The following is a 227900-nucleotide window of genomic DNA, read 5'->3' on the forward strand; positions in this document are numbered from 1 at the left end:
GGACAGCGCCCGGGTCCTTGCCCGCGTGTATCTCGCGGGGCGGGACGCCGACGGCCTCGCCGCGTACGCGAAGGCGGTGTCCGACCCGTCCTCCGCCGCCTACGGCGAGTACCTCTCCGCCCGGCAGGCGCAGGCCCGCTTCGGCGCGACCAAGGCGCAGGTCGCGGCGGTCAAGGCGTGGCTGACGGCGGCCGGTCTGAAGGTCACGGGCACCACGCGGCACTACGTCTCCGTCAGCGGTGACGTGGCCGCCGCCGAGAAGGCGTTCGGCACCCAGCTGCACAACTACGCCAAGGGCGGCAGGACGTACCGCGCGCCGTCGAAGGCGGCCTCGGCGCCCGAGAGCCTGGGCGGCGCCGTCCTGACCGTCACCGGCCTGGACAACGCGCCGCACAAGGCCAGTTCCAAGGACCAGCTCCCGCCGCCGGACGCGGTGTTCAAGAACTCCGGGCCGTTCTCCTCGTACTACGGCTCGACCCTCGCGAGCACGCTCCCGGACGCGTACGGCACGAAGATCCCGTACGCCGTCCAGGGGTACACCGGCAAGCAGTTGCGGGCCGCCTACGGCGCGGGCACCCACACGGGCCAGGGGGTGCGCATCGCCATCACCGACGCGTACGCCTCCCCGACCATCGCCTACGACGCCGCCACCTACGCGAAGGCGCACGGCGACGCGGCCTGGAAGACGGGCCAGCTGACCCAGGTCCTGCCGAAGAACTACACCAAGACCGAGGAGTGCGGGGCGGCCGGCTGGTACGGCGAGGAGACCCTCGACGTCGAGGCCGTGCACGCGGTCGCGCCGGCCGCGAGCGTCACGTACGTGGGCGCCTCGTCCTGCTACGACGACGACCTGCTCGACTCGCTCGGCAAGATCGTCGACAACCACCTGGCCGACATCGTCTCCAACTCCTGGGGCGACATCGAGGCCAACCAGACGCCGGACCTGGCGGCCGCCTACGACCAGGTCTTCCAGTTCGGCGCGGTCGAGGGCATCGGCTTCTACTTCTCCTCGGGCGACAACGGCGACGAGGTCGCCAACACGGGTGTGAAGCAGGTCGACACGCCGGCCAACTCGGCGTGGGTGACGGCCGTCGGCGGCACCTCGCTGGCGGTCGGCAAGGGCGACAAGTACCTGTGGGAGACCGGCTGGGGCACCGAGAAGGCCATGCTGTCCGACGACGGCAAGAGCTGGACCGGCTTCCCCGGCGCCTTCACCTCGGGTGCGGGCGGCGGCACCAGCAAGACCGTCGCCGAGCCGTACTACCAGAAGGGCGTCGTCCCGAACGCGCTGGCCACGGCCAACAACGCGGCCGGCAACCGGGTCGTCCCGGACATCGCGGCGATCGCCGACCCGAACACCGGTTTCAAGGTCGGCCAGACCCAGACCTTCCCGGACGGGTCCGAGCAGTACAGCGAGTACCGCATCGGCGGCACCTCGCTGGCCGCGCCGGTGATCGCGGCCGTCCAGGCCCTGGCGCAGGAGGCGCGCGGCGGCAGGGCGATCGGTTTCGCCAACCCGTCGATCTACTCCAAGTACGGCTCGCGGGTCTACCACGACGTCACGGACAACCCCACGGGGTCCGGGCTCGCCGTGGCGCGCGTCGACTTCGCCAACGGCTACGACGCCGCCGACGGTCTGCTGACCTCCGTCCGCAGCCTCGGCAGGGACAGCTCGCTGTCCGCGGTCAAGGGCTACGACGACGTCACCGGCGTGGGCACGCCCGCGAACGGTTACGTGGAGTCGTACAAGGGCCGCTGAGAACGCCGGCGACGGTACCTCGAAGGGGCGTGGGGTGGACACACCCCACGCCCCTTCACCCCGTGGAGACACCCCGCGCCACCCGATCGTGTCGCTCTGACGATTACACTGCCCCCGTGCCTCCGTTGAACTTCTGGTCGATCTATCAGCACGGCTTCGCACGCGTCGCCGCATGTACGGGCCACACCGTCATCGCGGACCCGCATGCCAACGCCGAATCGGTCCTGCGCCACGCGCGCCGGTGCGCCGAGGAGGGGGTCGCCGTCGCCGTCTTCCCCGAGATGGTGCTGTGCGGCTACTCGATCGAGGACCTGCTGCTGCAGGACGCGGTCCTCGACCAGGTCGAGGAGGCCCTCCGGGAGGTGGTCGCCGGCTCGGCGGATCTGCTGCCGGTTCTCGTCGTCGGTGCCCCGCTGCGCCACCGCAACCGGGTCTACAACTGCGCGGTGGTCGTGCACCGCGGCCGTGTCCTCGGGGTGGTGCCCAAGTCGTACCCGCCGAACTACCGGGAGTTCTACGAGCGCCGGCAGATCGGCGACGGCGCCGACGAGCGCGGCGGGTCGATCCGCGTCGGCGGCGAGGCCGTACCGTTCGGCGTGGACCTGCTGTTCGATGCGCAGGACGTTCCCGGTCTCGTGCTGCACGCGGAGATCTGCGAGGACATGTGGGTGCCGGTGCCGCCCAGCGCGGAGGCGGCCCTCGCCGGTGCGAGCGTCCTCGTCAATCTCTCGGGCAGCCCGATCACGGTCGGGCGGGCCGAGGACCGCAAGCTGCTGTGCCGTTCGGCGTCCTCGCGCTGCCTCGCGGCGTACGTCTACGCGGCGGCCGGACTGGGCGAGTCGACCACCGACCTGTCCTGGGACGGCCAGGCCATGGTCTACGAGAACGGGGTGCTGCTGGCGGAGACCGAGCGGTTCCCGCTCGGCGACAGCCACGCGGTGGCCGACGTGGACCTCGACCTGCTGCGGCAGGAGCGGCAGCGGATGGGCACGTTCGACGACAACCGCCGTACGCACCACGCGCGCACCGGTGATTTCCGGACGGTCACGTTCACCCTCGATCCGCCGCTCACCGACCTGGGGCTGCGCCGTCGCCTGGAGCGCTTCCCGTTCGTGCCGGCCGACGCCGACCGCCTCGCCCTGGACTGCTTCGAGGCGTACAACATCCAGGTCGCGGGCCTTCAGCAGCGACTGGCGGCGATCGGCGGCCCGAAGGTGGTCATCGGTGTGTCCGGCGGCCTCGACTCCACGCACGCGCTGATCGTCGCCGCCCGCGCGATGGACCGCGCGGGCCGCCCGCGCAGCGACATCCTGGCCTTCACGCTGCCCGGCTTCGCCACCAGCGACCACACCAAGGACAACGCCCACAAGCTGATGAACTCGCTCGGCGTCACCGCCGCCGAGCTGGACATCACGCCGACGGCGCGGCTGATGCTGCGGGAGATGGGCCACCCGTTCGCCTCCGGCGAGCCGGTGTACGACGTCACCTTCGAGAACGTGCAGGCCGGGCTGCGCACCGACTACCTGTTCCGGCTCGCCAACCAGCGCGGCGGCATCGTGCTGGGCACCGGTGACCTGTCGGAGCTGGCGCTCGGCTGGTCCACGTACGGCGTGGGCGACCAGATGAGCCACTACAACGTCAACTCGGGTGTGCCGAAGACGCTGATCCAGCATCTGATCCGCTGGGTCATCAGCAGCGGCCAGTTCGACGAGGAGACCGGCCGGACGCTCGCCGCGATCCTCGACACCGAGATCAGCCCGGAGCTGGTCCCGGGCGAGGAGTTGCAGTCCACCGAGTCCAAGATCGGCCCGTACGCGCTGCACGACTTCACGCTCTTCCACGTGCTGCGGTACGGCTTCCGGCCGTCGAAGATCGCCTTCCTGGCCTGGCACGCCTGGCACGACCCGGAGGCCGGCGCCTGGCCGCCGAACTTCCCCGAGGCCAAGCGGGTGGCGTACGACCTGCCGGAGATCCGGCGGTGGCTGGAGGTCTTCTGCCGGCGCTTCTTCGCGTTCGCGCAGTTCAAGCGCTCGGCCATGCCCAACGGGCCGAAGGTCTCGGCGGGAGGTTCGCTCTCGCCGCGCGGCGACTGGCGGGCGCCGTCCGACAGTTCGGCCCGGGCCTGGCTGCGCGATCTCGCCCGCTTCGACGCATAGCCGACCCGCCCGCCTCGGTGGGTCGGGAGGGCCCCGCTGAGCGCCCCGCGCGGCGGAGCCGCGCCTCGCCGGGCCTCGCGCTCCCGGGGGGCGGGCTTCGCCCCGGTCCCCGGAAGGCGTCAGCGACGCGCCGCAGCCTGCGCCGGCTCCGGCAGGTGCGTCGCCACGATCCGCTCCCGGCCGGTGACACCGGCCGAGGCCCTGCGGCGGTCCACGCCGTAGGCCACGCCCGCCACGGCCAGGCCCAGCACCGCCAGCACCGCGCCCGCCAGTGCCGGGGAGGTCACGCCGAAGCCCGCCGCCAGGGCCAGGCCGCCGATCCAGGCGCCGCCGGCGTTGGCGAGGTTGAAGGCTGCCTGGTTGGCGGAGGAGGCGAGGGAGGGGGCCGCCGTCGCCTTCTCCATGACCATCAGGTTGAGCGGGTTGCCCGCGACGAAGGCCGCGATGCCGAGGAGGACGACCGCCAGGGCCCCGCTCCACTGGGTGCGCATCAGGACGGGGAAGAGCGCGAGGACGGCCGCGAGGGAGACCAGGCCGGCGAACAGGGTGCGGCGCATCGCGTGGTCGGCGAGGCGGCCGCCCAGCAGGTTGCCGATCGTCGCGCCCACGCCGAACAGGCCGAGCAGGAGCGTCACGCTGGAGCCGGCGTAGCCGGCCGCGTCGGTCAGCATGGGCGTGATGTAGCTGTACGCGGCGAACAGCGCGCCGAAGCCGGCGACCGTCGTGCCCAGCGCCAGCCAGACCGGGAGGGACTTCAGGGCCCTCAGTTCGCCGCGCAGGCCGGCCGCGGGCGATCCCGTCACCTCGCGCGGAATGAGCAGGACGAGGGAGGCGATGGCCGCCAGGCCGATCGCGCTCACGCCCAGGAACGTCACCCGCCAGCCCAGGTGCTGGCCGACGAGCGTGGCGACCGGGACGCCCGCGATGTTGGCGACCGTCAGGCCGAGGAACATCAGCGACACCGAGCGCGCCTTGCGCTCCGGCGCGACCAGGCCGGTGGCCACCACCGCGCCGACGCCGAAGAAGGCGCCGTGCGGGAGGCCGCTGAGGAAGCGGGCGGCCAGGAGCCAGTCGTAGCCGGGAGCGAGGGCGGACAGCGCGTTGCCCGCGACGAACAGCGCCATGAGGGACACCAGCAGCGTCCGGCGGCGCATCCGGGCCGTCACCGCCGCGAGCAGCGGTGCGCCGATGACCACGCCGAGGGCGTACGCGGAGACCAGGTGTCCGGCGGTGGGGAGGGAGATGCGCAGGTCTGCCGCCACGTCGGGCAGCAGGCCCATCATCACGAACTCGGTGGTGCCGATGCCGAAGGCGCCGACGGCGAGGGCGAGCAGGGCCAGAGGCATGAGGGGGCCGTTGCCTTTCGGGGGAGGGGATGCTTCCATCGTATGTTCAACGACGGAACAAACTCTCCCCCGCCCGCTATTCCGGCAGGTTGCGGATCCTCTACGTCCCGGTTTCCCGGGCCTTTCACCCGTCCGACGTGGTGAGCTTCACACGCGCCGCCACCGGCAGGTGGTCGCTGCCCGTCTCCGGGAGCGTCCACGACGTCACCGGTTCCACGCCCCTCACCATGATCTGGTCGATCCGCGCCATCGGGAACGACGCCGGCCAGCTGAAGCCGAAGCCGCTGCCCGCCGCGCCCTGCGTGGAACGCATCTGGGAGGTCACGGCGTTGAGCGAGCGGTCGTTCATGGTGCCGTTCAGGTCGCCGAGCAGGATCACCCGGCTCAGCGGCTCGTCGGCGATCGCCTCGCCCAGCGCGTCCGCGCTCTTGTCGCGCTGCCGGGCGGTGAAGCCGGCCTGCAGCTTGACCCGCACGGAGGGGAGATGGGCCACGTAGAACGCCACGTCACCCTCCGGGGTCGCCACCGTCGCCCGCATCGCGCGCGTCCAGCCCAGCTTGATGTCGACGGGCTTCACCCCGCTCAGCGGGTACGTGCTCCACAGGCCGACCGTGCCCTGCACCGAGTGGTACTTGTACGTCGCCGCCAGCGCCTTCTCGTACACCGGCACCGCCGAGGCGGTCAGCTCCTCCAGCGCCACCACGTCCGCGCCGGACGCGGCCACGTCACGGGCGGTGCCGGACGGGTCGGCGTTGTCGGCGTTGACGTTGTGGGTGGCGACGGTGAGGTTGCCGCCGCCGCCGGTCTTGTCGCTGAGCAGTCCGCCGAAGAGGTTCAGCCAGACGACGGCCGGCAGGACCACCGCGATGAGCGCGCTCGCCGACCTGCGGACCACGGCGAGGAGCAGGAACACCGGGATGGAGAGGCCCAGCCACGGCAGGAACGTCTCCGTGAGGCTGCCGAGGTTGCCGAAGCGGTTGGGGATGCGCGAGTGCAGCAGCATCACCAGGGAGAGGAGGAGGGCCAGCGCGGCGAGCACCAGGCCGCGGCGCCAGATGCGCGGATCGCCGCGCCAGCCGGCGGCCAGCCGGCCGGCCAGACGTCCGATCAGGCGCCGGAGGCGATCTCCCCGACGCTCGGGTCCCGAGCCGCCGTTGTCGTCCGTCTCCGTCATGTACGCCTGCTGCGCCATACCGTCGCCTCACTGCCTGCCGTGCACACCGTCTCCCCCGTGGGTACGACCCTAGGGGATGATCGGTTCCGATCCTGCCGTCCCTCGACGGCCGTACGCGCACTGGGACGACCGGGGTGGCGCCGGGGGTTCCGGACCTGCGGCGCGATGCCTGGTCTGTGACGAAACGCGCACATTCCCGCCGACGGGCGTGTCAGTTGACGGGGCGTAGTCCGGTGAGCAGGGTGTCGACGATGCGTTCCGCGAGGTCGTCGGGGAGATCGGCCTCGGGACGCAGGACGGCGCGGACGAGCATGGGGCCCACGACGATGTCGTTGACCAGCTCCAGGTCGAGGTCGGCCCGGAGTTCGCCGTTCTCCTGACCGCGGCGCAGGATCTCGATGCCGAGCCTGCGCCGGGGGGCTATGACCGAGTTGTGGTACGCCGCCCAGATCTTGGGGCTGCTCTTCATCTGGGCGTGGACGTTGTGCAGGATCGCCGAGGAACGGTTGGCGAGGCCGCGCCGCCGCAGCGACTCCAGCAGCACGACGAGGTCGTCGCGCAGGGAGGTGCCCGGGAGCAGTTCGGGGTCCTCGGGTTCGGCGGCGCGCAGCACGTCGACGAAGAGTTCCTCCTTGCCGCTCCAGCGCCGGTAGATCGTGGCCTTGCCGACTCCGGCGGTACGGGCGATGCGCTCTATGGAGATCTCGGCGAGCGGGACGCCGTCCTCCAGCAGCTTCATCGTGCCCTCGATGATGGCCCGTTCCACGGCCTCGCTGCGGGGCCGGCCCCTGACGGGCTGTTCCGGAGCGGTGCCACTGCCGGCGAGGCTCACGTCCATCGTTCCTTTCGTCGTACTGGGGGAATTCTCGCCCAAGGGCTCTCCCGCCACGGCAGGTCTAGGACTCGGTGCGCACCAACTCCTCCTCGGGGGCGCCCTGCTGAGGCGTCCTGGGCTTCCCCGGCAGGAACACCCCCACCACGACCGCGCCGGCGAGCGCCACCACGGCGCCGCACAGCGCGGTGACGTGCATGGCGTGCAGGAACGCGTCGTTGGCGGGAGCGACCAGCTCCCCGCCGCGGGCGCCGAGCTTCGCGGCGACGCCCAGCGTGGCCTCGATGGACTCGCCCGCCGTCTCGCGCAGACCGGCCGGCAGCGCGCCGAGCTCGCCCTCGATGCCGTCGCGGTACGCCGTCGACAGCACCGAGCCGAGGACGGCGATGCCGAGCGCGCCGCCGAGCTGGCGGAAGGTGTTGCTGAGGGCGGAGGCGGAGCCCGCCTTCTCCCGGGGCAGGGCCTGCATGATGACCACGCTGGTCGGGGTCATCACGTGGGCCATGCCGGTGCCCATGCAGAAGAAGACGACCTCCAGGAGCCAGATCGGCGTGTCCGCGTCGAGCGTGGCGAACGCGGCCAGGGTCGCCGTGAGGACGAGCATGGCCCCCGTGGTGGTGGCCCTGACCCCGAAGCGGTCGACGACCAGCCGGGCGCGCGGCGCGAAGAGCAGCTGGGCGGCGGCCAGCGGCAGCAGGAGCAGACCGGACTGGAGCGGCGAGTAGCCGCGCACGCTCTGGGTGTAGAAGACCGAGAAGAAGGTCACGCCCATCAGCGCGAAGAAGACCAGGGTGATGACGGCCATCGCGGCCGAGAAGACCTTGTTCTTGAAGTAGGTGACGTCTATCGACGGATGGTCGCTGCGCGCCTCGAACACCACGAACGCGGTGAGCACCGCCAGTCCGCCGAGGATGGTCGCCAGCACGACCGGGTCGGTGAAGTCGGCCAGCTCGCCGCCCTTGATGATGCCGTAAACGAGCAGGACGAGGCCGACGACGGACAGGACGACGCCGAGGGGGTCGATCCGGCCGGGGGCGGGATCGCGGGAGTCGGGCACCAGCCACAGCATCAGCGCGAACGCGAGCAGCACGATCGGCACGTTGATGAGGAAGACCGAGCCCCACCAGAAGTGGTCGAGGAGAAGGCCTCCGGTGATCGGTCCTATGGCGATGGCCAGGCCCACGCCGCCGGCCCAGATGCCGATCGCCTTGGGCTGCTCCTCCCGCTCGAAGACGTTCATGAGGACGGCGAGGGTGGCCGGCATCACGAACGCGGCACCGACGGCCATCAGCGCGCGGAAGGCGATCAGCTGGGCGGGCGAGCCGGACTCGGCGGCCAGCGCGGAGCCGATGCCGAACACGGCGAGGCCGCCGAGCAGGACCTTCTTGCGGCCGATGCGGTCGCCGAGGAGACCGGCGGTGAACAGCAGGCCCGCGAAGACCAGGGTGTAGGCGTTGATGGCCCACTCCAGCTCGCTCTGCGTGGCGCCGAGCCCGGTCGGGGCCGGGGTGGAGATGGTCTTGATCGCGACGTTCAGGATCGAGTTGTCCAGCACCACGATCAGCAGGCTCAGCATCAGCACGCCGAGGATCGCCCAACGGCGCCGGTGCACGTGTTCCGGTATCCGGGGCGCGGTGGGGACGGCAGGAGTAGTCATGCGATCGAGGGTAGAGGTTTTTCGATACGAGACCGTCTCGTATCTGATCGTCTTGCGACTTCCTTACTCAGCTTTTACCCACGGCTCCTCCTCATGAGTTGTCGGCCACAGGGGGCCCTCTGGCCCTGTCTGGCACGAGGTGCCACCATGGGGGTGGTCCGGGGACGCCGTGAGGGCGCCTCGAGATGACGTAAGGAGCCGTTGCAATGACGCAGCTTTCGGCTGCCCAGACTGCACAGCAGAAGACCTCCGACGGCAGCAAGGCGCTGTACGGGGGCAAGGGCACACGCCGTATCACCGTCCGCGACATCGCGCTCGCCAAGGAGCGCGGCGAGAAGTGGCCCATGCTCACCGCGTACGACGCGATGACCGCGTCGGTGTTCGACGAGGCCGGGATCCCCGTGATGCTCGTCGGCGACTCGGCGGGCAACTGCCACCTGGGGTACGAGACCACCGTGCCCGTCACCCTCGACGAGATGACCATGCTGTCGGCGGCGGTCGTCCGCGGCACCCAGCGCGCCCTGATCGTCGGCGACCTCCCCTTCGGCTCGTACCAGGAGGGCCCGGTGCAGGCGCTGCGCTCGGCGACCCGGCTGGTGAAGGAGGCCGGGGTCGGGGCGGTGAAGCTGGAGGGCGGCGAGCGCTCGCACCGCCAGATCGAGCTGCTGGTGGAGTCCGGCATCCCGGTCATGGCGCACATCGGACTGACCCCGCAGTCCGTGAACGCGATGGGCTACCGCGTGCAGGGGCGCGGCGAGGAGGCGGCGGCGCAGCTGCTGCGGGACGCGAAGGCCGTGCAGGACGCGGGCGCCTTCGCCGTGGTCCTCGAACTCGTCCCGGCCGAGCTGGCCGCCGAGGTGACGCGCGTGCTGCACATCCCGACGGTGGGCATCGGAGCCGGTCCGGAGACGGACGCGCAGGTGCTGGTGTGGACCGACATGCTGGGTCTGACCGGCGGGCGGGTGCCGAAGTTCGTGAAGCAGTACGCCGACCTGCGTGCCGTCATGGGCGACGCGGCGAAGGCGTTCGCGGAGGACGTCGTCGGCGGGACCTTCCCGCTGGAGGAGCACAGCGTTCACTGAGCCATCGCCGCACAGGGCAGCCCGCCGATCGTCCCCCGTCGGCGGGCTGCCGCGTTTCCCGGCCCCCGCACCCCGGGGGGCCGGCCGGAGCGTGTAGGTGAGCTGTCGGTGCCGGCGGAGGTCTGTCGGTGGGCTGTCGGTGGTTTGTCGGTGGGCGTTGGGAGCGTTACCGGCATGACGCGAATCGACAAGAACACCAGCGGCGCCGGCAGCGCCGTGACCGTACGGGGGCTGGTGAAGCACTACGGCGAGACCAAGGCGCTGGACGGGGTGGACCTGGACGTGCGGGAGGGCACCGTGATGGGGGTGCTCGGCCCGAACGGCGCCGGCAAGACCACCCTCGTGCGGATCCTGTCCACCCTGCTCGCCCCCGACGCGGGCCGGGCGACCGTCTCCGGCTACGACGTCGTACACCAGCCCCGCCAGCTGCGCCGGGTCATCGGCCTCACCGGGCAGTACGCCTCCGTGGACGAGAAGCTCCCGGGCTGGGAGAACCTGTACATGATCGGGCGGCTGCTCGACCTGTCCCGCAGGGAGGCGCGGGTCCGGGCCGACGAGCTGCTGGAGCGGTTCTCGCTCACCGAGGCCGCCCGGCGCCCGGCGGGGACGTACTCCGGAGGCATGCGACGGCGGCTGGACCTCGCCGCGTCCATGATCGGCCGGCCGGCCGTGCTGTTCCTGGACGAGCCGACCACCGGGCTCGACCCGCGCACCCGCAACGAGGTGTGGAGCGAGGTCAAGGCGATGGTCGGGGACGGCGTGACCGTCGTCCTGACCACCCAGTACATGGAGGAGGCCGAACAGCTCGCCTCCGAGCTGACCGTCGTCGACCGGGGCCGGGTGATCGCGGGCGGCGGCATCGAGGAGCTGAAGGCGAAGGTCGGCGGGCGGACGCTGCGGGTACGGCCGGCCGATCCGCTGCAGCTGCGGCCGCTGGCGGCCTGGATCGACGAGCTCGGCATCACCGGCCTCGCCACCACCGTCGTGGACGCCGAGCGCGGCTCGCTGCTGGTGCCGGTGCTGAGCGACGAACAGCTCACCGCCGTCGTCGGCGCGGTCACCGCACGCGGTGTCACCCTCTCCTCCCTCACCACCGAACTGCCCAGCCTGGACGAGGTGTTCCTGTCGCTCACCGGCCACCGCGCCAGTGCCCCGCAGGACGCCACGCCCGCCGACACCCGCGAGGAGGTCGCCGTATGAGCGCCGCCACCGCCACCGCTTCCGACACCCGTATCCCGCTGCGCGGCCACCTGCGCCACACCGGCGCCCTGATCCGCCGCAATCTGCTGTGGATCCGGCAGGACCCGGAGTCGATGTTCGACGCGGTGCTGTTCCCGGTGATCTTCACCCTGCTGTTCGTGTACGTCTTCGGCGGGTCCATCGGCCAGTCGCTGGGCGGCGGACAGGAGGCCTACGTCCAGTACGTCATCCCCGGGCTGCTGGCCATGATGGGGATGAACATGGCGCAGGGCGTGGGCACCGGCTTCAACACGGACTTCAACTCCGGGGTCATGGACCGCTTCCGGTCACTTCCCATCGGACGGGGCTCGGTGCTCTTCGCCAAGATCGTGGTGGAGCTGATGCGCATGCTGGTCGCCTGCGCGATCCTCATGGTGGTGGCCGTGCTGGTGGGCTTCGACATCACGCACTGGCCCGGTCTGTTCGCCGCCGTGGGCCTGGCCACGGTGTTCGGATCGGCACTGATGTGGGTGTTCCTCACCCTCGGCGTGGTGATGAAGAGCGCGCAGTCGGTGCAGGCGATGGGGTTCCTGGTGCTGATGCCGCTGCAGTTCGGCTCGTCCATCTTCGCGCCGACCGCCTCGATGCCGGGCTGGCTGCAGAACTTCACCGAGTACAACCCTTTGTCCTCGCTCGCGGACGCGGCCCGCGGACTGATGGTGGGCGGGCCGGTCGCGCACGGGCTGACGGTGACGCTGGCCTGGTCCGTGGGGCTGACGGCGGTGATGGCGCCGGTCGCCATCCACAAGTTCCGCACCAAGAGCTGAGCCACCGGCGAGAGCCGGTCAGACCAGGGCGGCGGCCTCCGCATAGGAGAGGCCGCCGCCTTCGGCGTACGCGGCCTCGAACGCCTCGTCGCCGAGGACGGCCAGGGCGGCGTCGGCGGCGAGGCGGTGGGACTCGCGCTCCAGACGTACGGCGACATGGCGCGGGGACAGCAGGGCGTCGGCGGTGCCGAGGCAGCGGGCGGCGGTCTCGGCCCGGGCGCCGCCGTCGACGCCGGCCAGGGCGAGGGCGGCGATGGCGAGGTAGAAGGAGCGCAGGTGCGGGGCGAGGGTGATGGACAGGGGGTCGTCGGCGCGTTCCAGCGCCACGCGGATGGCGGTCAGGGAGGCCTCGTGCTCGCCGTCCATCGCGTCCAGCCAGGCCTCGGCGCCGAGGACGAAGGCGTCGAAGACGACGAAGCGCGCGAGACCGAAGCCCTCCCGCAGCAGCCGGAGCTGCTCCCGGGCCTCGGCGCGGCGGCCGGTCAGGCCGAGGTGACCGGCCAGGAAGAGGCGGCCGGCGGGCATCGCCTCGTTGGCGCTGCCCCACGGGCTGTCGACGACCTCGCGCAGCAGCCGTTCGCCCCTCTCCTCCTCCCCCGCCTCGATGAGCGCGCTGCCCAGCCGGGCGCTGAGGACGGCCAGCTGGTGGCGGGCGCCGAGCCGTTCGGCCTCGACCATGGCCGCCTCGTAGTCCCGGGCGGCCTCCCGGTAGGCGCCCAGCCGTTCGTGGGCCTCGGCGCGCGCGGAGAGCGCCTCGGCCGTGCCCCAGGTGTCACCCAGGCGGCGGAAGAGCTCCAGGGCCTCGTCGGCGTCCTGGGTCGCGTCACCGGCCCAGTCGGCGCGGTTGGCGAGGAGGTTGGCGCGCAGTTGCAGACAGGCGGCGAGCTCGTACTCGAAGCCGGGAGTGCGGCGGCACGTCTCGACGTTGGCGTCGACGATGGTGCGGATGCGGTCGATGCCGTCGACGAGCATGACGGCGTAGAACCAGAGCAGGCCGGGGGGCCGGCAGGTCTGCGGCAGGCCGGGCGCGTAGGTGTCGCTGATGACCCGCAGTTTGGCCTGCGCTGCGGGGGTCTGCCAGGCGTCCAGCTCCCGGTCCATGCAGGCGAGATGGGCGAGGTGGACACCGCGCCGGGCCTCCGCGAGGACCTCGCCGGACAGCGGCGGCGGGGTGTCGGTGACGGGCTTCCAGACGGGGGCGACGGGGCGGACCGGGCCGGCGAAGGGGTCGGGGCCCAGGTCCATGACCGCGCGGCACCAGGTCAGCGCCTCGATGCGCAGGTCGCGCATCTGCCAGTACCAGACGAGGGAGAGGGCGAGGCTGAGCGCCTCCTGCTCGTCGCGGGCCGCGACGGCCCGGCGCAGGGCGGTGCGCAGGTTCTCGTACTCCAGCTGGAAGCGTTCGATGGCGGCGAGTTGACGCGGTCCGCGCAGCAACGGCTCGGTGGTGCGGGCGAGTTCGCGGTAGTACGTCAGATGCGCGCGCTCGGCGTCCGCCCGCCGGCCGGTCTCGTCGAGCCGCTCGGCGGCGTATTCGGCGACGGTCTCCAGGAGCCGGTAGCGCATCGCGCCGTCGGGGGCGGGGGCGGCGACCACGAGGGACTTGTCGACGAGGGAGGCGAGGCAGGCGAAGGGGTCGAGCGTGTCGCGCACGGCGGGCCCGCAGACCGCCTCGACGGCGGCGAGGTCGCAGCCGCGGGCGAAGACGGACATCCGGGCGAGGACCTCCCGCTCGTCCTCGTCGAGCAGGTCCCACGACCAGTCCACGACCGCGCGCAGGGTCTGCTGGCGGGGCAGGACGGTACGGCTGCCGGAGGTCAGCAGCCGGAAGCGGTCGTCGAGCCGCTCGGCTATCTGGCGTGGTGTCAGCATGCGGAGCCGGGCGGCGGCGAGCTCGATCGCGAGGGGCAGGCCGTCGAGCCGCCGGCAGATCTCCGCGCAGGCCTCGGGATCGTCCTCGGCGCGGAACCCCGGCCGGGCGGCGGCGCCCCGGTCGGCGAGCAGCCGCAGCGCGACGGGTTCCGGCAGCGGCTCGACGGGGCGCAGCAGCTCCCCCGGCACGCCGAGGGGCTCCCGGCTGGTGGCGAGGACGGTCACCTCGGGGCAGCGCCTGAGGAGCTCCTCGACCAGGCGGGCGGCGGCCGTGACGACGTGCTCGCAGTTGTCGAGGACGATGAGCATGCGCCTGCGGGCACAGTGCTCGACCAGCCGCTCCACCGGATCGTCGTGCCGCTCGGCGGCCGCCCGGATGTCCTCGGCGCCGGCGCCGTACATCACGGTCTCCCGCGCCCCTACGGCGGTCAGCACGGCCTGCGGTACGGCGTCGGGGTCGGCGACCGGCGCGAGTTCGGCCAGCCACACGCCGTCGGGCGCGGCGTCCCGTACGCCGTCGGCGGCCTCCTGCGACAACCGCGTCTTCCCCGCCCCGCCGGGCCCGAGCAACGTGACGAGCCGCGCGCCCGCGAGGTCCCCCCGGATCGCCCCGATCTCGGCCTCCCGGCCGACGAAGGAGGTGAGCCGCGCGCGGAGGTTGCCGGAGGGCGGCGACGAGACCAGCCCCACCCCGCCACTGCCCCCGCCGTACTGCGCAGCCCGGGCCGCCCCTCCCGTCGAAGACGCGGCCGAGCCAGGACCTCCGCCGTTCGGCGAGACCGGGCCTGCACCGGTCGGCGACAGCACGGCCGAGCCGTCGGCCCCGCCGGGCCCCGCACCGTACTGCGACACCGGCGCCGGGCCACCGCCGCCGTGCTCCGCGGCCCAGTACGCCCCGCCCGGCGAAGGCGCGGCCGAGCCGCCTGGCGAAGGCGGGGTTGAGCCGTCCGGCGAGGCGGGCTCCGCACCGTGCTGCGACACCGGCGCCGGGCCACCGCCGCCGTGGTCCGCGGCCCAGTACGCCCCGCCCGGCGAAGGCGCGGCCGAGCCGTCAGCCGAGGCGGGGGCTGAGCCGTACGGCGAGAACGGGACACCCCCGCCCGGCGAAGGCGGGGTTGAGCCGTCCGGCGAGGCGGGCTCCGCACCGTGCTGCGACACCGGCGCCGGGCCACCGCCGCCGTGCCGCGGGGCCCGGGGCACGGCTGAGCCCCCCGCCGAGGCAGGAGCTGGACCGCCCGGCGAGGGCCGGGCCGGGCCATCCGCCGGCGCTGGGCCGGCGCCGTACCGCGAGAACGGGACTGGACCGCCCTGCGGAGGCGGGGCTGTGCCGGCCGGCGCGGCGGGGCCTGTGCCGTAGGGCGGAGGCGGGGGCGGGGTTGTTCTGCCCGGTGACGGGGTGGGTGAGCCGTCCGGCCCGGTGGGGGGCGGCGGTGCCGGTGACGGGGGTGGGGGGTTGAGGAGCTGGGTGTGGAGGGCCTGGAGTTCGGGGCCCGGGTCGGAGCCGAGGCGGTCGGCCAGGAGGTGGCGTACGTCCTCGTAGGCGGCCAGCGCCTGGGCCGGGCGGCCCGCGTCGCGCAGGGCGCGCAGGCGCAGGGACTGGAGGGGCTCGTCCAGGGGGTGGGCGTCGCACAGGGCGGTGAGTTCGGGGAGCGACTGTTCGGCGTGCCCCAGGGCGAGCGCGGCGGTGTGGCGGGCGCGTACGGCGTCCAGGTGGCGGGCCTCCCGGCGGGCCGCCTCCGCGGCGCGGTCGGGCAGGTCGGCGAGGGGCGGGTCCTGCCACAGGGCGAGGGCCTCGTCGAGGAGGACGGCCGCCTTGGCCGGGTCGCCGTCGGCGAGGGCGCGGCCGCCGTCGGCGCTGAGCCGTTCGAAACGGTGCAGGTCCACGGCGTCGGGGCCGGCGGTGAGCCGGTAGCCGCCCTCGGCGGAGGCGATCTCGTCCGCGCCCAGGGCCCTGCGCAACCGCCCGACCAGTGCCTGGAGCGCGCCCGGCGCGTCGGCGGGCGGGTCCCCGGCCCACACCTCCTCCACCAGCAGCCCCGCGGGCACGCTCCGCCCGGCCCGCAGGGCCAGCACGGTCAGCAGCGCGCGCAGCCGCGCCCCGCCGACGGCGACGGGGGTGCCGTCCGGGCGGAGTGCCTGGGTGGTGCCGAGGATGCGGTAGCGCACGGGGTTCATTCTCTCCGGCGGGGGTCGGGACGGTCACGGGGTTGCGGCGGGGTGGCGCCGACCGGCTGTGCGGCACCGGCCGGCGACGCCGCGGCCGGCCGCCCGGCGGATGTCGCCGGTACGTCATACCTTTCCACGGAACCCGGGGCCCACCGCGAGACGTTTTCCCCGTGCGCCCGGTACGGTCGGGCGGTTCCAAGCATGTCGACGAGCTCAGGGAGCCTCATGACCAGCGTCACCACCCGCCGCGGCGACCGCCGGATCAGTCCCGTCTTCGTGGGGATCCTGGCCGTCACCGCCGTCACCGGCTGGGCGGCCTGGACCGGCTTCGCCGAGCAGCCGGGCCTGGCCGTGTTCCTGTTCGTGACGGCGGCCTGGATCGTCTCCCTGTGTCTGCACGAGTACGCGCACGCGCGGACCGCCCTGCACAGCGGCGACATCACGGTCGGCGAGAAGGGGTACCTCACCCTCAACCCGCTCAAGTACACGCACGCGCTGCTCAGCATCGTGCTGCCCGTGGTGTTCGTGATCATGGGCGGGATCGGTCTGCCGGGCGGTGCCGTCTTCATCGAGCGGGGGCGGATCCGGGGGCGCTGGCGGCACAGTCTGGTCTCGGCGGCGGGTCCGCTGACGAACGTGCTGTTCGCCGCGGTGTGTACCGCGCCGTTCTGGCTGGACGCCCTGGACGGCGTGCCGGACGCCTTCCGGTACGCGCTCGCGTTCCTCGCCCTGCTGCAGGTCACGGCGGCGCTCCTGAACTTCCTGCCGGTGCCCGGCCTGGACGGCTACGGCGTGATCGAGCCCTGGCTGTCGTACGACGTGAAGCGGCAGGTGGAGCCGTTCGCGCCGTTCGGGCTGCTGCTCGTGTTCGCGCTGCTGATGGTGCCGTCGGTGAACCGCGAGTTCTTCCAGGCGGTGTACTGGATCCTGGACGCGCTGGGCGTCGACGTCCAGAACCGCTACTGCGGCGAGAACCTCTACCGCTTCTGGCAGGAGACGAACGAGTACTGCGCGGTGTCCTGAGGTCAGCCGGTGACGGACTTCCGGGCCTTGTCCCGCTTGATGTAGTACCAGGTCATGTTGGACGACAGACCCGCGAGCAGCACCCAGACGATCCCCAGCAGGCTGCCCCGCGCGAAGGACAGCACGGCGGCGGCGAGGGCGAGGAGACAGACGACGAGGGTGTAGAGGGCGAGGCGGGGCATGGGGACGTTTCTCCTGTCGGTCCTGTCGATCCGGTGGGAACCTGCCGTTCCCGTGGGGGGACACTGCTACGGCGTCCAGTGTCCCCCATGCGCTCATACGTCCGTGACGCGCAGTCCCGCGTGCGCCTTGTAGCGGCGGTTGACGGAGATCAGGTTGGCGACCAGGGACTCGACCTGGTGGGCGTTGCGCAGGCGCCCCGCGAAGACGCCCCGCATGCCGGCGATCCGGCCGGCCAGGGCCTGCACGATCTCCACGTCGGCGCGCTCCTCGCCGAGCACCATCACATCGGTGTCGATCTCCTCGATCTGCGGGTCCTGGAGCAGGACCGCCGAGAGGTGGTGGAAGGCGGCGGTGACCCGGGAGTCCGGCAGCAGCGCGGCGGCCTGTTCGGCGGCGCTGCCCTCCTCGGGCTTGAGCGCGTAGGCGCCCTTCTTGTCGAAGCCGAGCGGGTTGACGCAGTCGACGACGAGCTTGCCGGCCAGTTCCTCGCGCAGGGACTCCAGCGTCTTGCCGTGGCCTTCCCACGGCACGGCGACGATCACGATGTCGCTGCGGCGGGCGGTCTCGGCGTTGTCGGCGCCCTCGACGCCGTGTCCCAGCTCGTCGGCGGCGGCCTGCGCGCGGTCGGCGGCGCGCGAGCCGATGATCACTTTCTGGCCCGCCTTGGCCAGGCGGTAGGCGAGACCCTTGCCCTGCGGGCCGGTTCCGCCGAGCACGCCGACGACCAGGCCGGAAACGTCGGGGAGGTCCCACGGGTCCTTGGCGGGGGCCTTCGCGGGGGCGTTCTGTGCACTGTCGGTAGAGGTCATGGGCCGACTTTACGTGGGCGTTCCGGGCCGCCCTTCGCCGTCCCGGGTGAATGAGCGGCGAACCCCGTGCCGGCCCTCGCCGGCTGGGGCAGTATGCGGCCGCATGGACGCCGTACGGGTCGCGCTGCTGCGCGAGGTGCTCGCCGGGACGCAGTGGCTGGGGGCCACGCGGAGGTTCGGCGCGGTGCTGAGGGGGTCGGTGGTCGCGCACGGGGGCGGGCTGCTGCTGGTGGGGACCGCGGAGTACGAGCCCTGGCACCTCGCGGCTCATCTGGTGGACGAGGCGGCGTGGTCGGGTACGCCGGAGCTGGCGCCGACTCTCGTACGGCACGACGCGCGTCCGTCCGACCCCGCGCACCTCGCGGCCGGCCTCGGCCGGATCGAGGCGGCCCGGCGGGGCGAGACGCTCCTGGTGGCCTCGCCGGCGGAGGCCGCGACACGGGACGCGGCGCTGCTGGAGAGGGTGTCCGACGCGCGCCGGGCCGGGCTCACCGTGCTGAGCCTCGGTCCCGGCGAGGGCGAGTGGGCGGCCCTGGCCCACGAGACGCTGGCCGTGCCGGACGGCTCGGAGCTGGACCTGGACACCGTGCAGCACCTGGTCGGCGCGGCGGCGGGAGAGAACGCGGGGCGCTCGGCGCGGGCGCGCCGCGGGGTCCGTGACCGTCTGTCGAGGCTGGCGGAGTCCTTGACGGCCCCGCCCCCGCCGCCCTGGTGACGGCCGGAAAAACGGGTTGCCGCCGCTGACGGCGCCGCCGAACATGGCCCCTCGTGACCGCCGACGACAGCGCCGTACCCGCCCCGCCCTCGGGGGTGCGTTCCCTGCTCCCCGATCTCGCTCCCTGGCGCGCCTCCCGTGACTTCCGCCGGCTCTGGTTCTCGGGCCTGATCTCCAACTTCGGGAGTTTTCTGACCTTCGTCGCGCTGCCGGTGCAGCTCAAGGACCTGACCGGGTCGGCCGCGGCGGTGGGGGCCATCGGCGCGGTGGAGCTCGTGCCGCTGGTGGTGTTCGGGCTGTACGGAGGGGCGCTCGCGGACGCGCTCGACAAGCGGACGCTGATCGTGTGGACGGAGGCCGGGCAGGGTCTGCTCAGTGCCGCGCTGCTGGTCAACGCGCTGCTCCCGGACCCCGCCGTATGGCCGCTCTATCTCGTCGCCGGTCTGTCCGCCGTGCTGTTCTCGGTGCAGCGGCCCGCGCTGGACTCGCTGTGGCCGCGGATCGTCGCCCACGAGCACCTGCCGGCCGCCACCTCGCTCAACTCGCTGCGCTGGACCGTCGGCGGGGTCGCCGGACCGGCGGTCGCCGGGATCGTCGTGGCCTACGCGGGACTCGGCTGGGCCTATGCCGCCGACGCCCTCACCTTCGTCGTCTCGCTCGCCCTCGTGGTGCGGATCGCCTCCTCCCCGGCCGCGCACGAGGCGGCGAAGCCGTCCCTCCAGGCGATAGCCGAGGGCGCCCGGTACGCGTGGAGCCGCAAGGAACTGCTCGGGACGTACGCCGTCGACCTGGCCGCGATGTTCCTCGCCATGCCGCTCGCCGTGCTGCCGTTCCTGGCCGACGAGCTGGACGCCGAGTGGTCGCTGGGGCTGATGTACGCGTCGGTTCCGGCCGGGTCGATGCTGGTGAGCCTGACGAGCGGCTGGACCTCGCGGGTGCACCGGCACGGGCGGGCCGTGGTGGTCTCGGCCGCGCTGTGGGGGGTGGCGATCGCGGGCGCCGGTCTCGTCGGCGACGTGTGGCTGGTGCTGCTGTGTCTCACCCTCGCGGGCGGTTGCGACATGGTCAGCGGGATCTTCCGCGGAGCGATGTGGAACCAGACGATCCCGGACGAGCTGCGCGGGCGGCTCGCCGGGATCGAGCTGCTGTCCTACTCGGTGGGGCCGACGGTCGGCCAGGTCCGCTCCGGTGGTTTCGCGGCCTGGCTCGGGGTGCGGACGTCCGTCTGGTCGGGCGGGGTGCTGTGCGCCGGTGCGGTGGGCCTGCTGGCGCTGTGTCTGCCGGCGCTGATGCGCTACGACGTACGGACCGACGAGCACGCGAACCGGCTGCGTGAGCGGCGCGCGGCGGCACCCGTGACCGGGACCTGATCAGTCCCCGTCGGGGGTGTTGCCCGTCGGGGCGTCGTGCCACCTGGGGTCGTTCTCCCACTGGAGGTTGCGTTCGCGGGCGCTCTCCATGGCGTTCTCGGCCTCCCGCCGGGAGGCGTAGGGGCCGAAGCGGTCCTTGCCGGGACAGTCCGGCCCTTCCTCGACCTTCTTGTGCTCCAGGCAGTAGTACCACTCGCCCGGCTTGCCCGTGACGCGCCGCTTGAACAGGGTCATGACCAGCTCCTCTCGCCATCCACATGTTCCCCCACGGCCGCTCGTTAGACTCACTGGCATGTCTGGCCAGTCGCTGCTCGTGCCCGGGGAGCTGTCCCCCACCCGTTCCGTGCCCGGAAACATCCGCCGCCCCGAGTACGTCGGCAAGCCCGCGCCGGCGCCCTACACCGGTGGGGAGGTGCAGACGCCGGAGACGATCGAGGCGATGCGCGTCGCCGGGCGGATCGCCGCGCGGGCGATGGCGGAGGCGGCGAAGCTGATCGCGCCGGGGGTCACCACCGACGAACTGGACAAGGTGGCGCACGAGTACATGTGCGACCACGGGGCCTACCCGTCCACGCTCGGCTACCGCGGTTTCCCCAAGTCGCTGTGCACCAGTGTCAACGAGGTGATCTGCCACGGCATCCCCGACTCGACGGTGCTGCGCGACGGCGACATCGTCAACCTCGACGTGACGGCGTACATCGGCGGGGTGCACGGCGACAACAACGCCACCTACCTGGTGGGGGACGTCGACGAGGAGTCGCGGCTGCTGGTGGAGCGGACCAGGGAGTCCCTCGACCGGGCGATCAAGGCGGTCAGGCCGGGCCGGCAGATCAACATCATCGGGCGGGTCATCGAGTCGTACGCGAAGCGCTTCGGGTACGGGGTGGTGCGGGACTTCACGGGACACGGGATCAACTCGTCGTTCCACTCCGGGCTGATCATCCCGCACTACGACAGCCCGCACGCGACGACGGTCATCCAGCCGGGGATGACCTTCACGATCGAGCCGATGCTGACGCTGGGGACCCACGACTACGACATGTGGGACGACGGCTGGACCGTGGTGACCAAGGACCGCAAGCGCACCGCCCAGTTCGAGCACACGCTGGTGGTGACGGACTCGGGCGCGGAGATCCTCACTCTGCCGTAGCAGTCCGGAGCGCGCCGGGCCCGCTTTCCTGCTCTTGTGGGAGGGCGGGCCCTTTCTTGTACGCTTTTACCGACACCGTGTCGGCAAGATGCCGGCCAGACCGTTGACTTAGGTAAGCCTTACCTCAGAGGATGTGCCGTATGGATCACATGGAGCCCATGGCCTCGTTCTCGGCACTCCTGCGCACGGCGTCCCACGCACAGCACGTGGAGGCCGAGACCTCGACGTTCATGAGCGACCTCCTCGGCGGGAGGCTCGGGGTCGACGCCTACGCGCGCTACACCGAACAGCTGTGGTTCGTGTACGAGGCGCTGGAGACCGGCGTCGAGCGGCTGGCGTCGGACCCGGTCGCCGGGCCCTTCGTCCGGCCCGAACTGTTCCGGCTGGCCGCGCTGGAGCGGGACCTGGCGCACCTTCGGGGACCCGGCTGGCGGGCGGGGCTGTCGGCCCTGCCGGCGACGCGGGCGTACGCGGACCGGGTGCGGGAGTGCGCCGGGCGGTGGCCGGCCGGGTATGTCGCCCACCACTACACGCGCTACCTCGGCGACCTCTCCGGCGGCCAGATCATCCGCGACCGGGCGGAGAAGGCCTGGGGCTTCGAGAAGAAGGGCGACGGCGTCCGCTTCTACGTCTTCGAGGAGATCGGCAACCCGGCGGCGTTCAAACGGGACTACCGGGAACTGCTGGACGGGGTGCGCGCGGACGACCTGGAGAAGCAGCGGATCGTCGCCGAGTGCAAGCGGGCCTTCGCCCTCAACACGGCCGTGTTCCGGGCGCTGGGCGAGGAGTTCCCGCTCTCGGCCTGAGGCAGCCGGCCGGCGGCCGCTCCGCGCACGGGCCGGGCCCCTTGCCCGTGGCGGGAAGGGGCCCGGTGCCGGGTCGGTCCCGTCAGAACCAGCCGCAGTGCGCGCCGCCCCAGACGATGTCGCTGGAGACCGTGTCGATCTTGCCGAAGTACGGGCTGCAGACGGGGCCCGCGTGGACGCCGTGGTGCTTGCCATGCTCCGCGTGGCCGTAGTGGCCTTCCGAGCCGTAGTGGTCGTTGCCGTAATGGCGGGGGCCCTCGTCGGCGACGGCGCTCGTCGCGCCGGCGGTGGCCAGGGCGAGCCCCAGGACGGTCGCGGCCAGAACTGATCGGATGCGCATGATGCTCCTCTCATGGAGGCGGAGTGGTCACGCCCAGAGGTAACCGTTCGCCTCCGGGCGCACACGCGGGACCACCCGTACGGCCGCCCGGAACACCACGGACGCCGGTAGCCGCCGTTAGGATTCGGCGCCCTCCAGACAGACCCGGCCGCCGATCTCCACCCACCCGTACGGCTGCGGGGCCGTCAGGATCTGGGATCCGGCGCCCTGGGTGATGTTCAGCGCGCGGCCGAGGCGCTCGGTGAGCAGGAGCGCCGCCGCTCCGGTCGCCTCGTCCTCCTCGATGCCGTCACCCCGGCCGGGGAAACCCCGGGCGCGGATCCGGCCCGCGGGCTCGTCCTCCCACGCCCAGGCGTAGATCCACTCGCCGGGCGGCGGCACGCTCAGGTCCTCGACCTCGGCGGCGGTGGCGTACTGGCGGAAGGTACGCGGCGGGGCCCACTCCGCGCGTGCCTCGATCCAGCTGAACTCCCCGTCCAGCCGGGCTCCCACCACTCCGGCCGGGGTGACCAGCTCGGGGACGTCGAGCAGCCAGGCGGCGCCTACGCAGGGGTAGCCCGCGAAGGGCAGGCGCACGGTGGGCGTGTAGATGTCGATGACCCCCCGCTCGGGGTCGTCGACGAACACCGTCTCGCTGAAGCCGAGCTTCGCCGCGAGGGCCTGGCGGTCCTCCCGGTCCGGCAGCACCGAGCCGTCGCGAACCACGCCCAGTTCGTTGCCGTAGCCGCCGTTCGGCGCACAGAAGACGCGGAGCACGTCGTAATCAGTCACCCGGAAATTGAAGCACCGCGGAGCCCTGTCCGGTGAGCTCAGCCACCCGACACCGCGGCCCCACCGCGCGGCGTGCCACGTCGGGCGGATGCGGGTCCGCCGTGCGACGTGCCGCGGCCGGGCGGATGCGGATCCGCCGTGCGACGTGCCGCGGCCGGGCGGGTGCGGGTCCGCCGGGGCCGGCCGCGCCGTTCCCCGCGCCCCTCCAGGGGGCCGGTGCTTCCAGGACCCCTGGCCGGCGGCAGCGCGGCCCCACCGTGCGGCGCGCTGGGGTCGGCGGTGCGGGTCCGTCGGGGCCGGGGTGCGCCGTTCCCCGCGCCCCTCAGCGGGGCCGGGGTGCGCCCCTGGGGCGGGATTTGGCGTGTTGTTGGTTGGTGAGGTCTGGGGGTCGGGGGCCGGGGGGTGCCCCGGAAGCGGAATCTTTGAATCTCCTTTGACCTTTTCTTGGGGTCTGTTTTGAGCCACCGTGACCCTCCCGTGCTCTTACAGCGTCTATGAGAGCTGAATCACGGCACGCGCGGGTATTACGCAGGTAAGCCTTGGATAAGTTAGGCGAGGCTCACCAATCCTCGTGAGTCCCGTCACGCGAATATTCAGCCATCGCTGGGAGCCCGAATGCGAGCCGCCAGACTGTCCGTCCTCACCGCCGTAGCCGCCGTGACCGCTGTCACCGCGGTCACGGGCTGCACCTCGAAGAGCGACGCCAAAGACGGCGACCGGGTCATCAACGTGACCGCCACCGACTCCAAGTGCGAGACCTCCAAGAAGGAGATCTCCGCCGGGCACGTCGAACTCGCCATCGCGAACAAGGGCTCCAAGGTCACCGAGGTCTACGTCCTCTTCCCGGACGACCGCGTGGTCACCGAGCGTGAGAACATCGGCCCCGGCACCAAGCAGCGCGTCACCGCCGAGGTGAAGGCGGGCACGTACCAGATCGCCTGCAAGCCCGGCATGAAGGGCACGGGAATCCGCCAGGACCTCACGGTCACCGGCGGCACCGCCGTCAAGCGCAACCCGAAGCTGGACAAGGCCGTCGCCGACTACCGCGAGTACGTCCAGGAGCAGGCCGACGCCACCGTCCCGCTCGTCGAGACGTTCGTGAAGGCGGTCAAGGCCGGCGACCTCGCCGCCGCCCAGAAGGCCTTCGCGCCCTCCCGCCTCGGCTGGGAGCGCACCGAGCCGGTGGCCGAGTCCTTCGGTGACATCGACCCGAAGGTCGACGTGCGCGAGGACGGCCTCGAGGACGGTCAGAAGTGGACCGGCTGGCACCGGCTGGAGAAGGCGCTCTGGCAGGACAAGAAGATCGGGGACGAGGAGAAGACCCTCGCCGATCAGCTCGTCACCGATCTGGAGGACTGGCAGAAGCGGGTCGGCAAGGCCGAGATCACCCCCACCTCCATGGCCAACGGCGCCAAGGAGCTGCTCGACGAGGTCGCCACCGGCAAGGTCACCGGCGAGGAGGACCGCTACTCGCACACCGACCTCTCCGACTTCAAGGGCAACGTCGAGGGCGCGCAGAAGGCGTACGACCTGCTCAAGCCGGTCGCGCAGACCAACGACAAGGCGCTGACCACCGAGCTCGACAAGCAGTTCGCGGCGCTGAACGCGCTGCTCGACCAGTACCGCTCGGACAAGACCTCCTACGACTTCGTCTCCTACGACAAGGTCACCGAGGACCAGCGCAAGGAGCTCTCCGACGCGGTGAACGCGCTCGCGGAGCCCCTCTCGAAGCTCGCCGCGGCCGTGGTGAAGTAGGAGGCACGTCCATGACCGAGACCCAGAGCAGCAGCCCCACCCGCCGTTCGCTGATCGGCTGGGGCGGTGCCGGACTCGCGCTCGGCGCCGTCGCGGCCGGCGGAGCGGTGGCGATGACCCGGACCGGCGAGGACGTCGAGCCGACGGCCGCCGAGACGGGCGCGGCCGTCGCCTTCCACGGCGCCCACCAGGCCGGCATCGCCACCCCCGTCCAGGACCGGCTGCACTTCGCCGCGTTCGACGTGAAGACCACCGACCGCGCCGAGTTCGTCCAGATGCTCAAGGACTGGACGGCGGCCGCGCGCCGGATGACGGCCGGGAAGACGGTCGGTGACGGGGCGTACGGCGGGCTCGTCGAGGCGCCGCCGGACGACACCGGTGAGGCCCTGGGCCTGAAGCCCTCGCGGCTGACGCTCACGATCGGCTTCGGCCCCTCCCTCTTCGCGAAGTTCGGGCTCGCCGACCAGCGGCCCGACGCCCTCGTCGACCTGCCCAAGTTCGCCGGGGACGCCCTGGACGCGGCCCGCTCCGACGGCGACCTGTGTGTGCAGGCGTGCGCCGACGACCCGCAGGTCGCCGTGCACGCGATCCGCAACCTGGCCCGGATCGGCTTCGGCAAGGTCTCCATCCGCTGGTCGCAGCTCGGCTTCGGCAAGACGTCCTCGACGACCCCGGACGCCCAGACGCCCCGCAACCTGATGGGCTTCAAGGACGGCACCCGCAACATCGCGGGCACCGAGACCGACCGGCTGAAGAAGTTCGTGTGGGTGGACGAGAAGGACGGTCCCGACTGGATGGTGGGCGGCTCGTACCTCGTCGCCCGGCGCATCCGCATGCACATCGAGACCTGGGACCGCACCTCCCTGCAGGAGCAGGAGGACATCTTCGGGCGGGACAAGGGCGAAGGCGCGCCGGTCGGCAAGGCGAAGGAGCGCGACGAGCCGTTCCTGAAGGCGATGAAGCCCGACGCGCACGTACGGCTCGCGCACCCCGACTCCAACGGCGGGGCGACCCTCCTGCGCCGCGGCTACTCCTTCACCGACGGCACCGACGGTCTCGGGCGCCTGGAGGCGGGGCTGTTCTTCCTCGCCTACCAGCGGGACGTGCGCGAGGGGTTCATCCGGGTCCAGCGCAATCTCGCGACCGACGCGCTCAACGAGTACATCCAGCACGTGGGTTCGGCGGTCTTCGCCGTCCCGCCGGGCGTCCGCGGCAAGGACGACTGGTGGGGCCGGACGCTGTTCTCCGAGGAGGCGTAGCCCGTGTTCTCCAACTACCTGATCGGACTGCGCGAGGGGCTCGAGGCCTCGCTCGTCGTCTGCATCCTCATCGCCTACCTGGTGAAGACCGGGCGCCGGGACGCGCTGAAGCCGGTGTGGACCGGCATCGCCATCGCCGTCCTCATCGCGATGGTCTTCGGCTGCGTCCTCGAATTCGGCTCCCAGGAACTGACGTTCCAGGCGCAGGAGGCGCTGGGCGGCTCACTGTCCGTCCTCGCGGTCGGGCTGGTGACCTGGATGGTGTTCTGGATGCGGCGCACCGCCCGGCACCTGAAGTCGGAGCTGCACGACAAGCTGGACACGGCTCTGCAGCTGGGCACGGGCGCGCTGGTCGCCACCGCGTTCCTCGCGGTCGGCCGGGAGGGCCTGGAGACCGCCCTGTTCGTGTGGGCGTCGGTGCACGCGGCCGGCGACGGCACCCCGCGCCCGCTGATCGGCGTGGCCCTGGGTCTGGCGACGGCGGTGTTCCTGGGCTGGCTGTTCTACCGCGGGGCGCTGAAAATCAACCTGTCGAAGTTCTTCACCTGGACGGGGGGCATGCTCGTCGTCGTGGCCGCGGGTGTGCTGGCGTACGGCTTCCACGATCTGCAGGAGGCCGACTGGATCCCCGGTCTGAACAGCCTTGCCTTCGACATCAGCGGCACGATTCCGCCGGACAGCTGGTACGGGACGCTGCTGAAGGGCGTGTTCAACTTCCAGCCCGATCCGACCGTCCTCCAGGTCACGGTGTGGCTGCTGTACCTGGTCCCGACACTCGCGCTGTTCCTCGCCCCGGTAGGGTTCGCCTCCGGGAAGGGGAAGGTGAAGGCACCTGATGACGCACCTGACGACCAGGGGTCGCGGCCCTCGAAGGCTTCGCAGGCTTGACCGGCGCGTACTGATCGCGGCCTCCGTGACCGCTTTGTCGTTGACGGCGAGCGGTTGTGTGGTGGTCCACGGGGAGCGTGTGGTGCTCCCCGCGGCCACCCGGGCGGAGGCCGCGAAGGCGCTGCGGCAGTTCACGAACGCGTACAACAAGGCGGACAACGCGTACGACGGTTCCCTGGACGCCGCGTACACCACCGGCGTGGTCGGGGCCATCGACGCGGCCCGGTTGAAGGCGGGGAGCGTCAACAACCCGGACGGCAACCCGCAGCACACGCCGCTGGTGCTGTCGGACGTGACGTACACGATCCCCAAGAAGGCGGGCTGGCCTCGCTGGTTCGTCGCCGACGCCAAGGCAAACAAGGGGGGCGACGCCCGCTGGGTGCTGGTGTTCACCCGCGGCGACCTCTCCGAGCGGTGGCAGGCGGCGTATCTGACGCTGGTGGCGCCGGGCGCGATGCCGGACTTCGCCAAGGACAAGGACGGCTGGGCCGAGGCCGTGCCGGCGGAGTCCGCCGGACTGACGCGGACGCCCGAGGCCCTGAGCGAGGACTACGCCGCGTATCTGAAGGACGGCGGGGGCACCTTCGCGGACGGGACGTACACCAGCGAGCTGCGGACCACCCGTGCGAAGAACTCCAAAAAGCCGGGACTGGTGCAGCAGTACATCGACGAGCCGCTGACGGACGGCGCGTTCGCTCCGCTGGCGCTGCGGACGAAGGACGGCGGGGCGCTGGTGTTCTTCTCCACGCACCACTACGTCAAGCAGACGGCCGCGGCCGGGGCGTCGGTGCCCACGCCCAACGAGAGTGTGCGGGCGTTGACGACCGGGGAGATCAAGCAGTCGCTGACGATGGAGTTCGTGGCGAACGAGCTGGCCCTGGATCCGGCGAAGGGCTCGGGGGACGGGAAGGTCTCGCTGCTCAGCCGGCTGGAGGGGCTGACGGGCGCGAAGGGGGAGTAGGCCGTCGCCCGGGTGCGGCGCTCAGAGGCGTTGCCATCCCGGCGCCGCGTGGTCCTGCTCGGTCACATGACGGGCGCATGCGTCCGTCAATGCCTCCAGGAGGCTCAGGGGGTCCGGCAGGGGGTGTTCGGGGCCCCGCAGCCAGTGCACCGACTGTCCGTCGTCCCCCGGCAGGCGGGCCGGCGGGACGAGGACGTAGGAGCCTCGGCAGTGCCAGCGCAGTCCGGGGTGTTCGTCCATGGTCTCGGGGTGGCAGTCCAGCTCACAGGGCCACCACTCGTCCTCGTCCTCGGGAGTGCCGCGGGTGAGGGTGAAGAACAGCATGCGGCCGTCGTCGCTCCCGGCGACCGGGCCGACCTCGATGCCGGAGCCGAGCAGCCGCTCCAGGGCCTGGCGGCCGGCCTCCAGCGGTACGTCGAGGACGTCGTGGGTCATGCCGGTCGCGGTGATGAAGTTGGCCTGCGGCTGGTGCCGGGCCCAGCGCTCGATCTGGGCGCGGTCGGTGGTGGACTGTGTCTGCCAGGCGAAGGAGACCGGGTGCCGGGCGGGCGTCGGACAGCCGACGCGGTCACAGGAACACCGGTAGCCCGCGGCCGGGTACGCGGCGGGTGCGAGGGGCAGTCCCGCGCCCGCGGCGGCGAGCAGCAGGGCCTCACGGTCGCCGTCGTCGGCGCCTTCCGTCGGGCCGCTTCCCCGCAGCCACTGGGTGAGTTTGCCCCGCAGGCCGCTCAGGCCGCCGAACTCCGCGCTCATCTATCCCCTCGCCTCGCTGTGATGCGGACAGCATGCCCTATGGTCCCATCATCCTGCGCATCGGGGGTCCCGAGGCCCTAATCGGGGCAGGTGGGACGGATGTGACGCGGGAGCCCTAACGGGGGACGAGGCCGTACAGGGCGTAGTCGACCAGGGTGTCCGTGTAGTCGTAGGAGATGGGGCCCGTGCGCTGGAGCCAGCGCTGGGCCAGCGGGGAGACGAAGAGCTCCAGGGCGATGCGCGGGTCGATCCCGGGGCGGAGCCGGCCGGCCCGCTGGGCGGAGCGCAGACGGTCGACATACAGCTGGAGCTGGGGTTCGAGAAGCTTGGCGACGAACTCGCGGCCGAGCTGTTCGTCGACCACACCCTCGGCGGACAGGGCGCGGGCCGGTGCCTCGAAGCGGGGGTCGAGGAGCTCGTCGACGGTGGCGCGCAGGACGCTCCTGAGGTCGGCGGCCAGGTCTCCGGTGTCCGGGATGGCGTACGGCACCTGGCCCGCGGCCTCGGCGGCCTGCTCGCCGAGGTCGAGGAACGCCTCCAGCAGGACGTCGGCCTTCGACCCCCACCAGCGGTAGATGGTCTGCTTGCCGACGCCGGCCCGGGCGGCGATTCCCTCGATCGTGGTCTTCGGGTAGCCGGCCTCAGCGACGAGGGCGAGGGCCGCGTCGTAGATGGCGCGCCGGGACCTCTCGCTGCGGCGGGTGGTGTCGGGGGCGGCTTTGGCGGGCTTGGCGGACCTGGCGGGCTTGGTGACCATGGGGCGACGGTACCAAGGGGGTGAGACGGGGCGTCTCGCCGACGGCGGCCCGCCGACCCGCCGGGTGCCCGGTGCCGCGACGGGGCGGACGCAGGCTGCCGGGCCCGGTGCCCTGGCGCCAGTGCCGTGGCGGGCAACGTCTGTCCGCGCAGGAGCGGCGTCCCTGCGTGCTCTCGGCGTGCCGGCCGGAGGCCCTTGTACTGGACTCGGGTCCTCCGCCGGTGCGGCGAGAGGGCGGGCCCGGTGCCGCGACGGGGCGGACGCAGGCTGCCGGGCACCGGTGCCGTGGCGGTCAGATCCGCTCCTCCGGGTACCGCACGCCGATCCGCTCCCGTACCGCGTCCAGCGTGCGCATCACCGCGAGGGTGCCGTCGAGCGGCACCAGCGGGGACTCCGTCTCGCCGGCCCGCAGGGCGCGCATGACCTCGCCGGCCTCGTGCCGGAAGGTGGTCCGGGGGCCGTCGGCCGGGTCGGCGGTGAACTCCTCGGGATCGCGGCCGGCGCGGTGCAGGACCAGACGGTCGGGGTGGAAGAACCCGGACGGGATGTCGATGCGGCCGCGGGAGCCGGTCACGGAGGCGGTGGTGCCGGTGCCGCCGGTGACCGAGCAGTGCAGGGCGGCGAGCGCGCCGGACTCCCAGGACAGGGCGAGGGCGGTCTGGAGGTCGACGCCCTCGGCGGACAGCACCGCCTGCGCGGAGATCCCGGACGGTTCGCCGAGCAGGAGCTGGGCGAAGGAGACGGGGTAGACGCCGAGGTCGAGGAGGGCGCCGCCGCCCTGCGCGGGGTCGCGCAGCCGGTGCGAGGGCGGGAAGGGGCCCTCCAGGCCGAAGTCGGCCTGGACCGTGCGGACGTCGCCGATCGCGCCGTCCTCGACGAGGGTCTTGAGCCGGCGGATCACGGGGTTGCAGTACATCCACATGGCTTCCATCAGGAAGCGGCCGTTGTCGCGGGCCAGCGCGACGAGTTCCTCGGCCTCGCGCACGTTGAGCGTGAACGGCTTCTCGCACAGCACGCCCCGGCCGGCCTTCAGGCACATCCCGGCGGCGGTGCGGTGGGCGGCGTGCGGGGTGGCCACGTAGACGACATCGATGTCCGCGTCCTCGGCGAGCGCGCCCCAGTCGCCGTAGGCCCGGGGGATCCCGAAGCGTTCGGCGAACGCCCGCGCCGAGGCCTCCGTGCGCGAGCCGACCGCGACGACCTCGGCGTCGGGCAGGTCGACCAGGTCCGCCGTGAAGGCGGCGGCGATCCCGCCCGTCGCCAGGATCCCCCACCGCACCGTGTCCGTCGTCATACCCCGCCCGCCCTCGTGGCCGTACCAGCAGTCCGTTCGAGCTGAGAGCATAGGTGGCGCAGACATCGCAGAGGGAGGGGCGGCCGTATGCCGGAGGGTGGGGCGACACCGAAGGTGTCGGAGACGACGGCCCTGGCGCCGCCCCCGCGTGCGGGGCGCCGCACCAGCCTCCTCGTCACCCTCGTCCTGGGCGGTCTGACCGCCACTCCCCCGCTGTCGATGGACATGTACCTCCCGGCCCTGCCGGAGGTCACCCGCAATCTGCACGCCCCCGCCGCGACCGTGCAGCTGACGCTGACCGCCTGTCTGGCCGGCATGGCGCTGGGGCAGCTGGTGGTCGGCCCGATGAGCGACCGGTGGGGGCGCCGCCGCCCGCTGCTCGCCGGGCTCGCGGTGTACGTCGTGGCGACGGTGCTGTGCGCCCTCGCGCCCACCGTGGAGCTGCTGATCGCGTTCCGGCTGGCGCAGGGGCTCGCGGGCGCGGCCGGGATCGTGATCGCGCGGGCCGTCGTCCGGGACCTGTACGACGGTGTGGCGATGGCCCGGTTCTTCTCCACCCTGATGCTGATCTCCGGGGTGGCCCCGGTGGTGGCGCCGCTGATCGGCGCGCAGATCCTGCGGGTGACGGACTGGCGGGGCGTGTTCGCGGTCCTCACGGTGGTGGGGCTGACGCTGGCCGCGCTGGTGTGGGCGAGGCTCCCGGAGACGCTGGAGCCCGCCGAGCGGCACGCGGGCGGGGTCGGCGAGGCGCTGCGCTCGATGCGCCGTCTGCTGGCCGACCCGCCCTTCACCGGCTACATGCTGACCGGCGGCTTCGCCTTCGCCGCGCTGTTCGCGTACATATCCGCCTCGCCGTTCGTGATCCAGGAGATCTACGGCGCGTCGCCGCAGACGTTCGGTCTGCTGTTCGGCGCGAACTCGGTCGGGCTGGTGCTGGTCGGGCAGGTCAACGGCAAGGTGCTGGTGGGCCGGGTCCGCCTGGACCGGGTGCTGGCCGTGGGTCTGGCGGTGGTGGCGCTGGCCGCGGCCGCGCTGCTGCTGATGGCGGGCGGCGCGTTCGGCGAGGTGGGGCTCGCCCCGGTGGCGGCGGCCCTGTTCGTGCTGATGTCCGCGATGGGGGTGACGCTGCCCAACGCCCAGACGCTCGCCCTGATGCGGGTCCGCCACTCCGCCGGGTCCGCCTCCGCGCTCCTCGGCACCTCCTCCTTCCTCATCGGCGCGGTCGCCTCCCCGCTCGTCGGGATCGCCGGTGAGCGCACGGCCGTCCCGATGGCCGTCGTCCAACTGGCGGCCGCACTGGTGGCGATGGCCTGCTTCGTGGGAATGTGCCGTCCCTGGAAGGTCACGGGGGCGGAGGGAGCCGAGCACTGAGCGCGCCGAGACTGCGTGTCGACACCCCGGAACGGGCGGGGCTCGACCCCGAGGAGATGCGCCTGCTCGTCCTCGACGTCATGGACCTGACCGTCGGCGACCGGCCGTGGGCGGCGGGCGCCGTGGTCGTCGCCGGACGCGGCCCGGTGATCGCCGTACAGGAGGCGGCGGGCTGGGCGGTGCGGTACGGGGCCTACGACCCGGAGCGCGACGCGGGGGTGGAACTGGCCCCGCAGGACCGCGTCCCGATGACCGTCGACACCCCCTTCGACCTGGCCTCCCTCACCAAGCTGTTCACGTCGGTCGCGGCGGTGCAGCAGATCGAGCGGGGCACCCTCGGCATCGACGCCCGCGTCGGCGCCTATCTGCCCGACTTCCGCGGTGCCGCCGCCCACGGCCTCACCGTCCGCCACCTCCTCACCCACACCTCCGGGCTCCGCCCCGAGCTGCCGCTGTACGCCTGCGCGGACGACGCCGAGCGGCTGGAGCTGCTGCGGGCGCAGACGCCGGTGGCGGAGCCGGGCACGTACGTGTACTCCGACCTGAACATGCTGCTGCTCCAGCACCTCCTGGAGCGCCTCACCGGACGCTCCCTCGACGTCCTCGTGCACGAGGGGATCACCCGGCCGCTGGGCATGACGTCCACCCGGTTCGGGCCCTGCCCGGGCGCGGCGGCCACCGAGGACCAGCGGCGGCCGTGGGCGAAGGCGGACCGGGGGATGCTGCGGGGCGAGGTGCACGACGAGAACGCGTGGGCGCTGGGCGGGGTGGCCGGTCACGCGGGCCTGTTCTCCACGGGACGTGACCTCGCCGTCTTCTGCCGCACCCTGCTCGCGGGCGGCTCGTACGGCCCCGCGCGCATCCTCGGCCCGGACTTCGTGGAGCTGCTGCTGACGCCGCCGGGACTGGGGTTCGCCGTGGACCAGCCGTGGTTCATGGGCGAGCTGGCCGGCGAGGGCGCGGCCGGCCACACCGGTTTCACCGGGACCTCCCTGGTCCTGGACCCGGCGACGGACACCTTCGTGGTGCTGCTGGCGAACACGGTGCATCCGGTGCGCAGGACCCCGGACAGTGCGCCGCGGGCACTGGCGGGGACGCGTCTCGCCATGGGCGTACGGTGAGTGGATTCAGCCCGTCCGGGGAGTCCGGGGGCGCAGCCTCCGGCGAGGGCGGCACCGACGCCGGGTGCCTCATAATCGCCAGGTGAACGTCTCCGTGTCCGCCGCCGAAACCCTCCGTACCGCTCTCGCGGAACTCCTCGACGGCCTGCCGCCCCGGCAGGCCGCTCAGGCCGTCGAGCGGCTCATCGCCAGCTACCGGGGCGCGACCCCGACCGACGCGCCCATCCTGCGCGACCGCGCGGACGTCGCCGCGTACGCCGCCTACCGGATGCCGGCGACGTTCGAGGCGGTGCGCTCGGCGCTGGAGGCGTTCGCGGACGCCGTACCGGAGTGGACGCCGGGCAGCCACACGGACGTGGGCGGCGGGACGGGCGCGGCGACCTGGGCGGTGAGCGCCACCTGGGAGGGGACGCGCCCGGTGACCGTGCTCGACTGGGCGGAGCCCGCGCTGGCCCTCGGCCGCGAGGTGGCCGCCGCGAACCCGGCGCTCGGCGACGCGCGCTGGCTGCGGGCCCGCATCGGCTCCGCCCTGAAGCTGGAGAGCTGCGACCTCGTCACCGTCTCCTACGTCCTGAACGAGCTGGCCGCCGCCGACCGCGCCGCCCTGGTGGACGCCGCCGCGTCCGCCGCGCAGGCCGTGGTGGTCGTCGAACCGGGCACCCCGGACGGCTACGCCCGGATCATCGAGGCCCGTGACCGGCTGATCGCCGCCGGATTCCGGGTCGCCGCGCCCTGCCCGCACAGCGCCGCCTGTCCGATCGTGCCCGGCGAGGACTGGTGCCACTTCTCGGCGCGGGTCAGCCGTTCCTCCCTGCACCGGCAGGTCAAGGGCGGCTCCCTGCCGTACGAGGACGAGAAGTTCTCGTACGTGGCCGCCGCCCGCTTCCCCGTCTCCCCCGCCGCCTCCCGGGTGGTCCGCCGGCCGCAGATCCGCAAGGGGCAGGTGCTCCTCGACCTGTGCGAGGCCGAGGAGCGGCTGGGCCGCACGACGGTGACCAAGAAGCACGGCGACCGGTACAAGGCGGCCCGGGACGCGGCCTGGGGCGACGCCTGGCCGCCGGCGTCGTAGGAGGCCTGGGGGATCAGGCCGGCTTGAGTCCCGAGACGGCCGCGCCGGCGCCCGAGCGCGCGAGTCTCGTCGTACGGAAGGGTGTCGCGCCCCGACGACGTGGCCCCGCTCTTCGCCGCCGTGCGCGAGCGGTTCGGGCGGCTGGATCTGCTGTTCAACAACGCGGGGACGTTCGGGCCGGGTGGCGTGCCGTTCGAGGAACTGCCCTACGACGCCTGGCGGCATGTGGTGGACACCCGTCTCAACGGGGCGTTCCTGTGCGCGCAGGCGGCGTTCCGGCAGATGAAGGAGCAGGATCCCCCGGGGCGGACGGATCATCAACAACGGCTCGGTCTCGGCCCACGCCCCGGCCGCTGTCGGCGCCCTACACGGCGACCAAGCACGCCCTCACCGGGCTGACGAAGTCCCTCTCCCTGGACGGCCGGGCGTACGGCATCGCCGTCGGGCAGGTCGACATCGGCAACGCGGCGACCGACATGACGGCGCGGATGCGGACGGGCGCGCTGCAGGCCAACGGCGAGATCGCGCCGGAACCGGTGATGGACGTGGCCGATGTCGCGCGCACGGTGCGGCACATGGCGGAGCTGCCGCTGGAGGCGAACGTGCAGTTCGCAACGGTGCTGGCGACGGCGATGCCGTACGTGGGGCGCGGCTGAGAGGGCCACGGGCCGTCAGTTCCTCGACCCGTACAAGTGGAATTTGACCATCCGGGCCATTGCGGCCGGTAGCGGACTTATGCTCAACTCTTCTGCACGAGAACTTCACACTTTGGGCACGGAAGTTCCGCGGGCCGCTCCGCGGGTTGAGCCATACCGAGGGGGGAGGGCAGCCGCTCCACGGCACCGGGTTGGGGGTGGACCTCGCATGGGACCGCGAGGTACGCACCGGGGCCGTGGAGCGGTTGCCTCGACGTTCAGCGCGGCGAGTCGGGTTCGGGGTGGGGGGTTTCGCGCGTCGCCCGGTCGGGGGTCTCGCGCGTCGCGGCATGGGGGGTCTCGCGCATCGCGGGCTGCGGGTCCGTCGTGGCTTGCCGCGCCGTTCCCCGCGCCCCCTCGGCCCGTCGTCTGCGCCGTGCCCCGTAGGCTCCCGCCGCCAGCAGCAGGATCGCGCCCCCGGCGCCGCCGAGCACACCCCAGCCTCCGCCGGAGCCCCCGTCCTTCGCCGCCTGCGCCCCGGCGTGCGGTGTCTTCCCGGAGGGTGACGCGCTCGCGCCGCCCTCGCTCAGGGGGTCGACCAGCCTGCCCACGGACCCCGCCGAACGACCCTTCCCGAAACCCCAGTCGAGGAGGGCGGCCGTCTCCTCGTAGACGGCGTTGTTGCCGCTCTCGGGGTGGAGGACGGTGACCAGGAGGGTGCGGCCGTCGCGGGTGGCGGCGCCGGTGAAGGTGTTGCCGGCGTGGCTGGTGTAGCCGTTCTTCACCCCGATCATGCCGTCGTACGGCGTGACTCCGTACGTCCCCGACAGCAGCCGGTCGGTGTTCTCGATCCGGAACGTCCGGCGCCCTCCGGCGGGGAAGTCGGCGGCCTTGGTGGAGCAGTAGGCGCGGAAGTCGGCGTTCCGCAGCCCGTGCCGGGCGAAGAGGGTGAGGTCGTAGGCGGAGGAGAGCTGGCCGGTGTGGTCGTAGCCGTCACAGCTGACGACATGGGTGTCGAGGGCCTGCAGATCGGCGGCCTTCGCCCGCATGTCGGCGACGGACTTGGCGACCCCGCCGTTCATCAGGGCGAGGATGTGCACGGCGTCGTTGCCGGAGCGCAGGAACACGCCCTGCCACAACTGCTCGACGGTGTAGGTGACCCCGGGCTCGAGTCCGACGAGGCTGGAGCCGGGAGGAAGGCCGGCCAGGTCCGCTTCGGTCACGGTGTACCGCTCGGTGCGCTCGAACTTCCCCAGCAGGGAGTCCGCGAACAGCATCTTCAGCGTGGAGGCGGGCGCGAGCCGCCGGTGCGCGCGGTAGGAGGCGAGCACCTCGCCGGTGTCGTGGTCGGCGAGCAGCCAGGCGCGGGCGGTGAGCTTCTTCGGCAGACCGGCGGTGAGGGTCGCCTGGACGCCGTCACGGGCGAGCCGGGCGCCGCCGATCACCGTGCCGGTCGCGGCGGCGGCAGGGGTGACCGCGGCGAGCGGGGCGAGTGCGCCGAAGGCGAGCAGGGACCGCCGTGAAGGGCGTGTGAATGCGTGCACGGCGGGACCGTACAAGGGGATCCTGTGGGCAGCCAACCCCCTCCACCTGGGAAAACCCCCTCCACAGCTTAGGAATGAGCTGTCTGATGGAATTCTGATCCGGCGGCCCGGATCCGGCCCGCATTCTCAGTCCTCACACATCCTTTACTCAGTCCGGCGCAAAGGTTCCTCCCTAGTTTTTGGGCCGCGCCCACAGCGGGCGCCAAGAACCTTCGAGGAACGGGATGTTTGGCATCTATCTCAAGCGCGAGCTGGGCCGGCGCAAGAAGGCTGCCCTGGTCATCGCACTGGGTCTGGCGCTCGGTATCGCGCTGGTCATCACCGTCAACTCGGTGTCGGCCGGCATGACGCAGGCGCAGGACAAAGTCCTGCAGTCGCTGTACGGCCTCGGCACCGACATGACGGTCACCAAGGCCCGCACGGCACCCTCCGACAACAGCTCCGGCCAGCCCAGATTCGAGTTCGACGCGAAGTCGGACGACGACGACACCGAGCAGAGCTCCGACCGGGTCATGACCCAGGGCGGTCAGGCCCTGAAGTCCTCGCTGGTGGCCAAGGTCGCCGAGCAGAAGGGCGTGTCGGCCGCGGTGGGCGCGCTCACCCTGAACGTCACCAAGGTCAACGGCTCCTTCACCCAGGGCAAGGCGCAGTCCTCCACCAGCGGGAGCAGCGGCGACCAGGGCGGTCCCGGCGGCGCCCAGGGCGGCGGCTCCACCGCGGCGCCGCAGGTCCAGGGCGGCGGCGCCTCCTTCGACGTCAACTCCTACTCCGTGGCCGGCGTGGACGTCACCGACCAGGACCTCGGCCCGCTGGCCGGCTCGAAGATCACCTCGGGCGTGACGTTCACCTCCGCGCAGACCAACGCGAAGGTCGCGGTCGTCAGCAAGTCGTATGCCAAGGAGAACAAGTACACGGTCGGCGAGACCCTGAAGATCTCCGGCACCAAGTACAAGATCATCGGCATCGCGACGCCCGACAGCAGCGAGTCCACCACCGACGTCTACCTGCCGCTGAAGCAGGCGCAGACGCTCGCCGACGCCAAGAACCAGGTCACCACGATCTACGTCAAGGCGACCGACTCCCAGCAGATCGACACCGTCAAGGCGACGATCCAGAAGAACATCTCCGGTACGACGGTCACCACCTCCGCCGACCTCGCCGAGACGGTCTCCGGCTCCCTGTCCACCGCCTCCAACCTGGCGACCAGTGTGGGCAAGTGGCTGTCCGTCGCCGTCCTCGCCGCCGCCTTCCTGGTGGCCGCGCTGCTCACCTCCTCGGCCGTGTCCCGCCGGGTGCGTGAGTTCGGCACCCTGAAGGCGCTCGGCTGGCCGAGCCGCCGGGTGACCCGGCAGGTGGTCGGCGAGTCCATCGTCAACGGTCTGATCGGCGGCGCCCTCGGCATCGCCCTGGGTCTCGCGGCCGCGTACGCGGTGACCGCGGTCAGCCCCAAGCTGACGGCCGAGCTCGGCAGCACCGGCGGCGGCGGAATGGGCGGCGGCCCCGGCGGGGGCCCGGGCCAGCAGTCGGCCTCCAACACGATGGAGATCGCCCTGTCGGCGCCCGTCTCCACGACCACCATCGCCCTCGCCGTGGGCCTGGCGGTGGCCGGCGGTCTGATCGCCGGCGCCATGGGCGGCTGGCGCGCCTCGCGGATGCGCCCGGCGGACGCGCTGCGCAGCGTGTCGTAACACCGGTTAGGCCGGAACGCCGCCTCCTCTCCCGGAGAAGACGGCGCCCCCGGACTGAGGCACCCCGAGAAGGCGGTGCCCCGGCGCCCCCGGGCTGAGCCCCCTGAGCAGGGGCGCCGCGTACCCCTTCCCCCCGGCACGCGGCGCCCCACCCCTCTTCTTCCCTCTCTACGCGGCTACGGAGCTACCCATGTACAGACTGACCGGCGTCACCAAGCGCTACTCGCGCGGCAAGGAGACCGTCGAGGCGCTGCGCGGCATCGACCTCACCATCGAGGACGGCGACCAGCTCGTCATCCAGGGACCGACGGGCGGCGGCAAGTCCACCCTGCTGCAGATGATCGGCGGTCTGGACCGCCCGACCGAGGGCAGCGTCGAACTGGACGGCGTCGACCTCGCCCGCATCAGCGAGGCCAAGCTGACCCGGCTGCGCGCCGAGAAGATCGGCATCATCTTCCAGTCGTTCAACCTCATCCCGACGCTGACCGCGCAGGAGAACGTGGAGACGGCCCTCGTCCCGCTCGGCGTGAAGCCGGCCGAGCGGCGCGAGCGGGCGGCGGAGGCACTGCGCTCGGTGGGCCTCGGCGAACGCCTCGGCCACGCCCCCTCCGAACTGTCCGGCGGCCAGCAGCAGCGTGTCGCGATCGCCCGCGCGCTGGTGAAGAAGCCGAAGGTGCTCCTCGCCGACGAGCCGACCGGCAACCTCGACGAGGGCACCCGCGACGACATCATGGGCCTGCTGGAAGGCCTGTGGCACGAGTACGGCCTGACGTTCATCATGGTCACCCACGACTCGTCGATCGCCCGCCGCGCCCCGCGTCTGGCCACCATCAAGGCGGGACAGATCACGCTGACCGAACAGGGCGACGCGCGGGCGTACGCCCGGCAGCAGCCGTACGCGGACCACGGGAGCCAGGGCTACTGAGCCTTCCGTACACGGGCGCGGGCCGCTCACCGACACGGTGAGCGGCCCGCGCCCGTCCGTCGTTCGCGGCGCGTCACGCCCGGCGCGTCAGGCCCGGCACGTCCGGTCTGCCTGCCTGCCCCATCACCCTTGGCGCGTCACGCCTGGCCGGTCTCGAACCGGGAGATGTGGCCGTCGTCGGTGACGCTGAACTGCCACCTGGTGCGCATCTCGCCCCATGTGTCGTTGCGGTAGCGGGCGACGAGGGAACGCCCCGCGTCCCGCTCCCTCTCGACGTCGATGTGGCCGTTCGAGGAGAAGATCTCCCGGTCGATCCACTCGGTGAGGTCACGGTCGGAGCCGTCGTCGGCCATGGTCGCGTCCGGCGTCAGCAGGCTGAGGAACGTCTCCCGGTCATGCGCGTTCACGGCGGTGACGAAGGCCCGGACGGCCGGGTCGCTGAGTCTTCCGGTCTGGATCGTCATACGGGCAGCGTCACACCGCCCCGGGGCCCCCGCCACCCGAACGGCGCGCCGGAGGAGCCGGGCGGGTGTGAAGGGTGCGACGGTGGAAACGCGAGGGGGGTTGCCGCTGCTGTCTGCTCAGGGAGTCACCGTGACCTCTTTCGACCGACGTGATCTGGGCCTGCTGCTGCTCCGGCTGGGCGCCGGCGGGGTGCTGGCCGCCCACGGCACGCAAAAGCTGTTCGGCTGGTTCGGCGGCCACGGGCTGGAGGGCACCGGCCAGTTCATGGAGACCGTCGGCTACACGCCCGGCAAGGCCAGCGCGACGGCGGCGGGCCTCGCCGAGGCGGGCGGCGGCGCGCTGCTGGCCCTGGGCCTTGCCACCCCGGCGGCGGGCGCGGCGGCGGCCGGCGCGATGACGGGCGCGTCGGCGGTCCACGCCCCCAACGGCTTCTTCAACCAGGAGGGCGGCTACGAGTACGCGGCGACCCTGGGCCTGGCCGCCACCGGCCTCGCCATCGCCGGCCCCGGCCGCCTCTCCCTGGACCACGCCCTCGGCCACGTCTTCGACCGGGGCTGGATGGTCCCCACGGCGCTCGCTGCGACGGGCCTGGTGACGGCCGTGGTGGTGGGCGCGCGCAGGAAGCGCCTGGTCCGTGCGGAGCAGGGGGAGCAGGCGGCGCTGTTCGATGAGCAGGAGGCGTTGTTCGGGGAGGGGTGACGGGTTGATCCGGGTCGGGCCGAGCCTCTTCCAGAGCGCTCGACCCTGCAGGGACGTCCTCCTCATTCGAGGGGCAGACCTCCAGGACGCCGCGCAGCCAGTCCCGCATCCCGACGCCCTTCTCGGTCGGGTCGAAGCACCCTCGCGTGGCGGCCAGCCACAGATTGCGCAGGGCATGGTCAGGGAGGGAGGACCCAAGCAGCGATCCCACGTCCGTGCCAAGCTGATGGTCCTCCTGCCCGGCTGCCTGATTCGCGACCAGAGCGAGGATGGTCGAGGTGTCGATCCGTAGACCGGTCCGAGAGCACACCTTCCCAGTCAGCCCGCTGAAGCCGAAATCCTCCTCGTAGTCCCAGTAGTGGGCCTCGGGTGGTCCGGTCGTCACAGAGCCTCCTCGGGGGTGCGGACGCCCCTTCGGTCGAGGGGGCGTCCGCGGTTCTCATCGTTGTCGATCAGCGTGGTGCTGTCCTAGAGCGGATGGGACGTGTAGACGACGAACTTGCTGGGCCTGCGGGACCTGCCGACGTACCTCAGGAGGATCTTCACCGTGTTGCCGGCCGCCTCGCCGACTGCGGGGCGGCTGCGGGGCCGCCTACTCTGAAGACACGTTCTGGCACGGCACCCAGCACCCGGTCTGCATAGGGATCTTGGTGTGGGCCCGGGCACGCAGGCGGTAGTCACGTCCTCATAGAGGTTCACCGGCCTCTCGGTCCTGACGAGGGACGCGGGGTCCAGGTCGAGGGCCTTGACCGCCTCGGCGACGCCGATGCCGGAACGTGCAGACGAGGCCGCTTCGCGCAGCGATCCATCGTCGTCCAGGAGCGCCTCCCTGGTCGGGACGAGTTGCGCGCAACGCACCCCCGGTTCACGGCCGTCCTCGGGGAACGGGCCGCGGACCGACACGATCAGGGACTTCAGCTCTGTTTGAGGGACTTCCAATGACTTTGCGTCGCCCGACGCGGCAAGCGCCCGAGCGCCCCGAACGCCCGGAAAGGGCCTCAGTCGCAGCTCAGAGGCCCTTCACCGGGCAAAGCCGCGGGGAGCGGCAGACGAGTCGGGCTGTACGCCGGGTTCTGTCGCCCGGTCGCCTCGCGGCGGCCGGGGAGACGGCCATCCATCTAGGACCGGCGTTGCCGCCGGCCTCGTGCGGTCTACCCGCGGACTCGGGCGGGCAGCCCTCGAACGTCCGCGCAGAGCGCTTTTCACGGCGCTCCTTTTGACCTTGCTCCGGGTGGGGTTTACCTAGCTGCCCAGGTCACCCTGGGCACTGGTGGTCTCTTACACCACCGTTTCACCCTTACCGAGGACCGAGGTCCCCGGCGGTCTGCTTTCTGTGGCACTGTCCCGCGGGTCACCCCGGGTGGCCGTTAGCCACCACCCTGCCCTGTGGAGCCCGGACGTTCCTCGGGAAGCCCCCTAGGGGGACTCCACGCGGCCGTCCGCCCGGCTCGTCTGCCGTGTCGACCATGGTACCGGGCGCCTGTCCCGTCGTGGACCAGCCGCCGTCGTCACCTGGCCTCTGTCCTGCCGTGGACCAGCCGCCGTCGCCAGCACCGAACCCGCGAGGATCAGGGCGAAGGCGGCCAGGACGCCGGTCGTCAGGGGCTCGTCCAGGAAGACCGCCCCGGCCGCCACCGCCACAGCCGGGTTGACGTAGGTGATGACCGTCGAGCGGGTCGGGCCGATCTCCTTGATGAGCTCCAGGAACGCCACGAACGCCACCGCCGTGCAGATCACGCCCAGGGCCGCGAGGGCCGCAAGGACCGAGGCCGAGGGCATCCGGTCGGGCCGGGTGGCGGCCGCCGCCGGCGCGTAGACCAGCGCCGCCAGGGTCAGGCAGGGCGCGATGAGCTGGAGGGTGGGGACGTCCTTCAGGCGGCGGGCGGCTATCAGAGGGGCCGTGGCGTAGCCCACCACCGTCAGCAGCACCTCCGCCAGGGACTTCGCGTCGCCTCCCGTCAGGTGCGGGGCGGTGAGGACCCCGACGCCCGCAAGGCCCAGCGCGAGGCCCACGATCCTCCGTACGCCCAGCACCTCGCCCTCTCCGACGGCCCGGGCGGCGAGGACGCCCACGATCGGCACGCCCGCGATCAGCAGGCCCGCCGTGGAGCTCGACAGGTGGCGTTCCGCGTCCGTCAGGGTGAACCACGGCCCCATGATCTCGATGCACGCGAAGGCCAGCATCGGCGCCCAGTGGGCCCGGACGGTCCGCACCAGACCGCCCTGCCGTACGGCGAAGGGCAGCAGGAGCAGCGCGCCCAGCGCACAGCGCGTGAACACCACCGTCGCCGGGGAGAGGTCCTCCACCGCCACCTTGATCAGCAGGTAGGGAATGCCCCAGACCACTCCCATCAGGGAGAACAGGAACCAGCCGCGCGCAGTCATGGGGCCACTGTCGGCCGCCTCACCGCCGGGTGTCTTGAACGCTGTTGCGGTACGCCGCCGGGGTCACGCCCAGGACGCGGCGGAACCAGCGCGTGAGGTGCGCCTGGTCCGCGAAGCCGACCAGCGGGGCCACCTCGGCCGGGCGCAGTCCGGCGTCCAGGAGGGCCCGGGCGCGGTGCACCCGGTGCTGTGCCAGCCAGGCGTACGGCGGTACGCCCATCGTCGTGCGGAAGGCCCGCAGGAGCTGGTAGCGGGACAGGTCCAGGTCGGCCGCCAGGTCGGCCAGGGACGGGGGTGCGAGCAGTTCGTCGGCGAGGCGGTCGCGGACCGCCAGCGCTATGCGGTGGGCGCCGGGGACGGTGTCGGCGGCCGGACGGGCCGTCGAGTGGCGGCGGGCCAGGGCCGTGAGCAGCCAGGGCAGGCGGGACTCGGTCTCCAGGGGGTCGGGGCAGGCGCTGAGGTCGGTGTGGGCGGCGCGGAAGGCGGCGGCGAGTTCCGGGTCGTCGATCAGCGGTTCACGGAAGTGGGGTGCGCCGCCGAGGGTGCCCTCGGTGAGGAGGGCGGGGCCGGCGTACAGGGCGCGGTAGGCGTAGCCGTCGGTCGCGTTGCCGGGGCCGCCGGTGTGCATCTCGCCGGGGGCGAGGACGACGATCGAGCCGGGGCCGGTACGGATGTGACCGCCCCGGTAGTCGATGATCTCGGAGCCGCCCACGCAGACGCCGACCGTGAACTCGTCGTGGGCGTGCGGGGCGTAGACGTGCTTGTCGAAGCGGGCGGTCAGGAGGTCGAGAGGCGGGCCGCAACGGCCGAGTCTGGCCCTCGTCCACCGTGCCTGTTCCATGCCGCACCCCTTCCCCTCGTCAGGGTGCAACACGGGATGGGTCAGAGAAAGTCCGAGGTGTCCAGGTCGAAGGCGAAGGGCTCGGGGAGGGCGAGCGACTTGCCGAGGGCGACGGTACAGCGGATGTGGTAGTCGTCCTGCCCCGGCTCGCTGAGGAGCGTGATCTCGGAGGTCTCACGGTCGACGAGCAGGTGGAGCGGAATGCCGGCTCGGGCGTGACAGCGGCGTTTGACTTCGCGGTCGGCTCTGGGCCTGGGGGAGGTGACCGCCGGCACCATGGCCACGCCGTCGCACGGTGCCCGCTTGACCCTGCCGCGACGTCAACCTCTCTACTGGTCGCATGCGGATCGGAGAACTCGCCGAGGCCGTCGGCGTCACCACGCGGACCGTCCGGCACTACCACCACCTGGGGCTGCTGCCCGAGCCCGAGCGGCGTGCGAACGGCTACCGGGACTACACCCTGCGCCATGCCGTCACGCTCGCCCGGATCCGGCGGCTGACCGAGCTGGGCCTCGGGCTGGCGGAGGCCAGGGACGTCCTCGCCGACGACGCGGGCAAGGACCTCGTCGAGGTGCTCACCGAGCTCGACGAGGACCTGGCCCGGCAGGAGACCGCGATCCGGGAGCGGCGGGCCCGGCTGCGGGCGTTGCTGGAGGCCGAGGAACTGCCCGCCGAGGGTCCGGTCTCCCCCGAGCTGGCCGCGCTGTTCGCGCGCGCGGCGGCCGGGCTGTCCGACTCCCCCATGGCCGCCCGGGACCGCGAGGTGCTCGCCCTCATCGAGACGGCCGCGGCGCCGGAGGTTCGGGAGCGCCTGCTGGCGGCGGTCGGCGAGGTCGTGGGGTCGCCGGAGGCGATGGCCCGTGCCGACGAGGCGTACGCGCTGCTGGACGCGCTCGCCGATGCCCGCCCCGACGACCCCCGGGTGGAGAGGGCCGCCCGCCGGCTCGCCGAGTGCACGCCGCGCGAGCTGCTCCCGCAGGCCGTCGCCGTCGACCAGGACAACAGCTTCCTGCGCGCCCTGTACGCCGACTTCGCCCCCGCGCAGGCGGAGGCGGTCCGCCGGGCGCTGCGGATCCTCACGGCGGGGACGTGAGGACGGTCCGTGCCCTCGTCGGGCATGAGGCGCGGCTCCTGGTGAGCCTGCCGCTGTGGGCGGCCCGGCGGCGCCACGGGGTGGGTGACGGGCGGGCGTTCGGGTACGCGCGGGGGCAGGGCGCGGTCATGGCCGGGTTCGTGTTCGTGTGCCTGGTCGAGACGCTCACGATGTCCGTGCTGCTGCGCGACTGGCCCGCCGTGCACCGGGGTGTGCTCGTCCTCGACCTGTACACGGTCGTCCTGGTGTCCGGCCTGTACGCCTCCTGGACGGTCCGTCCGCATGTCCTGTACGACGACGTGCTGCGCGTCCGTCACGCGGCCCACGTGGATCTGCGCGTCCCGCTGGACGGGATCGCGGCGGTACGGCAGGAGCGGCGCACCACGCACGTGCGTGCCGGCGGCGAGCTGGACCTTCCGGTCGGCTCGCGGACCTCGGTCACGCTCGAACTGAGGGCGCCGGTCCCCCACCTCACCTTCCTGGGGCGCCGCCGGGAGGTCCGGGTCGTGCGCCTGCACGCCGACGACGCCGCCGGCCTCGTACGGGCCCTCACGCGGGACCGGGGCGCGCCGCCGGCGCCGTGAGCGCGGGGCACGCGCAGTTCGCGGACAGGTCGCGGGCAGTTCGTGGGCAGGGTGCGCGCGGGCTGGAGCGTCGCGGGGGCCGCAGCGGTACGCCGTACGCTGTCGCAGAGCTCTACAGAAGGAGATCCCGTGCTTGTCCTGCTGCCGCCCTCCGAGGGGAAGGCCTCGTCCGGTCGTGGCGCGCCGTTGAAGCTGGAGGCGCTGGCGCTGCCGGGTCTGACCGCCGCCCGGGAGGCCGTGCTCGGCGAGCTGGTCGAGCTGTGCGCGGGCGACGAGGACAAGGCACGCGAGGTGCTCGGGCTGAGCGAGGGCCTGCGCGGCGAGGTGGCCAAGAACGCGGAGCTGCGGACGGCGGGCGCGCGTCCGGCCGGGGAGATCTACACGGGTGTCCTGTACGACGCCCTCGACCTGGCCTCCCTGGACGCGGCCGCGAAGAGGCGCGCGGCGCGGTCGCTGCTGGTGTTCTCGGGGCTGTGGGGCGCCGTCCGGGTCACGGACCGGATCCCCTCGTACCGCTGCTCGATGGGGGTGAGGCTGCCCGGGCTCGGGGCGCTGGGGGCGTACTGGCGGACGCCGATGGCGGCCGTGCTGCCCGAGGCGGCCGGGGACGGGCTCGTGCTCGACCTGCGGTCGGCGGCGTACGCGGCGGCGTGGAAGCCGAAGGGCGAGGTGGCCGGGCGGACGGCGACCGTGCGGGTGCTGCACGCACCGACCCGGAAGGTCGTCAGCCACTTCAACAAGGCGACGAAGGGGCGGATCGTACGGAACCTGCTGGCGGCGGGGATCGCGCCGCAGGGCCCGGCGGAGCTGGTGGAGGCGCTGCGCGGGCTCGGGTACGTGGTGGAAGTGCGGGAGCCGGCGCGGGCGGGGACGCCGTGGACGCTGGATGTGCTGGTGGACGAGGTGCACTGACCGCCGGACACCACCGGCCGTTGCAGCATGCGCAATGACCTTTGCGCGGTGCGCACGGCACGGGGACGATGAGGCGCATGACCTCACCGCCGCCCTTCCTCCCGGCTGCCTCGGTAATGGATCTGGCCCCCGTCGTGCCCGTGCTGGTCGTCGAGGACGCCGCCGACGCCGTACCGGTGGCGCGGGCCCTGGTGGCGGGCGGGCTGCCGGGGATCGAGGTGACGCTGCGTACGCCGGCGGCGCTCGACGCGATCCGGGAGATCTCCCGGGCGGTGCCGGAGGCGGTGGTCGGGGCCGGGACGGTGATCGCGCCGGACCAGGTGGCGGCGTGCGCGGCGGCGGGGGCGCGGTTCCTGGTGAGCCCCGGCTGGACGGACGTCCTGCTGACGGCGATGCGGGCGTCCGGGATGCCGTTCCTGCCCGGGGTGTCGACCACTTCGGAGGTGGTGGCGCTGCTCGAACGGGGGGTGCGGGAGATGAAGTTCTTCCCCGCGCAGGCGGCGGGGGGTACGGCGTATCTGCGGTCGCTCGCCGGACCGCTCCCGCAGGCCCGTTTCTGCCCGACCGGCGGGATCGGCCCGGACAGCGCTGCGGAGTTTCTGGCCCTGCCCAACGTCGGTTGCGTGGGCGGCAGTTGGATGGTCCCGGCGGAGGCGGTGGCGGCGCGGGACTGGGGCCGGATCGAGGGCCTGGCGCGCGCCGCCTCGTACCTCACGGCCTCATGACCTCAAGGCTTCATGACCTCAAGGCTTCATGACCTCGGGGCTTCATTCTCGGGGCTTCATGATCTCGGGGCCTCGGGCGTCATGGCCTCAAGGTCTCAAGGTCTCAGATGGGACGTGTCGTTGAAGAGCCGGACGCTGGCGTTGCCGTCGGCGTAGTACGCCACCGCCGAGAGCGAGGCCGCCGAGAGTTCCATGCGGAACAGTGACTCGGGCGGGGCGCCCAGGGCGAGCCGTACGAACGTCTTGATCGGGGTCACATGGGTGACCAGCAGGACCGTGCGGCCCGCGTACGCCGCGACCAGTTTGTCGCGGGTGGCGGCGATGCGGGCGGCGGTGGCCGCGAAGCTCTCGCCACCGCCGGTGGGTTCGGCCTCCGGGTCGGCGAGCCACCTGTTCAGGTCGTCGGGGTGACGCTCCCGGACCTCGCCGAAGGTGAGCCCCTCCCAGGCGCCGAAGTCGGTCTCGATCAGCCCCTCCTCGATGGTGACCTCCAGACCGAGGCGGGCGGCGACGGCGCCGGCGGTCTCGCGGGTCCGGGCGAGCGGGGAGGCGAGGATGTGCTGGATCGTCCCGCGCCGGGCGAGCGCGGCCGCGACCCGCTCGGCCTGCTCCCGGCCGACGTCGGAGAGCGAGGGATCGGTGCCGCCGCTCCCGGAGAACCGCTTCTGCGGGGTGAGGGGCGTCTCGCCGTGCCGGAGCAGGACGAAGGTGGCGGGAGCACCGAGGTCGGGAGCGGCACCCCATCCGACGGAGGGTTTCGTCGTGGCCGTCGTGGCCGTCGTGGCTGTGGTGGCCGTGGTGGGCGCGGTGGTCGCGGCCGCTGCGTTTCCGGCGGCTTCCGCGACGTCTGCGGCTTCCGCGGCGTCTGCGGCGTCTGCGGCGTCTGCGGCTTCCGGGAGGGTGCTGGCCGTGGAAGGGGACGGGGTGGCGACGGTACGGGCGGCACGGAGGTCGCGGTCGGCGGCCGTCGTTCCGGGGGTGGTCGCAGCCGTCGATCCGGTCGTCGTCCCCAGGGCGGGCCCGGCGGCGGGGCCGGCGGCGGGCCTGGTGGCGGGGGCGGAGTCGGCCGCCGGGCGGCTCCGGGCCAGCGCCTGCCGGGCCTTCGCCGCGCCCGCCGCCGCGTCGCCGGGCGGGCCGGACGGCTCGGGGACGGCCGGGGCCGCCGGGGCGGCGGCGAGCGCGGCGCGGGAGGCGGCCGGGTCCCACTGCTCACCGCGCCGGCCCGCGTCCATCGCCTCGTTGGCCAGGCGGTCGGCGTGCTTGTTCTGCTCGCGCGGGATCCACTCGTAGGTGACCTGCCCGTGCGGGAGGACCCGGGCGGCCTCCGCGGCCAGCGGCTTCATGTCGGGGTGCTTGATCTTCCAGCGGCCCGACATCTGCTCGACGACGAGTTTGGAGTCCATGCGGACGCGCACCGCGGCCGACGGGTCGAGTTCGTGGGCGGCGCGCAGGCCGGCCAGCAGTCCCCGGTACTCGGCCACGTTGTTGGTGGCGACCCCGATGTACTCGGCGCGCTCGGCGAGCGTCTCCCCCGTCGCCGCGTCGATCACCACGCTGCCGTAGCCCGCGGGCCCGGGGTTGCCCCGCGACCCTCCGTCGGCCTCGACGATGAACTCCCGCACCCCGCAGACCCCTTACAGACCGGATTCGGACGTGCGCACCAGGATCCGGCGGCAGTTCTCGCACCGGACGACCGTGTCGGGCGCGGCCGACCGGATCTCGCTGAGCTCGGTGATGGCGAGCTCCTGGCGGCAGCCCTGGCAGGTGCGCGCGTACAGCTTGGCCGCGCCGATGCCGCCCTGCTGCTGACGCAGCTTGTCGTACAGCTTCAGCAGGTCGGCGGGGACGGACCCGGCGACGACCTCGCGCTCCTTGGTGACCGTGGCGGCCTCGCCGTCGATCTCCTCGACGGCGGCGTCCCGGCGGGCGGTCGCGTCGTCGATCTTCCCCTGGACGGCGCCGACCCGCTCGGTCAGCTCGGCGACGCGCTCCTGCGCGGCCTCCCGGCGCTCCATGACCTCCAGGACGACGTCCTCGAGGTCGCCCTGGCGCTTGGCGAGGGAGACGATCTCCTTCTGGAGGTTCTCCAGGTCCTTGGGGGAGGTGACCGCGCCGGAGTCGAGGCGCTGCTGGTCGCGGGCGGCACGCTGGCGCACCTGGTCCACGTCCTGCTCGGCCTTGGTCTGCTCGCGGGCGGTGTCGCTCTCCTCGGTCTGCGCGGCAACGAGCAGGTCGCGCAGTTGCGTCAGATCCTTGGTCAGCGACTCGATCTCGGCGTGCTCGGGCAGCGACCTCCGCCGGTGCGCGAGCTGCTGCAGGCGGACATCGAGGTCCTGGACGTCGAGAAGGCGGATCTGGTCGGCGGGCGCGGCGTTCAGTTGGGGGCTCCCATTGCGCTAGAGGTGGGGCTGGACGCCGCGTGGGCGGTCCAGGGGTCGGTGACCGTACGGGAGACATGGACCCTGAGGCCCCATCCCTTCCGCTCGGAGATCTCGTCGAGCTGGGTTGCGGCCAGCTCGCACCAGGGCCATTCGGTGGCCCAGTGCGCCGCGTCGAGCAGCGCGAGAGGACTCTCGGCGCGGGCCTCGGACGCCGGGTGGTGGCGCAGGTCCGCGGTGAGGAAGGCGTCGACGCCGGCGGCACGGACGTACTCGAAGAGGCTGTCCCCGGACCCGCCGCTGACCGCGACGGTCCGTACGAGGGCCTCTGGGTCTCCCGCCACCCGGATGCCCTGGGCGGTGGCGGGCAGGCGCTCGGCGGCACGGGCGGCGAACTCGCGGACCGTGAGCGGGTGGTCCAGCTCGCAGATCCTGCCGAGGCCGCGCCGCCCTTCGCCGTCGGTGGAGTCGGGTACGAGAGGCCGTACGACGCGCAGGTCGAGGGCGCCGGCCAGGGCGTCGCTCACCCCGGGGTCGGCGGTGTCGGCGTTGGTGTGGGCGACGTGCAGGGCGATGTCGTTCTTGATGAGGGTGTGCACGACCCGCCCCTTGAAGGTGGAGGCCGCGACGGTGGTGGTCCCCCGGAGGTAGAGCGGATGGTGGGTGACGAGCAGGTCGGCGCCCAGCTTCACGGCTTCCTCTACTACGTCCTGAACCGGGTCGACGGCGAACAGCACCCGGGAGACGTCCTGACCGGGCTCCCCCACGACGGTTCCGACCGCGTCCCAGGACTCGGCCCGCTCGGCGGGCCACAGGTTCTCCAGCGCGGCGATGACTTCAGACAGACGGGGCACGGGCCAAGGCTACCTGGCCGTTTCACGCGGCAGTACCGGTGCGGGTGGGGCCGCCGGCCCGGGGAAGGGGGGAGGGACAAACGTCTCCCGGTCCGATACTGCCGCCGGGCAAGCCGCCCGTCCCCACCGCACCCGGCAAGCCGCCCGCCGCCGCCCGCCACGCCGGGCCGAGTTCGCCGGCCGGATCGCCGGGCTCGGTGACCCACTGCCCTGCCGATCCCGGCGGCTGGTCCTCGGCCGGCGGGTCCCGGTTGCAGGACGGAAGCCGGCAGGGTCGAGGTCGGTCGGTCCCGGCGGCACGACCTCCACCGGCCAGCGCCGGTGGCGGCAGGACCGCAGCCTGCATGACCCCGGTCGGCGGGACCGAGGGCGAGCGGTCCCGGCAGCACGACCTCCACCGGCCGGTCCCGGAGGCGGCCGACCGCAGTCGGGAGGACCTAGGGCGGCAGGACCGAGGGCGAGTGGTCCCGGCAGCACGACCTCCACCGGCCGGCGCCGGTGGCAGCCGACCGCAGTCGGGAGGACCGAGGGCGAGCGATCCCGGTGCCAGGGCCGAGGGCGAGGCGTGCCGGCGCCAGGACCGCGGCCGACGGGGCCCGCGGCACGACCGCGACCGACAGGCCCGGCGGCATGGCCGAGGGCGAGGCGTCGCGGCGCCAGGGCCGAGGGCGAGCGGTCACGGTGGCAGGACCGCGGCCGAGGCCCGGCGGCATGGCCACGGTTCACCGGTTGGCGGGGACCTCGGTTGCCCTGCCGACCTCGGTCCTGCAAACGGGACCCGCCGGTCGAGGTCCTGCCGACCCCGCCCCGCCGACGGCCGGGGCGATCCCCTGGCGCGCACCGAGCCGTACTGCCGGCCCAGGACCGCCGTGGCCCGCCCAGACCGTCTCCCGCTCTTCGGCCCCGCCGCCTCCCGGACTGGGGCGGGGAGTTCCGCCTGAGCGAGCGGGTGGCCAGCGCAGGCGGGCCATCGCGGCCGGCGCCCGGCGAGGCGCATGGGCCGGAGCGGCCGACGCCCCGCGAGGTGGGGGCCAGAGGACGCCGGTCAGGTGGGCGGGCCAGGGCGACCGACGCCTGGCAAGGCGGGGCGGGCCCGGGGGCCCACCCGGCGAAGGGTGTGGGCCGGGACAACCGACACCCGATGCGCGGACCGGGGCGCCGCCAGACGAGGCAGACGGCCGGGGGCCGACGCCGGGCGAGGCGGGCGGACAGGCGGCGCCAGGCGAGGCGGGCAGGCCGGGAGGGCGACACCCCGCACGCGAGCCGGGGGCAACGCCAGACGAGACAGCCGAGCCAGGGCGGCCGGCGCCAGGCGAGGCCGGCGGGCCGGGACGGCGACACCCCGCACGCGGGCCGGGGGGCAACGCCCGACGAGGCAGCCGGGCCAGGGCCGCCGGGGGTCGGCGCCTGGCCAGGCGGAGGCCCGGGATGCACAGCCGTCCGACCGACCTCAGGCGAATCGCTTCTGCACCACTCTTACGAGGGAAGCGCCCGCTCCCCGCTCCCCCAGCCGCGCATGCGAAAACTAGCTTCGTCACCGGAGGTGACCGAACCATGACGGTCTGTGCGATCGGACCCGCCGCGAAGGACAGGGCGGACGGGACGGACGAGGCGGACGGCGACGAGGACCACACACCGCCCGCCCCCTGTGTGATCACCGCGGACGGCGCCTACGCCGCCCGCCTCGCCCGAGGCCCCCACCCCGACACCTGGTTCCCGGAGCGCTGGACGCTCGACGGCCCCGAGCCCTACGCCGTACCGCTCCCCGCCAACCAGCCGGAAGAGCCCGGCACGGAGGTGCAGCCGCTGGCCGACGGCCGGGTCCTGGTCCGGCGGCCCGTCCAGGACCTGCACACCTTCTCCCTCCTCTACCCCACCGACCCCGGCACCGGGGAACACCCCCTGGGCGCCGTGGAGTGCCCGGACGAGGCCACCCGTCTGCATCTGCTCCCCCCGGCCCCTTGCGGCGCCCGCGCGTACGCCCTCGCCGTGGGCCGGTACACCACCGCCGTGTGGCTGGTGGCCGGCGGCGCCTTCGGGCCCGAGCACCTCGCCGAGATCCCGGGCCGCTGCTCGGGCGGCGTATGGCTGGACCGTACGGGCCGGATGCTCGCCCTGGACCGTGAGATCGGCGGGCGGACCAAGACGGTCGTGGTGGACCTGGAGCGCGGCGGCGAGGTCTCCCCGCTGCTGCAGATCGCCGCCCACAGCGACGACCGCCTCCTGCTCGCCGACCCCGACAGCGGCCTGCTGCTGATCGGCTCGGACGCCCCCTCCCCCGGCGAGCCCCGGCTGGGGTGGGGTGTGCTGGGCAGCACCCTGCCGGTCCGCTTCCCGGAGTCCCTGCGCCTGCCCGGCCGTACCCTCACGCCGTTCGCCGTCCAGCCCGGCCAGATGCTGCTGCCGGAGCGTTGCGCGGTGGCGCTGCGGATCGACAGCCCCTTCGGCAGCTGGGTCGGTGTCTGGCGCCCCGCGGACCGGCATCTCCATCAGTTCGCGGCCCCCGAGGGCTGGTTGGCCGGCACCGGCCTGTGGACGGAGGACGGCGTGCTCCGGCTGCCGTACGCCACGAGGACGGAACCCTGCGCGGTGGCCCGGCTGACGGCGCCGCCGCCCGCCCCGGCCTCGGACCCGGACGGGGACCTGGACAGGGGCCCGGGCCGGCACTCGGACCAGGGCCCGGCGGAGTTCGGGGAGCCGGCGTCCGGGTCATCCCGCGATCCGGCCGCCGCCCCGCCGGCGCATCGCCCGGTCCCTCTGCAAGAGGCTCCGCTGGGCCGACTTGTAACGAAGTAGCAGCGGTTGGCGTGCCCGTCTGGATTCGCCCCGTGGTGTGGCGGATAAACTCACCCGGCTGAAAAAGATCATGTTGACGGGGTGAACTCAACCGATGAGCGACGCAAGCACCAGGAAGCCGCTGTCCGCCGACGCCCAGGAGCCGGCCGGTCACGGCCGGCACAGGGGCCCGGTCTCGTCCCACGACGGCGACTCGGCCCCGCGCGGCCGACACCGCAAGCCGGCCGAGGAACAGGCCGAAGCGGCTGCCTGACAGTACGCCGAAGGGGCGCCTCCCGTCTACGGTCGGAAGGCGCCCCTTCGCCTGCGCCCCTTCGCCTGTGCCCCTTCGCCTGTGCCCCTCTGCCCGCGCGCCTCCCCCCTGCATACCTCCGCCCGCCTGCGCCCCTTCGCCCGCGCGCCCCTTGGCCCGCTGCGCACCTTCGCCGCGCGCCCCTTCATCCGCGCGCGCTCAGCCGCTACGGACTATCCCCGCCGCAGCCCCAGCACCTCCGCCGCCGCGAACGTCTCCCCGGCCGGCCGGTCCGCGTAGTGCGGGCCGAGGACGGCGTCCAGTTCCTCGTAGCTGAAGGCCTCCTGCTTGCTGTCGAACTTCGCCTGCACCCGCGGCCGTTCGACGACGGCGACCATCCCGCCGTGCACCACGAGCAGCTGCCCGTTGATCCGCGCGGCGGCCGGTGACGCCAAGTACCCGACGAGCGGCGCGACATGCTCGGGGGCGAGCGGGTCGAGCCCCTCGGCGGGCTGCTCGAAACCGGCGAAGACGTCCGCCGTCATCCGGGTGCGGGCGCGCGGGCAGATCGCGTTGGCGGTCACCCCGTACTTGCCGAGCGCGAGGGCCGTGGAGGTCGTGAGGCCGACGATCCCGCCCTTCGCCGCCGCGTAGTTGGGCTGTCCCGCCGAGCCCGCGAGGAACGCCTCCGACGCGGTGTTCACGATCCGCCCGTACACCGGAGCGCCCGCCGCCTTGGACCGTTCCCGCCAGTGCGCGGCGGCGAAGCGGGTGGTGTTGAAGTGTCCCTTGAGGTGGACCCGGATCACCGAGTCCCACTCCTCCTCCGCCATGGAGAAGACCATGCGGTCGCGCAGGATGCCCGCGTTGTTGACGACGACGTCCAGCTTGCCGAACTCCCCGATCGCCGACTCGACGAGCTCCCGGGCCTGCTGGAAGTCGGACACGTCCCCGGTGTGGACGAGCGCGGTACCGCCCGCGGCCCGTATCTCCGCCGCGACCTCCTCCGCGGGAGCTGCCGACACCTCGCCCGAGCCGTCCCGTCCCGGGCGCCCGTAGTCGTTGACGACGACGGCCGCGCCCAGCCGGGCCAGCTCCAGCGCCTCGGCCCGCCCCAGCCCGCGCCCGGCACCGGTGACGATCGCGGCCAGCCCCTCAAGTGGCAGTGCCATACAGGCCTCCCCGGATCTCCTCGGATCCTCTTGGATCCTCTTGGATCTTCTTGGATCCCCTTGGACCCCCAAATCCCCTTGGATCTCGGGTCTCTGTCGGATGTCAGATCTCTGTCGGGTCGTCTCAGACCGCTGTCGGGTCGTCTCAGACCGCTGTCAAGTCGTCTCAGATCTCTATGCAGGTACGCAGAGCCGTGCCCGTGCGCATCTGGTCCAGCGCCTCGTTGATCTCGGCGAGCGGGAGCCGGTGCGTGATCAGTCCGGCGAGATCGATCCGGCCGGCCCGCCACAGGGCGATCGTCCGCTCGTAGGCGCGCAGGACGTCTCCGCCGCCGTACATCGAGGGCAGGATCCGCTTCTCGTCGAAGAACAACTCGAACATGTTGAGCTGGAGGAAGTCGTCCATGGCGCCCGCCCCGACGACGACGAGGGTGCCGCCGCGCCGGGTGTTCTCGTAGGCCGTGCGGGCGGTGGCGGAGCGGCCGACGACCTCGAAGACGTAGTCGAACCCCTCGCCGCCGGTGACCAGTTGCTTCGCTCCGGGCAGTTCCTCCGGCGAGACCGCCTTCGTGGCACCGAACCTGAGCGCGGCCTCACGGCGCGACGCGACGGGGTCGACGGCGACGATCTCGGCGGCTCCCTTGAGCCGCGCGCCCTGGATCGCGGAGATGCCGACCCCGCCGCAGCCGATCACGGCGACGGACGAACCGGCCTCCACGTCCGCCGTGTTGAGCGCGGCACCGAGGCCCGTCGTCACCCCGCACCCGATGAGGGCGGCGATGTCGAACGGCACGTCGTCGGGGATCGGGACGGCGCAGCCGGCGTCGACGACGACCTCCTCGGCGAAGGTGCCGGTCCCGGCGAAGCCGAACACGTCACCGCCCGCGCGGCGGAAGTTGGGCGTACCGGCGTTCACGAACCCGGCCAGGCACAGCTCGGTCTGGCCCCGTTTGCAGGCGGGACACGCGCCGCAGGCGGGCAGCCAGCAGACCACGACCCGGTCGCCGGGCTTCACCCGGGTGACGCCCTCCCCCACCTCCAGGATCTCGCCCGCGCCCTCGTGTCCGGGCACGAACGGCGCGGGCTGCGGCAGCACCCCGCCCATCGCGGAGAGGTCGGAGTGGCACAGCCCGGTGGCCCGTATCCGGATCCTGACCCTGCCGGGGCCGAAGCCCACCGCCTCGACGTCGTCGAGGACCTCCAGCTTGTCCTGGCCGATCTCGTGCAGTACGGCTGCGCGCATGGTGCGGCTCCCCTCACCAACGGTGGACGGTCTCAGGTGTGCTGTACGACGGTGTCGGCGAGGACCGCCGCATCGTCACGCTCGGCCGCGCTCACGGCCACCCGCACCTCGCCCTCGCCCCGCCACATCCGGATGCGCAGGGTCTCGCCGGGATACATGACCCCGGCGAAGCGGGTGGCGTACGACCGCACCCGGGTCACATCGCCGTCGAGCAGGGTGTCGACGACCGCTTTGAGGGTGATCCCGTACGTGCACAGGCCGTGCAGGATGGGCCGCTCGAACCCGGCGAGCTTGGCGAACTCCGGGTCGGCGTGCAGCGGGTTCCAGTCGCCGGAGAGACGGTAGAGGAGGGCCTGGTCCTCCCGGACCGCCCGCTCGACCACCCTGACGGGTTCGCCGACGGGTGGGTCCAGCCGGGTGGAGGGCCCCCGGTCGCCACCCCAGCCGCCTTCCCCGCGTACGAAGATCTGGGCGTCGTTGGTCCACAACGGCCCCTCGTCGTCGGCCGCTTCGGTGCGCAGGACGAGGACGGCGGCCTTGCCCTTGTCGTAGACGGCGGCGACGCGCCCAGTGGTGGTCGCCCGGCCCTCGGCCGGGAGGGGGCGGTGGATCTCCAGACGCTGTCCTCCGTGCAGGACGCGGGCGAGGTCGACGTCGACGCCGGGCATGGACAGCCCGCTGATCACACCGGGTGAACCGGCGCCCGCGACGGTGGCGAAGCTCGGCAGGACGTGCAGCCGGGACTCGAGGGTGTAGCGCAGCTCGTCGGGATCGGTCGCGGGGACGCCGGCGCCGATGCCGAGGTGGTAGAGCTGGACGTCCTTCGGGGTCCAGGAGATCTCACCGGAGCGGGGGGCGGCGGCGAGCGCCTTGGCTGCGTCGATGGGCATGGGGCTCCCTGGTCACGGCTTGGGCCCGGCACGGGCCGGTCAAGACCTCGGTGCGACCGTCCGCACCGTCGGACGCACCGAGGTCGTCGCGGTGCCGATCTAGAACGCGTTCCAGTCCGGCGCCCTCTGTATAGCCGAGCGCTCGACACTTGTGAAGGCTCCTGACGGAGTGTCAGACACGGGTCCGGCGGCGGGCGAGGAACCGGCCGGCCGGGCACGGCGGGGGGCCGACCGACAGGGCGCGGCTGGGGCAGCGGGCGCGGCTGGGGGCGGCCGGCGCGGCTCACCCGGGTCCGGTGGGCGGAGCTCGAAGTACGGTGGCACGGCCCGGAGTCGGGGGGCACGGCACGGAGTCGGTGGGCACAGGTCGGGTGCGGTGGGCACGGGTCAGGTGCGGTGGGCACGGGTCAGGTGCGGTGGGCACGGGTCGGGTGCGGTGGGCAGCTCCTGGGCGCCTGTGACATTTGTACTGCCGGGTTGATGACATCCCTGCCTGCCGGACACCCGCCCGGAGCCGTAGCGTCGAGAGCGTGGACAACGCTGGAACGGGGGCGGCAGAGATGACGAGGCCGGAGAAGCGCGGGGCGCGGTGGCGGCGTGGGACGGCCTGCCACCGGGAGGCCTGGCGGGCGCGGGTGCGGGCGGCCCGGGAGGACAAGGAGAGCGAGTCGCCGGGGCCGCCGTCCAGCCCCGTCTCCCTGCTGCCCTGGCTGCTGCTGGGCATGGGCGCCTTCTCCAACCTCTTCCAGGGTGAGACGCCCAACCCGCTGCTCGGCGGCCTGGGCGTGCTCACCTTCAACTCCTGCTACATCTACGTCGCCGTCCGCGCGTTCGTGAAGGAGAAGCGCGAGGCGGTCTCCACCCGGGTGGCGCTGGCGGTCATGGCCGTGGTGACCTGCGGCCTCGCCCTCGGGTACGGCGGCAGCTGGGTGCTGTTCTTCCCGCTGCTCGGCCTCGCCGCGGGCGCCGCCCTGCGCGGCCGGCACCTACGTCTGGCGGGCATCGTCCTGGCCGTCCTGGCGGGCGCGGTCTCCTACCTCCACAACGGCTGGAGCGGCCTCGGCACCGCCTACGCCACCTGGATCTCCACGATCGTGACGGCCGTGATCCTGAGCCTGTCCGAGGCCGTGCGGGAGCTGCGCGCGGCCCGTGAGGAGCTGGCCCGGCAGGCGGTGGAGAAGGAGCGGCTGCGGTTCTCCCGCGATCTGCACGACCTGCTCGGGCACACCCTCTCCGTGATCGTGGTGAAGTCGGAGGCGGCCCGTCGGCTGGCTCCCGGCCGGCCGGACGCGGCGCTCGCCCAGATCGCGGACATCGAGTCGGTGGGCCGTCAGGCGCTGACGGAGATACGCGAGGCGGTCACCGGCTACCGCGAGGGCAGTCTGGCCACGGAGCTGGACCGGGCCCGCTCGGCCCTGACGGCGGCCGGTGTCGAGCCGTCCGTCTGCCGGTCGGGGGCTCCCGCGGAGCCGCAGACGGCGGCCCTGCTGGGCTGGGTGGTGCGCGAGGCGGTCACCAACGTGGTCCGGCACAGCGGCGCCACCCGCTGCGAGATAGCCGTGACGGGCACTCAGGAACGGGCCCGGCTCACGGTCACGGACAACGGCACGGGCGCCGGCGGGGGCGGCGCCGACGGCGGCGGCACCGGCCTCACCGGCCTGCGTGAGCGCCTCGCGGCGGCGGGCGGCTCCCTGACGGCGGGCCCCGGTCCGCGCGGCGGTTTCAGGGTCACCGCGGAACTCCCGGTGGAGACCCGGTCCGACGAGGTGAGGGCGCCGCACGGGGCGGAGTGGGCCGCCGCTCCGGGCGGGCGTGCGGGGTGTGCGGGAGCGGTGCCGCCGGTGGCCACCGGGCCTACGCTGGGGCCGTGAACGAGACGCCCGGCGGCCGGTCCGTGAACGAGATGCCCCGCGACCACCGCCCCGCCAAGTCGATCAGGGTCCTGCTGGCGGAGGACCAGGGCATGATGCGCGGGGCACTGGCCCTGCTGCTGGGGATGGAACCGGACATCGAGGTCGTCGCGCAGACGAGCACCGGGGACGCGATCGTGGACGCGGCCCTGCTCCACCGCCCGGACGTCGCGCTGCTCGACATCGAACTGCCGGGCATGAGCGGCCTGGACGCCGCCGCCGTACTGCGCGAGGAGGTGCCCGACTGTCGGGTGCTGATCCTGACGACGTTCGGCCGGCCCGGCTATCTGCGCCGGGCCATGGAGGCCGGGGCCGCCGGGTTCCTGGTCAAGGACGGTCCGGTGGAGGAGCTGGCGGCGGCGATCCGCCGGGTGCTGACCGGTGAGACCGTCGTCGACCCGGCGCTCGCGGCGGCGGCGCTCAGCGCCGGCCCGAATCCGCTGACCGGCCGCGAGTGCGATGTGCTGAAGGCGTCGGCGGACGGCGCGACGGTGGCCGACATCGCGGCGAAGCTGCACCTGTCCGAGTCCACGGTCCGCAACTACCTCTCCTCGGCCATCGGCAAGACCGGTACCCGCAACCGGATGGAGGCGATGCGCGAGGCCCGCCGGCAGGGCTGGCTCTGACGGCCGCCATCCGCCCGACGCAGGGCGCGGGGGCGGTGGCGTTGGCTGCGGCGGTGGCTATGGCTATGGCTATGGCTATGGCAACCGGAGTCGTCGTGTACCGCCGCCGCGAGAGCCGTGCCGCGTCCTAGATCCCCGCGCCGGTGCGCCGCAGCACCCGCAGCGAGCCCGTGGCGGAGACCTCCGTGAAGGCGCCGGACTCCAGGGCGCGCAGGTAGACGCGGTAGGGGGCCTGGCCGGTGAACTCGTCGACGGGGTCCGGGAAGACGTCGTGGATGACGAGGAGGCCACCCTCCGCGAGGTGCGGGGCCCAGCCCTCGTAGTCGGCGGTGGCGTGCTCGTCGGTGTGTCCGCCGTCGACGAAGACGAGGCCGAGGGGCGAGCTCCAGATCGCCGCGATCTGCGGGGAGCGGCCGACGACAGCGACGACGTGCTCCTCCAGGCCCGCCCGGTGGAGCGTCCGGCGGAAGGTGGGCAGCGTGTCCATCAGGCCGAGTTCGGGGTCGACGGTCTCCGGGTCGTGGTAGTCCCAGCCCGGCTGCTGTTCCTCGCTGCCCCGGTGGTGGTCGACGGTGAGCGCGGTGACGCCCGCCTCGCGGGCCGCGTCGGCGAGCAGGATCGTGGAGCGTCCGCAGTACGTGCCGACCTCCAGCAGCGGCAGCCCGAGCCGCCCGGCCTCCGCCGCGGCCGCGTACAGCGCGAGCCCCTCGTCCACGGGCATGAAGCCCTTCGCCGCCTCGAACGCGGCCAGGATCTCGGGCTTGGGTGCCGCGGGCATGGAGGTCCCTTCGGTAGTACGTGCGTGCCGGCGGCCCATGGTGCACCACACCCCCCGCCAGGGGAACGACGGGGGGTGCGGACCGCGGTGTCACGGACGGGTCAGGCGGTGACCGTCTCCCCCGGCAGCGCCAGGTCCAGCTCCACGGAAGCCTCTTCGCCCGCGTGGGTCGCGGCGGAGGCGAGCGGGCCGTGGCCGCTGGCCCTGGCGGCGAGGACGTAGGCGCCCTGGGCGGGGACGGCGAGGCTGTAGCTGCCGTCGTCCGCGGAGACGGTGGCGCCCGCCTGGCGGCCCCGGGGGTCGATCAGGGTGACCTTGGCACGGGCGACGGGTGCGCCCTCCGCGTCCACGACCCGGCCGCGGAAGCCGCGCAGGGCCTGCTCGGCGCGCTCCAGGTTGGCGTCCTCCTCGCTGCTGGCGCGCAGCTGCGGGCCGGCGGACGGGCGCTGCTGACGGGGCAGGAGGAGGGCGAAGAGCAGACCCACGGCGACGGCGGCGGTGGCGATCAGGAAGGAGACGCGGAAGCCGTGCATGGTCGGGACGGCGACGCCGCCCACGTCGTTCGCGGTGTTGGCCAGCACCATGCCGATGACGGCGCTCGACACGGACGTACCGATGGAGCGCATCAGGGTGTTGAGGCCGTTGGCGGCGCCGGTCTCCGAGGCCGGGACCGCGCCGACGATCAGCGCGGGCAGGGAGGAGTAGGCGAGGCCGATGCCCGCGCCGAGGACCACCGCGATGACGAGGCTCTGCCAGGCGGCGCTCATCAGGCCGAGACCGGCGCCGTAGCCGATCGCGATGATCAGCATGCCGAGGATCAGGGTGACCTTGGGGCCGTACCTGGCGGACAGGCGGGCGTAGACGGGCGCGGTGACCATCATCGTCAGGCCGAGCGGGGCCACGAGCAGACCGGCGACGACCATGGACTGGCCGAGGCCGTAGCCGGTGGCGGTGGGCAGCTGGAGGAGCTGCGGCAGGACCAGGGAGACGACGTAGAAGCTGACACCGACCATGATCGAGGCGAGGTTGGTGAAGAGGACGGCGGGGCGGGCCGTCGTCCGCAGGTCCACCAGCGGTGCCGCGACGCGCAGCTCCATCACGCCCCACAGGGCGAGGACCAGGGCGGAGGCGGCGAACAGGCCGAGGGTGGTGCCGGAGGTCCAGCCCCAGTCGGTTCCCTTGGTGATCGGCAGCAGGAAGAGGACGAGACCGGCGGAGAGGCCGATCGCGCCCAGGACGTCGAAGGTGCCCTCGGCGCGCGCCGGGGACTCGGGGACGACGAGGAGCGTCAGGGCGATGGCGAGCACGCCGAGGCCGGCGGCGCCGTAGAAGAGGGCGTGCCAGTCGGCGTGCTGGGCGACCAGGGCCGCGGCGGGCAGTGCGAGGCCGCCGCCGACGCCGATCGAGGAGCTCATCAGGGCCATCGCCGAGCCGAGCTTCTCGCGGGGCAGCATGTCGCGCATCAGGCCGATGCCGAGCGGTATCGCGCCCATCGCGAAGCCCTGCAGGGTGCGGCCCACGATCATCGGGATCAGGGCGCTGGTGAGGGCGCTGACCAGAGCGCCCACGACCATCACGGCGAGGCTGAGGACCAGCATGCGCCGCTTGCCGTACAGGTCGCCGAGGCGGCCCATGATCGGCGTGGCCACGGCACCCGACAGCAGGGTGGAGGTCAGGACCCAGGTGGCGTCGCCGGGCGCGGTGTCCAGCAGCTGCGGCAGGTCCTTGATGACCGGGACGAGCAGGGTCTGCATCACCGCGACCACGATGCCCGCGAAGGCGAGCACCGGGACGACGGCTCCGCTCGTCCGGCGGGTGGCCCGGTCGGTCGTCGTGTGCGTCATGGGGTGGGGGCCTCCGGGGCGGCTGGTCGGCATTACATGGATGCCGAACCTGTATGCACGGGCAACTATTCCGATGCTTCGGCGTACTAATGATTTCTTTAACTTCTCTTGACACACCGGCCCCGTCCGGCGGCCGGCACGGCGGCCGAAGCCCCGCTCGGAATCTTCCGTGCCGCCGGAGGCAACGGTCCGGGCCGCTCATGGCCTCCTTTGTGTATCAAGGAGGCGCACATGGGGGATCGAAAGCAGGCCCGGGACACCGAGTTCCAGGCCTTCGTCGTCGGCCGCTGGCCACGGCTGATGCGCACGGCGTTTCTCCTCACGGGGGAGCAGCACGCCGCTGAGGACCTGGTCCAGTCGACACTCGAACAGGCCTATGTGGCCTGGCGCCGGGTCGCCTCGGCCGACGACCCGGAGGCGTACGTACGGCGCGTGATGATCAACGCGCATGCCCGCAGGTACCGCAGGAAGCTGCGCGAGTTCCTCGCCCCGAGGCACGACGACCCGGGCCTGGCCCACGAGGTCGCCGACACCGGCGACCGCATCGCGCAGGCCGACGACCGCCATGCCCTGCTCACGGCCCTGGCCGAGCTGCCGCCACGGCAGCGGGAGGCGGTGGTCCTGCGGTACTGGGAGGACCTGACCGAGACCCAGACGGCCGAGGCGATGGGCTGTTCGGTCGGTGCGGTGAAGAGCAACGCGGCCAAGGGGATCGCGAAACTCCGCGCCATACCGGAACTGGCGGACATGGTGACGCACGGAGGGCGGAAGTGATGAGCGCGGACCGGGAGACGAACCACGACATGACACAGCACGACATCGCCCTCCTGCTGGCGGACGCGGCGGACGAAGTGGAGATCGGTATAGCCCCCACCCAGGCGCTGATCCGCGGCGGCCGGCGCCGCAAGGCCCGCCGCTGGGCGGTGGCGGCGGCGGTGGTCGTGGTGGTCGCGGGCTCGACGGGGGCACTGGCGGTGACGGGGCTGCCGGGGGACGGTGACCGGGCGGCACCCCTGGCGACACAGCCGGCCCTCACCGAAACCCCCACGCCGTTCCAGCCGAGCAGCAGGATCACCCTGGCGACCGGCACCGACGGGGGCAAGGAGTGGCGGGTCGTCCTCGACGTCTGGCCGGCGCCGTTGGACGCCCGGGACGCCCGGTCCCTGATGGACGCGATGGCGGAGTACGGCGAGGCCCCCGCGGGTGTGAACACCCCCGCCGAGCTGGTCGGCAAGAGCGCCTACTTCGTGCACCGCGGCATCGGGGAGGACAGCACCGGCTGGGGGAACGTGACCCTGCAGGGGCTGACCACCGAGGGTGACACCATGACGGGCGAGGACGTCGACACCGTCGCCTTCCCGCTCACCCCGACCGCCGGAGGGCCCGACCGTCTGGTGCTCGGTTATGTGGCCAAGACCGTCCAGCAGGTGACCTGCACCTGGAAGGACGGCACGACGACCGAGGTCCGCAAGGTCCCCGCGGACGCCGACGTCAACAGCGACGAACTCACCATCCGGACGACCGAGGACTCCCCGTACAACTGGTTCGTCTGCCTGGCGCCGCAGGGCACGGAGTACAAGTCGGCGAAGGTGACGGGATAGCGCGACGACCGGACGGGAGGGCCGCGACCCGCGGGGGGGCGGGCGCGAGGGCGGCGCCCACGGCGTCCCCCGGCCGCCGTCTCCCGAGCCTCGGCTCAGGTGCCCGTTAGGGTGGCAGCGTGTCTTACTCCGGCCAGCACCCCGACCCCTTCGGCCCGTCCGAGCCGTACGACCCCTACGGCTCCCCGCAGGCCCGGCGCTCGCCGCTGCGCCGCCCGCTGACCGTGGCGCTGGCCGCGCTCGTGCCCGGGGCGCTGCTGGGGTGGGTGGCGTACGAGGCGCTGGGCGGGGCCGGCAACGGGGGGAACGGCGGAGCGGCCGGGGCGGCGGGGGACCCGACCGGCGTCATCGGCTCCTCTTCCGGCACCGGCGCCGGCGCCGACCACAAGCCCGGCACCCTCTCCGCCTCCCCGAGCCAGGACGCCGCTCCCCTCGCGGGCAAGGTCGTCGTCGTCGACCCCGGCCACAACCTCACCAACTCCCAGCACACCGCCGAGATCAACCGCAAGGTGGACATCGGCACCCACCGCAAGGAGTGCGACACGACGGGGACGGCCACCAACGCCGGTTACAGCGAGGCGCAGTTCACGCTCGACGTGGCACACCGGCTGCGCACGCTGCTGCAACGGCAGGGGGCGACGGTGAAGCTGACGCAGGACGCGGACCGGGCGTTCGGCCCGTGTGTCGACGAGCGGGCCCGGATCGGGAACGCTGCGCACGCCGACGCGGTGGTGTCGATCCACGCCGACGGATCGGCGCAGGGCAACCGGGGCTTCCATGTGATCCTGCCGGGCGCGGTGCACGCGGGCGCCGCCGACACCCGGGCGATCGTCGCCCCGTCGAAGGACCTCGGGAAGCTGATCGCGGACGACTTCGCCCGCAGCACGGGCAGTTCACCGTCCAACTACATCGGCGACGGCACCGGTCTCGTCACGCGTGAGGACCTGGGCGGTCTCAATCTGTCAACGGTTCCCAAGGTGTTCATCGAGTGCGGCAACATGCGCGATACCAAGGACGCGGCACTGCTGACCAGCGGCGCCTGGCGGCAGAAGGCGGCGCAGGGGATCTCTGAGGGAATCGTGAGTTTCCTGCGCGGGTAGTGATCGGCACGCTGATCCCGGCGGACAGCCTGATCGCACGGACGATAGTGTCGTCCCTACGATCAGGGGCCACCCCCGCGCTTCACACCGGGGCCCGACGGCGGCATGGTGACAGCGACGCCTCTAACGGACGTACCGATGACGAGACGACTGACGAAGGACCTGAAGTGAATATCCGCTCCCTCACTCGAGGCGACGGCGTGGTGATCGGAGCAGCGGTGTTGCTGTTCATCGCGTCGTTTCTCGACCTCTATTCGATCGACGGCGTGCCCGACAACATCGACCTTCCGAGCCTGTGGGGCAGCGGGCCGGTTCTGCTGGGTGTCGTCCTCGCGGGGATCATCGGCGCCGCGCTCGTCGTCGTCAGCAGGGTGCTGCCGCAGGAGCGCAAGATCGTCGGGCTGGACCTGCGTCAGTTCGGTGCGGCCTTCACGGTCTTCGCCGCGTGGAGCGCGCTCGGCAACGTCTTCGACCCGGCGGGCGGCTACGACAACGTCGGCGACAGCTCCAACGGGCCGGACGCCGGCACCGGCCTGATCATCGCCCTGATCGCCACCCTGATCATGGCCGCCGCCGCCATCGCCACCCCCCTCGTCCCCGCCCTCCAGGCCGGTCTCATCCCGGCCCCGAAGCCGGCGGCGCCCCAGCCCTACGGCGCCCAGCCGCCCGCCGGTTACGGCTACCCGGGGGCGCAGCAGCCCGCGGCCTTCGGCGGTCAGCCGCAGCCGGGGCAGCCGGGCCAGCAGTTCGGCGGTCAGCCCGGTCCGGCCGCGCAGCCGCCGGCGCCGGACTTCTCGCCGTTCTGGTTCGCGGTGCCGGTGCCGCGCCCGCTGTACGCGGAGGACGGCGCGCCGATGCCGATCGCGGAGCTGGCGCCGGGCACCTGGTACCTCGCGGTCGAGCAGGGCGCCCAGGGTCTGGTCGCCCAGACGCAGGACGGCCGTCGCGGTGTTCTGCGGGACACCTCCGGCATCCAGCGCGGCTGAGCCCCGGCCGGACAGCGGCACGAACGGCCCCTCGCCCTTCCGGGCGGGGGGCCGTTGTCGTACAGTCGCAGCCCCCGTATCTGACGGTTCGTCAGGAGGCAGGCATGCGGCTCGGTCTCGCGCTCGGCTACTGGGGCCGCGGCCCCGCCCCCGGTCATGTGGAGCTGGCGCGGGAGGCGGAGCGGCTGGGGTACGACTCGGTGTGGACGGCGGAGTCCTGGGGGTCGGACGCCTTCACGCCGCTGACCTGGATCGCGGCGCGGACCTCGAGGATCAGGCTGGGGACGGCCGTTGCGCAGATGGCGGCCCGCTCCCCCACCACGACCGCCATGCACGCGCTCACCCTGGACCATCTCTCGGGCGGGCGGATGATGCTGGGGCTCGGTCTGTCGGGCCCGCAGGTCGTGGAGGGCTGGTACGGGCGGCCGTTCCCGAAGTCGCCGCTGACCGCGACCCGGGAGTACGTGGACGTCGTACGGCAGGTGCTGGCGCGGGAGGCTCCGGTGGAGCTCGACGGGCGGTTCCACTCCCACCCCTATCGGGGGCCGGAGGGCACCGGGCTCGGGCGGCCGCTGAAGTCCATCACGCACCCGCTCCGGGCCGGTCTGCCGGTGCTGCTCGGGGCCGAGGGGCCGAGGAACGTGGCGCAGACCGTGCGGATCGCCGACGGGTGGCTGCCGTTGTACTGGTCGCCGAGCCGTCCGGACGCCTACGGGCCGGGGGTGGGCGAGCTGCGGGAGGGGTTCGTCGTCGCTCCCCTCGTCCGGGCCAGGGTCTGTGACGACGTCTGCGAGGGACTGCTGCCCGTCAAGGCGATGCTCGGCTTCTACATCGGCGGCATGGGGCACGCCACCCGCAACTTCCACGCCGATCTGATGGGCCGCATGGGGTACGGGGAGGAGGCGCGGCGGATCCAGGAGCTGTTCCTGGCGGGGCGTCGGGAGGAGGCCGTGCTGGCCGTGCCGGACGCGTTCGCCGACGAGATCTCGCTGGTCGGCCCGCGGGAGCGGATCGCGGAGCGGCTGGAGTCGTGGCGCAAGGGCCCGGTGACGGACCTGCTGGTCGTGGCACCGGACCCGGACACGCTGCGGGTGCTGGCCGAGCTCAACGCGTAGAGCGTGCCGCAGGAGCGTTCAGAGGAAGATCGCGATCGGGTTCAGCGTCAGTTCTCCGCGTTCGCGGTTCCAGGTCGGCACCTTGCCGAGGCAGCGGGCCTGGAACTCGCCGGTGAAGTACTCGGCGTTCTGGAAGCCCTCGCGCACCCCGGCCGCCTCGCAGGTGATCCGCACCTGGGCGGCGGGGTCGCCGCCGCCGTACTGGGCGCGCAGCACGATGTCGCCGTTCTCGGCGCGGCGCGCGGTGAACAGGCCGGTGACCGAGACGAACGCCGTGGCCACGCCGATGGCGGTCAGCGGTACCCGGCCCTCGCCGCCCTGTTCGGCCAGGCGGTCGGCGAGCGCCCGGTTCGGGGTGACGACGCCGGTGGTGAGGTCGGCGTGGACGACGGCGTCCTCCTTGCGCATGGTGTCCATCAGCAGCCGGATCACGGTGATGGGCGTGCTCTGCTGGATGTAGGCGGTGACGCGTTCCCTGGTGGCGTCCCGGTGCGCCCCGAACAGGCCGCCGAACAGCCGCGTGAACAGTCCGACCCCCGCGTTGACGTTGGTGCGGACGGCGACCTCCGCCTCCAGGGCGGCGGAGAAGCCGCCGTACTCGTAGAGGTCCATGACCCGGGGTTTGTGCAGGAAGAAGCACATGCCCTGGACGGTGCGTCCGCCGTCGCGCCGGCGGCGGCGCAGCCGGCCCATCCGCTGCAGGGCGTGGCGCGCCAGCACGGCGCACGCCGCCGCCGTCACCGCCCAGACGGCCACCCAGGGCCACCACAGGCTCCACCACTGACCGTCAATGACACCCACGGATCTCCTTGAACGCGTCGGAGAGCGAGGAGAGACCGGCGTCGACCATCCGGCCGCCGGTGGCGGTGGCGGCCTTGCGCAACGCCTCGGCGTCGGCCTCTCCGAACTGGACGGCAAAGGTGGGCACCGCGTCTGCGGCGGACCCCAGTTGTGCGTGCCGGCGCAGGAACTCCCCGTAGGTGAGACCGGCGTTGTTCTCGCCGTCGGTCATCAGCACGATGGCGACGGGCCGTTCGGGTGCGGCGCGGACGGCGTCGGCGGCGATGCGGTAGCCGCGGTCGAGGGCCGACCAGACGGCGGTGGCGTCGTCGAAGCCGCCGCCCGCGACGAGCCGGTCGAGGGCCGCGAGGTCGTCGTCGCCGCGGACGGTGACCGTGCGTTCCTCCAGCACGCGGCCGCCGAAGCGGACGACGGTGAGGCGTTCGCCGCGGTAGAAGCGGGCGAACTTGCCGGTGGAGGTGCGGTCGGCGCCGCTGAGGCCCGCGAAGGCGGCGCGCAGGGCGGCGATGCGGTCGCCGCGCATCGAGGTGGAGAAGTCGAGCAGGAAGACGACCTGGTCGCCGGTGGGGTGCTCGGGGTCGCCGTAGTCGTCGACGAGCTGCTCGACGATGGAGAGCCGGTCGGGGAAGGAGAGGGCGTTGCCGACCGGGGCCCGCAGCTGCTTCAGGGGTGGGACGTCCTGGTCGACGGGCCGCCGGAAGGTGCGCTGCATCAGCTCGCGCTGGGTGTCGGCGCTCAGCAGCCAGTCGACGACCTTGCCGTAGGCCGTGCGCCGGGCGGGGTCGAGGAGGAGCAGCGGGAAGTCGGACAGGACCATTCCGTCGTCGGGGTGGACGATCTCCAGCGGTGCCTTCAGCTGTCCGCCGGCGTTCAGGGCGAGGAGTTCGGACTCGTGGGCGATCAGCGCGTCGGCGGCGTCCTGGTGCTTGACGTAGGTGTCGAGGAGGGCGCGGGAGCCGTCGGCGGTGAGGGTCTGGCCGGAGCGGAAGCCGCGCAGCCGGTCGCAGGAGACGTCCTGTTCGCGCAGGGCGCTGCCGGTGCCGGCGGCCGCGGTGGCGACGCCGACGAGGGCGGCGCGCCCGGTGTCGCTGCGCCGCGGGTCGGCCATGCCGAAGCGTACGGTCCCGTCGGCGGCGGCGTCGGCGAGGTCGGCCCAGGAGATCCGGCCGCCGGGGGCGCTCCTGCGCAGCTCGGCGGCGGCGTGCCCGGTCAGGCCGACGACGACGGGTGAGCGCATGATCGCGGTGGACTCGGGCCGGGTGAGGCGTCCGCCGGAGTCCTGCACCCGCAGTAGGAAGGAGCGGTCGGAGGCGAGCCAGGCCAGGTCGTAGGAGGCCTTTCCGGCGGCGGGGGGCTGCTGTCCGGCGAGGTCCGCGGTGGCCTCGTACGTCATCTGCAGCTCCACGCCGGTGTCGTCCTCCAGTTTCTCCAGCAGGGGGGCGACGTCGGCGAGTTCGGGGCTGGCGAGGACGCGGAGGGTGAGGTGGCCGGGGTCGGGGGTGCAGGCGGAGACGAGGGCGCCGAGGAGGACGAGGGCGAGTCCCGCGGCCCCGAGGTGGCGTCTCATGGGGTGTCCTGGGCGGGCGGCGGGCAGTTCCCGACGTAGTCGATGATCTCTTCCAGGACGTCCAGGCCGGGTTCGTAGACCTTGGTCTGGTCGGCGTTGGGGACGGGGACCTGGATGCCGTGTGTGCGGAGGTAGGCGTTGAGGCGTTCGCTGGTGCCGTCCTCGCCGGAGAAGCGGACGCGGAAGCCGAGTTCGATGGCCCGGTCGCGCAGTTCCCCGTCCTCCTCCAGGATGCGCACGAGCCGGTCGCCGCGGTCGGTGAGGGAGATGAGCTGGGGTTCGGTGAGGGCGTAGGGGGTGGGGTAGAGCAGGACGCGGCCGGTGTCCTGCCTGCCGTGGGAGTCGTGGTAGGCGATCTGGTGGGCGAGGTACTGGTGCTCGTAGATCAGGGAGATGGGGGCGATGGACTCGCCGAGATCGGAGAGGTAGCTCTCGGCCTGCTCGTCGGCCCACATGCCCTGGAGGCTGATCAGCGGTTTGATGCGGGCGGCGAGGTCGGTGACGGCGTCCCGGGCGAGCTGCGGGTCGTTGACGTTCTGGGTGCCGGGGGTGCTGTTCCGGTTGGCGACGAAGGCGACGAGGCTGAGGTAGGTGCCGGCGGAGTTGGACTCGCAGACGCTGGAGGTGCGCACCAGCACCCGGCCGCTGTTGCTGTGGCCGCCGGTGGTGTCGAAGCCGATGCCGTTCCAGGTGTCGGCGCCCTCGGTCTTTCCGTCCCCGTCCTGGTCGGCGGTGGTGCGGCCGCCGTCCTTGCCGTCGAGCAGGCCCATGAAGCGGCGCATGTCGAGGTCGTAGTACAGGGTGTCGCCGCCGCCCGGGGTCCGCTGCGGGGTGGCCACGCCCGCCTTCACCAGGGTCTCGGCGTAGTCGCGGAAGGTGCCGAACACCAGTGGGGTGACGAAGGGGCGGACCGAGGCGACGGAGCCCTCCTGCCGGTCGAGGACGAGCTTGGCGGCGGGCTGGCCCGAGGGGAACACGACGTCCATGTCCTTCAGGGACTGGGTGGCGATGCCGCGCGAGCCGAGGCGGTGGATGTCGACGCGGATGCCGTGCCGCAGTAACAGCCGGCGCACCTCGGGGTCCTTGAAGAAGTCCGACTTGGAGGCCATCTTCGCGTCCAGCGTGGTGATGTGCTCGAAGGGTCTGAGGGTGTTGCCGGAGACGAGCAGTGAGATCAGTCCGGCGAGGGCGAGCGGCAGCGCGACGAGGACGTGCCGGGGAACGCGGCGGCGGCGCACCCGGCGGGTGGTGAGTCTCGGTTCCTCGATCGTGGGTCTTCCGGTGTCGGACAACGGCCCTCCTGCCACTCAAGGGGGCAGGATCATCAAGGACCCCTGCGAACAATGTCCCCCGGAACGCTCAACTCCACGCCAACGGCGGTGAAATGACGCCCCCTCGCAGGGCGGGTTTCGGACGCGGGGCAGGGGATACCCGTCGAGCATGTCCCCTCGATATCGCAACGGTGCGAACCAGGCCGGGACGGTCATCGCCGTCGTGGCCGACGTCATGGCCCTGATCCTGGGCCTGTGGATTCTCATGTACCTGCTGGGCGCCAACCGCGGCAACGACTTCGTCCAGTTCGTCCATGACGCGGCCCGCTGGCTGGCGGGCTGGTCGCACGACCTGTTCACGTTCGACGAGGCGTGGGCGCGGGTCGTCGCCGGTTACGGCCTGGCGGCCGTGGTGTACCTGTTCGTGGGACACGCGATCGCCAACCGGGTCCACCGGCACTGACACGCCGTTTCAGGGGGCGCGGGGAACTGCGCGACCAGCCACGGACGGCCTGCACCCACCTTCCGGCAGAGCAAACCGAGTTGTCGCTCCCCCGCTCGCCGGAGGCTACCCGCAGCAGTCCGGGTCCAGGCCCGTCGGCAGGTGCTCGCCGCCGAACACGGCGCACGTGGCCTCGTGACCGCCCAGCGCGGCGACGGCGAGCAGCAGCGATCCCGCCGTCCACGTGGTCAGTTCCCGCGGCCAGACCACCTCGTCCTCGAACACGTACCCCGTCCAGTACAGCCCGGACTCGGCGTCCCGCAGGTGCTGGATGGACTGGAGGATCTCCAGGGCCCGGTCGGACTCGCCCATCGCCCACAGGGCCAGGGCGAGTTCGGCCGATTCCCCGCCGGTGACCCACGGGTTGGGCACGACACAGCGCACGCCGAGCCCCGGGACCACGAACCGCTCCCAGTCCTCCTCTATCCGGGACTTGGCGTCCGGGCCCGTCAACGCGCCGCCCAGCACCGGGTAGTACCAGTCCATGGAGTAGCGGTCCTTGTCGAGGAACCGCTCCGGGTGGCGTCGTATGGCGTGCCGCAGGGCGCCCGCCGCCAGCTCCCAGTCCGGCTGCGGCTCCTCGCGCTGCTCGGCGATCGCCAGCGCGCAGCGCAGCGCCTGGTGGATCGAGGAGGAGCCGGTGAGCAGCGCGTCCGCGGTGGGCGTGCCGTCGTCGTCGCGCCGCCAGCCGATCTGGCCGCCCGGCTGCTGGAGCCGCAGCACCCACTCGACGGCCGCGTGGACGGACGGCCACATGCGGTCGAGGAAGATGTCGTCGCCGGTGGAGAGGTAGTGGTGCCAGACGCCCACGGCGATGTAGGCGACGAAGTTCGACTCGCGGCCCCGGTCGGTGACGTCGTCGAAGTCCCCGTCGGCGTAGGCCGCGTACCAGGAGCCGTCCTCGTTCTGGTGCCGGGCCAGCCACAGGTAGGCCCGCTCGGCCGCCGCGTGCTCGCCTGCCGCGTCCAGGGCCATCGCGGCCTCGGTGTGGTCCCACGGGTCGAGGTGGTGGCCCCGGAACCACGGGATCGCCCCGTCCTCACGCTGTACGGCGAGGATGCCGGCGACGGTTTCGGCGGCCTGCTCGGCGGTGAGGACCCCGGGCAGGACCAGGTGTTCTGTCCGGGGGGTGGTCACTTGGCGGCCGCCCCGGTCTTCGCGGACAGGTTCTGCAGGTGCGGCAGGTGCGGCTTGGTCGCGTAGGCGACGAAGCTCTTGCCGATCAGCGGGTTCAGCGCCTGTTCGGCGACCCGGGTGGCGAGGGGCTTCTTCATGATGTCCCAGACCAGCAGCTTGTGGTACGCCCGCACCGGCAGCGCCTTGTCGTTGTCCACGCCGAACGCGCACTTCAGCCACCAGTACGGCGAGTGCAGCGCGTGGGCGTGATGGGTGCCGTACGGCTTCAGTCCCGCCTCGCGGATCTTGGCGAGGAGTTGGTCCGCCTTGTAGATGCGGATGTGCCCGCCCTCGACCTCGTGGTAGGCGTCGGACAGCGCCCAGCAGACCTTCTCGGGGCCGTAGCGCGGGACGGTGATCGCGATCCGGCCGCCGGGCCTGAGCACGCGGACCATCTCCGCGAGCACGCCCTTGTCGTCCGGGATGTGCTCCATGACCTCGGAGATGATGACGACGTCGAAGGACTCGTCGGGGAAGGGCAGCGCGAGGGCGTCCCCCTCCATGGCCGTGGCGGTGGCGCCCTCCGGTGCCTCGCCGGCCTCCTTCATCGCCGCGAACCACTTGGCGACCTCGCGGATCTCCTCGCCGTTCTGGTCGAGGGCCACGACCTGGGCGCCGCGCCGGTAACACTCGAAGGCGTGCCGGCCGGCTCCACAACCGAGGTCCAGGACACGGTCGCCCGGGGCGAGCGGGAACCGGGAGAAGTCGACGGTCAGCACGTGGCCCTGCTTTCGCGATCGGATGCTTGGGTTACAACGTCAACATCTTCGGGCACCCTGCCCGCCGGCCGGCGGGCACCCCCGGCTATCGCCTCGCGGTACCGGGCCACGGTCCCCTCGGCCGCGCGTGCCCAGGTGAAGTTCCGCAGCACCCGCTCCCGTCCGGCCGCGCCGAGCCGTGCGCGCAGGGCGGGGTCGGCGAGGAGCCGGCCGAGTCCGGCCGCGAGCGCGCCCGCGTCGCCCGGCGGTACGGCGAGGCAGGTCTCGCCGTCCCGTCCGGCGACCTCGGGGATCGCCCCGCCGGTGGTGGCGACGAGCGGTGTCCCGGTGGCCATGGCCTCGGCGGCGGGCAGGGAGAAGCCCTCGTACAGGGACGGCACGCAGGCGACCTCCGCCGAGCGCACCAGGTCGACGAGTTCGGCGTCGGAGATGCCCTTGACGAACTCGACGGCGCCTTCGAGGCCGTACCGCTCGACCGCCTGGGCGACCGGCCCCTCGGCGGGCCGCTTGCCGACGACGACGAGGTGGGCGTGCGGGTGCTCGGTGCGCACCTTCGCCAGCGCCTCGACGAGGAAGACCAGGCCCTTGAGCGGCACGTCCGCGCTGGACGTGGTCACGATCCGGCCCGGCACGACGGCCACGGACGGGTCGGGCGAGAACAGGTCGGTGTCGGCGCCGATGTGGACGACGTGGATACGGTCGTCACGGACGCCGAGGTGCTCGACGATCTCCTGGCGTGAGGTGCCGGAGACGGTGAGCACGGACGGCAGCCGGCGGGCGACGCGCTTCTGCATCCGCGTGAACGCGTACCAGCGGCGCACGGAGTACCGCCGCTGCCATCCCTCGGCGGCGTCCAGCTCCAACTGCCGGTCGACGGTGATGGGGTGGTGGATGGTGGTGACGAGCGGCGCGCCGACGTCGCCCAGCAGCCCGTACCCGAGCGTCTGGTTGTCGTGCACGACGTCGAACTCGCCGCGCCGGGCGCGCAGATGGCGGCGGGCGCGGAGGGAGAAGGTCAGTGGCTCGGGAAAGCCGCCGGTCCACATCGTCGCGACTTCCAGCGCGTCGATCCAGTCCCGGTACTCGTCGCGCCGGGGGGTGCGGAAGGGGTCGGGCTGGCGGTAGAGGTCGAGGCTGGGCAGCTCGGTGAGGGAGAGCCGGTCGTCGTGACCCTCGTCGAGCACCGGATACGGCTGCGAACCGATGACGTCCACCCGGTGACCGAGGCGCGCGAGCTCGCGGGACAGATGCCGTACGTAGACGCCCTGGCCCCCGCAGAACGGGTTCCCCTTATAGGTGAGGAGCGCGATGTTGAGCGGTCGCTCGCCGTCGGCAGCGAGGTCATACCCAGACCCCGCCTGACTGGCCTCAGCGGTCACTCCGGGGCCCCCTTCTGCCTGCGATGTCCCGCGAGACTACGACGGGACGCTAATGTAGAACAAGTTTCAGACTTGATCGTTCGGGAGGCTCTGAATCTACCGGCAGGTAGATGTGCTGGGAGAAGTGGATCAGGTGATTCGCGCCACGACCCACCGCTCCCGGCCGGCCCTGCCATGCTGAGTGATCACCGACCCTCACCGACTGTCACGGAACGGGACCCATGTCTGCGGAAGAGACCCCCCGGCGCCCCGCCTCGTCCCCCCTCACGGAGCGACAGGAGGCCCGCCGCCGGCGCATCCTGCACGCGAGCGCGCAGTTGGCCAGCCGGGGCGGTTTCGACGCGGTGCAGATGCGGGAGGTCGCCGAGTCCTCGCAGGTCGCCCTCGGCACGCTCTACCGCTACTTCCCCTCCAAGGTGCATCTGCTGGTCGCCACCATGCAGGACCAGTTGGAGCAGATGCACGGCACCCTGCGGAAGAAGCCCCCGTCGGGCGAGCGTCCGGCGGAGCGCGTCGCGGAGACCCTGATGCGCGCCTTCCGCGCCCTGCAGCGCGAGCCGCATCTGGCGGACGCCATGGTCCGCGCCCTGACCTTCGCCGACCGCAGCGTCTCCCCCGAGGTCGACCAGGTCTCCCGCCAGACGACGGCGATCATCCTGGACGCGATGGGCCTCACCGACCCCACCCCGGAGCAGCTCTCGGCGGTGCGCGTCATCGAGCACACCTGGCACTCGGCCCTGATCACCTGGCTCTCCGGCCGCGCCTCCATCGCGCAGGTGCGGATCGACATCGAGACGGTGTGCCGCCTGATCGACGTGACGGACCCGCACGGGCAGGAATAGGAGCGGTCCGCCGCGGCCGGCCCGCACACGCAAGAACCTACGAGACGGGTTCCCTTCGCCGGTATTGCCCGGATCAGGTAATGGGGGTCGCCTTCCAGCCCGACTGCTGCTTTCCGGCCTCTCAGCCCGACCGTCGACGTCGGCCTCGGCGGATGCTCGCGCGTCTCGCCCAAGTCGGCTACTCCGGTCGAACTCCCTCACTCGCCTCGTAGGCCACTTCCAGAATAGACCGGACAGAGGGGGATGGAACCCCCCAAAGGCAAGATTTTTGGCGCTCAGTCCTCCGGCGGGAACACCGCCTCCCCGCTCCCGACCAGGGTGATCGTGATCGCCTCCACCGGACAGCTCTCCGCCGCCGCCAGCACCCGCTCGTTCGCGTCCGTGTCCGGGTCGGCCGGGTGGGACTGACGGGCGGTGTCGAGGCGGAAGCCGGCCGGCGCGTGGTGGACGCACTGGGCGGAACCGATGCAGAGGGACCGGTCGACGTCCACGTGCCAGCGATCCCCCATCGTTCAGCCCTCCCAGCCGGCGGGCAGGTGGATCATCTTGTGTTCGAGGTACTCGCCGTAGCCCTCCGGCCCGAACTCCCTGCCCAGCCCCGAGTTCTTGTAGCCGCCGAACGGGCCGAGCATGTCCAGGCTGAAGGTGTTGACGGAGTACGTCCCCGTACGGACCTGCCTCGCGACCTCGATGCCGTGCGCCACGTCGGCCGTCCACACGCTGCCGCTCAGCCCGTAGTCGGAGTCGTTCGCGATCTTCAGGGCCTCGGACTCGTCGCCGTAGGGGAGGAGGCAGATCACCGGGCCGAAGATCTCCTCGCGGGCGATCCGCATGGAGTTGTCGACGTCGCCGAACAGGGTCGGCTCCACGTACCAGCCGCGGTCCAGGCCCGGCGGGCGCCCGCCGCCCGTGAGGACCTTCGCCCCCTCCTCCTGGCCGATGCGGATGTAGTCGAGGTTGCGGCGCTGCTGCCGCTCGGCCACCAGCGGGCCCACCTGGGTGGCCGGGTCCAGCGGGTCACCGACGACGAGGGCGCTCGCCGCCGCGGCGAAGGCGTCGGCGAACTCGTCGTAGCGTGAGCGCGGGAGAAGGATGCGGGTCTGGGCCACACAGGCCTGCCCGTTGTTCATCCAGGCGGCCGGGACGATGCCGGCGACCGCCGTGCCGAGGTCCGCGTCGGGCAGCACGACCGCCGCCGACTTGCCGCCGAGCTCCAGGGTCACCCGGGTGAGGTTGCGGGCCGCCACCTCCATGACCCGCTTCCCGGCCGCGACCGAGCCCGTGAAGGAGACCTTGTCGACGCCGGGGTGCCCGACCAGGTACTCGCTCACCTCGCGGTCCGCCGGGAGGACGGACAGCACCCCCTCCGGCAGGCCTGCCTCCCGGGCGATGTCGGCCAGGATGTACGCGTCCAGCGGCGACTCCGGCGACGGCTTGAGGATCACCGAGCAGCCCGTGAGCAACGCGGGCGCCAGCTTGGCCGCGGCGACGAACTGGGGGACGTTCCAGGGGACGACGGCCGCGACCACGCCGACCGGCTCGCGCCGTACGAGGATCTTCCCGAGCACGCCGTCGCGCCGCTCCTCGTAGGTGAAGTTCCGGGCGACGGTGATCGCCGCGTCCCACACCATCATCGCGCCGAGGGCCTGTGCGAGGACGCTCCAGGAGTACGGGGAGCCGTTCTCTGAGGAGATCACACGGGCGATCTCCTCGTGGCGCAGGGCGATCCCGTCCTTGATGCGGGTGACGACCTCGATCCGCTCGTCGAGCGGGAGCCGGGGCCAGGGCCCCTCGTCGAACGCCCGCCGGGCGACGGCGACGGCCCGGTCCACATCGGCCGCCGAGGCGTGCGGCACCCGCCCGACGACCTCCTCGGTGTGCGGCGAGATCACCTCGATGACGTCGTCGCCCAGCGGGTCCGTCAACTCTCCGCCGATGAACAGCTTTCCGTGTTCCACGAGCTCGGCCATGGCCACTGCCTTCGTCTGCATCGTTTCTGACGGTGTTTCAGGAACTGATACCAGTTCCGGTGGAACTAAGCCAGGGTCGGGACCAAGCAGGCTCCCACCAGCGGTTTTCCACCTCGGAAAGCGCGGGGTCAGGAAACGCCCTTGTGCAACGACGCGATCAGGCGGTCAAGATCCCCGCGTGCCGTGTACGTACGGATCGGGTCGATGTAGTCGCGTGACTCGACGATCCGACCGTCCCGCACACGCATGACGAAGACGCAGGGCACCTTGGCTGTGGAGTCGTCCGGCAACGTGAACTCGTAGGCGAACTCGGCGACGATCACTTCAGGGTCGGCGGTCTCGTGCACGACGACATCGACGACACTCCGCTTCGGCAAGGACTCCCGGGCTTCCGGCGGCACCGTGAAGTGCTCCCGGAGCGCACGCCGACTCGTCAACGGCTCGGACTCCGGCGTCGCCATCGGGTGCCGGACATCGGTGACCTCGCCATACAGGTCAGGCAACTCGCTCGAGTTCCCGTCGGCGACCCCATGGACGAGCCGGAGAAACACCTCGCGCGGACTCGGACTCACGAGACCCCCCAAGCAATACGCACAGGCACGGACACGCGGCCTCACCCGAGCAGTGCTCTCGGCCCCTTCTACCTCTCGTGCGCGTACGGGGCATCCTTCCACTGCTGGATCGTGGTGGCCGCGTCAGAGCTGTGATGGTCCCGCCACACACGCCACGCGGTGCTGCGGAGATCGGCGAGGAACAGTGCCCCGACGGTCTGCGAGTCGCCGGACGTGATGGTCCGGCCGATCGTGTCCGCCAGCTCGGCCTCCTTCTCCGGGGAGTCGGCGGCGAAGAGCATGAGGACGTAGTCGGCGAAGTCGTGCGCCCAGTGATCGTGTTCGTCGGGCGCATCGGCAGACCTGGCGAGGGCTTCGATGCCGCCCTTGATCTTCTTGTAGCCGTAGCCGTCCATATCGGTACGCCAACTGGCCCAGAAGTCTCGCTCGGTCGGGGAGCCGAGCATGCCGATGAGACGAAGCAGTCGGTCCAGATCGAAGCAGTCGTGGCGGCGAGTCGTCATGACCGGGACGCTAGCGGGGCCGCTCCCGCACCGCCACGCACCTGCTGGTTATCAGCCAGAAGACAGACGCCAAGCCGCTCATGGCGGACACAGTGAAGTCCGCCGCCCGCCCCCCGCCGTCGGGCTGACGCGACGACAGACGACCGCTCCACAGCTGATCGGAACGAACCTCACAAAGCTTCCCCCCGGCCGATCTGACACACCATCAGTTCTGGTTATAGTGGGCCATGGCCTTGGGACGGAGGGCAGATGACGAGCAGCAGCGGCGATCCCCAGGTGTACGACCACGGCGGCGGAGTCCGCTCGCTGCGGGTGCCCATCCCGGACAACCCGCTCGGCCACACCCTCGTGTACGTCGTCGACACCGACCGCGGTCCGGTCCTGGTCGACACCGGCTGGGACGATCCCGCCTCCTGGGACACGCTGACCGCCGGACTGTCCGCCTGCGGCACGCCGGTCACCGAACTCCACGGTGTCGTCATCACCCACCACCACCCCGACCACCACGGCCTCTCCGGCAAGGTGCGGGAGGCGTCCGGGGCGTGGGTGGCGATGCACGCGGCGGACGCGTCGATCGTGCGGCGGACCCGTGAGACGCGCGCCGAGCGCTGGTACACGTACATGGCGGAGAAGCTGACCGCCGCGGGAGCACCCGACGAGCACATCGCCCCTCTGCGCACGGCCCGGCGCCGTACGCTTCCCGGGCTCTCCCCCGCCCTCCCCGACCGCGAGATCGTCCCCGGCGAACTGCTCGACCTGCCCGGCCGCCGGCTGCGCGCGATCTGGACCCCCGGCCACACTCCCGGCCATGTCTGCCTCCACCTGGAGGAGGAGCACCCGGCCGAACTGGCGGGCCACGGCCGTCTGTTCTCCGGCGATCATCTCCTTCCCGAGATCAGCCCCCACATCGGCCTGTACGAGGACCCCGACGACACCACCGTCACCGACCCCCTCGGCGACTACCTCGACTCCCTCGAACGCGTCGGCCGCCTCGCCCCCGCCGAGATCCTCCCGGCCCATCAGCACGCCTTCACCGACGCCCCGGCCCGGGTGCGGGAGCTGCTCACCCACCACGAGGCCCGCCTGACCGGCCTCCGCGCCCTCCTCGCCGCTCCCCTCACCCCCTGGCAGCTCGCCGAACGCATGGAGTGGAACCGCCCCTGGGAGCAGATCCCCTACGGGTCGAGGAACATCGCGGTCTCGGAGGCGGAGGCGCATCTGCGGCGGCTGGTGAAGCTGGGGCACGCGGAGGCGGTGGCGGGGAGCGATCCGGTGACGTACGTGGCGGTGTGAACCTGGAACCGGGGCGGAGGCCGGGGCGGAGGCCGCCCGGGCCGGAGGCCGGGTGACGGTGACGGTCCGGTGCGTGGAGCCCGGTGACGGGCCGCGTGAAGGTCCGCTGTGAGCGGCGCCGTTCACGGAGGCGAACCATGCCGTTCACGACACGGCCCTACGGTGCTCCCACACCCCTCCCGGACCCTCAGGTGGCGACACCCATGGACCCGATCGAGCAGCTTCTCGCCGAACGAGCCTGCCAGCGCCTGCTCCTCGACCTCGTCCGCCGTCTCGACCTCGGCGAACCCGGCTCCGTGGCCGAGCTGTTCACCGAGGACGGCACGTGGACATGGCCCGAGGGCGACCGGCTGGTCCAGGGCCGCGCCGCCCTGCGCGCCCACTTCGGCTCCCCCGCCGACCGCGACGCCCGCCGGCTGATGGCCGACGTCCGCGTCCAGGTGACGTCCCCGGACACGGCGAGGGCGACCTCGTACTTCACCACGTACCGCGTGGACGACGGCCCCGGCATCCGGGAGACCGCGCCGCCGGTCCGCATAGGCCACTACGAGGACACCCTCCACCGCACGCCCGACGGCTCCTGGCTCCTGGCGGCCCGCACGCTGCGCCTGCCCTTCGACGGCCCGACCCCCCGACTCTGACCGGCCGGGGCGCGGGGCCCCGGGGTGCCCTCACAGGCTCCCCTCAGGCGGTCGGCTACCTGCGGGTAGAGTGACCGCGTCGTCATCACACCCGTACGGGGGGAAGCCGGTGCAATTCCGGCGCTGACCCGCAACCGTGAACCACCGCGCCGGTGGTGAGCCGGACTGCCCCGTGCGGACGTTGACCGGCTCACGTGCGCGGCAGCCCGCCGTCGCACGGCACCGTCGAGGTCTACGGAGCCGAGCCGCCGGGATGTCCCGTGCTGCCCGGCTCCCGGACCTCCCGACCGGGAGAGGCACCCGCCGATCATGAAGTTCCGCCACAGCGCCGCGGCCCTGGCCGCCACCACCGCCGCAGTCCTGGGTGCCGCCGTCCCGTCCGTCGCCGCCACCCCCACGCCGTCGGCCGCGATACCCGACGGCCTGTACGGCACCGCCGACCCGACGTACGACGGCGTGTGGCGCCAGTCGCTGGCGCTGCTCGCGCAGGACACCGTGGGCGTGGTCCCCGCCGACCGGGCCGTCGCGTGGCTGGCGGGGCAGCAGTGCGCCAACGGGGCGTTCGCGCCGTTCCGCGCCGACACCACCAAGGCCTGCGCCGCCGGACTCCAGGTCGACACCAACAGCACCGCCGCCGCCGTCCAGGCGCTGGCCGCCGTCGGCGGGCACGACGGCGTGACCGGCAAGGCCGTCACCTGGCTGAAGTCCGCGCAGAACACCGACGGCGGCTGGGGCTACTCCCCCGGCGGGGCCAGCGACGCCAACTCGACGTCCGTCGTCATCGGCGCGCTGACCGCCGTGGGAGAGAAGCCGGCGGATGTCCGCAAGGGCGGCCGGTCCCCGTACGACGCCCTGATGAAGCTCGCCCTGCCGTGCGAGGGCGAGGGCGCGGGCGCCTTCGCCTACCAGCCGGACAAGAAGGGCGGGCTGGCCGCCAACGCGGACGCGACGGCCGCGGGCGTGGTGGGCGCGCTCGGCAGGGGCCTGGTGGTGACCTCGGGCAAGGAGGCGGCCGCGGCCTGCGCCGACGCCGACCGGCCGACGCCGGGGCAGGTGGCGGCCAACGGCGCCTCCTACCTCGCGCGGGCGCTCGCCGGGAACGGGTACCTCACCTCCGTCCTCCCCGGCGCGCAGGACCAGCCCGACTACGGCAACACCGCCGACGCGGTGGTCGCGCTCGCCGCGCAGGGCGGGGCCGCCCAGGCCACGAAGCCCCTGCGGTGGCTGGAGCGGAACTCCGCGGCCTGGGCGCGGCAGAGCGGCCCCGCCGCGTACGCCCAGCTCATCTTCGCGGCACACGCCACGGGCACCGACCCCCGCGACTTCGGCGGCACCGACCTGGTCGCGAAGCTCAACGCGACGGGTCCCGCGCCGCAGGCCACGGAGAACGCGGCGGAGAAGCCGGACCGGAAGGACGAGGGCGACGACGGGTACGGCACGTGGTGGACCATCGGTGTCTTCCTCGTCGCCGGTGTCGGCATCGGCTTCCTGATCAGCGGCCGCAGGAAGCAGCAGCCGTGAGGCGCCGCCGCTGCGTCCTGCTCCTCGCCGCGCTGTTCCTGACCCTGGCGGGCACCGGCCCGGCCCACGCCACCGGCTACCGCTACTGGTCCTTCTGGGAACGCGCCGGCGGCCACTGGTCGTACGCCACCCAGGGGCCGGGCACCGCCCGCCCCTCCGACGGCGACGTCCAGGGCTTCCGCTTCGCGGTCAGCGCGGACTCCGAGGACGCGTCCCGGCCCCGGGGCGCGGCCTCCTTCGGCGCGATCTGCGCGCGGACGCCCGCGAAGTCCGGCACGAAGCGGGTGGCCCTGGTCATCGACTTCGGCACCCGGCGGGACGCCCCGTCCGGCGCGACCCCGCCCGCCCCGCGCCGGGCCTGCGCCCGGGTCTCCCCCGAGGCCACGACGGCAGAGGCCCTGGCCTCCGTCGCCAAGCCCCTCCGCTACGACACGAACGCCCTGCTGTGCGCGATCGCGGGGTACCCGAGGACGGGGTGCGGGGAGCAGGTGTCGGCGCGGCCCGAGGCGGAGCCCGACCCCGACGGCGGGCCGTCGGTGGGCGTGTACGCGGGCGCGGCGGTGGTGGCGGTCCTGGCAGCGGCAGCGGTCCGGCAGGCCCGGCGGCGCGGGAATGCGTGACGAGCGCGGCCGCGGGCAGGCGTACCGCCGGGGCGGCACGGGTGGGCGGCGCGGGTCCCTCCGCCCGGACGGAGCCGGGAGCGGAGGCGGCACCCCGCAAGCGCGGGCCGGCGCCGTCTCACGGCACCCCCGCTCCACCCAGTCGGCTCCGGCCGGCGCCGTCTCGCGGCAGCCCCGCTCCGCCCCGCCGGCTCCGGCCGCCGCTTTCGCCCCCGCCCGGTTCCACCCCGCCGCCTGGTGGCTCTGGTCCCTCTCCCTCGGCACCGCCGCGACCCGCACCACCAACCCCCTCCTCCTCGCGCTCCTCCTCACCACCTCCGCCTACGTCGTGGTCACCTGCCGCCCCCGAACCCCCGCCCCCTGGGCCCGCTCCTACCCCGCCTTCCTCAAACTCGCCCTCGCCGTCATAGCCATCCGCCTCCTGTTCACCCTCACCCTCGGCTCCGCCGTCCCCGGCACCCACACCCTGCTCACCCTCCCCGAAGTCCCCCTCCCGGCCTGGGCCCAGGGCATCCGTCTCGGCGGACGGGTGACCGCCGAAGCCCTTCTGTTCTCCCTCTACGACGCCCTCCGCCTCGCCACCCTGCTGGTCTGCGTCGGCGCCGCGAACGCGCTGGCGAGTCCCTCCCGCCTCCTCAAGTCCCTCCCCGGCGCGCTGTACGAGACGGGCGTGGCCGTCGTCGTGGCCCTCACCTTCGCCCCGAACCTCATCGCCGACGTCCACCGCCTGCGCGCCGCCCGCCGTCTGCGCGGCCGCCCGGACCGAGGCGTGCGGGGCCTGCTCCAGGTGGGCCTCCCGGTCCTCGAGGGCGCCCTCGAACGCTCCGTCGCCCTCGCCGCCGCGATGGACGCCCGGGGCTACGGCCGTACCGCCGACGTCCCCGCCCCCGTCCGCCGTACGACGACGGCCCTCACCCTCGGCGGCCTGCTCGGCGTCTGCGCGGGAACGTACGGGCTCCTGGCCGCCGCCGGAGCCGGCTACGGCCTCCCCCTCCTCCTCGCCGGCCTCACCGCCGCCCTCGCCGGACTGCGCCTGGGCGGCCGCCGTTCCCCCCGCACCCGCTACCGTCCGGACCGCTGGACCCCGCGCGCCTGTCTGACGGCCGTCTCCGGCATCGCGACCGCCGCGCTGCTCACCCTCGCCGCCACCACGGACCCGGCGGCCCTGCACCCCGGGGTGGTCCCGCTGAGCGCGCCCACCCTCCCGCTCTGGCCCGCGGCGGCCGTCCTCCTGGGCCTCCTGCCCGCCTTCCTGCACAAGGAGCAGCCGTCGTGATCCGCTTCGAGAACGTCTCCGTGACCTACGACGGCATGTCCCGGCCGACCCTCCACCAGGTCGACTTCACGATCCCCGAGGGCGAACTCGTCCTGCTCGCTGGCCCGTCCGGGGTCGGCAAGTCGACGCTGCTCGGCACGGTCTGCGGCCTCGTCCCGCACTTCACCGGGGGCACCCTGCACGGCCGGGTCACGGTCGCCGGCCGTGACACCCGGACCCACAAGCCCCGTGAACTCGCCGACGTGGTGGGGACGGTGGGCCAGGATCCGCTCTCCCACTTCGTGACGGACACGGTGGAGGAGGAACTGGCCTACGGCATGGAGTCGCTGGGCCTGTCCCCGGAGGTCATGCGCCGCCGCGTCGAGGAGACCCTCGACCTCCTCGGCCTCGCCGCCCTGCGCGACCGTCCCCTCGCCTCCCTCTCCGGCGGGCAGCAGCAGCGCGTGGCGATCGGCTCGGTGCTCACCCCGCACCCCCGCGTCCTCGTCCTCGACGAACCGACCTCCGCCCTCGACCCGGCCGCCGCCGAGGAGGTCCTCGCGGTGCTGCTCCGGCTCGTCCACGACCTCGGTACGACCGTGCTGCTCGCGGAGCACCGTCTGGAACGCGTGCTGCAGTACGCCGACCAGGTCGCCCTCCTCCCGGCCCCGGCCACGGCCCCGCTCCTCGGCTCCCCGGCGGAGATGATGGCCGTGTCCCCGGTGTACCCGCCGGTGGTGGATCTGGGCCGCCTCGCGGGCTGGACCCCCCTCCCCCTGACCGTCCGCGACGCCCGCCGCCGCGCGACGGACCTCCGCGAGCGCCTGACCCCCCACGAGACCACCCCGCCGGACAGGACCCGGAACTCCCCGCCGACCCCACCCCGGCCCACCCCGGCCCACGGCGACACAGCGCCCCCGCCCCCGAGCCCCACCCCCGGCGCCCCGAGCACCCCACCGACCGCACCCCGGGTCGCCCCGCCCGACCCGCCCACAGCCACCGCCCCCGGCACCCCAACACCCCCGGCCTTCGGCAACACGGCGGCCCCGTCCCCGGACCGCACGTCCGCCCCCACCGCACCCCGGTCGTCCGCGCCCCGGCGCCTCTCCTTCTCCTTCTGGCGCAAGCGCGCCGGCGTCGCCCCCGGCGTGTCCGGCGCGTCAGGCGCGTCCGGTGAAGTAGGTGCCCCCGTCGCCGAAGCGCGTGCGCTCGCCGTGCGCCGTGACCGTGTCCAGGCGCTCCGGCGCGTCGACCTCGCCGTGGGTCCCGGGGAGACCGTCGCGCTCATGGGCCGCAACGGCGCCGGAAAGTCCACCCTTCTCTCCGCCTTCGTGGGCCTCGTCGAGCCGTCCGCCGGGGCGGTCCGCGTCGGCGGCGCGACCCCGCACCGCACACCGCCCCGCGACCTGGTGCGCCGGGTCGGGCTGGTCCCGCAGGAGCCCCGTGACCTGCTGTACGCGGACACGGTGGGCGCCGAGTGCGCGGCCGCCGACCGGGACGCGGGGGCCGCGCCCGGCACCTGCCGTGAACTGGTCGGCGAGCTCCTCCCCGGGATCACCGACGGCACCCATCCGCGCGACCTCTCCGAGGGCCAGCGCCTCACACTCGCGCTCGCCGTCGTCCTGACCGCCCGTCCGCCTCTCCTCCTCCTCGACGAACCGACCCGGGGCCTGGACTACGCGGCCAAGGCCCGTCTGGTGGCCGTCCTGCGCGGGCTGGCCGCGGCGGGTCACGCGATCGTCCTCGCGACGCACGACGTGGAACTGGCCGCCGAGCTGGCCCACCGGGTCGTCCTGCTCGCCGACGGCGAGGTGATCGCCGACGGCCCGACGGCGGAGGTGGTCGTGTCCTCGCCCTCCTTCGCCCCGCAGGTGACGAAGATCCTGGCCCCGCAGCCCTGGCTCACCGTGGCGCAGGTGAGGGAGGCGCTTTCGTGACCCGTACCAGGGCCGTCCCGCTGGGCCCGCGTTCCCTCGTCTCCCTCGTGCTGGTCAGCGCGGTCGGCGTCGTCGCCTTCACCTGGCCCTTCCTCGCCCCGCCCGCCTCCGCCCTGAACGCCCACGCCCAGGACGCCCCCTGGCTCTTCGCGGGCCTGCTGGTGCTGCTGGTGGCGGTGGTGGCGGCCACGATCTCGGAGTCCGGTCTCGGCCCGAAGGCGGTCGCCATGCTGGGCGTGCTCGCCGCCACGGGGGCCGCGCTGCGCCCGATCGGGGCGGGCACGGCGGGCATCGAGCCCATGTTCTTCCTGATGGTGCTGAGCGGCCGGGTTCTCGGGGCGGGCTTCGGCTTCGTCCTCGGCTCGGTCACGATGTTCGCGTCCGCCCTGCTGACCGGCGGGGTGGGCCCCTGGATGCCGTTCCAGATGCTGGCGATGGGCTGGTTCACGATGGGCGCCGGCCTGCTCCCGGGCCGGGCCGGCCTGCGCGGCCGTGCGGAACTCGCGCTGCTGTCCCTGTACGGCTTCCTCGCCGCCTTCGCCTACGGCACGGCGATGAACATGGCCGGCTGGCCGTTCATGGGCACGCTCGCCTCGCGCATCGCCTTCGACCCGGAGGCGGCGGTGCCGGCGAACCTGGCCCGCTTCGTCGCGTACTGCGTGGCGACGTCGCTCGGCTGGGACCTGGGAAGGGCGGTCGTGACCGTGGTGCTGACGGCGACCCTCGGCCCGGCGGTCCTGCGCGCGCTGCGCAGGGCCACCCGCCGGGCCGCCTTCGAGGCGCCGGTCACATTCGACGCGCCCGCTCCGTGAACGCTCGTACGCCCACTGTCATCCGATCGCCCGTGAGCGGTGAAGCACCCCACATGACTCACATCACCTACTACTCGCCCTAGTGGTGCATTTCGGACGCCATGGTCATGACATTAGGCCCTCTGACCTGCGGATTGAGAGCCAGGTCACACAAACGACCTTCACCTCAAGTACGGCCACAACTAGCAAAAGGGGTCTTTGCGGACGTCCCCCGATCCTGCTTCTCTGGATGACGTCGCACGGCGCCGACAAGCCCCCGGGCCTCGGCGCCGACGCATGCAGCCACCCACCGCACCTCACGCGGAGCGGCCACGCACCGCGTGACTCCGGCATGCCGGCGACCACCCTCGTCCCCGAAGAAAAAGGTTCTCCGTGTCCGTCTCCGTCATCCGCCGCATCGCTTCCCCCAAGAAGGCCCTCACCGCCGTCGCCGTGGCCGCCGCCACCGCCGGCATGGCCCTGTCCGCGGCGCCCGCCCACGCGGCCCCCGCGACCTCGGCCACCCAGGCCCAGGCGATCGCGCACAAGATGATCCCGGACGCGGCTCAGTACAAGGCCTTCGCCAACATCGTGAAGCACGAGAGCAACTGGGACGTCGACGCCACCAACGCGTCCTCCGGCGCCTACGGCCTCGTCCAGGCGCTGCCCGGCTCCAAGATGGCCTCGGCCGGCTCCGACTGGAAGACCAACGCCGCCACCCAGATCAAGTGGGGTCTGGACTACATGAACTCCCGCTACGGCAGCCCGGTCGCCGCCTGGAACTTCTGGCAGGCCAACGGCTGGTACTGAGCCACGCCCACCTCGTAGACGCGAAGGCGGCGGTCCCCCGATCCCCGGGGACCGCCGCCTTCGCCGTTTCCCCCTCTCGGCGTGGTCCACTGAGCCGGTGACCACCGAGCCCCGCGCGAAGGACCCCGAGGCACGCGGCGTGCGCCTCACTCCCGTCCTGCTCGTCCTGACCGTGGTCAGCGGCCTGATCGACGCGATCAGCTACCTCGGTCTCGGCCGTGTCTTCACCGCGAACATGACGGGCAACGTGGTGGTCCTCGGCTTCGCCGCCGCGGGCGCCCCCGGATTCTCGGTCCGGCACACCGCGACCTCCCTGGCCTTCTTCCTCGCGGGCGCGACCACCGGCGGCCGGATCGTACGGGGCACCGGCGCCGGCTCCCGCCGCGTCCGGACCCGGGTCACCCTCGGCGCCGAAGCCGTGCTGCTGGCGGCCGCGGCCACCGTGGCCCATCTCACGGCGGAGGACGGCCGGCTCCGCGTGTACGCGGTCATCGCCCTCACCGCCTTCGCGATGGGCCTGCGCAACGCGACCGTCCAGAAACTCGCCGTGCCGGCCCTCACCACGACCACGGTCGTCACCATGACCCTGACCGGCCTGGCCTCCGACTCCCACGCGGCCGGCGGCTCGGACCGGCGCTCCCGCCGTCGCGCGGCGGCCGTGACGGCGATGTTCGCGGGGGCGGTCCTGGGCGCGGCCCTGGTCCTCCATCACGGCATCGCCGCCCCGCTGCTGCTGGCGGCGGTGATGTCGGGAGTGCTGGCGCTGCTGGCCTCCGGCAGGGAGTGAGCCCGTCGGACCGTGCGGGTCATCCGGCCCGGTGGCGCTGATAGTGACGGGCGACGCGCACCCGGTTCCCGCAGCGGGAGGCCGAGCACCAGCGGCGGCGCGGATGGGCGGCCAGGAAGAGCATCACGCAGTCGTCGGCCTCGCACTCCCGGATCGCGGTGACCGCCGGATCGGCCAGCAGTGCGGCAGCGGCCTCCGCGAGACAGGCGGCCAGTCGCCGGCCCGGTGAGCCCTCGCGCCTGCGGGTGACGGCCACCGCCGAGCCGTCCCAGGCCAGTTCGTCGATCGCCGGCGCGGCCCGCTGCGCCTCGTTGAGCGCCGCCAGGTCGGCGGCGGACGGCGGGTCCGCGCGGCGGACGCGGTCGAGAGCCCGGGCGGCGTGGTCCCGTACGGCACGTACGGCGGCGAGGTCCGCGTCGGTGACCTCCCGCGGCACCGCCTCCGCGAGACGGTCGGCCTCGAGGACCCACCAGGCCCGCAGGTCAGCCGGGGTCGCGAGCAGATCACCGGCGGCCGGACGGGTGTTGACCAGGTCCAGCGCCAGCGGCTCTCCGGTCAGCGGCACGAGATCACTCATACGCCTAATGCTACATCGCGGCGTTGACACGTTAGCCGCGCCTCGCATACCTTCACGGCCGTGACTAATGCATGAAATGCCGATGGAAGGATTAGGAATGTCCGCTTCCCCCGCCCGCACCGCTCATCGCCATGTCGACGTCGACGGCGTCCGCGTCTTCTACCGGGAGTCGCTCCCCGACCGGGCCGACGCCCCGGTCCTGCTGCTCCTGCACGGCTTCCCGTCCGGCTCCCACCAGTTCCGCCGCCTCATCGACGTACTGGGCAGCCGTTACCGGCTGATCGCCCCGGACTGTCCCGGGTTCGGGCACACCGAGGCGCCGGAAGGCTTCACCTATACGTTCGACCGGCTCGCCGACATCACCGAGGGCCTGCTCCAGCGGCTCGGCCTCGACCGGTTCGTGATGTACGTCTTCGACTTCGGCGCCCCCGTCGGCTTCCGCATCGCCGAACGCCACCCCGAATGGATCGCCGGGCTGGTCGTGCAGAACGGCAACGCCTACGAGGAGGGCCTCTCCGAGGCGGCCCGCGGCCTGCTCGCCCTGACCCCCGGCACCCCGGGCGCCGAGGACGCCGTACGCGACATCCTCACTCTCGGCGGCACCCGCGGCCAGTACGAGACCGGCGTGAGGGACCCCGAGCTGATCGCCCCGGACGGCTGGACCCTCGACCAGCACTTCCTGGACCTGCCCGGCCGCAAGGAGGCCCAGGTCGCGCTGTTCTTCGACTACCCCTCCAACGTCGAGCGGTACCCCGCCTGGCAGGCGTGGCTGCGCGAGCACACCCCGCCCGCCCTCATCGCCTGGGGAAGCCACGACCCGTTCTTCCCCGAGCCCGGGGCGCACGCCTACCTGCGCGACCTGCCCGACGCCGAACTCCACCTCTTCGACACCGGCCACTTCGCCCTGGAGACCCACCTGGCGGAGATCGCGCCGCTGATCGCGGACTTCCTGGACCGGGTGCCGCTCCCCGTCACCCGGCGCTGACCCGCAGCTCCTTCACCCCGTTGATCCAGGCCGACCGCAGCCGCCGGGGATCGTCGACGAGCCGCAGGTCCGGCATGGCGTCGGCGACGGCGTTGAAGATGAGGTCGATCTCCAGCACCGCGAGGGACTTGCCGAGGCAGAAGTGCGGCCCGCCGCCGCCGAACCCGAGATGCGGATTCGGATCCCGCAGGACGTCGAAGTCGTCGGGCCGGTCGAACACCTCGGGATCGTGGTTGGCGGAGGCGTAGAAGATCCCGACCCGGTCCCCCTTCCTGATCAGCTTGCCGCCGAGTTCGGTGTCCTGGGTGGCGGTGCGCTGGAAGGAGACGACGGGCGTGGCCCATCGCACGATCTCCTCGGCGGCGGTGGAGGGCCTCTCCCGTTTGTAGAGCTCCCACTGCCCGGGGTGCGTGAGGAAGGCGTGCATCCCGTGCGTGATGGCGTTGCGGGTGGTCTCGTTCCCGGCGACGGCGAGCATGAGCACGAAGAACCCGAACTCGTCGGAGTTCAGGTTCCCCTCGTCCTCGGCGGCCACGAGGGTGGAGACGATGTCGTGCGCCGGACACCGCTTGCGTTCCGCGGCCATGTTCATCGCGTACGAGATCAGCTCGGCGGCGGACTGCTGGCCGACCTCCTCGGTGATGGCGTACTCGGGATCGTCGTACGCGATCATCTTGTTGGACCACTCGAAGATCTTGGCCCGGTCGTCCTGGGGGATGCCGATCAGCTCGGCGATGGCCTGCAGGGGCAGCTCGCAGGCGACGGACGTGACGAAGTCGAAGGGGCCGTCCTGTCCGCGGGCGCCCGCGACGATGTCCCGCGCCCGCAGCCGCAGCCGCTCCTCCAGCCCCCGGATCGCCCGGGGCGTGAACCCGCGCTGCACGATCTGCCGTACACGCGTGTGTTCGGGGGGATCCATGTTGAGAAGGATGAACCGCTGGGCGTCGATCGACTCCCGCGGGATGTGGTCGTTGAACCGGATGATCGCGGTGTTGAGGTAGGAGGAGAAGAGCTCGGGGTGCGTGGACACGTATTTCACATCCGCGTGCCGGGTCACGGCCCAGTACCCCTCGTCCTGGAAGCCGGCGGCATTGCCCGACTGCGGGATCCAGCGGACCGGTTCGGCCCGCCGCAGCTCGGCGAACTCCGGGAGGGGAACACGGTGATGCAGCAGGTCGGGATCGGTGAAGTCGAACCCGTCGGGAAGCGCTGGACAGGGCATGGGCAGCTCCAGCCAGAGGGCGACTTTTTCTGACGGCTCATCAGAAACAGATTGCGGTGAAGGTAGTTGAGGCGTCTGAAGGCTGCAAGACCCTTGCGGTGACGCACATCACGTCCGCAGACTGCTCGGAAGAACTAGAACACGTACTAGTTCCTCGGAGGAGGATCCGCACCCATGGCCGCCGAACCCGTGATCGTGGAAGCAGTCCGCACCCCCATCGGCAAGCGCGGCGGCGCGCTGGCCAACCTGCACCCCGCCTACCTCCTGGGCGAGACCTACCGTGAACTCCTCGGCCGCACCGGCATCCCGGCCGACGCGGTCGAACAGATCGTCGGCGGCACGGTGACCCACGCCGGCGAACAGTCCATGAACCCGGCCCGCACCGCCTGGCTGACCATGGGTCTCCCCTACGAGACCGCCGCCACGACGGTCGACTGCCAGTGCGGCTCCTCGCAGCAGGCGTCGCACATGACGGCGAACATGATCGCGGCGGGCGTCATCGACGTCGGTGTCTCGTGCGGAGTGGAGGCGATGTCGAGGGTCCCCCTCGGCTCCGGCTCGAAGCACGGCCCGGGAAAACCGTTCCCGGAGGAGTGGAACGTCGACCTGCCGAACCAGTTCGAGGCGGCGGAACGCATCGCCCGCCACCGCGGCCTGACGAGGAAGGACGTGGACGAACTGGGCCTGCTGTCCCAGTCCCGGGCCGCGGTGGCCTGGTCGGAGGAACGCTTCAAGCGCGAGACCTTCGCGGTCCAGGTCCCGACGACGGAGGAGGAGCAGGCGGCGGGCCAGGGCATGTGGCGCCTCGTCGACAAGGACGAGGGCCTGCGGGACACGACCGCGGAGGCGCTCGCGGGCCTGAAGCCGATCATGCCGACCGCCGTCCACACCGCGGGCAACTCGTCCCAGATCAGCGACGGCGCGGCCGCGATCATGTGGGCGTCGAAACGGATGGCCCGCGCCCTGAAGCTGAAGCCCAGGGCACGGATCGTGGCCCAGGCGCTGGTCGGCGCGGACCCGCACTTCCACCTCGACGGGCCCATCGACGCGACACGAGCGGTGCTGGGCAAGGCAGGCATGTCGTTGAAGGACATCGACCTGGTCGAGATCAACGAGGCGTTCGCGTCGGTGGTGCTGAGCTGGGCGAAGGTCTTCGGGGCGGACCTGTCGAAGGTCAACGTCAACGGCGGCGCGATCGCCCTCGGCCACCCGGTCGGAGCGACGGGCGCCCGCCTGATCACGACGGCCCTCCACGAACTGGAGCGCACGGACAAGGAGTTCGCCCTGATCACCATGTGCGCGGGGGGTGCGCTGGCGACGGGGACGATCATCCAGCGGGTGTAGTCGCGGACTTCCGCTGCGCGCCGCACCCCAACTGGCCGTCGATCTGCGCCTCGGTCCTGGCGCCGTCCCTCGTCCAGTACTCCCCCGCCCCCAGCTTCGCCTTCCCGAGGGTGCGCACGGTGAAGACGTCGTCGCGGCCGTCGCCGGCCGGGTCCTGGTAGCTCACGCCGATGTGGGGTGGGACGGAGGACCCGGCCGGGCGGGGCGAGTGCCGGGCGAAGCCCGCTCCCGTCCAGAGGGTGACCACTCCCGCGCGGACCGACGGCGAGGTGGGGCCGGAGGCCCACCACACGACGCGGGGGGCGTCGTGCTCGTCGTCGTCGACGTCGTAGACCTCCACGCGGCGGATCTCGTCCGTGGGGCAGACGGGGATCTTGACGACGATCGTGTCGCCGTCCGCCCGGGCTCCGAAGTACGGGGGCACGGGATGGGAAGGCGCCAGGAGGCATCCGGACGCCGCCATCGGGGTCAGCGCCGCCAGGAGCGCCCACCGGACGGTTCGCCCGCGACCGGGTGCGCGCACGTCTGTCATGGATCCCCGCCCCCTTCCCGGGCCGTCCGCCGGCCCCGGTGGCAGCAGCATGCAGGAGCGGCCGGCCCCGGGGGAACCGTCAGCCGCTCGGCGTCGACTCCTTCTCCGCCGCCGGTACCGGCTCCGGCCGCTGCGCCGCCTTCGCCGCCGCGCCCGCCCGCGGCCCCATCAGGACGTACGCCAGGCCGAAGCCCGCCAGGACGACCGCCGCGCCGCCCGCCGCGTCCAGGACCCAGTGGTTACCCGTCGCGACGATCGCGGAGACCGTGAAGAAGGGGTGCAGGAGGCCCAGGGCCTTCATCCACCACTTCGGGGCGACGATCGCGACGACCAGGCCGCACCACAGGGACCAGCCGAAGTGCAGGGACGGCATCGCCGCGTACTGGTTGGTCAGGGCGGTGAGGGTGCCGTAGTCGGGCTTGGAGAAGTCCTGGACGCCGTGGACCGTGTCGATGATGCCGAGGGCCGGCATCAGGCGCGGCGGGGCCAGCGGGTAGAGCCAGAAGCCGACCAGGGCCAGGAGGGTCGCGAAGCCCAGGGCCGAGCGGGCCCAGCGGTAGTCCACCGGGCGGCGCCAGTACAGCACCGCCAGGACGGTCAGCGGGACCACGAAGTGGAAGGACTCGTAGTAGAAGTCGAAGAAGTTCCGGAGCCAGTCGACGCCGACCACCCAGTGGTTGGCCGCGTGCTCGATGTCGATGTGCAGGAAGCGTTCGAGGTCGAGGATCTCCTGCCCGTGGGCCTCCGCCCGGACCCGGCCGGCGGAGTTCGAGCCGCCGGTCGCCGCCAGCCGGACCTGCTGGTACGCCGCGTACGTGACGCGGATCAGCAGCAGCTCCAGCAGCAGGTTCGGGCGGGTCAGGACGCGCTTGAGGAACGGCAGCAGCGGGACGTGCTTCCAGCGGGCCGGCACCGGTTCCGCGTACTCCGTGGGGACCGGGAAGCGGTAGTACGGGGACGTGCGCGGGAGGAACGGGATCGCCGTCGCGGCGGCGACGGCGGCCAGCAGGACCGCGTTGTCGCGCAGCGGGTAGAGGGCCGGCATGTTCGGCAGCATCATCTTCGCCGGGAGGGTCATGACGAGGACGACGGCCACGGGCCAGACGTAGCGGTCCGAGGCGCGTCTGCCGACCCGGCCCACCACGGCGAGCAGGACCCAGAGCAGCTGGTGCTGCCAGGTCGTCGGGGAGACCGCGATCGCCGCGCAGCCGGTGAGGGCCACCGCCAGCAGCAGCTGTCCGTCGCGCGCGTAGCGGACGGCCCGGCGCACACCGAGGGCCGCGACGGCCGCGCCCAGCGCCAGGAACAGGCCGATCTCCAGCGGGCCGGTCAGGCCGACGCGCAGCAGGGCGCCGTGCAGGGACTGGTTGGCGAGGGCGTCGGCCTTGCCGCCGAGGCCGACGCCCGCCATGTGGTGCACCCAGTAGGTGTACGAGTCGTGCGGCATCGCCGCCCAGGCGAGCGCGGTGACTCCGGCGAACGTCATGCCGGTCGCGGCGGCGGCGCGGCGGCGGCCGGTGAACCACAGGAGCGCGGCGAACAGCAGGACGGTGGGCTGGAGGGCCGCCGCCAGGCCGATGAGGGCGCCGCCCGCCTTCCGGCCGCGGACGACGAAGCAGCCGAGCAGCACCAGGAGGACCGGGATGATGCTGGTCTGGCCGAGATACAGGGTGTTGCGCACCGGCAGCGACAGCATGAGCACGCTGATGGCGACCGGGGCGGCGAGCAGGGACGTACGTCTGCTCACCGGCTGGGGAAGGGCACGCGCGACCACCAGGCCCAGGGCCACGACCAGGAGCAGCGTGCCGAAGGTCCAGCCCCAGCCGAGGGCCTGTTCCGCCGCCCGGGTGAGGGGCTTGAGGACGAGCCCGCCGAAGGGGGTGCCGGTGAAGCGGGTGGAGTCGTAGAGCGAGCCGTTGACGTGCAGCACGCCGTCCGGGCCGACCCAGGTCTCCAGGTCCGTCAGCCGTTCTCCGCGCGGGGGGCCGAGGACGACGGCCACCTGGCGTACGGCGAGAACCGCCGCGAGCAGCCAGAGGCCGAGGCGGGCCGCTCGCAGACGTGCCCTCGCCGTGCCGACCGCGGTGGCCCCGAAGGCCTCCGCCGGTCGCCCGCTGTGCTCCGCATTCGCCACGCCTCGTCGGCCTCCCGCCCCGTACGTGCCACGCTTCGGTTGCGTGGATGTTCCCTGAGCGAACCCTATGCGGCTCGCACCGCCCCCGGAGAGAGACGCAGGCAACCCCCGCTTCACCTGACGTCGGTCCTCCTTTTGTCCGGAAGACGATAGTGCGCGGGGGCGGAGGTTGCCTCCGCAGGGCGCGATGTGGGTCACAGCACGGCCGGAACTGGCACTTCTCACGAACGGAAGCGTCGCTTCAGCCGTACCGTCGTACGCCCGCGCGGTACGGAGGGCAGTGGGACGGCTGCGCGTCGTGCACGGCAAAGGACCGGGCGACGACAGCAGGGACGGATCGGGCGCTCGCGGATCAGGCGGTCACGGATCACGGTGCGGACGACGGCGGACGGCGAAGGGGCTGCGGCACATGGTCGGCACGATCGGTTCACCGAGGGGGCGTGCGCGACGGCGGGAGGAGCGGTGGGGCGCGCGGGCCCGGGCCCGCGCGCGGGTCGCGGCCGTCCTGCTGGCGCTGCTCGCGGTGCAGCTCGGCTCGCTCGTCGCGCCGGCGTACGCCTGTGCCTGCGGTGCCCTGCTCCCGGGCGACCAGCGGCAGCTCACGGTCGGCCGGGAGGTGTCCGTCGTGCGCTGGGACGGCCGGCAGGAGCAGATCGTGATGAGCCTGCGGGTCGGCGGGGACGCCGAACGGGCCGCCTGGATCATGCCGGTGCCGCACCGGGCGACCGTGGGGCTCGGTGACGGGGAGCTGTTCGACCAGCTGGCCGCCGCCACCGCCCCCGTGCAGCGCGCCCGCACCCACTTCTGGCCGCAGGACGGCGACTGGCCGCTGACCACCGGTACCGGTGCGCAGGGCCCGCCGCCCCCGCCGCCGGCCGGCGCCGAGGTGGATGTGGTCGGGCGCGAGCGGCTCGGGCCGTTCGACGTGGCACGGCTGACGGCCACCGATCCGGCCGCCCTGGACGACTGGCTGACCGAGAACGACTTCGTCTTCCCGCCCCGCCTCGAAACCGCCCTCCAGCCGTACGTCGAGCGGCGGTGGGAGTACGTCGCGGTCAAGCTGGCCCCCCGGACCGCCGGCACCGCCCTGAACGGGGAACTCGACCCCCTCCGCCTCACCTTCGCCGCCGACGCCCCCGTCTATCCGATGCGGCTGTCCCGGCTGGCGGCCACCCCGCAGTCGCTGGGTCTGTACGTCCTCGCCGCCCACCGCATGGAACCGGTGTCCCGGATCGGCGGGGAGCGGCCCCGCGTCACCTTCGCGGGACGGGTCGGCGCGTCGGCCGGCGGTCCGCTCGGCGAACTGGCGGCCGGCACGCCGTATCTGACGGCCGTCGCCCAGGAGTTCCCGCGCCCCTCGGTGATCTCCGGGGACCACGAACTGCGCCGGGCGGCCACGGACACCGCGTTCCGGCAGGTGATCTACGAGGACCGGCTGCTGAGGGTGGCCGGCGTCCCGGTGTGGCTGCTGACGGTGGGCGGCGGTCTCGCGGCGGTCGCCGCGGTGTCGGTGGCGCTCGCGTTCCGCGGGCGGCAGGCCCGCCGATCGGTCCAGCCGGGCCCCCGCCACGCCTCGGGCCACCAGCCCGCCCCACCGGCCACCGCTCCGGGGCAAACCTCGTCTGTCCCGGCGCCGGGACAGGGGCAGGGACAGACCCCGCCGGTCCCCGCGCCGGGACGGCCGGCTCCGGCGGCGGCGTGGGGACGGGGCGCGCCGGTCGTGCCTGCGGGGCGGCGGTCCCCGGTGACGCCCCCGGTGACGCCCCCGGTGCCGTCCCCGCACCCCGCCGGCACGGCCGTACCGCCGAAGCCGACCACACACCCCCTCGGCACCCCCGTACCGCCGAAGCCGACCACACAGCCCGCCGCCACCGCCTTACCCCAGAAGCCGACCACCCGCCCCGCCGAATCCGCCGTACCCCCGAAGCCGACGGCCCGCCCCGCCCCAACCGCCGTACCCCCGAGGCCGACGGCCCGCCCCGCCCCCATCGCCGTACCCCCACGGCCGGCCGCACCCCCGCCCCCGCCGCACTCCCCCGCAACGCCCTCCCGGTCCGCGACCGTGCCCTCTCCCCCGCCCCCGACCGCGCCCTCCCCCCGCGCCACGTCGCCCGTCGCCCCGCCGCGGCCGCCCCGTCCGCCCGTCACGCCTCCCCGGTCCCCCTCACCGCCGAAGCCCTTCACGCTCCCGGTGACCCCTCGTCCGAACGGGTGAATTCACGGGGCGGGGAACCGGGGAGGACCCTTCGACGGGGAACCGGCGCACGGCGGGGCCCGTTGGCATGGCTAGTTAGCGGTTCTAACTAGATGAAGTCACACGAGAGGCAGAGCGCATGAGCGAGTCGCAGGTCTGGGACGCCGTCGACGCCTACTTCACGGACCACCTCGCCCCGGACGACGAGGTGACCGCGGCCGCGTTGCGCGACAGCGAGGCCGCCGGGCTCCCCGGGATCAACGTCACGGCGAACCAGGGCAAGCTGCTCCAGCTGCTGGCCGAGATCCAGGGGGCGCGGACGATCCTGGAGATCGGCACGCTCGCCGGCTACAGCACGATCTGGCTGGCCCGCGCGCTCCCCGCCGACGGCCGGCTGATCTCGCTGGAGTACGACCCGCGGCACGCGGAGGTCGCCGTCCGCAACATCGCCCGCGCGGGCCTGGACAAGGTGGTGGAGGTACGGGTCGGCGCGGCCCTGGAACTGCTGCCCCGGCTGGCCGACGAGAACCCGCCCCCGTTCGACCTGGTGTTCATCGACGCCGACAAGTCCAACAACCCGCACTACCTGGAGTGGGCGGTGAGACTCACCAGCACCGGCAGCCTGATCGTCGTGGACAACGTGGTACGCGGCGGCCGGGTCGTCGACCCGGCCAGTGAGGAGGGGGACGTGCGGGGCTCGCGGGCCGCGATCGAACTGATCGGCGCCCACCCCCGGCTGAGCGGCACGGCGATCCAGACCGTGGGCGCCAAGGGCTACGACGGCTTCGCGCTGGCCCGCGTGCGCGCGTAGCCCTTCGGCACCCCGGTGATCCGCAGGGGGCTACATCTCGTGGTAGAAACCGACGTTGACGCTGCGCGGCCCGGTGCGGTCGAGGACGATGATCTCGCCGGAACCGCCGCGCGGCAGCGGTACGGTCCCGCCGTAGGCGATCTGCTGCGCGTACTCCCCGACGACCAGCCGCACTTCGGAGGACGGCTCGTCCTGTGAGCCGCGCAGCCAGGAGACCTGCCAGGTGCCCTCGGGGCCGCACAGGAACTCCAGGTGCACTCTGGAGACGAACAGCCAGTCCTCGGGCGTCACGAGGCGGCACACCGACTTGTCCCGGCCCACCCGCAGCACGGCGCCCGGGTCACTGGGCGCGTCGGCCATGAGCATGCCGGCCGTGGCGCCCTCTTCCGTCCCGGAGACGGAGGCCATGGTGAGTTCGAGCACGTGCGCTCCTTCGTGAAGCCGTGAATCGACGGCTGAATGGCGGCTGGTAAGGCGCTGAACAGTGTTTGCACAGCGGCCGCATGATAAATCGCCCGGGCCGGTCCCGTCCGGCACAATGGACGCATGACCGAGCGAAAGCCACCGGGTGTGCCGTTCGAGTCCTGGGTCGACAAGCAGATCCGTGACGCCGAGCGGCGCGGGGAGTTCGACCGGCTTCCGGGCGCGGGCCGGCCGCTGCCGCCGGGCACCGACACCTCGTACGACGAACTCTGGTGGATCAGGGGCAAGATGGCGCGCGAGGGGCTCTCGGTCCTGCCTCCGGCCCTCGCCCTGCGCAAGGAGGCGGAGGACGCCCTCGCGGCGGCCCGTGCGGCGCCCTCGGAGCGCATCGTCCGGAAGATCATCACGGACGTCAACGTCAAGCTCCGCGACATGATGTTCAAGCCGCCGCCCGGCCCCCCGCTGGGCATGAAGCCGTACGACGTGGAAGCGGTCGTACGGGAGTGGCGGGAGCGCCGGGCGGCACAGGGCGGTGCGGACGACGGGTCACACGTGTAGCAGCCGCTCCGTCAGTTCGCGGTAGTCCCGCAGGGCCAGCCGGAGTTGTTCGGTGTCGGTGCCGGTGGCCTCCCCGGCCGTCCCCGTCCTGTCGGTTCGGCCGGTCTTCCCGCCTTCGGCGAGCTGCCAGGACCCGCGCAGGGTACGGCGTCGCTGGTTCACGGCGTCGGTGAAGCGTGCGGCGAGCTCCTCCAGCACATGGTCGGCCTCCGCGACGGCGTCCCTGGGGCCGTCCACGAAGCCGACGACGGCGTGCTGCATCCGCGAGGCGAGGTCGTCGCACTCGTCGCGCGGCAGCAGCGGCGAGCCGTGCCCGCCGCCGTCGGCCGTGCCGCGCCCGGCAGCCGTGCCGGGCTCGGTGGCGGTGGTCCCGGTGGCGGTGGTCCCGAGGCCGGCGTCCCGTCCGGCGGCTCCGGCCGATCCGGTGGCGGCCGGGGCGGTACCGGCCGCTCCGGCTCCGGCGGTGCCGACCGCGCCCGCCTCCCGGTGGCCCGCCGCACCCGCGACCGGGCCCGTGCGCTCGTCCCCGCCGGGCGCGACCTCGCCGGACGGGGTCCCGCCGGCGGCCGTCCCGGTCTCCGTACCGGTGCCGGGCCGTGCCGCCGCCCGGGCCTTCTCCATCGGGGTGCGGGGCCGACGGCTCTCGGAATCCTGGGTCATGTCGGGCATCGCGCGTCACCCTTCCTTCGTCTGGTGCCGGTGGAAGCCCCACGGCTGGTGGTGGGAGCGGTCGGACTGGGTCCGGCGGCGCTCGGACCGGTGGCGGCCGGAGTCGCGGTGGGCCGCGCCCAGCAGGTCGTCGAAGAGGGCGCGGGCCTCGACCATGGCGGCCCGCATGTCCTCGGTACCGGGCGCGCGGCCGTCCCGTGTGCCGGGCTCGGCACCGTCCCGCGGGCCCGATACGCCGCGTGGCGTCTCCGTCTCGCGGAAGCGGTCGCCGCCGCCGGACCGTGCCCCGGCCACCCGGTGCACACGCCGGTAGCCGTGCACGTGGTCGGCGTGGTGCACGGAGAGCGCGGCGACCTGCTCCTCGTACTGGGCGCCGTCGGGGAAGCCGCGGGCGCCGGCCACCTCGGCGAGGAGACGGTCGGCCTCGGCGACCGCCTCGCTCGGGGAGTCGACGAAGCGCTCCTGCGCGGCCGTCCAGCGGGCCTCGAACCGCTCGCGCTCCGCGGGCTCCAGCGGCCGCTCGCGCAGTCCGCCGTGCCGCTCCACGAGCGCGCCGAGTTCCCGCTCGGCCGCCTTGACGTCCCCGTCGTGCCGGGCCACGGCCCGGTCGTACTCGGGCCCGAAGCGCTGCTTCAGGCCGTGTGCGCCGTGCGAGCCCCGAGCCCGCACGGCCAGGATCGCCGCCACGGCGACTACGGCCGCCGCAGCCACGATCAGAGCGATGATCACGCCTGTGGACATGGTTGCCTTCCGGTGTGTCGGCCCCACGGGCCGGTTCGCGTTCCGGGTTGCCCGCAGGACCCCTCCCAAACGGGTCCCGCACGGGGCCCGCGGGCGCCGGCGCGGCGGATCCGGTCCGCGGGGTCACGCATATCCGGTTGCGCGCCCCGCACCCCGGCTCCGCAGAATGACCGGATGACCTGGACCGTCGCCGCCGAACCCTTCGACTCCCCCGTCGCCGCCGCGCTCTGGCGGGAGTACTACACCGAGGTCAGCGACCGCTGGTACCTGTTGCACGAGGGGCGCCGGACCGACCCGGACGAGCTGGAGCGGGAGGTCGCCGCCCGCACCGGGGCCGAACTGACCCCGCCCGGCGGCCGGTTGCTGGTGGGCCGGTACGACGGTGAGCCGGGCGGCTGTGCGGGCGTACGGCTGCTGGACGCGGCGACCGCCGAGCTCACGCGGGTGTTCGTGCGGGAGGGACTGCGCGGGAAGGGCGGCGCGCCGCTCCTCGTCGGGGCCGCGGAGGACGCCGCCCGCGCCCTGGGCGCCACGCGGATGATCCTGGACACCCGCAGTGACCTGGTCGAGGCCCGCGCCCTCTACGCGCGGCTCGGCTACACGGAGTCCGGGCGGCACAACGACGACGTCTACGCCGAGCACTGGTTCACGAAGGCTCTCGGCTGAGCCGGGGCACCGGCCGTCCCTCGTGCGGCTGTTCGCGGTCGGAGCCGCACAGCTCGTCGTTCAGCTCCTTGACCAGCTGGATCAGGTCGGTCGGCCGGTCGGGGCCCCACCAGTCGCCGAGCAGGTCCGCCAGCGAGTCCTCCCGCACCCGCGCCAGGTCCCCGGCGACCTCCCGGCCCTGCGGGGTGAGGAACAGGTCGAGGCCCTCGCGCACGGCGAGCCGGCGCTCCTCGACCTGGCGGGCGGCGTCGAGGATCACCGGCAGCGGGACGGTGGTGCGTTCGGCGAGCATCCCCGGCTCGACGCTGCCGTACCTCTTCATCCGCAGCAGCAGCCAGCTCGCCGCCGGGAGGAGGTCGTGGCCGGCCCGTGCGGTGATCGTGCGGTAGATCTCGCGGCGGCCCTCGCGGGTGCCGAGCACGGACAGCGCCCGGCACACCTCGTCGTAGGAGGACCGTTCGACCGGGTTGCTGGCGAGGGTCTCCGTCACGTCGGGCGCGGTGACCGAGCCGCGCAGCGGGTCCTCGCGGAGGAACCAGGCCAGGAGGAAGCCGAGGAGGGCGACGGGGGCGGCGTACAGGAAGACGTCGGTGATGGCGGACGCGTACGCGTGCAGGGCCGCCGGCTGCAGCGAGGAGGGCAGCCGGGCGATGTCGCGCGGGTCGGACTCCAGGGCGTCCACCGAGAGCCCGGCGGGCAGTCCGCCCCGGAAGGCGTCGGTGAGCTTGTCGCCGAGGCGGCCCGCGAAGACCGTGCCGAAGACGGCGACGCCGAAGGACGCGCCGATGGACCGGAAGAAGGTGGCGCCGGAGGTGGCGACGCCGAGGTCCTCGTAGGCGACGGCGTTCTGCACGATGAGGACGAGGACCTGCATCACCAGGCCGAGGCCCAGGCCGAAGACGAAGAAGGACGTGCTCATCCCGGCGGTGGAGCTGTTCTCGTCGAGCTGGTGCAGGAGGAGCAGGCCGACGGTCGTGACGGCGGTGCCGCAGAGCGGGAAGACCTTCCAGCGGCCGGTGCGGCTGACGATCTGTCCGGAGGCCGTGGACGACAGCAGCATGCCGGCCACCATCGGCAGCATGTGCACGCCGGACATGGTCGGGGAGACGCCCTGCACGACCTGGAGGAAGGTCGGCAGATAGGTCATCGCGCCGAACATCGCGAAGCCGACGATGAAGCTGATGACGGCGGAGAGCGTGAAGGTGCGGACGCGGAACAGCTTGAGGGGCAGGACCGGTTCGGCCGCCCGGCGTTCCACGGCCACGAACGCCACGGCGAGTACGGCGCCCAGGACGGCGAGCCCGACGATCTGCGGCGAGCCCCAGTCCCAGGTGGTGCCGCCGAGGGAGGCGACCAGGACCAGGCAGGTGGCGACGGAGGCGATGAGGAGGGTGCCGAGGTAGTCGATGACGTGCCGGGTCGCCCTGCGCGGGATGTGCAGGACGGTCGCGATGACGGCGAGGGCGACGACGCCCACGGGCAGGTTGACGTAGAACACCCAGCGCCAGCTCAGATGCTCGGTGAACAGGCCGCCGAGGAGCGGTCCGAGGACGCTGGCGGCGCCGAACACCGCGCCGAACAGGCCCTGGTAGCGGCCGCGTTCCCGGGGCGGGACGATGTCGCCGACGATCGCCATCGACAGCACCATCAGACCGCCGCCGCCCAGCCCCTGGACCGCGCGGAAGGCGATCAGCTGCGGCATGTTTTGCGCCATTCCGCAGAGGGCCGAACCGATCAGGAAGAGCACGATCGCGGTCTGGAAGAGCCTCTTGCGCCCGTACTGGTCGCCCAGTTTGCCCCACAGGGGGGTCGCGGCCGTCGACGCGAGCAGGTACGCGGTGACGACCCAGCTCAGGTGCTCCAGACCGCCCAGTTCGCTGACGATCGTGGGCAGGGCGGTCGACACGATCGTCTGGTCCAGGGCGGCGAGGAGCATGCCGAGCAGCAGGGCGCCGATGGAGACGAGGACGTTTCCGGACACGTGTTCCTGATGTGGATCCGCCGTCCTGCTGTGCGCGTCCAAGGCCATGGATACCTCCTGAGGCTCTTGTGCCACTGTCCATCGTGATCGGTGTGCCCCGTTATGGCCTCCCGAGTTCCCTTGGTCCCTACGGAAGCGGGCATTCCGGGGCCTCGGGGAACCGGCTGTGTGGAGGATCTGCATAAACTCTGGAGTTCTCACGGGGAGGGACGAACAGGTGAGCGATCGGACGGGGCGGCAGAGGCGACCGGGGCGACCGGGGCCGCCGCAGGGGCACCCGTGCCCGGAGTGCGGGGCGCTGCGCGCACCCGACAACACCCCGTCCTGCGCCTGTGCGGAGCGCGCCTCGGAGGCCCTGCGGGAGACACGGACGGCGGAGGCGGCAGCGGCGGAGGACTTCGATCCGCTGCGGATACGGCCCTATGTCGAACTGGGGGGCCCGCCCGGCGGGCCGGGCGGTGACGCGGCCGACGCGACCATGCCCCTGCGGGCCGTACCGGCCGCCCCGGGCGTACCGGGCGACCCGCCCGTGCCGGCCGACGAGACCGTGCGACTGGAGCGGGTCGGACCGGCCGCCGAGCCCGGCGCCCCCGGCCCGAGCCGGTTCGAGGTGCGGGAAGGACCGGCCTGGTCACGTCCCGACGACGAGGAACCGCCGCGCGGCCGGCGCCGGCGCACCCTGCTGATCGCGGCCGGCGGTGCGGCCGTGGCCGTGGTGGCCGCGGCCGGGTTCGCGAGCGGACTGTTCACCTACGAGAAGCCGGCGCGGGACGGCGCCGCCCCCGAGGACGTACGGGCCGCCGTGCCCGACACCTCGACCAGCGCGGCCTCCGCGTCCGCCGCGAGCCGCTCCGCCTCGCCCTCGGCCGCCGCCTCCTCGTCGTCGCCCACCGAGAGCGAGAGCCCGTCCCCGAGCGCGTCCGAGTCGAGTGCCTCACCGTCGGCCTCCGCCTCGGCCGAGGCGAGCACGGCGGCGCCGACGGCCCGCGCCACCGGGACCATCGGGCCCGGCAACCAGGCCGACGACGGCCAGGACACCATCACCGCGCCCGTCCTGCGTCTGGGGGACAAGGGTTCGGAGGTGACCGAACTCCAGCTCCGGCTGCACCAGTTGTATCTCTACAACGGCGACACGAACGGCTCTTTCACCACCGAGGTCGAAAGCGCCCTGCGCAACTACCAGTGGTCCCGCGGCGTCGAGGACGACGAGCTCGGGGTCTACGGGGCGGCGACGAGGGCGAGCCTGGAAGCGGAGACCAAGGAGCCGTAGGCCTCGCCGGAAGGGCCGGCCGCCCTCACCCGATGTGGATCAGCACCCCGTCCGCCGTCGCCTCCACCCGCACCGCGCGCAGGTCCCGCACCTCCGCGTCCGGCCCGTGCGCACCCGCCCTCGGTCCGACGCCCACGACCCGCGTCCCGGCCGCCCGCCCCGCGGCGATCCCCGCCCCGGAGTCCTCGAAGACCACGCACTCCCCGGGCGCGACGCCGAGCTCCGCCGCGCCTTTGAGGAACCCCTCGGGGTCCGGCTTGCTCGCCCCCACCGACTCAGCGGTGACCCGTACCGGCGGCAGCGGAAGCCCCGCCGCCGCCATCCGGGCCGTCGACAGCGGGGCGTCGGCCGAGGTGACCAGCGCGTGCGGGACGCCCTGCTCGATCAGGGAGGCGAGGAACTCCGGCGCTCCCGGCACCGGTACCACTCCGTCCAGGTCCGCCGTCTCCTCCGCCAGCATCCGCGCGTTGTCCGCGAGGTTGTGCTCCATCGGCCGGCCGGGCAGCAGCACGGCCATCGAGGCGTGCCCCTGCCGCCCGTGGACGACGCTCATCACCTCGTCGCCGTCCAGTCCGTGCCGTTCGGCCCAGCGCCGCCAGATCCGTTCGACGACGGCGTCGGAGTTCACGAGGGTGCCATCCATGTCGAGGAGAAGGGCACGGGCGGACAGGACCGGCATCGGCAGCTCCAGAGGACGTAGAAACAAGGCGGCCCCGCCCGCCGGTCAGGGAAAACGGGCGGGAGCCACTTTGTTTCTCCACGGTACAAAATAAAGCGCGTCCGCCGCCACCCCCGCCGGAAAGCGTTCACCGGGCGTTCAGCTCAGCCCGCGACCGCCTCCCACAGGCTCCACGCGCCCAGCCCCAGCATCAGCAGCGCGGCGATCTGCGTGATCAGCTTCAGCGGCACCCGCTTCATCAGCGCCTGACCGCCGACGATGCCCAGTCCGGCCACCGTCCACAGGGCCAGCACCGCGCCGAGCCCGACGGAGAGCGGGTCGTCGTAGCGGGCGGCGAGGTTCGCGGTCATGATCTGGGTCAGGTCGCCGAACTCGGCGACCAGGATCAGCATGAAACCGGCCCCGGCCACCTTCCAGAAGGACTGGTTCTCCGGCCGCCGGACCTCCTCCTCGTCCTCGTCCTTCTTGAGCAGCAGCATCGCCGCCCCGCCGAGGAACAGCACACCCGTCAGCGCGTGCAGGATCTGCTGCGGCAGCAGCGTCAGCACACTGCCCGCGGCGACGGCGAGCGAGACATGCAGCACGAAGGCGGCGGCGACGCCCGCGAAGACGTAGGAGGCGCGGTAGCGGGTGCCGAGGACGAGGCCGGCGAGCGCGGTCTTGTCCGGCAGTTCGGCCAGGAAGACGACGCCGAAGACGAGCGCCAGGACGGTGATGCTGATCAAGGTTCCTCAATCGGTCGGGGGCCGCCCCACCGAGAGTCCTTTTTCCACGACGCGGGACACCTCGGCACGGCAGCACACGTCATCCGTGCCGAACGGCACGGATGTGCACTGCTTGCCGAAGGTCTCGCTGGCCGGCTCCGTGAAAACGGGCCTGCCTCCGGGCGCCGGCTCAGACGAGCTGAGCAGTATGTCGACGGTCCGGCGAAGAGCTACTCCCCTTCTGCTGCATCCATCATACGAGATCGTTCCGCCGAAGAGCTTGTCGTGTCATGTGCACGTCACTAACTTCTTACCGAGCGCACACCTCCCCGCAATGCGGCGCCGCGAGCATTCCAACCGCTCGCGCCACCACCCCCACCCCTCAAGGGAGTTCGCATGCCCAAGTTCTACGCGCGTCGACGGCTGAGCATACTCGCGGCACTCACCGGTCTCATAGCCTCCGTCGCGCTGTTCAACTCCCCCACCGCCTCCGCCGCCCTCCCCACCCCGGTCAGCGCGGCCACCGCCCGCACCTACCTCGCCTCGCTCACCGTGGCCACGGAGAACCGCACCGGCTACAGCCGCGACCTCTTCCCGCACTGGATCACCATCTCCGGCACCTGCAACACCCGCGAGACGGTCCTCAAGCGCGACGGCTCGAACGTCGTCACCGACTCCGCGTGCGCCTCCACCAGCGGCAGCTGGTACTCCCCGTACGACGGCGCCACCTGGACCGCCGCCTCCGACCTCGACATCGACCACCTGGTGCCGCTCGCCGAGGCCTGGGACTCCGGCGCGAGCGGCTGGACCACCGCGCAGCGCCAGGCCTTCGCCAACGACCTGACCCGCCCGCAGCTCATCGCCGTCACGGACAACGTGAACCAGGCCAAGGGCGACCAGGACCCGGCCACCTGGATGCCGTCGGTCACCTCCTACCGCTGCACCTACGTCCGCGCCTGGGTGCAGGTGAAGTACTACTACGACCTCTCCGTCGACTCGGCCGAGAAGTCCGCGCTCACCAGCTACCTCGCGAGCTGCTGATCAACCGGTCGGCTCCTGGTACTCCCCACGCTCCTCCGTCGTTCCGTACCGTACGGGGCGACGGAGGAGAGTGATCGTGTGGCCGGACTGCGGCTGGGTCCCCTGCTGAGATACGCCGACGCCTCGTCCGCGACCGTCTGGGTCGAGACGAGCCGCCCGTGCGCCGCCGAGGTGCGCTGTGCGGACGGCGCCGGCGGCACGGCCCCCACCTTCCAGGTGGCGGGCCATCACTACGCCCTGGTCCCGGTGACCGGCCTGACCCCGGGGACGGCCACGGCGTACGAGGTGTTCCTCGACGGCACCCGTGTGTGGCCGCTGCCCGACTCCCGTTTCCCGCCGTCCGTCATCCGGTCCCCGGCCGGGGGCGACGGCGTCCGCGTCACCTTCGGCTCCTGCCGCTGGGCGGCACCCCCCGCCGACGCGGCCGACCCCGTCGGGCCCGACGCCCTGGACAGTCTCGCCGCCCGCCTCGCCGCCGACCCCGGTGCCGAACGGCCGGACGTGCTCCTCCTGCTGGGCGACCAGGTGTACGCCGACGAGGTCTCCGACGCCGTGAAGGAGCGCATCAGGGCCCGCCGGGGCCTCGACGACCCGCCCGGCGCCGAGGTCGCCGACTTCGAGGAGTACACCTGGCTCTACTACGAGTCCTGGCTCGACCCGGAGGTACGGTGGCTGCTGTCCACCGTGCCCAGCTGCATGATCTTCGACGACCACGACGTCATCGACGACTGGAACACCTCCGCCGCCTGGCTCGCCGACATGCGGGCCACGCCCTGGTGGCGCGAGCGGCTGCTGAGCGGGCTGATGTCGTACTGGGTCCATCAGCACCTGGGGAACCTCTCCCCCGCCGAACTGGCCGCCGATCCGCTCTACGCCGCCGTACGCGCGGCCCCCGACGCCACCGACGTGCTGCGCGCCTTCGCCTGCCGCGCCGACGCCGAGCCCGCCACCGTCCGCTGGAGCTACCGGCGTGACTTCGGCCGAGTGCGGGTGCTGATGGTGGACACCCGGGCCGCGCGCGTCCTCGAGGAGGACGGACGCGCGATGCTCGGCCGCGGGGAGGCCGAGTGGCTGCGCGAGCAGGTGCTCCAGGACCCCGGCTCCTACGACCATCTCCTGATCGGTACCTCCCTGCCCTGGCTGCTGCCGCATCTCGTGCACGACGTCGAGGCGTGGAACGCGGCCCTGTGCCGGGGGGACCGGGGCGCGCGCTGGGCGCGGTTCGGGGAGCGGCTGAGACGGGCGGCGGATCTGGAGCACTGGGCGGCCTTCCCGGGCTCCTTCGCCGCGCTGGCGGAGCTGATCGCCGAGGCGGGCTCGGGGCCGGACGCGCCGGCGACGGTGCTCGTCCTGTCCGGTGACGTGCACCACGCCTACATCGCCGAGCCGCGCTGGCCGGGCGGCGCCGGCGGACCCGACGCGCGGGTGCTGCAGCTCACCTGTTCGCCCGTGCACAACTCCGTCCCGCTGTCGATCCGCATGGGCTTCCGGTTCGGCTGGAGCGCGGCCGCCCGTGCCCTCGGACGCCGTTTCGCCCGGCACGGCGGTCTTCCCCGGCCGCCCGTCGGCTGGCGCAGGACCGGCGGGCCGTGGTTCGGCAACCAGCTGATGTCCCTGGCGCTGAACGGCCGTTCGGCCCGGCTGCGGCTGGAACAGGCGCGCGGGAAGGACGCGTTGACGACGGTGGAGGAGTCCGACTTGACCCGCTGATGAGGGTCATGCGGGACAACTGGGGCCGGTGGGGCCCGCGTTGGCTTCTGTGACGCCCGACGGCATGATGAGGCGGACCGTCCGCTTCCAGCACGCCTCGCGGACGGTCCACTCCATCGCGCCCCCACGCCCGGGAGTCATCCCCTTGCCCTCAGCGAACGCGGAAGTGAACGCGCGAACGGCCTCCGTCGCCGTCGCCCTGGTCGGCGCCGGGCCGCGCGGGACCAGCGTCCTGGAACGCCTCTGCGCGTCCGCGCCCGGCCTGCTCCCGCCGGGGGTGCGGCTGACCGTCCATGTCGTCGACCCGGATCCGCCGGGCCCGGGCCGGGTGTGGCGCACCGCGCAGCCACGGGAGCTGCTGATGAACACCGTGGCTTCGCAGGTGACCCTGTTCACCGACGACAGCGTGGACTGCGCCGGCCCGATCCGGCCCGGTCCCAGCCTGTACGAGTGGGCGGGCGGCACGCTGGGCCCGGACGAGTACCCGGCCCGCGCCCATTACGGGCGGTACCTGGAGTGGGTGTTCGCGCGGACCGTGCGCCAGGCGCCGCCCTCGGTGCGCGTCGAGACCCACGCGGCCCGTGCCGTCCGCCTCGACGACGCCGCCGACGGCCGCCAGGTGCTCACCCTGGACGACGGCCGGGTGCTGCTCGGTCTGTCCGCCGTCGTCCTGGCCCAGGGCCATCTGCCCGTGGTCGCCGACGGGGACCGGCAGCGCCACACGGCGTACGCCGAGCGGCACGGTCTGCGGCACGTCCCGCCCGCCAACCCGGCCGACGTCGACCTGTCCGGCCTCGCCCCGGGCGAACCGGTGCTGCTGCGCGGCCTTGGCCTCAACTTCTTCGACCACATGGCTCTGCTGACCACGGGCCGCGGCGGCCGTTTCGTGCGCACCGGCCCGGGCGGGAGTGCGGGCGGCCTGCGCTATCTGCCCTCCGGGCGCGAGCCCCGTCTGTACGCCGGGTCCCGGCGCGGTGTCCCGTACCAGGCACGCGGGGACAACGCCAAGGGCCCCTACGGCCGGCACACCCCGCTCGTCCTGACCCCGGAGGTGATCGCGGGCCTGCGCAAGCGCGCGGACTCCGGCGAGGCGCCCGACTTCCTCGCGGACATATGGCCGTTGGTGGCGAAGGAGGTGGAGACGGTGTACTACACGGCCCTTCTGGGTCGTCCCGGGTTCACGGACCGGTTCCTCGCCGTGCCGCACCGGGACCCCGAGGAGGCGCGCGTGCTCGACGCGTTCGGGGTGGCACCCGGGGACCGCTGGAGCTGGGACCGGATCTCCCGCCCGTACGGGGGGCGGCGTTTCGCGCACCCGGGGCAGTGGCGGGACTGGCTGCTGGCGTATCTGCGGCGGGACGCGGAGGAGGCGGCGCGGGGGAACGTGGCCGGCCCGCTGAAGGCGGCCCTGGACGTGCTGCGCGACCTGCGCAACGAGCTGCGGCTGGTCGTCGATCACGGCGGGCTGACGGGCGCCTCCCGCCGGGACCACCTGGACCGCTGGTACACCCCGCTCAACGCGTTCCTGTCCATCGGGCCGCCCCGGCGGCGCATCGAGGAGCTGACCGCGCTGGTGGAGGCCGGGGTGGTGGAGGTGCTGGGGCCGCGCCTGGAGGTGCGGGAGGAGGACGGGGCCTGGCGGGCGCACTCCCCGGAGGTGCCGGGCTCGGCGGTGCGCGTGACGGCCCTGGTCGAGGCCCGGCTGCCGGAACCCGATCTGCGCCGCACGGCCGACGGACTGCTCGCCCGGTTGCTGAAGACCGGCCGGTGCCGCCCCCACGTGGTCGACGGTCATGTGACCGGGGGGCTGGACGTGACACCGCGCCCTTATCACCTGATAGACCGTCAAGGCCGGCCACACCCGCGGTGCTTCGCCTTCGGAGTACCCACGGAGGGGGTGCACTGGGTGACCGCGGCGGGGGCCCGGCCGGGCGTGGATTCGGTCACGCTTTCGGACGCGGACGCCGTGGCGCGAGCCGTCCTACGTGCGGCGACGGCCGGGACGGAGCCCGGGGCGGACGCCGGGCCGTGGCTCAATGTTGAACTTGCAAGCATCGATTAGGTCCGCCTAACGTTGACCGCTCATTCGGTACCGCCGCCCCCACCGACGGGTTCGGTCCAGTCCCCATTCCAGGACCGGCCCGACCGACACCGAAGGAGCACCCCCCACCATGTCCGCTCGCCTCACCACCGCTCAGCCCTATGCGCTGGGCCTGTTCCGCATCGTCGTGGGCCTGCTGTTCGCCTGCCACGGCGCCGCCTCGCTCTTCGGCGTCCTGGGAGGGGCCGTGGGCACCGACGGCGGCACGGTCGACGCCGGCACCTGGCCTGGCTGGTACGCGGCCGTGATCCAGCTGGTCTGCGGCTCCCTGGTGCTGCTGGGTCTGGGCACCCGGGCCGCCGCCTTCCTCGCCTCGGGCTCCATGGCGTACGCCTACTTCAAGGTGCACCAGCCGAACGCGCTGTGGCCGCTGGAGAACGGCGGCGAGGCCTCCGCGATGTTCTGCTGGGCCTTCCTGCTGCTGGTCTTCACCGGCTCCGGCGCGCTGGGCCTGGACCGGCTGTTCGCCCGGCGCACGGCCGCCCGCCGGGAACCGGCCGCGCAACAGGCCACGGTCGCGGCCTGAGACGAGAACACCGGGTGCCCTCTTCCGTCACGGCGGGGAGGGCACCCGCGTTCACAGGGCGAAGTGAACAGGCCGTCCTGAACACGAACACCCCCCGTGACCCTTCTGTCACATCTCCCGCGTACGCTGTATGGCTGTCGTTGTCACGGGGGAGAGCGAACGGTGTTCGAGAGTGTGGGGGCCCTGCTGGGCAGCCCTTGGATCTACGCGCTGGTGGGCCTGTCGGTCCTCCTCGACGTGTTCCTGCCGGTGCTGCCGAGCGGCGTGCTCGTGATCACGGCGGCCACCGCCGCCGCCGCGGGCTCGGGCGCCGCGACCGGGCAGGTCCCGCACGAGGTGCCGGACATCCTGGTCCTGATCCTGTCGGCGACCACGGCGTCCGTGCTGGGCGACCTGGTGGCCTACCGGCTGGCCTGGCGCGGCGGTGAGCGCCTGGACCGCGCGATCTCCCGCTCCCGGCGTCTGACCACCGCGCAGGAACGTCTCGGCGAGGCGCTCGCCCAGGGCGGCGGCGCGCTGGTGGTGCTGGCCCGGTTCGCCCCCGCCGGCCGCTCCGTCGTCTCCCTCATCGCCGGTGCCGGCCACCGCCGCGCCCGCGACTTCCTGCCCTGGTCCGCCCTGGCCGGGCTGTCCTGGGCGGCCTACAGCGTGGCCCTCGGCTACTTCGGCGCCCACTGGCTGGGCACGACCTGGCTGGCGACGGGGGTGTCCGTCCTGGCCCTGTTCGGGGCGGGCGCGGGAGCGGCCTACGTGATGCGACGGCCCGCCGCGTAGGCGGGCGCAGCCCGGGCCGGCCGGGGCGGGTCAGGACGCCTGCCGCGCCCCGCGCACCTCCAGCCCGCCGAGCAGCCGGGCCGTGGCCCCGGCGATCTCCTCGACCGCCTCGTCGAACACCTCCCGGTTGTGCGCGGCCGGTGCCCGGAACCCGGACACCTTCCGTACGTACTGCAGGGCGGCGGCGTGGATCTCCTCCTGCGTCGCCTGTTCGGGCAGCGCGGGCGGACGCAGCGTCTTGATGCTCCGGCACATGGGTCCAGTCTCCCTCTCACGCCGCCGCTGTGCGCAGGTCGACGTACCAGTCGTTGGATCTGATCGGGTTGCCCTTCGGGTACTCGAAGTCGGCCTGGCCGCGCAGGGTGAATCCGGCCTTGCGGCACACACCGTTGGACGCGGCGTGTCCCGCCTCGGGGAAGGCGTGCAGCTCCGGGTGACCACCGCGGCCGGCCTCCCGCCGTACGACCTCGACGAGCGCCCGCGCGGCCTGTGCGGCGAGGCCTCTCCCCTGGAACTCGGGCAGGATCCCCCAGCCCGTCTCCCACACCGTGGCCCCCTGCCACACGCGCTCCCAGTAGCCGATCGCCCCGACCGTTCCCCCGCCCTCCGCGAGCGTGACCCGGTACATGCACCCGGCCGGCAGCTCCAGATACCGCCGGTGCCGGGCGACGAGCCGCTCCTCGGTCTCCGGCCCCCCGAGGTGCTCCGTCATCTCCGGACTGTTGTTCCGCCGCAACAGCCAGAAGTCCCCCTCCGCCCAGGGCACCAGCCGCACCTGCTCCACACCGACGAGATCCATGTGTCCACGGTAGGACGGGGGTCTGACAACCGGCCGGGCCCGCTCCTGCACAGGAACCGCGATTATCGAACGTATGTTCACACGAACACCCCAGAGGAGCTCGCCTCTCAAAATCGAACAGGCGTAGCATTGCCGCGTGGCTAAGACCTATGACTTTCCCAGCGACCTGCGCGCCGGTCAGGAGGAGCTGCATCAGGTCCGGGCCGAGCTGTCGGCCCTGCTGAAGCGGCTCCCCTGGTCGGTGGAGCCCCTGGACGGATTCAGCGACGACGGGGGCTGGCGCAAGATCGAGCGCCCCGCGTCCCCCGGCTGGACGGCCGACGAGCAGGCCGAGGTGGAGAAGCTCCGGCGGCGCGAGCACGAACTCGCGGTGTTCGTGACCTGCCACCGCTTCTGGACGGAGGTCGCCGTGGAGGACCGGGTGGAGGCCCGCACACGGCTCAAGCACGCGCACGACACTCCACCCGGCGAGGAAGGCTAGCCGTTCTGGCCGAGGAGCGCCTTCATCTCCGCGATCTCGGCGGTCTGGCCGGTGACGACGTCGTCGGCCAGCTCCTTGGCGGGGCCGTAACTCCCCTTGTCCTTCTCGGTGTCCGCCATCGCGACGGCGCCCTCGTGGTGCTCGACCATCAGGGTCAGGAACGCGGTGTCGAAGGCCTCGCCGGACGCCTTCTCCAGCATGCGGGTGTCGACGGACATCCCCGCGTGGTCCATCCCGGGCATCGAGGAGGCGTCCTCGCCCCAGGCCTTCAGCCAGCCGGTCATCTTCTCGATCTCCGGGTCCTGGGCCTTCTCGATGCGGGCGGCGAGATCCTTGACCTGCGCGGAGGAGGCGCGGTCGGCGGCGAGTTCCGCCATCTCCAGGGCCTGCCGGTGGTGCGGGATCATGCCCTGCGCGAAGGTGACGTCCTGGGCGTTGTGCTCGTCGCCCGAGGAGGCCGGGTCGGCGTCACCGCCGCACGCGGCCAGGAGGAGCGCGGCGGTCGCCGTCCCTCCCGCCAGGGCGGCACGGCGAAGCAGGCTGCGGGTGGTGCTGGTCATGCGGGAACTCCCGTGGAGAGGTGTGGTCGTGGGACACGTCGGCGCACCGCGCCGGCCCGTCGGACGGGCACGCGGTACGCGGAGCTGTCTAGATCCGCAGGAGCTGGAGTTCCGCCAGGGAGGGTGGCGCACGGGCGCCGTCCGGGGCCGCGCCCGCGTACGGGCAGGGGGTGTCGTCCGGTACGGGCACGGAGACGGGGCCGGCCGCCGGTTCCGGCAGCGCCGGTCCGCCGCCCACCCCGGCCGAGGCGCAGGTCGCGTCGGCGTGATGGACGTGTCCGCCGCCGCAGCGGCCCTCGTCGCCGGAGCAGTCGTCGTGGACCTCGGCCAAGGTCACGGCCGCCACCGGCCGGACATCGGCGTGGGAGCCGCCCGGAGCCGCGTGAGCGTGGGGGAGAAGTCCCCCGGGCGCCAGGCCGTGCATGCCGAGCAGGCCCACGAGGAGCCCGAGCACGCACACCGCCCGCCGCCACAGTCCGTTCACAGCCCGCATCGTAGGGCCACCCGGGACCGGACGTGCGAAGGGCCCCCGGATCTCCCCGAAGGCCCTTGCGCGTTCCCGGTGGGCGCGGACGGTTTCGAACCGCCGACATCCTGCTTGTAAGGCAGGCGCTCTACCCCTGAGCTACGCACCCCAGAACGAGTCGACAGCCTACATTGCCCGGGGCGGTGTCCCGCAAACCCGTATCCCCAGGGCAAAGTCCCGGTAGGGACGGCGAACCGACCGGCCCGTGTGTTCGTCCTCAACCGGTGGGAGAATGAACACCGGTTCAGGCGCATCACAGCACGGGAGAGGGATGTGACGGCGACACCACCGCAGCCGCACTCGCCGTTGGTGCCGCGCGCACGCCGTCCCGCGCCGGGGCAGACCGCCAGGGACACCCTCACGCTGCTCGCCCTGCCCCTCCTCGCCGCGCTCGCGCTGCCCGCTGCGTTCGCGGGCGGCGGCACCCGCCGCTGGTTCGGCGGGCGGGCGGAGAGCCAGCGGGCCGAGGCGCAGGCCGCGAAGGACGCGGCGGCGGCCGCGTTCTACGAGCTGGACACCGCCCAGCGGGATCTGCGGATCTCCATCGAGACGATCACAGCGGTCGACGACACCCCGGCCGCCCGGCGCGTGGCCTCCGACTTCGAGGCGATCGGCCGGCGCATCGACGAGGCCAGCAGCCGGTACATCGACGCCGTCGACGCCCATGACCTCGACCGGGACGACCTGGAGGCCGCGGCGGCCGCCCGCGCCCGCACCGAGCTGACCCGGGCCAAGGACGAGCTGGGCAATGTCAAGAAGGAGCTGGATCGTTTCGCCGAGGGGCTCGGCCCGCTGCTCGGGAAGGCCGAGACCCAGCTGGCCCGGCTCGCGCCCGCGGTGGAGCGGGCCCGGCAGGCACTGCTGGCCGCCTCGGAGGCGCTGGACGCCGTACGGCGGACCGGGCTCAGGGCGGACGACCTGGCCGCGCGCCTGGCCGCCCTCGGGCCCGAGCTGACCAGGCTGAACCAGGGCGCCGGACAGCACGGGGTGCCGCAGACGCTGGAACGGGCCGAGCGGGTCTCCCGGGAGGCCGAGGCGGTCCGGGTGGAGGCCGGGCGGCTGCCGGAGAAGGCCGCGGAGATCGACCACCGGCTGGTGTCGCTGCGCACCCGGGCGCAGGCGCTGACGACCCGCTCCGGGCAGGTGGAGCCGGTCCTGAGCGAGCTGCGGCGCCGGTTCGCGGCCGCCTGCTGGCAGGACCTGCAGCGGGTGCCGGAGCAGGCCGTGGAGAACGTACGGCAGGCGGAGGCGAAGCTGCGGGAGGCGCAGACCGCGCGGGACGCCCAGCGCTGGCCGGACGCCACCTCCTTGCTGTCCACGGCGCGGGCGCTGCTGAACACCACCGACGAGGCGGTCTCGGCCGCGGGTGACCGGCTGACCCGGCTGAACGCCGTGCAGAAGGATCCACGGCAGGAGATCGACCGGACCCGGTTCGCGATCCGGGACGCGCAGCGGCTGGCCATGGCCGGGCGCAACACCCCCGACCCCCGCCACGCCCGCCCGCTGGACGACGCGGTGGCCCGGCTGGAGCGGGCGATCGGCACGCTGGAGGGCCGCCACCCCGACTACTGGCACTTCCTCACCGAGACGGAGGAGATCCGCCGGACGGTGGCCGGCGTGGTGGCGCGGATCCGCGAGGAGCGCGGGACGGGCCACTGACATTGCCGCCGGAGCGGAGCGGGCGGATATTTGAGGGACGTAGAGGCCTCCGTCGGCACGTCCCACGCACAAGGAGGCGGAGATGGCCGCACACGCACTGCACACCAGGCGGCGGATCCGGATCGACGACCACCTGCCGGTCGACCACCGCCTGAACCGGGTCTACCGGATCGGCGCCGGGCTGATGGGCCTGGGGCTGCTCGTCTTCGGGATCTTCGGCATCATCGACAAGATCGGTTTCTTCGACACCGGCGGCGACCAGGTCTGGGGCCTGAACACCAACGGCGCGCTCAGCTGGCTCTCCATCGGCGTCGGCCTGCTGCTGTTCGTGGGCATGGTGATCGGCGGGAACTTCGCGTCCACGCTGAACATGACCCTCGGCCTGCTGTTCATCCTCAGCGGCTTCCTGAACATGGCGCTGCTGGAGACGGACTACAACTTCCTGGCCTTCCAGATCCAGAACTGCATGCTCAGTTTCGTGATCGGGATCCTGCTGATGGTCTTCGGGATGTACGGCAGGGTCGGTTCCGCCCTGCCGCACGACAACCCCTACTGGCGGGCCCGCCACCCCGAGCTGGCGGAGGAGCGGGACCGCAGCCGGGAACTCAGAGAGAACTGGCCCCCGTCGTCCGATCAGGTGCGGTAGGCGTAGTAGTACGCGTTCGGGTACGACGCGACGAGGCTCGCCACCGACCGGCGGAGGGTGTTGTTGGAGTGGTAGGTCACGTACGGCACTCCGCCCGCCTTGTACGTGACGATCATCGTGTGGTCCTTGGACCCGTCCCGGTCGAAGTCCATCTGCAGGACGTCACCGACCTCGAGCTGGTACACGTTGGCCAGCGCGGTGGTCCGCTTGGAGTTCTGGGCGAACCAGGACCACTCGTTGACTCCGACGAACGAGTCCGACTGGATGTCGGCGTTGCCGAACCACTTCGTGTAGTCGTACACGTAGCCGGGGACGTGCTTCCAGCCGCCGGCCTTCAGGGACTGGCTGACGAAGTTGGTGCAGTCGCCGCCCGCGGTGTGGTTGTTGAAGTCCGGGTAGTCCTTGTTGTAGGAGTACACGTACTTCTCGGCGTAGGCCGCCATGGCCTTGTAGTCGTACGTGGTGCCGGTCTTGGGGACGGCCGCCGGCCAGCGGGTGGTCGCCGCGCGCGGGGCGTTCGGCATGGTGTCGTCGGCGGTGGTCGCCTTGACGGACTTCGGCTTGGACAGCGTGTTCACCGCGAGACCGCCCTGGTCGGTGTCGCGGATGTCGGTGAGCTGCCAGTTGCCCTGCCGGTCGGCCTTGAAGGTCAGCTCGTGCCGGGCCTGGAAGCCGGTGGTCTTCGGCGCGTCGCCGCTGGTCCGGGCGTAGGTCAGGGTCGTGGTCTCGGTGACCGCGGCCTTGGCCGTACGGCCCGTCACGCGCGTGGCGTTCAGGGTGACGGTGGTGCTGGCCTTGCTGTACGTCTCGCCGGCCTTGGCCAGCTTGTCCTTGCGCCGCTCCAGCGTGGACAGGGCGCTGTCCTCGGTGCGGGCGGTGCCGGAGGACAGCTTGACGTCACCGGAGAAGCCGTTGGTCAGCGGCTTGTCCCGGTCGCCCTGCTCACCGCTGACCAGGGCGTCGGTGCGGTCGGTGAAGACCGCGTCCGCCAGCCGCTGGAAGGTGGCCTTGGTCTGCGCGTCCACCGTGGGGTCGTCGACGACCGCGGCACCGGCGGACCAGTTGGGCAGCAGCGCCGCTCCGGCGACGACGGAGGCGGCAGCCGCTCCGAATATGGCGGCGCGACGCCGCGTACGGCTCAATTTCCTTGACTTCACTGATGTTTCCCCTCTTGCCCCGGCGGAGGGATGCCGGGGAGGGCATCTTTGCACGGCGTGTGTGGCTGTTGTGAAGAGGGCTGCGGTTGAGGTTTGGTTACTTCAAACACCGCCCCGGCCTGGTCACTTCACGACGGTGGACCAGTCCGGGCTCTGCGCCGGGTCCAGGCTGCGCAGCCGCTCCAGCGTCGCGGGCGACTGCACGTCCATCCAGTCGGCCAGCTCCTTGAAGGACACGCACTTGACGTCCCTCATCTTGCACACGTTCTCGATGACGTGGTCGACGGCGTTCATGTAGATGCCGCCGTTCCAGTTCTCGAAGTGGTTGCCGATGAACAGCGGGGCCCTGCTGCCGTAGTACACCCGGTTGAAGCCCGCCATGTAGGCGTCGATGGTCTCCTGCTGCCACTCGGCGTACTTGGCCGGGTCGCCCTCGGTCTCGCCGCCGGTCTGGTTGTAGAGGAAGTTGAAGTCCATGGACAGGGCCTGGATGTCGCCGTACGGGAGCCCCTGCAGCGGGAAGTCCCAGAGGCCGTTCTTCTTCGCCGGCCAGACCTGGAAGCCGCCCGGGTTGGACGCGTCGTAGCGCCAGCCGTAGCTCTTGGCCGCCTTCAGCAGGTTCGTCTGGCCCTCCAGGCAGGGCGCCCGGCCGCCGGCGACCTCCTTCTTGAAGTCGAAGGGCAGCGGGTCCATGTCCGTGTAGCCGGTGTTGGTCTTCCAGTTCTCGACGAACTCGAAGAACTGGTCGATCTCGCTCTTCCACTGCTCGACGCTCCAGTAGCCGCCGCCCTTGGCGCCGCAGAAGTGCCCGTTGAAGTGGGTGCCGATCTCGTTGCCCTCTTCCCATGCCTCGCCGAGCTCTTCCAGCGTGGTGCGGATGTGCTCGTCGGTGGGGAAGCTGATCGCCGCCGAGCCCTTGTCGTGCATCGGCGGGGAGTACAGGTCCTTCTTGCTCTTGGGCAGCAGATAGATGCCCGTGAGGAAGAAGGTCATGTGGGCGTCGTACTCCTTGGCCATGTTCCGGTAGTGCTCGAAGAGCCCGTCGTCGCCCGCCAGCGCGCCGTCCCAGGAGAACACCACGAACTGCGGCGGCTTCTCACCCGGCTTGAGGGGTTCCGCCTTCAACTGCCCCGTCTGCGGACCGGTGTACGAGGTGGAGCCGTCCCCCAGGACGTGGGTCTTGCCGTCCCACTCCGGCTCCTTGGTGGCCTTCGCCGACGCCTTCTTGCTGTCCCCCGAGGACGCGGTCGGCTGGGTGTTGGCGGTGCGGTTGAGCACCAGGTAGCCCCCCACCAGGGACGCTACGACGAGGAGCGCCGCCAGGGTCAAAAACCCCGGGTGCGCGGCGGCGGTGCGGCGCGGTGCCGCGGCCTTGCGGCGGCGGCCCGACGGTGACTTCATGTGCGGCTCATTCTCCGGAGGTTGGGGACGCGGGGCCCGTCGTTGGTCAGCCGAGCGGGCTCATGGCACCTGACCAGATGCCGTACGGGACGCTGTCGTCGGTGGTGCCGGCGATGCCCTCCAGCGGCAGCGGTTCGAGGCTCTTGGTGAGGTCGATGCGGTAGACGACGATCGCCGTGGACACCGACTCGGCGGTGCCGACGTACCAGGAGGCGGTGTCCTTCTCGGTGGTCCCGGCCTTGCCGGCCGGACCGGACGGGACGGTCGCCGTGCCGGGGACCGTCTGCTGCCCCGCGGGCACGTCGGACGGGTGGGCGGTCCGGAAGGAGTCCACGAGCGCGGAGGTGACCTCCTCGGCCACCTCGGCGCGCACCGCCCGGCGGGCCGACGGCGTGTCCAGGGCGACCTGGGAGCCGTTCCTGGTGATCTTCCGCACCGAGTACGGCTCGGTGTGCTTGCCGGCGGCCGCGAAGGTGGAGTAGCCGCTCGCCATACGGATCGCGCTGGGCGTGGAGCTGCCCAGGGACAGCGCGGGCACCTGGGCGCCGATGCTGGACGACAGGAAGCCGGAGGCCTCCGCGGTGTCGCGCACCTTGTCCAGCCCGGTGTCCATGCCGAGCTGCATGAACGGCGTGTTCACCGACAGTTCCAGCGCGCGGTGCAGGGAGATCTGCCCGTAGGACCTCTCCCCGTCGTTCTTGGCGGCCACCTTCTTGCCGCTGCGGTCCCAGTAGAAGCCCTCGGGGGTGGTCAGCAGCACCTCGTTGTCGCCGTTGTAGACCGAGTCGCCGGTGACCGGGGTGGTGTCCCCGTCGCGGGTCTTGTGGATGCCGTGCTCCAGCCCGGCGGCGTACACGAACGGCAGGAAGGCGGTACCGGCCGGGACGGTGGTGGCGTTGGACTCGTTGTAGCCCTGCGTACGGTGGTCCGGGCCGCCGTACACGGCGAGGATCCGCCCGTCGGAGGCCACCGAGGCGGCTCCGTAGTGGGCGGTCTTCGCCTTCTTCGGCTCGTCCTTCAGCGCCTTCTTGCGGGCCTTGGTGACGGCTTCGGTGAGCTGGTCCTCGCGCTTCTTGTCGAAGGTCGTGTAGATCTGGTAGCCGCCGAGGTCGAAGTCCTTGTCGGAGATGCCGCCGGACTTCTTGGCGTACTGGGTGGCGAGTTCGACGAGGTAGTCGCTCTGCTCACCGGTGTCGTAGAGCGGGTTGCTCTTCAGCGGCTCGGGGAAGGTCTTGTACCTGGCGCGCTCGGCCTTCGACAGCTTGCCGATCTCGACCATCCGGTCCAGGGTCCACGACCAGCGCTCGACGGCGCGGGCGCGGTTGGCCTTGCTCAGGGTCGGGTCGTACAGGCCGGCGCCCTTGAGGAGCGAGGCGAGGAACGCCGCCTCGCTGGCGTTGAGCTTGCTGACGTCCTTGCCGTAGTAGGCCTGGGCGGCGCGCTGGATGCCGTAGGTGCCGCGGCCGAACCAGCTGGTGTTGAGGTAGCCCTCGAGGATGTCGTCCTTGCTCATCTGGTTGTCCAGCTTGAGGGAGATCATCGCCTCGGTGAACTTGCGGCTGACCGTCTGGTTCTGGTTCAGGTAGACGTTCTTGACGTACTGCTGGGTGATCGTGGAGCCACCCTGGGTGTCGCCCTGGCCGATCGTGCGGAACAGGGCCCGGGAGATGCCCTTGAAGGAGATGCCGGGGTCGCTGTAGAAGCTCGCGTTCTCGGCCGCGAGAACCGCCCAGCGGACGTCCTCCGGGATGTCCTTCAGCGGCATCGCCTGCCGCTGCACCCAGCCGGTCCGGGCCATCGGCGTCCCGTCGGACCAGAAGAACACGTTGTCCTGCTGGGTGGCGTACGAGTTGAGGTTCTCGGGTATGTCGGTGGCCGCGTAGGCGACGACGAGGAAGGCGCCGCTGAGGCCTATGGAGGCGAGGACGCCGCCCAGGCACTGCCGCCAGGAGGGTATCCAGCGCCGCCAGTCGGTACGGCCCGGGCGCGGGTACTGCGGGCGCAGCTTGCGGGCGTAGGGAGTGACACGAGCCACATAGGGAGCCAGGACCGCGACGAGGGGCGCCAGACGGGGGCCCAGAGCGGCGGATATCCGGGCGAAGAGGGAGGGTCGGGGAGCTTTTCGGCGATTTCCCGAAGTACGCGCTTTCTCGGAACTTGCGGACGTGTCGGGCACTTTCGGGAGATCCGACACTCGCAGTTGCATGGTCTCGTCCGCCCGGAAAGAAGCGGGGACCTTCAACTGCATGGTCTCGTCCGGCTCCTGGGGCTCCTCCCCCTGCCCCACCTGGGTCACTACGCGTCTCCCTCCGCACTTGTGTATTGCTCGCACAGGCAGACGTACAGACGTACGAGGGTCTGACATGGTTGCCGTGGACGCGGCTGCAAACCCTGAATCCCCCCGACCTCGCGGTTCATCGCGGCACCCTCAAATTACCAGCGCCCTTCGCAAATTCTCCACATAAGAAATCGACAGAAGCGAACACAGCCCGAACTCCGGGGGGCCCTGCCCGGCATATGAGGATTAACCTGTCGTCATGCCTCGCTACGAGTACCGCTGCCGGACCTGCGGCGACACCTTCGAACTGAGCCGCCCGATGGCGGAGTCCTCCGCCCCCGCCGACTGCCCGGCGGGCCACGACGACACTGTGAAGCTTCTCTCAACCGTAGCCGTCGGCGGCACGGCGAACGCCCCCGCGCCCAGGTCGGGCGGCGGGGGCGGGGGCGGCTGCTGCGGCGGGGGCTGCTGCTCCTGACGCACCCGGGCTGCTCCCGCGGGCACTAGTGCCCGCGGGAGCCCTTCAGGAACTCGCGCAGGATCCGCTCGCCGGCCAGGACGCCCCGCTCGGGCAGGGCGGTGATGCCCGGGGCCGTCCACTCGGTGTCGGCGAGCTCGCCGTGCCCGGGCCGCCAGCCGAGGTCGGCGGCCAGCAGCAGATCGGCGTCGAGCAGCGAGTCACCGGCGGCCAGGGTCAGCGCGGCGCCGGTGCGGCGGGCCACCTCCCGCACGGCCGCGCTCTTGGTCAGCGGCTTCGGCACGGCGTAGATCTTGCGGCCCTGCAGCGACACCGTCCAGCCGCGGTTCTCCGCCCAGGCCGCCAGCTCCTTCACCCACGCCTCGGGCAGCAGCTCGCGCTCCACGACGAGGTAGACGAACAGGTCCTCGGCGATCCGGTGCTTGCGCACCCACAACGGGTCGGCGGTGGCCTCCAGGTGCGCGCGGACCTCCTCGAGGGGCGCGCACTGCTCCGCGAGCCGCGCGGTCACCGCCGCGTGCCAGTCCGGGTCGGTGACCCCGTCGACGAGGATGTGGCCGCCGTTGGCGCAGACGGCGTACTTCGGCGCCGGGCCGGGGAGATTGATCCGCAGGTACTGCTTGCGGGTCCGGGTGGTCGTCGGCATGAACACCGCCGCGTCCCCGAGTTCGGTGAGCAGCCCGGCCGCCGTCTCCGTCATGAAGGACAGCGGTTTGCTCTCGTGCACCTCCACGCACAGCAGCCGGGGCGCCCGCGCGTCCGGCATCGTCAGCGCCAGAGCGGCCGAGGAGTAGATGAGCGTACGGTCGAGGTCGCTCGCCACCAGCACCGGCATCAGACCGCCACCGCCTTGCCGTCGGCGCCGGTCGCCCCGCGCGTGTACCGGGGGTGGATCAGCCCCACGCAGGTGTACGGCAGGTCCTCGGCCTCCTCCACGGGCACCCCCCGCTGCTCGGCGAGGAGGCGTACGTGGTCGAGGTCCGCCCCCGCCCCGGCCCGCGCCAGGATCTTCCACGGCACCCGGCGCAGCAGCACCCGGGTGGTCTCGCCGACGCCGGGCTTGACCAGGTTCACGTCGTGGATGCCGTACTCCTCGCTGATCCGCTCGACGGCCGCCCAGCCCTCCCAGGTCGGCGTGCGGTCACTGGCGAGCAGTTCCTTCACCGCGCCGTCGACGGCCTCCGTGACCTCCTCGAAGCGGGCGGAGACGGCGTCCAGGAAGGCCACGGACACATCCACGCCGGCCAGCTCGCGGTAGAACTTCGCGCCGTGGAAGTCGTCCGGGCCGACCAGGTCGGCCCGCAGCACGGTCCGCGAGATCAGCCCGGAGACGGTCGAGTTGAGACACGCCGACGGGATGAGGAAGTCCTCCCGGGTGCCGTACGTCCGGACGCACGAGCCCGGGTCGGCCAGCACCGCGATCTCCGGGTCGAAGCCGGCGGCACCGCCCGCCGCCTCGAACTCCTCGATCGCCGCGGCCAGTTCCCGGGTGATCGCGCCCTTGCCGGTCCAGCCGTCCACGAAGACGACGTCCCGCGGATCGTGATGGGCGGCCAGCCAGCGCAGCGCGTTGGCGTCGATGCCCCGGCCGCGCACGATCGACACGGCGTAGTGCGGCAGGTCGAGGCCGTGCCGGTGGTGCGCCCAGCGGCGCATCAGCACGCCCACGGGGGTGCCGGCGCGGGCCAGGGACACCAGGACCGGCCTCGGGCTGCGCTCGGCGATCACGGTCTCCGTGACCACGCCCACGGCCCGCGCGATACGGGCCGCCGAGGTCGCCAGGGCCGCGTGGAACAGCTCCTGGTACTGCTCGCTCGGCTGGTACTCGACGGGCAGCGACTCCGCGTAGTGCGCGCCGCCGCTCTGGATGGCCTCCTCCCGCTCCTCGGTCGGCGCCTCCAGCGTCACGTCCGAGAGGTCCTGGAGCAGCCAGCCGACCTCCTCGGGCGCGTACGAGGAGAAGGCGGGGCCGCGGAGGGGCTCGGGCAGCATCAAGGGTCTCTTTTCGGGCAGTGCGGCGGCGTACAGCGGCTCGGGGACGTACGACGGTACGACCGCGAGGACCACGTGCGGGGTGTGCGCGGCGAGCTGGGCCAGGAGGCCGTCGGGGGCGTGCAGGCCGGGTGTGTCGGCGACGGAGTCGACGACCGCGACCACGGCGTCGAAGCCGCCGCCCGCGACGTTGTAGGCATAGCGCTCGCCGGGGCCGTCGGCGGGGTCGTCATGGGCGGGGAAGACGATACGGCTGCGGATCGCGTACCCGGGGTCGTCGACCGCGAGGACCGGCGAGCGGGTGGTGGTCGAGTAGCGCACCTCGGCGGCGACGATCTGCTCCAGCTCGCGGGCCAGGCGCAGCGGGGCGTACATCAGTTCCTCGAAGCCGAGGACGTGCACGCGGCGTGCGCTCTCCGGCAGTGCCTCGGCCAGCCGCGCCGCCATGGCGGGCAGGGCGTTCTCCAGCCGTATTCGGTGCTGGGGAGTGAAGCCGTGGCGGCCGCCGTCGGGGAGGCCCTGGGGCCAGTGCAGCTCGACCCGGTGGTGTGTCGGCTGCCCGTCGGCGAGGGCTTCCCGCACCCCCGGGCCGGGAGCCTCGTGCCTGGCCACGAGGTCCCGCCCCTTCTCCAGGACGCCCTCGGGCAGGCGTACGGTGCCCGACGCGGCGGCCACCAGGTCCACCCTTGCGCCGATCTCCCGCGCGAAGGCCTCCAGGCGTCCCGCGTCGGCGGCGGAGCGCATGTCGACCAGGGCGACCACCACGTACCGTCCGCGCGGGTACCGCTCGTGCAGGTCCCGGATCGTGTTGAGGACCGTGTTGCCGGTGGAGAACTCGTCGTCGACCAGGACCAGCGGGCCGTCCCCGACCAGCAGCGCCGGGTCCTCCGGGAGCAGCAGATGGGAGGTGGCGTGGGAGTGGGACTCCTCGAAGCCGCCCGCGGCCGCGACGCCCGTGACGGGGCGGCGGGTGGAGTGCAGGTAGGGGGCCGTGCCGAGGCCGTCGGCGACGGAGTGGCCGAGGCCGGTGGCGGTCTCCGCGTAGCCGAGGACGACCGCCCGCGCCGCCTGCGCGCCGAGCAGCTCGCGCACCCGGCGGCCGAGGGCGAGGCCGTGGCCGTAGACGACGGACGGGGACTGCGGGACGTGCTTGCCCAGCACGTTGGAGACCAGCAGATGCGCCCGCTTGGGGTTGCGCCGCAGCGCCAGCCCCAGCAGGTCCTTCAGCGTGTCGTCCCCCACGAGTTCGAGGCCGAGCCGCTCGGCGACCCAGGTCCCGGACCAGACCCCGTTGTTCACTTCGTTGTTCATGCGTCCCTAGGTGGTGAGGCGAGTTAGCCGGGTATGCCGGCGGCGAGCAGGTCGACGAAGCTGACGTCCTCGTTGGCCACACCGAAGACCTCGGCGCGCAGCATGGTCCGCTCGGCCCAGGCGCGGTGCGGCTTCACCTCGTTCATCTTGTTCGTGTACTGCGACCTGAGGACACCCCCACCGCCGCGTTCCGGCCGCAGGATGTCCGCCGCGTCGCTGTACTCCTCGTGACTGACGACGGACAGCGCGTGCACCGCCGGCACGTGGGAGGGGTGGATGCAGGTCTTGCCGAGCAGCCCGTTGGCCTGGTCGAGGGAGATCTCCCGCAGCAGCCCGTCCATGGCGTGCTCTATCAGTCTCTCGCGCAGCTCCACGGCCTGTCCCTCCAGGAAGGGGCTGTGCCGCAGCATCGGCTTGAACATGCGCTCCGGGACCCTGAAGTACTCCCACACCGGCCCGGTCACCGTGAAGCCGGTGCCGTCGGCGCGGCCCAGCATGTTCACCACGTCGGCGATCACGGAGGCGACGATCTGGACGTCGTAGGCGGTCATGTCGGGCGCCCGGCGCAGGCCGTACGCGGAGCAGAAGTCGGTCACCCCGAGCCGCAGCGCCAGCACCCGGCTGCGGTACTTGTCGACGGCGCGGGCGATGCCCTCCAGGGCCTCCACCCGGGACTCCCGGTACATCAGCTCGGGGGTCTCCAGGACGGGCATCCCGAACAGCCGGCGGCCGCTCGCGTGCTCGGCGGCGGCGAGGGCCTCCAGGAAGGGGATGCCGCGTTCCTCGGTGAACTTCGGGAACACGAAGCCGCTCAGCAGCCGGGTCGTGGCCCCGAGCCGCTGCACCAGGTCGGGGATCTGCTCGGGCGTGCGCACCCGGATGAAGAGCAGCGGAAGCGCTCCTGCCTGCGCCTCGGGGCGGCCCGCGAGGTCGGCGAACTGCCGGACGAGGTTCTCCTCACCGGCCACGACGTCCTCGTCGCCGATGGAGTCCTCCAGGCACAGCACCATCGAGACCACGCCGCGCCCGGTCTGCTTGACGATGTCGTCGGCCAGCCGCGGCCGGGTGGCCGGACTGTAGAGCGTGGCCCCCAGGGCCGCGGCGAGCAGCCTGGCCGGGGCGTCCGCGTCGAAGACACACGGCTCCCGGTGGAAGAGGCGCTGGCGCACCTCAGGGGCGAGATGCCCGAAATGACGCATGAGTCTCCCCCGTGCTGCAAGGTAAGTCTGTGGATTTCACCAAGAGGTGGCCGGTAATAGTACGTAGAAGTCCATGTCGGGGGTTCCCCCCGGGCATGAATTTCAGGTAACTCGCCCATGTGGGTTCCCCTGTGTGTCCGTCTACCCCGCGTTGTCGTGATCAGGACCGAGAGGGCAGGATGACCGCATGACGCACGCGATGCTGAAGGGGTCCAACGTCCCGCTCAAGGTCACCACGGTACGCGCCGTACTGCGCTGGACGCCCGGGCAGGGAGTCCCGGACGTCGACGCCTCCGCGCTGCTCCTGGGCCCCGACGGCCGCGTGCGCTCCGACGAGGACTTCGTCTTCTACAACCAGCCCCGGCATCCTTCCGGGAAGGTGTGGCGGCTCGGCAAGAAGCGGGTCGCCGAGGGCCTCACCGACACCATCCAGACGGATCTGGCCGGTGTCGAGCCCGACGTCAGCCAGATTCTCCTGGTCGCTTCGGCGGACGGCGTCACCTTCGACCGCGTACGTTCCCTCAGCATCCTGCTGTACGACGCGACGACGGAGGGCGAGCCCATCGCCACCTTCGACATCCGCCCCGAGACGGGCGAGGAGACCGCCCTGATCTGCGGCGAGCTGTACCGCCGCGGCGAGGGGTGGAAGTTCCGCGCCCTGGGCGAGGGCTACTCCAACGGTCTCAAGGGCCTGGCGACGGACTTCGGCATCTCGGTGGACGAGTCGGAGGAGGCCGCGGACTCCTCGGAGCCGGCCCCGGCCCCGCTGCCGCCGACGCCGAGCCTCTCCCAGCCCCTCCCTCCGGAGCAGCCGACGTCAGCGGTCCCCCAGCAGCAGCAACAGCCGGCGTACGGCTATCCGAGCAACCTCCCGACGCATGGTTACGCGTACCCGGACGGCTCTTTCCAGCTGCCACCGCAGGGCCCGCAGTTCATCGGGCGCTGAGGCGTCCCGCCCGGGGCGGGCGCTATTTCTCCACCTTGGTCTTGTAGCCCCGCCCCCACTGCAGCCCCCACCCGTACAACCGGTCCAGCTCGGCCTGGAACCCGTAGACGAACCGCACCTCCCGCCGCACCACCAGCTCCCCCTTCACGTTCTCGATCATCACCACGGCGCACGACCGGGCCTGGGGATGGCGCTCGTCGAGACCTATCTCGATCCGCGGCCCGTTGCTGGGGTACAGCGTCACCATCGCGTGCGTCCGGTCGAACGCCGGTGTCTGGTCGTAGATGTACACGAACACCAGCAGCCGCTTGATGTCGTCCCGGTGGTCGAGGTTGACGTACATCGTCTCGCCGGACGCCGAGCCGAACCGGTCGTCCCCGCTGAGCTTGACGTAGGGCGGGGCGTTGACGTCCCCCAGCAGCCCGCCCAGCGGCTGGACGACCCCCTTCGTCCCGTCGGCCAGCTCGTAGAGGCAGCCCAGGTCGAGGTCGACGTTGACCATGCTCTGGCTGTGCCCGATGACCTCCGGGGGCTTCAGCGCCTTGAAGGGGTGCCGCAGCAGGCTCTCCCGCTGGAGGCCGCCGATGTCCGAGGTCCGCATCCGCCAGGTCAGGTTGACCCGCAGGTGCCCCGTGGCCGCCCCCTGCTTGGTGAGGGAGACCTGGTGATGCCGCTTGGTCAGTTCGATCGCGTTGGTCGCCGCGCTGCCCGAGTCGAAGTCGGCCGTGCGACTGCCCAGAAGCCCGTCGAAAAAGCCCATTCCCGCCCCCACGTCTCTCACATGACAAACCGGCGGGGCGGCCGTGGAGGACAGTGCCCTCACCGGCCGCCCCGCAAAGAGCGTTCCTCGGCGGAACCCGGTTCACACGGCCGGGCTCCCGCCAAGAGGTGTCAGACCCCGGACGAGACCTCAGTCTTCTCGTCCGAGCCCTCCGCTTTTCCCTCTGCCGCTGCCAGCGCCTTGTTGCGGCGCACGGAGGACCAGAAGGACCAGGCGATCAGGATCACGCCGACGAGACCGGTGATGACCTCGTTGATCTGGTACTGGATGGTGATCATGAGGAGGATGGCCAGGGCGCCGATCGCGTAGTGCGCGCCGTGCTCCAGGTAGACGTAGTCGTCGAGGGTGCCCTGACGCACGAGGTAGACCGTCAGCGACCGGACGTACATCGCGCCGATACCGAGGCCCAGGGCCATGAGCACGATGTCGTTGGTGATGGCGAACGCGCCGATCACGCCGTCGAAGGAGAAGGACGCGTCGAGGACCTCGAGGTAGAGGAACATGAAGAAGGCGGCCTGGCCGGCCAGGACGACCGCGGACTTCGGCTTCCCGGACCGCCTGGCTTCTTCCTCCGCCTCGTGTTCGCGCTCCTCCTCTTCCTCCAGCTTGTCCTCGAAGTAGCCGGAGAGACCGCCGACGACCATGTACGTGATCAGACCGGCGATGCCGGAGATCAACACGGTCTGGGCCTTGTCGACGTGCGCGCCGCCGTGCTGGTGGGCGTGGGTGGCGAAGGTGAACGCGGTGACGAGCAGGACGATCAGCGCGATGCAGACCGACAGCATGTCGACCTTGCCGAGCTTGGCCAGCGGGCGCTCGATCCAGCGCAGCCACTGGATGTCCCGGTCCTCGAAGATGAAGTCGAGGAAGATCATCAGCAGGAACATGCCACCGAAGGCGGCGATGGCCGGGTGGGCGTCGGTGACGAGTTCCTGGTACTGGTTCTTGTCGTTGAGCGCGAGATCGACCGCCTCGATCGGGCCGATCTTGGCGCTGATGGCGACGATCACGACGGGGAAGACCAGTCGCATGCCGAAGACCGCGATGAGCACACCGATGGTGAGGAAGATCTTCTGCCAGAAGGCACTCATCTTCTTCAGGATTCCGGCGTTGACCACCGCGTTGTCGAACGACAGCGAGATCTCGAGGACGGAGAGGATCGCCACGATGCCGAAGGCCTCCCACCCCCCGTAGAAGACCGCAGCGACCAGACCGAGCGCGGTGACCGCGAACGACCAGCCGAAGGTTTTCAGAAGCACTGGCTACCCAATCGTGTGTTGGGGGTCCCCCCAGACGGAGTCTGGGGGAGGGTCTCCCCCGCGCCGTACTCGGCTTTACGAAACATTGACTTTCGCTGCAAAGTCTAAGGGGCGTCTGTTCCGTGTGGTACGGGCGGTCCCATACCAGCCGGTAGCCCGGATTCCGGAGGAAACCCGGGGCCCGCTAGGAGACGTTCACCCCGAAGTCCAGTGCGATGCCCCTGAGGCCGGACGCGTACCCCTGGCCGACCGCCCTGAACTTCCACTCGCTCTGGTAGCGGTAGAGCTCGCCGAAGATCATCGCCGTTTCCGTGGAGGCGTCCTCGCTCAGGTCGTAGCGGGCGAGTTCCTGGCCGTCGGCCTGGTTGACGACCCGGATGAAGGCATTGGACACCTGACCGAAGGTCTGGCCCCGCTCGTCGGCCATGTGGATGGAGACCGGGAAGACGATCTTGTCGCAGTGGGCGGGCACCTTGGAGAGGTCCACCAGGAGCGACTCGTCGTCGCCCTCGCCCTCACCGGTGAGGTTGTCGCCGGTGTGCTCCACGGAGCCGTCGGGGCTCTTGAGCTGGTTGTAGAAGACGAACCACTCGTCCCCCATCACCCGCCCGCTGGTGCACAGCAGCGCGCTGGCGTCGAGGTCGAAGGGGGCTCCGGTGGTGGAGCGCGCGTCCCAGCCGAGCCCGACCATCACCTGTGTGAGGTTCGGCGCGGCCTTGGACAGGGAGACATTGCCTCCCTTGGCGAGTGTGACGCCCATATTGCTGGTCCTCCCCTGGGTGGTGCTTCTTCGGTTGTCCTGCACGTCCGGCGCCGCCCCTAAACGGTGCGGCGCCGGGTGGGGGTCCCCCCGCTCGAGCGAAGCCGGGCGGGGGAAGGTGAAACCTTCGGGCGCCCCGGAACTCAGACGTTGACGCCGAAGTCCTGGGCGATGCCGCGCAGGCCGGAGGCGTAGCCCTGGCCGATGGCGCGGAACTTCCACTCCGCGCCGTGCCGGTAGAGCTCGCCGAAGACCATCGCGGTCTCGGTCGAGGCGTCCTCACTGAGGTCGTAACGGGCGATCTCGGTGCCGCCGGCCTGGTTCACCACGCGGATGAACGCGTTGCGGACCTGGCCGAAGGACTGCTGGCGGTTCTCGGCGTCGTAGATCGACACCGGGAAGACGATCTTCTCGATGTCGGCCGGGACGCCGGCCAGGTTGACCTTGATCTGCTCGTCGTCGCCCTCGCCCTCACCGGTGAGGTTGTCGCCGGTGTGCTCCACGGAGCCGTCGGGGCTCTTGAGGTTGTTGAAGAACACGAAGTTCGCGTCGCTGCCGACCTTGCCGGAGTTGTTCAGCAGCAGCGCGCTCGCGTCGAGGTCGAAGTCGGTGCCGGTCGTGGTGCGGATGTCCCACCCCAGACCGACGATGACCGCGGTGAGGCCCGGGGCCTCCTTGCTCAGCGATACGTTGCCGCCCTTGCTGAGGCTGACTCCCACGACTCCTCCATTGGTGTCCCGGGGCGGGAAGCCCCGTCGTGCGTTGGATATCGGATCAACGAGTCGATCCTAGTGACGGGTTCCCGACCCACGCAGGCCCTGGAGCCGATGAATCACAGGTGTCGGTGACAGCGGGGGCCGCGGGGGCTCAGAGGGTGTCGAGCGCCTTGACGTACTCGCCGAGGTCGCGGGCGTCCGGCAGCGCGTTGACGACGGTCCAGCGGACCACGCCCTCCTTGTCGATGACGAAGGTGCCGCGCACCGCGCAGCCCTTGTCCTCGGCGAAGACGCCGTAGGCGCGGGAGACCTCGCCATGCGGCCAGAAGTCGCTGAGCAGCGGGTACTCCAGGCCCTCCTGCTCGGCGAAGACGCGCAGGGTGTGGATGGAGTCGTTGGAGACGGCGAGCACCTGGGTGTCGCGGTCGGCGAACTGCGGCAGGTTGTCGCGCACCTCGCACAGCTCGCCGGTGCACACGCCGGTGAAGGCGAAGGGGTAGAAGAGCAGGACGACGTTCTTGCTTCCCCGGAAGTCGGAGAGCTTCACGGTGGCACCGTGGTTGTCCTTGAGCTCGAAGTCGGGGGCCTTGTCGCCGACCTGGATCGCCATCGCGGGGATGTCCCTTCGGGTGGGGCTGTCTGGGTGAGAACACCCTACGCAGCGGTCCCCGGGAGCCGACGGACGGGCCGAGCACAGAGCTCGGCCCGTCCGGCCTCACATCACTTCTTCGACTTCGCGGCCTTGGGCGTCACCAGCCGGCTGCCGCTCCAGTCCTTGCCCACGCTGACGCTCTTGGAGGCGGAGAGACCCGCCGTCGTCGCGGCTTCGGAGATGTCGCTCGGCTCCACGTAGCCGTCACGTCCGGTCTTCGGCGTGAGGAGGAGGATCGAGCCGCCTTCTTCGATGTACGTGGTGGCGTCCACCAGCGCATCCGTCAGGTCGCCGTCCTCGTCGCGGAACCACAGCACCACGGCGTCGGCCACGTCGTCGTAGTCCTCGTCCACCAGGTCGCTGCCGATGACTTCCTCGATGGCCTCGCGGAGCTCCTGATCGACGTCGTCGTCGTAGCCGATCTCCTGGACCACCTGCTCGGGCTGGAAACCCAGCCTGACGGCAGGGCTCGTCCGCTCCTCCGCGTGGTCCGCGGTCGCGCTCACGGGTTGCCTCCTGATCATTTCTTGGATGGGGGTGCCCCCGGGCCCTGTCCAGGGGCCTGGGGGAAACTCAGCCACGCGCGTGCGCGAAGCATTGGCCGTAGTCCACACGGGCGGGACCGATCGCGCAAGTACCCGGCGGTTCAGACCGCCGAAACGGTGACGATCCTGGCCGTGTCGACGCAACTCCAGGCACGCGATCGGGACGGATGGTGACGTACACCACACCTATCTGCCCTGTTTGCGTATTTGAGAACCATCCAAGGGTACGAGATTCGAACGGGTGCTGGTTACCTCGGGGTAGAGATGACGTTTACGCCGCCGAGGTACACGATGGGGGCGGTGCAGTTGCCGGCGAACAGCGAACAGCGAGAGTAAGGAACAGCGTGGCTTCCGGATCCGATCGCAACCCGATCATCATTGGCGGCCTTCCTAGTCAGGTTCCTGACTTCGATCCCGAGGAAACCCAGGAGTGGCTCGACTCCCTCGACGCCGCGATCGACGAGCGCGGCCGGGAGCGGGCCCGCTACCTCATGCTGCGCCTGATCGAGCGGGCCCGCGAGAAGCGCGTGGCCGTGCCCGAGATGCGCAGCACGGACTACGTCAACACCATCCCCACCAGGGCCGAGCCGTTCTTCCCGGGCAACGAGGAGATCGAGCGCCGGATCCTCAACGCCACCCGCTGGAACGCGGCCGTGATGGTGTCGAGAGCCCAGCGGCCCGGGATCGGCGTCGGCGGTCACATCGCCACCTTCGCGTCCTCGGCGTCCCTCTACGACGTCGGCTTCAACCACTTCTTCCGCGGCAAGGACGAGGGCGACGGCGGCGACCAGGTCTTCTTCCAGGGCCACGCCTCCCCGGGCATCTACGCGCGCGCGTTCCTGCTCGACCGGCTGAGCGAGCAGAACCTGGACGCGTTCCGCCAGGAGAAGTCGAAGGCGCCTCACGGGCTGTCCTCGTACCCGCACCCGCGGCTGATGCCGGACTTCTGGGAGTTCCCGACCGTGTCGATGGGCCTCGGCCCGATCGGCGCGATCTACCAGGCGCGGATGAACCGCTACATGCACGCGCGCGGGATCGCCGACACCTCGAAGTCGCATGTGTGGGCGTTCCTCGGGGACGGCGAGATGGACGAGCCGGAGTCGCTCGGCCAGCTGACCATCGCCGCCCGTGAGGGCCTGGACAACCTGACCTTCGTGGTCAACTGCAACCTGCAGCGGCTCGACGGCCCGGTGCGCGGCAACGGCAAGGTCATCCAGGAGCTGGAGTCGGTCTTCCGGGGTGCCGGCTGGAACGTGATCAAGCTGATCTGGGACCGCACCTGGGACCCGCTGCTCGCGCAGGACCGGGACGGCATCCTCGTCAACAAGATGAACACGACGCCGGACGGCCAGTTCCAGACGTACGCCACCGAGTCGGGCGCGTACATCCGTGACCACTTCTTCGGTGACGACCACCGGCTGCGCGCGATGGTCCAGGGCATGACCGACGACCAGATCCTGCACCTGGGGCGCGGCGGCCACGACCACAAGAAGATCTACGCGGCGTTCAAGGCGGCCGTGGAGCACACCGGCCAGCCGACGGTCATCCTCGCCAAGACGATCAAGGGCTGGACGCTCGGCCCGAACTTCGAGGGCCGCAACGCCACGCACCAGATGAAGAAGCTGACGGTCGCCGACCTCAAGGGCTTCCGCGACCGCCTCCACCTGCCGATCTCCGACAAGGAGCTGGAGTCCGGCGTGCCGCCGTACTACCACCCCGGGCGGGACTCGGAGGAGATCCAGTACATGCACGACCGCCGCAAGTCGCTCGGCGGTTACGTCCCGACCCGTGTCGTGCGCTCCCAGCCGCTCGCGCTGCCGGACGACAAGACGTACGCGACCGTGAAGAAGGGCACCGGCCAGCAGTCCATCGCCACGACCATGGCGTTCGTGCGGCTGCTCAAGGACCTCATGCGGGACAAGGAGCTCGGCAAGCGCTTCGTACTGATCGCACCGGACGAGTACCGCACGTTCGGCATGGACTCGTTCTTCCCGAGTGCGAAGATCTACAACCCGCTGGGCCAGCAGTACGAGGCGGTGGACCGGGACCTGCTCCTCGCCTACAAGGAGTCGCCGACCGGCCAGATGCTGCACGACGGCATCTCGGAGGCGGGCTGCACGGCCTCGCTGATCGCGGCGGGCTCGGCGTACGCCACGCACGGCGAGCCGCTCATCCCGGTCTACGTCTTCTACTCGATGTTCGGTTTCCAGCGCACCGGCGACCAGTTCTGGCAGATGGCGGACCAGCTGGCGCGCGGCTTCGTGCTGGGCGCGACCGCCGGCCGCACCACCCTGACCGGCGAGGGCCTGCAGCACGCGGACGGCCACTCGCAGCTGCTCGCGTCGACGAACCCGGGCTGTGTGGCGTACGACCCGGCCTTCGGGTTCGAGATCGCGCACATCGTGCAGGACGGGCTGCGGCGGATGTACGGCAGCTCCCCCGAGCACCCGCACGGCGAGGACGTCTTCTACTACCTCACCGTCTACAACGAGCCGATCCAGCACCCGGCCGAGCCGGAGAACGTGGACGTCGAGGGCATCCTGAAGGGCGTCTACCGCTTCAGCGAGGGCACCTCGGGCCAGATCCCGGCGCAGATCATCGCGTCCGGTGTGGCGGTCCCGTGGGCGGTCGAGGCGCAGAAGATCCTCGCCGAGGAGTGGAACGTCAGGGCCGACGTCTGGTCGGCGACCTCCTGGAACGAGCTGCGGCGCGAGGCCGTCGAGGTCGAGCGGCACAACCTGCTGCACCCGGAGGAGGAGCAGCGGGTGCCGTACGTGACGCGGAAGCTGACCGGGGCCGAGGGTCCGTTCGTGGCGGTGTCGGACTGGATGCGGTCGGTGCCGGACCAGATCGCGCGCTGGGTGCCGGGGACGTACCAGTCGCTGGGCGCGGACGGCTTCGGCTTCGCCGACACCCGCGGGGCGGCCCGCCGCTTCTTCCACATCGACGCGCAGTCGGTGGTCGTGGGCGTGCTGACCGAGTTGGCGAAGGAGGGCAAGGTCGACCGGTCGGTGCTGAAGCAGGCGATCGACCGGTACCAGCTGCTGGACGCGTCGGCGGCGGACCCCGGGGCCGCGGGCGGCGACGCGTAGTCGCCCGGCCGGCGGCGCATGACGTCCGAGGAGGGCGGTGGGGCTTCTGGCTCCACCGCCCTTACTCGTTCTTTACGATGCGAGCATGCACGAACGAACGGCGCAGGACCGGTGGGAACAGTGGAGCCAACGGCCGTTGCTGGCCCTCGCCGTGGTGTTCGCGGTGGCCTATGCCGTCCCGATCGTGGACACCTCGGCCGGTCACGCGCTGACGGAGGCGTGCACCGTGGTCGAGTGGGTGGTGTGGGGGGCGTTCGCCGTGGACTACCTGGTGCGGCTGGCGCTGACGGCCGACCGGCGGCGGTTCGTGCGTACCCACTGGCTGGACCTGTGCGCGGTGGTGCTGCCGCTGGTGCAGCAGCTCAGACTGCTGCGGCTGGTGTCCACCCTGCTGCTGGTGGGACGGCGGGCGCGGATGGCCACGCAGATCCAGGTGACGACGTATGTCGCCGGGGCGGTCGTCGGGCTGCTGATGTTCGGGTCGCTGGCGGTGCTGTCCGTGGAGCGGGAGTCACCGGACGGGAACATCCGCACGCTGGGTGACGCGCTGTGGTGGTCGTTCACCACGATGACGACCGTCGGCTACGGCGATCACGCCCCGACCACCGGACTGGGCCGGATGATCGCGGTCGGTCTGATGCTCTCCGGCATCGCGCTGCTCGGTGTGGTGACCGCCAACATCGCCGCCTGGTTCATCGAGCGCTTCGACAAGGACGACGTCGAGGAGCGGGCCCAGACGGAGGCGATCCTCGCCCTGACCGCGGAGGTACGGGCGCTGCGGGCGGAGGTCGAGGCGTTGAAGCACAGGTCGCACGGGGCGGAGCCCCTCACAGCAACCCGTTCCCCGGTGACGCCGCCCCCGCCAGCCAGATGATCGCCAGCAGGGTGTCGATCGCGCCCAGGGCGACGGCGACCAGGGCCGGGACCGGGCGGGGGCCCGACCAGGTGCGGCCCATGGCCAGCCAGCCGCAGGCGATCGCCGCGGGGCCCAGGACGACGCCCAGGGTGAAGAATCCGGCGACCGCGCAGACCAGGCCGACGATGCCGAGCGTCGCGCGATCCGGCCCGGTCCGTGACCCCATCCGGCCACGTGAGCGGGGGTACCTGCGCGTGCCGTGTCCGAAGCCGGCCATCGTCAACTCCCTGGTTTCCGGGGATGTTTCGATGACCGGGTACCCACGACACGCGGTCCATGCCCCGCGTTCGCCGGGCAGTCGGCGCGCTGTCCCCCTCCGGCAGCGCGCCGCAGCCCTGGCCGCCCTCCCCTGCGGAGGGCTTGACTAACTGTGACCTGCGGCGCGTACCGGAGGCGAGGGACCTTTAGCGTTGTCACCCTGATAGGGGAATTCTCTTGAATTCCCGTCAGGTCCGGCGGGCCTTCGAGGGCGTCAGATGTGGCCGGCCCCCGCGCCCGCCTCCGCGTTCTCGCCGCGCTTGGTGAGCAGGGCGACGAACACCGCGACGACCGCCACTCCGGCCGCCACCAGGGACGCCAGGCTCATGCCGGAGATGAAGGTGTCGTGGGCGACGTCCGTGATCTTCGCGGCGATCTCCGGCGGGGTCTGGGGCGCGACCGGGGGCACGCCGACCTGGACCGCCTCGGAGGCCTGGTCCAGCTGGGCGGGGGTGAGCTCCGGAAGGCCGGCCGCGGTCCAGTTGGACGGCAGGTCGCCGTCGACCTTCGAGGCCATCACGGCACCCAGCACGGCCGTACCGAGACTGCCGCCGATCTGCATGGCCGCCTGCTGGAGACCGCCGGCCACGCCGGACAGCTCCATGGGCGCGTTGCCGACGATGACCTCGGTCGCGCCGACCATGACCGGGGCGAGGCCCAGGCCCAGCAGGGCGAACCAGAGCGACATCACGGCGCTGCCGGTGTCCGTCTCCAGCGTGGACATGCCGTACATGGCGATCGCGGTGGCCGCCATGCCGCCGGCCAGCGGCACCCGCGGGCCCAGCTTGGTGATCATCGCACCGGCCAGCGGGGAGCCGACGATCATCATGCCGGTGAGCGGGAGGAGGTGCAGACCGGCGTCGATCGGGGTCATCCCGTGCACGTTCTGCAGATAGAACGTCACGAAGAACAGGCCGCCCATGAAGGCGATGGCCATCAGGACCATCAGGACCACGCCCGCCGACAGCGGGACCGAGCGGAACAGCGCCAGCGGGATCAGCGGCTCCTTGACCCGCGTCTCCCAGAAGGCGAACGCGCCGAAGAGCACGGCGGAGACGACGACGAACGCCCAGGTCTTCGCGTCGCCCCAGCCCCAGGTCGGGGCCTTGATCAGGGCCCAGACCAGGCAGAACATCGCGGCCGACAGGAACGCGATGCCCAGCAGGTCGAAGGAGCGGGGCGCGTTCCGCGCACGGTGGTCGAGCAGGATCAGCGTGCCGAGGACCAGGGCGAGGACGCCGACCGGCACGTTGATGAAGAACACCGACTGCCAGTTGACGTGCTCGACGAGGACACCGCCGAGGATCGGGCCGCCCGCGGTGGAGGCGCCGATGACCATGCCCCAGATGCCGATGGCCATGTTGAGCTTCTCGGCCGGGAACGTCGCCCGCAGCAGGCCGAGCGCGGCCGGCATGAGCAGCGCGCCGAACAGGCCCTGGAAGACGCGGAAGGTGACGACCAGCGCGATGCTGTCGGACAGGCCGATCGCGCCGGAGGCGGCGGCGAAGCCGACGACGCCTATCAGGAAGGTCTGGCGGTGGCCGAAGCGGTCGCCGAGCTTGCCCGCGGTGATCAGGGAGACCGCGAGGGCGAGGAAGTAGCCGTTGGTGATCCACTGGACCTGGGCGAAGGTGGCGCCCAGGTCCTTCTGGATGGCCGGGTTGGCGATGGCCACGATGGTGCCGTCGAGGGCCACCATCATGACCCCGACGGCGACGGTGATGAGCGTGAACCACGGGTGGCCGCGCAGCCCCTGGGCCGGCGGCTGGTCCGACGGGACCGCTGGTGCCCTGTCCCCCGATCCCGTCGTGTCGATGGTGGTCTGACTAGTCATGCGTCGAGGCTAAGGACAGCCACTGACAATTGACAAACGAGTTCACAAGTCAGTAACTGACACCTATGGAAACACTGCGCGAACGCAAGAAGCAGCGCACCCGGGAGGCGCTGCTGCGGGCCGCCGTGGAGCTGTTTCTCTCGCGGGGCTACGAGCACACCACCGTCGACGCGATCGCCGAGGCCGTCGACGTCTCGCAGCGCACGTTCTTCCGCTACTTCGCCGGCAAGGACGAGGCGGCGCTGGGCCTGGTGGAGCTGACGGTGGACCGGTTCGTGCGGGCCGTGCGGGAGCGCCCGCCCCACGAGCCCCCGATGGAGGCGCTGCGGCAGGCCGTGCTGGACGGCTGGTACTCGATCAACGAGGTCGTCGAGAGCGTCGTCCCCGTGGAGCTGTATCTGCGGATGTACCGGGTGATCGAGTCGACGCCGGTGCTGCTCGCCGCGCATCTGCGGCGGTCGGCGGAGGCCGAGGAGGTCCTGGCGCGGGTGATCGCGCAGCGGGAGGGCCTGGACGTCGACGCCGATCCGCGCCCGCGGCTCGCGGTGGCGGTGTTCAGCGGGGTGATGCGGGTGACCGAACGGCAGTGGGTGACGCGGGAGGAGTTCAGCCTGGAGGGCATCCACGCGCTGACGGCCCAGTACCTCGATCAGGTGGGGCCCGCTCTGCTGGGGAGCTGGCGCGAGGCCTGAAGGCCTTTATGACCACCGACACGCCGATTGAAACGTGATCCCAGTCACTTTATTAACCTGAGACCCTCCCGTTCTCCTAGTGTGTCCTCCCAGTGACTTCCTTCGACACCTCCCCGCAACTGAGCGCCTGGCGCGCCCTGCTCGCCCTGGCCGTGGTGTTCGTGATGCTGGCGACCACCGGCTGGACCGCGGTACGCCACCACCAGGGGACCACCGCCCTCAAGGCCTCGCGCACCGCCTGGGAGCACGGCCGGATCGGCGGCCGCGAGCTCCCGGAGCCCGACACGGCGCCCGGCCGGCTCGCCCGCTTCTTCGCCTCGCTGAGCGCCGCCCAGCGTACCGAGCTCGTGCACGACTACGCGCTCGCCGTGGGCAACATGAACGGCGCCCCGGTCGAGCTGCGCTACCGCGCCAACCGGATCGCGCTGCGCCAGCAGGCGCGGATCGAGCGCAAACGGGTGCGCGACAACAGGCTCTCCCCCGCCGGGCAGCAGGAGGCGGGGCGGCGCATGCAGCGCTACGAGGCGATGAGCGTCACCGGCCGGCAGATCCTCGCCTTCGACCCGGAGGGCTCGGGCCGGGCCGCCGAGGTCTTCGGCGACCTGGACGAGGCCGAGCGGATCTCCGTCGTCGTCCCCGGCGTCGACACCGACCTGCTCACCTTCCAGCGCACCCGGCGCAAGTACTCGGCGCCCGTCGGCATGGCACAGGCGCTGTACGCGGCGGAGCGCGAGGCGAGCCCCTCGACCCGCACGGCCGTGATCGCCTGGGCCGACTACACCTCCCCCGACGGCCTCGGCATCGACTCGGCGACCGCGATGCGCGCCGAGAACGGCGCCGTACGTCTCAACGCCCTGCTGCGCACCCTGCCCGGCGGCGCGCCGGTCTCGATGTTCTGCCACAGCTACGGCTCCGTGCTGTGCGGTGTCGCCGCGCACACGATGCCGGAGCGGGTGACCGACATAGCGGTGGCCGGCAGCCCCGGCATGCGGGTGGAGAAGGCGGCCGAGCTGGGCACCGACGCCCAGGTGTGGGCGATGCGGGACGCCGACGACTGGGTGCAGGACGTACCGCACCTGGAGGTCGGCGGGCTGGGGCATGGCGAGGATCCGATGGCCCGGGCGTTCGGGGCGCGGGTGCTGTCCTCCCGCGACGCGGAGGGCCACGGCGGCTACTTCGTGCCGGGCACCGACAGCCTGCGCAACCTCGCCGGCATCGGCACTGGCGCGTACCGTTCGGTGGAGTGCGCCGACGATGCCGGCGCCTGCCGGGAGGGTTTGTCCGACACGACCACGGCCGGACGCGCGTAGAGACGCAGGAATTGCGGTGCGCGTGAGGAGGGGACGAAGATGCGTGTCCCGCATACGATGAGCCGCATGGGTGACGTACTGGCCGGATTTCATGCCGCCTGGGAGTTCGAGTCCGACTCCGTCCTCATCCGCTACGAACGGGGGATGCGCACACCCAAGCTGCTGTCGGCGCTGGGTGAACGGAGAATTCCGCTGACCGCTCTGTCCGGGGTGACCCTCACGCCCGGCAGACGCGGGACGGTCGTCCTGCGCGCCGAGCCGCGGCCGGGGGCCGATCCGCTGATGGAGGCGGCGGCGGGACAGCTGAAGGAAGGGTGCGACCCGTACCGGCTGGTGCTGCCGGCCGAGCGGGAGGTGCTCGCCGAGTACTACGCCGAGGAGCTGCGGTCCCGGCTGGCCGGCTCCGGCTCCGGTCCGGCGGAACGGTTCCTCGTGCCGGCTCCCGAGGCTCCGCTGTCCTTCAAGGCGTACGACGGGAAGGCGTCCTTCGACGGCCGGACCGTGCGCTTCCGGTGGTTCTGGACGGGTGCCTCGTCGGCGAAGTGGAAAGCCGGCGACCAGAGTTTCGCCGTCTCCGAACTGAGCGGCGTGGAGTGGCGGTCGCCGGAGGTGTTCGAAGGACACCTCCGGCTGTTGCGCGGGGACGACGCCCCCGCGCAGGCCGACCAGGACCCGGGGACCGTGGTGTTCGGGCTGGGCTACGGGCCGGTGCACGAGTCGCTGCCGTTCGCCGCCGCCGTACTGGCCTCGGTGCGGGCGCGGGGGACGGGGGCCGCCGTCCCCGCGTCCGCGCCCCGCCGCGATCCCGCGGACATCGCCGAACGGATCCGCCACCTCGGGGAACTGCACGAGGCCGGGCTGGTCACCGACGAGGAGTTCTCCGTGAAGAAGGCGGAGCTGCTGGCGGAGCTGTGACTACTCGCGTCCGGCGGAGGTGAACGTCATGTCCGCGTAGCGGTCGCCCGCCACCTTCGCCGCTGTCGGTTCCAGCAGGGCCAGTTCCTCGTCCGTCAGCCGCAGCGCGGTCGCCCTCGCGTTCTCCTCCACCCTGCCCGGCTTGCGCGTGCCCGGGATCGGGATCACCGGCAGGCCGTGGACCTCGGACCGCTGGTGGACCCAGGCGAGGGCGATCTGACCGGGCGAGGCGTCGTGGGCCTCGGCCACGCTGCGCACGGGCTCCAGGAGCGCCGCGTTGGCCGCCGCGTTCTCGCCGGTGAAGCGCGGCTGCGTACGGCGGAAGTCGTCCGCGGTGAGGTCCTGGGCGGCGTCGGTGAAGGAGCCGGCGAGGAAGCCGCGGCCGAGCGGGGAGTACGGGACGAGGGTCACGCCCAGTTCGCGGGCGGCCGGGACGACCTGCGCCTCGATGTCGCGGCTGAACAGCGACCATTCCGACTGCACGGCGGCGATGGGGTGCACGGCCTGCGCGGCCCGCAGTTCGGCGGCCGTCACCTCGCTCAGGCCCAGGTGCTTGACCTTGCCCGCGCGCACCAGCTCGGCCATCACGCCGACGGTCTCCTCGATCGGCACGTCCGGGTCGCGCCGGTGCATGTAGTAGAGGTCGACGGCATCGACGTCCAGCCGCCGCAGGCTCGCCTCGACGGCCTCACGGATGTACGGCGCGTCGTTGCGGATGATCCGCCGGGTCGGGTCTTCCTCCGGGATCGACAGGGCGAACTTGGTGGCGATGACGACCTCGTCGCGGTGGGCCTTGAAGAACGGGGAGAGGAACCGCTCGTTCTCGCCGGCGCCGTACGCGTCCGCCGTGTCGTACAGGGTGATGCCGAGCTCCAGGGCGCGCTCCAGGGTGGCCCGGGACTCCTTCTCGTCCGAGGGGCCGTACGCGAAGCTCATGCCCATGCAGCCGAGGCCCTGGACGCCGACCTCGGGGCCGCCGTCACCGAGTCGCGCGGCCGGGATCCTGCTGTCGGTCATCGGGGGGTCCTCTCGCTCTCGTACGCCTGGACGCGCGAGGCGTCCGCATAGAACATGATCTTGCGGTCGAGCACGGCGAGCGTGTCCTGGAGTTCGGCGATCCTGGCCCGGACGTCCCGGCGGGTCGCCTCCAGCAGCGCGCAGCGCTCGCCGTACGTGCTGTCGCCCTCGCGCACCAGCTCGGCGTACCGCACCATGTCGGCGACCGGCATGCCGGTCAGCCGCAGCTTGCCGACGAGGTCGAGCCAGTCCAGGTCGCGGTTGCTGTAGCGGCGCTGGCCGGTGTGCGAGCGGTCGATGTGGGACATCAGCCCGATCCGCTCGTACCAGCGCAGTGTGTGGGCCGTCAGGCCGGTGAACGCGACGACCTCGCTGATCGTGTAGCTGTCCTGCCCGTCGGGGCGGGGATGCCGCGGTGGTGGCGCGGAGCAGACGTCTGCGGGGCTGGGGGTTTGCTCGGTGGTCACGGGCGTGGTCTGCAACACCGTCATGGACCCCACGCTATGACCTTGGAGCGCACTCCAAGCAAGCGGAATCGGTAAGAAAAGCACGGGACACGGCTTGATCCCACTGGTTAGCGTGCCGGGCATGAGTCTCGTACGCCGTGCCCTGCCCGAGGACGCCGCCGAGGTGCTGCGGCTGCGCCAGGTGATGCTCGACTCCCTGGCGGCCGACGGGTCCACCGACTGGCACGACGCCTCCCTGCCGGTCCTGCGGGCCAGGCTGGCCGAACCGGACGGGGACATCGGCGCGTTCGTGGTGGACCACCCGGAGCGGCCGGGCGCGCTGGCCGCGCTCGTGGTCGGGACCGTCGAGTACCGGATCGGACGGGCCGGCAATCCCCTCGGCACCGTCGGTTTCGTCTTCAGCGTCGCCACGGACCCCGGCGCCCGCCGCCGCGGGTACGCGCGCGCCTGCATGGACGCGCTGCTGGAGTGGTTCCGGGCGCGGGGTGTCCGGCAGGTGCAGCTCACCGCGTCCGCCGAGGCCGAGCCGCTGTACGTCTACCTGGGCTTCAAGCCCAAGCCCGACCCCTTGCTGGAGCTGCTTCTGTGAGGGACATAGGCTCGTCGGCATGTCGCTGAAGAGCCTCGCGCTGATCGAGAACTGGCCGGTTCCCTCCGCCGCGGCGGGTGTCGTACGGGCCGACGGCACGGTCCTGGGCACCCACGGGCCCGCCGGCCGGCGCTTCCCGCTGGCCTCGGTCACCAAGCCGCTCGCCGCGTACGCCGCGCTCGTCGCGTACGAGGAGGGGGCGGTGGAGCTGGACGAGCCGGCCGGACCGGCCGGGGCGACCGTCCGCCACCTCCTCGCGCACACCTCGGGGCTGGCCTTCGACGAGCACCGGGTGACGGCTCCCCCGGGGGATCGGCGGCTGTACTCCAACGCCGGGTTCGAGCAGCTCGGGGACCACATCGCCAAGGCGACGGACATCCCGTTCGCGGAGTATCTGCGGCAGGCCGTGCTGGAGCCGCTGGGCATGACCGCCACCTCGCTGGAGGGCTCCCCGGCGAAGGACGGGGTGTCGACGGTCGAGGACCTGCTGCGGTTCGCGGCGGAGGTGCAGGCGCCGCGGCTGCTGGACCCGCGCACGGTGGCGGAGGCGATGACCGTCCAGTACCCGGGCACCAAGGGCGTCCTGCCGGGCTACGGCCACCAGAACCCGAACGACTGGGGTCTCGGGTTCGAGATCCGCGACGGCAAGTCCCCCCACTGGACCGGCGCTTCGTCCTCCCCGCGCACCTTCGGCCACTTCGGGCAGTCCGGTACGTTCCTGTGGATCGACCCGGACGCGGGACTGGCCGCCGTCGCGCTCACGGACCGGGCGTTCGGGCCGTGGGCCGTCGAGGCGTGGCCGCCCTTCACGGACGCGGTGCTCGGCGAACTCCGGTAGCCGGGAGCCCTCCCGGGGCCTGCTCCGGTGGCCGGGAGCCGTTCCGGAGCCTGCCCATCTCCCACACCAGCAGCTCGGCCGCGCTCACCCCGACCGCCTCCAGGTCCTCGGTGTCCGTCAGGCGTGCCGCGTCACCCGGTCCCAGTCCGGCGCCGTCGAGCCGGACCTCGCCGCGTACGACGTGCACGTACACGTACGCCGCGTCCGGCACCGCCGTCCGCTCCCCCGCCGCCAGTCGCCGTACGTGCAGCAGTGCGGCCGCCTCCGGGACGGCGTACGGGGTGGAGTCGGCGATGCCGTGCACGATCTCGTAGGACGCGTCGCCGCCGGGGTCCAGGGGCGCCAGCCACATCTGGACGAAGGTGAGGGGGCCCGGGCCGTCGTTGCGTTCGACGTGGCGCACGCCCGCGGCCGAGCTGAGACGCTGGACGTCCCCGGGGCGGACCGTCGTCTCGTGGCCGGTGGAGTCGCGGTGGGTGAGCTCGCCCTCGACCACCCAGGTCACGATCTCCGTGTGGCTGTGGGGGTGCTCGTCGAAGCCGGCACCGGGGGCGAGGCGTTCCTCGTTGCAGGCGATCAGCGCGCCGAAGCGCAGGTTGTCCGGGTCGTAGTGGGGTCCGAAGGAGAAGGCGTGCCGGGTCTCGATGCCGGCCGCCGGGTCCCCGCCGGGGTAGCGCTCGTCGGCGCGGCGTACGTCCATCACGCCCCCCACGGTAGACCTGCCGCCGGCCGTGCGAACCCCTCACCTGCGACCCGGCGGCACACGCCGCCGTCCGGATAAGGCAGTCTTGTCCACGTGCCCGAACCCGAAGCCACCCACCCCGACGCCGCAGCGCACGCCCCCCACCCGCATCCCGCGACCCTGAAGCGGCTGGTGAAGTCCTCCGGGAGTCTCGCCGCCCAGGCCATCGCCCGCATGGACGAGACGCTGCCGTGGTACCGGGCGATGCCGCCGGAGAACCGTTCCTGGATCGGGCTGGTCGCCCAGGCGGGCATCGCCGCCTTCACCGAGTGGTTCCGGCACCCGGACGCCCCGCAGGCCATCTCCACCGACGTCTTCGGGACCGCGCCGCGCGAGCTGACCCGGGCGATCACGCTGCGGCAGACCGTCGAGATGGTGCGCACCACCATCGAGGTCATGGAGTCCGCGATCGACGAGGTCGCGGCCCCCGGTGACGAGGGCGTGCTGCGGGAGGCGCTGCTCGTGTACGCCCGGGAGATCGCCTTCGCCACCGCCCAGGTGTACGCCCAGGCGGCCGAGGCACGCGGTGCCTGGGACGCCCGGCTGGAGTCGCTCGTCGTGAACGCGGTGCTGAGCGGGGAGGCCGACGAGGGGGCCGTCAGCCGGGCCGCCGCGCTCGGCTGGAACGCGCCGGAACATGTGTGTGTCGTGCTGGGGACCGCCCCGGACGGGGACTCCGAGCTGACCGTCGAGGCCATCCGGCGGGCCTCCCGGCACGCCAAGCTTCAGGTGCTGACCGGGGTGCTCGGGTCCCGGCTCGTCGTCATCGCGGGCGGCAGCGACAATCCGCTCGCCGTCGCCAGGTCGCTGATCGGTCCGTTCGCCGCGGGTCCGGTCGTCGCCGGGCCCGTGGTGCCCGACCTGCTGGCCGCGACCCGGTCCGCGCAGGCCGCCGCGGCCGGGCTCAAAGCGTGTTCCGCCTGGCAGGACGCACCCCGCCCGGTCCTGGCGGACGATCTGCTTCCGGAACGCGCGATCGCCGGTGATCCCAGCGCGCGCGAGCAGTTGGTGGAGGAGATCTACAGACCGCTGGAGGAGGCCGGCTCCGCACTCCTGGAGACGCTCTCCGTCTATCTCGAACAGGCGAGCAGTCTGGAGGGCGCGGCCCGGATGCTGTTCGTGCATCCCAACACCGTGCGCTACCGGCTTCGACGTGTGACTGACGTCACCGGTTGGTCGCCGTCGGATGTACGCTCCGCATTCACCCTGCGGATCGCGCTCATCCTGGGGCGCCTCGTCGATGGAGATCTCCAGGCCTAGGCTTTTGTCGGGGGCCCACAAAACCCCCTGCCGTTCTTCGTCCCTGTCCCCACGGGCGGCTTGGGCCGTCCACAAGAGAGAGTGTGAGAGTGCTCGTACTCGTCGCTCCCGGCCAGGGCGCCCAGACGCCCGGCTTCCTGACCCCCTGGCTCGACCTCCCCGGTGTCGAGGACCGCCTGCGTGCCCTGTCGGCGGCCATCGACCTCGACCTGGTGCACTACGGCACGAACGCCGACGCGGACGAGATCCGTGACACCGCGATCGCCCAGCCGCTGCTCGTGGCCGCCGGGCTCGTCTCCGCCGCGGCACTGGGTGCCTACCCAGGGGCCGGCGGCGCGGCGGTCACGCCCGGCGCCGTCGCCGGCCACAGCGTCGGCGAGATCACCGCCGCCGCCTTCGCGGGCGTCCTCGACGACACCGCCGCCCTGACCCTCGTACGCAAGCGGGGCCTGGCCATGGCCGACGCCGCAGCGATCACCGAGACCGGGATGTCGGCGCTGCTCGGCGGCGACCCCGAGGTGTCCGTCGCGCACCTGGAGAAGCTGGGCCTGACCCCGGCGAACATCAACGGCGCGGGCCAGATCGTCGCCGCGGGCACGCTGGAGCAGCTCGCCGCGCTGAACGAGGACAAGCCCGAGGGCGTCCGCAAGGTCGTCCCGCTGAAGGTCGCCGGCGCCTTCCACACGCACCACATGGCCCCGGCCGTCGAGACCCTCGCCAAGGCCGCCGCGGACCTGGCCCCGGCCGACCCGAAGATCGCCTACGTCTCCAACAAGGACGGGCGGACCGTCGCCACCGGCGCCGAGGTGCTCGAGCGGCTGGTCGGCCAGGTCGCCAACCCCGTCCGCTGGGACCTGTGCATGGAGACCTTCAAGGAACTCGGCGTGACCGCCCTCATCGAGGTGTGCCCCGGCGGCACCCTGACCGGCCTGGCCAAGCGCGCCCTGCCCGGTGTGAGGACGCTCGCGCTGAAGACCCCCGACGACCTCGACGCCGCCCGCGAGCTCATCGCCGAGGCGTCGACATCTGCCGCTGACGCGGCGGGTGCCTGACAAGGAGCCCTGATGGCGAAGATCAAGCCCAGCAAGGGCCACCCGTACGCGCGCATCCTCGGCGTCGGCGGCTACCGGCCCACCCGGGTGGTCCCCAACGAGGTCATCCTGGAGACGATCGACTCCTCGGACGAGTGGATCCGCTCCCGCTCCGGCATCGAGACCCGGCACTGGGCGAACGACGAGGAGACCGTCGCCGCCATGTCGGTCGAGGCGGCCGGCAAGGCGATCGCCGACGCCGGGATCACCGCCGAGCAGATCGGCGCCGTGGTCGTCTCGACCGTCTCGCACTTCAAGCAGACGCCGGCCGTGGCCACCGAGATCGCCGACAAGCTCGGCACGGACAAGGCCGCCGCGTTCGACATCTCGGCGGGCTGCGCGGGCTTCGGCTACGGCCTCACGCTCGCCAAGGGCATGATCGTCGAGGGCAGCGCCGAGCACGTGCTCGTCATCGGCGTGGAGCGGCTGAGCGACCTGACCGACCTGGAGGACCGCGCCACGGCCTTCCTGTTCGGCGACGGTGCCGGCGCGGTCGTCGTCGGTCCCTCCACCGAGCCGGCGATCGGGCCGACGGTGTGGGGCTCCGAGGGCGACAAGTCGGAGACCATCAAGCAGACCGTGCCGTGGACGGACTACCGCGACGGCGAGGTCGAGCGCTTTCCCGCGATCACGCAGGAGGGCCAGGCGGTCTTCCGCTGGGCGGTGTTCGAGATGGCGAAGGTCGCCAAGGAGGCGCTGGACGCCGCCGGGATCACCGCCGACGAACTGGACGTCTTCATCCCGCACCAGGCCAACGAGCGGATCATCGACTCGATGGTGAAGACCCTCAGACTGCCGGAGTCCGTCAAGGTCGCCCGTGACGTACGCACCACCGGCAACACCTCGGCCGCCTCGATCCCGCTCGCGATGGAGCGGCTCCTGGCGACCGGCGAGGCGAAGAGCGGCGACACCGCGCTCGTCATCGGTTTCGGGGCGGGTCTCGTCTACGCCGCCACTGTCGTTACCCTCCCCTAGGCACTCCGTGCCGGATCATGCGGTCCGGCGCGGGAAAGCACCACCGCCACACCCTCTGGAACACAACGAAGGAGCGCCACCATGGCCGCCACTCAGGAAGAGATCGTCGCCGGTCTCGCCGACATCGTGAACGAGATCGCCGGCATCCCGGTTGAGGACGTCCAGCTGGACAAGTCCTTCACCGACGACCTGGACGTCGACTCGCTGTCCATGGTCGAGGTCGTCGTCGCCGCCGAAGAGCGCTTCGACGTCAAGATCCCGGACGAGGACGTCAAGAACCTCAAGACGGTCGGCGACGCGACCGACTACATCCTCAAGCACCAGGGCTGATCGACCGATCCTCTGGGCTGAACTGCCCCGCCACCCGGCGGTGGCGCCGCTGAATCCCGATCCGTTGGAGAAAGAATCCGTGAGCCCGACCAATCGCACCGTGGTCGTCACCGGTATCGGCGCAACCACACCGCTGGGTGGCGACGCAGCCTCTACCTGGGAGGGTCTCGTCGCCGGCAAGTCCGGCGTCAAGGTCCTGGAGCAGGAGTGGGCGGCCGAGCAGGCCGTCCGTATCGCGGCCCCGGTGGCCGTGGAGCCCACCGAGGTCATTCCGCGGCCGCAGGCCCGCAAGCTGGACCGCTCGGCGCAGTTCGCGCTGATCGCGGCCCAGGAAGCCTGGAAGGACGCCGGCTTCGAGGCCAAGGCCGGTGAGGACGCCTCCGTCGACCCCGACCGTCTCGGCGCCGTCATCGCCTCCGGCATCGGCGGTGTCACCACCCTCCTCGACCAGTACGACGTGCTGAAGGAGAAGGGCGTCCGCCGTGTCTCCCCGCACACCGTGCCCATGCTGATGCCGAACAGCCCCTCCGCCAACGTGGGTCTGCTCGTCGGCGCCCGCGCGGGCGTGCACACCCCGGTCTCCGCCTGCGCGTCGGGCGCCGAGGCCATCGGCTACGCCATCGAGATGATCCGTACGGGCCGCGCCGACGTCGTCGTCGCCGGCGGTACGGAGGCGGCGATCCACCCGCTGCCCATCGCCGCGTTCGGCAACATGATGGCGATGTCCAAGAACAACGAGGACCCGCAGGGTGCCTCGCGTCCCTACGACGTCGCCCGCGACGGCTTCGTCATGGGCGAGGGCGCCGGTGTGATCGTCCTGGAGTCCGCCGAGCACGCGGCCGGGCGCGGGGCCCGCGTCTACGCCGAGGCCGTCGGGCAGGGCATCTCCGCCGACGCCCACGACATCGTGCAGCCGGAGCCGGAGGGCCGCGGCATCTCGCACGCCCTGCAGAACCTGCTGGACCGCACCGACCTGGACCCGGCGGAGATCGTGCACGTCAACGCGCACGCCACCTCCACGCCGGCCGGTGACATCGCCGAACTGAAGGCGCTGCGCAAGGTCTTCGGCGACGACGCCGACCACATGGCGGTCTCGGCGACCAAGTCGATGACCGGTCACCTGCTGGGCGGCGCGGGCGGCGTCGAGTCCGTCGCCACGATCCTCGCGCTGTACCACCGGGTGGCGCCGCCGACCATCAACGTCGAGAACCTCGACCCCGAGGCCGAGACGAGCGCGGACATCGTCCGCGGCGAGGCCCGCAAGCTGCCCGTGGAGGGTCGTATCGCGGCGCTGAACGACTCGTTCGGCTTCGGCGGCCACAACGTGGTGCTGGCGTTCCGCACGATCTGACGTCCGCCGTGAACGGCGATGGCCCGGACCCTCGGTGAGGGTCCGGGCCATCGCCGTTTCCGTGGCCGGCCGGCTCAGACCACCTGGTGCAGCCAGCGCACCGGGGCTCCCTCGCCGGCGTACCGGAAGGGCTCCAGTTCGTCGTCCCAGGGCTTGCCGAGGAGCTTGGCGATCTCCGCCTCCAGGTCGGTCTCCTCGCGCTGCGAGCGGGTCAGGGCGGCGCGCAGACGGTCCTCGGGGATGAGGATGTCGCCGTGGATGCCGGTGACGGCGTGGAAGATGCCGAGGTCGGGGGTGCAGCTGTAGCGCTCGCCCTCGGCGGTGGCGCAGGGTTCGGCGGTCACCTCGAAGCGGAGCAGGTGCCAGCCGCGCAGGGCCGAGGCCAACTTGGAGGCGGTGCCGGCCTCGCCCTTCCAGGAGAACTCCGAGCGCCAGGTGCCGGGCGCGGCGGGCTGCCGGATCCAGTCGAGGTTGACGCGCGTGCCGAGCACCCCGGCGACGGCCCACTCGACGTGCGGGCACAGCGCGCGCGGCGCGGAGTGCACGTACAGAACTCCACGTGTCGTCACCGGGACCTCCGGGCAGAGCGGGACAGTCTTGCAGGCGGGCATGGCGGCGGTGTCGGGGCAGCCGCGTTGATGGCGAGGCTACCGTGCGGCGGCGCAAGGAGTGTGACGTACCGTCGGTCCCGGTGCCGTGAACGTCCGCCTTTCACTCGGCAGGACGCCTGGACGGGTGGGAAGCGTTCCCTCTTGTGGGTCCTGTCCGGTCGCCGTCCGGACGGGTGGCGGGGGCGGCCGGGAACTCCTGTGCGTTGTCATGGGTGGGGCCGTCTGTCCGAGGAGCGAGGGGATCACCAGGGGATGCGGAAGCGAAACCGGCGGGTGCGGGCGGTGCTCGCCGTCACGAGCGCGGCCGTCCTGGGCCTGGCCGGCTGCGACGCGCTGGGCGGGGGTGACGACCCGGGGACCTCGGGCGCGGGAGCGCGGCGGGCGAAGGCCTCCCAGGCACCGCTGTGGGACACGAGCCCGGTGTCGATGGCGGCGGTGGGCGACTCCATCACCCGCGGCTTCGACGCCTGTACGGTCCTGCAGGACTGCCCCGCGGCGTCCTGGGCGACCGGCGCCAGCGCCGAGGTGAACAGCCTCGCCGTACGGCTGCTGGGCGCGTCAAAGGCCGCCACGCACAGTTGGAACTACGCCGTGACCGGCTCCCGGATGGCGGATCTGGCGGGCCAGATGACGCAGGCCGCGGCGGAGAAACCGCAGCTCGTGACGGTGATGGCGGGGGCGAACGACGCCTGCCGGGAGTCGCCTGCGGCGATGACGTCGGTGGCCGCCTTCCGCAGCGGGTTCGAGGACGCGATGGGCACGCTGCGCCGGTCGCTGCCGAAGGCGCAGGTGTATGTGGCGAGCGTGCCGAACCTGAAGCGGCTGTGGTCGCAGGGACGGACCAACGCGCTGGGCAAGCAGATCTGGAAGCTGGGCATCTGTCCTTCGATGCTGGGCGACGCGGACGCGCTGGACGCGGCGGCGACCGCGCGGCGGGACACCGTGCAGCAGCGGGTGGAGGACTACAACAGGGTGCTGAAGGAGGTCTGCGCGAAGGACGCGCGGTGCCGGTTCGACGGCGGCGCGGTGTACGACTTCCGGTTCGGAACCGATCAGTTGAGTCACTGGGACTGGTTCCATCCGAGCGTGAACGGACAGGCTCGGCTGGCGGAGATCGCGTACCGGAGAGTCACCGAGCCGGTCACGTGACTTAGGGTTTCGCCCATGAGTGAACACTTCGGAACACTTTCCGACGGCACCCCCGTGCACCGCTGGACCCTGGAGCGGTCGGGCACCCGGGTGCGGGTGCTGTCCTACGGCGGGATCGTGCAGTCGGTGGAGGTCCCGGACCGGGACGGGCGGACGGCGGACGTGGTGCTGGGGTTCGCCGGCCTGGACGGCTATCTCGCGCATCCGGAGCCGTTCCTCGGCGCTCTGATCGGGCGGTACGCGAACCGGATCGCACACGCCCGCTTCCCGCTGGACGGGGTGACGTACGCGCTGGAGCCCACCGACGCGCCCCACTCCCTGCATGGCGGGGCGCGCGGCTTCGACAAGCGGGTGTGGGACGTGGAGCCGGTCGAGCACGGCCTGCGGCTGAGCCGGGTCAGCCCGCACGGCGAGGAGGGCTTCCCGGGCCGGCTGGAGGTCACGGCGACGTACACGCTGGACGCGTCGGGCGCGCTGCGGTTCGTGTACGAGGCGGTCACGGACGCGCCGACGGTGGTGAACCTGACCAACCACAGCTACTTCAACCTGGGCGGCCGGGACGGCGGGGACGCCGGGGGCCACGAACTGCGCCTGGCCGCCTCGCGGTACACCCCGGTGGACGCCGGTCTGATTCCGACCGGTGAGCTCGCCGAGGTGGCGGGGACCCGTTTCGACTTCCGCACGGCCCGCAAGACCGGCTCGGGGTACGACCACAACTTCGTGCTCGACAAGGGCGTCACGGCCGCGCCGGAGGAGGTGGCCGAGCTGCACGATCCGGGGAGCGGGCGGGTGCTGACGGTGTCGACGACCGAGCCGGGCGTCCAGGTGTACACCGCGGACCACCTGGGTGAGCCGTTCGTGCCGTGCCAGGGCGTCGCGCTGGAGACCCAGCACTTCCCGGACTCCCCGAACCGCCCGGAGTTCCCGAGCACCGAGCTGCGGCCGGGCGGCACCTACCGGTCGGAGACGGTGTACGCCTTCTCGGTGCGGTAGGCGGCGGTGGAGGGTGTAGCCCCGGTCCAGGGGTCAGGTCCCGGACCGGGGCTGTTCACGGGGTGAGGAGTTCCCGCCTCAGACGTTAACCGTCGCGGTGATCCTGCGGTCGGCGATCGAGCGTCCGACCTGGATTTCGTACGAACCCTTCACAAAGACCCACCGGTGGGCGGCCTCGTCCCAGACCTCGAAGGCGCGCCGCGGGAGGTCGACGGTGACCTCGGCGGTCTCGCCGGGGCCGGCCTCGACACCGGCGAAGCCGGCCAGCCAGCGGGCCGGGCGGTCGAGCTCCGGCCGCGCCGTCCGCGTCGGCGCCAGGTACACCTGCACGACCTCGCGGCCCGCGCGCTCGCCGGTGTTGCGGAGGCGCACCCTGACGGTGGCGCCGGTGACGTCGGCCGACTCGTACGTCCAGTCGGTGTAGCCGAGGCCGTGGCCGAAGGGGTACGACGGTGTCCTGCCCTCCTTCTCCCAGGCCCGGTAGCCGATGAACAGGCCTTCGGTGTAAGGGAGTTCGCCGTCCGCCGGGACGACCTCGGTGACCGGGGCGTCGGCGAGGGAGCCCCAGGTGGTGGGGAGACGGCCGCCCGGTTCGTGGGCGCCGGTGAGGACGTCGGCGAGTGCCGCGCCGCCCTCCTGGCCGGGGAACCAGGTGAGCAGCACCGCGGCGACGTCCTCGCGCCAGGGCAGTTCGACCGGGGAGCCGGAGTTGACGACCACGACGGTGTTCGGGTTGGCGGCGGCGACTGCGCGGACGAGGTCGTCCTGGCGGCCGGGGAGGGTGAGGTCCCCCCGGTCGAAGCCCTCGGACTCGACGCGGTCCGTGGTGGCGACCACGACCACCGCCGTGTCGGCGGCGCGGGCGGCCTCGACGGCCTCGGCGATCAGCTCGTCCTCGTCGCGCTGCGGCTCCTGGTGGGCGAGGGCGAAGGCGACGACCTTGAAGGGGATGTCCTCGGGGAGCGCGAAGACGTAGGTGAGGGAGACCTCCACCGGGGTGCCGGCGGTCAGTTCCACCTGGGCGCGGGGCACGGGGGCGCCGAAGAACGCCTCGAAGGGGTCACTGGCGTCGGCGGGCAGCTGGGGGCCGTCGAAGTACGTCGTCCCGGCGACGGTGAGGGTGAAGGCGCCGGTGCCCTTGATGCCGAAGGAGTGCGGGCCGCTCTCGCGCGGGGTGAAGGTGCCGGTGAGCTCCACGGTGTGCAGGGTGTCGTGGGTGACGCCCTCGGGGAGGTCCGAACCCATCCACTGGATCTGGCCGTTGGGCGCGGACCCGGTGCCGAGCAGGCGGCCGGACGCGTCCCGGCAGACGGCCCGCAGCACGAACCCCTTGCCGGCTACCGCGAGTTCGGTGGTGGGGTCGGCACCGACGGCGTAGGTGAGGGTGCCCTCGGGGAGGGCGGCGGTGAGGCCGTCCAGCGGGGAGACGACCCGGGCCGGGAAGACGGTGGCGGAGCCGCCGCCGAGGACACGGGCGTCGCGGGCGGCGGCGCCGACGAGGGCGACGGTGCCGGGCTTCAGGGGCAGGGCGGCGCGCTCGTTGCGGACCAGGACGAAGGAGCGGCGGGCGATCTCACGGGCCAGGGCCTCGCCGTCGACGGGCGCGGGCGCCTCGGTGGCGGCGGGCTCGGCGTCCGCGAGGGCGCCGACCCGCGCGGCCAGGCGCAGGACGCGGCGTACGGCCTCGTCGACCTCGCGCTCCTGGAGCCGGCCGTCGCGGACCGCCCGGGCGAGGGCCTCGCCGTAGACCGTCCGCGGGCCGGGCATGGCGACGTCGAGGCCGCCGCGGAGGGCGCCGACGGTGTCGCGGGCCGCCATCCAGTCGGAGACGTTGAAGCCGTCGAAGCCCCATTCCCCGCGCAGGATCTCGTTCACCAGGTGGTGGTGCTCGGTCATGGTGGTGCCGTTGACCGTGTTGTAGGCGGTCATGATGCCCCAGGGGCGGGCGTTCTCGACGATGGCCTCGAAGGGGGCGAGGTACAGCTCGCGCAGGGTACGTTCGCCGACCAGGTTGTTCACGGTGAAGCGGTCGGTCTCGGCGTCGTTGGCGACGAAGTGCTTGACGGTGGTGCCGACGCCGCCCTCCTGTACGCCGGTCACATACCCGCTGCCGATGCGGCCGGTGAGGTACGGGTCCTCACTGTAGGCCTCGAAGTGGCGGCCGCCGAGCGGGGACCGGTGGAGGTTGACGGTGGGGGCGAGCAGGACGTGGACGCCCTTGCGGCGGGCCTCCTGGGCGAGCAGGGTGCCCGCGCGGCGGGCGAGTTCCGGGTCCCAGGTGGCGGCGAGGGCGGTCGGGGAGGGCAGGGCGACGGACGGGTCGTCGGCGGTCCAGCGCACGCCCCGGACGCCGATGGGGCCGTCGGACATGACGAGGGGCGCCAGGCCGATCTCGGGCAGCCCGGGCAGCGACCACATGTCCCGGCCGGCCAGCAGCCGGGTCTTGGCGTCCAGGTCGAGCTTGCCGAGGGCCGCCTCGACGGCCTCTTCCGTTCCCGCCATGGCGGTGCCTCCTCGTTGAGTGCCTGCGCAACGTCTCCCATCGTGCATCGGTCACCTGTAGAACGGTAGGTTTCGTTATCGCGCCGTTATATCGAGCGGGCCGGATGCCGTACCGTGACGGGCATGAGCGCCAGAACCAGGAGCGAGGAGCGGCGGGCCGAGATCGTCCGGGCGGCCCTGGAGGTGATCGCCGAACGCGGTTACCGGGGGGCGAGCCTGGCGGCCGTGGCCGAGCGGGTCGGGCTGACCCAGCAGGGGCTGCTGCACCACTTCCCCACGAAGGAGGCGCTGCTGGTGGCCGTCCTGAAGGAACGCGACCAGTGGGACGCCGTCCCCGACACGAGCTGGCGGGTCGACCTGCTGGCCTCGCTCGTCGAGTACAACGCGATGCGGCCCGCGATCATCCAGACCTTCTCGGCGCTGCTCGGCGAGAGCGTGACGGAGGGGCACCCGGCGCGGGAGTACTTCACCGAGCGGTACACCCGGGTGCGGCAGAGCATGGTGGCGGTGCTGCGCACCGAGTACGGCGAGCGCCTGCCGAACGGGCTCACGCCCGAGCGCACCGCCCCGTTGCTGGTGGCGGTGATGGACGGGCTGCAGTACCAGTGGCTGCTGGATCCCGGGTCGGTGGACATGCCGGGGGCGTTCCGGGACTTCCTGCGGCTGCTGGGCGAGCCGGTGGACTGAGACCGGCCGGGGCGCTCAGCGCGAAGGCACGAGGGCGCTCAGTGCGAGGGCGCCAGGGCCAGGCTGACGCCCAGGCCGGCCAGGACCGAGCCGATGACCTTGTTGAGGACCCGCTGGCCGCGCAGCATCAGGGTGCGCATCCGGTCGTGGGAGAAGAAGACGGCGACGACGCCGAACCACAGCAGGTGCGCCACCGACATGAACAGGCCGTAGCCGACCTGCTGGGCGACGGGCGTGCCGGGGTTGACGACCTGGGAGAACGTGGAGACGACGAAGAGGGTCGTCTTCGGGTTGAGGACGTTGGTGAGGAAGCCGGTGCGCAGGGCGGCGAGCGGGGTCAGCTCCGTCCTGCCGGTCAGGTCGACCTCGACCTGACCGCGGGTGCGGAAGGTGCGGACGCCGATGTGGACGAGGTAGGCCGCGCCGGTCAGCTTGATGACGGTGAAGAGGACGGTGGAGGACGCGATCAGCAGGCCCACGCCGAGCATCGTGTACGTGACGTGCACGAGGACGCCCGCGGCGACTCCGGTGGCCGCGAGCACTCCGGTGCGGCGGCCGTAGAGGTAGCTGTTGCGGACGATCATCGCGAAGTCGGCGCCAGGGGCGATCACGGCCAGGACGGTGATGACGGCGACGGCGAGTGTCTCGGTCATGCCGTGAGTTCCTCCTCGGGCACACCTGCCTCGTCCCGCATCTCCTCGCCGAGGAGGTCACGGGCCATGAGGGTGGCACCCGCGACCGCGCCCGGCATCAGGAACACCGCGACGACGGGGACGAGGAAGGCCAGCCCCAGGGGCGTGCCGAAGCCCCAGACCAGGGCCTTGCGGGAGCGGAGCAGGGTGAGGCGGGCGCGCAGGTCGACGCCACGGCGCTGGAGGGCCACGGCGGTGAGCTCCTCGGTGAGGAAGAAGCCGGTGACGAAGAAGCCGATCACGGGGATCACGGTCTGCCCGACGAGCGGGACGAACCCGAGGGCGAAGAGCAGGACGCCCCACAGCACGGCCCGGACCAGGATGCGCAGGCTGTCGCGGGCGGAGATCCACAGTTCGCGCCAGAGCGGCAGCCCGGACTCGGGGGCCGTGCCGTCGGGGGACACGTCCCGGTCGACGTGCTCGGAGAGGCTCTCGTAGAAGGGCTGGCCGATGAGGAGCGTGACGGCCGTGAAGGTCAGGACGGCCAGGAGGAGACCCAGGGCGAACAGCACGGCCACCAGGAAGCCGCGGAAGAGCCCGAGCCAGGGGCTCGACCAGTCGTCGGCGAAGGGCGTCGCCCATGCCACGAAGTCCGTGCCCCACACGGCGAGCGCGACGAGCGCGGCCAGGTAGAGCACGAGCGTGATCAGGCCGGGCAGCAGCCCGAAGCCGTACTGCTTGCCGTTCCTGGCCACCCAACGCTGGCCCTGCAGCAGGTACTGGAAGCCCACCCCGAGATCTCGCATGGCCGAACTCTATCGGTCGTGTGCACGCCGGCCGAGACGGCGCAGGCCGCTGCGTCCCCGGCCGGCCCCGGCCGCCCGCGGTGCCCCCGCAGCCCCGCTTCCAGCGGCTTCCGTAGGCCATCCGGGGCATCGGTGACACCAACCCTCGGCCGGTGCAGTTGAGTCGAACGGGTACACCTCGCCGTACCGATCTACGGAAGCCCCACGAGCTGCGGAGCACGGCCGGCGGCTGAGTTCGAGGAGGAACGGATGACGACGGAGATCCATGGCACCGTGGCGGACGGTTTCGAGGCGGTGCGGGAGGAGTTCGCCGCGTTCGTCGCGGAGGAACGGCCGGACTACGAGGGTCAGTTGTGCGCGTATGTGCACGGGCGGCGGGTCGTCGACCTGTGGGCAGGACCGGACACGGACGCCGGCTCCCTGTACGGCGTCTACTCGTCCACGAAGGGCGCGGCCCATCTGGTGGTCGCGCTGCTCGTCCAGGACGGCACCCTCGAACTGGACCGCAAAGTCACCTACTACTGGCCGGAGTTCGCGGCCGAGGGCAAGGGCCAGCTGACCCTGCGCGAGCTGATCGCGCACCGGGCCGGAGTGGTCGGCACCGACACCGGTTTCTCACCGCAGGAGCTGGCCGACGACCGGCAGATCGCCGAACGCCTCGCCGACCAGCGGCCGTTCTGGCGCCCGGGCACCGCCTTCGGCTACCACGGGCTGGTGATCGGGGCGCTCACGGGCGAGGTGGTCCGGCGGGCCACGGGCCGTACGCTCCAGGAGGTGTACGAGGAGCGGGTGCGCGCCCCGTACGGGCTGGACCTCTTCCTGGGACTGCCGGCCGTGCACGAGCCGCGTTTCCGCACCGCCCTGCCGATGGCGCCGACGGCAGAGCAGCGGGCGCTGCTGGACTCCCTGCCGGCCGGACCGCACACGCTCGCCTCGATCGCCTTCAACCGGCACGCGGCCGAGCCCACCGACCTCGCACTCCTGCCGAACGACCCGCGGATCCGGGCGAAGGGGCCGGCCTCGGTGGGCGGGGTCGCCTCGGCCCGCGGGCTGGCGGGGCTGTACGCGGCGGCGATCAGCGAGCTGGACGGGAAGGCGCCGCTGCTGAAGGAGGACACGGCGGCGGAGTTCGGGCAGTTCCACTCCGTGGGGTACGACCTGGTGGCCCGCGCCCACAAGTCGTTCGGCCTGGGTTTCCAGGCGACCGCGGACATCTGGCACCCCTTCCTGGGCGCCGGGGCGTTCGGGCACAGCGGGGCGGGCGGCTGTCAGGCCTTCGCGGATCCGCGCAGCGGGCTGGCCTACGGGTACACCCGGCGCCGGTTCGCGTTCCCGGGCGGGGCGGCGCCGGAGAACGGCCGGCTGGTGGCGGCGGTGCACGGCGCGGCGCTCGCCGCCGGGTGACGTACGGGCGAAGGCCGCACCCCACGTCCAGGGGTGCGGCCTTCGCCGTGCGCAACGAGCGGGGCCGGGCGGCGTCACGCCCGGGTGCCGCCGAGGTGCGGCCGGTGTCCCGCGCGGTCAGAGCTTGACGATCATCTTGCCGGTGTTGTCGCCGCGCAGGACGCCGAGGAACGCCTCCAGGTTGTTCTCGATGCCCTCGACGACCGTCTCGCGGTACTTCAGCTCGCCCGAGCGGATCCAGGCGCCGACCTCCTGGACGAACTGCGGCTGCAGGTCGTAGTGGTCGCCGACCAGGAAGCCCTCGATACGGCCGCGGGTCTGGATGAGCCGGGCGAGGTTGCGGGGGCCGGGAGCGGGCTCGGTGTCGTTGTAGACGGAGATCATGCCGCAGACGGCGATGCGGCCGCCCTGGTTGAGGGAGCCGATGGCGGCTTCGAGGTGGTCGCCGCCGACGTTGTCGAAGTACACGTCGACACCGTCGGGAGCGGCCTGCCGCAGCTGGGCGCTCACCGGCCCGTTCTTGTAGTTGAAGGCGGCGTCGAAGCCGTACTCCTCGACGAGGAGCTTGACCTTGTCGTCGGACCCGGCGGACCCGATGACGCGGGAGGCGCCCTTGAGCTTGGCGATCTGCCCGACCTGGCTGCCGACGGCACCCGCGGCGCCGGACACGAACACGGCGTCGCCCTCCTTGAAGGCGGCGGTGCGCAGGAGGCCCGCGTAGGCGGTGAGGCCGGTCATGCCGAGTACGCCGAGGTAGGTGGACAGGGGCGCGGCCCCGGGGTCGACCTTGACGGCCTGCTTGGCGTCGAAGGTGGCGTACTCGCGCCAGCCGCCGAAGTGCAGGACGTGGTCGCCGACGGCGATGCCGTCGGCGCCGGAGGCGACGACCTCGCCGACCGCCCCGCCCTGCATGGCCTTGCCCAGCTCGAAGGGGGCGACGTACGACTTCGCCGCGCTCATCCGGCCGCGCATGTAGGGGTCGACGGAGACATAGGCGTTGCGCACGAGCACCTCACCGGGGCCGGGCTGCCGGATCTCCGCCTCGGCCAGCTCGAAGTCCTCGGGCTCGGGCCAGCCGACGGGGCGGCTCAGCAGACGCCACTCGCGGCTGACGGAGGGGAGCGTGGGGGTCTCGGACATGAGGGCTCTTCCTTAGGACGTACTGCGGCTCTGGCGGGACTGGCGTCCCAGATGTTTCATCACCTGAAACAACCATGCGCCTGAATATTTCATGATGTCAAGTAAACGGGTACCCTGGCTCGCATGCCCACCTCACCCCGGACCCCCCTCCCCGACGCCCTGACCCTGGAGGTCGTCGAGCTGATCGGCGAGGTCGTGGCCCGCTTCTACGAGGACTACGAGGAGGCGGCCTCCGACCACGCCCTCACCGGCGCCCAGGCCCGTCTCCTGAGCCTCCTTTCCCTCGAACCGCTGCCCATGCGCAAGCTGGCCCAGAAGCTGAAGTGCGAGCCGTCCAACGTCACCGGCATCGTCGACCGCCTGGAGTCCCGGGGCCTGGTCGAGCGCCGCCCGGACCCGGCCGACCGCCGTGTGAAGCTGGCCGCGGCCACGGAGGAGGGGCGCAGGATCGCCAAGGGCCTGCGCGAGTCGCTGCGCTTCGCACGCGAGCCGCTGGCGGGTCTCGCGGAGGAGGAGCGGGTGGTGTTGCGGGGGCTGCTGCGGCGGATGCTGGAGTCGGAGGCGAACAGCGTCTGACATCGCGTCGAACGGCGTACCGCTCCGGGATCACGCCCATTACGATGCGCTGCGCCCCGCGTCGCGCCCGACGTGGCGCGCGTTCGTTTCCGGAGGGGGATTCCTGTGTTCGTGCTGTCCGTTCTGCTGCTCATAGCGGCGGTCGCGCTGTTCTTCGTCGGCCGCGGCCGCACCGGTGGCTGGAGGATCGGGGCGGCACTCGGCGCCCTCGGGGGCGTGCTGTTCGGCGTCTTCTCGTGCGTGCACGTCGTGAGCGCGTACGAGGTCGGTGTGCCGGTGACCTTCGGCAAGGTCGGCACTCCGATGACCTCCGGCATCCAGTTCAAGTCGCCGTTCACCGAGGTCACGTCCTTCTCGACCCGTCCGGTCGACCTCAACCTCTATGACAAGGACGTGGTCGAGGTCCGCTCCTCGCAGGGCGGCGTGCTGTACGCGGACGTCACCATCAAGTGGGCGGTGGTGCCGGCGAAGGCGGTCGAGCTGTACCGGCTGGCGGGCACCGCGGAGGGCGTCCAGGCGCGGCTGGTGCTGCCGGACAGCCGCGAGATCATCCGCAACGTCTTCGCGAAGCACACCAGCGAGGAGGGCTACGCCTCCGCCCGCGAGCAGATCGGCGCGGAGATCGCCGCGTCGGTCAAGGAGCGTCTGGCGCCGCGCGGGATCGACGTCACCGCGGTCAACCTGCGCAATGTGAAGCCGTCGGACAAGCTCCAGGACCAGATCGACAAGAAGATCCAGCAGGAGCAGGCCACCGAGCGGTCCCTGGAGGCGGCCCGTACGGCCAAGGCGGAGGCGGAGCGCAAGCGCATCGAGGCGGAGGGCATCGCCCGCGCCAACAAGATCATCGAGCGCTCGCTGAGCGACAAGGTCCTCTACAACCAGTGCCTGGAGGCCTACAAGGAGGCCGCCAAGGCCAACCCGGTGTACGCCGTCCCGTGCGGCACGGACTCGAACGGCACACCGGTGATCGTCGACACCGGCAAGGACTAGGGCCCGTCGACACCGGCCGGGCTCACCTACTCGTCCGAGCCCGACCGGTCGCCGGAGTTCGAGCGCCGGCCCTTGCTGTCCAGCGCGCGGAGCGCCTCACCCGCGGCGAGCGTCACCGCGGCCACCGCGCGAACCCAGCGGGGGCCGCCGCGCGACGCCCACACGACACAGACGCATCCGCCGACGACGAGCACGAGCAGACCTGCCAGGGCGAGCATCTCCACGCTGTCCTCTTCCTCTTCTTCCCGGTGTGTGTCCCGGGTCCTGTGCGTCCTGTCCTGCCTCGGACCCCGCCGTCGCACACATCCGCCGGCCCGGCACCGGTTCCCGGTCGATCCGTCGACAGAGCGTCCGCCAGGACGGGGACCAGGTGGTCTGGGAGGAGTGGCGGCGGCCACCGCCGCCGGGCGTAGGGAGGAGCACGCCCGTGCTTCCCCCCGCCCGGTTCGACGCCGCCGACGACGCCGGGATCGCCCGGGCGGAGGCCGGCCTGGCCTGGTCCTGGCCGGCCCGCACCCTGGCCCGTCTCATCAGGAAGGGGCTGGTGGAACGGGGCTGGATCAGTACCGGATTCGCGGACCCGGACAACGCCGAGGTCCCTCTCCGGTACCGGCCGGGGCTCGGTGCCGGGACGCCGGACGGGGTTCCGCTCCTCTTCCGCTGGACCGTCCCGGACGACGGTACCCCGCCCGGGATCCAGGCCGCCGCCGCTCTGCGGCGGCCGGCCGGGGAGAATCCGGCGGCCTGCGCCCGGGTGATCGCCGGCAGCCGCGGACGCGCCGAGGGACTCGGCTGCCCCTGGCCCTACGACCACTGAGGAGCCCTGACGCCATGAGCGGTCCGGCGCACGGTGTGTGTGCGGCGGACCGCTCCGGTGCGGGACGTCCCGGCTCAGGTCTTCCTGCGGGCCGTCATGAACCGCTGGATCAGGATGAAGGCGCACAGCAGCACACCGGTGGCGATCTTCGTCCACCAGGAGCTGAGCGTGCCCTCGAACTGGATGAGGCTCTTGATCAGGCCCAGCACGAGGACGCCGAAGAGGGTGCCCAGGACGTAGCCGGAGCCACCCGTCAGCAGGGTGCCGCCGATGACGACCGCGGCGATCGCGTCGAGTTCCATGCCGGTCGCGTGCAGCGGGTCGCCGGACTGGATGTAGAGGGTGAACAGGAGACCGGCGAGCGCCGAGCAGAAGCCGCTCACGGTGTACACGGCGATCTTCGTGCCGCCCTGCGGGAGACCCATCAGCAGGGCCGACTGCTCGTTGCCGCCGATGGCGTACACCCGGCGCCCGAAGCGGGTGTAGTGCAGGACGTAGAACGCCACGGCGAGGACGACCAGTGAGACGACCGCGCCGATCGACAGGAATCCCATTCCCAGCGAGACCTGCGCCTGGGCCATGCTGCTGACCGAGGAGTCGCCGATGGAGATCGACTCCTTGCTGATGACCAGGCACAGGCCGCGGAAGAGGAAGAGACCGGCGAGGGTCACGATGAAGGGCTGGATCTCGAAGTTGTGGATCACATAGCCCATCAGGAAGCCGCCGAGGGCGCCCACGGCCAGCGCCAGGGGGATCACGGCCACGATCGGCAGTCCCTGGCGCTCCACCAGCCAGGCCGTGAACATCGTCGTGAAGCCGATCACCGAGCCGACGGACAGGTCGATGCCGCCGGACAGGATGACGAAGGTGACCCCGACGGCGGCGACCAGCAGATAGCCGTTGTCGATGAACAGGTTCAGGAAGACCTGCGGTTCGGCGAACCCGTAGTACTGGTAACGGCTCAGGCCCACGCCGTACATGACGAGGAAGAGCAGGGCCGTGGCCACCACGGGCAGGCGCCGGTCTTCGAGCAGCCGCGCGGCCCTGGACGGGGTGCGGCTGTCCGGGGCGGCCGGGGGGCTCTGGGTGGTCGTGCTCATCACGACACCTCCATCTTGGGAGCGGCCTCGGTCGCCGCGGCGGTGTCCGCCGGGGCCGCGGCCGGCTTGGCGCTTCCCCTCGTGCCCAGCCCGGCGCCGAACCTGGCGCCGAAGACCTTGGCGCGGAACTTCGGGGACTGCAGCAGGCAGACGACGATGACGACGGCGGCCTTGAAGACCAGGTTGGTCTGGGTCGGCACACCGATGGTGTAGATCGTGGTGGTCAGGGTCTGGATGACGAGCGCGCCGACCACCGTGCCGCCGATGGAGAACCGGCCGCCCAGGAGCGAGGTGCCGCCGATCACCACGGCGAGGATCGCGTCGAGCTCGATCCACAGGCCGGCGTTGTTGCCGTCGGCGGCCGAGGTGTTGGAGCTGATCATCAGGCCCGCGATGCCCGCGCACAGCGCGCAGAACATATAGACCATGATCTTGATGCGCCGGGACCTGATGCCGACCAGCCGGCTGGCCTCGGCGTTGCCGCCGACCGCCTCGACGAGCAGGCCGAGCGCGGTGCGGCGGGTCAGTGCCACGGTGACGGCCACGACGACGGCCACCACGAAGATCGAGAAGGGCAGCGTCAGCCAGTAGCCGCCGCCGATCAGCTTGTACGGCTCGCTGTTGACGGTGATGATCTGGCCGTCGGTGATCAGCTGGGCCACGCCGCGTCCGGCGACCATGATGATCAACGTGGCGATGATCGGCTGGATGCCCATCCGGGCGACCAGGAAGCCGTTCCACAGACCGCAGACCACCGCGGCCAGCAGCCCCAGGCCCATGGCGAGCAGCACCCCGGACAGGGCGCCCTGGTCGGCCTGGTCACTGATGTACGAGCAGGCCAGTGCCCCGGTGATGGCGACCACGGCGCCGACGGAGAGGTCGATGCCGCCGGTGGCGATGACCACGGTCATGCCGACCGCCACCAGGATGAGGGGCGATCCGAACAGCACGATCGAGACGAGGCTGCCGTAGAGGTGGCCGTCCGTCATCTTGATCGAGAAGAAGTCGGGGGTGAACGGGACGTTGACGAGCAGCAGGACGACCAGGACCGCGACCGGCCAGAACAGGTGGTGGTGCGTCAGTGCTCGCCAGCGGGAGGTGGTGGTCACTGGTGTTCTCCGCTCGCGATGGTCTCGAGGATCTTGCTGGTGGTGATCTCGGGCCCGTTGGTGATCCGGGCCACCAGCCGGCGGTCCCGCAGCACTCCGATGGTGTGGCTGAGCCGGAGGACCTCCTCCAGCTCGGCCGCGATGTACAGGACGGACATGCCGTCCTCGGAGAGCGAGACGACGAGCTTCTGGATCTCCGCCTTCGCGCCGATGTCGATGCCGCGCGTCGGCTCGTCCAGGATCAGCAGCTTCGGCTGGGTGATCAGCCAGCGGGCCAGCAGCACCTTCTGCTGGTTGCCGCCGCTGAGCTGGCCGACCCTGGCCTCGGGGTTGGCGGGGCGGATGTCCAGCGCCTTGATGTACTTGGCGACGAGTTCGTCGCGCTGGGCGGCCGGGATGGGCCGGGTCCAGCCCCGCGCGGCCTGCAGGGCCAGGATGATGTTCTCCCGCACCGTCAGATCGGGCACCAGACCCTCGGTCTTGCGGTTCTCCGAGCAGAACGCGACACCGGCGCCGATGGCGTCGTTCGGGGCGCTCATCGAGACCTGCCGGCCGCCGACGGACACCTTGCCGCTGTCCGGCTGGTCGGCGCCGAAGAGCAGCCGGGCGAGTTCGGTGCGGCCCGATCCGAGCAGACCGGCGAGCCCGATCACCTCGCCCTTCTTGATCTCCAGGTCGAACGGGGCGATGCCGCCGGTCCTGCCGAGGCCGTCCGCCTTCAGCAGCGTGTCGCCCACGTCGGAGTGCAGCTGGTGGTCGTGGAGCTCCTCCAGCTGGCCCATGGCCTTGCCGAGCATGAGCTGGACGAGCCCGACCTGGTCGAGGTCGCTCACCATGTGCTCGCCGACGAGGGTGCCGTTGCGCAGCACGGTCATCCGGTCGCAGACCTCGTAGATCTGGTCGAGGAAGTGCGAGACGAACAGGATCGCGACGCCCTCGCCCTTCAACCGCCGCATCAGGGAGAACAGTTGGAGGACCTCGTCGCGGTCGAGGCTGGACGTCGGCTCGTCGAGGATCAGCACCTTGGTGCCCGAGCCCTCGCCATCGCTGTCACCGGTGCCCAACGACCTTACGATCGCGACCAGTTGCTGCACCGCCAGCGGGTACGAGGACAGGGGCGCGGTGACGTCGATGTCGAGGCCGAGCCGGTCCACCAGCTCCGCCGCCTCCTGCCGCAGCCGCTTCCACTGGATACGGCCCATCCGGGTCGGTTCGCGCCCGATGAAGATGTTCTCCGCCACCGACAGGTTCGGGCAGAGGTTGACCTCCTGGTAGACGGTGCTGATGCCGGCCTGCTGGGCCTGCAGCGGGCTGGCGAACCGGACGGGCCTCCCGTCGAGGGTGATCGTGCCGCCGTCCAGGGAGTGGACCCCCGTCAGCACCTTGATGAGGGTGGACTTGCCCGCGCCGTTCTCGCCCATCAGGGCGTGGATCTCGCCGGGGAAGAGCCGGAAGTCGACGTCCGACAGAGCCCGTACCCCCGGGAACTCTTTGACTATGCCCGTCATTTCCAGGACGGGCAGCGGCTCTGCCATGGCAGCGCTCCTCATGAGAGTGGTTCAGGCCGCAGGGAGCCCCGGGACCGATGACCCGGTCGGACGGAGGCTCCCTGCCGGTGGGTGCCGTCGGTCAGTACTTGCGGGTCGGGAGCGCGGCCTTGGCCTGGTCCTGCATGAAGTCGCTCTCCTCGGTCTTGATCCAGCGCTCGACCGTCTCGCCGTCCTTGACCTTCTTCACGACGTCCATCAGCTGGGGGCCGAGCAGCGGGTTGCACTCGACGATGGCGTTGATCTTGCCCTCGGACATGGCCACGAAGCCGTCCTTCACGCCGTCGATGGAGACGATCAGGATGTCCTTGCCGGGCTTCTTGCCCGCCGCCTCGATGGACTGGATGGCGCCGATGGCCATGTCGTCGTTGTGCGCGAAGAGCACGTTGACGTCCGGGTTGGACTGCAGGAAGGCCGCCATGACCTGCTTGCCGCCGGCACGGGTGAAGTCACCGGTCTGGCTGACGACGATCTTCCAGTCGTCCGCGTGGTCGGCGTCCATGACCTCCTTGAAGCCCTTGGCGCGCTCGATCGCGGGGGCGGCGCCGGTGGTGCCCTCCAGCTGGGCGATCTTCACCGCGCCCTTGAGGCCGGCCTTCGCGATGACCTTCTCGAGGATCTTGGCGGCGCGGCGGCCCTCGTCGGTGAAGTCGGAGCCGACCAGCGTGACGTACAGGGACTCGTCGGAGGTCTCCACCGAGCGGTCGGTGAGGACCACCGGGATCTTCGCGGCCTTGGCCTCCTTGAGCACCGCGTCCCAGCCGGTGACGACGACCGGCGAGAAGGCGATGACGTCGACCTTCTGCGCGATGTAGCTGCGGATCGCGGAGATCTGGTTCTCCTGCTTCTGCTGGGCGTCGGAGAACTTGAGGGTGTAGCCCGCCTCCTTGGCCGCGTCCTTCACCGAGGTGGTGTTGGCGCTGCGCCAGCCGCTCTCCGAGCCGACCTGGGAGAAGCCGAGCGTGATCGCCTTGCTGCCGTCCCCGGAGGAGGAGCCGGAAGAGCTCTCGTCCTTCTTGGCGCAGGCCGCCAGGCCGCCCGCGGCCGCCACGCCGACCGCCGCGGTGAGGAAGTTCCTTCTGCTGAGCATGTTCTTCTCCTTTGAAGAGCCGGCCCGGGGAGGACCTGCTGGTACTCGATGCGACCGGCCGTGGTACGTCCAGCCTGTCGATCATTGTTCGGCATTTCGGCCACACGTCTCGCCGAAGGTGGCCGGTGGGTCCGTCAGAGGGGTACGCCCTCCGGTTGAGCGGTGTACGGGAAGGTGCTCGCACGGACGACGAGTTGGGGTTCGATCGCGATCCGGGGCGTGGTGGCGGGTGGCCGGCCCTCGATCAGCTCCAGGAGCAGCGCGATCCCTTGCTTGCCCACCGCCGCGAAGTCCTGCCGGACGGTGGTGAGCGGTGGAGCGAAGAACTCCGACTCCGGGATGTCGTCGAAGCCGACCACCGCGACGTCCTGGGGGGTCCGGACGCCCGCCTCCCGCAGGGCCCGCAGCACCCCCAGTGCCATCTGGTCGTTGGCGACGAAGACGGCGGTCAGCCCCCGGCCCACCCAGCCGGCCAGTTCCTGGCCCGCACGATAGCCCGACAGCGGACTCCAGTCCCCGCGCAGCAGCATGGGGGGCTCGACACCCGCCGCTTCGAGGGTCGCCCGCCAGCCGGCGGCCCGGTCGGCCGCCTCCTGCCAGTCCTCGGGCCCGGCGAGATGCCAGACCCTGCGGTGGCCGGCGGCCAGCAGATGTCCCGTGGCCAGCCGCGCGCCCAGGCGCTGGTCCACGCTGACGCTGGGGATGTCCACGCCCGGCCCGCTGCCCACGATGACCACCGGGAACGGATGGCGCAGTCCGGCCAGGGCGTCCACCGCCGACCGTTGCGGGGCGATGGCGACCACTCCCTCCACCCCGCCCTCGCTGAGGTGGTCCAGGGCTTCGGACAGCTTCTCCACGGTCAGTTCGCGCAGACTGACCGTCGAGACGAGATACCCCTCGGCACGCGCCGCCTCCTCGAGCGCGAACAGCGTGCTGGCCGGTCCGAAGAGGGTGGTGTCGGAGGCCACGACACCCAGGGTGCGGGTGCGCCGGGTCGCGAGGGCCCGTGCGGAGGAGTTGCGGCGGTAGCCCATCTCCTCGATCGCGCGCAGCACCCTGGCCCGGGTCTCGTCCCGCACGTTGGGGTGGTCCCCCAGCACGCGGGACACGGTCTGGTGGGACACGCCGGCCTGGCGTGCCACGTCGGCCATGGTGGGCGGCCGAAGCTGCGTGTGCGTCACGGCCGCACCTCCTTGGCGCTGGTCTGCCGATAAGTCCTGCGGGGTGGACGGACGATTCCGCGGCGCCGACCTCACGCCGGGATCCCGGACGGTCCAACGGCCCCGGCGGGCTCGGCGAGTTGGGGCACTCTGGGCACGACGCTCGTAACTCCCCCGCTGGCGCTGGACCTTGACTGGTGAATGCGGAGGTCATTGTGAGCGCTAACAATTCACGGCGGTCAAGAGGGCTGCAGCGGAAGGCCGTCACGGTTGGATAACGCGCCCCCTGGCGACGGCCCGTCCCGACCGGGCCCACGACCCCGCCGGCAGGCCCGTTCGCCCAGGTAGGGGCCATGATCCCGCCGGCGTGAGGCAGCCCCGCGGAGCGGCGGAACGGCGCCCGCCCCGACAGGGCTCACTCGCACCGGCACCCGGGGCAGGCGCGCCGCCGGGACGTCCGGCACACCGTCATGGACAGAACCGTCCAGCCGGCCGCCGACCGCTCAACGCCCCACACGACAAACGCTCATCCGGCCGGCAGGGCGAAGACCCATCCGGCCCGCACGGCGAACACCCGCCCCGGGGCACGCGGCGAGGCCCGCCCGTCCCGCAAGGCAATGGCCCGCCCGAGCGCGCGGCAAACGCCGTCCCGGCCCACGCGACGCAGGCCCATCCGGCCCGCACGGCACACGCATCCCGGCCTACGGCAGAGCCTCACCCGGCCCGCAGGGCAACGGTCCGCCCGACCGCACGGCAAACGCCGTCCCGGCCCACGCGACGCAGGCCCATCCGGCCCGCCCGGCCCAAGCGACCCAGACTCATCCGGCGCGTCCGGCCACTCGGCGAAGGCTCGCCCGCCGGCAGGGCAAAGCCCCGTGCGGCGCGGCTCGCAGTGGTCCGCGGGGGACGCCGGGACGGGGGAGCAGCCGGGGGACGCCCGGGCGTTAGGAGCACCACCACAGGAAGCGGGTGCAGGTCTGTGACGGTGACGGTTGGGGGGACGGGTTCGACGACGTCGGGTCGGCGGTCGGGGTGGAGCCGGAGCCCGCCGGGTCCGTCGAGCCGGAGGCCGGCGCCGAGGAGGCGGGCAGGGTGGCCGACTGGGCTTCCCCGCCCGGGGACCGCGTGGCGTCGTCCTCGTCGGCCGGTGACTTCGACGCGGACGGGGAGGCGGAGGCGGAGGCGGAGGGGGACGGTGAACCCTTGTCCCCACCGGTGCCGTTCCTGTCGTCCAGGGGCTGTGCGGACGTGCTCGGTTCGGTCGTCGAGTCGTCGACCTCCGACGACTCGCCCCCGGCCGCCGCCGGGTTCGGGGAGGAGTCGAACCCCGGTGCGTCCACGCCGAGTTCGGCCAGGCTGAGGCCGCCCGCCGCCAGCACGAACCCGGCGGTGATCAGTACCGTGCGTCTGCGGCGCCGGCGGTGGACCGCGGCCTTGCGGTCACGGCGGCTCGCGTCGGCCTCGCCGGGGCCGGCGGGGCCCTCGTCGGCCGGTCCGCGTCCTCGGCCCCGGTCGCCCCGGCCCCGCTCCCGGCGGCGCGCGGCGCGGCCCTGCGGCTCGCCGCCCTCGCCGTCGGCGTCACCCTCGCGCGCCGGCTCGTCGGCGGCGGACTCCGGCTCCTCCTGGCGGAACGTTTCCTGAGTCCCGTACGGCTCGCCGGACCCGGACCCGTACGCCTCCTGGGCGCCGTACGGGCCGGCGGCGCCGTACGGCTGCGGCGCGGGGGTGTCCTGGGCGTACGGCTCCGGCGCGTAGCCCTGCTCGGGATACGCGCGTAGCTGGTCGGCAGGTGCGCCGCACCCCGCGCAGGCGAGAGCGCCGTTGAGGTGCCGTCGGCACGGGTGGCAGTAGTCCATGACGCGGGAAGACTAGGTTCCCGGGCGGTCACGTTCCTAGGTCCGCCTGTGAAAGTTGTGTGGGAAACCGGTCATACCGGCGCGGCGGCTCGAGTGACCTGCCACACACCGCCGGATCGCGAATTCTCGAAAGGGCGTCGAAACTGTCGAAACCGTTACTCGTTCGACCCATTGACACTCCGCTCACGCGGTACTTACTGTCTGGCCAGCATTTCGAACAGGTGACGAAATCTCGAACAGCCGAAGGGTAACTTCCGTGCGCATCACCGGAATCAGCACGCACGTGGTCGGGACGCCATGGCGGAACCTGACCTACGTCCTCGTGCACACCGACGAGGGCATCACGGGTGTCGGAGAGACCCGCATGCTGGGCCACACCGACGCGCTGATCGGCTATCTGAGAGAGGCCGAGGCGAACCACATTCTCGGCTCGGACCCATTCGCTGTCGAGGACCTCACCCGCCGTATGAAGTACGGCGACTACGGGCGGGCCGGCGAGATCGCGATGTCCGGCATCGCCGTCGTCGAGATGGCCTGCTGGGACATCAAGGGCAAGGCCCTGGGCGTCCCCGTCTGGCAGCTGCTCGGCGGCAAGGTCACCGACAAGGTCAAGGCCTACGCCAACGGCTGGTACACCACCGAGCGGACCCCGGAGGCCTACCACAAGGCCGCCCAGGGGGTCATGGAGCGCGGGTACAAGGCCCTCAAGATCGACCCCTTCGGCACCGGCCACTTCGAGCTCGACCACGAGCAGACCCTGTACGCCGTCTCCCTGATCGAGGCCGTACGGGACGCCATCGGGCCGGACGCCGAGCTGATGCTGGAGATGCACGGCCGCTTCTCCCCCGCCACCGCCGTCCGGCTGGCCAAGGAGCTCGCTCCCTTCAAGCCCGCCTGGCTGGAGGAGCCCTGCCCGCCGGAGAACCTGAAGGCCCTGGAGAAGGTCGCCGCCAAGGTCGACATCCCCGTCGCCACGGGGGAGCGCATCCACGACCGCATCGAGTTCCGCGAGCTGTTCGAGAGCCAGGCCGTCGACATCATCCAGCCGGACGTCGGCCACATCGGCGGCATCTGGGAGACCCGGAAGCTCGCCGCCACCGCCGAGACGCACTACATGCTGGTCGCCCCGCACAACGTGGGTGGCTCCGTTCTCACCGCCGCCTCCCTCCAGGTCGGTTTCACGTCCCCCAACTTCAAGATCCTCGAACACTTCAACGACTTCGCCGACGCGGAGATCAAGAAGGTCGTCAAGGGCGCGCCCGAGGTGATCGACGGGTACTTCCACCTCTCCGACGCGCCCGGTCTCGGCGTCGAGCTGGACGTCGACGCCGCCGCCGAGTTCCCGCAGCAGCAGGCCCGCTTCGACCTGTGGGCCGAGGGCTGGGAGCAGCGCAAGCCCAAGGGCACGCAGTGAACACGGCCGTCGTCGTAGAGTCGCCCGGCGAGCACCGGCTCGTCGAGCACACCCCTCGCGAGCCCGGCCCCGGCGAGGCGCTCGTACGCGTCCACGCCGTCGGCATCTGCGGCAGCGACCGCGAGGTGTACCAGGGCAACCGGCCCGAGGGGTACGTCCGTTACCCCCTCACCCCCGGCCACGAGTGGTCGGGGACGGTCCAGGCCGTGGGCCCCGGCGTCCCCGCCTCCCTCGTCGGCCGCAAGGTCGTCGGTGAGGGCTTCAGGAACTGCCAGGTGTGCGACCGCTGCCACGCGGGCGAGACGACGCTGTGCACGGACGGGTACGAGGAGACCGGCTTCACCCAGCCGGGTGCGATGGCCGCGACCCTCACCCTCCCGGCCCGGCTCCTGCACACCCTCCCGGACGGCGCCGACCTCACGGCGGCCGCGCTCCTGGAACCCGCCGCCTGCATCGCGGCCGCCGCGATCAAGGCGCACGCCCTGCCGGGCGAGAAGGTCGCGGTCGTCGGCACCGGCACGCTGGGCATGTTCGCCGTCCAGTTCCTGAAGGCCGGCTCGCCGGCCGAGCTGCTGGTCGTGGGCACGCGGGGCGACCGGGAGACGCTGTCCCGGCAGTTCGGGGCCACCGACTTCCGGACCAGGGACCAGGAGCTCCCGGACGACTTCGACGTCGTCATCGAAACCGCCGGCTCCGCCTCGGCCGCGCAGACCGCCGCCTCACTGCTGAGGCGCGGCGGCCGGCTGGTCCTCACGGGGATCCCGGCGCCGGGTGCCGACGGGCTCGACCCGACCGACCTGGTCGTACGGCAGCTGGAGGTGCACACCGTCTTCGGCGCGCCGCCGGACGCGTGGTCGCACACCGTCCGGGTGTTCGGGGCCGGGCTGCTGGACCCGCTGCCGCTGGTCACGCACGAGCTGCCGCTCGCCGAGTTCTCCGAGGCCATCGAGCTGGTGGGATCCGGCGATCCGAAGGTGGGCAAGGTGCTGCTCCGACCCTAGGAAGCCCGGCCGTACGCCGGGCGACCCCCCCTGGCCGTACGCCGGTACGGGGGCGACCTGACGGCCCCCGTACCGGCGTACACCCAAGCTCCGCACGCCATGAGCCGCGAACCTTGACCGAAATATCGAACACGAAGGACGGCATGTGACCACCGACGCTTCCGCCACGGCAGCCCGCAGGCCCGGTGAGCAGGCGCTCGCCGCGCTCGGCCTCGGCGCGCCCGCCCTCGACCCCGCCGACACCTCGCCCCACTCCTTCCCGGGCGGCGGCCGCTGGCGCACCGAGGTCCCTTCGTGCGAGGGTCCCGAAGCGCTGGCCGTCATCCTCAAGGAGGCCTCGCGGCTCGACGTGCCGATCCACCGGATCAGCCAGGGCAGCGGCGTGTGGATGCTGACCGACGCCGAGATCACCGAGATGGTCGAGGCGACCGGCGAGCGGGACATCGAGCTGTGCCTGTTCACCGGCCCGCGCGGCACGTGGGACATCGGCGGCTCCACCCGTACCGACTCGCGCGGCGGGGGCCTCAGGGCCCGCGGGCACGACGCCGTCGCCGGGTGTGTCGAGGACGCCGTCCGGGCGACCGAGCTGGGTGTCAAGTGCCTGCTCGTCGCCGACGAGGGCGTGCTGTGGACGCTGCACCGGGCCCGCGCGGCCGGCATCGTCCCGGCCGACACCACACTGAAGGTCTCGGCGCTCATCGGCCCCGTGAACCCGGCCTCCTACGCGGTCTACGAACGCCTCGGAGCCGACTCCGTCAATGTGCCCAGCGATCTGACGCTGGATCATCTCACCGAGATCCGCCGGGTGTCCGGCGCTCCCATGGACATGTACATCGAGGCCCCCGACGATCTCGGCGGCTACATCCGGATGTACGAGGTCGCCGAGCTGATCCGGCGCGGCGCACCGCTCTACCTGAAGTTCGGCCTGTCCAAGGCCCCGGGGATCTACCCCTACGGGCACCACATGCGGGATCTCGCCCTGTCCACGGCCCGGGAGCGGGTGCGGCGCGGCCGGCTCGCCCTCGACCTGCTCGCCCGGCACGGAGCGGACGGCGACATGGCGCCGCTCGGTTCGCGTCTGCCCGGCGAACTGAACAGGTTCGACATCCCGTCATAACGTTCCGGAAACCCCGCTTCACAGAAGCCGACACAGGCACGCAGAATCCCACACATCTGTTCTCGGTCTTTCCATGCGCCACCCTCGGCAGCGTCCTGGCCCAGCGAGACCGAGCCCTGCACACACATCAAGGATGATGATCATGCGTAACCGCAGAGCCGCACTCGCCGCCATAGCCGGAGCCGCTTCCCTCGCCCTGACCCTCTCCGCCTGCGGCCAGAACAGCGAGGGCGGCAGCAAGGAGGACAAGGGCAGCTCCAAGGGCGGCACCATCGGCATCGCGATGCCGACCAAGTCCTCCGAGCGGTGGATCGCCGACGGCAACAACGTCGTCAAGAACCTCAAGGCCGCCGGCTACAAGACCAGCCTGGTCTTCGGTGAGGACGACCCCGACCAGCAGGTCTCCCAGATCGAGAACCTGATCACGCAGGGCGTCAAGGCGATCATCGTCGCGGCGATCGACAACAAGTCCCTGAACAACGTCCTCCAGCAGGCCGCCGACGCCAAGATCCCGGTCATCGCCTACGACCGCCTCATCCTCGGCACGCCGAACGTCGACTACTACGCCTCCTTCGACAACACCAAGGTCGGCGAGCTCCAGGCCAACTACATCGTCGACAAGCTGGGTCTGAAGAGCGGCAAGGGCCCCTTCAACATCGAGCTGTTCGCCGGCTCCAACGACGACAACAACACCAAGTACTTCTTCAACGGCGCGATGAGCGTGCTCCAGCCGTACATCGACAGCAAGAAGCTCGTCGTCCAGTCCGGCCAGACCGGCCTCACCCAGGTGACGACCCTGCGCTGGGACGGCGCCACCGCCCAGAAGCGCATGGACGACATCCTCACCAAGTCGTACTCGAGCAAGAAGGTCGACGCGGTCCTCTCGCCGTACGACGGCATCTCCATCGGCATCCTCTCGGCGCTGAAGTCGGACGACTACGGTTCCAAGAGCAAGCCGCTGCCGGTCCTCACCGGCCAGGACGCCGAGCTGGCGTCGGTGAAGTCGATCATCGCGGGCGAGCAGACGATGACCGTCTACAAGGACACCCGCGAGCTGGCCAAGGTCGCCGCGAACATGGTGGACGCGGTCCTCAACGGCAAGAAGCCGGAGACCAACGACACCAAGACCTACGACAACGGCTCGAAGGTCGTCCCCGCCTACCTGCTGGAGCCGGTGAGCGTCGACAAGACCAACTACGAGAAGGTCCTGGTCGACGGCGGCTACTACACGGCCGACCAGCTCAAGTAAGCGTCGACCCTTACGGATTGGAAGGCACGACCATGGCGGGACCCGTCCTGGAAATGCGCTCGATCGTCAAGACCTTTCCCGGTGTGAAGGCGCTGTCGGACGTCACCCTGACCGTCCGCCAGGGCGAGGTCCACGCCATCTGCGGTGAGAACGGCGCCGGCAAGTCCACCTTGATGAAGGTGCTCTCCGGCGTCCATCCGCACGGCAGTTACGAGGGCGAGATCCTCTTCGAGGGAGAGCTCTGCTCCTTCAAGGACATCCGGGCGAGCGAGCAGCGCGGCATCGTGATCATCCACCAGGAGCTGGCGCTGTCGCCGTACCTCTCGCTGGCGGAGAACATCTTCCTCGGCAACGAACATGCCAAGGGCGGGTTCATCGACTGGCGGGAGACCCTGCGGCACGCCACCGAGCTGCTGCGCCGGGTCGGTCTCGACGACCACCCGGAGACCCGTGTCGCCGACATCGGCGTGGGCAAGCAGCAGCTCGTGGAGATCGCCAAGGCGCTGTCCAAGAAGGTGAAGCTGCTCATCCTGGACGAGCCGACGGCGGCGCTGAACGACGAGGACAGCGACAAACTGCTCAATCTCATCCTGGAGCTGAAGAAGCAGGGCATCACCTCGATCATCATCTCCCACAAGCTCAACGAGATCCGCAAGGTCGCCGACTCGGTGACGATCATCCGCGACGGGCAGTCCATCGAGACGCTCGACGTGAAGGCGCCCGGGACGACCGAGGACCGGATCATCAGCGGCATGGTCGGCCGCGACCTCGACCACCGCTTCCCCGAGCGCACCCCGCACCACCCGGAGGAGGGCGCGGCACCGGCCCTGGAGATCCGCAACTGGACCGTGCACCACCCGATCGACCAGCAGCGCAAGGTCGTCGACGACGTGTCGATCTCCGTGCGGCGCGGGGAGATCGTCGGTATCGCCGGCCTGATGGGCGCGGGCCGCACCGAGCTCGCGATGAGCGTCTTCGGGCGGACCTACGGCCGGCACGCGGGCGGCACGGTCCTCAAGGACGGCAAGGAGATCCGGACGAAGACCGTCGCGGAGGCGGTCCAGCACGGCATCGCGTACGTCACCGAGGACCGCAAGCACTACGGCCTCAACCTCATCGACACGATCAACCGCAACATCTCGCTGACCGCCCTGAAGAAGGTGGCCAGGCGGGGGATCGTCGACGAGCACGAGGAGCGGCAGGTCGCCGAGGGCTTCCGCAAGTCCATGAACATCAAGGCGCCGACGGTGTTCGAGCCGGTGGGCAAGCTGTCCGGCGGCAACCAGCAGAAGGTCGTCCTCAGCAAGTGGATCTTCGCGGGTCCGGACGTGCTGATCCTGGACGAGCCCACCCGCGGCATCGACGTGGGTGCCAAGTACGAGATCTACACGGTCATCGACCAGCTGGCCGCCCAGGGCAAGGCGGTCGTCTTCATCTCCTCCGAGCTGCCCGAACTGCTCGGCATGTGCGACCGCATCTACACCATGGCCGCCGGGCGGCTCACGGGCGAGGTCCCGCGGGCCGAGGCCACGCAGGAAGTGCTGATGCGTCAGATGACGAAGGACAAAGAGGTAACGCGATGAGCACCGATGTGACGGACAAGAGCCCGGCCGCCGCGCCGCCCGGCAAGAGCGGCGGGGCCGGCGAGGGCAGCCTGTTCCAGCTGGTGCTGAGCGGTCTGCGCCGCAACATGCGCCAGTACGGCATGCTGATCGCGCTCGGCCTGATCGTGGTCCTGTTCCAGGTGTGGACCGGCGGCGACCTGCTGCTGCCGCGCAACGTCTCCAACCTGGTCCTGCAGAACAGCTACATCCTGATCCTCGCGATCGGCATGATGCTGGTGATCATCGCGGGCCACATCGATCTGTCGGTCGGATCACTGACGGCGTTCGTCGGAGCCTTCGCGGCCGTCCTGACCGTGCAGCACGACGTGGCGTGGCCCGTGGCGCTGATGCTGTGCCTGGTCGTGGGCGCGGTCGCCGGCTCGGTGCAGGGCTTCCTCATCGCCTATCTCGGCATACCGTCCTTCATCGTCACCCTGGCGGGCATGCTGCTCTTCCGCGGTCTGACGGAGATCCTGCTGGAGGGCCAGACCCTCGGCCCGTTCCCCGACGGCCTGCAGAAGATGGGCAACGGCTTCCTGCCGGAGGCCGGCCCCGAGACGAACTACCACAACATCACGCTGCTGCTGGGCATCGTCCTGCTGGTCTTCGTGGTGGTGCAGGAGATCCGCGACCGCAAGCGTCAGCAGGAGTTCTCCCTCGACGTGGCGCCCAGGAACCTCTTCCTGCTCAAGCTCGTCGCGATCGTCGCCGCGATCCTCACCGTCACCATGCTGCTCGCCAGCTACAAGGGCGCGCCGATCGTGCTGCTGATCCTGGGCGTGCTGGTGGTCGGCTACGGCTACGTGATGCGCAACGCCGTCTTCGGCCGTCACATCTACGCGATCGGCGGCAACCTGCCGGCGGCGAAGCTGTCCGGTGTGAAGGACAAGAAGGTCACCTTCTACGTCTTCCTGAACATGGGCGTGCTCGCGGCCCTGGCGGGTCTGGTGGTCGCCGCCCGTCTGAACGCGGCCTCGCCGAAGGCGGGCCTCAACTTCGAACTCGAGGCGATCGCCTCGTCGTTCATCGGCGGCGCGTCCATGAGCGGCGGTGTCGGCACCGTCCTCGGCGCGATCATCGGTGGTCTCGTCCTCGGTGTGCTGAACAACGGCATGAACCTCCTGAGCGTCGGCACCGACTGGCAGCAGGTCATCAAGGGCCTGGCCCTGCTGGCCGCGGTCGGGTTCGACGTGTGGAACAAGCGCAAGTCCGGTTCGTAGATCCGGATCGGGCCCCGCCGGAAGGCGGGGCCCTTCGCACAGGGGAGGCGGAAAACGGTGAAGACGGTCTTCGGCGAGCTCGCCGACGGCACACGGATCCACAGCTGGGCGCTGGAGAACGGCGGGACACGACTGGAGGTCCTCTCCTACGGCGGGATCGTGCGGTCCCTGGAGATCCCGGACCGGCACGGCCGGTACGCCAACGTCGCGCTCGGCTTCGCCACCCTCGGGGACTACGTGGGCAGGTCCCCCTACTTCGGCGCCCTGATCGGCCGCTACGGCAACCGGATCGGCGGGGGCCGGTTCAGCCTCGACGGGGAGGACCACCGGGTCGCCGTGAACGACGGCGCGAACAGCCTGCACGGCGGGACCACGGGTTTCGACAGCCAGGTGTGGGACGTCGAACCGTTCACACGGGGCCCGGACCTGGGCCTGCACCTGTACCGCACGAGCGCCGACGGGGAGATGGGCTACCCGGGCACGCTGAAGGTGAAGGTCACGTACACCCTCACCGGTGACGGCGACTGGCGCGTCGACTACGAGGCCACCACGGACAGGGCCACCGTCGTCAACCTCACCAGTCACGTCTACTGGAACCTCGGCGGCGAGGGCGGCGGCACGGTCGAGGACCACGAGCTCATGATCGCCGCCTCCCGCTACACGCCCACCGACCCGGGCCTGATCCCCACCGGCGACCTCGCGGAGGTCGCCGGCACCCCCTTCGACTTCCGCGAGCCCAGGGCGATCGGACACGGCCTCCGGGCCGGGCACCCGCAGCAGATCGCCGCCAAGGGCTACGACCACAACTGGGTCCTGGACAAGGGCGTCACCGCCGAGCCGGTGCAGGTGGCCACGCTGCGCGACCCGGGCTCCGGCCGCACCCTCACGGTCTCCACCGTCGAGCCCGGTCTGCAGTTCTACTCGGGCAACTTCCTCGACGGCACGCTCACCGGCACCGGCGGCCGCGTCTACCGGCAGGGCGACGGCCTGTGCCTGGAGACGCAGCACTTCCCGGACTCGCCCAACCAGCCGTCGTTCCCGTCGACCGTGCTGCGCCCCGGGCAGACCTACCGGACGACGACGATCCACTCGTTCGGCGCCTGAGAACGCGCGGCGGGCCGGGGCCCGACGCGAAACATCGCCCCCCGGTTCCCCAACTCACATTTTTTTCACACCGGTTGAACGGGGTCACTCACACCTCCGTATGTAGGGGCGGCCCGTGCTCCCCCGCGCGGGCCACCCAGACGACGGGCCCGGCCGTCCCCACCGGGCCCGCCCCCTACGGAGGTTCCATGGCCGACAACGTCACCTCGTTGTTCCGCAGTACGGCGGCGCACAGCCCGTCGATGGCGGCGCTGACACGCGAGGGCGGGGACGGCACCGGCCCGGTGGACTTCTGTATTCCGTGCAACCCCTACTTCCCCACCCCGGCCATGATGGACACGATGTCCCAGCGGCTGCGGGACATCATCACGTACTACCCGAGCAGCGCCGACACCATCACCGCGGAACTGTGCAACCTGCTCCAGCTGCCGCCGAGCGCCGTGGCCATGGGCAACGGCTCGACCGAGCTGATCACCTGGATCGACCACCTGCTGGTCCGCGAGTCCCTGGCCGTCCCGGTCCCCACCTTCGGCCGCTGGACCGACCAGCCGATGGAGACCGGCAAGCGGGTCGACATGTTCCCGCTCCAGGAGTCCAGCGGCTTCGCGCTCGACCTCGCCCAGTACGCCGAGTTCATCCGGACGCGTGGCACCCGGGTCGCGGTCATCTGCAACCCGAACAACCCCGACGGCGGCTTCCTGCACAAGCACGCGCTGGTGCAGTTCATGGACGCGATGGCCGACCTGGACCTGATCGTCATCGACGAGTCGTTCCTGGAGTTCGCCGACGCGGAGCAGGAGCCCAGCGTCGTGCAGGAGGCGATGATCCGGCCGAACGTCATCGTGCTGCGCAGCCTCGGCAAGAACTTCGGTCTGCACGGCATCCGCTTCGGCTACATGGTCGCCAACCCCTCCCTGGCCGGCAAGGTCCGCTCGATGCTGCCGAAGTGGAACCTCAACGCCTTCGCCGAGTACGTGGTGTTCATGCTCAAGGAGCACGGCCCCGAGTACGCGCAGAGCCTGCTGCAGGTGCGCCGGGACCGCCTGGACATGGCCAGCCAGCTCTCCGCGCTGCCCGGCCTGACCGTCTACCCCTCCCAGGGGAACTTCCTCTTCGTGCGCCTTCCCGTCGGCGCCGAGGGCACCGTGGTCCGGGACCGGCTGCTCACCGAGCACCGCATCCTGGTCCGTGAGTGCGGTAACAAGATCGGTTCCTCCAGCCGCTTCCTGCGGCTCGTGGTGCGCCCCCAGGTGGACGTGCGTCGCCTGGTGTCCGGCCTGGAACAGGTGCTCTACGGGACCAGGAGGGGAGCCGCCGTGCCCGAGCTGGGCACCGGGACCAGCTACAGCTCGGGCACGGCGGCCGTGGACCGGCTGCTGGTGGAAGCCACCAACGGGGCCGGCATGCACAACCTCGCCGCTCAGGCCGTCGGCATGCCGGGACCGGTCGCGGCCCCGGCCGCCGCCGGCATGCCGATGCAGGCGCCCGCCGTGGCGCAGGCCGCCCCGTCCAACGGCGCCGGGATGCCGTTGCCGGCCGCCGCACAGGTCTTCCCCCAGCCTGTGCCCGCGCCCGCTCCGGCCCCGGCGCCGGTCCCGGTCCCGGCCGCGGCTCCGGCGGCCATGGCCCCGGCGGCGATGGCCCCCGCCCCGATGGCCCCCGCCGCGATGGCCCCGGCCGCGATGAGCCCGGCCGCCATGAGCCCGCCCCCCGCGCCGATGGCGCCCGCCCCGACCCCGCCCGGCGTCCCGGCCCGCGGGGGCCTCACCGCCGCCCAGGTCCGGGGCACCAACGGCCTGTCCCCCGCCGCGGCGACCGGCTGGCCGAACGCCCAGAGCTGGCCGAACGCGGCGGGGATGGGACAGGCGGGATAGGGCCGGAGGGGCTCAGTACGCCACCGGCCAGCCGGTGCTCCAGCTCAGCAGGTTGACGCCGAGCCTGGGTGTGCCGTTGTCGTTGCCGTCGTAGTAGTGGTAGACGATCAGGTCGCCGTCGACGTCGTTCATGATCGACTGCCCGCCGGGCCCGATGACACTGCCGTGCGACTCCAGCACGGCGGTGCCGCCGTTGTTCGTCATGGCGACGCCGTTCTTGTCGTAGTACGGCCCGGTGACGCCGGTGGCGCGTCCGACCTTCACCTTGTACGTCGAGCTGGTGCCGGCGCAGCAGGTGTCGTAGGAGGCGAACAGGTAGTAGGAGCCGTTCCGTTTGACGATGTACGGGGCCTCGACGGCCTTCGTGCCGGTGGGACGGGCGGCCAGGGAGCGGCGGGCGGTGTCGGAGGAGAGCTGCTTCCCGGTGGACGGGTCGAGGCGGATCATCTTGATGCCCGTCCACCAGCTCCCGAAGGAGAGCCACCACCTGCCGTCGTCGTCCACGAAGAGGTTCGGGTCGATGGCGTTGTAGTCGCTGGAGGTGGTGGAGGTGTAGACGGTGCCGTAGTCGGTCCAGGAGCCGGGCAGTCCGGTGCTCGAACCCGCCAGTCCGATCGCGGACTTGTTGGAGCCGAACGTCGAGACGGCGTAGTACATCAGGTACTTGCCGCCGTGGTACGAGATGTCCGGCGCCCAGGCCTCGGTGGTGCCGTACGCCGACCACCAGCCCGGCCGGGTGGAGAAGGCGTCGGCGCCCGCGCTGAACGCGACGCGGTCGGTGGAGGTGCGGTGGGCCAGACCGCCGCCCGTGGCGTAGAGGAGGTAGCGGCCGGCGGAGGTGCGGATCATGGTCGGGTCGTGGACCACCGTCGATCCGGTGACCGTGCCGGGGTTGGGGTAGGCGGAGGCCGTGGTGGGGGTCAGGGCCAGCAGGATCGCGGCGGGGACGGAGAGAAGGGCAGCTCTGCGAGAGGTGCGGCTCATGCGGACGCTCCTTCAGCGGGGGTTCGTCGTCCGTGGTTTCGAACAGAGGTCGCGTCGTCGGACGGGACCGTAGAATCGAACCCCCTGCGCGTCAATGCTCCGCGCGGCCACCCGAAAGTCTTCGAGAAGCGCCGGACGGACGGGCGGTCTCGGCACCTTGCCCGGCAAGTAACTTGACGAACACTCACTTTACCGGTCTGACAGCCTGTCGACAGGATCCGTTCCTATGGTGCCGTGTCCATGACAGACACCTCGGAAACCCGCAGCCCGATCGGACGCCGTACCGTTCTCGTGGCCACCGGTGCCGCCGCCGCCACCCTGGCGGTGGGCGCCGCCGCGTCGTCCGAAGCCCCCACAGCCACGACGGCCGACGCCGCCCCCGTCGCCGCCGCGGCCGTCTGCACCCTCACCAAGGAGATGACCGAAGGTCCCTACTACCTCGACGGACAGTACGTCCGCTCCGACATCACCGAGGGCAAGGCCGGCATCCCGCTGAAGCTGACGCTCACGGTCGTCGACTCCGGCAGCTGCGCCCCCCTCAGCAACGCCCTGGTCGAGCTCTGGCACGCCGACGCCCTCGGCGAGTACTCCGGCTTCGTCGGCAACAACGGCCACAGCGAGCCGGACGACGGCACCTTCCTGCGCGGCGCGGTGCTCACCGACTCCAGCGGGGTCGCCGCGATCACCTCGGTCTACCCCGGCTGGTACCGGGGCCGCTGCGTGCACATCCACGTCAAGGTGCACACCGGTGTCACGGTCACCTCCGACGGCCACTTCACCGGCGGCCAGGAGGTCCACACCGGCCAGCTCTTCTTCAACGAGACGATCACGACCGCCGTCGCGAGGGTCTCGCCGTACTCGACCAACACGGTCACCCGCACCACCCTCGCCCAGGACTCCATCTACGACGACGGAGGCGCCGCGTCCGGCCTCCTCACCCTGACGGCCCTGGGGAGCTCGACGTCCTCCGGGTACGCCGGGACGCTGACCCTGGGCGTCGACGGCTGACCCCGTTCCCCGGTGTCCGACTGGGCGTCACCGCAGCCGCGGCGGCGCCCAGTCCGCGTGCCGCAGGGCGGCGCGGAGGGTGACCCCGGACGGGGCCAGACGCAGGGCCGTGTCCCGCAGGGCGATGGCGAGGGGGTGGGTGAGGCCGTGCCCCATGCGGCCGGCCTGGCGGGCGGCACGGGCGACCGACCGGGTGCGGCGGCGGCGTTCCACGTCGTAGCGGCGCAGCGCCGAGGCGACGGTGGGTTCGGTGGACAGGCGGGCCGCCAGGACCACCGCGTCCTCCAGGGCCTGGCTGGCGCCCTGACCGAGGTTCGGGGTCATGGCGTGGGCGGCGTCACCGAGGAGCACCACCCGGCCGACGGCGAACGCGGGGAGCGGGGTGGCCAGTTCATGGATGTCGTGGTGGAGGACGTCCTCGGGGCGGGTCGCGTCCAGGAGAGCGGGAATGGGGTCGTGCCAGCCGCCGAACCGGCGGCGCATCGCCGCGAGGGGATCGGCGTGGCGTACCCCGGGCGGCACGTCGAGCACCGCGTGCCATTCGGCCCGTCCGTCGTGGAAGACGAGATGCCCGAACTCGGCGCCCGGCCCCCAGGTCAGCTCCAGGTCGGCCGGCGGGTCGGGGAGCGGGTGCTCGGTGAGGGCCCGCAGGACCGTCGTACCGCTGTAGACGGCGCCGGGATGACGGGGGAACAGCTGGGCGCGCAGCCGGCTGCTGACCCCGTCGGCGGCGACGACGAGATCGGCGTCGCCCACGCGGTGCAGGCCGGTCACCTCCTCGCCGTTCTTCACGCACCCGGCGGGCAGCGCCTCGCGCAGGACGCGGTGCAGGTCGGCACGGAGGACTCCGCCGACCGGGAAGCCGAGCCGGCGTTCCAGGGCCGCGCCGTCCATCCGGGACAGCAGCCGCCCGCCGGTGGAGCGGGTGCCGCCGGTGTACAGGCGGCGCACGACGGCCCGTGCCGCCTCGCCGACGCCGAGCGCGTCCAACGCCCGTACGCCGTTGGCGTGCAGGGAGATGCCCGCCCCCACGTCGGCGAAGGCGGGAGCGCGTTCCAGGACCGTCACGTCCCAGCCGATGCGGTGCAGCCCGATCGCGGCCGCCAGCCCGCCTATGCCCCCGCCGACGACCACCGCGCCACGACGACTCATCAACTCACGCTCCCCGCTCGCCCCGTGCATCCTCTCGCCGCATTCTCCCCGGACGGGCAGGACCGGGACACGGGGCCCCGGCGCGCGGGGACGGGCCGCCCACCGCGCCGGCTGGGGCGGCGGGCGGCCCCGGGCTCACTTGCCCGGGCACTCCTTCCAGGCCATGTGGTACACGGTGCTGATGTCGCCGTCGGTCGAGTCCATCGTCATGAAGCTGACCTTGGACGGCGAGGAGGTGCCCGCGTTCACGCGCAGCTCGGTGTTGATGTTGAAGTTGCGCTGGACTCCGCACGGGGCGTAGACGAGGTTCGCCCAGTCGGTGGTGTCGGTCGCCTGCCAGTTGTCGTTGAGCGCGCCGTTGAAGGTGTGGTTCTTGAACACCGTCTGTGACGAGCCCTGGAAGTAGTACGAGGCCCGCTGCACGGCGTTCGCACCGGCCTGGAGCGAGGCGAAGCCGCGGTAGTCCGCCTGGGCGATGGCGTACGTGAAGCCCTGCGGGACATGGACGATCAGGCTGAGCTGGCAGTTCTTGCGGAACGCGGTCGGGTCCGAGTTGCCGCCCACCTGCGCGAGGTACTCGCTGTAGGTCACCGTGAAGGCGGTGTTGTCCTCCGAGACCGCGACGGCCGCCGATCCCGGGCGGCAGCCGGAGCCGTTGACCGTGGCGACGTCGATGACGATCTTGTCCGGCGGCGGGTCGGCGAACACCGGTGACGAGGACGGGCCGTGCGCGGGCACCGCCGCGGTGACGAGGGCGGCGACGGCGCCGCCCAGAAGCAGTCCACTTGCCATGGGGGGTCTCTCCTCTTCGTTGAAGCATGGAGAACCTGTGAGGTTTCTGTGAAGAGCCGCGGCGATGGAATCGTAGGGAGACCCCCGGTGAGCGGCCAGGGCGAACTCCGGCCATTCACCCCGGCCCGTTCACACACCCGCTCACGACACGAGGGGCCGCTCCTCCGATTCGGTCAGCCGCACGGTGCACAGACCGCCGCGCCCGGTCGTCACCTCCGCCACCTTCAACTGCGTGCCCGGCAGGAGGATGAACTCCTCCTCGCCCGTGAACGCGGAGAAGTCACGGATGCCGACGGCCCGGGCGGGCCGCACCTCGAACAGCGTCCGCCGGCCGCGGCTGCCCAGGAACGCCCGCGCCACGCCCACCTCGGACGTGCACGAGGACACGCCCCACCAGGTCACGGTCCGTCCGACCGGGTACTGCGCCCGCAGGTCCAGCGGCACCCCGCGCCACAGCGGCTCCGTGCGGACGGGAAGCCCCGACACCGCCGAGAACAGCAGCCGCAGATACGGCAGGTACGGGACGACCTTCGACCGGTCCGGATGGCGCAGGATCGCGTTGATCTCGCGGTAGAACGCGGACTCGCAGGTGTAGAGATGGAGGGCGGCGATCGCCTCCGCGGACAGGTTCCCGGCCCCCTCGTCGGCCCGCCGCTTGCCGAACTCGTGCGACCGCCGGACGTGCCGGTCCAGTCCGGACAGCAGCTCGGCCACGGGCCCGACGGCCTCCCGGAAGTCCATCAGCGGCGTGTCGAACACACCGGTGATCGCCGGGAGGACGAGACCTTCGTCCTTGACGCTGGAGAGCCGCTCCAGATAGAGCTGGTGCAGTTCCATGGTGGACGAGATGAACGCGCCCATGCGTTCGGCGACACCGCCGCCGCTCCCGCCGGCCTCCGCCGTGAGCTGGTCCCACCCCTTGCTCGGCAGCCAGTCGACCGCGTCCGCGCCCACCGACGCCAGGGCGTCGTTCACCATGCCGAAGTGGTCGCCGTCGCAGAAGATGTCGCCCTGCGCCGCGGGATTGCAGTGGTCGATGTGCCGGACCTCGACCTCGGGGTACTTCTTCTGGAGCCTGAGGACGACCTGCTTCAGACTCCGGGCGTGCGCCCCCCACCACGCGAAGACGACCCCGCGGTCCTCCTCGCCGGCGTTCTGCTTGGCCTTGAGGATCTCCTCGACGATCCGCTCGGCGACCGGGCGCCAGAACGCGGTGTGCGGGTCGGCTCCCCTCGGCCCGTCACTGCTGGCGGTGAGGGCCGCGTTCAGCAGCAGGACGCCCTGGGTGAGCATCGCCTGGAACCACTCCGGCGGCTGGACGGTGTCCCGCTCCTTCAACAGCGCGCGGACGTCGGCTATCGGCGTCTTCTTGGCGATGCCGTACTTCCACATCGCCGCCGCCTTGATGATGCAGCGGATGCTGACGACCCTGCCGAACTGGCTGTCCTTCCAGTCGTGGAAGGCGTTGTCGAACATGGCGATGCCGGTGGCGCTCTCCGGCCGCGGGTACGGGTTCTGGCCGAAGACGACGACCTTCCACTTGTGCGGCGGGTTCGGCTTGAGCGCCTGGAAGGTGAGTTCGCGGACGGGGACCACGTCGGGGCCGCGGCCGGGGCCGATGAACGAGGCGGCGCCCGGCTGCGCCTCGATGACGGGCTTGAGCAGCGGAAGCCACGGTTCACCGCCGCCCTGGAACAGTTCGGCGAGGGCCAGCGGGTCGTTCGGGTCGGGCTGCGCGGAGGCGTCGGCGTCGATCATGGCGGGGACGCTAACAGCGGGGTCTGACAACGTCCCTTCGACGCCGGGGCGTTGTCAGTGGGTCCTTGTAGCGTCGTGATCACTGGAAGGACCGGGTCCCCGATGGGAGTGTGGAACATGACCGTGAACCGCGTGCAGCCGCCGCTCGAGGTGGTCCTGACCGACCTCAACGCGAAGGTGGTGGAGGCATGGCGGGCCGCGTTCGCCGACACGCCGGGGATCGAGATCCGCAAGGGCTCGATCCTCGCCGAGAAGGCCGACGCCTGGGTGAGCCCGACCAACTCCCGCGGCCTGATGAACGGCGGGGTGGACGCCGCCGTCAAGCGTCATCTCGGAGCCGGGATCCAGTTGCGCGTGCAGCGGGCGATCCGCGACCGGTTCGGGGGACGGCTCCCGGTGGGCAGCGCGGTGTGCGTTCCGTCCGGGGCGGCCAACCCGAAGTTCCTGATCTCGACGCCGACGATGGAACAGTCCTCGGAGAACGTGAGCGAGACCCTGAACGTGGCCCTGGCCTGCGCCGCCGCGTTCCAGGCGATCCACCGGCAGAACAGCGGGGCGCCCGGCAGCATCCGGTCCGTGGCGCTGGTCGGCATGGGCGCGCGGACCGGCCGGGTGCCGGCCCAGGTGTGCGCCAACCTGATGTGGACGGGCTACACGCTGTTCCACGACTACTGCTTCGAGGACTACGACGACCTGCGCAGCACGATCGTCGCGCAGCTCGACGACATCGAGAACGCGCCCACCGGGCAGCGGGTCCGCATAGCGCCGCCCGAGCGCTCGGCCCCCCGCCGCTGAACCGAGCCGCCCTCTTGCCCCAACTCGGTGACAATCAAGGGGCGTTGACTGGTAGATCCCCAGGCCCTTCACAGCCGCACACGAAGGATTTCCTCAGCTGCGCTCCTAGTTTCGTCCGCATGACGGGAAACACGGAGCACCACGAGATCCTCGACGACAACGACGACCGGCGGCCCGGGAGGCACCGGCTCGACACCAGCGTGAAGCGCCGCCGCGTTCTGATCGGCGGCAGCGCGGTCGCCGCGGCCGGCGGACTGGCGATCGCCGGCATGGCGTCGGCGGACACCGCCACCGGCGAGACCGGCTCGACCGCGGCCGAGACCGGCGCCTCGGCCCCCAGCGCCGCCACCTCCGGCATCTGCACCCTGAACGCCGAGGTCACGGAGGGGCCGTACTCCCTTGAAGGCGCCCTCGTCCGCGAGGACATCCGGGAGGACAAGGAAGGCTTCGAGGTCCGGTACACCTTCACCGTCGTCGACCAGGCAGACGACTGCGCCCCGCTCGCCGGCGCGCTCGTGGAGATCTGGCACTGCGACGCCCTCGGTGAGTACTCGGGCTTCGTCGGCGGCAACGGCCACCAGGAGGAGGACAACGGCACGTTCCTGCGCGGCGGCCAGATGACCGACGAGAACGGCCAGTGCAGCATCACCTCGATCTGGCCCGGCCACTACGTCTCCCGCGCGGTCCACGTCCATATGCGGGTGCACACGGACGTGACCCTCACGGACGACTCGTACACCGGCGGCGAGATCATCCACACGGGCCAGCTGTTCTTCGACCCGGACGTCAACGCCGAGGTCCAGGCGACCTCGCCGTACTCGGCGAACACCACCGAGGAGACCCTGCTGGCGGACGACGGCATCTACGACGGCGGAGGCGCCTCCTCGGGCCTGCTGACCCTGACCGCCCTCGGCTCCAGCGTCTCCGACGGCTACCAGGCGACCCTCACCGTGGGCGTCGACTCCGCCTGACCCGGGCGGTGCCGCCCCCGCCGCGGCCCCCGGCCACGCACCGGTCCGGGCCCGCGGCGGAACAGCGCGTCAGGCCGCGACCAGCTCCCGCTCCTGAGGCGCCGCCGCCTTCTCCCTGAGGTGCGCCCGGATCGAGTACGCCAGGGCCGCCGCCCACACCGCGTACAGGACGACGTAGACCAGCGCGCTCACCGGGCCCGGCGCCGCCACCCAGTCGCTCTTCAGCAGCGTGCGGACGTTCGTCGCGACGATGACGCCGCCGACGGCCGAGCCGAGGACGCGCGGCGGGAGGAGGCGGACCAGCCAGGCGGCGACGGGGGCGGCGATCAGACCGCCGAGCAGGAAGGCCACGACCCAGGGCCACCGCAGGCCCTGGGAGCCCAGCGAGAGCAGAAAGCCGAGGCTGGCCGCCAGCGCCACCAGGAACTCGCTGGTGTCGACCGAGCCGATCACCCTGCGGGGCTCCATCCGGCCGCTGGCCAGCAGCGCCGGCGTGCCGACCGGACCCCAGCCGCCCCCGCCGGTCGCGTCCAGGAAACCGGCCACCAGTCCGAGAGGGGTCAGGAAGCGGCGGCGCAGCGGCTTGCCCAGGCGGTCCTCGGGCAGGCCGCGGAAAGTGAAGCGGGACATCACGTACAGACCCAGGCCCAGCAGGATCAGGGACATCGCCGGCTCCGCCACCTCGGTGGACAGCCGCGACAGGACCGTCGCGCCGAGGAAGGAGCCCACCGCCCCCGGCACGCCGATCCGCGTGACGACCTTCCAGTCCACGTTCCCGAAGCGCCAGTGCGAGGCGCCGGACATCAGCGTCGTACCGATCTCCGCGAGGTGGACCGTGGCCGAGGCCGCGGCCGGGTTGGTGCCCAGGGCCAGCAGCAGCGTGGTCGACGTCACGCCGTAGGCCATGCCGAGGCTGCCGTCGACGAGCTGGGCGCCGAGGCCCGCGAGGGCGAGCAGTACGAGCGTGCGCATCCTGGACACCGTTTCCTAGTTCCCGGCTTTCCCCATCGGTCAGGTGGGGATGAACGGGAGCGAGGGTAGGCACTCAAGCTGAGAGCAAGGTGTGAAACCTGTGCGCGCTCGGCCGGCTAGGGGTTCTCCCAGGCCGCCGGCTCCGCCGCCAGCTCCTTCACCGGCTCCGGCAGCGCGTCCGCGGCGATGTCCGCGACCGTGACGCCCTCCAGGATCCGGCGCACGTTCGCCCGCAGCGCGATCCAGAGCGGGAGCAGGGGCTGCGCGGACCCCGTGTACGTCAGGCCCGTCGGCCGTTCGCCGCGTACGGAGACGATCGGGCCGTCCACCGCCCGGATCACGTCCGCCACCGTGATCGCCGCGGCGTCCCGGGCCAGCCGGTAGCCGCCGCCCCCGCCGCGCCTGCTGTCGACGATCCCGCCGCGCCGCAGATCACCGAGGATCCCCTCCAGGAACTTGTGCGGAATGTCCTGGGCGGCGGCGACGGTCTCCGCCTTCACCGGGTCACCGCCCTGCCGTACGGCGAGCTCCAGTACCGCCCGCACCGCGTAGTCCGCCCGCGCTGAGATCCTCATACGGACATTGTGGCCCCCGGCGCCGGACGAGGTGATCGGCGGGGACCGCCCGTCGGCGGTCCCCGGGGTGGCCAGGCCTGTCCGGCGGATCCGGAGAGGGCCTAGGCCAGCCGGATCACGTTCCAGGACAGCGGTTCGAGTACGGCGGTGAGGATGCCCTCCCGTACGGCCGTGCCCTCGACCGGGTGCGGGGCGACCCGCTCCGGTTCGTCGAGGGTGTTCCGTGCGTCCGGGTCGGCGTCCGCGAGGGCGCTGTGCTCGACGACCGACGTCAGGTCCAGGCCGTTCAGGGCCACTTCGAGGGGCAGCGCCTCGGTGCGGCTGCGGTTGACGGCGAAGACGGTGACGGTGCCGTCCTCGGCGCGGACCGCGGTGGCGTGCAGCAGGTCCGCCTCGCCGTACTTCCTCGTCTCGTACGTCGGCGAGTCCACGCGGACGTCGAGGACCCGGCCGCGGCCGTACCGGGCGGCCTGGGCGAAGGGGAAGAACGTCGTCTGCCGCCAGGCCGGGCCGCCGGGCTCGGTCATGATCGGGGCGATGACGTTGACGAGCTGGGCGAGGCAGGCCACGGTGACGCGGTCCGCGTGCCGCAGCAGGGCGATGAGGAGCGAGCCGAAGACGACGGCGTCGGTGACGCTGTAGTTGTCCTCCAGGAGGCGGGGGGCCTCCGGCCAGTCCTCCTGGTCGATGCCCTTGGCGTGCTCCTCCCACCGGGGCAGGTACCAGACGTTCCACTCGTCGAAGGAGAGGTTGATCCGCTTCCTGGACTTCAGCCGGGCGCCCACGTGGTCGGCGGTCGCCACGACGTTGTCGATGAACGACTCCATGTCGACGGCGGAGGCGAGGAAGGAGTCGACGTCGCCGTCCTGCGGCCAGTAGTAGGCGTGCAGGGAGATGTAGTCGACGAGGTCATACGTCTCCTCGAGGACCGTCGCCTCCCACGCGGCGAAGGTGGGCATGGACTGGCTGGAGGAGCCGCAGGCGACCAGTTCGACGTGCGGATCCATCTGGCGCATCGCGCGGGCCGTCTCGGCGGCGGCCCGGCCGTACTCCTCGGCCGTCTTGTGGCCGGTCTGCCAGGGGCCGTCCATCTCGTTGCCGAGGCACCACAGCCTGATGCCGAAGGGGTCCTTGTCGCCGTGGGACACGCGCAGGTCGGAGAGGGCGGTGCCCTCGGAGTGGTTGGCGTACTCCTGGAGTTCGAGGGCCTCGGCGACGCCTCGGGTGCCGAGGTTGACGGCCATCATGGGCTCGGCCCGCGGGCCGATCTTCCGGAGGAAGCCGATGTACTCGGAGAGGCCGAAGCGGTTCGACTCCGTCGAGTGCCAGGCGAGGTCCAGCCGGCGGGGACGCGTTTCGGCGGGGCCGACCGAGTCCTCCCACTTGTAGCCGGAGACGAAGTTGCCGCCGGGGTAGCGGATGGCGGTGACGCCGAGTTCCCGGACGAGCTCCAGGACGTCCGTGCGGATGCCCTCGGCGTCGGCGGCGGGGTGGTCCGGTTCGAAGATGCCGGTGTAGACGCAGCGGCCGAGGTGTTCGACGAAGGAGCCGAAGAGACGGGGGTTGACTTCGCCGACGGTGAAGGCGGGGTCCAGGGTGAAGCGGGCGGTGCTCATCGTGGCCTTTCGGTTCGTTTCTGTCTGCTCTGTCTGCGGGTGGTTCATGGCTGGTCGCGCCCACGCGGCGGAGCCGCACCAGGCACGGGCCCGTGCCCTTGGAGGAGGTTCCTGTAGCGGACGCGGGTGCGGCTGCCGGCGGCCAGCGCGTCGGCGCCGGTGCCGAGGGCGGCGAGGCCGAAGCTGCCCGCGACCGTCAACCCGCCTGCGGCGGCGAGAAGTTGCCTGCGATTCAGGCCAGGTCGTCCCATACCTTGCCCCTGTCGTCCCGTCGTGGTGTCGTCGTTCGATATTTCGAATCATGCCCGTAACTTCGAACGGGACCGTAAAATCGATGCGCTTGCGCGTCAATGGTTTCGACACGACTTCTGATAGCGCTTTCTATCCTGAGTGTGGTCGGTTCTTTTCGTGACGCGGACACAACCAGCCGCGTAGGCTCGAACCCGCTGCCGGAAGGCGGCGGACCGGCGGCCGTTCGGCGGTGAGAAGGGGGACGGGACCTGATGGACATCGCGGGCGCGCGCGGGAGGGCGGCCCGGATCGCCTCCGCGCTGCGGCGCCCGAGGACCGGCCCGGCCATGCGCGAGCTGGCCGGCGAGCTCGCCGCCGCGCTGCGGGCCCGGCCCCGGCGGCCGGCCGGCGTGCGGGAGGTGTCCCGGGCCCTGTGCGAGGAGATGGCCGCGCGGCGCGGCGGACGGCCCGTCGAGCTGCGGTTCGAGCGGTTCCCCGACGAGATCGGCGTGACCGGACTGTGGGTGGAGTTCAGTGACTTCGACCTGGTCATCGTGGAGGAGCGGGCCGAGGCCGTACAGCAACTCGTCATTCTCGGGCATGAGTTGTGGCATCTGCACGCCGGCCACCGGCACCATCACCACGGCGTCGGCACGGAGGCGGCGGGTGTCCTCGCCGGACGGCCCGGCTGGGACTCCATCGCGCTGACCGTGGCCGCCCGCAACGGCTCCCGGGAGGCCGACGAGGCCGAGGCCGACGACTTCGGCCACCGGCTCGCGGCCCGCTTCCGGCGGTATCTGTCCGAGGCCGGACCCACACCCGGGCCGGGCGGCGCGGCGTCGCCGGTGCAGCGGACGCTGGGCTACCGCGGACGCAGGGGCACCGCCCCGTGATGCACGGCCTGTACATCTCCTTCTGGCTGCCCACCGTGGTGCTGGGCGCCGCCCTGGCGATCAAGCTGCCCAGCATCCTCAAGCTGTGGCGGGACCCTCTGCTGCGCGCGGTCGGCGGTCTGCTGCTGTTCGCCTGCGCGGTGTTCGTGTTCGCCGCCCCGAAGACCATCGCCTGGACCAACCGGGTCACCGGCGTCCCCAACATCGCGGCGCCCTGGGTGTACTCCCTGCTCACCGCGCTCTCGGCGTCCTGGCTGCTGCTGGTCATCGCCTGGCGCAACAACCTCACCGAGCGCTCGGCGCAGACCCGGCGTGCCACCCGGTGGGTGGTCTCCGTGTACGCGGGGGTCGTGGTGGCGCTGTGGGTGCTGTTCGCGCTCGCCGACGTGCCGGTGGAGCGGATCCGGGACCTCGACACGTACTACGCCAACACGCCCTTCATGCGCGAGGAGATCCTGCTCTACCTGCTCGCGCACACGGTGGCCTGCTCGGTCACGGCCGGCCTGATCTGGAACTGGAGCCGCACGGAGGGCCTGGACGCCTGGCTGCGCTGGGGGCTGCGCTTCCTGGGGGCCGGGTACGTGACGAACCTGCTGTTCAGCGCGGCGAAGCTGACGGCGGTGGGGGCCCGGTGGACCGGGCACGACCTGGACTGGCTGAACACCAACATCGCGCCGTCGGCGGCCTGTGTCGCCGCCACGCTGGTCGCGATCGGCTTCATCGTCCCGCACGCCGGCCAGTACCTCCAGGAGCGCTGGCGGGTGCGCCGCCGGCACCGCGGTCTCAAGCCGCTCGCCCGGCTGATGCGTTCCGTCGTCGGCACCCGTGAGCCGCTCGCGCTGCGGGCCACCCCGGAACTGCGTCTGATCCGCCGTGAGACGTTCATCCGTGACGCGGTCCTCCAGCTGTCCCGGTACCTCGACGACGACCTGCGGGCACGGTCCTACGACGCGGCCGTCGCCCTCGGCTTCGACCGCGGCCGCGCGCAGGCCCTCGCGGCCGCGGTGACGATCCAGGAGGCGGTGGCGGCACGAACCCGCTCCGCCCTGACGGGGGCTGCCGGTCCGACGGGGGTTTCCGCCCCGGCGGCCTCTCCCGCCCCGACGGCCCCTTCCGATCCGACGGGGGCTTCCGATCCGACGGCCCCTTCCGCCCCGACGGGGGCTTCCGATCCGACGGCCTCTCCCGCCCCGACGGGGGCTTCCGATCCGACGGCCTCTCCCGCCCCGACGGGGGCTTCCGATCCGACGGCCTCTCCCGCCCCGACGGGGGCTTCCGGTCCGACGGCCCCTTCGGGTCCGTACGGCCCACCTGACGTGGCGGCCCACTCGGACCCGGCGGTCTCCTCCGAGCCGGCAGCCAACGCTGGGCCGGCGGCCAACGCGGGGTCGGCGGCCGGCACCGGGGCGGCGCCCGACTCTGGTCTGGCGGGCTCCCCCCGCCCGGTGGCCAACGCCGGCCTGACGGGCTCCCCCGGCCCAGCGGTCTTCTCCGGTCCGTCCGGGTCCTCCGGCCTCGCGGCCTCCTCCGGCCCGTCCCGCCCGACAGACGCCGCCCGCACCGCCGGGGCGGGCCCCTCGGACTCCCGTCCGTCCGGGGCGTACGGTTCCGGCTCGCCCGGACCGGCGGCCGAAGCGGGGACCGGCGGCTCCGGCGGCTCCGGTTCGGGCGGGCCCGACACCACCTATCTGCTGCGGGAGATCCAGGCCGTGTCCGAGGTCCTCCGCCATCCCGAAGACATCGACGCGGTCCGCGAGCGTGCGGTCCGCCCCGGCAGAGAGCATGTCAGCGCATGAGTGAAGATCCCACCCCCGCCAGAACCGCCGTCGTCCTGGGGGGATCCCATGCGGGCATGCTCGCGGCGGCCGCCCTGAGCGGACTCGCCGAGCGGGTCGTCGTCGTGGAGCGGGACGTCCTGCCCGACGGCCCCGCGCCCCGCAAGGGGCTCCCGCAGGCGCACCACGCCCACATGCTGTGGTCGGGCGGGGTGCGGGCGGTGGCCGAGCTGCTGCCGGGCGCCGTGGAGGCGCTCCGGGAGGCGGGGGCGCGGCGGAATCCGGTCACCACGGACATGGTCGTCATGGGGGCGCGGGGCTGGTTCCGGCGCTGGCCCGAGTCGCACCACGTCATCCTCGCCGGACGCGACCTGCTGGACGCGACGGTCCGCGCCCAGGTCCTCGCGGACCGGCGGGTCGAACTCCTCGACGGCACCGAGGTGCTGGGGCTGGAGGGCGGGGCGCGAGCGGTCACCGGGGTGCGGATCCGGGAGAAGGGGCGGGACGGCTCGGGTGAGCGGGTGCTGCGGGCCGGGCTGGTCGTCGACGCGACCGGGCGGGGCTCCCGGGCCTCCCACTGGCTGACGGACCTCGGACTGCCCGCCGTGGAGCGGCGGGAGGTCGATTCCGGGCTGGCGTACGCGAGCCGGTTGTACCTCGCCCCCGAGCAGGCGCGTTCCGGCTACCCGATCGTGAACGTGCAGCCGGACCCGCGGGACGGCCGCCCGGGCCGGGCCGGCTTCCTGCTGCCCATCGAGAACGGCCGCTGGATCGTCACCCTCAACGGTTCGCGCGGCGGTGAACCGTCCGCCGAGGCCGACGACTTCGTCCGCTTCGCCCGGGAGGAGCTGCGGCACCCGGTCATCGGGGAGCTGCTGGAGCGCGCCGAGCCGCTCACCGACGTGTCGTACACCCGGGCCACTCGCAACCGACGTCACTTCTACGAGCGGATGCCCCTCTGGCCCGAGAACTTCGCCGTCCTCGGTGACGCGCTCGCCGCGTTCAACCCGCTCTACGGTCACGGTCTCGCCGTCGGCGCGCAGAGCGCGGTGCTGCTGCGGGACGTGGTGCGGCGGCACGGGTGGGGTGCGGCCGGGCTCTCCCGCCGGATCCAGCGGGCGGTGGCGCGGCCGGCGGTGGCGGCGTGGGATCTAGCCGTCGGGCAGGACGTGTTCTATCCGGGGGCGACGGAGCACGGGCCCACGCTGCGGGACCGGATGCTGGCCGCGTACGTGGGCCGCCTGATGCTGACGGCCACCGGGAACGGGCGGATCGCTCGCCGGGTGACGGATGTGACGTCGTTGGAGCGGGGGCCCGAGGTGCTGCTGGCTCCGTCGGTGCTGGTCGCGGCGGCGGTGGGGCCGCTGAAGCCGGCGTTGGCCGGGCCGCCGCTGACCGGGGACGAGCTGAAGCGGGCGGGGTTGCAGTAGCCGGGGTCGCGGCGAAGGGGGCGCCCGCGCGTGCGGGCTGCCGCCGCGCCCGCCCTCCCTCGTCGCCCGGCCGCTCGGCAGCCGCCGTCACGGCGACCCGGGCCGGCTATCCGGCGAACGGAGGCTGGGCGAGGCCCTTGCCCGCGTCCGGGATCACCAGCAGGGAGCCCGCCAGCGGGTGGGGGTCCGTCAGGCCCACGCGGGCCGTCGTGATGTACAGGTCCGTCAGGTCGGCGCCGCCGAAGGCACAGGCCGTCACCCGCGGGGTCGGCAACATCAGTACACGATCCAGTTCACCCGAAGGAGTGTATTTGCGTACCGCTCCGCCGTCCCACAGCGCCACCCACACGCAGCCCTCCGCGTCGACGGTCAGTCCGTCGGGGAAGCCGGCGCCCTCCTCGATCCCGACGAAGGTGCGGCGGTTCGCGACGCGGCCCTCGCTGTGGTCGAAGACGTCGACGCGGCGGGTCGGCGAGTCGATGTAGTACATCAGCGAGTGGTCCGGGCTCCAGCCGATGCCGTTGCTCACCGCCACGTCGTCGAGGACCGTCCCGGCCGTGCCGTCGCCGGTGAGGCGGGACAGGGTGCCGCCGCCGGGGGCCTCGTCGTAGCGCATGGTGCCGGCCCAGAGGGAGCCGTCGGGGGCGACGGCGGCGTCGTTGGCGCGGCGGCCGGGGACGGGCTCGTGGTGGAGCCAGCGGAAGGATCCGTCCTCGTCCAGGAGGCCCACGCCGTCACGGAGGTTGAGGACCAGGCCGCCGCCGGCGCGGGGCTTGGCCGCGCCGACGTGCTGGTCGGTGACCCGGACCGAGCGACGGCCGGTCGAGGGGTCGTAGGTGTGCAGCCGGGCGCCCAGGATGTCGAGCCAGAGGAGGCGGCCGGCCGCCGCGTCCCAGGTGGGGCCCTCGCCGAGGGTCGCCTCGGCCCGTACCGCCACGTCGAAGGCAGGCGTCGTCATGCCGCGCTCCGGTAGCCCAGGAGTTCCGACAGCTCGGCGGCGCCCTTGGCGGCGAGCTGCTCCAGTTCGGCGCGGCGCTCCTCGCTCCAGCGGATCATCGGCACGGAGATGGAGAGCGCGGCGACGACCTGGCCGGTGCGGTCGCGGACGGGGGCGGCCACGCAGCTGACGTCCGGGTTGGACTCCCGGCTCTCGACGGCGATGCCCCGCTCCCGGATCTCCGCGAGCGCCTCGCGCAGCGCGCCTGGCTCGGTGATGCTGTTCGGGGTCATCCGGACGAGGTCGGCGTCGTCGGGGATGCGGGCGGTGAGCTCCGCCTCCGGGAGGGAGGCCAGCAGCATCTTGCCGACGGAGGTGCAGTGGGCGGGCAGGCGCCGGCCGGCGGCCGAGACCATGCGCACCGCGTGCGTGGAGTCGACCTTGGCGATGTAGATGACGTCCGTGCCCTCGAGGATCGCCACGTGGACCGTCTCGTCGCAGGTCTCGGCGACGGTGCGGGCGACCTGCTGGCCCTCGGCGGCGAGGTCGAGCTGCTCGGCGTAACGGCTGCCGAGCTGGTACGGACGGACACCCAGGCGGTAGCGTCCGGGCTGTCCGGACACGGGGACGATGTAGGAGCGCGCGGCGAGTGTGGTGACCAGCTCGTGCACGGTGGTGCGCGGCAGCTGGAGCTTGCGCACGATGTCGGGTGCGGAGAGCGTCCCGTCCCCTTCGAGGAAGAGCTCGAGAATGTCGAGAGCTCGGGTCACGGCTGGTACGAGGCGTCCCACGACCGGCCCCCTCCCTGTTCGTCCCTGGCCTGCGTTCGAAATTTCAACAGGCGATCGGCATGACGAACACAGGCTCGCACAAGCCGCTCCCACGGGCAATGGTCCTGGATCGCGCTGTGGGCCAGGATGGGGGCATGCCGACCCCGAAACGCCTCGCCGGCACCTTCAGTGTCTCCGACTTCCAACTCGTCCTGCTGCGCCGCATGGCCGACCAGAACCCGGATCTGGTGGACGACGCCCGCCATGGTCTGGGGGTCTCCCTCGTGCAGATGAGGGAGGCCAACAAACGTTGGCAGGCCATGGTGCACTCCCCGCACGCGCGGGGCTCCCTCTCCCGTTACCGCTCGGTCCTCGGTGAACCCGAGTCGAGGACCGCCCGCCGCGTCGGCGACCTCGACTGCGAGGCCTGGCTCTGGCCGATCCCCCTGTGGCCCCGGCTCCGCTTCGAGGTCCTGCTCGCGCCGGACGGCGCCGTCTGGAACGAGTGGCTGGTCCGCGCCCCGGGAGAGCAGAGCCCCGACCTGCGGACCCTGGACGACCTGGCCCCCTGGTCCAGCACGGTCGACGAGGTGGCCCGCGCCTTCGCCCCGGCCCGCCCGCTCGAGGGCACGGCCCCGACCCGCTGGGGGCTGGCGTTCACCGCGCCGGACGCCCTGGGGATACGCCGGGAGATGATCGCCGAGTTCACCTGGGGACTGTTCCAGCGGACGGTGGTCAGGGACGGGAACGGTCTGTCGCCCGGGCAGCTCTGAGGATCCCGGCCACGACCCCCGTCACCGACCCGGTGTGCAGGGACAGGAACAGGTTCGGTTCGACCAGCTCCAGTTCCATGACCTGCGGCCGCCCGTCGTCGCCGTCCACGAGGTCCACGCGCGCGTAGAGCAGCTCGGGGGCCTCCGGCACGGCCGCCAGGGCCTGTTCGGCCACGGCCAGTTCGGCGTCCGTCGGCTGCCACCGCTCCAGGCCCGGGTGGGCCACCTTGCGCTCGTCGTACGGCGTGCCGGGCGCGAGGACGGCTCCCTTGCGGCTGGCGTGCAGCAGACGGCCGTCGAAGAACTGCAGCGCCCGCTCGCCGGCCACGTCGATGCCGCGCACATAGGGCTGCACCATCGCGGTGAAGCCCTCCGCGTGCATCCGCGCGAGCTGCCGTACGGCGGTGTCGTGCTCGTCGGGGGTGTAGCGGGCGGCGAAGCGGGCGCCCGCGCCGGAGGTCGGCTTGACGACGTACTCGTGGCCGTCGGGCAACCCGGCCCCCTCCCCGGGCGCGAGGTAGCGCGTCGGGACGGTCGGCACTCCGGCCGCCGCGAGCTCCCCGAGGTACCGCTTGTCGCTGTTCCAGCGGACCACCCCGGCCGGGTTGGCCAGCCGGGTGACCGCCCCGGTCCGCTGCGCCCAGGCCACGAACTCCGCCGCGCGCCAGCTGTAGTCCCAGGTGGAGCGGATCACGGCGAGGTCGTAGCCCGCCCAGTCGGCGTCGGGGTCGTCCCAGACGACGGCCTCGGCGTCCGCCCCGGCGTCCCTCAGCGCCGCCACCAGCCCCGGCAGATCGGTGTCGACGGCGACCTCGGGCCCGGGCCGGCAGGTGACGAGGGCGATGCGGGGCACGGCGACTCCATCTTCGTACGCATGTCCGGTGATCGGTCCCGGGAAGGCTAACAACCGGATGAGGTGAGCTGTGGGGTGGCCGACATGGTGGAGGCGGCTCGACCCGGGCAGGATCGGTGGCATGGCCACTAGTACAAGGAGCGTCCGCGTGTCCTCACTCTTCCCCGCCCTGACCGACGATCCCTCCGAGCGGGTCGCGCTGCGGTTCGGTGAGCGGACCCTGACGTACGCGGAGCTCGCGGCGGCGGCCGGGGCCGTCGGGGAGCGGGTGCGGGGGGCGGAAAGGGTCGCCGTGTGGGCCACGCCGGGCCTGGAGACCGCCGTGGGGGTGGTGGGGGTGCTGCTCGCCGGGGCCGCCGCCGTACCGCTCAACCCGAAGTCGGGCGGGAAGGAGCTCGGGCACATCCTCCAGGACAGCGCGCCGGGCGTCGTCCTCGCCGCTCCGGGCGACGAACTGCCCGCCCCGCTCGACGGGTTGGCGCGGGTTGACGTCGAGGTGCACGGCACCGGGGCCCCGTCACCGGCGCCCGTGGACGACGAGCGCCCGGCCCTCGTCGTCTACACCTCCGGCACCACGGGCCCGCCCAAGGGCGCCGTCATCCCGCGTCGCGCCCTGGTCGCCACCCTGGACGCCCTGGCCGACGCCTGGCAGTGGACCGGGGAGGACGTGCTGGTGCACGGACTGCCCCTGTTCCATGTGCACGGGCTCGTGCTGGGCGTGCTCGGACCGCTGCGGCGCGGGGGGTCCGTACGGCATCTGGGGCGGTTCACCACGGAGGGCGTCGCCCGGGAGCTGAACGGCGGCGCGAGCATGCTGTTCGGGGTGCCGACGATGTACCACCGGATCGCCGAGGCACTTCCCGGGGACCCCGAGCTGGTCAAGGGGCTCTCGGCGGCGCGGCTGCTGGTGTCCGGCTCGGCCGCGCTGCCCGTGCACGACCACGAGCGGATCGCGGCGGCGACCGGGCGGCGGGTGATCGAGCGGTACGGCATGACGGAGACGCTGATGAACACCTCCGTGCGGGCCGACGGGGAGGCGCGGGCCGGGACCGTGGGTGTGCCGCTGCCGGGCGTGGAGCTGCGGCTCGTGGAGGAGGACGGGACCGTCGTGACGGCGTACGACGGCGAGACCGTGGGGGAGATCCAGGTACGCGGGCCGCACCTGTTCACGGAGTACCTCAACCGGCCGGACGCCACGGCCGCCGCCTTCAGCGCCGACGGCTGGTTCCGGACGGGCGACGTGGCGGTGCTCGATCCCGACGGGTATGTGCGGATCGTCGGGCGCAAGGCCACCGATCTCATCAAGAGCGGCGGGTACAAGATCGGGGCGGGTGAGATCGAGAACGCGCTGCTGGAGCATCCGGGGGTGCGCGAGGCCGCCGTCACGGGCGAGCCCGACGCGGACCTCGGCGAGCGGATCGTCGCGTGGGTCGTCCCCGTGGATCCTCAGTCCCCGCCCGGCAGCGACGAGTTGGCCGGCCATGTCGCCCGGCGGCTCGCTCCGCACAAGCGGCCCCGCGTGGTCCGCTACCTGGAGGCGCTGCCCCGCAACGACATGGGGAAGATCATGAAGCGGGCGCTGACGTCATGACGGGACGCGCGAGCGCGCGGGAGGTCATCGCCCTCGTGGCCGACTCCTTCACCGAACTCACCTACCCAAGAAGGGACTTCACTCCGGACGGTCCGCTCGCCTGGCCCGGATACGACCTCTCCCGCGCCCGCGCCGCCGAACGCACCGGCGAGACGGAGTCCGTCGTGTGCGGCACCGCGATCGTCGAGGGGACCCGGGCGGTGCTGATCGCCTTCGAGTTCGGCTTCCTCGGCGGCTCGCTGGGCGAGCGCACCGGGGACCGGCTGGAGGCCGCGTACACGTACGCCCGTGAACACCGGCTCCCCGTTGTCCCGTTGGTCGCCACGGGCGGCAGCCGGATGCAGGAGGGCATGCTCGCCCTCGGCCAACTCCAGCGTGTCGCACGGCAGTCGGCGCTGACCAGCAGGGCCGGGCTGCCGCAGGTCGCGGTGGTGCGGGATCCGACGACCGGCGGGGGCTGGGCCACGCTCGGCGCGGGCGCCGACGTCGTTCTCGCGCTGCCCGGCGCGCAGGTCGGTTTCGCCGGGTCGCGGGTGCGGCCGGCGGACGCCGACCCGGCCGCGTACACGGCTCGGGCGCAGGTCGCGGCGGGGTCGGCGGACGCCGTGGTACGGCCGGAGGAGCTGCGGGAGACGCTGGGACGGTGGCTGCGGCTGCTGACGGGGGCCTCGGACGAGCCCGCCCCGGTGCCGGAGCCGCTCGGCGCGAGGGACCTGCCGGTCTCCGGCTGGGACGCCGTACGGCGCGCCCGCTCCCCCCGGCGGCCGCGCGCCGCACGCTATCTGGACGCCTACTTCACCGACCGCCTCGCGATCTCCGGCGACCGCTGCGGCGGCACCGATCCCGACGGGATGCTGTGCGGCTTCGGCGACCGCCGGGGCCGTACGGTCGCGTACGCCGCGCAGACCGGGGCCGCCACCCGGCCCGCCGGGTACCGCACGGCCACCCGGCTGATCCGGCTCGCGGACCGGCTCGGCATCCCGGTGCTCACCCTGGTGGACACCCCGGGCGCGGCCAACGACGCCGAGGCGGAACGGCAGGGCGCGGGCGCGGCGATCGCGGAGCTGTTCGCCACCCTCGCCACCATCCGTACGCCGGTCACCACCCTGGTGATCGGCGAGGGCGGCTCGGGCGGGGCGCTCGCGCTGGCCGCCCCCGGCCGCACCTGGGCCACCCCGGACAGCTACTTCTCCGTCATCGCCCCCGAGGCGGCCGCCGCCATCCTCAAGCGCCCACCGGAGGAGGTGGAGGCGACGGCCCGCCAACTCCGGATCCGGCCACAGGACTTGGCCGAACTGGGGGTGATCAGGACGGACGATCGGCGGACGCCGTGAAAACGGCGGGAAGAAACAGGACAACCCCGAGCACCGTCCGTAACAATGGGGACGCACAGAGCCGCAGGCTCTGGTCCGAGGGAAGGGGCTACGGGGGCGCGTGGACGGACTGGTGGAGTTCAAGACCGAGGACGGCGCCGTGGTCGCCGTCGAGGCGGCCGTCGAAGGGCGGCCCGGTTCGCGGCTGGTCGCCCGCGGCGACGGCACGGTCCAGGCGGCCCGTACCTTCGAGGGCGCCCTGGAGGGAGTGCGCGCGGCGGCCGAGTCCGCGCTGCGGGTGTTCCGGGACGGCGCGTTACGGCCCGACGGAGTGGAGATCGAGTTCGGGGTGAAACTCTCGGCGGAGACGGGCGCGATCATCGCCAAGGGCACGGCGGAGGGCCACCTCGTGGTGAAGCTGACCTGGTCCCCCTCGCCCGCCGAGGGGCCGGAGCCCACCGCCGTCTCATGAACAGCGCCGAGTGGCATGCCCGGATCGAGAGCGCCGGCCGGGTCGCCGGGGCCGGCTTCCTGGTCACCCCGCGCAAGGTACTGACCTGCGCGCACGTGGTGCGCGGGGGCGGCGCGGCGGAGGCGCTGAGCGTGACGTTCACCGAGCGGCCCGGCTCCCCCGCCGTACCGGCCCGGGTGATCGCCGACGGTGGCTGGGGCGGCGGCGCGACCGACCTCGGCGACCTCGCCGTACTGGAACTGGCGCACGACGTCCCGATCGCGCCGGCCGCGCTCGCCCCCGTCGACGCGGCGCACGCGCCGCGCGCCGACCGGCCCCGCAAGCTCGTCGTCTACGGCTTCCCGGTCGGCTTCGACGAGGGCACGCTCGCCGAGTACCGCATCACCGCAACCCAGTTGCTCAACCGCGAGTGGATCCAGCTGGAGGCCTGGCAGCCGGGCGGCCAGCCGCTCGCGCCGGGCTTCAGCGGGGCCGCGGTCACCCTCGCGGACACCGGTGAGGTCGTGGGCATGGTCACCGCCGCCGCGGGCGCGCAGGGCGTCCACAACGGGCGGATGATGCCCACCGAGGTCATGGCCCGCTACTGGCCCGGACTGGAAGGGCTGGTCCCCACCTCCGAGCACGGCGCGGCCGACCGCGCCCGGCTGCGCGCCCTCGTCGAGCGCGCCGTGCGCGCGGGCCTCGACGGCGATCCCGTACGGCGGGTGCGGCTCTACGAGGCGGCCAGGGCGCCGCTGGACCCGGACCCGCCCGAGGAGGGCTTCGACTCGCTGTGGTCGGCGGCCCTGTTCGTGCTGTGCGAGCTCGACGGCGCCGACGCGGCCGCCACCGTGGCCCGCTTCACCGCCCAGGTGGAGGCCCTGTTCCGGGTCCCCGCCGAGGCGCCCGCCGCGCCCGATTGGTCACCCATCCTCGTCGACCTCCAGCACAGCGGCGCCGGCGACGGGCACGTCCGCGTCGAGGTGTCCGCGTACAGCGGGGGCCGCCGGCACCCGGTCGGCTCCGAGACCGTCCCGCAGGCCCGGGTGCGGGCCTATGTGCAGGAACGCATCGAGGCCGCGTTCCGCTATCTGACGCCCGGCTGCGACGAGTTGATCGCGTTCGCGCTGCCCCGGGACTGGATCGACCTGCCGGTGGACCGCTGGGCGAGCGCCCCCGACGACGACACCCCGCTCGGGTCCGTGTACCCGCTGGTCGTCACCGACCACGCACGGCTGCGGGCCGGCACCCGGCATCAGCTGACCCGCGCCTGGAAGCGGCTCGACACCCTGCCGGGGGCGCGGGTGCACCGTGTGGAGTGCGGCAGCCCCGAGGAACCCGCCCGGCTGCGGCTGCGGCTGCGCAAGCCCGACGCCTGTCTCGCCGGCTTCGCCACCGCCCCGGCGGCACCGCGCACCCGCCCCCACTTCGACACCTCGCTCACCGCGCCCGCCCCGGTGGTCATCTGGTCGCGCGGTGGCTGCGCGGACGGCCCCGACGAGGCCTGCGCGGGCGGGGACGGCTGCGCGGGCAAGACGTTCCTGGACGAGCTCGACGCCTGCGTGTCCGGCGTACCCCCCGCAGAACTCCCGCGCCAGGTACTGGCGTTGCGGGAGGAGGCGGACGCCGAGGAGGGCCACTGGGCCCGGGACATCCAGCTGCTGTGGGACGACCCCCGCGTCTTCACCGACCCGCACGGCGGCGCCCCCGCCCACGCCCACTCCCCCGTCGTCTGAGCCGCCTCCCGCCGTCCGCCCCACGCCCCCCGCAGCACCACGCCGCGTCACGCCGAGTTCGGAGAACCATGCCCCACTGGACCGTCTACACCGGGAACAGCGAGCCGCACGACGGCATCGACCGGCTGCCCGCGCCGCCGCCCTGGCGGGCGTTCGACGGCGAGCCCGTGCTGCCCCCGCCGCGCGACGCCGACGACGAGGCCGCCGTCTCGCCGGACCGGGTCCACCGCGCCCGGTCCTACGTCGCCACCCCGGAGAGCGTCCAGCTCGTCAACGCGGCCCTCGTGCTGCGCCGTCCGCTGCTGGTCACCGGCCCGCCCGGCACCGGCAAGTCCTCCCTGGCCTACGCGGTCGCCCGCGAACTGGGCCTGGGTCCGGTGCTGCGCTGGAACATCACCAGCCGCTCCACCCTGGCCGACGGGCTCTACCAGTACGACCCGCTGTCCCGGCTGTACGCGGCCCGGCAGGCGGCACGGCACGCGGGCGACGGGGGCTCCCGGGGCGTGGTCGCGGAGGGCGCGGTCTCCCGTGACGGCGTCGAGGACCACCTCCGTCTCGGGCCCCTCGGCACCGCCCTGCTCCCCTACGCCCGTCCCCGGGCCCTGCTGGTCGACGAGATCGACAAGAGCGACCTCGACCTGCCCAACGACCTGCTGAACGTCCTGGAGGAGGGCCAGTACGAGATCCCCGAACTCATGCGCGCGGCCCGCCACTTCGCCGAGGGCGCCACCGCCGAGGTCCTCGCCGACGGCACCGACGCGCCGGTCACCGTCAGCCGGGGCAGGGTCCGCTGCCGGGCCTTTCCGTTCGTCGTGCTGACCAGCAACGGCGAGCGCGAGTTCCCGCCCGCCTTCCTGCGCCGCTGCGTCCGCCTGAAGCTGCGCCGACCCGGCCGGGAGCAGCTCACCGAGATCGTCCGCGCCCATCTGGACACCCCGCCCGGCGAGGCGGCCCACCTCATCGACCGTTTCCTGGCCCGCGCGGCCGACGGCGAACTCGCCACCGACCAGCTGCTGAACGCCCTCTACCTCACCGGGGTCGCCGGCCTGGACGCCGACTCCCGTGACGCGCTGGCGGAGCAGCTGATGCCGTACCTCGGCGCCACGGCGGACAGCGATGGCTTCTGAGGCGGCGCCGGGCGACGACGCGGCCGCCCTGGCCCGGCTGACCGCGCTCCTGACGGCCACCGCGGACACCCCGCCGACGCCCCGCGAGCTGGCCGAACTGCTGTGGCTGGCAGCGAAGTCGGCCGACGAGGAGGAGCGCGCGGGGACCACGGCGGACACGGCGGTACCGGCGCCCGCCACTCCGGTCGCGCCCCCGGCGGATCACGAGCCCCCGGCGACCCCGCCCGCCGTGACCGACCGCGTCCCGCTCCACCTCCCCGCTCCCCCGCCTCCACCGGCGCCCGCGCCCGCCGAGCCCGGCCCCGACGGCCCGTCCGGCGGAGCCACCCGCTCCCCGCTGCTCGCCCCGGCGCCCCCGATGCTCCCCCGCCCCCTCGCCCTCCAGCGCGCCCTGCGCCCGCTGAAACGCACCGTGCCGGCGCCCCGCGCCCGGCTCCTCGACGAGCGGGCGACGGCCGACCGCATCGCGCGGCTCGGCGCCCACCCGGAGGTCTGGCTGCCCGTCCTGCGCCCCGCCCGGGACCGCTGGCTGCGGCTCGACCTCGTCCACGACACGGGCCCGACGATGCCGGTCTGGCGTCCCCTCGTGCGTGAACTGCACACCGTGCTGGCCCAGTCGGGCGTCTTCCGCACGGTCACCCTGCACCCGGCCGGTCCGGACGGCGGTGCCGGGCACGTCCCCGACCCGGGGGACGGCCGTACCGTCACGCTGGTCGTCAGCGACTGCATGGGCCCGCAGTGGCGCCCCGGCCCGGCGGGCGAGCGCTGGTACCGCACGCTGCGGCACCGGGCGGCCCGGATGCCGCTGGCCGTCGTACAGCCGCTCCCGGAGCACCTGTGGCAGACGACGGCCCTCCCGGCCGAACCGGGTGTCCTGGCCGCCCCGGCCGCGGTGGCCCCGCTCACCGCCCTCGCCTTCACCCCGTACGACCCCGAGGCCGCGCCCCCGCCCGGCGCGGCCGTGCCCGTGCCCGTCCTCGAACCGGGCGCGCCGTGGCTCGCCAACTGGGCGGCGCTGGTGGCGTCCCCGGGCGGTGCCCGCACCCCGGGCGCGGCCGCCTGGCTGCCCCCGGCGCCGCCGTCCGCCGAAGCGGCCCCCTCCCCCACCGATCCGCCCGCCCAGGACCTCGTGCTGCGCTTCCGCGCCACCGCGTCGCCCGAGGCGTTCCGCCTCGCCGGTCATCTGGCCCTGGCCGTCCCGTCGGTCCCGGTGATGCGCCTGGTCCAGCGCGCGGTGGACCGCGATCCGCGCCCGCAGCATCTCGCCGAGGTCATCCTCAGCGGCATGCTCACGGCCGTGCCCGGGCCGCCCGGCTCCTACGACTTCCGCCCGGGGGTGCGCGAGGTGCTGCTGCGCACCCTGCCGCGCACGGCCCGCGGCCGCACCCGCGAACTCCTGGAGACGATCGGGGGGTTGATCGACGAACGGGCGGGGCTGGCGGCGGGCGAGTTCCGCGCGGAGGCGGCCGGGGCCGGACACGACGGCAGCGGTCCGGCGTTCGCGGCGGTGAGCCCGGAGACGGTGCTGCGGCTGGGCGGGGACGCTTCCCCCGGCACGGCCGGCCACCACCACTTCCTCCGCTTCACCACCGACACCGACCTCGCCGGCCACCCCGAGAGCCGCATCGCCCTCGAATACGCCGTCCACGAGATCCTCTCCCGCGGCGGCCTCGCCCCCCAGCAGTACGCCATCCACGTCCGTGACGCCGGCTACCACGTCGAAGTCGACGGCGACGCCCGACTGGTCCCCGTCCTCGTGGCGGCCCTGCGGTGGCTCCCCGGCCACTGGGCCGCCCTCGCCGAACCGCCCCGCCTGCGCCTGACGTTCCTGAAGTCGCGCAAGGCACCGCCGTTGACCGGCGAGACGATCAGCTCCCCGCTCCTGGTGGTGATCCCGCCCGCCCTCTACCGGGACTTCACCGACAGCTCCGCCGCGTCCGGCCCGCACCGCTTCCACCCCGGCTACGGCAGCGACCCGGGCTCCGGACCCGTCGCCTGGCTGTGCCCCCTGCCCTCCGGGGACGAGCGGCGCGACCTGGTGCGCGGCCCCTTCATCACCTCTGACTTCCGCCGGCTCGGCGCCCCCACCCCCGGGCGTACCGCCGTCGTGCACACCCGCCCCGAGGGTCCCCTCACCCTCCTCGACCCCGCCCGCCCGTACGAGGGCCGGCCGCCCCGCCCGGTGACCTGGTGGGAGGTCGACCTCACCCCCCGGCAGGCGGTCCACCAGGTGTCCCTGCCCAGCTCCGGCAAGGGCGACTTCACCGCCGCCGTCGAGCTGTCCTGGCGGGTCGAGGACCCCGTCGCCTTCGTACGGGCGGAGGCCTGGCAGGTCGGCGACCGGCTGCTGGCCCACTTCCTGGAGGCGGCGCCCCGGATCACCCGCCACCACTCCGTACGCAGGCCGGCGGGGGCCCAGCGGGCCGTCAACGGCCGGATCGGCCGGTGGCCGGTGGCCGGTCTCGCGGTGAGCTGCGCCGTCACCCTCGCGCCGGACTACGCCCCGCCACCCGCCGTGCTCCGGCCGGATCGGGCCGACCGCCCGCTGCCGGAGCTGCTCGCGGACGCCGAGACCGTGCTGTTCGGCTTCGACGGCCCGCTGGCCCGGCTGTACACGGCGACGACCGCCCGCCGGGCCGCCCTCGACCTGCTCGCCCTGGTCGCCGAGCACCGCGACCCCGGTGACGCGCTGACGGGCCGACCTGCGGGGAACTCCGGCGCGGCACGGGAGCTGTCCGTGCACCCACTGGACGTGCTGCGGGCCTTCGCGCGCGACGGGCTCGGACCGCTCCTGCGGGGGCGTCTCGACGCGTGGGAGCTGCGGGCCGTACCGGACGCGCCGACGACCCACCACTCCGGTGCCCTCGTGCGCGCCCTGCACGGCGCCGGCCGCCGGGTGGGGATCGCCACGGACGTCTGCGAGCGGGCCGTCCACCGGTATCTGGAGGACCGCCGGCTCCCGTTGGCCGCGGGCGTGCACGGCCGTGCCGACGACCTCGGTCTGCTGATGCCGCACCCCGACTGTCTGCAGCGTGCCCTGCGCCCGCTCGGCACCCCCGCCCGCTCCGGCGTCCTGATCGGCTCCACGCTCGCCGAGCTGACCGCCGCCCAGCAGGTGGGCCTGCGCTTCATCGGCCTCGCCCGCAATCCCACGGTCGCGCAGGGTCTGCGCGAGGCGGGCTGCGAGGTCACGGTGCCCTCGCTGACCCCCGTACTGGAGGCGGCCCGCTCGCTGTAGGGCAGGCCCTCGGGCCGCCACCGGCAGGCCCCGGCGTGAGGTGGATCACATTCGGGGCGGGGATGTCACACTCCGGGCGCCCGCATCCCTCTCAGCTCGGAATGCATCCGCGACGGGAGGCCCTCCGATGTCCCACCCTCCGCATCCGGTGGCGCACACCGCGACCCAGGTGTTCGCCGACCACCGCGAACTGCTGTTCTCCATCGTCTACAACATGCTCGGCAGCGTCTGTGACACCGAGGACGTGCTGCAGGAGACATGGCTGGCGTGGGCCGCCAGGAACCGGGCCCCGGCCGCGGAGCGGATCGACAACCCGCGCGCCTACCTGGTGCGGATCGCGGTGAACGCGGCACTCGCCCACCGGGCGGCCGTCAGCCGCCGCCGTGAGACCTACGTCGGGCCCTGGCTGCCCGAACCGCTCGTCGGCCCCCTCGCCGGCCGGCCCGTCCCCGAGGACGCCGCCGACGCGGCGGTGCGCGCCGAGTCGGTGTCGATGGCGCTGCTCGTGGTCCTGGAAACCCTCACCCCCCTGGAACGCGGGGTGTTCGTCCTGCACGAGGTGTTCGGCTACCCCCACACCGAGATCGCGGAGATCCTGGGCCGCAGCCCCTCGGCGATCCGCCAGCTCGCCCACCGCGCCCGCGAGCACGTCCACGCCCGGCGCCCCCGCCACGAGCCCGATCCGCGGGTCCGGCAGCAGGTGACCGAACGGTTCCTGGCCGCCGCGCTCGGCGGTGACCTGGACGCCCTTCTGCAGATCCTGGCGCCGGACGTGACCCTGTGGGGCGACGGCGGCGGCAAGGGCGCGGGGGGCCTGCGGCCGCTCCAGGGCCGCGACAAGGTAGCCCGCCTGCTCGCCGCGGTCGCCCCCCACGCGGGCCGGGGCCTCGACATCGCCTACCGCGACGTCAACGGCGCCCCGTCGGCGCTGCTGCTGGTCGGTGACGCCCCCTACGCCGTCCTGGTCCTCGACCTCACCGCGGACGGCGACCAGGTGTGCGGGATCTACGCCGTCGCCAACCCCGACAAGCTCTCCCACGTCGAGTGACCGTCCACGAACACCGAGGAATGCGCATGCTGCGAGAACTGGCGTCACTGCCCAGCGGCAGAGTGGCGAAATGGGTCGTCGTCGCCCTCTGGGCGGCCCTGCTGGTACCGGCCCTGATGCTGGCCGGCAGGCTCGGCGAGGTCGAGGAGAACGACAACGCGGCCTGGCTGCCCGGCAACGCGGAGTCGACGAGCGTCGTCGACCGGGCCGGGAGGTTCCAGCCCGCCGACACCCTGCCCGCGATCGTGATCTACGACCGGCCCGGCGGTGTCACCGCCGCCGACCTGGCCAGGGCCCGCGCCGACGCGGAGGCCTTCCGGGGCCTGGAGAACGTCGTGGGGCGGCCCGAGGGACCGGTGAGGTCCCGGGACGGCGAGGCCTTCCAGACCGTGGTCCAGGTGCGCAAGGACCGGACGGGCTGGGAAGGCGTCGGCGAGGTCGTCGACGCGATGACCGAGGTCGGCGAGAAGGACAGGGGCGGTCTCGGATTCCATGTCACGGGACCGGCCGGGCACGCGTCCGACTCGGTCAAGGCGTTCGCCGGCGGGGGCGGGCTGACGGCGATCACCGCCGCGGTGGTGGTGCTGATCCTGCTGCTCACCTATCGCAGCCCGGTGCTGCCGCTGCTGCCGCTGCTGACCGCGGGCGGCGCCCTGGTCACCTCCGAGGCGGTGATCTACCTGCTGGCGAAGAACGCCGGACTCACCGTCAACAAGCAGACCGGCTTCATCCTGACCGTGCTGGTGTTCGGCGCCGCCACCGACTACGCCCTTCTGCTCACCTCGCGGTACCGGGAGGAGCTGCGGCGGCACGAGGACCGGCACGAGGCGATGGCGGTGGCCCTGCGCCGCTCCGGCCCGGCGATCGTCGCGAGCGCCGCGACCGTCGCGGTCAGCCTGACGCTGCTGATGCTGGCCACCCTCAACTCCACCCAGGGGCTCGGGCCGGCCTGCGCCGTCGGCGTCCTCGTCGGGCTGCTCGCCATGGTCACCCTGATGCCGGCCCTGCTGGTGGTCTGCGGCCGCTGGATCTTCTGGCCGGTGCGGCCGTCGTACGGATCGGCCGGGGCGGCCGAGGGGGGTGTCTGGACGCGGGTGGGCGCCGCCGTCTCGGGCCGGCCGAGGCTCGTGTGGTCCGGCACCGCGCTGGTCCTCGGCGTCATGGCGCTCGGGGTGTTCGGGCTGAAGGCCGACGGGCTCTCCAGCAAGGACCAGTTCACCGGCAGACCGCAGACGGCCGTGGGCGCGGAGATCCGCTCCCGGCACTTCCCGGCCGGGTCGGGCGACCCCGTCCACGTGGTGGCGCGCGCCGCCTCGGCGGAGCGGGTGAGGAGCGCGCTGGCCGGGGTCCCGGGAGTCGCCCGTGTCTCGGCGCCGGTGGTCAAGGGGGGTGAGGCCCTCGTGCTCGGGGAGCTCGGGGACGATCCCAGCAGCACGGCCGCGATGCGCACCGTCGAGCGGGCCAGAACCGCGGTCCACCGGATCGACGGGGCGCACGCCCAGGTCGGCGGCAGCACGGCGGTCCTCCTCGACACCCGGGAAGCGGCCGCCCGGGACTCCGAAGTGATCATCCCCATCGTGCTGCTGGTGGTGTTCCTCGTCCTCACGCTGCTGCTGCGGGCGGTCGTCGCGCCGCTGCTGCTCATGGCGACGGTGGTGCTGTCGTTCGGCGCGGCCCTCGGCGTCAGCGCCCTGATGTTCGAGCACGTGTTCCATTTCGCCGGGGCGGAAGCCTCCTTCCCGCTCCTGACGTTCGTCTTCCTGGTCGCGCTGGGCATCGACTACAACATCTTCCTGGTCACCCGGGTGCGTGAGGAGGCCCAGCTGCGCGGCACCCGGCGCGGCGCGCTGACGGGGCTGTCCGCCACCGGAGGCGTGATCACCTCGGCGGGTCTCGTCCTGGCCGGCACCTTCGCGGCGATGGCGTCGCTGCCGCTGGTCTTCGCGGCCGAGCTGGGGTTCGCGGTGGCGTTCGGGGTCCTGCTGGACACCATGGTCGTCCGCTCGGTGCTGGTCACCGCGCTGACCCTGGACGTGGGCCGGTGGATGTGGTGGCCCGGCGCCCTGTTCCGGCGGCACGACGACCCCGCGCCCCGGGCGGCCGAACCGGGGCGCGAACCCGCACTCAGGAGCACGTGACACGCCGTGGAGGAACGGAAACCCCCATTCGGCCGCGCCCCGCCCGGCCCCCTTGAACAGGCGACCCCCCGCCCCGCCCCCGCACGATGCGAAGGAGGCCGACCGCCCGGCGGCCCACCGGCACGAGAGGCCCGCCGGCCCGGCGGCCCCCCGGTCTGCGCTCTCGGGAGGACCTGCCATGACCGTCAGTCTGGAGCAGTTGCGCCGCTGCCACTTCGCCGTCGACCTCGGTGCGGCGCGGACCCGGGTGTACATGCGGGGGGCCGGGCTCGTCGTGGACCAGCCGTCCGTCGCCGCCGTGAACACCCGGACCGGAGCACTGATCGCGGTCGGCGAGTTCGCCGAGCGGATGACCGGCCGCACCCCCCACTACATCCGGGTGATGCGCCCGGTCTCCGGCGGCACGGTCATCGACATCGAGATGGCCCAGCGCATGCTGCGGCACCTGCTCGGCGACAAGGTCCGCCGGCAGCTGCGCCGCAAGCCGTTCCTGCGGGCCGCCGCCTGCACCCCGCACGACGCCGGCCCGCTCGCCCAGCGCGCCACGATCGAGACGCTGGTCGGTCTCGGTGCGCGCCGGGTGGAGCTGGTGGACACCCTCATCGCCGCCGCCGTCGGCTGCGGACTGCCGGTGGACCGTCCGGAAGCCACCATGATCATGGTGTGCGGGGCGGCCGCCACCCAGGTCGCGGTGCTCTCCCTCGGCTCCATCGTGGCCGCCGAGCGGATCCCGGTGGGCGGCGAGGCCGTGGACCGTGCGATCGTTCAACTCCTGCGGCACGAACATGAGTTGATGCTGCCGAGCCAGTCCGTACGACCGCTGCAGCTCGCCCTCTCCGGCAACGGCCTCTCCCCGCACGGCCCGGCGTCCACGGAGATCCACGGGCGGGACGTCGCCACCGGTCTGGCGCGTTCCGTCCGGGTCGACACCGCCGCCGTACGGGGCGCGATCGAGACCCCGCTGACGGCCGTGATCGACGGCATCGGGCGGGTGCTGCGGGAGTGCCCGCCGGACCTGGTCGCCGACCTCGCCGACCGGGGGATCATGATGGTGGGCGGCTCCGCCCTGCTGCCGGGCTTCGACCACATGCTCCGCCAGGCCACCGGCATGCCGGTGCACATCGCCGAGCGGCCCGACATCTGCGCCGCGCAGGGCCTGGGCGCCATGCTGGAGGGCAGGATCGCGCCCCTCACCCTGACCCCGCTGGCCACCTGAGCCCGCGCCCCGGCCCGCCTCTCCGTGACCACTCGGGTCACTCCTCCCGCACACGTGACGCGCTCGAAACCTTGACGATCACCTGGCCGGGTGCCACGATTCCGGCGCCGCCATGTTTACGCAAACATCAGCCAGGGACGGGCTTCGATGTTTACGCAAACATCGTCGTCCTCGAAAGGGCAAGTCGATGCGCCAGACCCCCGCCAGAGCCTCCTCCGCCTTCTCCGCCTCCTCCGCCTCCCGGCCCTCCCCCTCCCCCCGCCTGCGTGCCGCCCTCGTCGCCGTCGCCCTCGCCGCGGTCGGCGGCAGCACCCTCGCGGCCACGCCCGCCTCCGCCTCCGCGCCCGCCTCCACCGCCGCCGCGCCGGCCGGCGACACGACCCGGTTCAAGGGCGTCAACTGGGCGGACCCGCGCGACAACTTCGCCGACGACTACCTGCGGCTGTCCGGTCTGTCGACCTCGGACACCTACCGGCAGACGTACGCGAAGGCGAGCCGGATCATCTCCGCGTTCCGCGCGAACCTCGGCGCCAACACGGTCCGGCTGCCGATCAACCCGTACACGGTCGACGGGGCGTACTGGAAGTCGTACCGCGGGGTCATCGACGCGGCGTCCGACCAGGGCTTCAAGGTCATCGTGTCCTACTGGGAGGGCACGGGTGACCGCAAGGACGGCTACATCGACGACGAGGCCGCCTACTGGCCGATGTGGAACACCGTCGTCAAGGCGTACAAGAACGACAGGCGTGTCTACTTCGAGCCGATGAACGAGCCCCACGGCTACACCGACACCGAGTGGGCCGACATCGCCGCGAAGTGGCTGGACACCTACCCCTCGGTCCCCCGCGACCGGGTCTTCGTCAGCGGCGCCGGCTACAACGACCACGTCACCTCGGTCTGCGCCGACCCGCGTCTGAAGGGCACCTACCTCTCCCTGCACCACTACGGCTTCTGGAAGTCGTACGCCACGTACGACGAGTGGGTGGCCGACCTGAAGGTGCGCATCGGCGACTGCGCCGGCCGCACGGTCGCGGACGAGTTCGGCGCGCCCATGACGGACGGTCTGAACTACGACGTGAAGACCCCGGACAACAACTACATCAACTACGTCCAGGCCGTCACCGACACCTTCCGCGAGCTGAGGATGGGCTCGGTGTACTGGCCGGGTCTGCGCACCGACGACACCTACTCCCTGCAGAAGCTCGTCGGCGACCCGGACCGCCCCTGGCTGGTCACCACCAACCAGTCCGGCGCCGACCGCCTGGCCTGGGGCTGGGGCCGCGGCAGGCCGGTCAAGGGCTGAGGCCCTTCCCCACCGGACCGTCACCGCACCGGGCCCGCCGACCGCAGCGTCGGCGGGCCCGCACCCGCGCGCCCAGCCGCAGGTCAGCCACCCCGTCCCCAACTGACGCTGCCCGTATACGCCGTTGATCCTTCCGTCCCCCGCCGCATAGGTTCCGGAGCATGACGAACCACGTACGGATCGGTGTGATGCACGACCGCGACTGGGCCCCGGAAGGGCTGCCCGGGTTCGCGCGGCAGGTCGAGGCCCTCGGGGCGGACGACCTGTGGGTGGTGGAGGACCTCGGGTGGAACGGCGGGCTGTCGGCGGCCGCCGTGGCGCTGGGGGCGACACAGCGGCTCCGGGTGGGCATCGGCATCGCCCCCGCCCCGCTGCGCAGCCCGGCCCTGCTGGCGATGGAGATCGCCACCCTGGCACGGGTGTTCCCCGGGCGGCTGGTGGCCGGCGTCGGGCACGGCGTGCGGGAGTGGATGGCGCAGGTGGGGGTGGCGCCGCGCTCCCCGCTGTCCCTGCTGGAGGAGACGATCACCTCGGTGCGCGCGCTGCTGCGCGGGGAGCGCGTGGAGCTGGAGGGGCGGGAAGTGCGGCTGGACGGCGTCCGGTTGGTGCATCCGCCGGCGGACGTCCCGCCGGTCGTCGCGGGGGTCGTACGGCCGCGCTCGCTGGAGCTGTCCGGGCGGGTCGCCGACGGCACACTGATCGCCGAGGGCCACGGCCCGGCCGACATGGAGAACATCCGCGCGCTGACCGCCAAGGGCGGCGCCGGGCCCGAGCACTCCCTGACGGTCTTCTCCTTCGCCTGCGTGGGCGACGACCCCGCCGAGGTGTCCCGCACCCTCCACCCGCACACCGAGGGCCACGGTGCCTGGCTCGGCCGTCCGCAGGAGGAGGTGTTCACCGTCTCCGGCACTCCCGAGCAGGCCGCCGCCCGCGTCGGCGAGCTCACGGCCGCCGGCGCGGACACCGTCGTGCTGCGCTTCGTGGGGGACGAGCCGCTGCGGCAACTGGAGGCGGTCCTGGCAGCGGCCGGGAGGCGCCCGCGCCGCTGAGCGGGCCGAAGCCCCGCACCCGGGCGGGCGGCGCCCCACGCCCGCCCTCCGGGCGGCCCGCCGCCGGCGCGCATCGGAGGCCGCGATCCGCGGAAGCGGGCCGGAAGTGAATCGGAAGCGTATCGGCAGGCGCAGGGTCTGGTAGCGGAAGCGCGGGATCTGGTCGCATCTCGTCATGGCGGAACCGGATGTCTGTGACTCTGGTCGTACCGGCGAAACAGCGAGGATCCGGCGCTCTGCCGGGAGTTGTGAGGGGCCCCATGGACCATGCGCACCACCCCGTCGACGCGACGGGCACCAGACCCGGCGGCACGTACGAGGCACCGAGCCTCTTACCGGCCGCCGGCCAGGAACGGACGTACGCGCTGCTCATCGCCGGCCTCCCCCTGCTGCTGATTCTGCTGGTCGGTGTCCTGCCGTCGCTGACCTCCGGGGACCCGGAGTCGTCCGGGGCCGCCGGTGGCCAGGACCGCGGCTGGTACGCGCAGCCCACCTCCCCGTACGAAGCCGACGAAGCCGACGGGTCCGAGGCCGACCCGCTCCCCTCGGAGGACCCGGAGACGGGCGGCGCCGACGGTCCGGATCTGTGGGCGGCGACACCCACCGACGGCGAGGGCACGGCCGACCCGGCCACCAGTCCCACCGGGGTCGAGGAACCGACCGGCTCCGCGACGACGGCCGATCCCGAATCGACGGTCGAGAAGTTCTACGACGCCGTCAACGCGCGCGACTTCGAGACGGCCTGGGACCTCGGGGGGAAGAACCTCGGCGACGGCGATTACGCGACCTTCGTGTCGGGCTACGACCGGACCCGGCGGAGCGACGTCGTCGTCGAGTCCGTCGACGGCGACACCGTCTCGGTGAGCCTGAGCGCCGAACTGACCGACGGCACCCAGCAGTCGTTCGAAGGCGAGTACACCGTGGTCGACGGGGTCATCACCGGCGGCTCGATGAGCCCCACCGGATGATCACCGGCCCACCGAGAACGGAGCAGCGAAGCCATGGCGACTGACACCCTTTCCGTACCCGCGGGCCGTGCGGCCGGGGCCGCGACGAGCAATGCCACCCGGCTGCTGTGCGCGGGCACGTATCTCGATCCGCTCTACCGGGCCACCGTCATCCGCGAGTTACTGACCCACCGGTTCCGGGTGGTGGCGCCGTCGTACGGTTACGACGCGGTTCCCGTGCTGGCGCACGCGCTGGCGGCCCGCCGGCTGCACCGGGCCCGGCTGGCCGTGCTCGGCGCGGGCCTGGTCCTCACCTTCGTCCTCATGGGTGCCGGTGTCCTGAACGGGTGGGGCGGGTTCCTGGCGGTGGCGTGGCTGCTGTGGGTCACCGCGTATCTGCGGCGGATCGTCACCCTCCAGACCCTGCTGACCCGGCTGCGGCGCGGCACCGGCGCACCCGGCGACACGGGCGGGTTCACCGGCGCCCACCCCCGCCACCCCGAACTGACGCCCGACCTGGTCGCCAAGATCGACCGGGAGCAGGCCTCGGACGGCACGCTGGTCCGCTACAGCGGCTACAAGCCGTTCGTCGGCGCGGGCGAGCCGGTGAAGCGGTGGTCGACCGCCGAGCTGCTGATCGGCGCGCCGCTCAGCCCGTTCGAGAACCAGCAGCGGACCGCGGGGGCGCCGGCGGCCGGGCAGGAACCGCAGCGCAAGGAGGTCGTCCCCTTCACCGTCGAGGAGATCACCTCCCATGTCGCCGGACGGATGGCCGCCACCCTGCGCGACGAGGCACGGCAGGCGGAGCGGATCGAGGGTCTCGCCGTCGAGCGGTCCACGTTCACCACGAGCGTCACGACCCGCCCCGGCCTGTGGGAGCCGACCCCCGAGGAGCGCGAGGGCCGCTGGGAGGACGTCTACGACTCGGGACGCGGGTATCTGTGCGTGCGGGTCGGCTCGTGGAACCAGGAGCTGGTCACCACCGCGTTCGTGGGCTTCGACCTCAAGGGGAACACCCTGCACACCGAGTTCTACTCGTACGTGCTGGCTCCGATCAAGAGCGACTTCCACCTGGTGGACCGGCTGCCCGCCGCCCTGGACGGCAGGCTGCTGCTCCGGGTCGCGTGGGACACCCTGCGCGCCGCGCCCGGGGCCATGCTGGGCCCGGCGCTCCGGCGGGCGCGTGCCCTGCTGCCGTGGCAGCCGGGCGCGAACCGGATCCGGGTGCTGCTGCCGCTCGACACCAGCGAGTTCCGGCTCGGCCGCTACGCGGACACCGTGCTGGACCGAGGGGCGCTCACCAGCATCCGGGAGCTTGCCACCAGCGACGACTTCCACGTCTTCTTCCAGGAGACGGACACGATCAAGTACACGCAGATCGTGGAGCGCCAGCTGCTGCACGTCGTCCGTGGCTTCCTGCACGAGCACAACGTGGACCTCGCGGAGCACGAGGCCCGCCAGACGAACATCCTCAGCAACAACTTCGGCAGCAACAACACCTTCGGCAGCCACAGCAACTTCGGACCCGGCAACCAGGACAACCGGAGCACGGGGCCGCAGAACAGCAACCAGGGGGCATGACTTCGATGGCCGACACCTCCGGCGGTGCTGGTTCCCACACCAGCAACAACTTCGGCAGCGGCAACAACTTCGGCAGCCACAGCAACTTCGGCTCCGGGGACCAGGACAACCGGAACTCCGGGACGCAGTACTTCTCCCCGGGCGCCCCGGCCCCGGGCGCGGACCACCGGGCCCCGGCCCCCGACCCCCGGGTCCAGGACGGGCCCTCCCCGGACGTCAGCCGGAACGTCTTCGTCGTCCACGGCCGGGACGAGGAGGTCCGGATGAAGATGTTCGACCTGCTGCGGCTGCTCGATCTGCATCCCCTGGAGTGGGAGGACCTGGTCAGGGCGACCGGGAAGACGGCGCCGTTCCTCGGCGAGGTCGTCGCGGCGGCCCCCGCGCAGGCCCAGGCGGCCCTGGTGCTGCTCACCCCGGACGACGTGGTCCAGCTGCACCCGGATCTGCGGGGCGCGAACGAGCCGGCGTACGAGACGGAACCGACCGGCCAGCCCCGGCCGAACGTCCTGATCGAGCTGGGCATGGTGCTGATGGCCTACCCGGAGCGGACGCTGATGGTGGAGGTCGGCGCGCTGCGCACGATCTCCGACATCGCGGGGATGAACGTCATCCGGTTCGACGGCTCGGAGACCGCCGTGGGCAAGATCGTCGAGCGGCTGAAGCTGGCCGGCTGCAAGGTGAACGACACCGGCTCCGACTGGCGCCACACCTGGCCGTTCCGTCATCTGGCGGCGTACGGCCGTACCGGGCGGTAGGCGCCGCCGTCCGCACAGAGCCGCGGTACGGGCCTCGCCCGGGGGAGGGGCCCGTACCGCTCGTCGGGGGAAGGGGGGTGTCCGGCGTCAGATCTGGCGCCGGGCACCCGCCGCCAGACCCGCCAGGAAGGCCGCGGTCTCCGGGAGGTCGATCCGGCCCAGCTCACCGGGGCGGATCACCACGCGCAGCTCCCGGCAGAGCGGCCGCTCCCACGCGTGGACGACGAACGACAGCAGGATCAGCCGCAGCAGGCTGTCCTCGTCGAGGTCGTGCAGCCGGGCGAGTCCCGCGCCGGTCAACGGCATGGTGACGCGCTCCAGTTGACCGTGCCGGCGGATCGCGTCCCACAGCCGGTCGAGACCGAGCCACAGGTCCTGCACACCGCAGGAGGCCACGCAGTCGTTGCCCATCCGGCTGTAGGCCACGGCGAACACGAGCCGGGGCCGGGCGCCGAGGACGGCGACCGTGCCGATCGGGTACCGGTCGCGTTTGCCCCGCGGTTTGTCCTGCGCGCTCTCCCGCGTCACCGGGGCCACCCCGTCCAGCGCCGCGGCCAGCTCCGCGTCCAGCACCGCCGCGTCTCCCCCGTACCGGCGGGCCAGCAACTGCCCCTGCACACTGCCGTCGTTGATGACGGTCCCGTCGTCCACGAGGGTGTCGAAGGTGTCGGTGAACCCCACGACCAGATGCCCGGGCTGGTCGAAGAGGTCGCCCTCCTCCACCACCACGGTCATGCCTGGGCGACCGAACTCCTGCCGAACTCCGCCCTGCGGCCGCGCCCGGGCCAGTCCCCACGCCAGGCACAGGCCCAGCGAGCCGGCCGTCACCAGCCCGGGATGACGGAACGCCGCCGGGAACAACTGACTGAAGAACTGCACGACGGCCGACACCACACCGAAGGCGACGAGCACGCTGCCCGCGAACACCCTCCGCACGCGCGCGTGCCGGAGCCAGGAGTGCGGACGGTCCGATCGCATGGTTGCCTCCAGGGCCTCTTGGTACGCTGACTTCACTGCTGACGGGCAGTCACGCGGCGGAGGGGGCGAAGCGCGTGGAGACCCGCACACCGTGCGTACGCGTGAGCGTCCTGGGTCCCGTACGGCTGGACGTGAACGGCACTCCGGCCCGGCTCACCCCGCTGACCGCGCGTCTGCTGGTCCGCCTGGCCGCCGCCGAGGGCGAGGCCGTGGCGGCCCGGCGGCTGTACCGGGACGTCTGGCAGCAGACCGCCGAACTCCCGCGCCAGGACCTGCGGGGCCGCAACGAGGTGCAGAAGCGGATCCTGGAGCTGCGCCGCGCCTTCGACCTCGCCGGACCCGGACTCGGCGCCCGGATCATCCGCACCGCACAACTGCCGACCGCGCGCGGGGTGGAGACCACCTACCAACTCGTGCTGTCCGCAGAGGAGTTGGACAGCACGGAGTTCACCCGCCTGGTGGGCGACGCGCTGCGCGCGGCACCCGCCTCGGCCGTCCGGCTGCTGGCGGACGCACTGCGCCTGTGGCGGGGCCGCGCGCTGGCCGACGCGCACGGCGAGGAGTTCGCCGCCGGACCGGTCCGCCGGCTCACCCAGCTCCGGGAGACCGCGCAACGTGAACTCATCGCCGGCTACGGCGCGTTGGGTCGGCACGACCTCGCTCTGCCGGTCGCCGAGCAGACGGCACGGGAGCGGCCGGACGATCCCGAGGCCGCCGCCGTCCTCGCCCGGCTGCACACCCGGCTGCGCGAACGGCACGGCGACGAACTGCTGCGTCACACCCTGCGCGGGCTGCGGGTGGACGTCGTCGTCGTGCGCGGCGACCTGTTCGACCAGGAGGACGCCAACCTGGTCGTGGGGTTCTCCGACACCTTCGACACCTCCACCGACCAGGACGTGGTGATCAGCCGGGAGAGCGTGCAGGGCCAGTTGGTCGACCGTCTCTTCGAGGGCCGGCACCGGCTGCTGGACGACAAGGTGCGCCGCGGGCTCAAGGAGTTCACCCCGCTGGCCACCGAGAGCGTCCGGGCGAAGCGGCGCGGCCGACGGACCCGCTATCCGATCGGTACGACGGTGGCGGTCCCCGTCGGCAAACGACGGGTCTTCGCCCTCGCCTACTCCCGGCTGGGCAACGACCTGCGCGCCCGCTCCGCACCGGCCGACCTGCGCCTGGGCCTGGAGCGGCTGTGGCCGTCGGTCGCCCGGCACGGTCTGTTCAAACCGGTGGCGATCCCGCTGATCGGCGCCGGCCTGGCACGGATCGTCGAACTCGACCGCACCCAGTTGCTGCTGCTGATCGTCGAGACCTTCACGGAGAGCCTGCGCGCCGACCCCGCCGTCTCCCCCGAGCTGCGCGTCGTCATCCGGGCGGACGAGCTGGAGCGCACCGACCTGTCCGCGGTGGAGACGTTCCTGCGGGAGGTGGACGACCGGCCGGCGACCCCGCCGACGCACCTGACCTGACCTGCTCACTCCCCCAGCTAAGATCCACCCCCGCTTCTCCCGACAGCCACCACCCGCTTCCGAAGCGCTTCCGGCCCGCGGGCGCCGTACGCGACCCACTCCCCGGCGCCTCCGCACACGGCGGGCGTGCCAGGCGCCGGGCCGCACCCAAGACCGTAGAACTGTGAAAATATTACAGAGCGGACATCAAAGGAGGAATCTCGTGAACAGCCCTGCCGGCAAGCTCGGCTACGAGGACATCCGGCTCGACCGCACCGGCCAGGCCGAGGCCTTCGACGTCATCGGAAACCGCTACGACGAGGCCTTCCCCCACAAGGAGGGCCAGATCGCGTCCGCCGAGTGGCTCATCGCGTCCCTGCCGCCCGGGGCCCGGGTGCTGGACCTGGGGTGCGGCACCGGAATCCCGACCGCGCGGCGGCTGGCGGAGGCGGGCTGCGAGGTCGTCGGGGTCGACCTGTCGGCGGGGATGGTCGCGCTCGCCCGCGAGCACGTGCCCACCGGGGTGTTCCACCAGGCGGACATCGCGGACCTGCGGCCCGGAGGTCCCCGGGACCTCGGCCGGTTCGACGCGGTCGCGGCCTTCTTCTCCCTGCTCATGCTGCCGCGCGCCGAGATCCCCCTCGCCCTGCGGACCGTCCACCACGTGCTGGTCCCGGAGGGACTGTTCGTCCTGTCGATGGTCGAGGCCGACGTGGACGACTTCTCGATCCCGTTCATCGGCAGCACCATCCGCGTCTCCGGCTATCTGCGGGACGAACTGCGCGAGGTCGTGGAGGCGGCGGACTTCGAGATCGTCGACGAGTCCTCGTACACGTACGCCCCGGCGAGCGCGGACGTCCAGCCCGAGGTGCAGATCTTCCTGCGCTGCAGACGGCGCACCTGACGACTCCCGCCCGGCCCGCCGCCCGCGCGGGCCGGACGGCCGGGAGGACCCGCGTGACCAAGCACCTCCGAACCGGCGAAGGCACGCCACCGCAGTCCGGCGAACGCGCCGGGGCGGCGCCCGCACGGCCGCGCCCGGACGCCGCCGGGCCGCAGACCGACAGGCTCCGCTACCTCGACGCGGCGACCCGGCGGATCGCCGGCGGCATGAACCTCGACGAGACGGTGCACGGACTGTGCCGCGCGGCCGTCCCGGCGTTCGCCGACCGGGCGTTCGTCCATCTGTACACGCCGCTGCCCGTCGGCGACGAACACGGCGCGGCCCCCGGCGTCCTGCGGCTGCACGCCACGGACCGCACACCCCCGCACGGCGCGGCCCTGGCCGGGCCGGCCCCGCCGGCCGGTGACACCGTCGAGCCGGCGGCGGTCGTCCGCCCGTCGGCCACCGGCCCGCTCGCCAGGCTGCTGCGGGACGGACGGCCCGCGTTCGGGAACACCCCCGGCCTCGCCTCCGCCGTGGCCGAACTGCTGGGGACCGCCGCCGTTCCCCGGGCGGTCCCGCCGGGACGACGGCTGATCATCGCCCCGCTGCACGGGCGCACCCATGTCATGGGCAGCGTCGTCCTCGTCCGCCGCCCCGGCCGGCCCGCCTTCACCGGGGACGACCTCCTCGTCGCCTCCCAGCTCGCCACCCACACCGCCCTCGGGATCGACAAGGCGGTCCTGTACGCGCGCGAGGCGTCGTTCGCTGACGCGCTGCAGCGCACCATGCTCCCGCCGTCGCTGCCCGAGCCGCCGGGAGTCCGGCTGGCCAGCCGCTATCTGCCGTCCTCGCGCACCGCGCAGGTCGGCGGCGACTGGTACGACGCGATCCCGCTGCCCGGCAACCGCGTCGCCCTGGTCATCGGCGACGTGATGGGCCACTCGATGACCTCGGCCGCGATCATGGGCCAGCTGCGCACCATCGTGCAGACCCTGGCCGGGCTCGACCTGCCCCCGGACGAGGTGCTGCACCACCTCGACGAACAGGCCGAGCGCCTGGGCAGCGAACACACGGCGACCTGCCTCTACGCCCTGTACGACCCCGTGCTGCACCGGCTGCTGCTGTCCAACGCCGGCCATCCGCCGCCGGTGCTCCTGCACCCCGACGGCACCGGCGAGGTCCTGCGGGTCCCGCCCGGAGCGCCGATCGGCGTCGGCGGCGGCGGATTCGAGTCCGTCGAGATGCACGCGCCGGCCGGGGCGACCCTGCTGCTCTACACCGACGGTCTGGTCGAGTCCCGCGACTCGGACGTCCTGACCGGTGTGGAACGGCTCCGCGCCCGGCTGCACACGACCGCCTCGCGGTCCACTCCCCCGGCGTTGGAAGAGCTGTGCGACGACGCGCTCGGCGCCCTCGGCGCGGGAGACCGGGACGACGACGTCGCGCTGCTCGCCGCCCGCTTCGAGGGCCTCCTCCCGGAGACCGTCGCCTACTGGTACATGGCTCCTCGTCCGCAGACCGCGGGACAGGCCCGCCGGCTGATCCGCAGGACGCTGCACCTGTGGGACCTCGACCCCCTGGTGGAGTCCACCGAGCTCCTGGTCGGCGAGGTGGTGGCGAACGCCGTGCGGTTCGCCTCCCGGCCCATCACCCTGCGGCTGCTGCGCACCGACGTGCTGCGCTGCGAGGTGGGCGACGACTCGCCGGTGGTGCCGAGGATGCGGCACGCCCGCCTGACCGACGAGGGCGGCCGGGGTCTGTTCCTGGTCGACCACCTGTCCCGGCGCTGGGGGGCGACCAGGGTGAGCACGGGCAAGGTCGTCTGGTTCGAGCAGTCCCTGCCCGGCGGCCGGGACCCCGGCTGAGCGGGTCCCCGGCCCTCGCCCGTGCGGGGCGTCAGCCGCGGGCCCGGGAGTCGTGACCGGCGATCCGGCCCTCCCCGTCGCCGTCGGTGAAGCGGTGGCGGCCTAAGGTGTCGCGGCCGAGGCAGGTGTCGGGCCCGGCCCCGTCGTCAGAGGGCTGTCGCGGCACCGGACCCGGCGGATGGCTCGACCCGGATCACGACGGACTTGGTCGTCGGGGTGTTGCTGATCTCGGCCGTGGCGTCCAGGGCGACCAGCACGTTCGTCTCCGGGTAGTAGGAGGCGGCGCAGCCGCGCGGGGCCGGGTAGCGGACGGCGCGGAAGCCGGGGGCGCGGCGTTCACCGTCGGGGTTGACGCTGACCAGGTCGACCAGGTCTCCGTCGTGGAGGTGGAGGTCGCGCAGGTCGTCCCCGTTGAGGAGGACGACCCGGCGTCCGCCCTTGATGCCGCGGTAGCGGTCGTCGAGCCCGTAGACGGTGGTGTTGAACTGGTCGTGCGACCGTACCGTCGTCAGCAGCAGGTGTCCGGGCGGTACCTCGCACGCGGTCGGCGGGTTGACGGTGAAGACCGCCCTGCCGGTCGGTGTGGGAAAGGTGCGGGAGTCGCGCGGAGCCCGGGGCAGCATGAAGCCGCCGGGCTGCCGGACGCGCTGCTCGTAGGCGTGGAATCCGGGGATGACGTGCTCGATGTGGCGGCGGATCACGGCGTAGTCGTCGCGCATGCCGCGCCAGCCGAGGTCTTCTCCGAAGAGCGCGTGTCCGAGGTCGGCGACGATCGCCACCTCGCTGCGCAGGTGCGGTGATCCGGGCAGGAGCCGCCCGTGCGAGGCGTGCACCATCGCCATCGTGTCCTCGACCGTGACGAACTGCTCGCCCGTGGCCTGCCGGTCGCGCTCGGTGCGGCCGAGGCAGGGCAGGAGGAGCGCCTCGGTGCCGTGGCACAGATGCGACCGGTTCAGTTTGGTCGCGATGTGGACGGTGAGGCCGCAGTTGGCCAGTGCCGCCTCGGTGACCTCCGTGTCGGGCGTGGCGGCGGCGAAGTTGCCGCCGAGGCCGATGAACACGTCGACCCGGCCGTCGCGCATGGCCCTGATCGAGTCGACGGTGTCCAGGCCGTGGACCCGGGGCGGATCGAATCCGAACTCGTCACGGAGCTTGTCCAGGAACGTGTCCGGCATCTTCTCCCAGATGCCCACGGTGCGGTCGCCCTGGACGTTGCTGTGCCCGCGGATCGGGGCGGGTCCGGCGCCGGGACGGCCGACGTTGCCGCGCAGCAGCAGGAAGTCGACGATCTCGCGGATGGTGGCCACGGCGTTGCGGTGCTGGGTGAGTCCCATCGCCCAGCAGACGACGACGCTGTCGGCGGCGAGCACGTCGGCGGCGCAGTCCTCGATCAGACGGCGGGAGAGGCCGGTCAACGTCTCGAGGTGCGACCAGTCCAGGGCGCGCCAGGCCGCTGCCGCCGCCTCGAAGCCCTCGCAGTAGCGGTCGATGAACTCGTGGTCGAGGGCAGAGCCCGGCTCGGCGTCCTCCCGGTCGACCAGGGCCCGGTTCAGACCGGCGAACAGGGCAAGATCGCCGTTGACGCGCACCGGCAGCCAGCGGTCGGCGATCTTCGTCCCGGGGCCGGCCAGGCCGCGCGCGGTCTGCGGGTTGTGATAGCGCCCGAAGCCGGCCTCGGGGAGCGGGTTGACGGCGATGATCCGGGCACCGCGCCGCTTGGCGTCCTCCAGCGCGGTGAGCATACGGGGGTGGCAGGTGCCGGGGTTCTGGCCCACGATCATGATCAGGTCCGCGTGATCGGTGATGTCGGCGTAGGTGATGAGGCCCTTGCCGACGCCGATGGTCGCGCTCAGGGCGTCGCCGCTCGACTCGTGGCACATGTTCGAGCAGTCCGGCAGGTTGTTCGTGCCGAATCTGCGCGCCAGCAGCTGGTAGAGGAAGGCGGCCTCGTTGCTCGTGCGGCCGCTGGTGTAGAAGACGGCACGGTCCGGGTCGTCGAGGGCGCGCAGGCGGTCGGCGGTGAGCGCGATCGCGTCCTCCCACGAGACGGGCGTGTAGTGGGTCGCGCCGGGGGCGAGGTGCATCGGCCGGGCAAGCCGGCCCTGCGCCTCCAGCCAGTGGCCGTCGCGCTGCCGCAGGTCGGCCAGGGAGTGCTCGGCGAAGAACGCCGTGCCGACGCGTTTGCGCGTGGCCTCCCAGGCGACGGCCTTCGCGCCGTTCTCGCAGAACTCCGCGGTCTTGCGGTGCTCGGGGTCGGGGTCGCCCCAGGCGCAGCTCGGGCAGTCGAAGCCGTCGACGTGGTTCACCTTCAGGAGTGTCTGCAGGCTCCGCTTCGGCCCCATCTCGGCCAGGGAGTACCGCGTGGACTCGGCGATGGCGTGCAGGCCGACGCTGGACTTCCTGGGACCCGGCGTCGTCGGACCGACGGGCTTCCCGGCCATGACCGCCTCCTCGCCCCCTGTCGGCCCGCGCACGGCCGGCCGGCTGCCGGGGACGGCCCGGGCTGCCGGCCGGCCGCCGCGCGGGGACCGTTCGGTGTCCTGTCCGGCGCTACGCCGCGAGGGCGTGACCGGGATGCAGTACGACCTTGGTGTAACCCTCGATGCGCTGGTCGAACTTCTCGTACGCGCGCGGCGCCTCCTCCAGCGGCAGTTCGTGGGAGACCACGAAGCTGGGCTTGGCGCGCCGCGCGATGATCAGGTCACGCAGCTGGCGGTTGTACTGCTTGACGTTGCACTGCCCGGTGCCCATCCGCTGGCCCTTTTCGAACATCCTGCCGATGGAGACCAGGAGTTGGCCGTGCTTGGCGTTCTCGTCGGGTCCGCCCGGGTCGGAGGGCACGTACAGGCCCGGTATGCCGAGCATGCCCGTCGGCCGCACGGTCTCGACGAGCGTGTTGAGGACGACGGCCGGTTCCTCGTGGCTGGCGTCGTGCGCCTGGGCCTGGTAGCCGACGGCGTCGACACCCTTGTCGGTGCCCTCGCCCCCGGTCTGTTCCTTGATCTGCGTGGCCGGGTCGCCCTTGGTGAAGTCGATCGGAACGGCTCCGATCTCCTCGGCCTTGGCGAGCCGCTCGGGCACCCGGTCGACGGAGAACACCTTCGACGCACCGCGCAGCAGCGCGGAGTACGCGGCCATCAGCCCGACCGGACCGGCACCGAAGACGGCCACGCTCTCGCCGGGGGACACCTGGGCGAGCTCGCATCCGTGATAGCCGGTCGGGAAGATGTCGGCGAGCAGCACGAAGTCGGTCTCGAACTCCTCACCCTGCGGCAGCTTCAGGCAGTTGAAATCGGCGAAGGGCACGCGCAGCAGTTCCGCCTGTCCGCCCTTGTACGGCCCCATGGCCACATAACCGTAGGCGCCGCCGGCGAAGCCCGGGTTGACCGTGAGACAGAAGCCGGTCTTCCCGGCCAGGCAGTTCTTGCAGAATCCGCAGGCGACGTTGAAGGGCATGACGACCCGGTCGCCCTTGGACAAGGAGGTCACGCCCGCGCCGGTCTCCTCGACGATGCCCATGTTCTCGTGCCCGAAGACGATGCCGGACTCGGCCGCCGTGCGGCCCTCGTACATGTGCAGGTCGGAACCGCAGATGGCGGTCGACGTGACGCGTACCAGCACGTCGTTCGGATGCTGGATCTGCGGATCGTCGACGTCCCTGACGGTGACGCTGAAGGGCTTCTCGTAGACAACGGCTTTCACCTGGATCACCTCCGCGTCGAACGCCGGGTGACCACGACGGCCTGCTTGACCGAGGCCCTTGCCGGGAGAACACACACCGCGACCGGGCCCCTCGGCCCGCTGCGTAGTCCCAGGCGCTCTGGCTTCACCATTGGTTACTTCCAGGGAACGCCCCTGCGGCACCCGCCGCAACCCCCGCCGGACGACGATCCCGCCGCTGCCCCGGCGCGCCCGGCGCGCATCACGCGGTCCACCGCACCGGGCCCGCCCGTCCGGCGAGCCGCGGACGGCCGTCGGGCGAGCCGCGGACGGCCGTCGGGCGAGCCGCGGACGGCCGTCGGGCGAGCCGCGGACGGCCGTCGGGCGAGCCGCGGACGGCCCGTCTCCCCTCTCCCCGGGCACGGGGCCCACCCGTCCGGCGAGCCGAAGGCTCGGCCTTCGGGCGAGCCCGCGGTCGGCCCTCGCCCGTCTCCCCGGGCGCGGGGCGGGCCCGTCCGGCGAGCCGGGGTCGGCCGTCGGGCGAGCCGCGGACGGCCCGTCCCCCCTCTCCCCGGGCACGGGGCCCACCCGTCCCGCTAGCCGCGGACGGCCGTCGGGCGAGCCGCGGACGGCCCGTCGCCGTCGGCGCGGGCACCCGGGCGGGCGCGCCCTGGCGGAGGGGGCGTGACCACGTCCGAGGCCCCCTTTCCGCTCGCCCAAGGGCAACCCCGGTCGGCCCCTCACGCCGGCATACGGCGGGACCTGCGCGCCGGCCTGGCCGAGTGCACCCGACCCGCTCTCGTCGCCTGCCCGGCCGGCGGTGTGCCCGGCCGGGAACGGCCAGGTTCACACGGTGCGGCCGCTGCTCGCCGACGACGACATTCGGCTGTCCGCCCGCACCACCGCCTGTACCGCCGCCCGCACCGCCGCCTCCGGCCGCTCGTCACGGTCCGCACGGGCGGGACACTCCCCCGCACGCCGTGGCGGGCGGGGGAGTGTCCCGCCGCGGGGTGCGCGTTCCTGCCCGGTCACACCTCGTCGCCCCCGGCCGGTGGCTCGGCGGCGAGGCGCAGGAGCACGGCGGTGCCGGGGCGGGGCAGGGAGACGGTGAGCCGTCCCGCGGCGGCGTCCCAGGCGAGGGTGGCGCCGGAGGCGGCGGGATAGAGCACCGTGGGGCGGAGGGGGACGCCGCGCAGATGGGGGAGCGTGACGGCGCGGGTGCCGTCGTCGGCTCCGTGCCGGTCGCGTGGGCGCTCGGCTCCCGCTCCCGCGTCGGCGGCCGGGGCCCTGCGCCACAGGGCGAGCCAGGTGGCGGCCCGGCCGCGCAGACCGGAGGCGATCCAGGTGTCCTCCCACGCGGGAAGCCCGAGCGGCCAGAACGGAAGGCTGCGGGGGATCTCCGGGCGAAGGGCCTTGTGGACGGCGACGGCCGAGCGGACCAGGTCGAACTGCTCCGGGCTCATGCGGTCGAGGAACCCGGACAGCTGGACACGGGCCGACAGCGCGCCGGTGAGCGCGAAGGCGATCTCGTCGGGGCCGAAGTCCGGCTGGGGGTAGGCCCACACGGCGGCCTGCTCGGGGGTCGCCGCGGTGGCGGACGCGGCCGCGATGGGCGGACAGCGCAGGGGGTCCTGCTGGTCGCTGGTGGACT

Annotated in this window: 201 protein-coding genes, 1 tRNA gene, 1 other RNA gene, 6 pseudogenes and 2 riboswitches (2 of these 211 cut by a window edge); of the genes and pseudogenes, 113 read left to right on the forward strand and 96 right to left on the reverse strand. The window is 72.4% G+C overall.

Translation table 11 applies throughout. The annotated features are described in order from the left end of the window. Positions 1–1759: the 3' portion of a protease pro-enzyme activation domain-containing protein gene (locus ACFY30_RS13355; RefSeq protein ID WP_390845332.1), read on the forward strand. 182 nt of this gene lie to the left of the window's left edge; only the last 1759 of its 1941 coding nucleotides appear in the window; its start codon lies off the left edge, out of view; it ends in the stop codon at positions 1757–1759. Between the two features lie 116 nt (positions 1760–1875). After that, positions 1876–3915 carry an NAD(+) synthase gene (locus ACFY30_RS13360; RefSeq protein WP_390845333.1) on the forward strand — a complete coding sequence of 680 codons (2040 nt, stop codon included), beginning with the start codon at positions 1876–1878 and terminating at the stop codon, positions 3913–3915. Positions 3916–4034: 119 nt separating this feature from the next. Here ACFY30_RS13360 and ACFY30_RS13365 read toward each other — a convergent pair whose 3' ends face one another. From ACFY30_RS13365 to ACFY30_RS13380, 4 genes are all read right to left on the reverse strand, one after another. Further along, the gene (locus ACFY30_RS13365; RefSeq protein ID WP_390845334.1) at positions 4035–5261 is read right to left on the reverse strand and encodes an MFS transporter; all 1227 of its coding nucleotides are present in this window, start codon (positions 5259–5261) and stop codon (positions 4035–4037) included. A gap of 124 nt (positions 5262–5385) precedes the next feature. Next, positions 5386–6453: an endonuclease/exonuclease/phosphatase family protein gene (locus ACFY30_RS13370; protein WP_390845335.1), complete on the reverse strand. Its 1068-nt coding sequence runs from the start codon at positions 6451–6453 to the stop codon at positions 5386–5388. Between the two features lie 193 nt (positions 6454–6646). Continuing rightward, positions 6647–7267 carry a TetR/AcrR family transcriptional regulator gene (locus tag ACFY30_RS13375; RefSeq protein ID WP_390845733.1) on the reverse strand — a complete coding sequence of 207 codons (621 nt, stop codon included), beginning with the start codon at positions 7265–7267 and terminating at the stop codon, positions 6647–6649. 64 nt (positions 7268–7331) lie between these two features. After that, complete coding sequence (locus ACFY30_RS13380) at positions 7332–8924, reverse strand: MFS transporter (protein ID WP_390845336.1); 1593 nt, start codon at positions 8922–8924, stop codon at positions 7332–7334. A 206-nt stretch (positions 8925–9130) separates the two neighbouring features. Between ACFY30_RS13380 and panB the strand changes: the two genes are divergently transcribed. The 3 genes from panB (at position 9131) to ACFY30_RS13395 (ending at position 12012) form a co-directional block, all read left to right on the forward strand. Continuing rightward, positions 9131–10006 carry a 3-methyl-2-oxobutanoate hydroxymethyltransferase gene (gene panB, locus ACFY30_RS13385; protein ID WP_390845337.1) on the forward strand — a complete coding sequence of 292 codons (876 nt, stop codon included), beginning with the start codon at positions 9131–9133 and terminating at the stop codon, positions 10004–10006. 174 nt (positions 10007–10180) lie between these two features. After that, on the forward strand, positions 10181–11206 hold the full coding sequence (locus ACFY30_RS13390) for an ATP-binding cassette domain-containing protein (RefSeq protein WP_390845338.1): 1026 nt from the start codon (positions 10181–10183) through the stop codon (positions 11204–11206). Next, positions 11203–12012: an ABC transporter permease gene (locus ACFY30_RS13395; protein ID WP_390845339.1), complete on the forward strand. Its 810-nt coding sequence runs from the start codon at positions 11203–11205 to the stop codon at positions 12010–12012. The genes ACFY30_RS13390 and ACFY30_RS13395 overlap by 4 nt, the downstream gene beginning before the upstream one ends. A gap of 18 nt (positions 12013–12030) precedes the next feature. Here the strand turns inward: ACFY30_RS13395 and ACFY30_RS13400 are convergent, their stop codons facing one another. After that, positions 12031–16059: a BTAD domain-containing putative transcriptional regulator gene (locus tag ACFY30_RS13400; protein WP_390845340.1), complete on the reverse strand. Its 4029-nt coding sequence runs from the start codon at positions 16057–16059 to the stop codon at positions 12031–12033. Between the two features lie 216 nt (positions 16060–16275). Here ACFY30_RS13400 and ACFY30_RS13405 point away from each other — a divergent pair, with 216 nt between their 5' ends. Continuing rightward, the gene (locus tag ACFY30_RS13405) at positions 16276–17073 is read left to right on the forward strand and encodes a site-2 protease family protein (protein WP_390845341.1); all 798 of its coding nucleotides are present in this window, start codon (positions 16276–16278) and stop codon (positions 17071–17073) included. A gap of 2 nt (positions 17074–17075) precedes the next feature. Here the strand turns inward: ACFY30_RS13405 and ACFY30_RS13410 are convergent, their stop codons facing one another. Continuing rightward, positions 17076–17255, reverse strand: a complete 180-nt coding sequence (locus ACFY30_RS13410) for a hypothetical protein (protein WP_390655681.1) — start codon at positions 17253–17255, stop codon at positions 17076–17078. 93 nt (positions 17256–17348) lie between these two features. After that, the gene (gene npdG, locus ACFY30_RS13415) at positions 17349–18065 is read right to left on the reverse strand and encodes an NADPH-dependent F420 reductase (RefSeq protein WP_390845342.1); all 717 of its coding nucleotides are present in this window, start codon (positions 18063–18065) and stop codon (positions 17349–17351) included. A gap of 103 nt (positions 18066–18168) precedes the next feature. On the opposite strand from npdG, the gene ACFY30_RS13420 reads away from it, so the two are divergent. Further along, positions 18169–18780, forward strand: coding sequence for a hypothetical protein (locus ACFY30_RS13420; protein WP_390845343.1), 612 nt, complete (start codon positions 18169–18171; stop codon positions 18778–18780). Between the two features lie 53 nt (positions 18781–18833). Continuing rightward, positions 18834–20150 (forward strand): MFS transporter, encoded by a 1317-nt coding sequence (locus ACFY30_RS13425; RefSeq protein WP_390845344.1) that lies wholly within the window; start codon positions 18834–18836, stop codon positions 20148–20150. Here the strand turns inward: ACFY30_RS13425 and ACFY30_RS13430 are convergent, their stop codons facing one another. Continuing rightward, on the reverse strand, positions 20151–20384 hold the full coding sequence (locus tag ACFY30_RS13430) for a hypothetical protein (protein ID WP_390655677.1): 234 nt from the start codon (positions 20382–20384) through the stop codon (positions 20151–20153). 58 nt (positions 20385–20442) lie between these two features. Here ACFY30_RS13430 and map point away from each other — a divergent pair, with 58 nt between their 5' ends. Together map and ACFY30_RS13440 are read left to right on the forward strand one after the other, a co-directional pair. After that, the gene (map, locus tag ACFY30_RS13435) at positions 20443–21300 is read left to right on the forward strand and encodes a type I methionyl aminopeptidase (RefSeq protein ID WP_390845345.1); all 858 of its coding nucleotides are present in this window, start codon (positions 20443–20445) and stop codon (positions 21298–21300) included. Positions 21301–21458: 158 nt separating this feature from the next. Beyond that, on the forward strand, positions 21459–22106 hold the full coding sequence (locus tag ACFY30_RS13440; RefSeq protein WP_390845734.1) for a heme oxygenase (biliverdin-producing): 648 nt from the start codon (positions 21459–21461) through the stop codon (positions 22104–22106). Between the two features lie 82 nt (positions 22107–22188). Here ACFY30_RS13440 and ACFY30_RS13445 read toward each other — a convergent pair whose 3' ends face one another. Together ACFY30_RS13445 and ACFY30_RS13450 are read right to left on the reverse strand one after the other, a co-directional pair. Then, the gene (locus tag ACFY30_RS13445; RefSeq protein WP_390655675.1) at positions 22189–22446 is read right to left on the reverse strand and encodes a hypothetical protein; all 258 of its coding nucleotides are present in this window, start codon (positions 22444–22446) and stop codon (positions 22189–22191) included. A gap of 117 nt (positions 22447–22563) precedes the next feature. After that, positions 22564–23217, reverse strand: a complete 654-nt coding sequence (locus tag ACFY30_RS13450) for a PhzF family phenazine biosynthesis protein (RefSeq protein ID WP_390655674.1) — start codon at positions 23215–23217, stop codon at positions 22564–22566. Between the two features lie 615 nt (positions 23218–23832). Here ACFY30_RS13450 and efeO point away from each other — a divergent pair. From efeO to ACFY30_RS13470, 4 genes are read left to right on the forward strand one after another with little or no spacing between them, the layout of a single operon-like run. Next, positions 23833–24972 carry an iron uptake system protein EfeO gene (gene efeO / locus ACFY30_RS13455; RefSeq protein ID WP_390845346.1) on the forward strand — a complete coding sequence of 380 codons (1140 nt, stop codon included), beginning with the start codon at positions 23833–23835 and terminating at the stop codon, positions 24970–24972. Positions 24973–24983: 11 nt separating this feature from the next. After that, positions 24984–26231, forward strand: a complete 1248-nt coding sequence (efeB, locus tag ACFY30_RS13460; protein ID WP_390845347.1) for an iron uptake transporter deferrochelatase/peroxidase subunit — start codon at positions 24984–24986, stop codon at positions 26229–26231. A gap of 3 nt (positions 26232–26234) precedes the next feature. Further along, positions 26235–27119: an iron uptake transporter permease EfeU gene (gene efeU / locus ACFY30_RS13465; RefSeq protein ID WP_390845348.1), complete on the forward strand. Its 885-nt coding sequence runs from the start codon at positions 26235–26237 to the stop codon at positions 27117–27119. Then, positions 27067–28080, forward strand: a complete 1014-nt coding sequence (locus tag ACFY30_RS13470; protein WP_390845349.1) for a hypothetical protein — start codon at positions 27067–27069, stop codon at positions 28078–28080. The genes efeU and ACFY30_RS13470 overlap by 53 nt, the downstream gene beginning before the upstream one ends. Before the next feature lie 21 nt (positions 28081–28101). Here the strand turns inward: ACFY30_RS13470 and ACFY30_RS13475 are convergent, their stop codons facing one another. From ACFY30_RS13475 to ACFY30_RS13485, 3 genes are all read right to left on the reverse strand, one after another. Continuing rightward, positions 28102–28833 (reverse strand): bifunctional DNA primase/polymerase, encoded by a 732-nt coding sequence (locus ACFY30_RS13475; protein WP_390845350.1) that lies wholly within the window; start codon positions 28831–28833, stop codon positions 28102–28104. Positions 28834–28948: 115 nt separating this feature from the next. Then, complete coding sequence (locus tag ACFY30_RS13480; protein WP_390845351.1) at positions 28949–29590, reverse strand: TetR/AcrR family transcriptional regulator; 642 nt, start codon at positions 29588–29590, stop codon at positions 28949–28951. 292 nt (positions 29591–29882) lie between these two features. After that, positions 29883–30884 carry a Gfo/Idh/MocA family protein gene (locus ACFY30_RS13485; RefSeq protein WP_390845352.1) on the reverse strand — a complete coding sequence of 334 codons (1002 nt, stop codon included), beginning with the start codon at positions 30882–30884 and terminating at the stop codon, positions 29883–29885. A gap of 87 nt (positions 30885–30971) precedes the next feature. Here ACFY30_RS13485 and ACFY30_RS13490 point away from each other — a divergent pair, with 87 nt between their 5' ends. The 4 genes and pseudogenes from ACFY30_RS13490 (at position 30972) to ACFY30_RS13505 (ending at position 35101) form a co-directional block, all read left to right on the forward strand. After that, positions 30972–32255: a multidrug effflux MFS transporter gene (locus tag ACFY30_RS13490; RefSeq protein ID WP_390845353.1), complete on the forward strand. Its 1284-nt coding sequence runs from the start codon at positions 30972–30974 to the stop codon at positions 32253–32255. Further along, positions 32210–33376, forward strand: coding sequence for a serine hydrolase domain-containing protein (locus tag ACFY30_RS13495; RefSeq protein WP_390845354.1), 1167 nt, complete (start codon positions 32210–32212; stop codon positions 33374–33376). Before ACFY30_RS13490 ends, ACFY30_RS13495 begins: the two co-directional genes overlap by 46 nt. An 82-nt stretch (positions 33377–33458) precedes the next feature. Next, positions 33459–34445, forward strand: a complete 987-nt coding sequence (locus tag ACFY30_RS13500) for a small ribosomal subunit Rsm22 family protein (protein WP_390845355.1) — start codon at positions 33459–33461, stop codon at positions 34443–34445. Continuing rightward, positions 34415–35101, forward strand: a pseudogene (locus ACFY30_RS13505) (SDR family oxidoreductase). The gene ACFY30_RS13500 and the pseudogene ACFY30_RS13505 overlap by 31 nt, the downstream one beginning before the upstream one ends. 257 nt (positions 35102–35358) lie before the next feature. Here ACFY30_RS13505 and ACFY30_RS13510 read toward each other — a convergent pair. Then, the gene (locus tag ACFY30_RS13510; protein WP_390845356.1) at positions 35359–36624 is read right to left on the reverse strand and encodes a D-alanyl-D-alanine carboxypeptidase family protein; all 1266 of its coding nucleotides are present in this window, start codon (positions 36622–36624) and stop codon (positions 35359–35361) included. A 224-nt stretch (positions 36625–36848) separates the two neighbouring features. Here ACFY30_RS13510 and ACFY30_RS13515 point away from each other — a divergent pair, with 224 nt between their 5' ends. Both ACFY30_RS13515 and ACFY30_RS13520 read left to right on the forward strand, forming a co-directional pair. Continuing rightward, entirely contained in the window at positions 36849–38312 is a 1464-nt protein-coding gene (locus tag ACFY30_RS13515) for an ABC transporter permease (RefSeq protein WP_390845357.1), read from the forward strand. Positions 38313–38502: 190 nt separating this feature from the next. Beyond that, positions 38503–39237, forward strand: coding sequence for an ABC transporter ATP-binding protein (locus tag ACFY30_RS13520; RefSeq protein WP_390845358.1), 735 nt, complete (start codon positions 38503–38505; stop codon positions 39235–39237). 137 nt (positions 39238–39374) lie between these two features. Here ACFY30_RS13520 and ACFY30_RS13525 read toward each other — a convergent pair whose 3' ends face one another. Next, a complete protein-coding gene (locus ACFY30_RS13525; protein ID WP_390655658.1) occupies positions 39375–39701 on the reverse strand; it encodes a nuclear transport factor 2 family protein in 327 nt (108 codons plus the stop codon). Positions 39702–39831: 130 nt separating this feature from the next. On the opposite strand from ACFY30_RS13525, the gene ACFY30_RS13530 reads away from it, so the two are divergent. Continuing rightward, entirely contained in the window at positions 39832–40401 is a 570-nt protein-coding gene (locus tag ACFY30_RS13530; protein ID WP_390845359.1) for a DoxX family protein, read from the forward strand. Between the two features lie 1046 nt (positions 40402–41447). Here ACFY30_RS13530 and rnpB read toward each other — a convergent pair. The 4 genes and pseudogenes from rnpB to ACFY30_RS13550 form a co-directional block, all read right to left on the reverse strand. Next, positions 41448–41852: RNase P RNA component class A (gene rnpB, locus ACFY30_RS13535), an RNA gene on the reverse strand. A 154-nt stretch (positions 41853–42006) separates the two neighbouring features. Then, positions 42007–42786: pseudogene (locus tag ACFY30_RS13540) on the reverse strand (DMT family transporter); the annotation flags it as partial. Between the two features lie 19 nt (positions 42787–42805). Continuing rightward, the gene (locus ACFY30_RS13545) at positions 42806–43627 is read right to left on the reverse strand and encodes an AraC family transcriptional regulator (RefSeq protein ID WP_390845360.1); all 822 of its coding nucleotides are present in this window, start codon (positions 43625–43627) and stop codon (positions 42806–42808) included. 41 nt (positions 43628–43668) lie between these two features. Next, a pseudogene (locus ACFY30_RS13550) lies at positions 43669–43923 on the reverse strand (Uma2 family endonuclease); the annotation flags it as partial. A 44-nt stretch (positions 43924–43967) separates the two neighbouring features. Here ACFY30_RS13550 and ACFY30_RS13555 point away from each other — a divergent pair. From ACFY30_RS13555 to eda, 4 genes are all read left to right on the forward strand, one after another. Then, positions 43968–44720 carry a MerR family transcriptional regulator gene (locus ACFY30_RS13555; protein ID WP_390845361.1) on the forward strand — a complete coding sequence of 251 codons (753 nt, stop codon included), beginning with the start codon at positions 43968–43970 and terminating at the stop codon, positions 44718–44720. Then, on the forward strand, positions 44717–45304 hold the full coding sequence (locus ACFY30_RS13560; protein WP_390845362.1) for a hypothetical protein: 588 nt from the start codon (positions 44717–44719) through the stop codon (positions 45302–45304). The genes ACFY30_RS13555 and ACFY30_RS13560 overlap by 4 nt, the downstream gene beginning before the upstream one ends. 129 nt (positions 45305–45433) lie before the next feature. Next, the gene (gene yaaA, locus ACFY30_RS13565) at positions 45434–46216 is read left to right on the forward strand and encodes a peroxide stress protein YaaA (RefSeq protein WP_390845363.1); all 783 of its coding nucleotides are present in this window, start codon (positions 45434–45436) and stop codon (positions 46214–46216) included. Positions 46217–46293: 77 nt separating this feature from the next. Then, a complete protein-coding gene (gene eda / locus ACFY30_RS13570; protein WP_390845364.1) occupies positions 46294–46941 on the forward strand; it encodes a bifunctional 4-hydroxy-2-oxoglutarate aldolase/2-dehydro-3-deoxy-phosphogluconate aldolase in 648 nt (215 codons plus the stop codon). 95 nt (positions 46942–47036) lie between these two features. Here the strand turns inward: eda and ACFY30_RS13575 are convergent, their stop codons facing one another. From ACFY30_RS13575 to ACFY30_RS13585, 3 genes are read right to left on the reverse strand one after another with little or no spacing between them, the layout of a single operon-like run. Next, the gene (locus ACFY30_RS13575) at positions 47037–48563 is read right to left on the reverse strand and encodes a bifunctional RNase H/acid phosphatase (RefSeq protein WP_390845365.1); all 1527 of its coding nucleotides are present in this window, start codon (positions 48561–48563) and stop codon (positions 47037–47039) included. A 12-nt stretch (positions 48564–48575) separates the two neighbouring features. Next, entirely contained in the window at positions 48576–49319 is a 744-nt protein-coding gene (locus ACFY30_RS13580; RefSeq protein ID WP_390845735.1) for a zinc ribbon domain-containing protein, read from the reverse strand. Continuing rightward, positions 49316–50173, reverse strand: a complete 858-nt coding sequence (locus ACFY30_RS13585) for a Nif3-like dinuclear metal center hexameric protein (RefSeq protein WP_390845366.1) — start codon at positions 50171–50173, stop codon at positions 49316–49318. The genes ACFY30_RS13580 and ACFY30_RS13585 overlap by 4 nt, the downstream gene beginning before the upstream one ends. Positions 50174–51727: 1554 nt before the next feature. On the opposite strand from ACFY30_RS13585, the gene ACFY30_RS13590 reads away from it, so the two are divergent. Continuing rightward, positions 51728–52969: a hypothetical protein gene (locus ACFY30_RS13590; protein ID WP_390845367.1), complete on the forward strand. Its 1242-nt coding sequence runs from the start codon at positions 51728–51730 to the stop codon at positions 52967–52969. A 94-nt stretch (positions 52970–53063) separates the two neighbouring features. Further along, positions 53064–53222, forward strand: a complete 159-nt coding sequence (locus ACFY30_RS13595; protein WP_390845368.1) for a hypothetical protein — start codon at positions 53064–53066, stop codon at positions 53220–53222. Between the two features lie 212 nt (positions 53223–53434). On the opposite strand, the gene ACFY30_RS13600 is transcribed toward ACFY30_RS13595, so the two are convergent. From ACFY30_RS13600 to ACFY30_RS13610, 3 genes are all read right to left on the reverse strand, one after another. Continuing rightward, entirely contained in the window at positions 53435–54373 is a 939-nt protein-coding gene (locus tag ACFY30_RS13600; protein ID WP_390845369.1) for a 3-oxoacyl-ACP reductase, read from the reverse strand. Positions 54374–54539: 166 nt separating this feature from the next. After that, a complete protein-coding gene (locus tag ACFY30_RS13605; protein WP_390845370.1) occupies positions 54540–55616 on the reverse strand; it encodes a Zn-dependent alcohol dehydrogenase in 1077 nt (358 codons plus the stop codon). Positions 55617–55648: 32 nt separating this feature from the next. After that, positions 55649–56506 (reverse strand): MaoC/PaaZ C-terminal domain-containing protein, encoded by an 858-nt coding sequence (locus tag ACFY30_RS13610; protein ID WP_390845371.1) that lies wholly within the window; start codon positions 56504–56506, stop codon positions 55649–55651. Between the two features lie 560 nt (positions 56507–57066). On the opposite strand from ACFY30_RS13610, the gene ACFY30_RS13615 reads away from it, so the two are divergent. Together ACFY30_RS13615 and ACFY30_RS13620 are read left to right on the forward strand one after the other, a co-directional pair. After that, complete coding sequence (locus ACFY30_RS13615) at positions 57067–58377, forward strand: sensor histidine kinase (protein ID WP_390845736.1); 1311 nt, start codon at positions 57067–57069, stop codon at positions 58375–58377. Positions 58378–58409: 32 nt separating this feature from the next. Further along, positions 58410–59042: a response regulator gene (locus ACFY30_RS13620; RefSeq protein WP_390845737.1), complete on the forward strand. Its 633-nt coding sequence runs from the start codon at positions 58410–58412 to the stop codon at positions 59040–59042. A 127-nt stretch (positions 59043–59169) separates the two neighbouring features. Here the strand turns inward: ACFY30_RS13620 and ACFY30_RS13625 are convergent, their stop codons facing one another. Next, positions 59170–59820, reverse strand: a complete 651-nt coding sequence (locus ACFY30_RS13625; RefSeq protein ID WP_390845372.1) for a class I SAM-dependent methyltransferase — start codon at positions 59818–59820, stop codon at positions 59170–59172. A gap of 101 nt (positions 59821–59921) precedes the next feature. After that, the gene (locus tag ACFY30_RS13630) at positions 59922–61664 is read right to left on the reverse strand and encodes an MFS transporter (protein WP_390845373.1); all 1743 of its coding nucleotides are present in this window, start codon (positions 61662–61664) and stop codon (positions 59922–59924) included. A 231-nt stretch (positions 61665–61895) separates the two neighbouring features. Between ACFY30_RS13630 and ACFY30_RS13635 the strand changes: the two genes are divergently transcribed. From ACFY30_RS13635 to ACFY30_RS13655, 5 genes are all read left to right on the forward strand, one after another. Further along, on the forward strand, positions 61896–62438 hold the full coding sequence (locus ACFY30_RS13635; RefSeq protein WP_390845374.1) for a SigE family RNA polymerase sigma factor: 543 nt from the start codon (positions 61896–61898) through the stop codon (positions 62436–62438). Beyond that, the gene (locus ACFY30_RS13640) at positions 62438–63265 is read left to right on the forward strand and encodes a hypothetical protein (RefSeq protein ID WP_390845375.1); all 828 of its coding nucleotides are present in this window, start codon (positions 62438–62440) and stop codon (positions 63263–63265) included. Before ACFY30_RS13635 ends, ACFY30_RS13640 begins: the two co-directional genes overlap by 1 nt. A 119-nt stretch (positions 63266–63384) precedes the next feature. Further along, positions 63385–64365, forward strand: coding sequence for an N-acetylmuramoyl-L-alanine amidase (locus tag ACFY30_RS13645; protein WP_390845376.1), 981 nt, complete (start codon positions 63385–63387; stop codon positions 64363–64365). Positions 64366–64532: 167 nt separating this feature from the next. Then, entirely contained in the window at positions 64533–65351 is an 819-nt protein-coding gene (locus ACFY30_RS13650; protein ID WP_390845377.1) for a DUF5336 domain-containing protein, read from the forward strand. A gap of 104 nt (positions 65352–65455) precedes the next feature. Further along, positions 65456–66466: an LLM class F420-dependent oxidoreductase gene (locus tag ACFY30_RS13655; protein ID WP_390845378.1), complete on the forward strand. Its 1011-nt coding sequence runs from the start codon at positions 65456–65458 to the stop codon at positions 66464–66466. An 18-nt stretch (positions 66467–66484) separates the two neighbouring features. On the opposite strand, the gene ACFY30_RS13660 is transcribed toward ACFY30_RS13655, so the two are convergent. Genes ACFY30_RS13660 through ACFY30_RS13670 form a run of 3 tightly spaced genes read right to left on the reverse strand, consistent with a single transcriptional unit; the run spans position 66485 to position 70126 of the window. Further along, positions 66485–67267, reverse strand: coding sequence for a hypothetical protein (locus tag ACFY30_RS13660; protein WP_390845379.1), 783 nt, complete (start codon positions 67265–67267; stop codon positions 66485–66487). Continuing rightward, a complete protein-coding gene (locus ACFY30_RS13665; protein WP_390845380.1) occupies positions 67254–68834 on the reverse strand; it encodes a substrate-binding domain-containing protein in 1581 nt (526 codons plus the stop codon). The genes ACFY30_RS13660 and ACFY30_RS13665 overlap by 14 nt, the downstream gene beginning before the upstream one ends. Further along, a complete protein-coding gene (locus ACFY30_RS13670) occupies positions 68831–70126 on the reverse strand; it encodes a hypothetical protein (protein WP_390845381.1) in 1296 nt (431 codons plus the stop codon). Before ACFY30_RS13670 ends, ACFY30_RS13665 begins: the two co-directional genes overlap by 4 nt. A 148-nt stretch (positions 70127–70274) precedes the next feature. Here ACFY30_RS13670 and ACFY30_RS13675 point away from each other — a divergent pair, with 148 nt between their 5' ends. Next, positions 70275–70568: a hypothetical protein gene (locus ACFY30_RS13675; protein ID WP_390655615.1), complete on the forward strand. Its 294-nt coding sequence runs from the start codon at positions 70275–70277 to the stop codon at positions 70566–70568. A 105-nt stretch (positions 70569–70673) separates the two neighbouring features. Here ACFY30_RS13675 and ACFY30_RS13680 read toward each other — a convergent pair whose 3' ends face one another. From ACFY30_RS13680 to ACFY30_RS13690, 3 genes are read right to left on the reverse strand one after another with little or no spacing between them, the layout of a single operon-like run. Continuing rightward, on the reverse strand, positions 70674–71744 hold the full coding sequence (locus tag ACFY30_RS13680; protein WP_390845382.1) for a prenyltransferase: 1071 nt from the start codon (positions 71742–71744) through the stop codon (positions 70674–70676). Beyond that, entirely contained in the window at positions 71741–72502 is a 762-nt protein-coding gene (locus tag ACFY30_RS13685; RefSeq protein WP_390845383.1) for a class I SAM-dependent methyltransferase, read from the reverse strand. Before ACFY30_RS13685 ends, ACFY30_RS13680 begins: the two co-directional genes overlap by 4 nt. Beyond that, positions 72496–73881 carry a glycosyltransferase family 4 protein gene (locus tag ACFY30_RS13690; RefSeq protein WP_390845384.1) on the reverse strand — a complete coding sequence of 462 codons (1386 nt, stop codon included), beginning with the start codon at positions 73879–73881 and terminating at the stop codon, positions 72496–72498. The genes ACFY30_RS13685 and ACFY30_RS13690 overlap by 7 nt, the downstream gene beginning before the upstream one ends. 221 nt (positions 73882–74102) lie before the next feature. Here ACFY30_RS13690 and ACFY30_RS13695 point away from each other — a divergent pair, with 221 nt between their 5' ends. Then, positions 74103–74723 (forward strand): TetR family transcriptional regulator, encoded by a 621-nt coding sequence (locus tag ACFY30_RS13695; protein ID WP_390845385.1) that lies wholly within the window; start codon positions 74103–74105, stop codon positions 74721–74723. A gap of 33 nt (positions 74724–74756) precedes the next feature. Next, a riboswitch (TPP riboswitch) is annotated at positions 74757–74932 on the reverse strand. Positions 74933–74998: 66 nt separating this feature from the next. Here the strand turns inward: ACFY30_RS13695 and ACFY30_RS13700 are convergent. The 4 genes from ACFY30_RS13700 to ACFY30_RS13715 all read right to left on the reverse strand — a co-directional run bounded on the left by ACFY30_RS13700 (position 74999) and on the right by ACFY30_RS13715 (position 77768). Beyond that, positions 74999–75232, reverse strand: coding sequence for a ferredoxin (locus tag ACFY30_RS13700; RefSeq protein ID WP_390655610.1), 234 nt, complete (start codon positions 75230–75232; stop codon positions 74999–75001). 3 nt (positions 75233–75235) lie between these two features. Beyond that, positions 75236–76693 carry an aldehyde dehydrogenase gene (locus tag ACFY30_RS13705; RefSeq protein WP_390845738.1) on the reverse strand — a complete coding sequence of 486 codons (1458 nt, stop codon included), beginning with the start codon at positions 76691–76693 and terminating at the stop codon, positions 75236–75238. Between the two features lie 128 nt (positions 76694–76821). Next, complete coding sequence (locus ACFY30_RS13710; protein ID WP_390845386.1) at positions 76822–77244, reverse strand: nuclear transport factor 2 family protein; 423 nt, start codon at positions 77242–77244, stop codon at positions 76822–76824. Between the two features lie 89 nt (positions 77245–77333). Next, the gene (locus ACFY30_RS13715) at positions 77334–77768 is read right to left on the reverse strand and encodes a hypothetical protein (RefSeq protein ID WP_390845387.1); all 435 of its coding nucleotides are present in this window, start codon (positions 77766–77768) and stop codon (positions 77334–77336) included. A 249-nt stretch (positions 77769–78017) separates the two neighbouring features. Here ACFY30_RS13715 and ACFY30_RS13720 point away from each other — a divergent pair, with 249 nt between their 5' ends. The 9 genes from ACFY30_RS13720 to ACFY30_RS13760 all read left to right on the forward strand — a co-directional run bounded on the left by ACFY30_RS13720 (position 78018) and on the right by ACFY30_RS13760 (position 87423). Beyond that, a complete protein-coding gene (locus tag ACFY30_RS13720; protein ID WP_390845388.1) occupies positions 78018–79061 on the forward strand; it encodes an MBL fold metallo-hydrolase in 1044 nt (347 codons plus the stop codon). A gap of 203 nt (positions 79062–79264) precedes the next feature. Further along, positions 79265–79702 (forward strand): nuclear transport factor 2 family protein, encoded by a 438-nt coding sequence (locus ACFY30_RS13725; RefSeq protein WP_390845389.1) that lies wholly within the window; start codon positions 79265–79267, stop codon positions 79700–79702. 59 nt (positions 79703–79761) lie between these two features. Then, positions 79762–79895: riboswitch (cobalamin riboswitch) on the forward strand. A 116-nt stretch (positions 79896–80011) separates the two neighbouring features. Continuing rightward, positions 80012–81223, forward strand: a complete 1212-nt coding sequence (locus ACFY30_RS13730) for a prenyltransferase/squalene oxidase repeat-containing protein (protein WP_390845390.1) — start codon at positions 80012–80014, stop codon at positions 81221–81223. Then, positions 81220–81843: an SCO2322 family protein gene (locus ACFY30_RS13735; RefSeq protein ID WP_390845391.1), complete on the forward strand. Its 624-nt coding sequence runs from the start codon at positions 81220–81222 to the stop codon at positions 81841–81843. The genes ACFY30_RS13730 and ACFY30_RS13735 overlap by 4 nt, the downstream gene beginning before the upstream one ends. Beyond that, positions 81836–83119 (forward strand): energy-coupling factor transporter transmembrane protein EcfT, encoded by a 1284-nt coding sequence (locus tag ACFY30_RS13740; protein WP_390845392.1) that lies wholly within the window; start codon positions 81836–81838, stop codon positions 83117–83119. The genes ACFY30_RS13735 and ACFY30_RS13740 overlap by 8 nt, the downstream gene beginning before the upstream one ends. Beyond that, positions 83116–85035, forward strand: coding sequence for an ABC transporter ATP-binding protein (locus tag ACFY30_RS13745; protein WP_390845393.1), 1920 nt, complete (start codon positions 83116–83118; stop codon positions 85033–85035). The genes ACFY30_RS13740 and ACFY30_RS13745 overlap by 4 nt, the downstream gene beginning before the upstream one ends. Continuing rightward, the gene (locus tag ACFY30_RS13750; protein WP_390845394.1) at positions 85032–85847 is read left to right on the forward strand and encodes an ECF transporter S component; all 816 of its coding nucleotides are present in this window, start codon (positions 85032–85034) and stop codon (positions 85845–85847) included. The genes ACFY30_RS13745 and ACFY30_RS13750 overlap by 4 nt, the downstream gene beginning before the upstream one ends. Before the next feature lie 372 nt (positions 85848–86219). Next, complete coding sequence (locus ACFY30_RS13755) at positions 86220–86636, forward strand: transglycosylase SLT domain-containing protein (protein ID WP_390655600.1); 417 nt, start codon at positions 86220–86222, stop codon at positions 86634–86636. Between the two features lie 97 nt (positions 86637–86733). Continuing rightward, on the forward strand, positions 86734–87423 hold the full coding sequence (locus ACFY30_RS13760) for a YoaK family protein (protein ID WP_390845395.1): 690 nt from the start codon (positions 86734–86736) through the stop codon (positions 87421–87423). A gap of 19 nt (positions 87424–87442) precedes the next feature. Here the strand turns inward: ACFY30_RS13760 and ACFY30_RS13765 are convergent, their stop codons facing one another. Next, positions 87443–88000: a CGNR zinc finger domain-containing protein gene (locus ACFY30_RS13765; RefSeq protein WP_390845396.1), complete on the reverse strand. Its 558-nt coding sequence runs from the start codon at positions 87998–88000 to the stop codon at positions 87443–87445. 97 nt (positions 88001–88097) lie between these two features. Between ACFY30_RS13765 and ACFY30_RS13770 the strand changes: the two genes are divergently transcribed. Further along, a complete protein-coding gene (locus tag ACFY30_RS13770; protein ID WP_390845397.1) occupies positions 88098–88985 on the forward strand; it encodes an alpha/beta fold hydrolase in 888 nt (295 codons plus the stop codon). Here the strand turns inward: ACFY30_RS13770 and ACFY30_RS13775 are convergent. Beyond that, positions 88972–90207, reverse strand: a complete 1236-nt coding sequence (locus ACFY30_RS13775; protein ID WP_390845398.1) for a cytochrome P450 — start codon at positions 90205–90207, stop codon at positions 88972–88974. The genes ACFY30_RS13770 and ACFY30_RS13775 overlap by 14 nt on opposite strands. 174 nt (positions 90208–90381) lie before the next feature. On the opposite strand from ACFY30_RS13775, the gene ACFY30_RS13780 reads away from it, so the two are divergent. Further along, positions 90382–91551, forward strand: a complete 1170-nt coding sequence (locus ACFY30_RS13780; protein WP_390845399.1) for a steroid 3-ketoacyl-CoA thiolase — start codon at positions 90382–90384, stop codon at positions 91549–91551. On the opposite strand, the gene ACFY30_RS13785 is transcribed toward ACFY30_RS13780, so the two are convergent. Both ACFY30_RS13785 and ACFY30_RS13790 read right to left on the reverse strand, forming a co-directional pair. Continuing rightward, on the reverse strand, positions 91535–92083 hold the full coding sequence (locus ACFY30_RS13785; protein WP_390845400.1) for a hypothetical protein: 549 nt from the start codon (positions 92081–92083) through the stop codon (positions 91535–91537). The two genes, ACFY30_RS13780 and ACFY30_RS13785, sit on opposite strands and share 17 nt — an antisense overlap. A gap of 79 nt (positions 92084–92162) precedes the next feature. Then, the gene (locus ACFY30_RS13790; protein WP_390845401.1) at positions 92163–94217 is read right to left on the reverse strand and encodes a bifunctional glycosyltransferase 87/phosphatase PAP2 family protein; all 2055 of its coding nucleotides are present in this window, start codon (positions 94215–94217) and stop codon (positions 92163–92165) included. A gap of 409 nt (positions 94218–94626) precedes the next feature. On the opposite strand from ACFY30_RS13790, the gene ACFY30_RS13795 reads away from it, so the two are divergent. Beyond that, positions 94627–96432: a DUF2330 domain-containing protein gene (locus ACFY30_RS13795; RefSeq protein WP_390845402.1), complete on the forward strand. Its 1806-nt coding sequence runs from the start codon at positions 94627–94629 to the stop codon at positions 96430–96432. Between the two features lie 118 nt (positions 96433–96550). Beyond that, positions 96551–97222: an O-methyltransferase gene (locus ACFY30_RS13800; RefSeq protein WP_390845403.1), complete on the forward strand. Its 672-nt coding sequence runs from the start codon at positions 96551–96553 to the stop codon at positions 97220–97222. 30 nt (positions 97223–97252) lie between these two features. Here ACFY30_RS13800 and ACFY30_RS13805 read toward each other — a convergent pair whose 3' ends face one another. Next, positions 97253–97645 (reverse strand): hypothetical protein, encoded by a 393-nt coding sequence (locus ACFY30_RS13805; RefSeq protein ID WP_390655591.1) that lies wholly within the window; start codon positions 97643–97645, stop codon positions 97253–97255. Positions 97646–97768: 123 nt separating this feature from the next. Here ACFY30_RS13805 and ACFY30_RS13810 point away from each other — a divergent pair, with 123 nt between their 5' ends. Next, positions 97769–98203 (forward strand): DUF1992 domain-containing protein, encoded by a 435-nt coding sequence (locus ACFY30_RS13810; protein WP_390845404.1) that lies wholly within the window; start codon positions 97769–97771, stop codon positions 98201–98203. Here the strand turns inward: ACFY30_RS13810 and ACFY30_RS13815 are convergent. Both ACFY30_RS13815 and ACFY30_RS13820 read right to left on the reverse strand, forming a co-directional pair. After that, a complete protein-coding gene (locus tag ACFY30_RS13815) occupies positions 98192–98872 on the reverse strand; it encodes a hypothetical protein (protein ID WP_390845405.1) in 681 nt (226 codons plus the stop codon). The genes ACFY30_RS13810 and ACFY30_RS13815 overlap by 12 nt on opposite strands. 6 nt (positions 98873–98878) lie before the next feature. Next, complete coding sequence (locus ACFY30_RS13820) at positions 98879–99613, reverse strand: hypothetical protein (protein ID WP_390845406.1); 735 nt, start codon at positions 99611–99613, stop codon at positions 98879–98881. A gap of 174 nt (positions 99614–99787) precedes the next feature. Between ACFY30_RS13820 and ACFY30_RS13825 the strand changes: the two genes are divergently transcribed. Then, the gene (locus ACFY30_RS13825) at positions 99788–100279 is read left to right on the forward strand and encodes a GNAT family N-acetyltransferase (RefSeq protein WP_390845407.1); all 492 of its coding nucleotides are present in this window, start codon (positions 99788–99790) and stop codon (positions 100277–100279) included. On the opposite strand, the gene ACFY30_RS13830 is transcribed toward ACFY30_RS13825, so the two are convergent. After that, a complete protein-coding gene (locus ACFY30_RS13830; protein WP_390845408.1) occupies positions 100260–102308 on the reverse strand; it encodes an MDR family MFS transporter in 2049 nt (682 codons plus the stop codon). The genes ACFY30_RS13825 and ACFY30_RS13830 overlap by 20 nt on opposite strands. A gap of 169 nt (positions 102309–102477) precedes the next feature. Between ACFY30_RS13830 and ACFY30_RS13835 the strand changes: the two genes are divergently transcribed. Further along, positions 102478–103530, forward strand: coding sequence for a peptidoglycan-binding domain-containing protein (locus ACFY30_RS13835; RefSeq protein WP_390845409.1), 1053 nt, complete (start codon positions 102478–102480; stop codon positions 103528–103530). Between the two features lie 25 nt (positions 103531–103555). Here ACFY30_RS13835 and ACFY30_RS13840 read toward each other — a convergent pair whose 3' ends face one another. Together ACFY30_RS13840 and ACFY30_RS13845 are read right to left on the reverse strand one after the other, a co-directional pair. Next, a complete protein-coding gene (locus ACFY30_RS13840; RefSeq protein ID WP_390845410.1) occupies positions 103556–104209 on the reverse strand; it encodes an HAD-IA family hydrolase in 654 nt (217 codons plus the stop codon). A 143-nt stretch (positions 104210–104352) separates the two neighbouring features. After that, positions 104353–104934 carry a TMEM165/GDT1 family protein gene (locus tag ACFY30_RS13845; protein ID WP_390845411.1) on the reverse strand — a complete coding sequence of 194 codons (582 nt, stop codon included), beginning with the start codon at positions 104932–104934 and terminating at the stop codon, positions 104353–104355. Positions 104935–105309: 375 nt separating this feature from the next. On the opposite strand from ACFY30_RS13845, the gene ACFY30_RS13850 reads away from it, so the two are divergent. The 5 genes from ACFY30_RS13850 (at position 105310) to ACFY30_RS13870 (ending at position 111065) form a co-directional block, all read left to right on the forward strand. Further along, a complete protein-coding gene (locus ACFY30_RS13850; RefSeq protein ID WP_390655583.1) occupies positions 105310–105954 on the forward strand; it encodes an HNH endonuclease family protein in 645 nt (214 codons plus the stop codon). Between the two features lie 78 nt (positions 105955–106032). After that, a complete protein-coding gene (locus ACFY30_RS13855) occupies positions 106033–107664 on the forward strand; it encodes an alkaline phosphatase D family protein (RefSeq protein ID WP_390845412.1) in 1632 nt (543 codons plus the stop codon). Between the two features lie 67 nt (positions 107665–107731). Next, a complete protein-coding gene (locus tag ACFY30_RS13860) occupies positions 107732–109726 on the forward strand; it encodes an FAD/NAD(P)-binding protein (protein WP_390845739.1) in 1995 nt (664 codons plus the stop codon). Positions 109727–109835: 109 nt separating this feature from the next. After that, entirely contained in the window at positions 109836–110291 is a 456-nt protein-coding gene (locus ACFY30_RS13865; RefSeq protein WP_390845413.1) for a DoxX family protein, read from the forward strand. Between the two features lie 162 nt (positions 110292–110453). Beyond that, positions 110454–111065 carry a DedA family protein gene (locus ACFY30_RS13870; protein WP_390845414.1) on the forward strand — a complete coding sequence of 204 codons (612 nt, stop codon included), beginning with the start codon at positions 110454–110456 and terminating at the stop codon, positions 111063–111065. Positions 111066–111095: 30 nt separating this feature from the next. Here ACFY30_RS13870 and ACFY30_RS13875 read toward each other — a convergent pair whose 3' ends face one another. Both ACFY30_RS13875 and ACFY30_RS13880 read right to left on the reverse strand, forming a co-directional pair. Further along, entirely contained in the window at positions 111096–111320 is a 225-nt protein-coding gene (locus ACFY30_RS13875; RefSeq protein WP_390845415.1) for a DUF2277 domain-containing protein, read from the reverse strand. Positions 111321–111336: 16 nt separating this feature from the next. Beyond that, positions 111337–111864, reverse strand: coding sequence for a GNAT family N-acetyltransferase (locus ACFY30_RS13880; protein ID WP_390845416.1), 528 nt, complete (start codon positions 111862–111864; stop codon positions 111337–111339). A 136-nt stretch (positions 111865–112000) separates the two neighbouring features. Between ACFY30_RS13880 and ACFY30_RS13885 the strand changes: the two genes are divergently transcribed. Beyond that, positions 112001–112345, forward strand: coding sequence for a hypothetical protein (locus ACFY30_RS13885; protein ID WP_390845417.1), 345 nt, complete (start codon positions 112001–112003; stop codon positions 112343–112345). Here the strand turns inward: ACFY30_RS13885 and ACFY30_RS13890 are convergent. The 3 genes from ACFY30_RS13890 to ACFY30_RS13900 all read right to left on the reverse strand — a co-directional run bounded on the left by ACFY30_RS13890 (position 112342) and on the right by ACFY30_RS13900 (position 113540). Then, positions 112342–112905 carry a DUF305 domain-containing protein gene (locus tag ACFY30_RS13890; RefSeq protein ID WP_390845418.1) on the reverse strand — a complete coding sequence of 188 codons (564 nt, stop codon included), beginning with the start codon at positions 112903–112905 and terminating at the stop codon, positions 112342–112344. The genes ACFY30_RS13885 and ACFY30_RS13890 overlap by 4 nt on opposite strands. Positions 112906–112993: 88 nt before the next feature. Further along, positions 112994–113389: a DUF6153 family protein gene (locus tag ACFY30_RS13895; protein WP_390845419.1), complete on the reverse strand. Its 396-nt coding sequence runs from the start codon at positions 113387–113389 to the stop codon at positions 112994–112996. A gap of 79 nt (positions 113390–113468) precedes the next feature. Then, positions 113469–113540, reverse strand: a tRNA-Val gene (locus ACFY30_RS13900). Positions 113541–113704: 164 nt separating this feature from the next. On the opposite strand from ACFY30_RS13900, the gene ACFY30_RS13905 reads away from it, so the two are divergent. Then, positions 113705–115090, forward strand: coding sequence for a hypothetical protein (locus ACFY30_RS13905; RefSeq protein WP_390845420.1), 1386 nt, complete (start codon positions 113705–113707; stop codon positions 115088–115090). A gap of 82 nt (positions 115091–115172) precedes the next feature. After that, positions 115173–115736 (forward strand): DUF4383 domain-containing protein, encoded by a 564-nt coding sequence (locus ACFY30_RS13910; protein WP_390821341.1) that lies wholly within the window; start codon positions 115173–115175, stop codon positions 115734–115736. Here the strand turns inward: ACFY30_RS13910 and ACFY30_RS13915 are convergent. From ACFY30_RS13915 to ACFY30_RS13925, 3 genes are all read right to left on the reverse strand, one after another. Then, positions 115724–116878, reverse strand: a complete 1155-nt coding sequence (locus ACFY30_RS13915) for an amidase domain-containing protein (RefSeq protein WP_390845421.1) — start codon at positions 116876–116878, stop codon at positions 115724–115726. The two genes, ACFY30_RS13910 and ACFY30_RS13915, sit on opposite strands and share 13 nt — an antisense overlap. Positions 116879–117016: 138 nt before the next feature. Further along, complete coding sequence (locus ACFY30_RS13920) at positions 117017–118294, reverse strand: hypothetical protein (RefSeq protein WP_390845422.1); 1278 nt, start codon at positions 118292–118294, stop codon at positions 117017–117019. A 46-nt stretch (positions 118295–118340) separates the two neighbouring features. Then, positions 118341–120542, reverse strand: coding sequence for a transglycosylase domain-containing protein (locus tag ACFY30_RS13925; RefSeq protein ID WP_390845740.1), 2202 nt, complete (start codon positions 120540–120542; stop codon positions 118341–118343). 289 nt (positions 120543–120831) lie between these two features. Here ACFY30_RS13925 and ACFY30_RS13930 point away from each other — a divergent pair, with 289 nt between their 5' ends. Continuing rightward, a complete protein-coding gene (locus ACFY30_RS13930) occupies positions 120832–121050 on the forward strand; it encodes a zinc ribbon domain-containing protein (RefSeq protein WP_390845423.1) in 219 nt (72 codons plus the stop codon). 25 nt (positions 121051–121075) lie between these two features. Here ACFY30_RS13930 and ACFY30_RS13935 read toward each other — a convergent pair whose 3' ends face one another. From ACFY30_RS13935 to ACFY30_RS13945, 3 genes are read right to left on the reverse strand one after another with little or no spacing between them, the layout of a single operon-like run. After that, positions 121076–121885, reverse strand: a complete 810-nt coding sequence (locus tag ACFY30_RS13935) for an HAD family hydrolase (RefSeq protein WP_390845424.1) — start codon at positions 121883–121885, stop codon at positions 121076–121078. After that, positions 121885–124353, reverse strand: a complete 2469-nt coding sequence (locus ACFY30_RS13940; RefSeq protein WP_390845425.1) for a phosphoribosyltransferase — start codon at positions 124351–124353, stop codon at positions 121885–121887. The genes ACFY30_RS13935 and ACFY30_RS13940 overlap by 1 nt, the downstream gene beginning before the upstream one ends. A 23-nt stretch (positions 124354–124376) precedes the next feature. After that, a complete protein-coding gene (locus tag ACFY30_RS13945) occupies positions 124377–125552 on the reverse strand; it encodes an HpcH/HpaI aldolase/citrate lyase family protein (protein WP_390845426.1) in 1176 nt (391 codons plus the stop codon). 187 nt (positions 125553–125739) lie between these two features. Between ACFY30_RS13945 and ACFY30_RS13950 the strand changes: the two genes are divergently transcribed. Then, positions 125740–126498, forward strand: a complete 759-nt coding sequence (locus ACFY30_RS13950; protein ID WP_390845427.1) for a TerD family protein — start codon at positions 125740–125742, stop codon at positions 126496–126498. A 22-nt stretch (positions 126499–126520) separates the two neighbouring features. Here the strand turns inward: ACFY30_RS13950 and ACFY30_RS13955 are convergent, their stop codons facing one another. The 6 genes from ACFY30_RS13955 to ACFY30_RS13980 form a co-directional block, all read right to left on the reverse strand. Next, positions 126521–127258 (reverse strand): Tellurium resistance, encoded by a 738-nt coding sequence (locus ACFY30_RS13955; RefSeq protein ID WP_390655564.1) that lies wholly within the window; start codon positions 127256–127258, stop codon positions 126521–126523. 131 nt (positions 127259–127389) lie between these two features. Further along, positions 127390–128538 carry a DUF475 domain-containing protein gene (locus ACFY30_RS13960; RefSeq protein ID WP_390845428.1) on the reverse strand — a complete coding sequence of 383 codons (1149 nt, stop codon included), beginning with the start codon at positions 128536–128538 and terminating at the stop codon, positions 127390–127392. 184 nt (positions 128539–128722) lie between these two features. Then, positions 128723–129298 (reverse strand): TerD family protein, encoded by a 576-nt coding sequence (locus ACFY30_RS13965; protein ID WP_390845429.1) that lies wholly within the window; start codon positions 129296–129298, stop codon positions 128723–128725. Positions 129299–129441: 143 nt separating this feature from the next. Beyond that, a complete protein-coding gene (locus tag ACFY30_RS13970; protein ID WP_390845430.1) occupies positions 129442–130017 on the reverse strand; it encodes a calcium homeostasis/redox stress adaptation protein in 576 nt (191 codons plus the stop codon). A 148-nt stretch (positions 130018–130165) separates the two neighbouring features. Next, a complete protein-coding gene (locus ACFY30_RS13975; protein ID WP_390655560.1) occupies positions 130166–130624 on the reverse strand; it encodes a peroxiredoxin in 459 nt (152 codons plus the stop codon). A 110-nt stretch (positions 130625–130734) separates the two neighbouring features. Further along, positions 130735–131172, reverse strand: a complete 438-nt coding sequence (locus ACFY30_RS13980) for a DUF3052 domain-containing protein (protein ID WP_390655559.1) — start codon at positions 131170–131172, stop codon at positions 130735–130737. A gap of 383 nt (positions 131173–131555) precedes the next feature. On the opposite strand from ACFY30_RS13980, the gene aceE reads away from it, so the two are divergent. Beyond that, positions 131556–134303 carry a pyruvate dehydrogenase (acetyl-transferring), homodimeric type gene (aceE, locus tag ACFY30_RS13985; RefSeq protein ID WP_390845431.1) on the forward strand — a complete coding sequence of 916 codons (2748 nt, stop codon included), beginning with the start codon at positions 131556–131558 and terminating at the stop codon, positions 134301–134303. An 85-nt stretch (positions 134304–134388) separates the two neighbouring features. Further along, positions 134389–135177 (forward strand): potassium channel family protein, encoded by a 789-nt coding sequence (locus ACFY30_RS13990; RefSeq protein WP_390845432.1) that lies wholly within the window; start codon positions 134389–134391, stop codon positions 135175–135177. Here the strand turns inward: ACFY30_RS13990 and ACFY30_RS13995 are convergent. Next, on the reverse strand, positions 135131–135436 hold the full coding sequence (locus ACFY30_RS13995) for a small hydrophobic protein (protein WP_390845433.1): 306 nt from the start codon (positions 135434–135436) through the stop codon (positions 135131–135133). The two genes, ACFY30_RS13990 and ACFY30_RS13995, sit on opposite strands and share 47 nt — an antisense overlap. A 255-nt stretch (positions 135437–135691) precedes the next feature. Further along, entirely contained in the window at positions 135692–137311 is a 1620-nt protein-coding gene (locus tag ACFY30_RS14000) for an MFS transporter (RefSeq protein ID WP_390845434.1), read from the reverse strand. Between the two features lie 65 nt (positions 137312–137376). Between ACFY30_RS14000 and ACFY30_RS14005 the strand changes: the two genes are divergently transcribed. The 3 genes from ACFY30_RS14005 to ACFY30_RS14015 all read left to right on the forward strand — a co-directional run bounded on the left by ACFY30_RS14005 (position 137377) and on the right by ACFY30_RS14015 (position 140228). Beyond that, positions 137377–138003 (forward strand): TetR family transcriptional regulator, encoded by a 627-nt coding sequence (locus ACFY30_RS14005; RefSeq protein ID WP_390845435.1) that lies wholly within the window; start codon positions 137377–137379, stop codon positions 138001–138003. A gap of 92 nt (positions 138004–138095) precedes the next feature. Further along, on the forward strand, positions 138096–139313 hold the full coding sequence (locus ACFY30_RS14010; RefSeq protein ID WP_390845436.1) for an alpha/beta hydrolase: 1218 nt from the start codon (positions 138096–138098) through the stop codon (positions 139311–139313). Between the two features lie 57 nt (positions 139314–139370). Then, the gene (locus ACFY30_RS14015; protein WP_390845741.1) at positions 139371–140228 is read left to right on the forward strand and encodes a DUF4429 domain-containing protein; all 858 of its coding nucleotides are present in this window, start codon (positions 139371–139373) and stop codon (positions 140226–140228) included. Here ACFY30_RS14015 and ACFY30_RS14020 read toward each other — a convergent pair whose 3' ends face one another. Together ACFY30_RS14020 and ACFY30_RS14025 are read right to left on the reverse strand one after the other, a co-directional pair. Beyond that, complete coding sequence (locus ACFY30_RS14020) at positions 140229–141245, reverse strand: aldo/keto reductase (protein WP_390845437.1); 1017 nt, start codon at positions 141243–141245, stop codon at positions 140229–140231. After that, positions 141242–141736: a MerR family transcriptional regulator gene (locus tag ACFY30_RS14025; protein ID WP_390845438.1), complete on the reverse strand. Its 495-nt coding sequence runs from the start codon at positions 141734–141736 to the stop codon at positions 141242–141244. The genes ACFY30_RS14020 and ACFY30_RS14025 overlap by 4 nt, the downstream gene beginning before the upstream one ends. Positions 141737–141833: 97 nt before the next feature. Here ACFY30_RS14025 and ACFY30_RS14030 point away from each other — a divergent pair, with 97 nt between their 5' ends. Together ACFY30_RS14030 and ACFY30_RS14035 are read left to right on the forward strand one after the other, a co-directional pair. Continuing rightward, positions 141834–142301, forward strand: a complete 468-nt coding sequence (locus tag ACFY30_RS14030; protein WP_390845439.1) for a GNAT family N-acetyltransferase — start codon at positions 141834–141836, stop codon at positions 142299–142301. Between the two features lie 19 nt (positions 142302–142320). Beyond that, positions 142321–143139, forward strand: coding sequence for a serine hydrolase domain-containing protein (locus ACFY30_RS14035; RefSeq protein ID WP_390845440.1), 819 nt, complete (start codon positions 142321–142323; stop codon positions 143137–143139). Here ACFY30_RS14035 and ACFY30_RS14040 read toward each other — a convergent pair. Then, positions 143108–143839: a pirin family protein gene (locus tag ACFY30_RS14040; protein ID WP_390845742.1), complete on the reverse strand. Its 732-nt coding sequence runs from the start codon at positions 143837–143839 to the stop codon at positions 143108–143110. The two genes, ACFY30_RS14035 and ACFY30_RS14040, sit on opposite strands and share 32 nt — an antisense overlap. Before the next feature lie 96 nt (positions 143840–143935). Between ACFY30_RS14040 and ACFY30_RS14045 the strand changes: the two genes are divergently transcribed. The 5 genes from ACFY30_RS14045 (at position 143936) to ACFY30_RS14065 (ending at position 148888) form a co-directional block, all read left to right on the forward strand. Further along, positions 143936–145141: a PucR family transcriptional regulator gene (locus tag ACFY30_RS14045; protein ID WP_390845441.1), complete on the forward strand. Its 1206-nt coding sequence runs from the start codon at positions 143936–143938 to the stop codon at positions 145139–145141. Positions 145142–145230: 89 nt separating this feature from the next. Beyond that, positions 145231–146193 (forward strand): ACP S-malonyltransferase, encoded by a 963-nt coding sequence (locus ACFY30_RS14050; protein WP_390845442.1) that lies wholly within the window; start codon positions 145231–145233, stop codon positions 146191–146193. Positions 146194–146205: 12 nt separating this feature from the next. Beyond that, positions 146206–147207, forward strand: a complete 1002-nt coding sequence (locus ACFY30_RS14055; RefSeq protein ID WP_390845443.1) for a ketoacyl-ACP synthase III — start codon at positions 146206–146208, stop codon at positions 147205–147207. A gap of 81 nt (positions 147208–147288) precedes the next feature. Continuing rightward, on the forward strand, positions 147289–147537 hold the full coding sequence (locus ACFY30_RS14060) for an acyl carrier protein (protein ID WP_004001566.1): 249 nt from the start codon (positions 147289–147291) through the stop codon (positions 147535–147537). Positions 147538–147616: 79 nt separating this feature from the next. Further along, entirely contained in the window at positions 147617–148888 is a 1272-nt protein-coding gene (locus tag ACFY30_RS14065; RefSeq protein WP_390845444.1) for a beta-ketoacyl-[acyl-carrier-protein] synthase family protein, read from the forward strand. Between the two features lie 74 nt (positions 148889–148962). Here the strand turns inward: ACFY30_RS14065 and ACFY30_RS14070 are convergent, their stop codons facing one another. Then, entirely contained in the window at positions 148963–149457 is a 495-nt protein-coding gene (locus ACFY30_RS14070; RefSeq protein ID WP_390655544.1) for a DUF3145 domain-containing protein, read from the reverse strand. A 294-nt stretch (positions 149458–149751) separates the two neighbouring features. Here ACFY30_RS14070 and ACFY30_RS14075 point away from each other — a divergent pair, with 294 nt between their 5' ends. Together ACFY30_RS14075 and ACFY30_RS14080 are read left to right on the forward strand one after the other, a co-directional pair. Beyond that, positions 149752–150648 (forward strand): SGNH/GDSL hydrolase family protein, encoded by an 897-nt coding sequence (locus tag ACFY30_RS14075; protein WP_390845445.1) that lies wholly within the window; start codon positions 149752–149754, stop codon positions 150646–150648. Positions 150649–150663: 15 nt separating this feature from the next. Then, positions 150664–151641, forward strand: coding sequence for an aldose epimerase family protein (locus tag ACFY30_RS14080; RefSeq protein ID WP_390845446.1), 978 nt, complete (start codon positions 150664–150666; stop codon positions 151639–151641). A gap of 78 nt (positions 151642–151719) precedes the next feature. Here ACFY30_RS14080 and ACFY30_RS14085 read toward each other — a convergent pair whose 3' ends face one another. Next, positions 151720–154143: a beta-glucosidase gene (locus ACFY30_RS14085; RefSeq protein WP_390845447.1), complete on the reverse strand. Its 2424-nt coding sequence runs from the start codon at positions 154141–154143 to the stop codon at positions 151720–151722. Positions 154144–154266: 123 nt separating this feature from the next. Between ACFY30_RS14085 and ACFY30_RS14090 the strand changes: the two genes are divergently transcribed. Next, entirely contained in the window at positions 154267–154830 is a 564-nt protein-coding gene (locus ACFY30_RS14090) for a TetR/AcrR family transcriptional regulator (protein ID WP_390845448.1), read from the forward strand. A 38-nt stretch (positions 154831–154868) separates the two neighbouring features. Here ACFY30_RS14090 and ACFY30_RS14095 read toward each other — a convergent pair whose 3' ends face one another. Together ACFY30_RS14095 and ACFY30_RS14100 are read right to left on the reverse strand one after the other, a co-directional pair. Further along, entirely contained in the window at positions 154869–155483 is a 615-nt protein-coding gene (locus tag ACFY30_RS14095; RefSeq protein ID WP_390845449.1) for a LysE family transporter, read from the reverse strand. Further along, the gene (locus tag ACFY30_RS14100) at positions 155480–156268 is read right to left on the reverse strand and encodes an EI24 domain-containing protein (RefSeq protein WP_390845450.1); all 789 of its coding nucleotides are present in this window, start codon (positions 156266–156268) and stop codon (positions 155480–155482) included. The genes ACFY30_RS14095 and ACFY30_RS14100 overlap by 4 nt, the downstream gene beginning before the upstream one ends. A 249-nt stretch (positions 156269–156517) precedes the next feature. Here ACFY30_RS14100 and ACFY30_RS14105 point away from each other — a divergent pair, with 249 nt between their 5' ends. Beyond that, positions 156518–157672: a serine hydrolase domain-containing protein gene (locus tag ACFY30_RS14105; protein ID WP_390845451.1), complete on the forward strand. Its 1155-nt coding sequence runs from the start codon at positions 156518–156520 to the stop codon at positions 157670–157672. Positions 157673–157789: 117 nt separating this feature from the next. Here ACFY30_RS14105 and ACFY30_RS14110 read toward each other — a convergent pair whose 3' ends face one another. After that, on the reverse strand, positions 157790–158812 hold the full coding sequence (locus tag ACFY30_RS14110; protein ID WP_390845452.1) for an NADP-dependent oxidoreductase: 1023 nt from the start codon (positions 158810–158812) through the stop codon (positions 157790–157792). 123 nt (positions 158813–158935) lie between these two features. Here ACFY30_RS14110 and ACFY30_RS14115 point away from each other — a divergent pair, with 123 nt between their 5' ends. Together ACFY30_RS14115 and ACFY30_RS14120 are read left to right on the forward strand one after the other, a co-directional pair. Continuing rightward, the gene (locus tag ACFY30_RS14115) at positions 158936–159388 is read left to right on the forward strand and encodes a MarR family winged helix-turn-helix transcriptional regulator (protein WP_390845453.1); all 453 of its coding nucleotides are present in this window, start codon (positions 158936–158938) and stop codon (positions 159386–159388) included. Between the two features lie 111 nt (positions 159389–159499). Next, on the forward strand, positions 159500–160378 hold the full coding sequence (locus ACFY30_RS14120) for a prohibitin family protein (RefSeq protein WP_390845454.1): 879 nt from the start codon (positions 159500–159502) through the stop codon (positions 160376–160378). A 26-nt stretch (positions 160379–160404) separates the two neighbouring features. On the opposite strand, the gene ACFY30_RS14125 is transcribed toward ACFY30_RS14120, so the two are convergent. After that, the gene (locus ACFY30_RS14125; protein ID WP_390845743.1) at positions 160405–160596 is read right to left on the reverse strand and encodes a hypothetical protein; all 192 of its coding nucleotides are present in this window, start codon (positions 160594–160596) and stop codon (positions 160405–160407) included. Between the two features lie 209 nt (positions 160597–160805). Between ACFY30_RS14125 and ACFY30_RS14130 the strand changes: the two genes are divergently transcribed. Continuing rightward, positions 160806–161195: a hypothetical protein gene (locus ACFY30_RS14130; protein ID WP_390845455.1), complete on the forward strand. Its 390-nt coding sequence runs from the start codon at positions 160806–160808 to the stop codon at positions 161193–161195. Between the two features lie 74 nt (positions 161196–161269). Here the strand turns inward: ACFY30_RS14130 and yjfF are convergent, their stop codons facing one another. From yjfF to ACFY30_RS14160, 6 genes are all read right to left on the reverse strand, one after another. Beyond that, positions 161270–162295 carry a galactofuranose ABC transporter, permease protein YjfF gene (gene yjfF, locus ACFY30_RS14135; protein WP_390845456.1) on the reverse strand — a complete coding sequence of 342 codons (1026 nt, stop codon included), beginning with the start codon at positions 162293–162295 and terminating at the stop codon, positions 161270–161272. Further along, the gene (locus tag ACFY30_RS14140; RefSeq protein ID WP_390845457.1) at positions 162295–163404 is read right to left on the reverse strand and encodes an ABC transporter permease; all 1110 of its coding nucleotides are present in this window, start codon (positions 163402–163404) and stop codon (positions 162295–162297) included. The genes yjfF and ACFY30_RS14140 overlap by 1 nt, the downstream gene beginning before the upstream one ends. Then, on the reverse strand, positions 163401–164939 hold the full coding sequence (locus tag ACFY30_RS14145) for a sugar ABC transporter ATP-binding protein (protein ID WP_390845458.1): 1539 nt from the start codon (positions 164937–164939) through the stop codon (positions 163401–163403). The genes ACFY30_RS14140 and ACFY30_RS14145 overlap by 4 nt, the downstream gene beginning before the upstream one ends. A gap of 94 nt (positions 164940–165033) precedes the next feature. Then, complete coding sequence (locus ACFY30_RS14150) at positions 165034–166041, reverse strand: ABC transporter substrate-binding protein (RefSeq protein ID WP_390845459.1); 1008 nt, start codon at positions 166039–166041, stop codon at positions 165034–165036. Between the two features lie 134 nt (positions 166042–166175). After that, the gene (locus ACFY30_RS14155) at positions 166176–167222 is read right to left on the reverse strand and encodes a LacI family DNA-binding transcriptional regulator (protein ID WP_390845461.1); all 1047 of its coding nucleotides are present in this window, start codon (positions 167220–167222) and stop codon (positions 166176–166178) included. Positions 167223–168145: 923 nt separating this feature from the next. After that, entirely contained in the window at positions 168146–169057 is a 912-nt protein-coding gene (locus tag ACFY30_RS14160; RefSeq protein WP_390845462.1) for a hypothetical protein, read from the reverse strand. Positions 169058–169313: 256 nt separating this feature from the next. On the opposite strand from ACFY30_RS14160, the gene ACFY30_RS14165 reads away from it, so the two are divergent. The 8 genes and pseudogenes from ACFY30_RS14165 (at position 169314) to ACFY30_RS14200 (ending at position 179640) form a co-directional block, all read left to right on the forward strand. Next, on the forward strand, positions 169314–170471 hold the full coding sequence (locus tag ACFY30_RS14165; RefSeq protein WP_390845463.1) for a mandelate racemase/muconate lactonizing enzyme family protein: 1158 nt from the start codon (positions 169314–169316) through the stop codon (positions 170469–170471). Continuing rightward, on the forward strand, positions 170468–171472 hold the full coding sequence (locus ACFY30_RS14170) for a zinc-binding dehydrogenase (protein WP_390845465.1): 1005 nt from the start codon (positions 170468–170470) through the stop codon (positions 171470–171472). Before ACFY30_RS14165 ends, ACFY30_RS14170 begins: the two co-directional genes overlap by 4 nt. Before the next feature lie 145 nt (positions 171473–171617). Then, complete coding sequence (locus tag ACFY30_RS14175; protein WP_390845466.1) at positions 171618–172589, forward strand: hypothetical protein; 972 nt, start codon at positions 171618–171620, stop codon at positions 172587–172589. Between the two features lie 142 nt (positions 172590–172731). After that, a complete protein-coding gene (gene chvE, locus ACFY30_RS14180; RefSeq protein WP_390845467.1) occupies positions 172732–173838 on the forward strand; it encodes a multiple monosaccharide ABC transporter substrate-binding protein in 1107 nt (368 codons plus the stop codon). 32 nt (positions 173839–173870) lie between these two features. After that, on the forward strand, positions 173871–175421 hold the full coding sequence (gene mmsA / locus ACFY30_RS14185; RefSeq protein WP_390845468.1) for a multiple monosaccharide ABC transporter ATP-binding protein: 1551 nt from the start codon (positions 173871–173873) through the stop codon (positions 175419–175421). Further along, positions 175418–176662: a multiple monosaccharide ABC transporter permease gene (mmsB, locus tag ACFY30_RS14190; RefSeq protein WP_390845469.1), complete on the forward strand. Its 1245-nt coding sequence runs from the start codon at positions 175418–175420 to the stop codon at positions 176660–176662. The genes mmsA and mmsB overlap by 4 nt, the downstream gene beginning before the upstream one ends. A gap of 36 nt (positions 176663–176698) precedes the next feature. Then, positions 176699–177766: pseudogene (locus ACFY30_RS14195) on the forward strand (aldose epimerase family protein); the annotation flags it as partial. Positions 177767–177954: 188 nt separating this feature from the next. Then, positions 177955–179640 carry a pyridoxal phosphate-dependent aminotransferase gene (locus tag ACFY30_RS14200; RefSeq protein WP_390845470.1) on the forward strand — a complete coding sequence of 562 codons (1686 nt, stop codon included), beginning with the start codon at positions 177955–177957 and terminating at the stop codon, positions 179638–179640. A gap of 12 nt (positions 179641–179652) precedes the next feature. Here ACFY30_RS14200 and ACFY30_RS14205 read toward each other — a convergent pair whose 3' ends face one another. Then, positions 179653–180624, reverse strand: coding sequence for an arabinan endo-1,5-alpha-L-arabinosidase (locus ACFY30_RS14205; protein WP_390845471.1), 972 nt, complete (start codon positions 180622–180624; stop codon positions 179653–179655). Positions 180625–180864: 240 nt separating this feature from the next. Between ACFY30_RS14205 and ACFY30_RS14210 the strand changes: the two genes are divergently transcribed. After that, positions 180865–181632 (forward strand): intradiol ring-cleavage dioxygenase, encoded by a 768-nt coding sequence (locus ACFY30_RS14210; RefSeq protein WP_390845472.1) that lies wholly within the window; start codon positions 180865–180867, stop codon positions 181630–181632. A 27-nt stretch (positions 181633–181659) separates the two neighbouring features. Here the strand turns inward: ACFY30_RS14210 and ACFY30_RS14215 are convergent, their stop codons facing one another. The 3 genes from ACFY30_RS14215 to ACFY30_RS14225 all read right to left on the reverse strand — a co-directional run bounded on the left by ACFY30_RS14215 (position 181660) and on the right by ACFY30_RS14225 (position 185334). Next, entirely contained in the window at positions 181660–182784 is a 1125-nt protein-coding gene (locus ACFY30_RS14215; RefSeq protein WP_390845473.1) for an FAD-dependent monooxygenase, read from the reverse strand. A 135-nt stretch (positions 182785–182919) separates the two neighbouring features. Beyond that, a complete protein-coding gene (locus ACFY30_RS14220; protein WP_390845474.1) occupies positions 182920–183576 on the reverse strand; it encodes a DUF4360 domain-containing protein in 657 nt (218 codons plus the stop codon). 141 nt (positions 183577–183717) lie between these two features. Next, positions 183718–185334: an ADP-ribosyltransferase domain-containing protein gene (locus ACFY30_RS14225; protein ID WP_390845475.1), complete on the reverse strand. Its 1617-nt coding sequence runs from the start codon at positions 185332–185334 to the stop codon at positions 183718–183720. Positions 185335–185451: 117 nt separating this feature from the next. Here ACFY30_RS14225 and ACFY30_RS14230 point away from each other — a divergent pair, with 117 nt between their 5' ends. Next, positions 185452–186129 (forward strand): macro domain-containing protein, encoded by a 678-nt coding sequence (locus ACFY30_RS14230; protein ID WP_390845476.1) that lies wholly within the window; start codon positions 185452–185454, stop codon positions 186127–186129. A gap of 119 nt (positions 186130–186248) precedes the next feature. Beyond that, positions 186249–187100, forward strand: coding sequence for an intradiol ring-cleavage dioxygenase (locus tag ACFY30_RS14235; RefSeq protein WP_390845477.1), 852 nt, complete (start codon positions 186249–186251; stop codon positions 187098–187100). Positions 187101–187169: 69 nt separating this feature from the next. Here the strand turns inward: ACFY30_RS14235 and ACFY30_RS14240 are convergent, their stop codons facing one another. The 4 genes and pseudogenes from ACFY30_RS14240 to ACFY30_RS14255 form a co-directional block, all read right to left on the reverse strand. Next, positions 187170–188072 (reverse strand): sulfite exporter TauE/SafE family protein, encoded by a 903-nt coding sequence (locus tag ACFY30_RS14240; RefSeq protein WP_390845478.1) that lies wholly within the window; start codon positions 188070–188072, stop codon positions 187170–187172. A 116-nt stretch (positions 188073–188188) separates the two neighbouring features. Beyond that, positions 188189–188647 carry an RrF2 family transcriptional regulator gene (locus ACFY30_RS14245; RefSeq protein ID WP_390845479.1) on the reverse strand — a complete coding sequence of 153 codons (459 nt, stop codon included), beginning with the start codon at positions 188645–188647 and terminating at the stop codon, positions 188189–188191. A gap of 101 nt (positions 188648–188748) precedes the next feature. Next, entirely contained in the window at positions 188749–190263 is a 1515-nt protein-coding gene (locus tag ACFY30_RS14250; protein WP_390845480.1) for an alpha-N-arabinofuranosidase, read from the reverse strand. 95 nt (positions 190264–190358) lie between these two features. Next, positions 190359–190514: pseudogene (locus ACFY30_RS14255) on the reverse strand (sugar transporter); the annotation flags it as partial. A 252-nt stretch (positions 190515–190766) separates the two neighbouring features. Here ACFY30_RS14255 and ACFY30_RS14260 point away from each other — a divergent pair. From ACFY30_RS14260 to ACFY30_RS14270, 3 genes and pseudogenes are all read left to right on the forward strand, one after another. Continuing rightward, positions 190767–191387: a toxin-antitoxin system, toxin component family protein gene (locus ACFY30_RS14260; RefSeq protein WP_390845481.1), complete on the forward strand. Its 621-nt coding sequence runs from the start codon at positions 190767–190769 to the stop codon at positions 191385–191387. Further along, positions 191387–192451 (forward strand): annotated as a pseudogene (locus ACFY30_RS14265) (MAB_1171c family putative transporter); the annotation flags it as partial. The gene ACFY30_RS14260 and the pseudogene ACFY30_RS14265, both read left to right, overlap by 1 nt. Positions 192452–193179: 728 nt before the next feature. Beyond that, the gene (locus ACFY30_RS14270) at positions 193180–194592 is read left to right on the forward strand and encodes an NAD(P)/FAD-dependent oxidoreductase (RefSeq protein ID WP_390845482.1); all 1413 of its coding nucleotides are present in this window, start codon (positions 193180–193182) and stop codon (positions 194590–194592) included. A gap of 106 nt (positions 194593–194698) precedes the next feature. On the opposite strand, the gene ACFY30_RS14275 is transcribed toward ACFY30_RS14270, so the two are convergent. Both ACFY30_RS14275 and ACFY30_RS14280 read right to left on the reverse strand, forming a co-directional pair. After that, positions 194699–195550, reverse strand: a complete 852-nt coding sequence (locus tag ACFY30_RS14275) for an SMP-30/gluconolactonase/LRE family protein (RefSeq protein ID WP_390845483.1) — start codon at positions 195548–195550, stop codon at positions 194699–194701. After that, complete coding sequence (locus ACFY30_RS14280; protein WP_390845484.1) at positions 195547–196320, reverse strand: IclR family transcriptional regulator; 774 nt, start codon at positions 196318–196320, stop codon at positions 195547–195549. Before ACFY30_RS14280 ends, ACFY30_RS14275 begins: the two co-directional genes overlap by 4 nt. 134 nt (positions 196321–196454) lie before the next feature. On the opposite strand from ACFY30_RS14280, the gene ACFY30_RS14285 reads away from it, so the two are divergent. Then, entirely contained in the window at positions 196455–197072 is a 618-nt protein-coding gene (locus tag ACFY30_RS14285) for a hypothetical protein (RefSeq protein WP_390845485.1), read from the forward strand. On the opposite strand, the gene ACFY30_RS14290 is transcribed toward ACFY30_RS14285, so the two are convergent. Continuing rightward, positions 197035–197925 (reverse strand): RimK family alpha-L-glutamate ligase, encoded by an 891-nt coding sequence (locus ACFY30_RS14290; RefSeq protein WP_390845486.1) that lies wholly within the window; start codon positions 197923–197925, stop codon positions 197035–197037. The two genes, ACFY30_RS14285 and ACFY30_RS14290, sit on opposite strands and share 38 nt — an antisense overlap. Before the next feature lie 148 nt (positions 197926–198073). On the opposite strand from ACFY30_RS14290, the gene ACFY30_RS14295 reads away from it, so the two are divergent. The 14 genes from ACFY30_RS14295 (at position 198074) to ACFY30_RS14360 (ending at position 217418) form a co-directional block, all read left to right on the forward strand. Further along, positions 198074–199516, forward strand: coding sequence for an acyl-CoA synthetase (locus ACFY30_RS14295; protein WP_390845487.1), 1443 nt, complete (start codon positions 198074–198076; stop codon positions 199514–199516). Further along, positions 199513–200850, forward strand: coding sequence for a carboxyl transferase domain-containing protein (locus ACFY30_RS14300; RefSeq protein ID WP_390845488.1), 1338 nt, complete (start codon positions 199513–199515; stop codon positions 200848–200850). The genes ACFY30_RS14295 and ACFY30_RS14300 overlap by 4 nt, the downstream gene beginning before the upstream one ends. Before the next feature lie 100 nt (positions 200851–200950). Continuing rightward, positions 200951–201301, forward strand: a complete 351-nt coding sequence (locus ACFY30_RS14305; protein WP_390845489.1) for a CU044_2847 family protein — start codon at positions 200951–200953, stop codon at positions 201299–201301. Beyond that, positions 201298–203016: a trypsin-like peptidase domain-containing protein gene (locus ACFY30_RS14310; protein ID WP_390845490.1), complete on the forward strand. Its 1719-nt coding sequence runs from the start codon at positions 201298–201300 to the stop codon at positions 203014–203016. The genes ACFY30_RS14305 and ACFY30_RS14310 overlap by 4 nt, the downstream gene beginning before the upstream one ends. Before the next feature lie 68 nt (positions 203017–203084). Continuing rightward, entirely contained in the window at positions 203085–204143 is a 1059-nt protein-coding gene (locus tag ACFY30_RS14315; protein ID WP_390845491.1) for an AAA family ATPase, read from the forward strand. Further along, positions 204133–207381: an SAV_2336 N-terminal domain-related protein gene (locus ACFY30_RS14320; protein ID WP_390845493.1), complete on the forward strand. Its 3249-nt coding sequence runs from the start codon at positions 204133–204135 to the stop codon at positions 207379–207381. Before ACFY30_RS14315 ends, ACFY30_RS14320 begins: the two co-directional genes overlap by 11 nt. 127 nt (positions 207382–207508) lie before the next feature. Next, positions 207509–208429 (forward strand): RNA polymerase sigma factor SigJ, encoded by a 921-nt coding sequence (gene sigJ, locus ACFY30_RS14325; RefSeq protein WP_390845494.1) that lies wholly within the window; start codon positions 207509–207511, stop codon positions 208427–208429. 26 nt (positions 208430–208455) lie between these two features. After that, positions 208456–210567 carry an MMPL family transporter gene (locus ACFY30_RS14330; RefSeq protein ID WP_390845495.1) on the forward strand — a complete coding sequence of 704 codons (2112 nt, stop codon included), beginning with the start codon at positions 208456–208458 and terminating at the stop codon, positions 210565–210567. A 178-nt stretch (positions 210568–210745) separates the two neighbouring features. Beyond that, positions 210746–211783, forward strand: a complete 1038-nt coding sequence (locus ACFY30_RS14335; RefSeq protein ID WP_390845496.1) for a rod shape-determining protein — start codon at positions 210746–210748, stop codon at positions 211781–211783. 187 nt (positions 211784–211970) lie between these two features. Continuing rightward, a complete protein-coding gene (locus tag ACFY30_RS14340; protein WP_390845497.1) occupies positions 211971–213086 on the forward strand; it encodes a glycoside hydrolase family 5 protein in 1116 nt (371 codons plus the stop codon). 161 nt (positions 213087–213247) lie between these two features. Next, positions 213248–214135 (forward strand): LLM class flavin-dependent oxidoreductase, encoded by an 888-nt coding sequence (locus ACFY30_RS14345; RefSeq protein WP_390845498.1) that lies wholly within the window; start codon positions 213248–213250, stop codon positions 214133–214135. Between the two features lie 260 nt (positions 214136–214395). Next, positions 214396–215103 (forward strand): hypothetical protein, encoded by a 708-nt coding sequence (locus ACFY30_RS14350; protein ID WP_390845499.1) that lies wholly within the window; start codon positions 214396–214398, stop codon positions 215101–215103. A 33-nt stretch (positions 215104–215136) separates the two neighbouring features. Continuing rightward, positions 215137–216663, forward strand: coding sequence for a hypothetical protein (locus tag ACFY30_RS14355; protein ID WP_390845500.1), 1527 nt, complete (start codon positions 215137–215139; stop codon positions 216661–216663). Continuing rightward, positions 216660–217418: a TIR domain-containing protein gene (locus ACFY30_RS14360; RefSeq protein ID WP_390845501.1), complete on the forward strand. Its 759-nt coding sequence runs from the start codon at positions 216660–216662 to the stop codon at positions 217416–217418. The genes ACFY30_RS14355 and ACFY30_RS14360 overlap by 4 nt, the downstream gene beginning before the upstream one ends. An 87-nt stretch (positions 217419–217505) precedes the next feature. Here the strand turns inward: ACFY30_RS14360 and ACFY30_RS14365 are convergent, their stop codons facing one another. Continuing rightward, a complete protein-coding gene (locus ACFY30_RS14365; RefSeq protein WP_390845503.1) occupies positions 217506–218396 on the reverse strand; it encodes a macro domain-containing protein in 891 nt (296 codons plus the stop codon). A 101-nt stretch (positions 218397–218497) separates the two neighbouring features. On the opposite strand from ACFY30_RS14365, the gene ACFY30_RS14370 reads away from it, so the two are divergent. The 3 genes from ACFY30_RS14370 (at position 218498) to ACFY30_RS14380 (ending at position 222589) form a co-directional block, all read left to right on the forward strand. After that, on the forward strand, positions 218498–219859 hold the full coding sequence (locus tag ACFY30_RS14370) for a macro domain-containing protein (RefSeq protein WP_390845504.1): 1362 nt from the start codon (positions 218498–218500) through the stop codon (positions 219857–219859). A 202-nt stretch (positions 219860–220061) separates the two neighbouring features. Further along, entirely contained in the window at positions 220062–220742 is a 681-nt protein-coding gene (locus ACFY30_RS14375; protein WP_390845506.1) for a class I SAM-dependent DNA methyltransferase, read from the forward strand. A gap of 206 nt (positions 220743–220948) precedes the next feature. Next, on the forward strand, positions 220949–222589 hold the full coding sequence (locus ACFY30_RS14380) for a SpoIIE family protein phosphatase (RefSeq protein WP_390845744.1): 1641 nt from the start codon (positions 220949–220951) through the stop codon (positions 222587–222589). A gap of 146 nt (positions 222590–222735) precedes the next feature. Here the strand turns inward: ACFY30_RS14380 and ACFY30_RS14385 are convergent, their stop codons facing one another. The 3 genes from ACFY30_RS14385 to ACFY30_RS14395 form a co-directional block, all read right to left on the reverse strand. After that, positions 222736–225030, reverse strand: coding sequence for an FdhF/YdeP family oxidoreductase (locus tag ACFY30_RS14385; RefSeq protein ID WP_390845507.1), 2295 nt, complete (start codon positions 225028–225030; stop codon positions 222736–222738). Positions 225031–225139: 109 nt separating this feature from the next. Beyond that, positions 225140–226291 carry a glutathione-independent formaldehyde dehydrogenase gene (locus ACFY30_RS14390; RefSeq protein WP_390845508.1) on the reverse strand — a complete coding sequence of 384 codons (1152 nt, stop codon included), beginning with the start codon at positions 226289–226291 and terminating at the stop codon, positions 225140–225142. 986 nt (positions 226292–227277) lie between these two features. Continuing rightward, a protein-coding gene (locus ACFY30_RS14395; RefSeq protein ID WP_390845509.1) for an alpha-galactosidase crosses the window boundary here: on the reverse strand, positions 227278–227900 show its final stretch. Its footprint extends 1549 nt past the window's final position; the window shows 623 of its 2172 coding nt (coding positions 1550–2172); its start codon lies off the right edge, out of view; it ends in the stop codon at positions 227278–227280.

It is taken from the genome of Streptomyces sp. NPDC000345, assembly GCF_042898825.1.
GTDB lineage: Bacteria > Actinomycetota > Actinomycetes > Streptomycetales > Streptomycetaceae > Streptomyces.

Excerpts from the sequence above, each read along its gene's own strand:
- ACFY30_RS14005 (WP_390845435.1), top strand. The coding sequence starts at position 137,377 with ATGGAAACACTGCGCGAACGCAAGAAGCAGCGCACCCGGGAGGCGCTG.
- ACFY30_RS13815 (WP_390845405.1), bottom strand. The coding sequence starts at position 98,872 with ATGCCCGACATGACCCAGGATTCCGAGAGCCGTCGGCCCCGCACCCCG.
- chvE (WP_390845467.1), top strand. The coding sequence starts at position 172,732 with ATGCGTAACCGCAGAGCCGCACTCGCCGCCATAGCCGGAGCCGCTTCC.
- ACFY30_RS13605 (WP_390845370.1), bottom strand. The coding sequence starts at position 55,616 with ATGCGCGCAGCCGTACTGCACGAGATCGGCCAGGACAAGCTGGAGGTC.
- ACFY30_RS14030 (WP_390845439.1), top strand. The coding sequence starts at position 141,834 with ATGAGTCTCGTACGCCGTGCCCTGCCCGAGGACGCCGCCGAGGTGCTG.
- ACFY30_RS13940 (WP_390845425.1), bottom strand. The coding sequence starts at position 124,353 with ATGAACAACGAAGTGAACAACGGGGTCTGGTCCGGGACCTGGGTCGCC.
- yjfF (WP_390845456.1), bottom strand. The coding sequence starts at position 162,295 with ATGAGCACGACCACCCAGAGCCCCCCGGCCGCCCCGGACAGCCGCACC.
- ACFY30_RS14270 (WP_390845482.1), top strand. The coding sequence starts at position 193,180 with ATGAGTGAAGATCCCACCCCCGCCAGAACCGCCGTCGTCCTGGGGGGA.
- ACFY30_RS13705 (WP_390845738.1), bottom strand. The coding sequence starts at position 76,693 with ATGGCCGAGCTCGTGGAACACGGAAAGCTGTTCATCGGCGGAGAGTTG.
- ACFY30_RS13840 (WP_390845410.1), bottom strand. The coding sequence starts at position 104,209 with ATGCCGGTCCTGTCCGCCCGTGCCCTTCTCCTCGACATGGATGGCACC.
- ACFY30_RS14345 (WP_390845498.1), top strand. The coding sequence starts at position 213,248 with ATGACGAACCACGTACGGATCGGTGTGATGCACGACCGCGACTGGGCC.
- ACFY30_RS13995 (WP_390845433.1), bottom strand. The coding sequence starts at position 135,436 with ATGGCCGGCTTCGGACACGGCACGCGCAGGTACCCCCGCTCACGTGGC.
- ACFY30_RS13485 (WP_390845352.1), bottom strand. The coding sequence starts at position 30,884 with ATGACGACGGACACGGTGCGGTGGGGGATCCTGGCGACGGGCGGGATC.
- ACFY30_RS13515 (WP_390845357.1), top strand. The coding sequence starts at position 36,849 with ATGTTTGGCATCTATCTCAAGCGCGAGCTGGGCCGGCGCAAGAAGGCT.
- ACFY30_RS13525 (WP_390655658.1), bottom strand. The coding sequence starts at position 39,701 with ATGACGATCCAGACCGGAAGACTCAGCGACCCGGCCGTCCGGGCCTTC.
- ACFY30_RS13740 (WP_390845392.1), top strand. The coding sequence starts at position 81,836 with ATGCGTGACGAGCGCGGCCGCGGGCAGGCGTACCGCCGGGGCGGCACG.
- ACFY30_RS14285 (WP_390845485.1), top strand. The coding sequence starts at position 196,455 with ATGCCGACCCCGAAACGCCTCGCCGGCACCTTCAGTGTCTCCGACTTC.
- ACFY30_RS13615 (WP_390845736.1), top strand. The coding sequence starts at position 57,067 with ATGACGAGGCCGGAGAAGCGCGGGGCGCGGTGGCGGCGTGGGACGGCC.
- ACFY30_RS14380 (WP_390845744.1), top strand. The coding sequence starts at position 220,949 with ATGAACCTCGACGAGACGGTGCACGGACTGTGCCGCGCGGCCGTCCCG.
- ACFY30_RS14355 (WP_390845500.1), top strand. The coding sequence starts at position 215,137 with ATGGCGACTGACACCCTTTCCGTACCCGCGGGCCGTGCGGCCGGGGCC.
- ACFY30_RS13810 (WP_390845404.1), top strand. The coding sequence starts at position 97,769 with ATGACCGAGCGAAAGCCACCGGGTGTGCCGTTCGAGTCCTGGGTCGAC.
- ACFY30_RS13440 (WP_390845734.1), top strand. The coding sequence starts at position 21,459 with ATGGCCTCGTTCTCGGCACTCCTGCGCACGGCGTCCCACGCACAGCAC.
- ACFY30_RS14205 (WP_390845471.1), bottom strand. The coding sequence starts at position 180,624 with ATGAGCCGCACCTCTCGCAGAGCTGCCCTTCTCTCCGTCCCCGCCGCG.
- ACFY30_RS13635 (WP_390845374.1), top strand. The coding sequence starts at position 61,896 with ATGGGGGATCGAAAGCAGGCCCGGGACACCGAGTTCCAGGCCTTCGTC.
- ACFY30_RS14160 (WP_390845462.1), bottom strand. The coding sequence starts at position 169,057 with ATGGACTACTGCCACCCGTGCCGACGGCACCTCAACGGCGCTCTCGCC.
- ACFY30_RS14340 (WP_390845497.1), top strand. The coding sequence starts at position 211,971 with ATGCGCCAGACCCCCGCCAGAGCCTCCTCCGCCTTCTCCGCCTCCTCC.
- ACFY30_RS14260 (WP_390845481.1), top strand. The coding sequence starts at position 190,767 with ATGGACATCGCGGGCGCGCGCGGGAGGGCGGCCCGGATCGCCTCCGCG.
- ACFY30_RS13715 (WP_390845387.1), bottom strand. The coding sequence starts at position 77,768 with ATGACGACTCGCCGCCACGACTGCTTCGATCTGGACCGACTGCTTCGT.
- ACFY30_RS13695 (WP_390845385.1), top strand. The coding sequence starts at position 74,103 with ATGTCTGCGGAAGAGACCCCCCGGCGCCCCGCCTCGTCCCCCCTCACG.
- ACFY30_RS14220 (WP_390845474.1), bottom strand. The coding sequence starts at position 183,576 with ATGGCAAGTGGACTGCTTCTGGGCGGCGCCGTCGCCGCCCTCGTCACC.
- ACFY30_RS13655 (WP_390845378.1), top strand. The coding sequence starts at position 65,456 with ATGCGGCTCGGTCTCGCGCTCGGCTACTGGGGCCGCGGCCCCGCCCCC.
- ACFY30_RS13520 (WP_390845358.1), top strand. The coding sequence starts at position 38,503 with ATGTACAGACTGACCGGCGTCACCAAGCGCTACTCGCGCGGCAAGGAG.
- ACFY30_RS14035 (WP_390845440.1), top strand. The coding sequence starts at position 142,321 with ATGTCGCTGAAGAGCCTCGCGCTGATCGAGAACTGGCCGGTTCCCTCC.
- ACFY30_RS14080 (WP_390845446.1), top strand. The coding sequence starts at position 150,664 with ATGAGTGAACACTTCGGAACACTTTCCGACGGCACCCCCGTGCACCGC.
- ACFY30_RS14040 (WP_390845742.1), bottom strand. The coding sequence starts at position 143,839 with ATGGACGTACGCCGCGCCGACGAGCGCTACCCCGGCGGGGACCCGGCG.
- ACFY30_RS14125 (WP_390845743.1), bottom strand. The coding sequence starts at position 160,596 with ATGCTCGCCCTGGCAGGTCTGCTCGTGCTCGTCGTCGGCGGATGCGTC.
- ACFY30_RS14085 (WP_390845447.1), bottom strand. The coding sequence starts at position 154,143 with ATGGCGGGAACGGAAGAGGCCGTCGAGGCGGCCCTCGGCAAGCTCGAC.
- ACFY30_RS14150 (WP_390845459.1), bottom strand. The coding sequence starts at position 166,041 with ATGCTCAGCAGAAGGAACTTCCTCACCGCGGCGGTCGGCGTGGCGGCC.
- ACFY30_RS13775 (WP_390845398.1), bottom strand. The coding sequence starts at position 90,207 with ATGCCCTGTCCAGCGCTTCCCGACGGGTTCGACTTCACCGATCCCGAC.
- ACFY30_RS14235 (WP_390845477.1), top strand. The coding sequence starts at position 186,249 with ATGACGGGAAACACGGAGCACCACGAGATCCTCGACGACAACGACGAC.
- ACFY30_RS13720 (WP_390845388.1), top strand. The coding sequence starts at position 78,018 with ATGACGAGCAGCAGCGGCGATCCCCAGGTGTACGACCACGGCGGCGGA.
- efeO (WP_390845346.1), top strand. The coding sequence starts at position 23,833 with ATGCGAGCCGCCAGACTGTCCGTCCTCACCGCCGTAGCCGCCGTGACC.
- ACFY30_RS13780 (WP_390845399.1), top strand. The coding sequence starts at position 90,382 with ATGGCCGCCGAACCCGTGATCGTGGAAGCAGTCCGCACCCCCATCGGC.
- ACFY30_RS13975 (WP_390655560.1), bottom strand. The coding sequence starts at position 130,624 with ATGGCGATCCAGGTCGGCGACAAGGCCCCCGACTTCGAGCTCAAGGAC.
- ACFY30_RS13700 (WP_390655610.1), bottom strand. The coding sequence starts at position 75,232 with ATGGGGGATCGCTGGCACGTGGACGTCGACCGGTCCCTCTGCATCGGT.
- ACFY30_RS14095 (WP_390845449.1), bottom strand. The coding sequence starts at position 155,483 with ATGACCGAGACACTCGCCGTCGCCGTCATCACCGTCCTGGCCGTGATC.
- ACFY30_RS14385 (WP_390845507.1), bottom strand. The coding sequence starts at position 225,030 with ATGGCCGGGAAGCCCGTCGGTCCGACGACGCCGGGTCCCAGGAAGTCC.
- ACFY30_RS13410 (WP_390655681.1), bottom strand. The coding sequence starts at position 17,255 with ATGCCCCGCCTCGCCCTCTACACCCTCGTCGTCTGTCTCCTCGCCCTC.
- ACFY30_RS14250 (WP_390845480.1), bottom strand. The coding sequence starts at position 190,263 with ATGAGCACCGCCCGCTTCACCCTGGACCCCGCCTTCACCGTCGGCGAA.
- ACFY30_RS13445 (WP_390655675.1), bottom strand. The coding sequence starts at position 22,446 with ATGCGCATCCGATCAGTTCTGGCCGCGACCGTCCTGGGGCTCGCCCTG.
- ACFY30_RS13910 (WP_390821341.1), top strand. The coding sequence starts at position 115,173 with ATGGCCGCACACGCACTGCACACCAGGCGGCGGATCCGGATCGACGAC.
- ACFY30_RS14365 (WP_390845503.1), bottom strand. The coding sequence starts at position 218,396 with ATGCGATCGGACCGTCCGCACTCCTGGCTCCGGCACGCGCGCGTGCGG.
- ACFY30_RS13800 (WP_390845403.1), top strand. The coding sequence starts at position 96,551 with ATGAGCGAGTCGCAGGTCTGGGACGCCGTCGACGCCTACTTCACGGAC.
- ACFY30_RS13880 (WP_390845416.1), bottom strand. The coding sequence starts at position 111,864 with ATGGATCTCGTCGGTGTGGAGCAGGTGCGGCTGGTGCCCTGGGCGGAG.
- ACFY30_RS13665 (WP_390845380.1), bottom strand. The coding sequence starts at position 68,834 with ATGAGACGCCACCTCGGGGCCGCGGGACTCGCCCTCGTCCTCCTCGGC.
- ACFY30_RS14225 (WP_390845475.1), bottom strand. The coding sequence starts at position 185,334 with ATGATCGACGCCGACGCCTCCGCGCAGCCCGACCCGAACGACCCGCTG.
- ACFY30_RS14015 (WP_390845741.1), top strand. The coding sequence starts at position 139,371 with ATGAGCCGCATGGGTGACGTACTGGCCGGATTTCATGCCGCCTGGGAG.
- ACFY30_RS13630 (WP_390845373.1), bottom strand. The coding sequence starts at position 61,664 with ATGACGCACACGACGACCGACCGGGCCACCCGCCGGACGAGCGGAGCC.
- ACFY30_RS13955 (WP_390655564.1), bottom strand. The coding sequence starts at position 127,258 with ATGGGCTTTTTCGACGGGCTTCTGGGCAGTCGCACGGCCGACTTCGAC.
- npdG (WP_390845342.1), bottom strand. The coding sequence starts at position 18,065 with ATGACCTCTACCGACAGTGCACAGAACGCCCCCGCGAAGGCCCCCGCC.
- ACFY30_RS13925 (WP_390845740.1), bottom strand. The coding sequence starts at position 120,542 with ATGCAGTTGAAGGTCCCCGCTTCTTTCCGGGCGGACGAGACCATGCAA.
- ACFY30_RS14245 (WP_390845479.1), bottom strand. The coding sequence starts at position 188,647 with ATGAGGATCTCAGCGCGGGCGGACTACGCGGTGCGGGCGGTACTGGAG.
- ACFY30_RS13430 (WP_390655677.1), bottom strand. The coding sequence starts at position 20,384 with ATGACCCTGTTCAAGCGGCGCGTCACGGGCAAGCCGGGCGAGTGGTAC.
- ACFY30_RS13965 (WP_390845429.1), bottom strand. The coding sequence starts at position 129,298 with ATGGGCGTCACACTCGCCAAGGGAGGCAATGTCTCCCTGTCCAAGGCC.
- ACFY30_RS14090 (WP_390845448.1), top strand. The coding sequence starts at position 154,267 with ATGAGCGCCAGAACCAGGAGCGAGGAGCGGCGGGCCGAGATCGTCCGG.
- ACFY30_RS13820 (WP_390845406.1), bottom strand. The coding sequence starts at position 99,613 with ATGTCCACAGGCGTGATCATCGCTCTGATCGTGGCTGCGGCGGCCGTA.
- ACFY30_RS13785 (WP_390845400.1), bottom strand. The coding sequence starts at position 92,083 with ATGACAGACGTGCGCGCACCCGGTCGCGGGCGAACCGTCCGGTGGGCG.
- ACFY30_RS14025 (WP_390845438.1), bottom strand. The coding sequence starts at position 141,736 with ATGACGGTGTTGCAGACCACGCCCGTGACCACCGAGCAAACCCCCAGC.
- ACFY30_RS13875 (WP_390845415.1), bottom strand. The coding sequence starts at position 111,320 with ATGTGCCGGAGCATCAAGACGCTGCGTCCGCCCGCGCTGCCCGAACAG.
- ACFY30_RS14075 (WP_390845445.1), top strand. The coding sequence starts at position 149,752 with ATGCGGAAGCGAAACCGGCGGGTGCGGGCGGTGCTCGCCGTCACGAGC.
- ACFY30_RS14300 (WP_390845488.1), top strand. The coding sequence starts at position 199,513 with ATGACGGGACGCGCGAGCGCGCGGGAGGTCATCGCCCTCGTGGCCGAC.
- ACFY30_RS14275 (WP_390845483.1), bottom strand. The coding sequence starts at position 195,550 with ATGACGACGCCTGCCTTCGACGTGGCGGTACGGGCCGAGGCGACCCTC.
- ACFY30_RS13850 (WP_390655583.1), top strand. The coding sequence starts at position 105,310 with ATGCCCAAGTTCTACGCGCGTCGACGGCTGAGCATACTCGCGGCACTC.
- ACFY30_RS13600 (WP_390845369.1), bottom strand. The coding sequence starts at position 54,373 with ATGGCACTGCCACTTGAGGGGCTGGCCGCGATCGTCACCGGTGCCGGG.
- ACFY30_RS13620 (WP_390845737.1), top strand. The coding sequence starts at position 58,410 with ATGCCCCGCGACCACCGCCCCGCCAAGTCGATCAGGGTCCTGCTGGCG.
- mmsA (WP_390845468.1), top strand. The coding sequence starts at position 173,871 with ATGGCGGGACCCGTCCTGGAAATGCGCTCGATCGTCAAGACCTTTCCC.
- ACFY30_RS13865 (WP_390845413.1), top strand. The coding sequence starts at position 109,836 with ATGTCCGCTCGCCTCACCACCGCTCAGCCCTATGCGCTGGGCCTGTTC.
- ACFY30_RS13930 (WP_390845423.1), top strand. The coding sequence starts at position 120,832 with ATGCCTCGCTACGAGTACCGCTGCCGGACCTGCGGCGACACCTTCGAA.
- ACFY30_RS14315 (WP_390845491.1), top strand. The coding sequence starts at position 203,085 with ATGCCCCACTGGACCGTCTACACCGGGAACAGCGAGCCGCACGACGGC.
- ACFY30_RS13625 (WP_390845372.1), bottom strand. The coding sequence starts at position 59,820 with ATGCCCGCGGCACCCAAGCCCGAGATCCTGGCCGCGTTCGAGGCGGCG.
- ACFY30_RS13365 (WP_390845334.1), bottom strand. The coding sequence starts at position 5,261 with ATGCCTCTGGCCCTGCTCGCCCTCGCCGTCGGCGCCTTCGGCATCGGC.
- ACFY30_RS13990 (WP_390845432.1), top strand. The coding sequence starts at position 134,389 with ATGCACGAACGAACGGCGCAGGACCGGTGGGAACAGTGGAGCCAACGG.
- ACFY30_RS14200 (WP_390845470.1), top strand. The coding sequence starts at position 177,955 with ATGGCCGACAACGTCACCTCGTTGTTCCGCAGTACGGCGGCGCACAGC.
- ACFY30_RS14055 (WP_390845443.1), top strand. The coding sequence starts at position 146,206 with ATGGCGAAGATCAAGCCCAGCAAGGGCCACCCGTACGCGCGCATCCTC.
- ACFY30_RS13545 (WP_390845360.1), bottom strand. The coding sequence starts at position 43,627 with ATGGAACAGGCACGGTGGACGAGGGCCAGACTCGGCCGTTGCGGCCCG.
- ACFY30_RS13480 (WP_390845351.1), bottom strand. The coding sequence starts at position 29,590 with ATGGTCACCAAGCCCGCCAGGTCCGCCAAGCCCGCCAAAGCCGCCCCC.
- map (WP_390845345.1), top strand. The coding sequence starts at position 20,443 with ATGTCTGGCCAGTCGCTGCTCGTGCCCGGGGAGCTGTCCCCCACCCGT.
- ACFY30_RS14145 (WP_390845458.1), bottom strand. The coding sequence starts at position 164,939 with ATGGCAGAGCCGCTGCCCGTCCTGGAAATGACGGGCATAGTCAAAGAG.
- ACFY30_RS13555 (WP_390845361.1), top strand. The coding sequence starts at position 43,968 with ATGCGGATCGGAGAACTCGCCGAGGCCGTCGGCGTCACCACGCGGACC.
- ACFY30_RS13590 (WP_390845367.1), top strand. The coding sequence starts at position 51,728 with ATGACGGTCTGTGCGATCGGACCCGCCGCGAAGGACAGGGCGGACGGG.
- ACFY30_RS14105 (WP_390845451.1), top strand. The coding sequence starts at position 156,518 with ATGACGACGGAGATCCATGGCACCGTGGCGGACGGTTTCGAGGCGGTG.
- ACFY30_RS14215 (WP_390845473.1), bottom strand. The coding sequence starts at position 182,784 with ATGAGTCGTCGTGGCGCGGTGGTCGTCGGCGGGGGCATAGGCGGGCTG.
- ACFY30_RS13950 (WP_390845427.1), top strand. The coding sequence starts at position 125,740 with ATGACGCACGCGATGCTGAAGGGGTCCAACGTCCCGCTCAAGGTCACC.
- ACFY30_RS14230 (WP_390845476.1), top strand. The coding sequence starts at position 185,452 with ATGACCGTGAACCGCGTGCAGCCGCCGCTCGAGGTGGTCCTGACCGAC.
- ACFY30_RS14020 (WP_390845437.1), bottom strand. The coding sequence starts at position 141,245 with ATGACCGACAGCAGGATCCCGGCCGCGCGACTCGGTGACGGCGGCCCC.
- ACFY30_RS13825 (WP_390845407.1), top strand. The coding sequence starts at position 99,788 with ATGACCTGGACCGTCGCCGCCGAACCCTTCGACTCCCCCGTCGCCGCC.
- ACFY30_RS13725 (WP_390845389.1), top strand. The coding sequence starts at position 79,265 with ATGGACCCGATCGAGCAGCTTCTCGCCGAACGAGCCTGCCAGCGCCTG.
- ACFY30_RS13640 (WP_390845375.1), top strand. The coding sequence starts at position 62,438 with ATGAGCGCGGACCGGGAGACGAACCACGACATGACACAGCACGACATC.
- ACFY30_RS13420 (WP_390845343.1), top strand. The coding sequence starts at position 18,169 with ATGGACGCCGTACGGGTCGCGCTGCTGCGCGAGGTGCTCGCCGGGACG.
- ACFY30_RS13400 (WP_390845340.1), bottom strand. The coding sequence starts at position 16,059 with ATGAACCCCGTGCGCTACCGCATCCTCGGCACCACCCAGGCACTCCGC.
- ACFY30_RS13490 (WP_390845353.1), top strand. The coding sequence starts at position 30,972 with ATGCCGGAGGGTGGGGCGACACCGAAGGTGTCGGAGACGACGGCCCTG.
- ACFY30_RS14350 (WP_390845499.1), top strand. The coding sequence starts at position 214,396 with ATGGACCATGCGCACCACCCCGTCGACGCGACGGGCACCAGACCCGGC.
- ACFY30_RS14100 (WP_390845450.1), bottom strand. The coding sequence starts at position 156,268 with ATGCGAGATCTCGGGGTGGGCTTCCAGTACCTGCTGCAGGGCCAGCGT.
- efeB (WP_390845347.1), top strand. The coding sequence starts at position 24,984 with ATGACCGAGACCCAGAGCAGCAGCCCCACCCGCCGTTCGCTGATCGGC.
- ACFY30_RS14320 (WP_390845493.1), top strand. The coding sequence starts at position 204,133 with ATGGCTTCTGAGGCGGCGCCGGGCGACGACGCGGCCGCCCTGGCCCGG.
- ACFY30_RS13945 (WP_390845426.1), bottom strand. The coding sequence starts at position 125,552 with ATGCGTCATTTCGGGCATCTCGCCCCTGAGGTGCGCCAGCGCCTCTTC.
- eda (WP_390845364.1), top strand. The coding sequence starts at position 46,294 with ATGACCTCACCGCCGCCCTTCCTCCCGGCTGCCTCGGTAATGGATCTG.
- ACFY30_RS14330 (WP_390845495.1), top strand. The coding sequence starts at position 208,456 with ATGCTGCGAGAACTGGCGTCACTGCCCAGCGGCAGAGTGGCGAAATGG.
- mmsB (WP_390845469.1), top strand. The coding sequence starts at position 175,418 with ATGAGCACCGATGTGACGGACAAGAGCCCGGCCGCCGCGCCGCCCGGC.
- ACFY30_RS13890 (WP_390845418.1), bottom strand. The coding sequence starts at position 112,905 with ATGACCAGCACCACCCGCAGCCTGCTTCGCCGTGCCGCCCTGGCGGGA.
- panB (WP_390845337.1), top strand. The coding sequence starts at position 9,131 with ATGACGCAGCTTTCGGCTGCCCAGACTGCACAGCAGAAGACCTCCGAC.
- ACFY30_RS14310 (WP_390845490.1), top strand. The coding sequence starts at position 201,298 with ATGAACAGCGCCGAGTGGCATGCCCGGATCGAGAGCGCCGGCCGGGTC.
- ACFY30_RS13795 (WP_390845402.1), top strand. The coding sequence starts at position 94,627 with ATGGTCGGCACGATCGGTTCACCGAGGGGGCGTGCGCGACGGCGGGAG.
- ACFY30_RS14210 (WP_390845472.1), top strand. The coding sequence starts at position 180,865 with ATGACAGACACCTCGGAAACCCGCAGCCCGATCGGACGCCGTACCGTT.
- ACFY30_RS14240 (WP_390845478.1), bottom strand. The coding sequence starts at position 188,072 with ATGCGCACGCTCGTACTGCTCGCCCTCGCGGGCCTCGGCGCCCAGCTC.
- ACFY30_RS13610 (WP_390845371.1), bottom strand. The coding sequence starts at position 56,506 with ATGCCCATCGACGCAGCCAAGGCGCTCGCCGCCGCCCCCCGCTCCGGT.
- ACFY30_RS13405 (WP_390845341.1), top strand. The coding sequence starts at position 16,276 with ATGACCAGCGTCACCACCCGCCGCGGCGACCGCCGGATCAGTCCCGTC.
- ACFY30_RS13370 (WP_390845335.1), bottom strand. The coding sequence starts at position 6,453 with ATGGCGCAGCAGGCGTACATGACGGAGACGGACGACAACGGCGGCTCG.
- ACFY30_RS13595 (WP_390845368.1), top strand. The coding sequence starts at position 53,064 with ATGAGCGACGCAAGCACCAGGAAGCCGCTGTCCGCCGACGCCCAGGAG.
- ACFY30_RS14360 (WP_390845501.1), top strand. The coding sequence starts at position 216,660 with ATGACTTCGATGGCCGACACCTCCGGCGGTGCTGGTTCCCACACCAGC.
- ACFY30_RS13380 (WP_390845336.1), bottom strand. The coding sequence starts at position 8,924 with ATGACTACTCCTGCCGTCCCCACCGCGCCCCGGATACCGGAACACGTG.
- ACFY30_RS13860 (WP_390845739.1), top strand. The coding sequence starts at position 107,732 with ATGAGGCGGACCGTCCGCTTCCAGCACGCCTCGCGGACGGTCCACTCC.
- ACFY30_RS13935 (WP_390845424.1), bottom strand. The coding sequence starts at position 121,885 with ATGCCGGTGCTGGTGGCGAGCGACCTCGACCGTACGCTCATCTACTCC.
- ACFY30_RS13765 (WP_390845396.1), bottom strand. The coding sequence starts at position 88,000 with ATGAGTGATCTCGTGCCGCTGACCGGAGAGCCGCTGGCGCTGGACCTG.
- sigJ (WP_390845494.1), top strand. The coding sequence starts at position 207,509 with ATGTCCCACCCTCCGCATCCGGTGGCGCACACCGCGACCCAGGTGTTC.
- ACFY30_RS14115 (WP_390845453.1), top strand. The coding sequence starts at position 158,936 with ATGCCCACCTCACCCCGGACCCCCCTCCCCGACGCCCTGACCCTGGAG.
- ACFY30_RS13920 (WP_390845422.1), bottom strand. The coding sequence starts at position 118,294 with ATGAAGTCACCGTCGGGCCGCCGCCGCAAGGCCGCGGCACCGCGCCGC.
- ACFY30_RS14110 (WP_390845452.1), bottom strand. The coding sequence starts at position 158,812 with ATGTCCGAGACCCCCACGCTCCCCTCCGTCAGCCGCGAGTGGCGTCTG.
- ACFY30_RS13390 (WP_390845338.1), top strand. The coding sequence starts at position 10,181 with ATGACGCGAATCGACAAGAACACCAGCGGCGCCGGCAGCGCCGTGACC.
- ACFY30_RS13770 (WP_390845397.1), top strand. The coding sequence starts at position 88,098 with ATGTCCGCTTCCCCCGCCCGCACCGCTCATCGCCATGTCGACGTCGAC.
- ACFY30_RS13830 (WP_390845408.1), bottom strand. The coding sequence starts at position 102,308 with ATGGCCTTGGACGCGCACAGCAGGACGGCGGATCCACATCAGGAACAC.
- ACFY30_RS13475 (WP_390845350.1), bottom strand. The coding sequence starts at position 28,833 with ATGAGCGCGGAGTTCGGCGGCCTGAGCGGCCTGCGGGGCAAACTCACC.
- ACFY30_RS13395 (WP_390845339.1), top strand. The coding sequence starts at position 11,203 with ATGAGCGCCGCCACCGCCACCGCTTCCGACACCCGTATCCCGCTGCGC.
- ACFY30_RS13730 (WP_390845390.1), top strand. The coding sequence starts at position 80,012 with ATGAAGTTCCGCCACAGCGCCGCGGCCCTGGCCGCCACCACCGCCGCA.
- ACFY30_RS14060 (WP_004001566.1), top strand. The coding sequence starts at position 147,289 with ATGGCCGCCACTCAGGAAGAGATCGTCGCCGGTCTCGCCGACATCGTG.
- ACFY30_RS14000 (WP_390845434.1), bottom strand. The coding sequence starts at position 137,311 with ATGACTAGTCAGACCACCATCGACACGACGGGATCGGGGGACAGGGCA.
- ACFY30_RS13470 (WP_390845349.1), top strand. The coding sequence starts at position 27,067 with ATGACGCACCTGACGACCAGGGGTCGCGGCCCTCGAAGGCTTCGCAGG.
- ACFY30_RS13675 (WP_390655615.1), top strand. The coding sequence starts at position 70,275 with ATGTCCCCTCGATATCGCAACGGTGCGAACCAGGCCGGGACGGTCATC.
- ACFY30_RS14335 (WP_390845496.1), top strand. The coding sequence starts at position 210,746 with ATGACCGTCAGTCTGGAGCAGTTGCGCCGCTGCCACTTCGCCGTCGAC.